189 protein-coding genes, 4 tRNA genes and 1 other RNA gene are annotated in these 199,540 nt (G+C 65.8%); 82 read left to right on the forward strand and 112 right to left on the reverse strand.

Going from position 1 to position 199,540, the window contains the following annotated elements; translation table 11 throughout:
- Positions 1 to 808 precede the first annotated feature (808 nt).
- The 4 genes from ACH0AE_RS06360 to ACH0AE_RS06375 all read right to left on the reverse strand — a co-directional run bounded on the left by ACH0AE_RS06360 (position 809) and on the right by ACH0AE_RS06375 (position 4,299).
- Positions 809 to 1,867, reverse strand: coding sequence for an integrase (locus ACH0AE_RS06360; protein ID WP_406875551.1), 1,059 nt, complete (start codon positions 1,865 to 1,867; stop codon positions 809 to 811).
- Positions 1,868 to 2,537: 670 nt separating this feature from the next.
- The gene (locus tag ACH0AE_RS06365; protein ID WP_406875552.1) at positions 2,538 to 3,329 is read right to left on the reverse strand and encodes an ImmA/IrrE family metallo-endopeptidase; all 792 of its coding nucleotides are present in this window, start codon (positions 3,327 to 3,329) and stop codon (positions 2,538 to 2,540) included.
- Complete coding sequence (locus ACH0AE_RS06370; RefSeq protein ID WP_406875553.1) at positions 3,326 to 3,715, reverse strand: hypothetical protein; 390 nt, start codon at positions 3,713 to 3,715, stop codon at positions 3,326 to 3,328. Before ACH0AE_RS06370 ends, ACH0AE_RS06365 begins: the two co-directional genes overlap by 4 nt.
- On the reverse strand, positions 3,712 to 4,299 hold the full coding sequence (locus ACH0AE_RS06375; RefSeq protein ID WP_406875554.1) for a hypothetical protein: 588 nt from the start codon (positions 4,297 to 4,299) through the stop codon (positions 3,712 to 3,714). The genes ACH0AE_RS06370 and ACH0AE_RS06375 overlap by 4 nt, the downstream gene beginning before the upstream one ends.
- 161 nt (positions 4,300 to 4,460) lie before the next feature.
- Between ACH0AE_RS06375 and ACH0AE_RS06380 the strand changes: the two genes are divergently transcribed.
- Genes ACH0AE_RS06380 through ACH0AE_RS06390 form a run of 3 tightly spaced genes read left to right on the forward strand, consistent with a single transcriptional unit; the run spans position 4,461 to position 7,772 of the window.
- Positions 4,461 to 5,993 carry a transcriptional regulator gene (locus ACH0AE_RS06380; RefSeq protein WP_406875555.1) on the forward strand — a complete coding sequence of 511 codons (1,533 nt, stop codon included), beginning with the start codon at positions 4,461 to 4,463 and terminating at the stop codon, positions 5,991 to 5,993.
- Positions 5,990 to 6,874, forward strand: coding sequence for an E2 domain-containing protein (locus ACH0AE_RS06385; protein ID WP_406875556.1), 885 nt, complete (start codon positions 5,990 to 5,992; stop codon positions 6,872 to 6,874). The genes ACH0AE_RS06380 and ACH0AE_RS06385 overlap by 4 nt, the downstream gene beginning before the upstream one ends.
- Positions 6,849 to 7,772: a TIR domain-containing protein gene (locus ACH0AE_RS06390; protein ID WP_406875557.1), complete on the forward strand. Its 924-nt coding sequence runs from the start codon at positions 6,849 to 6,851 to the stop codon at positions 7,770 to 7,772. The genes ACH0AE_RS06385 and ACH0AE_RS06390 overlap by 26 nt, the downstream gene beginning before the upstream one ends.
- A gap of 54 nt (positions 7,773 to 7,826) precedes the next feature.
- Here ACH0AE_RS06390 and ACH0AE_RS06395 read toward each other — a convergent pair whose 3' ends face one another.
- Complete coding sequence (locus ACH0AE_RS06395) at positions 7,827 to 9,554, reverse strand: SIR2 family protein (protein WP_406875559.1); 1,728 nt, start codon at positions 9,552 to 9,554, stop codon at positions 7,827 to 7,829.
- A gap of 401 nt (positions 9,555 to 9,955) precedes the next feature.
- Here ACH0AE_RS06395 and ACH0AE_RS06400 point away from each other — a divergent pair, with 401 nt between their 5' ends.
- Positions 9,956 to 10,153: a DUF4287 domain-containing protein gene (locus tag ACH0AE_RS06400; protein WP_406875560.1), complete on the forward strand. Its 198-nt coding sequence runs from the start codon at positions 9,956 to 9,958 to the stop codon at positions 10,151 to 10,153.
- Here ACH0AE_RS06400 and ACH0AE_RS06405 read toward each other — a convergent pair.
- Positions 10,150 to 10,359, reverse strand: a complete 210-nt coding sequence (locus ACH0AE_RS06405) for a hypothetical protein (protein ID WP_406875561.1) — start codon at positions 10,357 to 10,359, stop codon at positions 10,150 to 10,152. The two genes, ACH0AE_RS06400 and ACH0AE_RS06405, sit on opposite strands and share 4 nt — an antisense overlap.
- 998 nt (positions 10,360 to 11,357) lie before the next feature.
- On the opposite strand from ACH0AE_RS06405, the gene ACH0AE_RS06410 reads away from it, so the two are divergent.
- Complete coding sequence (locus ACH0AE_RS06410; RefSeq protein ID WP_406875562.1) at positions 11,358 to 12,482, forward strand: AI-2E family transporter; 1,125 nt, start codon at positions 11,358 to 11,360, stop codon at positions 12,480 to 12,482.
- Positions 12,483 to 12,533: 51 nt separating this feature from the next.
- Here the strand turns inward: ACH0AE_RS06410 and ACH0AE_RS06415 are convergent, their stop codons facing one another.
- Positions 12,534 to 13,454, reverse strand: coding sequence for a transglutaminase N-terminal domain-containing protein (locus tag ACH0AE_RS06415; RefSeq protein WP_406875563.1), 921 nt, complete (start codon positions 13,452 to 13,454; stop codon positions 12,534 to 12,536).
- 119 nt (positions 13,455 to 13,573) lie between these two features.
- On the reverse strand, positions 13,574 to 13,729 hold the full coding sequence (locus ACH0AE_RS06420; RefSeq protein ID WP_406875564.1) for a hypothetical protein: 156 nt from the start codon (positions 13,727 to 13,729) through the stop codon (positions 13,574 to 13,576).
- A 115-nt stretch (positions 13,730 to 13,844) separates the two neighbouring features.
- Here ACH0AE_RS06420 and ACH0AE_RS06425 point away from each other — a divergent pair.
- From ACH0AE_RS06425 to ACH0AE_RS06440, 4 genes are all read left to right on the forward strand, one after another.
- Positions 13,845 to 15,208 (forward strand): IS3 family transposase gene (locus tag ACH0AE_RS06425; protein ID WP_380942264.1). Its coding sequence is split into 2 segments (ribosomal slippage): positions 13,845 to 14,192 and positions 14,195 to 15,208, totalling 1,362 coding nucleotides; the frame shifts between segments, so codons are not numbered across the junction.
- Between the two features lie 198 nt (positions 15,209 to 15,406).
- Positions 15,407 to 16,621 (forward strand): tyrosine-type recombinase/integrase, encoded by a 1,215-nt coding sequence (locus tag ACH0AE_RS06430; RefSeq protein ID WP_284110425.1) that lies wholly within the window; start codon positions 15,407 to 15,409, stop codon positions 16,619 to 16,621.
- Complete coding sequence (locus tag ACH0AE_RS06435) at positions 16,612 to 18,741, forward strand: tyrosine-type recombinase/integrase (protein ID WP_022674669.1); 2,130 nt, start codon at positions 16,612 to 16,614, stop codon at positions 18,739 to 18,741. Before ACH0AE_RS06430 ends, ACH0AE_RS06435 begins: the two co-directional genes overlap by 10 nt.
- Positions 18,738 to 19,208 carry a hypothetical protein gene (locus ACH0AE_RS06440; RefSeq protein WP_022674670.1) on the forward strand — a complete coding sequence of 157 codons (471 nt, stop codon included), beginning with the start codon at positions 18,738 to 18,740 and terminating at the stop codon, positions 19,206 to 19,208. Before ACH0AE_RS06435 ends, ACH0AE_RS06440 begins: the two co-directional genes overlap by 4 nt.
- A 448-nt stretch (positions 19,209 to 19,656) precedes the next feature.
- Here the strand turns inward: ACH0AE_RS06440 and ACH0AE_RS06445 are convergent, their stop codons facing one another.
- Together ACH0AE_RS06445 and ACH0AE_RS06450 are read right to left on the reverse strand one after the other, a co-directional pair.
- On the reverse strand, positions 19,657 to 20,868 hold the full coding sequence (locus ACH0AE_RS06445) for an acyl-CoA dehydrogenase family protein (RefSeq protein WP_406875565.1): 1,212 nt from the start codon (positions 20,866 to 20,868) through the stop codon (positions 19,657 to 19,659).
- A complete protein-coding gene (locus ACH0AE_RS06450) occupies positions 20,868 to 21,956 on the reverse strand; it encodes an acyl-CoA dehydrogenase family protein (RefSeq protein ID WP_136452219.1) in 1,089 nt (362 codons plus the stop codon). The genes ACH0AE_RS06445 and ACH0AE_RS06450 overlap by 1 nt, the downstream gene beginning before the upstream one ends.
- 50 nt (positions 21,957 to 22,006) lie before the next feature.
- Here ACH0AE_RS06450 and ACH0AE_RS06455 point away from each other — a divergent pair, with 50 nt between their 5' ends.
- The 3 genes from ACH0AE_RS06455 to ACH0AE_RS06465 are packed head-to-tail and all read left to right on the forward strand — an operon-like array spanning position 22,007 to position 25,228.
- The gene (locus ACH0AE_RS06455) at positions 22,007 to 22,879 is read left to right on the forward strand and encodes an enoyl-CoA hydratase/isomerase family protein (protein WP_406875566.1); all 873 of its coding nucleotides are present in this window, start codon (positions 22,007 to 22,009) and stop codon (positions 22,877 to 22,879) included.
- Between the two features lie 52 nt (positions 22,880 to 22,931).
- Complete coding sequence (locus ACH0AE_RS06460) at positions 22,932 to 24,026, forward strand: acyl-CoA dehydrogenase family protein (RefSeq protein WP_406875567.1); 1,095 nt, start codon at positions 22,932 to 22,934, stop codon at positions 24,024 to 24,026.
- Positions 24,023 to 25,228, forward strand: coding sequence for an acyl-CoA dehydrogenase family protein (locus ACH0AE_RS06465; RefSeq protein WP_136452222.1), 1,206 nt, complete (start codon positions 24,023 to 24,025; stop codon positions 25,226 to 25,228). The genes ACH0AE_RS06460 and ACH0AE_RS06465 overlap by 4 nt, the downstream gene beginning before the upstream one ends.
- A gap of 67 nt (positions 25,229 to 25,295) precedes the next feature.
- On the opposite strand, the gene ACH0AE_RS06470 is transcribed toward ACH0AE_RS06465, so the two are convergent.
- The 7 genes from ACH0AE_RS06470 to ACH0AE_RS06500 form a co-directional block, all read right to left on the reverse strand.
- Positions 25,296 to 26,855, reverse strand: a complete 1,560-nt coding sequence (locus ACH0AE_RS06470; protein WP_136452223.1) for an AMP-binding protein — start codon at positions 26,853 to 26,855, stop codon at positions 25,296 to 25,298.
- Entirely contained in the window at positions 26,852 to 27,523 is a 672-nt protein-coding gene (locus ACH0AE_RS06475; protein WP_406875568.1) for a hypothetical protein, read from the reverse strand. Before ACH0AE_RS06475 ends, ACH0AE_RS06470 begins: the two co-directional genes overlap by 4 nt.
- 2 nt (positions 27,524 to 27,525) lie before the next feature.
- A complete protein-coding gene (locus ACH0AE_RS06480; RefSeq protein ID WP_406875569.1) occupies positions 27,526 to 28,827 on the reverse strand; it encodes a phenylacetate--CoA ligase family protein in 1,302 nt (433 codons plus the stop codon).
- Positions 28,824 to 29,258 (reverse strand): Zn-ribbon domain-containing OB-fold protein, encoded by a 435-nt coding sequence (locus ACH0AE_RS06485; protein ID WP_406875571.1) that lies wholly within the window; start codon positions 29,256 to 29,258, stop codon positions 28,824 to 28,826. Before ACH0AE_RS06485 ends, ACH0AE_RS06480 begins: the two co-directional genes overlap by 4 nt.
- Complete coding sequence (locus tag ACH0AE_RS06490) at positions 29,258 to 30,469, reverse strand: thiolase C-terminal domain-containing protein (protein ID WP_211095259.1); 1,212 nt, start codon at positions 30,467 to 30,469, stop codon at positions 29,258 to 29,260. The genes ACH0AE_RS06485 and ACH0AE_RS06490 overlap by 1 nt, the downstream gene beginning before the upstream one ends.
- A 68-nt stretch (positions 30,470 to 30,537) precedes the next feature.
- Positions 30,538 to 31,746 (reverse strand): alpha/beta fold hydrolase, encoded by a 1,209-nt coding sequence (locus ACH0AE_RS06495; RefSeq protein WP_406875572.1) that lies wholly within the window; start codon positions 31,744 to 31,746, stop codon positions 30,538 to 30,540.
- Positions 31,743 to 32,423 (reverse strand): FadR/GntR family transcriptional regulator, encoded by a 681-nt coding sequence (locus ACH0AE_RS06500; RefSeq protein ID WP_406875574.1) that lies wholly within the window; start codon positions 32,421 to 32,423, stop codon positions 31,743 to 31,745. The genes ACH0AE_RS06495 and ACH0AE_RS06500 overlap by 4 nt, the downstream gene beginning before the upstream one ends.
- 106 nt (positions 32,424 to 32,529) lie before the next feature.
- Between ACH0AE_RS06500 and ACH0AE_RS06505 the strand changes: the two genes are divergently transcribed.
- Positions 32,530 to 33,663, forward strand: coding sequence for an amidohydrolase family protein (locus ACH0AE_RS06505; protein ID WP_136452229.1), 1,134 nt, complete (start codon positions 32,530 to 32,532; stop codon positions 33,661 to 33,663).
- Between the two features lie 2 nt (positions 33,664 to 33,665).
- On the opposite strand, the gene ACH0AE_RS06510 is transcribed toward ACH0AE_RS06505, so the two are convergent.
- From ACH0AE_RS06510 to ACH0AE_RS06540, 7 genes are all read right to left on the reverse strand, one after another.
- Positions 33,666 to 34,922: an MFS transporter gene (locus ACH0AE_RS06510; protein ID WP_168770743.1), complete on the reverse strand. Its 1,257-nt coding sequence runs from the start codon at positions 34,920 to 34,922 to the stop codon at positions 33,666 to 33,668.
- Positions 34,919 to 35,809, reverse strand: coding sequence for a DUF2889 domain-containing protein (locus ACH0AE_RS06515; protein WP_406875575.1), 891 nt, complete (start codon positions 35,807 to 35,809; stop codon positions 34,919 to 34,921). The genes ACH0AE_RS06510 and ACH0AE_RS06515 overlap by 4 nt, the downstream gene beginning before the upstream one ends.
- Positions 35,810 to 35,925: 116 nt before the next feature.
- Positions 35,926 to 36,708, reverse strand: a complete 783-nt coding sequence (locus tag ACH0AE_RS06520) for an SDR family oxidoreductase (protein WP_406875576.1) — start codon at positions 36,706 to 36,708, stop codon at positions 35,926 to 35,928.
- Positions 36,709 to 36,754: 46 nt separating this feature from the next.
- Positions 36,755 to 38,218 (reverse strand): class I adenylate-forming enzyme family protein, encoded by a 1,464-nt coding sequence (locus ACH0AE_RS06525; protein ID WP_406875577.1) that lies wholly within the window; start codon positions 38,216 to 38,218, stop codon positions 36,755 to 36,757.
- A gap of 111 nt (positions 38,219 to 38,329) precedes the next feature.
- Positions 38,330 to 39,112 carry a FadR/GntR family transcriptional regulator gene (locus tag ACH0AE_RS06530; protein ID WP_168770744.1) on the reverse strand — a complete coding sequence of 261 codons (783 nt, stop codon included), beginning with the start codon at positions 39,110 to 39,112 and terminating at the stop codon, positions 38,330 to 38,332.
- A gap of 100 nt (positions 39,113 to 39,212) precedes the next feature.
- Entirely contained in the window at positions 39,213 to 41,603 is a 2,391-nt protein-coding gene (locus tag ACH0AE_RS06535) for a TonB-dependent receptor (protein ID WP_136452235.1), read from the reverse strand.
- Between the two features lie 91 nt (positions 41,604 to 41,694).
- Entirely contained in the window at positions 41,695 to 42,201 is a 507-nt protein-coding gene (locus ACH0AE_RS06540) for a TetR/AcrR family transcriptional regulator (RefSeq protein ID WP_168770745.1), read from the reverse strand.
- A 101-nt stretch (positions 42,202 to 42,302) separates the two neighbouring features.
- Here ACH0AE_RS06540 and ACH0AE_RS06545 point away from each other — a divergent pair, with 101 nt between their 5' ends.
- From ACH0AE_RS06545 to ACH0AE_RS06555, 3 genes are read left to right on the forward strand one after another with little or no spacing between them, the layout of a single operon-like run.
- Positions 42,303 to 43,511 carry a cytochrome P450 gene (locus ACH0AE_RS06545; RefSeq protein ID WP_406875578.1) on the forward strand — a complete coding sequence of 403 codons (1,209 nt, stop codon included), beginning with the start codon at positions 42,303 to 42,305 and terminating at the stop codon, positions 43,509 to 43,511.
- On the forward strand, positions 43,508 to 44,959 hold the full coding sequence (locus ACH0AE_RS06550) for an aldehyde dehydrogenase family protein (protein ID WP_406875579.1): 1,452 nt from the start codon (positions 43,508 to 43,510) through the stop codon (positions 44,957 to 44,959). Before ACH0AE_RS06545 ends, ACH0AE_RS06550 begins: the two co-directional genes overlap by 4 nt.
- Positions 44,960 to 45,011: 52 nt before the next feature.
- Positions 45,012 to 45,788, forward strand: coding sequence for an SDR family oxidoreductase (locus tag ACH0AE_RS06555; protein WP_406875580.1), 777 nt, complete (start codon positions 45,012 to 45,014; stop codon positions 45,786 to 45,788).
- Between the two features lie 18 nt (positions 45,789 to 45,806).
- Here the strand turns inward: ACH0AE_RS06555 and ACH0AE_RS06560 are convergent, their stop codons facing one another.
- Genes ACH0AE_RS06560 through ACH0AE_RS06590 form a run of 7 tightly spaced genes read right to left on the reverse strand, consistent with a single transcriptional unit; the run spans position 45,807 to position 53,223 of the window.
- The gene (locus tag ACH0AE_RS06560; RefSeq protein WP_136452239.1) at positions 45,807 to 46,787 is read right to left on the reverse strand and encodes a nitronate monooxygenase family protein; all 981 of its coding nucleotides are present in this window, start codon (positions 46,785 to 46,787) and stop codon (positions 45,807 to 45,809) included.
- Positions 46,788 to 46,806: 19 nt separating this feature from the next.
- Entirely contained in the window at positions 46,807 to 47,745 is a 939-nt protein-coding gene (locus ACH0AE_RS06565; RefSeq protein WP_406875581.1) for an NAD(P)H-dependent flavin oxidoreductase, read from the reverse strand.
- Complete coding sequence (locus ACH0AE_RS06570; RefSeq protein WP_136452241.1) at positions 47,739 to 48,794, reverse strand: acyl-CoA dehydrogenase family protein; 1,056 nt, start codon at positions 48,792 to 48,794, stop codon at positions 47,739 to 47,741. The genes ACH0AE_RS06565 and ACH0AE_RS06570 overlap by 7 nt, the downstream gene beginning before the upstream one ends.
- A complete protein-coding gene (locus tag ACH0AE_RS06575; RefSeq protein ID WP_406875582.1) occupies positions 48,791 to 49,972 on the reverse strand; it encodes an acyl-CoA dehydrogenase family protein in 1,182 nt (393 codons plus the stop codon). Before ACH0AE_RS06575 ends, ACH0AE_RS06570 begins: the two co-directional genes overlap by 4 nt.
- A 10-nt stretch (positions 49,973 to 49,982) precedes the next feature.
- Positions 49,983 to 51,164, reverse strand: a complete 1,182-nt coding sequence (locus tag ACH0AE_RS06580; RefSeq protein WP_406875583.1) for a hypothetical protein — start codon at positions 51,162 to 51,164, stop codon at positions 49,983 to 49,985.
- A complete protein-coding gene (locus ACH0AE_RS06585) occupies positions 51,161 to 51,949 on the reverse strand; it encodes an enoyl-CoA hydratase-related protein (protein WP_136452244.1) in 789 nt (262 codons plus the stop codon). Before ACH0AE_RS06585 ends, ACH0AE_RS06580 begins: the two co-directional genes overlap by 4 nt.
- Positions 51,946 to 53,223: a MaoC family dehydratase N-terminal domain-containing protein gene (locus ACH0AE_RS06590; RefSeq protein ID WP_136452245.1), complete on the reverse strand. Its 1,278-nt coding sequence runs from the start codon at positions 53,221 to 53,223 to the stop codon at positions 51,946 to 51,948. Before ACH0AE_RS06590 ends, ACH0AE_RS06585 begins: the two co-directional genes overlap by 4 nt.
- A 109-nt stretch (positions 53,224 to 53,332) precedes the next feature.
- On the opposite strand from ACH0AE_RS06590, the gene ACH0AE_RS06595 reads away from it, so the two are divergent.
- Positions 53,333 to 54,814 (forward strand): class I adenylate-forming enzyme family protein, encoded by a 1,482-nt coding sequence (locus ACH0AE_RS06595; RefSeq protein WP_406875584.1) that lies wholly within the window; start codon positions 53,333 to 53,335, stop codon positions 54,812 to 54,814.
- Between the two features lie 27 nt (positions 54,815 to 54,841).
- Here ACH0AE_RS06595 and ACH0AE_RS06600 read toward each other — a convergent pair whose 3' ends face one another.
- From ACH0AE_RS06600 to ACH0AE_RS06615, 4 genes are all read right to left on the reverse strand, one after another.
- On the reverse strand, positions 54,842 to 56,413 hold the full coding sequence (locus tag ACH0AE_RS06600; RefSeq protein ID WP_136452246.1) for an AMP-binding protein: 1,572 nt from the start codon (positions 56,411 to 56,413) through the stop codon (positions 54,842 to 54,844).
- Positions 56,410 to 57,984 carry an AMP-binding protein gene (locus tag ACH0AE_RS06605; protein ID WP_406875585.1) on the reverse strand — a complete coding sequence of 525 codons (1,575 nt, stop codon included), beginning with the start codon at positions 57,982 to 57,984 and terminating at the stop codon, positions 56,410 to 56,412. Before ACH0AE_RS06605 ends, ACH0AE_RS06600 begins: the two co-directional genes overlap by 4 nt.
- A 14-nt stretch (positions 57,985 to 57,998) precedes the next feature.
- A complete protein-coding gene (locus tag ACH0AE_RS06610) occupies positions 57,999 to 58,760 on the reverse strand; it encodes a crotonase/enoyl-CoA hydratase family protein (protein ID WP_136452248.1) in 762 nt (253 codons plus the stop codon).
- A 602-nt stretch (positions 58,761 to 59,362) separates the two neighbouring features.
- Positions 59,363 to 59,971 (reverse strand): recombinase family protein, encoded by a 609-nt coding sequence (locus ACH0AE_RS06615; RefSeq protein WP_406875586.1) that lies wholly within the window; start codon positions 59,969 to 59,971, stop codon positions 59,363 to 59,365.
- A 283-nt stretch (positions 59,972 to 60,254) separates the two neighbouring features.
- On the opposite strand from ACH0AE_RS06615, the gene ACH0AE_RS06620 reads away from it, so the two are divergent.
- From ACH0AE_RS06620 to ACH0AE_RS06635, 4 genes are all read left to right on the forward strand, one after another.
- A complete protein-coding gene (locus ACH0AE_RS06620; protein WP_066707327.1) occupies positions 60,255 to 60,503 on the forward strand; it encodes an AbrB/MazE/SpoVT family DNA-binding domain-containing protein in 249 nt (82 codons plus the stop codon).
- Positions 60,496 to 60,894 carry a type II toxin-antitoxin system VapC family toxin gene (locus ACH0AE_RS06625; protein ID WP_083956705.1) on the forward strand — a complete coding sequence of 133 codons (399 nt, stop codon included), beginning with the start codon at positions 60,496 to 60,498 and terminating at the stop codon, positions 60,892 to 60,894. The genes ACH0AE_RS06620 and ACH0AE_RS06625 overlap by 8 nt, the downstream gene beginning before the upstream one ends.
- A gap of 99 nt (positions 60,895 to 60,993) precedes the next feature.
- Positions 60,994 to 61,683, forward strand: a complete 690-nt coding sequence (locus ACH0AE_RS06630) for a hypothetical protein (protein WP_406875587.1) — start codon at positions 60,994 to 60,996, stop codon at positions 61,681 to 61,683.
- Between the two features lie 598 nt (positions 61,684 to 62,281).
- On the forward strand, positions 62,282 to 63,346 hold the full coding sequence (locus tag ACH0AE_RS06635) for an integrase (protein WP_406875588.1): 1,065 nt from the start codon (positions 62,282 to 62,284) through the stop codon (positions 63,344 to 63,346).
- Between the two features lie 584 nt (positions 63,347 to 63,930).
- Here ACH0AE_RS06635 and ACH0AE_RS06640 read toward each other — a convergent pair.
- From ACH0AE_RS06640 to ACH0AE_RS06680, 9 genes are all read right to left on the reverse strand, one after another.
- A complete protein-coding gene (locus ACH0AE_RS06640) occupies positions 63,931 to 64,092 on the reverse strand; it encodes a hypothetical protein (RefSeq protein ID WP_294443102.1) in 162 nt (53 codons plus the stop codon).
- The gene (locus ACH0AE_RS06645) at positions 64,089 to 64,853 is read right to left on the reverse strand and encodes an MBL fold metallo-hydrolase (RefSeq protein WP_294443101.1); all 765 of its coding nucleotides are present in this window, start codon (positions 64,851 to 64,853) and stop codon (positions 64,089 to 64,091) included. Before ACH0AE_RS06645 ends, ACH0AE_RS06640 begins: the two co-directional genes overlap by 4 nt.
- A complete protein-coding gene (locus ACH0AE_RS06650; RefSeq protein WP_294443100.1) occupies positions 64,850 to 65,626 on the reverse strand; it encodes a TatD family hydrolase in 777 nt (258 codons plus the stop codon). The genes ACH0AE_RS06645 and ACH0AE_RS06650 overlap by 4 nt, the downstream gene beginning before the upstream one ends.
- Entirely contained in the window at positions 65,626 to 67,173 is a 1,548-nt protein-coding gene (gene metG / locus ACH0AE_RS06655; RefSeq protein ID WP_294443099.1) for a methionine--tRNA ligase, read from the reverse strand. Before metG ends, ACH0AE_RS06650 begins: the two co-directional genes overlap by 1 nt.
- Positions 67,174 to 67,185: 12 nt before the next feature.
- On the reverse strand, positions 67,186 to 68,136 hold the full coding sequence (locus ACH0AE_RS06660) for a DNA polymerase III subunit (protein WP_294443098.1): 951 nt from the start codon (positions 68,134 to 68,136) through the stop codon (positions 67,186 to 67,188).
- A complete protein-coding gene (tmk, locus tag ACH0AE_RS06665) occupies positions 68,133 to 68,759 on the reverse strand; it encodes a dTMP kinase (protein WP_294443097.1) in 627 nt (208 codons plus the stop codon). Before tmk ends, ACH0AE_RS06660 begins: the two co-directional genes overlap by 4 nt.
- Positions 68,756 to 69,931 (reverse strand): D-alanyl-D-alanine carboxypeptidase family protein, encoded by a 1,176-nt coding sequence (locus ACH0AE_RS06670; protein WP_294443096.1) that lies wholly within the window; start codon positions 69,929 to 69,931, stop codon positions 68,756 to 68,758. The genes tmk and ACH0AE_RS06670 overlap by 4 nt, the downstream gene beginning before the upstream one ends.
- A 32-nt stretch (positions 69,932 to 69,963) precedes the next feature.
- Complete coding sequence (locus tag ACH0AE_RS06675) at positions 69,964 to 70,668, reverse strand: septal ring lytic transglycosylase RlpA family protein (protein ID WP_406875589.1); 705 nt, start codon at positions 70,666 to 70,668, stop codon at positions 69,964 to 69,966.
- Between the two features lie 154 nt (positions 70,669 to 70,822).
- Positions 70,823 to 71,866, reverse strand: coding sequence for a lytic transglycosylase domain-containing protein (locus tag ACH0AE_RS06680; RefSeq protein ID WP_406875590.1), 1,044 nt, complete (start codon positions 71,864 to 71,866; stop codon positions 70,823 to 70,825).
- A 97-nt stretch (positions 71,867 to 71,963) separates the two neighbouring features.
- On the opposite strand from ACH0AE_RS06680, the gene ACH0AE_RS06685 reads away from it, so the two are divergent.
- A tRNA-Ser gene (locus ACH0AE_RS06685) sits at positions 71,964 to 72,053 on the forward strand.
- Between the two features lie 48 nt (positions 72,054 to 72,101).
- Here ACH0AE_RS06685 and ACH0AE_RS06690 read toward each other — a convergent pair.
- A complete protein-coding gene (locus ACH0AE_RS06690) occupies positions 72,102 to 72,521 on the reverse strand; it encodes a BLUF domain-containing protein (RefSeq protein ID WP_294443094.1) in 420 nt (139 codons plus the stop codon).
- A gap of 145 nt (positions 72,522 to 72,666) precedes the next feature.
- Here ACH0AE_RS06690 and ACH0AE_RS06695 point away from each other — a divergent pair, with 145 nt between their 5' ends.
- Positions 72,667 to 73,524 (forward strand): Crp/Fnr family transcriptional regulator, encoded by an 858-nt coding sequence (locus tag ACH0AE_RS06695; RefSeq protein WP_294443093.1) that lies wholly within the window; start codon positions 72,667 to 72,669, stop codon positions 73,522 to 73,524.
- 74 nt (positions 73,525 to 73,598) lie between these two features.
- Here the strand turns inward: ACH0AE_RS06695 and ACH0AE_RS06700 are convergent, their stop codons facing one another.
- From ACH0AE_RS06700 to pyrH, 15 genes are all read right to left on the reverse strand, one after another.
- Positions 73,599 to 74,231 carry a PilZ domain-containing protein gene (locus ACH0AE_RS06700; RefSeq protein ID WP_406875591.1) on the reverse strand — a complete coding sequence of 211 codons (633 nt, stop codon included), beginning with the start codon at positions 74,229 to 74,231 and terminating at the stop codon, positions 73,599 to 73,601.
- 208 nt (positions 74,232 to 74,439) lie between these two features.
- A complete protein-coding gene (gene glsA / locus ACH0AE_RS06705) occupies positions 74,440 to 75,360 on the reverse strand; it encodes a glutaminase A (protein WP_294443092.1) in 921 nt (306 codons plus the stop codon).
- 35 nt (positions 75,361 to 75,395) lie between these two features.
- The gene (locus tag ACH0AE_RS06710) at positions 75,396 to 75,704 is read right to left on the reverse strand and encodes a DUF4031 domain-containing protein (RefSeq protein ID WP_294443091.1); all 309 of its coding nucleotides are present in this window, start codon (positions 75,702 to 75,704) and stop codon (positions 75,396 to 75,398) included.
- Between the two features lie 21 nt (positions 75,705 to 75,725).
- Positions 75,726 to 76,022: a PilZ domain-containing protein gene (locus ACH0AE_RS06715; protein ID WP_294443090.1), complete on the reverse strand. Its 297-nt coding sequence runs from the start codon at positions 76,020 to 76,022 to the stop codon at positions 75,726 to 75,728.
- A 34-nt stretch (positions 76,023 to 76,056) separates the two neighbouring features.
- A complete protein-coding gene (rpmE, locus tag ACH0AE_RS06720) occupies positions 76,057 to 76,287 on the reverse strand; it encodes a 50S ribosomal protein L31 (RefSeq protein ID WP_294443089.1) in 231 nt (76 codons plus the stop codon).
- Positions 76,288 to 76,368: 81 nt separating this feature from the next.
- Positions 76,369 to 76,581 carry a hypothetical protein gene (locus tag ACH0AE_RS06725; protein WP_294443087.1) on the reverse strand — a complete coding sequence of 71 codons (213 nt, stop codon included), beginning with the start codon at positions 76,579 to 76,581 and terminating at the stop codon, positions 76,369 to 76,371.
- Between the two features lie 73 nt (positions 76,582 to 76,654).
- Positions 76,655 to 77,134: a 3-hydroxyacyl-ACP dehydratase FabZ gene (fabZ, locus tag ACH0AE_RS06730; RefSeq protein WP_294443086.1), complete on the reverse strand. Its 480-nt coding sequence runs from the start codon at positions 77,132 to 77,134 to the stop codon at positions 76,655 to 76,657.
- A 6-nt stretch (positions 77,135 to 77,140) separates the two neighbouring features.
- Positions 77,141 to 77,809, reverse strand: coding sequence for an OmpH family outer membrane protein (locus tag ACH0AE_RS06735; RefSeq protein WP_294443085.1), 669 nt, complete (start codon positions 77,807 to 77,809; stop codon positions 77,141 to 77,143).
- Complete coding sequence (bamA, locus tag ACH0AE_RS06740; RefSeq protein ID WP_294443103.1) at positions 77,809 to 80,475, reverse strand: outer membrane protein assembly factor BamA; 2,667 nt, start codon at positions 80,473 to 80,475, stop codon at positions 77,809 to 77,811. The genes ACH0AE_RS06735 and bamA overlap by 1 nt, the downstream gene beginning before the upstream one ends.
- Positions 80,476 to 80,594: 119 nt before the next feature.
- Positions 80,595 to 81,728: an RIP metalloprotease RseP gene (gene rseP, locus ACH0AE_RS06745; protein ID WP_294443084.1), complete on the reverse strand. Its 1,134-nt coding sequence runs from the start codon at positions 81,726 to 81,728 to the stop codon at positions 80,595 to 80,597.
- Positions 81,725 to 82,882, reverse strand: a complete 1,158-nt coding sequence (locus tag ACH0AE_RS06750; RefSeq protein ID WP_294443083.1) for a 1-deoxy-D-xylulose-5-phosphate reductoisomerase — start codon at positions 82,880 to 82,882, stop codon at positions 81,725 to 81,727. Before ACH0AE_RS06750 ends, rseP begins: the two co-directional genes overlap by 4 nt.
- Entirely contained in the window at positions 82,879 to 83,634 is a 756-nt protein-coding gene (locus ACH0AE_RS06755; protein ID WP_294443082.1) for a phosphatidate cytidylyltransferase, read from the reverse strand. Before ACH0AE_RS06755 ends, ACH0AE_RS06750 begins: the two co-directional genes overlap by 4 nt.
- A gap of 62 nt (positions 83,635 to 83,696) precedes the next feature.
- The gene (uppS, locus tag ACH0AE_RS06760; protein ID WP_406875592.1) at positions 83,697 to 84,413 is read right to left on the reverse strand and encodes a polyprenyl diphosphate synthase; all 717 of its coding nucleotides are present in this window, start codon (positions 84,411 to 84,413) and stop codon (positions 83,697 to 83,699) included.
- Positions 84,414 to 84,486: 73 nt separating this feature from the next.
- On the reverse strand, positions 84,487 to 85,044 hold the full coding sequence (gene frr / locus ACH0AE_RS06765) for a ribosome recycling factor (protein WP_294443080.1): 558 nt from the start codon (positions 85,042 to 85,044) through the stop codon (positions 84,487 to 84,489).
- 3 nt (positions 85,045 to 85,047) lie between these two features.
- Positions 85,048 to 85,776 (reverse strand): UMP kinase, encoded by a 729-nt coding sequence (gene pyrH, locus ACH0AE_RS06770; RefSeq protein WP_294443079.1) that lies wholly within the window; start codon positions 85,774 to 85,776, stop codon positions 85,048 to 85,050.
- 189 nt (positions 85,777 to 85,965) lie between these two features.
- Here pyrH and ACH0AE_RS06775 point away from each other — a divergent pair, with 189 nt between their 5' ends.
- The gene (locus ACH0AE_RS06775; RefSeq protein WP_294443078.1) at positions 85,966 to 86,292 is read left to right on the forward strand and encodes a hypothetical protein; all 327 of its coding nucleotides are present in this window, start codon (positions 85,966 to 85,968) and stop codon (positions 86,290 to 86,292) included.
- Positions 86,293 to 86,448: 156 nt separating this feature from the next.
- Positions 86,449 to 86,757: a hypothetical protein gene (locus ACH0AE_RS06780; protein ID WP_294443077.1), complete on the forward strand. Its 309-nt coding sequence runs from the start codon at positions 86,449 to 86,451 to the stop codon at positions 86,755 to 86,757.
- 32 nt (positions 86,758 to 86,789) lie between these two features.
- On the opposite strand, the gene tsf is transcribed toward ACH0AE_RS06780, so the two are convergent.
- The 4 genes from tsf to ACH0AE_RS06800 form a co-directional block, all read right to left on the reverse strand.
- Positions 86,790 to 87,743: a translation elongation factor Ts gene (gene tsf / locus ACH0AE_RS06785; RefSeq protein WP_294443076.1), complete on the reverse strand. Its 954-nt coding sequence runs from the start codon at positions 87,741 to 87,743 to the stop codon at positions 86,790 to 86,792.
- A gap of 141 nt (positions 87,744 to 87,884) precedes the next feature.
- Positions 87,885 to 88,691, reverse strand: a complete 807-nt coding sequence (gene rpsB, locus ACH0AE_RS06790) for a 30S ribosomal protein S2 (RefSeq protein ID WP_294443075.1) — start codon at positions 88,689 to 88,691, stop codon at positions 87,885 to 87,887.
- 472 nt (positions 88,692 to 89,163) lie between these two features.
- A complete protein-coding gene (locus ACH0AE_RS06795) occupies positions 89,164 to 90,030 on the reverse strand; it encodes a phosphatidylcholine/phosphatidylserine synthase (protein WP_294443074.1) in 867 nt (288 codons plus the stop codon).
- Positions 90,027 to 90,761, reverse strand: coding sequence for a phosphatidylserine decarboxylase (locus ACH0AE_RS06800; protein WP_294443073.1), 735 nt, complete (start codon positions 90,759 to 90,761; stop codon positions 90,027 to 90,029). The genes ACH0AE_RS06795 and ACH0AE_RS06800 overlap by 4 nt, the downstream gene beginning before the upstream one ends.
- A 116-nt stretch (positions 90,762 to 90,877) precedes the next feature.
- On the opposite strand from ACH0AE_RS06800, the gene ACH0AE_RS06805 reads away from it, so the two are divergent.
- From ACH0AE_RS06805 to ACH0AE_RS06820, 4 genes are all read left to right on the forward strand, one after another.
- Positions 90,878 to 92,098 carry an NADP-dependent isocitrate dehydrogenase gene (locus ACH0AE_RS06805; RefSeq protein ID WP_294443071.1) on the forward strand — a complete coding sequence of 407 codons (1,221 nt, stop codon included), beginning with the start codon at positions 90,878 to 90,880 and terminating at the stop codon, positions 92,096 to 92,098.
- A gap of 202 nt (positions 92,099 to 92,300) precedes the next feature.
- Positions 92,301 to 94,079 carry a cation:proton antiporter gene (locus ACH0AE_RS06810; RefSeq protein WP_294443070.1) on the forward strand — a complete coding sequence of 593 codons (1,779 nt, stop codon included), beginning with the start codon at positions 92,301 to 92,303 and terminating at the stop codon, positions 94,077 to 94,079.
- A gap of 51 nt (positions 94,080 to 94,130) precedes the next feature.
- Positions 94,131 to 95,297, forward strand: a complete 1,167-nt coding sequence (locus ACH0AE_RS06815) for a glycosyltransferase family 1 protein (protein WP_294443068.1) — start codon at positions 94,131 to 94,133, stop codon at positions 95,295 to 95,297.
- 98 nt (positions 95,298 to 95,395) lie between these two features.
- Complete coding sequence (locus ACH0AE_RS06820) at positions 95,396 to 95,995, forward strand: CC0125/CC1285 family lipoprotein (protein WP_406875594.1); 600 nt, start codon at positions 95,396 to 95,398, stop codon at positions 95,993 to 95,995.
- Positions 95,996 to 96,103: 108 nt separating this feature from the next.
- Here ACH0AE_RS06820 and secA read toward each other — a convergent pair whose 3' ends face one another.
- Both secA and ACH0AE_RS06830 read right to left on the reverse strand, forming a co-directional pair.
- Positions 96,104 to 98,839, reverse strand: coding sequence for a preprotein translocase subunit SecA (secA, locus tag ACH0AE_RS06825; protein ID WP_294443064.1), 2,736 nt, complete (start codon positions 98,837 to 98,839; stop codon positions 96,104 to 96,106).
- 424 nt (positions 98,840 to 99,263) lie between these two features.
- Positions 99,264 to 99,713: a TonB family protein gene (locus ACH0AE_RS06830; RefSeq protein WP_294443063.1), complete on the reverse strand. Its 450-nt coding sequence runs from the start codon at positions 99,711 to 99,713 to the stop codon at positions 99,264 to 99,266.
- A gap of 147 nt (positions 99,714 to 99,860) precedes the next feature.
- Here ACH0AE_RS06830 and argJ point away from each other — a divergent pair, with 147 nt between their 5' ends.
- Positions 99,861 to 101,087: a bifunctional glutamate N-acetyltransferase/amino-acid acetyltransferase ArgJ gene (gene argJ / locus ACH0AE_RS06835; protein WP_294443062.1), complete on the forward strand. Its 1,227-nt coding sequence runs from the start codon at positions 99,861 to 99,863 to the stop codon at positions 101,085 to 101,087.
- 1 nt (position 101,088) lies between these two features.
- Complete coding sequence (locus tag ACH0AE_RS06840) at positions 101,089 to 101,697, forward strand: glutathione S-transferase family protein (protein WP_294443061.1); 609 nt, start codon at positions 101,089 to 101,091, stop codon at positions 101,695 to 101,697.
- 33 nt (positions 101,698 to 101,730) lie between these two features.
- Here the strand turns inward: ACH0AE_RS06840 and trxA are convergent, their stop codons facing one another.
- From trxA to ACH0AE_RS06905, 13 genes are all read right to left on the reverse strand, one after another.
- Positions 101,731 to 102,054 carry a thioredoxin TrxA gene (gene trxA / locus ACH0AE_RS06845; RefSeq protein ID WP_294443060.1) on the reverse strand — a complete coding sequence of 108 codons (324 nt, stop codon included), beginning with the start codon at positions 102,052 to 102,054 and terminating at the stop codon, positions 101,731 to 101,733.
- Positions 102,055 to 102,102: 48 nt separating this feature from the next.
- On the reverse strand, positions 102,103 to 105,537 hold the full coding sequence (gene addA, locus ACH0AE_RS06850) for a double-strand break repair helicase AddA (RefSeq protein WP_294443059.1): 3,435 nt from the start codon (positions 105,535 to 105,537) through the stop codon (positions 102,103 to 102,105).
- 24 nt (positions 105,538 to 105,561) lie between these two features.
- The gene (gene addB / locus ACH0AE_RS06855) at positions 105,562 to 108,495 is read right to left on the reverse strand and encodes a double-strand break repair protein AddB (protein ID WP_294443058.1); all 2,934 of its coding nucleotides are present in this window, start codon (positions 108,493 to 108,495) and stop codon (positions 105,562 to 105,564) included.
- Complete coding sequence (locus ACH0AE_RS06860) at positions 108,488 to 109,240, reverse strand: nucleotidyltransferase family protein (protein ID WP_294443057.1); 753 nt, start codon at positions 109,238 to 109,240, stop codon at positions 108,488 to 108,490. The genes addB and ACH0AE_RS06860 overlap by 8 nt, the downstream gene beginning before the upstream one ends.
- On the reverse strand, positions 109,237 to 110,208 hold the full coding sequence (locus tag ACH0AE_RS06865; RefSeq protein ID WP_406875676.1) for an aminoglycoside phosphotransferase family protein: 972 nt from the start codon (positions 110,206 to 110,208) through the stop codon (positions 109,237 to 109,239). The genes ACH0AE_RS06860 and ACH0AE_RS06865 overlap by 4 nt, the downstream gene beginning before the upstream one ends.
- Entirely contained in the window at positions 110,205 to 110,648 is a 444-nt protein-coding gene (gene tsaE / locus ACH0AE_RS06870; protein WP_294443055.1) for a tRNA (adenosine(37)-N6)-threonylcarbamoyltransferase complex ATPase subunit type 1 TsaE, read from the reverse strand. Before tsaE ends, ACH0AE_RS06865 begins: the two co-directional genes overlap by 4 nt.
- Positions 110,649 to 110,656: 8 nt before the next feature.
- On the reverse strand, positions 110,657 to 112,996 hold the full coding sequence (locus ACH0AE_RS06875) for a PAS domain-containing sensor histidine kinase (protein WP_294443054.1): 2,340 nt from the start codon (positions 112,994 to 112,996) through the stop codon (positions 110,657 to 110,659).
- Between the two features lie 69 nt (positions 112,997 to 113,065).
- Positions 113,066 to 114,034: an endolytic transglycosylase MltG gene (mltG, locus tag ACH0AE_RS06880; RefSeq protein ID WP_294443053.1), complete on the reverse strand. Its 969-nt coding sequence runs from the start codon at positions 114,032 to 114,034 to the stop codon at positions 113,066 to 113,068.
- Between the two features lie 82 nt (positions 114,035 to 114,116).
- Positions 114,117 to 115,376 (reverse strand): beta-ketoacyl-ACP synthase II, encoded by a 1,260-nt coding sequence (gene fabF, locus ACH0AE_RS06885; RefSeq protein WP_294443052.1) that lies wholly within the window; start codon positions 115,374 to 115,376, stop codon positions 114,117 to 114,119.
- A 142-nt stretch (positions 115,377 to 115,518) separates the two neighbouring features.
- On the reverse strand, positions 115,519 to 115,755 hold the full coding sequence (locus tag ACH0AE_RS06890) for an acyl carrier protein (protein ID WP_294443051.1): 237 nt from the start codon (positions 115,753 to 115,755) through the stop codon (positions 115,519 to 115,521).
- Between the two features lie 101 nt (positions 115,756 to 115,856).
- Entirely contained in the window at positions 115,857 to 116,597 is a 741-nt protein-coding gene (gene fabG, locus ACH0AE_RS06895; RefSeq protein ID WP_294443050.1) for a 3-oxoacyl-[acyl-carrier-protein] reductase, read from the reverse strand.
- 152 nt (positions 116,598 to 116,749) lie between these two features.
- Complete coding sequence (gene fabD / locus ACH0AE_RS06900; protein ID WP_294443049.1) at positions 116,750 to 117,685, reverse strand: ACP S-malonyltransferase; 936 nt, start codon at positions 117,683 to 117,685, stop codon at positions 116,750 to 116,752.
- A gap of 64 nt (positions 117,686 to 117,749) precedes the next feature.
- Positions 117,750 to 119,234, reverse strand: a complete 1,485-nt coding sequence (locus ACH0AE_RS06905; RefSeq protein ID WP_294443048.1) for a glycosyltransferase family 39 protein — start codon at positions 119,232 to 119,234, stop codon at positions 117,750 to 117,752.
- Between the two features lie 196 nt (positions 119,235 to 119,430).
- Here ACH0AE_RS06905 and ACH0AE_RS06910 point away from each other — a divergent pair, with 196 nt between their 5' ends.
- The 4 genes from ACH0AE_RS06910 (at position 119,431) to rplI (ending at position 121,156) form a co-directional block, all read left to right on the forward strand.
- Positions 119,431 to 119,802: an RcnB family protein gene (locus ACH0AE_RS06910; protein WP_294444684.1), complete on the forward strand. Its 372-nt coding sequence runs from the start codon at positions 119,431 to 119,433 to the stop codon at positions 119,800 to 119,802.
- A 155-nt stretch (positions 119,803 to 119,957) separates the two neighbouring features.
- On the forward strand, positions 119,958 to 120,326 hold the full coding sequence (rpsF, locus tag ACH0AE_RS06915; protein WP_294444683.1) for a 30S ribosomal protein S6: 369 nt from the start codon (positions 119,958 to 119,960) through the stop codon (positions 120,324 to 120,326).
- The gene (gene rpsR, locus ACH0AE_RS06920) at positions 120,326 to 120,550 is read left to right on the forward strand and encodes a 30S ribosomal protein S18 (RefSeq protein ID WP_007403456.1); all 225 of its coding nucleotides are present in this window, start codon (positions 120,326 to 120,328) and stop codon (positions 120,548 to 120,550) included. Before rpsF ends, rpsR begins: the two co-directional genes overlap by 1 nt.
- Before the next feature lie 12 nt (positions 120,551 to 120,562).
- A complete protein-coding gene (rplI, locus tag ACH0AE_RS06925; RefSeq protein ID WP_294444681.1) occupies positions 120,563 to 121,156 on the forward strand; it encodes a 50S ribosomal protein L9 in 594 nt (197 codons plus the stop codon).
- 412 nt (positions 121,157 to 121,568) lie between these two features.
- Here rplI and mutL read toward each other — a convergent pair whose 3' ends face one another.
- Entirely contained in the window at positions 121,569 to 123,386 is a 1,818-nt protein-coding gene (mutL, locus tag ACH0AE_RS06930) for a DNA mismatch repair endonuclease MutL (RefSeq protein ID WP_406875595.1), read from the reverse strand.
- Between the two features lie 143 nt (positions 123,387 to 123,529).
- On the opposite strand from mutL, the gene ACH0AE_RS06935 reads away from it, so the two are divergent.
- From ACH0AE_RS06935 to mtgA, 8 genes are all read left to right on the forward strand, one after another.
- The gene (locus ACH0AE_RS06935) at positions 123,530 to 124,570 is read left to right on the forward strand and encodes a rod shape-determining protein (protein ID WP_294444679.1); all 1,041 of its coding nucleotides are present in this window, start codon (positions 123,530 to 123,532) and stop codon (positions 124,568 to 124,570) included.
- A gap of 19 nt (positions 124,571 to 124,589) precedes the next feature.
- The gene (gene mreC / locus ACH0AE_RS06940; RefSeq protein WP_294444678.1) at positions 124,590 to 125,498 is read left to right on the forward strand and encodes a rod shape-determining protein MreC; all 909 of its coding nucleotides are present in this window, start codon (positions 124,590 to 124,592) and stop codon (positions 125,496 to 125,498) included.
- Between the two features lie 71 nt (positions 125,499 to 125,569).
- Entirely contained in the window at positions 125,570 to 126,004 is a 435-nt protein-coding gene (gene mreD, locus ACH0AE_RS06945; protein ID WP_294444677.1) for a rod shape-determining protein MreD, read from the forward strand.
- Positions 126,001 to 128,094, forward strand: coding sequence for a penicillin-binding protein 2 (gene mrdA, locus ACH0AE_RS06950; RefSeq protein WP_294444676.1), 2,094 nt, complete (start codon positions 126,001 to 126,003; stop codon positions 128,092 to 128,094). The genes mreD and mrdA overlap by 4 nt, the downstream gene beginning before the upstream one ends.
- Positions 128,091 to 129,203 (forward strand): rod shape-determining protein RodA, encoded by a 1,113-nt coding sequence (gene rodA, locus ACH0AE_RS06955; protein ID WP_294444675.1) that lies wholly within the window; start codon positions 128,091 to 128,093, stop codon positions 129,201 to 129,203. Before mrdA ends, rodA begins: the two co-directional genes overlap by 4 nt.
- A gap of 79 nt (positions 129,204 to 129,282) precedes the next feature.
- Positions 129,283 to 129,358: transfer RNA gene (locus ACH0AE_RS06960), tRNA-Lys, on the forward strand.
- Between the two features lie 443 nt (positions 129,359 to 129,801).
- Entirely contained in the window at positions 129,802 to 130,062 is a 261-nt protein-coding gene (locus ACH0AE_RS06965) for a hypothetical protein (RefSeq protein ID WP_294444673.1), read from the forward strand.
- Between the two features lie 75 nt (positions 130,063 to 130,137).
- On the forward strand, positions 130,138 to 130,800 hold the full coding sequence (mtgA, locus tag ACH0AE_RS06970) for a monofunctional biosynthetic peptidoglycan transglycosylase (protein ID WP_406875677.1): 663 nt from the start codon (positions 130,138 to 130,140) through the stop codon (positions 130,798 to 130,800).
- A gap of 16 nt (positions 130,801 to 130,816) precedes the next feature.
- Here the strand turns inward: mtgA and ACH0AE_RS06975 are convergent, their stop codons facing one another.
- From ACH0AE_RS06975 to ACH0AE_RS07000, 6 genes are all read right to left on the reverse strand, one after another.
- The gene (locus ACH0AE_RS06975; RefSeq protein WP_294444672.1) at positions 130,817 to 131,152 is read right to left on the reverse strand and encodes a YbaB/EbfC family nucleoid-associated protein; all 336 of its coding nucleotides are present in this window, start codon (positions 131,150 to 131,152) and stop codon (positions 130,817 to 130,819) included.
- Positions 131,149 to 132,828: a DNA polymerase III subunit gamma/tau gene (locus tag ACH0AE_RS06980; protein ID WP_294444671.1), complete on the reverse strand. Its 1,680-nt coding sequence runs from the start codon at positions 132,826 to 132,828 to the stop codon at positions 131,149 to 131,151. Before ACH0AE_RS06980 ends, ACH0AE_RS06975 begins: the two co-directional genes overlap by 4 nt.
- A gap of 188 nt (positions 132,829 to 133,016) precedes the next feature.
- Positions 133,017 to 133,114: signal recognition particle sRNA small type (gene ffs, locus ACH0AE_RS06985), an RNA gene on the reverse strand.
- A 38-nt stretch (positions 133,115 to 133,152) separates the two neighbouring features.
- Positions 133,153 to 133,458, reverse strand: a complete 306-nt coding sequence (locus tag ACH0AE_RS06990; RefSeq protein WP_294444670.1) for a 2Fe-2S iron-sulfur cluster-binding protein — start codon at positions 133,456 to 133,458, stop codon at positions 133,153 to 133,155.
- Positions 133,455 to 134,540, reverse strand: a complete 1,086-nt coding sequence (locus ACH0AE_RS06995) for a cysteine desulfurase family protein (protein WP_294444669.1) — start codon at positions 134,538 to 134,540, stop codon at positions 133,455 to 133,457. The genes ACH0AE_RS06990 and ACH0AE_RS06995 overlap by 4 nt, the downstream gene beginning before the upstream one ends.
- Positions 134,537 to 135,622: a cysteine desulfurase family protein gene (locus tag ACH0AE_RS07000; protein ID WP_406875596.1), complete on the reverse strand. Its 1,086-nt coding sequence runs from the start codon at positions 135,620 to 135,622 to the stop codon at positions 134,537 to 134,539. The genes ACH0AE_RS06995 and ACH0AE_RS07000 overlap by 4 nt, the downstream gene beginning before the upstream one ends.
- A 75-nt stretch (positions 135,623 to 135,697) precedes the next feature.
- Between ACH0AE_RS07000 and ACH0AE_RS07005 the strand changes: the two genes are divergently transcribed.
- Together ACH0AE_RS07005 and ACH0AE_RS07010 are read left to right on the forward strand one after the other, a co-directional pair.
- Positions 135,698 to 136,354 carry an alpha/beta hydrolase gene (locus ACH0AE_RS07005; protein ID WP_294445134.1) on the forward strand — a complete coding sequence of 219 codons (657 nt, stop codon included), beginning with the start codon at positions 135,698 to 135,700 and terminating at the stop codon, positions 136,352 to 136,354.
- Between the two features lie 84 nt (positions 136,355 to 136,438).
- Complete coding sequence (locus ACH0AE_RS07010; protein WP_294445135.1) at positions 136,439 to 137,194, forward strand: DUF2243 domain-containing protein; 756 nt, start codon at positions 136,439 to 136,441, stop codon at positions 137,192 to 137,194.
- A 1-nt stretch (position 137,195) separates the two neighbouring features.
- On the opposite strand, the gene ACH0AE_RS07015 is transcribed toward ACH0AE_RS07010, so the two are convergent.
- Both ACH0AE_RS07015 and ACH0AE_RS07020 read right to left on the reverse strand, forming a co-directional pair.
- On the reverse strand, positions 137,196 to 137,375 hold the full coding sequence (locus ACH0AE_RS07015) for a hypothetical protein (RefSeq protein WP_294445136.1): 180 nt from the start codon (positions 137,373 to 137,375) through the stop codon (positions 137,196 to 137,198).
- Entirely contained in the window at positions 137,372 to 138,343 is a 972-nt protein-coding gene (locus ACH0AE_RS07020; protein WP_294445137.1) for a threonine/serine dehydratase, read from the reverse strand. The genes ACH0AE_RS07015 and ACH0AE_RS07020 overlap by 4 nt, the downstream gene beginning before the upstream one ends.
- Positions 138,344 to 138,503: 160 nt before the next feature.
- On the opposite strand from ACH0AE_RS07020, the gene ACH0AE_RS07025 reads away from it, so the two are divergent.
- The 3 genes from ACH0AE_RS07025 to ACH0AE_RS07035 all read left to right on the forward strand — a co-directional run bounded on the left by ACH0AE_RS07025 (position 138,504) and on the right by ACH0AE_RS07035 (position 141,955).
- Positions 138,504 to 139,736, forward strand: a complete 1,233-nt coding sequence (locus ACH0AE_RS07025; protein WP_294445138.1) for a type III PLP-dependent enzyme — start codon at positions 138,504 to 138,506, stop codon at positions 139,734 to 139,736.
- 108 nt (positions 139,737 to 139,844) lie between these two features.
- A complete protein-coding gene (locus ACH0AE_RS07030; protein WP_231022206.1) occupies positions 139,845 to 140,924 on the forward strand; it encodes a 1,9-bis(guanidino)-5-aza-nonane synthase in 1,080 nt (359 codons plus the stop codon).
- A gap of 59 nt (positions 140,925 to 140,983) precedes the next feature.
- Positions 140,984 to 141,955 carry an alpha/beta hydrolase gene (locus tag ACH0AE_RS07035; protein WP_294443466.1) on the forward strand — a complete coding sequence of 324 codons (972 nt, stop codon included), beginning with the start codon at positions 140,984 to 140,986 and terminating at the stop codon, positions 141,953 to 141,955.
- Here the strand turns inward: ACH0AE_RS07035 and ACH0AE_RS07040 are convergent, their stop codons facing one another.
- The 7 genes from ACH0AE_RS07040 to ACH0AE_RS07070 form a co-directional block, all read right to left on the reverse strand.
- Positions 141,956 to 142,540 carry a GNAT family N-acetyltransferase gene (locus ACH0AE_RS07040; protein WP_406875599.1) on the reverse strand — a complete coding sequence of 195 codons (585 nt, stop codon included), beginning with the start codon at positions 142,538 to 142,540 and terminating at the stop codon, positions 141,956 to 141,958.
- 149 nt (positions 142,541 to 142,689) lie between these two features.
- The gene (clpX, locus tag ACH0AE_RS07045; protein WP_294443464.1) at positions 142,690 to 143,958 is read right to left on the reverse strand and encodes an ATP-dependent Clp protease ATP-binding subunit ClpX; all 1,269 of its coding nucleotides are present in this window, start codon (positions 143,956 to 143,958) and stop codon (positions 142,690 to 142,692) included.
- Positions 143,959 to 144,036: 78 nt separating this feature from the next.
- Positions 144,037 to 144,726 (reverse strand): ATP-dependent Clp protease proteolytic subunit, encoded by a 690-nt coding sequence (locus tag ACH0AE_RS07050; RefSeq protein WP_294443463.1) that lies wholly within the window; start codon positions 144,724 to 144,726, stop codon positions 144,037 to 144,039.
- Positions 144,727 to 144,811: 85 nt separating this feature from the next.
- Positions 144,812 to 145,606 (reverse strand): MipA/OmpV family protein, encoded by a 795-nt coding sequence (locus ACH0AE_RS07055; RefSeq protein ID WP_294443462.1) that lies wholly within the window; start codon positions 145,604 to 145,606, stop codon positions 144,812 to 144,814.
- A 41-nt stretch (positions 145,607 to 145,647) separates the two neighbouring features.
- Complete coding sequence (locus tag ACH0AE_RS07060) at positions 145,648 to 146,577, reverse strand: glycosyltransferase family 2 protein (protein ID WP_294443461.1); 930 nt, start codon at positions 146,575 to 146,577, stop codon at positions 145,648 to 145,650.
- A gap of 183 nt (positions 146,578 to 146,760) precedes the next feature.
- A complete protein-coding gene (gene tig, locus ACH0AE_RS07065; protein WP_294443460.1) occupies positions 146,761 to 148,437 on the reverse strand; it encodes a trigger factor in 1,677 nt (558 codons plus the stop codon).
- A gap of 61 nt (positions 148,438 to 148,498) precedes the next feature.
- Positions 148,499 to 148,583 (reverse strand) — tRNA-Leu (locus tag ACH0AE_RS07070).
- A gap of 111 nt (positions 148,584 to 148,694) precedes the next feature.
- Here ACH0AE_RS07070 and ACH0AE_RS07075 point away from each other — a divergent pair.
- Complete coding sequence (locus ACH0AE_RS07075; protein ID WP_294443459.1) at positions 148,695 to 148,853, forward strand: hypothetical protein; 159 nt, start codon at positions 148,695 to 148,697, stop codon at positions 148,851 to 148,853.
- A gap of 66 nt (positions 148,854 to 148,919) precedes the next feature.
- Here ACH0AE_RS07075 and ACH0AE_RS07080 read toward each other — a convergent pair whose 3' ends face one another.
- Positions 148,920 to 149,417 (reverse strand): response regulator, encoded by a 498-nt coding sequence (locus ACH0AE_RS07080; RefSeq protein WP_294443458.1) that lies wholly within the window; start codon positions 149,415 to 149,417, stop codon positions 148,920 to 148,922.
- A 108-nt stretch (positions 149,418 to 149,525) separates the two neighbouring features.
- Here ACH0AE_RS07080 and ACH0AE_RS07085 point away from each other — a divergent pair, with 108 nt between their 5' ends.
- Complete coding sequence (locus tag ACH0AE_RS07085; RefSeq protein WP_365928264.1) at positions 149,526 to 150,782, forward strand: pseudouridine synthase; 1,257 nt, start codon at positions 149,526 to 149,528, stop codon at positions 150,780 to 150,782.
- Complete coding sequence (gene rsmD, locus ACH0AE_RS07090; protein WP_406875601.1) at positions 150,782 to 151,324, forward strand: 16S rRNA (guanine(966)-N(2))-methyltransferase RsmD; 543 nt, start codon at positions 150,782 to 150,784, stop codon at positions 151,322 to 151,324. The genes ACH0AE_RS07085 and rsmD overlap by 1 nt, the downstream gene beginning before the upstream one ends.
- Here rsmD and ACH0AE_RS07095 read toward each other — a convergent pair.
- The 3 genes from ACH0AE_RS07095 to ACH0AE_RS07105 form a co-directional block, all read right to left on the reverse strand.
- On the reverse strand, positions 151,321 to 152,616 hold the full coding sequence (locus tag ACH0AE_RS07095; RefSeq protein WP_294443456.1) for an MFS transporter: 1,296 nt from the start codon (positions 152,614 to 152,616) through the stop codon (positions 151,321 to 151,323). The genes rsmD and ACH0AE_RS07095 overlap by 4 nt on opposite strands.
- Before the next feature lie 67 nt (positions 152,617 to 152,683).
- Positions 152,684 to 153,640 carry a L,D-transpeptidase family protein gene (locus ACH0AE_RS07100; protein ID WP_294443455.1) on the reverse strand — a complete coding sequence of 319 codons (957 nt, stop codon included), beginning with the start codon at positions 153,638 to 153,640 and terminating at the stop codon, positions 152,684 to 152,686.
- Between the two features lie 76 nt (positions 153,641 to 153,716).
- The gene (locus ACH0AE_RS07105) at positions 153,717 to 154,118 is read right to left on the reverse strand and encodes a GFA family protein (RefSeq protein ID WP_294443454.1); all 402 of its coding nucleotides are present in this window, start codon (positions 154,116 to 154,118) and stop codon (positions 153,717 to 153,719) included.
- A gap of 76 nt (positions 154,119 to 154,194) precedes the next feature.
- Here ACH0AE_RS07105 and ACH0AE_RS07110 point away from each other — a divergent pair, with 76 nt between their 5' ends.
- Positions 154,195 to 156,510, forward strand: a complete 2,316-nt coding sequence (locus tag ACH0AE_RS07110; protein ID WP_294443453.1) for an ATP-dependent helicase — start codon at positions 154,195 to 154,197, stop codon at positions 156,508 to 156,510.
- Between the two features lie 20 nt (positions 156,511 to 156,530).
- Here ACH0AE_RS07110 and ACH0AE_RS07115 read toward each other — a convergent pair whose 3' ends face one another.
- Entirely contained in the window at positions 156,531 to 156,986 is a 456-nt protein-coding gene (locus ACH0AE_RS07115) for a GNAT family N-acetyltransferase (protein ID WP_294443452.1), read from the reverse strand.
- Positions 156,987 to 157,130: 144 nt separating this feature from the next.
- On the opposite strand from ACH0AE_RS07115, the gene ACH0AE_RS07120 reads away from it, so the two are divergent.
- Positions 157,131 to 157,694: a glycine zipper 2TM domain-containing protein gene (locus ACH0AE_RS07120; protein ID WP_294443451.1), complete on the forward strand. Its 564-nt coding sequence runs from the start codon at positions 157,131 to 157,133 to the stop codon at positions 157,692 to 157,694.
- A complete protein-coding gene (locus ACH0AE_RS07125; protein ID WP_294443450.1) occupies positions 157,691 to 158,101 on the forward strand; it encodes a cupin domain-containing protein in 411 nt (136 codons plus the stop codon). Before ACH0AE_RS07120 ends, ACH0AE_RS07125 begins: the two co-directional genes overlap by 4 nt.
- 3 nt (positions 158,102 to 158,104) lie before the next feature.
- Here ACH0AE_RS07125 and ACH0AE_RS07130 read toward each other — a convergent pair whose 3' ends face one another.
- Entirely contained in the window at positions 158,105 to 158,455 is a 351-nt protein-coding gene (locus ACH0AE_RS07130) for a hypothetical protein (protein ID WP_294443449.1), read from the reverse strand.
- A gap of 123 nt (positions 158,456 to 158,578) precedes the next feature.
- A complete protein-coding gene (locus ACH0AE_RS07135) occupies positions 158,579 to 160,675 on the reverse strand; it encodes a prolyl oligopeptidase family protein (protein ID WP_294443448.1) in 2,097 nt (698 codons plus the stop codon).
- Between the two features lie 96 nt (positions 160,676 to 160,771).
- Here ACH0AE_RS07135 and ACH0AE_RS07140 point away from each other — a divergent pair, with 96 nt between their 5' ends.
- Complete coding sequence (locus ACH0AE_RS07140; RefSeq protein WP_294443447.1) at positions 160,772 to 162,166, forward strand: MFS transporter; 1,395 nt, start codon at positions 160,772 to 160,774, stop codon at positions 162,164 to 162,166.
- Positions 162,167 to 162,224: 58 nt separating this feature from the next.
- Positions 162,225 to 163,049, forward strand: coding sequence for an alpha/beta fold hydrolase (locus tag ACH0AE_RS07145; RefSeq protein ID WP_294443446.1), 825 nt, complete (start codon positions 162,225 to 162,227; stop codon positions 163,047 to 163,049).
- 68 nt (positions 163,050 to 163,117) lie between these two features.
- On the opposite strand, the gene ACH0AE_RS07150 is transcribed toward ACH0AE_RS07145, so the two are convergent.
- Positions 163,118 to 163,753 carry a sulfite oxidase-like oxidoreductase gene (locus ACH0AE_RS07150; protein ID WP_406875679.1) on the reverse strand — a complete coding sequence of 212 codons (636 nt, stop codon included), beginning with the start codon at positions 163,751 to 163,753 and terminating at the stop codon, positions 163,118 to 163,120.
- A gap of 118 nt (positions 163,754 to 163,871) precedes the next feature.
- Between ACH0AE_RS07150 and ACH0AE_RS07155 the strand changes: the two genes are divergently transcribed.
- The 5 genes from ACH0AE_RS07155 (at position 163,872) to ACH0AE_RS07175 (ending at position 170,872) form a co-directional block, all read left to right on the forward strand.
- A complete protein-coding gene (locus ACH0AE_RS07155) occupies positions 163,872 to 166,148 on the forward strand; it encodes an FdhF/YdeP family oxidoreductase (protein ID WP_294443445.1) in 2,277 nt (758 codons plus the stop codon).
- Positions 166,149 to 166,513: 365 nt separating this feature from the next.
- Complete coding sequence (locus ACH0AE_RS07160) at positions 166,514 to 168,928, forward strand: TonB-dependent siderophore receptor (RefSeq protein ID WP_294443444.1); 2,415 nt, start codon at positions 166,514 to 166,516, stop codon at positions 168,926 to 168,928.
- A 134-nt stretch (positions 168,929 to 169,062) separates the two neighbouring features.
- Positions 169,063 to 169,542 carry a 50S ribosomal protein L13 gene (gene rplM, locus ACH0AE_RS07165; RefSeq protein WP_294443443.1) on the forward strand — a complete coding sequence of 160 codons (480 nt, stop codon included), beginning with the start codon at positions 169,063 to 169,065 and terminating at the stop codon, positions 169,540 to 169,542.
- Positions 169,542 to 170,090: a 30S ribosomal protein S9 gene (rpsI, locus tag ACH0AE_RS07170; RefSeq protein ID WP_294443442.1), complete on the forward strand. Its 549-nt coding sequence runs from the start codon at positions 169,542 to 169,544 to the stop codon at positions 170,088 to 170,090. Before rplM ends, rpsI begins: the two co-directional genes overlap by 1 nt.
- Before the next feature lie 152 nt (positions 170,091 to 170,242).
- Positions 170,243 to 170,872 carry a TIGR02281 family clan AA aspartic protease gene (locus tag ACH0AE_RS07175; RefSeq protein ID WP_294443441.1) on the forward strand — a complete coding sequence of 210 codons (630 nt, stop codon included), beginning with the start codon at positions 170,243 to 170,245 and terminating at the stop codon, positions 170,870 to 170,872.
- Here ACH0AE_RS07175 and ACH0AE_RS07180 read toward each other — a convergent pair.
- Genes ACH0AE_RS07180 through modA form a run of 3 tightly spaced genes read right to left on the reverse strand, consistent with a single transcriptional unit; the run spans position 170,859 to position 172,889 of the window.
- Positions 170,859 to 171,461, reverse strand: a complete 603-nt coding sequence (locus ACH0AE_RS07180; protein WP_294443440.1) for an ATP-binding cassette domain-containing protein — start codon at positions 171,459 to 171,461, stop codon at positions 170,859 to 170,861. The genes ACH0AE_RS07175 and ACH0AE_RS07180 overlap by 14 nt on opposite strands.
- Positions 171,451 to 172,137: a molybdate ABC transporter permease subunit gene (modB, locus tag ACH0AE_RS07185; RefSeq protein WP_294443439.1), complete on the reverse strand. Its 687-nt coding sequence runs from the start codon at positions 172,135 to 172,137 to the stop codon at positions 171,451 to 171,453. The genes ACH0AE_RS07180 and modB overlap by 11 nt, the downstream gene beginning before the upstream one ends.
- Complete coding sequence (gene modA, locus ACH0AE_RS07190) at positions 172,134 to 172,889, reverse strand: molybdate ABC transporter substrate-binding protein (RefSeq protein WP_294443438.1); 756 nt, start codon at positions 172,887 to 172,889, stop codon at positions 172,134 to 172,136. The genes modB and modA overlap by 4 nt, the downstream gene beginning before the upstream one ends.
- A gap of 156 nt (positions 172,890 to 173,045) precedes the next feature.
- On the opposite strand from modA, the gene ACH0AE_RS07195 reads away from it, so the two are divergent.
- The 6 genes from ACH0AE_RS07195 to ACH0AE_RS07220 all read left to right on the forward strand — a co-directional run bounded on the left by ACH0AE_RS07195 (position 173,046) and on the right by ACH0AE_RS07220 (position 178,794).
- The gene (locus tag ACH0AE_RS07195; RefSeq protein WP_294443437.1) at positions 173,046 to 174,005 is read left to right on the forward strand and encodes an acyl-CoA dehydrogenase family protein; all 960 of its coding nucleotides are present in this window, start codon (positions 173,046 to 173,048) and stop codon (positions 174,003 to 174,005) included.
- The gene (locus tag ACH0AE_RS07200; RefSeq protein WP_294443436.1) at positions 174,002 to 175,153 is read left to right on the forward strand and encodes an acyl-CoA dehydrogenase family protein; all 1,152 of its coding nucleotides are present in this window, start codon (positions 174,002 to 174,004) and stop codon (positions 175,151 to 175,153) included. Before ACH0AE_RS07195 ends, ACH0AE_RS07200 begins: the two co-directional genes overlap by 4 nt.
- A gap of 12 nt (positions 175,154 to 175,165) precedes the next feature.
- Positions 175,166 to 175,963 carry a crotonase/enoyl-CoA hydratase family protein gene (locus ACH0AE_RS07205; RefSeq protein WP_294443435.1) on the forward strand — a complete coding sequence of 266 codons (798 nt, stop codon included), beginning with the start codon at positions 175,166 to 175,168 and terminating at the stop codon, positions 175,961 to 175,963.
- Between the two features lie 48 nt (positions 175,964 to 176,011).
- Positions 176,012 to 177,187 (forward strand): MiaB/RimO family radical SAM methylthiotransferase, encoded by a 1,176-nt coding sequence (locus ACH0AE_RS07210; protein ID WP_406875602.1) that lies wholly within the window; start codon positions 176,012 to 176,014, stop codon positions 177,185 to 177,187.
- Positions 177,184 to 178,116 carry a signal recognition particle-docking protein FtsY gene (ftsY, locus tag ACH0AE_RS07215; protein ID WP_294444198.1) on the forward strand — a complete coding sequence of 311 codons (933 nt, stop codon included), beginning with the start codon at positions 177,184 to 177,186 and terminating at the stop codon, positions 178,114 to 178,116. Before ACH0AE_RS07210 ends, ftsY begins: the two co-directional genes overlap by 4 nt.
- 63 nt (positions 178,117 to 178,179) lie before the next feature.
- Entirely contained in the window at positions 178,180 to 178,794 is a 615-nt protein-coding gene (locus tag ACH0AE_RS07220; RefSeq protein WP_294444199.1) for a septation protein A, read from the forward strand.
- 66 nt (positions 178,795 to 178,860) lie between these two features.
- Here the strand turns inward: ACH0AE_RS07220 and ACH0AE_RS07225 are convergent, their stop codons facing one another.
- Positions 178,861 to 179,499 carry a PadR family transcriptional regulator gene (locus ACH0AE_RS07225; RefSeq protein WP_294444200.1) on the reverse strand — a complete coding sequence of 213 codons (639 nt, stop codon included), beginning with the start codon at positions 179,497 to 179,499 and terminating at the stop codon, positions 178,861 to 178,863.
- Positions 179,500 to 179,592: 93 nt separating this feature from the next.
- Between ACH0AE_RS07225 and ACH0AE_RS07230 the strand changes: the two genes are divergently transcribed.
- The 4 genes from ACH0AE_RS07230 to ACH0AE_RS07245 all read left to right on the forward strand — a co-directional run bounded on the left by ACH0AE_RS07230 (position 179,593) and on the right by ACH0AE_RS07245 (position 183,259).
- On the forward strand, positions 179,593 to 180,918 hold the full coding sequence (locus tag ACH0AE_RS07230) for a replication-associated recombination protein A (protein ID WP_294444201.1): 1,326 nt from the start codon (positions 179,593 to 179,595) through the stop codon (positions 180,916 to 180,918).
- Positions 180,919 to 180,955: 37 nt separating this feature from the next.
- Positions 180,956 to 182,269 carry a serine hydrolase gene (locus ACH0AE_RS07235; RefSeq protein ID WP_294444202.1) on the forward strand — a complete coding sequence of 438 codons (1,314 nt, stop codon included), beginning with the start codon at positions 180,956 to 180,958 and terminating at the stop codon, positions 182,267 to 182,269.
- A gap of 18 nt (positions 182,270 to 182,287) precedes the next feature.
- A complete protein-coding gene (locus ACH0AE_RS07240) occupies positions 182,288 to 183,166 on the forward strand; it encodes a hypothetical protein (RefSeq protein WP_294444203.1) in 879 nt (292 codons plus the stop codon).
- Positions 183,167 to 183,183: 17 nt separating this feature from the next.
- Positions 183,184 to 183,259 (forward strand) — tRNA-Thr (locus ACH0AE_RS07245).
- A 22-nt stretch (positions 183,260 to 183,281) separates the two neighbouring features.
- Here the strand turns inward: ACH0AE_RS07245 and ACH0AE_RS07250 are convergent.
- Together ACH0AE_RS07250 and ACH0AE_RS07255 are read right to left on the reverse strand one after the other, a co-directional pair.
- Positions 183,282 to 184,661, reverse strand: coding sequence for a serine hydrolase (locus tag ACH0AE_RS07250; RefSeq protein WP_294444204.1), 1,380 nt, complete (start codon positions 184,659 to 184,661; stop codon positions 183,282 to 183,284).
- Positions 184,642 to 186,222 carry an alginate export family protein gene (locus tag ACH0AE_RS07255; RefSeq protein WP_294444205.1) on the reverse strand — a complete coding sequence of 527 codons (1,581 nt, stop codon included), beginning with the start codon at positions 186,220 to 186,222 and terminating at the stop codon, positions 184,642 to 184,644. Before ACH0AE_RS07255 ends, ACH0AE_RS07250 begins: the two co-directional genes overlap by 20 nt.
- Before the next feature lie 433 nt (positions 186,223 to 186,655).
- Between ACH0AE_RS07255 and ACH0AE_RS07260 the strand changes: the two genes are divergently transcribed.
- Positions 186,656 to 187,762, forward strand: a complete 1,107-nt coding sequence (locus ACH0AE_RS07260) for a serine hydrolase (protein ID WP_294444206.1) — start codon at positions 186,656 to 186,658, stop codon at positions 187,760 to 187,762.
- Between the two features lie 7 nt (positions 187,763 to 187,769).
- On the opposite strand, the gene ACH0AE_RS07265 is transcribed toward ACH0AE_RS07260, so the two are convergent.
- On the reverse strand, positions 187,770 to 188,000 hold the full coding sequence (locus ACH0AE_RS07265) for a hypothetical protein (RefSeq protein ID WP_294444207.1): 231 nt from the start codon (positions 187,998 to 188,000) through the stop codon (positions 187,770 to 187,772).
- An 82-nt stretch (positions 188,001 to 188,082) separates the two neighbouring features.
- Positions 188,083 to 188,229: a hypothetical protein gene (locus tag ACH0AE_RS07270; protein ID WP_294444208.1), complete on the reverse strand. Its 147-nt coding sequence runs from the start codon at positions 188,227 to 188,229 to the stop codon at positions 188,083 to 188,085.
- 131 nt (positions 188,230 to 188,360) lie between these two features.
- On the opposite strand from ACH0AE_RS07270, the gene ACH0AE_RS07275 reads away from it, so the two are divergent.
- From ACH0AE_RS07275 to ACH0AE_RS07320, 10 genes are all read left to right on the forward strand, one after another.
- Entirely contained in the window at positions 188,361 to 189,056 is a 696-nt protein-coding gene (locus ACH0AE_RS07275; protein WP_294444209.1) for an endonuclease/exonuclease/phosphatase family protein, read from the forward strand.
- Positions 189,053 to 191,338, forward strand: coding sequence for a patatin-like protein (locus ACH0AE_RS07280; RefSeq protein WP_294444210.1), 2,286 nt, complete (start codon positions 189,053 to 189,055; stop codon positions 191,336 to 191,338). Before ACH0AE_RS07275 ends, ACH0AE_RS07280 begins: the two co-directional genes overlap by 4 nt.
- A gap of 57 nt (positions 191,339 to 191,395) precedes the next feature.
- Complete coding sequence (locus tag ACH0AE_RS07285; protein ID WP_294444211.1) at positions 191,396 to 191,782, forward strand: hypothetical protein; 387 nt, start codon at positions 191,396 to 191,398, stop codon at positions 191,780 to 191,782.
- Between the two features lie 5 nt (positions 191,783 to 191,787).
- A complete protein-coding gene (pyrF, locus tag ACH0AE_RS07290; protein ID WP_294444212.1) occupies positions 191,788 to 192,462 on the forward strand; it encodes an orotidine-5'-phosphate decarboxylase in 675 nt (224 codons plus the stop codon).
- Positions 192,463 to 192,559: 97 nt separating this feature from the next.
- Positions 192,560 to 193,198 carry a phosphoribosylanthranilate isomerase gene (locus tag ACH0AE_RS07295; RefSeq protein ID WP_406875603.1) on the forward strand — a complete coding sequence of 213 codons (639 nt, stop codon included), beginning with the start codon at positions 192,560 to 192,562 and terminating at the stop codon, positions 193,196 to 193,198.
- A complete protein-coding gene (gene trpB, locus ACH0AE_RS07300; protein ID WP_294444214.1) occupies positions 193,195 to 194,424 on the forward strand; it encodes a tryptophan synthase subunit beta in 1,230 nt (409 codons plus the stop codon). Before ACH0AE_RS07295 ends, trpB begins: the two co-directional genes overlap by 4 nt.
- A complete protein-coding gene (gene trpA / locus ACH0AE_RS07305) occupies positions 194,421 to 195,212 on the forward strand; it encodes a tryptophan synthase subunit alpha (RefSeq protein ID WP_294444215.1) in 792 nt (263 codons plus the stop codon). Before trpB ends, trpA begins: the two co-directional genes overlap by 4 nt.
- Entirely contained in the window at positions 195,209 to 196,069 is an 861-nt protein-coding gene (accD, locus tag ACH0AE_RS07310; RefSeq protein ID WP_294444216.1) for an acetyl-CoA carboxylase, carboxyltransferase subunit beta, read from the forward strand. The genes trpA and accD overlap by 4 nt, the downstream gene beginning before the upstream one ends.
- Before the next feature lie 112 nt (positions 196,070 to 196,181).
- Positions 196,182 to 197,519, forward strand: a complete 1,338-nt coding sequence (locus ACH0AE_RS07315) for a folylpolyglutamate synthase/dihydrofolate synthase family protein (RefSeq protein WP_294444217.1) — start codon at positions 196,182 to 196,184, stop codon at positions 197,517 to 197,519.
- Between the two features lie 68 nt (positions 197,520 to 197,587).
- On the forward strand, positions 197,588 to 198,019 hold the full coding sequence (locus tag ACH0AE_RS07320) for a DUF6628 family protein (protein WP_294444218.1): 432 nt from the start codon (positions 197,588 to 197,590) through the stop codon (positions 198,017 to 198,019).
- Positions 198,020 to 198,033: 14 nt separating this feature from the next.
- Here the strand turns inward: ACH0AE_RS07320 and ACH0AE_RS07325 are convergent, their stop codons facing one another.
- Positions 198,034 to 199,383, reverse strand: coding sequence for an AmpG family muropeptide MFS transporter (locus ACH0AE_RS07325; protein ID WP_294444219.1), 1,350 nt, complete (start codon positions 199,381 to 199,383; stop codon positions 198,034 to 198,036).
- Positions 199,384 to 199,540: the final 157 nt, after the last annotated feature.

Genomic DNA, 199,540 nt, shown 5'->3' on the forward strand with positions numbered 1-199,540 from the left:
GCCGTGGAACTGGGTGCCCCAGACAGATCAGCCAACAGCCCAAGCCGCATAAACTGCGGTCCTCACGCCACGCTTACCTAGCTGTCGTGTGTGACGTTGCCTATGCGCTTTGTACGAGGCATTCCTATCCGGCTGAGGTTCCGATCGAGGCGTTTCATATTGGTCAAAGGACGGGAGAGCGCTTTCCCCATCTACCCGACTTGGACTACAAGTTGTGCGCGCTTCCGGTCTTCTGGCGAGCACGTGTTATCGGCGCAGTGCTGGCCGTTATCGGCAGCAGCGATGTTTGTGCGGCAATGTCAACTGACTCGCGATCGGCCAAAGAGCCTTCGCTTATGCGCCTCATAGAATGGCGAGGCTCGCTAGAATGGATGATCAACAATGTGTCTGATCGTGATGTCAAGCGATTGACGAACCGGTGCGACCGTTGGCCCGTCGTAGTCGGGGATCGATTGCGTGCAGCTGAGGGGCGTACGATTCGCTGCTGACCAGGGATAAAGAATGAACCGGAAAGTGAATGGATCTCGGGCTGATCGGAAGGTGCTGACGATCAGCGAGTGCACAGGGGAAATTTGGGCAGCCGTTGCCAATGCAGTACCTCCATCTGAGGCACGGATTTTCGATGACGAGATGGTGGAATGGGATCCTGGCGCCAAGCCGCTGATCGGACGTCAGGAATGCTAAGCTCAATACCTGATGGATGTGACTACAGATGTTGCACTATCGGGCGTGCGATAGCGGGACGGCGTTCACACATTATAACTCAGAACCGTGGGTGCCGAGCAATCCAGCTCCTTTTGTTGGAAGATCACAAGAAGCCATCACCGGCGTGGTTCTCGAATGGATCGCTCTCTTCTATATAGGCGGGGAGGGTTCCCATTGATGCGAGCCTGCTCACCTCCAAGGTCTTAAGAAAGGTAGCACCGGGTTGACGCACCGACTCCGTGAGAAAGCCTGACCGTAACGAGTGCCCCCCGAACAGGGCGGGATCCAGTCCGGCCGCTTCTGCCCGAGCTTTGACTATCCTGGCGACGCTGCGATCGCACATCGCAGTCGGCCGAACCCGATCGCCAACGTGGCGCCACGAGGCGCGACCGGTTTCCGCGTTCCATGCTTTCATTCGCGCGGGGGCGAGGCGCCTGAATATCGGGCCGCTAGCGATGCCGCTGACGTGAAGCCACTCGAGCAGCAGCGCCTTGGGGCGGATGCGTTCGCCGTCGAGGACTGAAATCGCCACACGCTCCCTCCGCGATTTACCCGCGGCCGATCCGATGCTGAGTATCAGCCCGTCGGGCACGACCCTGATGTCGTCGAACTGCAGCGCCGCTAATTCAGACCTGCGCAAGGCGGCCGCCACGCCGAGCGACAGCAGCGCGCGATCGCGAACTGATCGGATGTCGTCACCCACAATGGCCGCGAAGATGATGTCCAGTCGCTGAGGACCGATAGCCGTTTTCCGTACCTTTTCGGTGTGGCGGCTTTGCAGGATACGCGTGAGCGCGGCGCCAAACGCAGGGTTGCGATTTAATCGGGCTGGAAGAGGCAAAGAGGCTTCCCGATGATAGTGATTGATCGCGGAGCGAGCGCGGGAGAGTGACGAGGTTGCAAGCGGTCGCCGAGTCCGACCGTCTGGACCCTCTCCCTTCGCCTGGGCGGAGATGAAGCCAATGATAGCTTCCGGCGTAGCCGGAAGCGCCGAAACGCCCTGAGCCTCGCACCAGGCCGTGAACGCAGCCCAATCCGAAGCGTAGGCTCGCAAGGTCAGGGCTGCCAAGCGGGTGGGTGGGAATTTGTTGCCGTGCTCAGTCTCATCTGGACGGACGAAAGAGGGATTCGACCCGCCACTGCTCCTGCCATCCTTGGCCATCAGTGGATTCCTCATAGTCGGAGATCGATGAGACGCCCCATCGCGTTCCCAGCTACAGCTTGCGCCCCTCACGCTGCCATTTACAAGTCATTCAGCCTCGCAGAAACACCGATATTGAGACATTCTATTAAATAGCCAGGCACGCTCGAATGGATGCTCAGTGACTCGGCGATCTATGACGTGCGCCAGCTGTTTGGGCGTTCAGTCAAGTGGTCGGCACAGGTGCGAGAACGGATAAGTGTAGCAGCTATCGAACTTCGCAAAACTGGTCGCTAGCGCGAGCAGGTATCCTGCTTCGCGGATCAACCATAATTTTGTAGTGCAATAGCCAACGCTCGTTCAGCGGAGAGGAGAGGGGCTTGAACGTCTGTACGGGGTGGAGAACGGCCTGTCCGCTTCCAGGCTGCAATCATCGATACCGGACACTCGTTCAGCGAACAGGGTGGTCGCCTTGGCTTTTTGGATTAGGGGAGAGCGAAACGGCATTCCGCCAACGGCGCGGCCAAGCGGACATCGCGCTGACATCGGGTAACACCAGAGCCTGACGACGGCGAAACGACGGTCGCCTCATCGATCGAGCATACCAATTCCATGTCGCCGATCGCGGCAGCCTCAATCCCGAACATCTCCATACATACTGCAAGCTATTTCGGCTTTCCAACTCTGCCGCTCACACCTTCAGCATCTCCGGGCTGCTGAGGTAAACTAACGTGGCGACGTGATCATTCGGCAGGCAGAACGACTGCTCGGTCACGGTGAACCGCTCCGCGAGCTGCGTGTCGAACCAACATGACGCCTTAACTGTGACCGGCTGCTTCGTCTCAGTACCGCCCCGGAACAGTATACGGAACGTCGGGCTCTCCGGCTGCAGGTCCGACCGCGGGAACCATCGCTCCGGCACGATCGGCGGCCGGCGGAACCAGCGCATGCCGGCTTGTCCATGGCAGACCAGCAGGGCGGGGAACCTGTTCGTGCCGAGCGCGCGGATCGCGGTCGCCGTCAGGCTGGTATGGAACATGTCGGCAAGCTCGCGGACCGCCGCCAGCGTCAGCCGTTCGATGTCAGCGGCGAGCGGCCGGAAGATGTAGCCGGGGAGAAGCAGGTCAGACGCGTAGGCGTCTGCCTGCAGCTCGGGATTGCTGCCGACGCGCTCTCGGCGGCCGTCGTTCAGCGGGCGATCGATGTCGCTGCTCCGGCAGGTGAGGCAGATCCCGCGGTGGCGGTGCCAGTGGCCGAGCTCGTGCGCCACCGAGAAGCGGCGGCGCTGGAGGCGCGCTCCTGCGTCGACGGTTATGATCGCCCGGCCGTTCTGACCCACGATCCGCGCCTCACACGACCTGAGCGAGCGGTATTTCACCTTTGCGCCCAGCGAGCGGGCGACCACCTCGACGTCGATCTCCGCCGGCTCGGTGATGCCGAGCGCCTGCAGTGCTGCCTCGGCGGCCGAGGGGCGGGCGATCATTCCTCGGTGTCGTCCCCGGCGTCGCGCTCGAGTTCGGCCAGATCCTCGAGCAGACCCTCCATGTCCTCATCGCCGTCCGAGACGCCGCCCCGCGCCGCCAGCGTCATCTTCACGTCCGGGTCGTTCGCCGCCTCCTTGAGCTTGGCGCGCATCCGATCGGCGTCGAAGGTGACGACGGTCGCTCCCGCCCTCTCCCGATCGATCTGTGCGCGGAGCTCGACCAGCCGTGCTTTGCGCAGCGCGAGTTCCGCTCGTTCGAAGCTGGCGAGGATGCGGTCGCGCGCACCGTCGTCGACCGCAGCGTCGTCCGCGGCCAGTATCTCCTCGATGACGAAGTCGTCCAACCGGGCGAGCCGGTCCGCATCGTCGCCGCTGATGCCGTTCATCGCTCGAGTCCCTTCGGAAAGGCGGACTGTAGTCTACGGCTCAACCGTTTACGAATGGCGGCGAGCCGCTTGGTGTCGACGCCGAGCAGCTCCTCGAGCTCTCTGCCGAGCATCCCGTCGCAGATACCCTCGACGAGCAGCTGCAACTGCTCGTCATCCTCGATCAGGCCGCTTATAGCCGCCAGCACCTCCCCGTCGTCGCGCGCCGAGGCGAGCATCCTTTCAGGCGAGGGAGCCGGATCGGGCAGGTCCCGGCCGCTCGATCCCCCGGGCACGGATCGGACATCGCGGAAGCCGGCGCGGATAGCCTCGACCTCCTGCGAGGCGATGCTCTTTATGACCCCGGCGATGATAGGCAGCACGTCGGCACCCCGCGGCAGCCTGCGCGTGCCTTGCAGCATCCGCTTGAACGCCTCCTGGCTCAGGTCCTCCGGCTGCATGCGGCACCTCGGCGCGAACCACTTGGCGATCCTTTCGATCTTGTCGAAGTCTGCGCGATCGAGGCCGCACATTACGGCGCGAACCTCGTCGACCGTGAGATGGTCGGCTTCGCCCCCGCCTTCGATTTCAGCCGTATCCTGCACGCCGTCCGGTTCCCCCTCCCGATGTATGCGGACGGGCCCGATCCTTCGGACATCGGATGGTCGCGTCCGAATCCGCGTCGGTGTCCGCATGCATTGTTGGAAAGGGATTTCACATCGCGTGCAAGCCCGTGGGGGTGGTCGATCCGAAGTGGAGTGGAATCATGGTGAAGAGCTGGAAGCACGACCGCGCCTCGGATCACATCGAGCGCAAGCTCAAGGATATCGAGAAGGTGACAATCGCCGAATACAGCCGGGACATGTCGCTGGAGAGCATCCCCGCGAACAAGGCTTATCGGGTTGACGGCGTTCACCTCTACGCCGACATCCTGAACCTCGGCGACATGCTGCATGTCACCTCGGACGAGGGCGTGACGTGCCATCGCCGGACCCTTCGCTTCCTGAACCTCCACCAGCGGGCTGTGCACCGGGTTCTTGCCCGTTGCGGAGCGCGCCGGGTCGACTTCCACAACCAGCGGCTGCACGCGGTGGTGACGAAGCCTTACAACAGCGACGCCGACGCCGAGGCGAAGCGCGTCCGCCGCGCGGTGGCCATCGCCCAGTTGATCATCGATGTCCTGGACGAGACGGGCGACGCCGACGAGCAGATCCCGAACGCGAAGGTCCGGGTGGGGATCGACTCCGGCGAGGCGCTGGCCGTGAACAACGGCCGCCGCGGCGGCCGCGAACCGCTCTTCCTCGGCGAGCCCGCCAATCAGGCCGCGAAGATGTCGGGCGGCGGCACCCGTGTGGGTATCTTCCTCACGAACAACGCCCGCGAGGCGATCGGGCTCGGCGCGGTCGACAATCCTGCAGCGACGTCGCTCACCTCTGAGGAGATCGAGGATTGCCGGATCAAGGCGGCCCTCGGCGTGTCCAAGGACGCGATCGTGAAGGAGTGGGAGGAGGATCTCGAGAGGAATCCCATCGGGGCGTTCGGCTTCTCCCGCCACACGCCGCCGCTGCGGACCCTCGACATCACCACGCTCACGCCGGGCAATTCGCGGCGGCAGGAGGCGGCATCCGTCTATGCGGACATCGACGGCTTTACCGCCTACGTTGCGCGTCACATCGCGGACTCCGCTGAGGACGTGGTGCGCGTCTTTCACGTGATCCGCGCCGAGCTCGACCGGGTGCTCACCTGCGACTTCGACGGCCGCCGCATCCGGTTCATCGGCGACTGTCTGCACGGGCTGCTCTGCGAGGGGACCGTCCATACCACCGACGATCTTGAAACCGTCAGCACCGCCACGCTGTGCGCCGGGGCCCTCCGCTCGAGCTTCGAGCTGGCGCTCGAGAAGCTCGGCGACGAGGGCATCGACACCGCCGGTCTCGGCCTCGCGATCGGCTTCGAGTTCGGCCCCATGACCATCACGCGCCTTGGGATGCAGGGCGACCGCGTCCGCTGCTCGGTAAGCCGGGGAGTCCTCGCGTCAGAGGCGGAGCAGGTGCGCTGCGCGGGTGACGAGACCGCGATCGGCAGCTCCGCCTACGATGCGGGGACGCAGGCGGTGCGGGATCTGTTCGGCTCGCGCAGGAAGGTGAAGGGTCTCGACTACAACGAGGCCGTCGAAGCTCTGTCCGAGAAGGCGGACGCGACCGCCTCTGCCGCGAAGCGCGCGGCGTTCGCCCTGGCGGCGCCCGCCATAGTCGCGGCCTCCGAGCGCACGGTCCGGCCGTACGCGGAGGGCGAGTGACCGCGACGACGACCCCGGAGACTATCGCGCTAATCGCGGACAGCATGTCCGACTTCGGCGCGTCCGAGATCCGGCGCTCCCCCGGTGAGCTTCTGGTGTCGCTGCCGGTTCCGCTCGCCGATGGTCGGGTGCCGGTATACGGACTGAGCATCACGGTGGAGGGCGCCTCGGCCGTGGCGCGGGAGATCACGCCCTCGCTGCTTCCGGCCTTCTGCCCCGAGCGCCACATCAACCGCAACGGCAGCTTCTGCCTGTATTGGCGTGCCGTCGACGACATCGTGATCGACCGCGCGGATGCCGCCCGGGCATGGTGGGAGACGCTGGTCCGCTTCCTGCAGCTGCAGTCGCGGGCCGCGCGTCTGCGTCGCTGGCCGGACGGCCGCGGCCGCGCCCACGGCGCACCGGCGGCGCTTCATCAGCTGCGGGCGGAACTGGCGGCGGGGCGGCTCGGGGATCCGTTCCCCTCGGACTTGGCCGATCGTCGCCTGACGCTGGTCGTTAGCGGCGGGGGTGCGAACGGACCGGCGGTCCGGGTTATGCGCGATGGGCGCCGGCTTTACTCGGTCTGGATCGGCAGCGGCCGTGTCGTGAACCTGAGGGATCCGTGCGTCTGCTCCGCCGGTGCGCATCGCCGGCCGGCCGTGCTGCGGTCGTGCGGCGATCATGCCAACGCGGCGGCCGTGCTCGCGCTCGAGCTGCACCGCATGGGCGAGCAGGAGAGCCTCTTCTGGAAAGGGTTCGCCGGCTCGCCGTGTTGCGGCTCGGTGGATGGGTGTCCGCTGGCGAACGCCGGGGCCGTGCCGGCGGCGGGTGCGTCGCCCGCTGGTCCCCGGGAAATTGTGGAGGTGAACGACAATGACGGCTCTGAGCGACAGGTTTGACCGGAATGGCATCGTCGAGGCGCTGCTCCGGCAGCGGCTCGTGCGCAGCGATCGGGAACTCGCGGGCAGGTTCGCGGACGTCGGTAAGACCGCTGAGCTGGCGCCGGGCGACCTTCTCGTAGAGGAGAGCGCGTGGGACAACGACCTCCACTTCATTCTCGCGGGCGAGTTCGATGTCCTGATCCGTGGGCAGCACAAGCAGACGAGGGTCGCCGGGGAGTCGGTCGGCGAGCTGGCCGGCCTCAATCGGGCGCGCGCCCGTACCGCGACTCTGAGGGCCGTCTCGCCGAGCTACGTGCTGACGGTCGCACTTGCGGACGTCGAGAGCATCGTGGGAGCCGACGTCGAGTTCTGGAGGGCGACCGCCGACGCGGTTGCGGACCAGCTCGATCATCGCAACCAGGAGATTGCTGCCGCCAACGAGCACCCTCGGATCTTCGTCATTTCGTCCAGCGAAGGGCTGAAGGTCGCGCGCCTGGTCCGGCAGAACCTCGATTCCGACGACATGCCCGTCTACCTGTGGGATCAGGGCACCTTCGGTGTGTCCGAGTATCCGATCAGCTCGTTGGAGGATGCGATCGAACGAGCCGACTTCACCATCGCCGTGGCACGCGCCGACGATCTGCTCGTGTCGCGTGGGACGGAGCACAAGGTGCCGCGTGACAACGTGCACTTCGAGTACGGCATTTCCGTCGGCCGGTTGGGGCGGGAGCGTTCCTTTCTGCTGGTCGAGGCGGACACGGGCGTCAGGCTGGGGTCCGATCTCGCCGGGCTCACGACCCTTCGCTACAAGGGTGCGAGCGCGGACCAGATGGAGCGATCCGTCGCCAAGGCGTGCGATCAGGCGCGAGAGCGTATCGAATTCATCGGCGTGCGGCGCGATCGTCGTGCGTGCTGAGATGAGGTCCAATCGGAGCAGGCTCAGCCGGGCTTCAGGTCGGTAGCTAGGTCTCTACCAGCCGACACGGCGCGCGAGATGGTCGATGTTGTTCAGGACGCCGGCCCAATGGTTCGTCGAACCCTTGCAGAAGCCCGCCGCCAGCAGTTTCGGCTGCAGCTCGGGCGATTGCAGACGCGACAGGATCTGCTTCCTGGCATGACCGTCCCACATCGTTTGTCCGTGCGGCATCCACGTGAACTGCTGGAGCTGCAGCAGGAAGTTCTCGTCCTGGGGCGTGAGTGCCGCGAACCCGCCGAGGAGTTCCGTGGTGAGATAGTTGTCTAGAGCGGCTCCGCCGATGAGGCCGTAGTCGCGGGACCATGGAACGATATTCGCGATCAGGTGCGCCGCCCAGGGTGTTCTATGGCGCTCGAGACCAGGCCACATCTTCCACCAATCCGGTTCGAAGTCGTCCCAGAACGACATGAACAGGCTGTTCACCGCGGAGGTGGGCTCACGATATTGTCGCGAGATCTGCAGCGAGAGCCAACGGAACAGCTCCTGCCATCGCTCAGCCTTCGTCAGCCCCAACGCGTAGGTCAGGTAGAAGAGGTAGGCCGGGTATGTCGTCAGTCCGAGCAGGGCCACGTTCCCGTTGCCGCCCTTCGCGGCGACGAGACCTTTGAGCGCGTCCTCCATCTGGCCGAATTCGCTTCCGTCTCCCCAGCGGCCGATGATGCCGGCCATGCGTGCGAGCGGCTCGGAGATGCCTTCGACGGCTCTCCACCGATCGAGCACGATCTCGTTTGTGACGCCTGGAACCGATACCGGCAAATCGGGCCCGCTGATCCGCTCGACGACGCGTTCCACTTGATCTGCGAGCGCGTCGGCCAGATTTATGCGGCGGTCCGGACTCGCGAGGTTCCGCTTGGTCGTGGCGAGCAGGATCTCGATCGTGTCGGGTGACGGCCTGCGCGACTTCGCCAGCACATCGACCGCGTCTCCCAGCTGGGTGAAGAAGGTATCGGCGTCGTCGATGTGGACTACGGTCGCGGCGCGCGCGGCGATGAGATCCTGAGCGGCGGGGGCTGGTCCGCCTCGGGCCGCCCACCAGGTGGGAAAGCGCCTGTTCGGCGCGCGGACGATCGCCGCGCGCAGTGCCGGGTCCCATTCGCCCGACCAGCCGGAAACGATCAGGCCGTATTCGTCGAGGATGCGGTCCAGAAGCCGGTCATATTCGATGGGATACGATGCGAGTTCGTCCTCGGTGTTGAGGATGCGATTGTCCAGGTAGTCGCCGTGCACCTTCAGCAGGAAGCATCGGCTGTGCGGCAGCGGGCTGGATCCGGCGAGGTCGTCCACCGACTTGATCACGACCGGTTCGACCCCGACGGCGCTGAGCGCGGTCTCCAGCAGGCGGTCGAAGTTCGTCGTGATCACCACCCGGACGAAGCCGTCGCGGACCAGCCGGGCGATCGAATGATGGGCTCGCGTCGGGACGCGCCGCCGGGCCTCGAGATCGTCCGCGCTGGGCTCGATGTAGCGATGGAGGATAGATCGGCGCTCGGCGGGGGTGATGGAGAGCGCGTCCAGGAGCGAGGAGTAGCCCGGATCCGTTCCGAACCGCGCCCGGTGCCAGGCGGCCCAGTCGGTCTCTCCGGTCGCGCCTTCCGCCGTCGCGACTCTCCGGACGAGATCGAGGGTGATGTCCCAGCCGGTGGGGATCTCGGCGGATCGCGAGATTCCCGAGCCGAGCAGCAGCGCATAGACGCCGGGGTTCTCGACGATCGAGAACGCCATGCGGGTGTTCACATCAATCATCGCTTCGGTCCCGGGACTAATGCGAAATCATGGTCCGACTTCCGCATTGCGTCCATGCCTGCTGCACGGCGCCGCGGCCTGAACCCGCATCTCGTTAGCTACACACGGCTGGCTTAGTGCGCAGATTTCGTCGAGCGATCCCTCGAGCCAGTGCGCAGAGTTGCCGCGGCCGAGGGTCAGCGGCATCGCGTCAGGTTACCGATTGGCAAATTTCGGGTCCTTGACTGAGTAGCGCCGAATGGCAGGAGATGGGTCTTTGTGGGCGGTAGCCATGTCGCCGCCTATGCTCACAGCGATTATACAACTCGATCTGCGGGCTAAATGGATCGATCAGACATCTGGTTCAACGAGGAAAGGAATCGATCGGGGCTGGCAAACCCGTGATTGGACATGCGTCCTACTTCCCGTCGATCGAGAAGAAGCACGGTAAGTCGATCGCGGAATGGAAGATGCTGATCCTTCGGCACCTTCCAGCAAAGTATATTGAACTCGTCTCCATGTTGAAGAGCGAGCACGGGATGGGCCATAGTCACGCGAACGCGCTAGTAGCGCACACGTTAGCTGAGAACAGAGGCTAGCCTCGCCAGCCGAAACTTGCGGCGACATCCTTTGGTTGATCGGTCGGCACGGCGGGAACGTCGGCAGGTCGCGCTTCATGGCTGCGAACGGCACCGTCGGCCTGCTGAAGGTTGCCCAGTTCGATCCTTATTCGAGCTTCAGCCAACTGCGCGTTTGCCACCGGGTGCTCGGACAGCACCTCGTCACCTCGCTTGATCGTTACCATCAACGGCATCGCCTTGTCGCGCGTGCACTGGATGCTGGCGGTGGGTGTTATCATTGCAAGTCCTTTGTCGCCCCGCCGCTATACAGGGACGCAGTTTGGTCTATGCGGGCCATTGTGACAGTCGTCAGCTAGATACGTCCTTCTCAGCCATTCGCTTCTTGTAAGCGATGCCCTCACGACGCCGCCTTCGGTCGTAAACCCGCTGGTGCGAGTAATGCCGAGCGCGTGCAATCAGTGCCGCCCCACCGAACAATATCATCCCGATCAATATGTAGGCGACGAGAGTACGGCCCATGCTTCAGCTCCCTTGCACCTGGGAGCTGCTTCACTCTCGGCGGAGCCGTAGCGAAGAGCGGCTCGGTTGGTTCCGATCGCCTCATTGGCGAGAGATTTGTAAAATACCTAATCGACGCGATCGACGGTTCAGCTGCCCAGGAGGTGCTTTCTCGGAACGATAGCCAAAGCGCCGCCCGAGCACGCGCAGCCGCGATCTGAACAGGAAGCCGGGGGCTGCGGCTAGCGGCACTTTCAGCTTCCGCGCGCCTTGAGCTCAAGCGCGAGGAGGTGCGCGAGATCGGTTAGCTGGACTCGATCTTCGTCTCGGTGGACGCCGCTTGCACGTCGGCCCTGCTCCACCAACTCACGCCAGAAATCGATCGTATCGCTGTGAACCGGCCGTCCGCTGAAGCGGCGAATACTGGCAACGGTGTTCTCAAGATTCTTCGAAAGCGGTCCATGCAACTTCATCCTGCATATATAGGATCCGCTACCATTTACGCACCCCTGATGGCGATTGTTTTGACGGATATGCTCGGGCAGGAGCATGACTAATCACCAAGCCAAGCCCACCTATTCCACTACGCGGTGCCGAGCAGGTGGTGACGGCCATCGATGCGGTGATCGAACGGATTAGCTAGCGCCGCACGCTGCACGTCAAATCGGCTGACGCAGCGGCTGATCAGGCGGAACTTGCCTTTCACGCCATGCGTCGGAGCCTGATGCCGAATTTCACTGAACAGTCAGAGATACTCAAGCAGTCGGGCGCTTCGGCACCAAGCCCGCGCGACTCGTTCGAGCGGCGCGTGTTCCGCGCAACCGCGGTCGTGCTGGGAACCGTGGCCGGGGCCTACGTTCTATGGCTGCTCGTCGATCTGCTGCTGCTGCTATTCGCGTGTGCACTCGTCTCCTTGATCCTCCTCACTCTCACGAACTCGATCCGACGGCGAACCCGGCTGCCGTTCGGGGCCTGCCTCGCAGCGACGGTGCTCGGTCTGCTTGCCCTGATCGGCGGCTCGGTCTGGTTCTTCGGCGCGACGATGCAGGGCGAGTTCGCAGAACTCGCCGCCCGCTTGCCCGCCGCCTGGGCGAGCGTGCAGGCTCGGATGATGGGGTCGCCGTTGGGCGCGTCGCTTCTCGAGAGGGCGCAGAGCTTCGCACCGACCGGTCAAAGCGTGGTCAACGCCGCCACGGCGACCCTTGCGGCGGTGGGCGGTGCGCTGTCCGGAGTGGCCATCGTGCTCGTCGGTGGGCTCTACCTTGCCGCACAGCCGACGTTGTACACGGTCGGCTTGCTGCGCCTGTTTCCGCGGCATGCGCAGGAACCGGCCGCGGAGACGTTGGACGCCATCGCGGTGTCGTTGCGCAACTGGCTCAAGGGCCAGACACTCGGGATGCTCTTCGTCGGCATCGCCACCGGGCTCGGACTGTGGCTGGTGGGTGTGCCGGCCGCCTGGGCCATCGGGCTTGTCGCGGGTCTTGCGGAGTTCGTCCCTTATGCGGGCATCATCTTCGCAGGCATTCCGGCGCTCGTGCTCGGCTTCGGCCAAGGCACGGATGTCGGTCTCTGGACACTTGGAGTGCTGATCGCGGTGCAGCAGCTTCAAGGCAACGTCGTCATGCCGCTGCTCCAGAACAAGATGGTGGACCTGCCGCCTGCGATCACGATCTTTGGCATCATCGCCGCAGGTATCTTGTTCGGCGTGGCAGGCGTGCTGCTGGCAACGCCGCTGACGATCGTCGTGCTCGTGCTGGTCCGCCGGCTCTATCTTCGCGAGGAAGCGGAAGAGGTTCTTGAGAGTGGAAGCGAGCCCGCAGTTCCGCCGCCGCTCACTCCGAAAGGATGATCCGGTCCCGACGGTCTCAATTGCATGCTGAACGCAAACGGCCGGAGACACTCAGCTCGCGCAGAGAGATACGGACACTTCGAGAAAGGCGGGGCCCCGCCCGGTGAAGCTTCCCGCCACCGGCACTACTTGCCGAATATCGCGCGCCACAGCGACCGGGATCAAGTTGAAGCCTCCGACGCTGCGATTGGTCGGGTCGAACGTGATCCAGCCCGCCCCGGGCAGGAAGATCTCGGCCCAGGCGTGGGTCGATCCCGCCCCCGCGGATCCTACCTGCTGACCATCTGCATCATGAAGATAGCCGGAAACGATCCGCGCTCCGATGCCGAGCGTTCGCACCGCCTCCACGAACAGGAGCGCGAGGTCGCGGCATGATCCCCATCCGCGATCGAGCGTCTCCAGCGGCCCCTGGGTGCCTTCATCCTCGCGGCTCTGATAGAAGATCGAGGACGCGATGCCGTTGCTGATATCCTTGAGCAGCGACAGGGTGTCGGTCGAGTTGCCGAGAATAAAGGCTCTCGTCCAGGCTGCAAGTCGACCAGCGTCATCCACATAGCCCGGTATCGCAAGCGCGCCGAGGTCAGCCCGCTCGTCGGGCGCATAGGCGAACGGGTAGGAGATCGCAGACGCTGCGATGTCGAACACCGGCCACTGGTCTGCGTAAAGCCGCACGGTCGAGATGCTGTCGATTGTGAGCGTGTCCGTAGCGTTGCTGAAGGTCGCCGTTGCGATGGCATTGCCCGCCACATCCGAGGTCCAGGAGATGTCTGCAGCTGGTTCGATCACAAGGTCGTGCGAAAGAAGATGCACGTCCCGGCTTTCGCGCGGGCGCAGCATCATGCGGTGCGGGCCGAGCGTGACTGGCTCCGCATAGTGATAGGTCGTTCGGTGGCCGATGGTGATCAGAGTCATGGGACAAAGTGCCACAACCTGATCGACTGCCAAATCAGTAAATGTTTCGCCGTCGAGCATCAGTTCGCAGGGGCGGCTTGGGGGCGAGCGAGCGAATGATCCCTCGTTCACGGGGCCCTGCACGGCAGCTCCTGGTGTCATTCGCGACCGCGCCTTCTATCTGATCGGCCTGCGGCTGATCAGGGACTGAAGACCAGCACCAGGAAGACGAAGAATAGCGACAGGTGAACCGCTCCCTCGAGCATCGTCGTGCGCGTGCCCGAGAAGGTGAGGATGTTCAGCACCAGCGTCATGCTGAGCAGGATCATGTTGGCGGCGGAGAGCCCCAGGATCACCGGCTCGCCGGTGATTAGCCCGATGATGAGTGTCCGCCGTCAGCACCAATGGCACAGATTTGAGGTTGTGATTTAAGGAGGATCTGGGCTTCGTCGTAGTGACGAAGGAACGAAGATGAAGCCCAGATCCTCCAATGTAAAATCGCCCGCCAAGGCCCCAGCAGAGCGGGTAGTGAAGGACATCCGCCGACAGACCCGGCGCCACTTTTCGGCCGAGGACAAGATCCGCGTCGTGCTGGATGGCCTGCGCGGGGAAGACAGCATCGCCGAGCTATGCCGCAAGGAAGGCATTGCCCAGAGCCTGTATTACACCTGGTCGAAGGAGTTCATGGAAGCTGGCAAGCGCCGCCTGGCCGGCGACACCGCCCGTGCCGCGACCACCGGAGAGGTCCAGGACCTGCGCCGCGAAGCCCGGGCCCTGAAGGAATGCGTGGCCGATCTGACACTGGAAAACCGTCTGCTCAAAAAAAGCATGGTCGCGGATGGGGGCAACGACGAATGAGGTATCCCGCATCCGAGAAGCTCGAGATCATCAGAACCGTCGAGCAGTCGCACCTGTCGGCCAAGCGCACGCTGGACCAACTCGGCATCCCTCGTCGGACATTCTACCGCTGGTATGATCGCTACCTCGAAGGCGGGCCGGAGGCGTTGGAAGATCGGCCATCGGCGCCGAGCCGGGTGTGGAACCGCATCCCGGCGGGCATCCACGACCAGATCATCGAGCTGGCGCTGGAACAGTCTGAGCTGAGCCCCCGGGAACTGGCCGTGCGCTTCACCGATGGGCAGCGCTACTTCGTGTCGGAATCCACGGTTTACCGCCTGTTGAAGGCCCACGACCTGATCACCAGCCCGGCCTATGTCGTGATCAAGGCTGCCGATCAGTTCCACACGAAAACCACGCGGCCGAACGAGATGTGGCAGACCGACTTCACCTACTTCAAGATCATCGGGTGGGGCTGGATGTATCTGTCGACCGTGCTCGACGACTTCTCGCGCTACATCATCGCCTGGAAGCTGTGCACCAACATGCGAGCCGAGGACGTCACCGACACGCTGGACCTCGCCCTGGCGGCTTCTGGTTGCGACAGCGCCACGGTGCTGCACAAACCCCGGCTACTCAGCGATAATGGCCCCAGCTACATCGCGGGTGAGCTGGCGGAATACATCGAGGCCCGGAAGATGAGCCATGTCCGCGGCGCCCCGTGTCATCCCCAAACCCAGGGCAAGATCGAGCGCTGGCACCAGACCCTGAAAAACCGCATCTTGCTGGAAAACTACTTCCTGCCCGGCGACCTCGAAGCCCACATCGAGGCCTTCGTCGAGCACTACAATCACCAGCGATACCACGAGAGCCTGGCCAACGTGACGCCTGCCGACGCCTACTTCGGCAGGGCTCCGGCAATCATCAAACTGCGCGAAAGGATCAAGCGACAGACCATCGAACATCGGCGCTTGCAGCACCGCAAGTTCGCCGCCTAACATCAACCCCCTGACGAGGTCCGCACTCCGCTAATCTACGCCGCGAGTTGTGCCGAATGTTCTGACGACGGACAAAATCAGCCAGTTCGATAATATATCTTATGTTAATAGCGATACCGCAACTGTCCATGTAAACTGTGTCCAGTGTGATTGGGAAAGGCTTGCAGTCACGGCGGTCTTTCAACAGTATCAGCGACCGTGTCCACTTCGTTCGCCACGACGCCCTGGCAGGCAGCGCGTATCGAAATGCCCGGCGGCCGCCGGTCGTGGACGGTATTGGATGATCACGGCGACGTCGTCGAGTGCCTACGTCATTGGATCGTCCATCTCGAGCAGACGCACGCGTCTCCGAACACGATCCGCGCGTATGTTCGCCATGTCGTCGACTTCGCGAACTTCCTCGGCGCCAACGGCGCCGGCATCCATGAAGCCACGGTTGCGCTCTACGACGGCTTCCTTGCCTGGCGGCTTGCCCGGCGAAAGGATGCCTTGCCGAGCCCGCGGCTGATCCTGCTGCGAAAGCAGGAAACGCGGGTTCTGGCGCCATCGACGCGCAACCAGATCCAGCTGGCGATCAAATCGTTCTACCGCTTCTATAACGGCACCGACGACTTCGCGGTCGATACGGCTGAGGTCAGCAAGGTCTATGACGGGCACCGGATCTACAAGCCGTTCCTCGAGCATATCAGCCAGCGTCGCACGACGCGGCGCAAGGACCGCTATCTGTCGGGCGATCCCGGCCGTGTACAGCAGCAGGTGCTCAAGAAGCGCCTGACGCCAAGCGAGGTCCTGCGGCTGATCGAGGCGTGCGGTCTCGCGCGCGACGCGTTCCTGATCGTGCTGCTCTACAATACCGGTCTCAGGATCGGCGAAGCGCTGGGTCTGCGCCATGTCGACATCGACCTCGCTGAAAAGGTCGTCTGGGTCGTTCCGCGCGAAGACAATGCCAATGGCGCCCGCGCCAAATCCGGCCGGACGCGCGGTGTGCCGGTCCACGACTACGTGCTCAACATGTACGTCGACTACCTCACCAGCGACGAATATCTCCCGGCCTTCGAGTCCGGAGCGGAGTACGTCTTCGCCAATGTGAAAGTCGGCATGATCGGGCACGCCATGAGCCTGTCCTATGCCCAAAAGCTCGCGGGCCTGCTCGAGCAGCGCACGCATATCGACTTCAGCTGGCACATGTTCCGCCACAGCCATGCATCCGAAGCGATCGCGGCGGGATACAGCCTGCTCGAAGTGGCCGATCGCCTCGGACATGCCAGCCCGCAGACAACGGCCGCGTTCTACCAGCACCTGTTCGCCTCGGAAATCCGCAGGCTTTACCTCACAGGTCCCGACGAGGTGCATGAAAGGCTTGAGAAACTTCGCGAGGCAGAGCTTCTTAGAAGGGATATGCGATGGGCATGACGCCGCTGGCGCTCGTCGGCGGCACACCGCATGATACCGATCGCTACAGCAACTGGCTCGAAGCTCGGCTCGGGGGACTATCCCCCCTTCTCGTTGAGAATCCTGTCTGGTCAGACGCCATAATGAACGAGGTGTTCGGCCATTCCTGGCTGAGCCAGACATACGCAAGTCTGCCGCTCAGCGCTGCGGTTCCGGTGCTGACCAACGAGATCAAGGCCTACCTCGCGGCATCGGTGCTCGATGATCGCAAGGCCGACACCCAATGGTTCCAGCGCCGGATCCCGGTGATCCGATATCTCGTCGAGGAAGGCGCAAGCCTGCTTCAGCATTTTGGAGCGGGCTGTCTGGCGGACATCCCCCACCCGGGCTTCGGCGCGTCAGATGGCGATACTGCGAAGACGAAATGCCACAACGATGCCGTCCTCGAACTCTACGCCACATGGTACGGCGAACAGTACGGGCGGCGGAGGCAAAGCCAGACCCGCCAATGGATCCGGGACGGCGAGATCGTCACCACCCAGTATCGATCACCGGAAGTGCAGCTGTTCGGTGATATCCATCGCTTCTCGATCATCAATCGGGCGCAGATGGCGCCGATGCATGACCGCGACATCATCTGGATCAACGATCTTTACAGCGAGGAGGACACGCGCTTCCGCGACCGGCAACGCCGAAGCGACACTTATCTGAACTTCCTGTGCTTCGAGCCTTGGCTGCGCCCGTTGATGCGCGGCTTCCTGCTCGACAAGGTCGCACATGGCGAACTTGCGCCGGCGACCCTTGTGGGAATGCAATCGCGCTTGCGAACCTTCGGGCAGTTCCTGCACGGCGAGGGCATCGCCGAGCCCGGGCGAGTCACTGAACTGACGATGGAGCGTTACCTCGCATGGGGAAACGCGCGAAATGCCGCAGGCAAGAACTGGTACACCGACATCGTGCAACTCCTGCGCGCGGCTCCGGTCCTGCTGCCAGGCCAATGGCCGCGGATCGCACTCGACAAGCGCGCCGCACGGCGCATCCGTTACAAGCAGGCACCGGACGACCCGCGGAACCGGCTTTACGCATCACGCGAGGGTGCCAACCGGGCCGCCCCGCCGGAAGCCCTGGCGGCCATGGTGGCCAGGCTCGACGAACTGCCCGCCCCTATCCCGGTAATCTTCATGATCGGCGTCACGACCGGGGCGCGGGCCGAAGACCTGCATGCCCTGCTCTTCGACTGCCTGCGGCCCGATCCGCACGACACGCGCTTCATGCTGTTCACGTTCTGGCAGAACAAGGTCAGCCGCTGGAATACCAAGCCCTTGCTGGTCACCGATCCTGCGCACCAGGCGATGATCAAGCTGATCGAGGCGCAGCGGGATCATGTCCGGCAGCGTTACGGGCGCGTCACCAAATACCTGTTCCCGGTCTTCTCCGGCAAACGGGAGTCGTTCCTCGGCTACAACTGGACCTTGCAGGAACTCAAGATGCTGTGCCTCAGGCATGGAATCGTCGATGGCGAGGGCAAGCCGTTCGACTTCTCGTGGCATCCACTGCGCCACCATCGCGGGACGCAGATGGCGGCCGAAGGCCATGACATCCTCAGCATCATGTTCGAACTGGGCCATGCCTCGCCCGATATGGCGTCGATGTACGTCAACAAGCGTCTCGACCTCAAGAAGAACGCCTTGCTGCGGAAAGGTGGCGGCCAGTTCTTCACGATCGCGGGCAAGGTCGACGAGGCCGTCGGCGATCTCCTGCTGCGCAAGGAAACCATGCTGGCGACGCGGGTCAGTGGCGGCGCCTGTACGCTGCCCGGCCAGCTTGGCGAATGGTGCGAGCACGCCCATGCCTGCCTGACCTGCCGGTTCTTCCGCGCCGATGGCGACGACCTCGAGCACTTCCGCTGCGAGCGCGCCGGACTTTACGTCGCGATCGAAGGCCTCGAACAGGAAGCGCGGGATTACGAGGAAGGCGGTCAGGCCCGCATGGCCGACATCACGCGCAAGCGGCTGCAACGCAACAAGGATGCCGTCCACAACACTGACACCATCATCCGTTCCATCGAGGAGCACGGTCTCTACAAAGGTCAAAAGCAGCGCTACAGGCCGAGCGCTGCTCGGGAGGAAGCGACGCAATGACTGATCTACGGATCGCCACTCTCAACGATGCCCGCAGCCGTCGTAGCGCTGAAAAGCGCGCCGCGGTCGAGGACGCAATCATGCAACTGCGCGAGACCAGGCAGGCTGTGACGTTCGTCTCGGTGGCTCGTGAGGCCAAGGTCAGCCGTCAGTACCTCTACAATAACTTCGCCGATGAAATCGGCGAGGAACGCGTCGAGACCCGTGCAGAAACCGAGGTCATCGACGGCAAGAAGGTCCCGCTGCGAACGCCCGAGGAATACCGGCACATCGAAGCGGCGCTCCGCAACAAGATCGAGCGGCTTGAGACCGAACTGCGGGATGCCCGTGCCGAAAAGGCCAAGGCGGACCGAACGGCGGAACGTGAGCGCGGCAAAGCCGAACACTGGCGTCAGCTCTACACAGCTGTCCTGACGCGCGTGTCCCCTGGACAGTCCCCCGAACCGCTGCCGTCCGCCGAAGACTGAACCGTTCCGCTCCCATCGGGTTACGATCAATCGAGTAGGAAGTGAGCCGCCTACGGCGTCTTGCACTTCCAACTCCCTTGATCGTCCAAATAATTAGCGAAACACAATGGACAGGCATAATGCCATCAAGCCATTGAAACTACACCACAAGACATGACGTGGTGTTGATATATGTAAAATTGCAGGGCTATGCGGCTTTACGCTTATCTACCCGGCAACCGCTGCCGTCGCCCCCCTATCCCCTACGATCGACCCCCGATTGCGCGGGCAACCTCGTCGAACGCCTTTGGTGCAGGCTCAAGGACTGGCGCCGCGTCGCAACCCGCTACGACAAGCTCGCCGCCAATTTCCTCTCAGGCGCACTTATCGCCGCTCTCATCACCTAGTGGTCCGAATTGAGGCCGGAGCCTGGACCATACATGCCATACTGTCGTTCATCGCTCGCCCCTCAAGCAAGCTCCTGAAAGGCGCGATCCTTGTCGAGCCGCATCTCCCCCGGCATCCCCAAGACGCGCTCCGCGATTTGATTGCGCAACACCTCGTCGGCGCCGCCCGCGATCCGCATGACCGTCGACCAGATGTAGTCGTGCTGGATCTCGCTCACCGCCGTGTCGTTCTCCGATGCCGCGATCCCGTCCAGACCACGCAGTTCGATGGCAAGGCCGGTGGTGCGTTGCAGTCGGCCGGCGTAGCTAAGCTTAATCATGCCGGCGAGCGCGCCGGGATTCTCGCCGCGCGACACCATCGTTCGCAGACGTGCCTCGAGATACTTGGCGCCCTGTTCTTCCGCCACTGCCTGTGCCAGCGCACCGCGGACGGCGTCGTTGTCGAGGGCCGTGCCGCGACGCGGATCCGGAGTTGATGCGGCGACATCGATCAGCGGCGCGACCGCCGACTTGTGGCTGCCGCTGCCAAGCCGCTCCCCCATCAGCACGGTCATGCAGCACGCCCAGCCCTCTCCGGGCGCGCCGACGCGATTGGTGTCGGGGATGCGCACGTCGGTGAGGAACGTCTCGTTGAAGTCGCTCGCACCCGAAATCTGGCGGATCGGCCGGATGTCGATCCCGGGCGAGCGCATGTCGACGACGAAGAAGGTCAGGCCCTTGTGCTTGGGCAACGTGGGGTCGGTGCGGACGACCAGAATGCCCCAGTCGCTGCGATGCGCCCAGCTCGACCAGACCTTCTGCCCGTTCACCACCCAGTCGTCCCCGTCGCGCACCGCGCGTGTGCGCAGCGCAGCGAGGTCGGAGCCGGCCGAGGGCTCGGAGAACAACTGGCACCAGGTCAGCTCGCCCTTTAGCGTCGCCTCGATGAAGCGCGCGCGCTGCGCGTCGGTGCCGTGGCGACCGATTACCGGGATCGCCATCCCCAGCCCGATCCCGATATAGGGTCCCTTTGGCAAGGCGTAGCGCGCCTCCTCCTCGGCAAAGATCACCCCTTCGATCACCGATCCGCCGCGCCCGCCGAGCGTCTTGGGAAGGGTCACGCCGGCCCAGCCGCCGTCATAGAGCGCGCGTTGCCACGCTCTGCCTCGTCGTACCTCTTCGGCATCGTCGAGGGGGACGCCCTCGGGAACCACATGCGTCGGCGCATGCGCGGCGAGCCAGTCGCGCGCCTGCGCGCGGAAGGCGGCTTCTGCCGGAGTGTCGTTGAAGTCCATTATGCCGCCCTCGCCTGCGATCCGGGCTGCGCGGCGATGAGCCGGTCGGCCCAATAGTCGCGCTGACCCACGTTGACCGCGAGCAATCGCTCGCGCCGATAGAAGAAGTGGCAGTTCGCCTCGAAGGTGTACCCGATCCCGCCGTGCACCTGCAGGTTCTCGCGCGCCGCCGCCTCGAAGGCGGCGAGCGCGGTCAGCCGTGCGGCGGCGGCGGCGGCGGGCAGGTCGTCGGGTGCCTCGGCGGCTGCCCAGGCGGCATAATAAGCGTTCGATCGGGCAAGCTCGATCGCGACTGCGATGTCGGCCAGTTTGTGCTTGATCGCCTGATAGCTGGCGAGCGGACGGCCGAAGATCATGCGCTCCATCGCATAATCACGCGCCATGGTCAGGCAGGTCGTAGCGCCGCCGACCGCCTCGAAGGCCGCCTGCACCGCCGCGCGGTCGAGCAGATCTGCGAGATCGATCGTCGCCGGGAGCGGGTCGGCCTCGGCCCGGTCGAACGTCAGCCGGTAATGCGGCCGCAGCTGATCGAAGCTGTCCAGCCGTTGCCGCGTGACGCCAGCCTGGTCCAGCCGCACGATCGCCAGCGCGCCGTCACATGCCACGATGGCGATGTCCGCCACGCCGGCATCGGCGACCGGCGTTTTCGTGCCGGAGACCCGCCCGTCTGCGAGACCCGTCTTCGTTCCGATGACCGGGCCCGGCCCCTCCGCGCCGGCGAAGCAGGCTACCGCTTGTCCGCTCGCGAGCCGGGGAAGCCATTGCGCCTTTTGCTCCGCGCTACCTGCGAGCTGGATCGCGTTGGCAGCCAGGACGATCGACGAGAAGAAGGGCACCGCGACATTGGCGCTCCCGAGCGCTTCGGATACGACGCCGAGATCGAGCTCCGAAAGCCCGAGCCCGCCGTGCGCCTCCGGCACCGCCGCACCGAGGAACCCCATTTCGGCCAGAGCGCGCCATAACTCGTCGTCCCACTCGGCTTTGGCATCAATCAGGGTGCGCAGGCGATCGAACGGCGAATGCTCCGCCAGCACGCTCCGCGCGGTGTCGGCCAGCATCTTCTGCTCGTCCGAAAGATCGAAGTTCACGCGCGGTCTCTCCAGTTGACTTTTATGACTTGGTTATACAGGCAATGCCCGTGGCCGGGGTAGGCGTCAATGCCGCACTTGCCGATCCGGGCATGCATCAGCATGCTGCCACAGGGGAGAGCGACGTGGAATACAAGACGATCCTGGTCGACGTCAGCGATCATGTCGCCACGATCACCATCAACCGCCCAGAGGCGATGAACAGCTTCGACCGGACGATGGTGGAGGAATTCGCGGCTGTCTGGCGGCGGATCGCCGACGATGCGTCGATCCATTGCAGCGTCCTGCGCGCCGCCCCCGGTAGGGCCTTTTCGACCGGGGTGGACGTCAAGGCCGCTGCGCAGCCGGGCGGATCGGTAATCGCCGACGACGTATGGAACGCGGAAGATCCGGGGCAGCGGCTCGGCCCCAAGTCGATGCGCTGCTGGAAGCCGGTGGTCTGCGCGATCCACGGCATGGCGGCGGGTGGCGCGTTCTATTGGATCAACGAGAGCGATATCGTGATCTGCTCGGACGATGCGACCTTCTTCGATCCACATGTCACCTATGGCATGACAGCGGCGCTCGAACCAATCGGGATGACGTACCGCATGCCGTTGCAGGATGTGCTGCGCATGGCGCTTCTCGGCAACGACGAACGGGTGTCGGCGCAGACGGCACTGCGCATCGGCATCGTGTCCGAAGTGGTCGCCCCCGATGCGCTGTGGCCGCGCGCGCAGGAGCTGGCGACGATCATCGCCGCCAAGCCGCCCGCCGCGACCGCAGGCTCCGTCAAGGCGATCTGGGAATCGCTCGATCTCCCGCGCTCGGTCGCGCTCGCGCAGGGCTTGAAATATTGTCAGGTCGGCAATCCCATCGGCGTGCCGCAGGTCGATCGCGCCGCGTTGATGGCCGACAAGGCGAAGCGTTACACCCTGCGCTAACCCACTTGCCCTATATCACCTGGTTAGATAGGTGAGCGCTAGGGAGAGAGTGATGTCGTTGCTGTACGATGACGGTCAACTGGCGATCGCAAGCGAGTCGCGCCGGGTGCTCGAAGCGAAGGTGTCGCTGGAGGCGCAATTGCTGCTTCTGGAGACGCAAGGCGCATATGATACGGCGTTCTGGGCCATCGCACGCGAGCAGGGCTGGACCGCGCTCGCCATGCCAGAACGACATGGCGGCATCGACCTGGGGTTGGTCGAGCTTGGCTTGGTCGCACTCCAGGCGGGACGATCGTTGAGCGGCGCGCCGTTCGTCACCACCTCCTACGGCGCTGCCGCGGCGCTGCTGACGCACGACCATGACCCCGCCATCGCGGAATGGCTGCGACGGCTGGCGAGCGGCGCGGCGATCGGCGCGGTCGCCTTCGCCGAGCGCGGCGCAACGCTGCCTCTGTCGTCCGCCGTCCGTTTTTCGGGTGGCCGACTGTCCGGAACGAAGCCCGCCGTGTGCGCCGGGCTGCACGCCGATCTCGCTGTGGTGCTCGCCTGCGGCGATCATGGCCCGGCGCTCGTGCTGGCGCCGCTCGAAGGCGTCACGCGCGAAGCCTTCGACACATTCGACAACAGCCGCGGTACGGCGCACCTGCTGTTTGCCGATACGCCCGCAACCTCGCTGGCCCATGGCGACGCTGCCATCGCAACGGCGATGAAGGTGCTCGCCGAACAGGCCGTGATCGTCGCCCACGAACAGACCGGCGGTGCCGAGCGGCTGATGGAACTCGCGCGCGACCATGCCAACACGCGGCACGCCTTTGGTTCGCCGATCGGCGCATTCCAGTCGGTCAAGCACCGCATCGCCGAACTATACGGGCTGGTCGAACTCGCCCGCGCTAGTGCGCTGCACGCTGCCACCCGGGTCGGGCAGGCGGACTTCCTGAAGGCCGCCGCCGCGGCGCGTATCTCGGCGACCGAAGCCTATGACACCGCCGCGCGCGACTGCATCCAGATCCACGGCGGCATCGGTGTCACGTGGGAGGGCGCCCTGCACCTCCACATGCGCCGCGCACGGTCGCTGGCGATCGAACAGGGCAATTCGCTCTTCTGGGAGGACGTTCTGGTGAACGAGATGACGAAGGCAGCCGCATGACCGATCTCGATCGATATCGCGACCGCGCCCGCGCCTGGCTCGCGTCGGTCGCGCCGGAGTTCGGTAAGGCGGCGCGGCGCGGGCTGAGCGAGGCGGAGGACCTAGCGCTCGGTCGCCGCTACCAACGCGAGAAATATGAGGCGGGCTACGCCGGGATCAACTGGCCGGTCGAGATGGGCGGACAGGGGCTGACGCATATCGAGAAGGTAGCGTTCGACACCGAGGAGATGCCGTTCGGCATGCCGGTCGGCTATTTCGGCATCTCGCTCGGCATGCCCGTGCCGATCCTGCAGCGGTTCGGCAGCGACAAGGCGTTCGCGCGCGAACGCACGATCGCGGCGCTGCGCGGCGACGAGATCTGGTGCCAGCTGTTCTCCGAGCCGGCGGGAGGATCGGATCTCGCGGGTCTGCGCCTGCGTGCGGAGCAGGACGGCAACGGCTGGAAGCTCAACGGGCAGAAGCTGTGGACGAGCTGGGCGCAATATAGCGACTATGGCGTGATCGTCGCCCGGACCGACCCTACCGTCCCCAAGCACAAGGGGCTGACCTATTTCTGGGTCGACATGAAGACGCCGGGCGTCACCGTCCGGCCGATCAAGCTGGCAGGGGGCGACAGCCACGTCAACGAAGTGTTCTTCGATGATGTGCGGATCGACGACAGGCATCGCATGAGCCCCGTCGGCGGCGGTTTCGCGGTGGCAATGGCGACGCTGATGATCGAGCGTTACGTCGCGACCGACTCGGCCGGCTTCGGCCCGCACCTCGATCTGTTCGTCGAACTCGCGCGATCGGTGTCGCTTAACGGCCGCCCGGCGATCGAGGACGGCCGCGTCCGATCGACCATCGCCCGAAACTATGCGATGCGCTCGGCGCTCGACGCGATTACCGCGCGTGCGATGCTGATGATGCAGGCGGGGATGGAACCCGGGCCGGAGGGATCGCTCAACAAGCTGGTCTCGGTGCGTTCGCGCCAGCGCCTGTCCGAAATGGCGATCGACCTTCAGGGTGCCACGGGCTTCGCCTATGACGATCACGCGCTGGTAAAGGAAGATTGGACCGCCAGCTGGATCAACGCGCCGACCGGTCGCATCGCCGGTGGTGCCGACGAGATGTTGCTGAACACGATCGCCGAACGCATCCTAGGCCTGCCGCAGGATCATCGCCCGGACAAGGGCGTCCCGTTCAATCAGATCCCGGCCTGAGAGGCCGGTTCGGATCCGCCGGCCGGCGGCAGACGCAGCGTGAGGGGTGCAGCGAAAGGGGCGCGGCTCAGCCCACCTTCGGATAGCCGCCCCCGCCATACGCCGCGTCCACCGCCGCGCGATCGACGAAACCGGCGGCAGTGCGCGGGAGCGTATCGGCGAACTCGACGATCTTGGGCTTTTTGTAGCTTGCCATCCGCTCGCGACAATGCGCGATGAACGACTCCGGCGGGTGCGCCGCCTCGGGCTTGCGCACGATGATCGCCTTGATGTTCTGGTCCCAGGTGGGATCCGGCACGCCGATCACGCAGACGTCGGCAACCCCCTCGTGCGTACGCAGGCAGTTCTCCACCTCGGCCGGATAGACGTTCTCGATCCCCGTCTTGATCATCGTCGTCTTCGGCCCGACGAACACGAGGCTGCCGTCCGGCGCACGTCGCCCGAGATCGTTGGTGCGGTGCCAACCGTTGACGACGCGCCGCGCATTCTCCTCCGGCCGGTTCCAGTATCCGCACATCACCAGCGGCCCGCGCGCCATGATCTCGCCCGTCTCACCGGGGGCAACTTCCACGCCCGCATCGTCGGCGATCATGAACTGGATGAAGGGGATCGATCGCCCGGCTCCGGTGCCGCCCATCCAGAGCACCGACGAGAGCCCGCCGATCTCGGTCTGGCCATAGCCGCCCATCCGCTTCATCGATGGCGCCTGCGCCGGCATGACGAGCGGGATGCGGTAATCGGACATCTGCGGATCCGCGAAGAGCGATGACACGTCGTATCGGCCATCGGCGTTGGCCGCCCGCATCTGCGCGATCGTCGGTGGCGCGATGAAGGCGTGCGTGATGCGGTTCGCCTGGATGCTTTCGAGCAGCTCGACCGGATCCACGCGCGCGACAAAGACATTGCGCCCGCCTGCCAAAAACGTTCCAAGGGTGCCCATCATCACCCCGACGTGGAACATCGGCCCGGAAACGAGATACGCGCTCTCCTCGTCGATCGCCTGCGCCATCATGCCCTGCCAGGCCATGATGATGAGCGATTCGTGGCTGAGCAGCGCTGCGCCCGGGCGGCCGGAGAAGCCGGCGGTATAGACGGCGAGCAGCGGCGTGGATGTCTCCACCGGGTCGAAGTCGGCCGCCGGATCGGCGGTTGCCATCAGCGCTTCATATTCATCCTCGCCGGGGCAACCATCGTGGCAGATCCAGTTGCCGTTCGGGCTGCTCCAGCCGGCGCGCGCGGCGCGCATGTTGGTGCCGACCTCGGCTTCCTGCCAGAACACGACGGTGGGATCGAAATCGTCGAGCGCGAAGGCGATCTCCTCGACCGACCAGCGCCAGTTGGCGGGGCAGAAGATTGCGCCGACCCGCGCGGACGCGAGCAGCGCCTCGATCACGCGGAAACTGTTCTGGCCCAGCCACAACACGCGGTCGCCACGCTTCACGCCCTTGGCGCGCAGCACGCCGGCCAGCCGGTTCACCCGCTCGTGGAACTCCGCGAAGGTGAAGGTGTGATCGCCGTCGATCACCGCCGGCATCGCCGGACGGCTGCGCGCCTGTTCGTGCAGCAGATCACCCAGACCATAGGGATGAACCGCGGCATAGGGGGCGAGTGCCGGATGCTGCTTCATGCCTTCACTCCCAACGTTATGGTGAGATCGCGCGATCCGCAGGCGCACGGCATCGTCGAGACACGCCCCTCGACCCCGGTGTCGACGCCGTCGAGCGGGGTGATGCGCGGCATGCGCGAGGACAGCTTCAGCGTGTCGCCGGCGGCGAGCGCCCAGTCGCGCGAGGCAAAGTGCAGCCCGCCCTCCCCACAGTCGAACGCGATCGCCGGACCCAGCACGACGATCCGCCGCAGGTCGATGCCCGCGACGCGCGACAGACCCTCATGCGCGTCGGGGCGCGCCCATACGGTGCGACCGCCGAAGACGCGCTCCGGATCGTGGCCGAACATCTTGAGGCCTTCCAGCGTCGCTTGCGTGACACCGAAGACGCCGACCGGCGCGAACTGGCGACAGATCGATTCGACCCGCCCGGCATCGAACATGCTCGCCTCGGCATTCGTGCCGTAATGCCCGGTGATCTGGATCGCCTTCTCGAACGCGGCGAATTGCGCCACCTCGCCGACGGACGAGACCGTCAGGATGACGCTGCCGGGCGCGAAGGAAAAGGACTGCAGCACGCGCGCCATGCCGACCGCCTGCCGCTCCAGTTCGTCGTAGCGTGCCGGGAAAAACTCGGCCTTTCCGGCCACGTGATAGCAGCCGACGACGTCGGCGCGCGGATCGGTCATCATCATGCCTTCGTTACGCGAGGGATCTTGTGCGGCGGGCCGAGTTTCAGCAGCTCCTGCTCGTCGATCAGCTCGACGGCGAGCGGCACGCCAAGCGCCCCTGTGATCTGGTCATGCAATCTCAACCGCAGCGCATCTGCGGTGCAGCTGAGCCGCGCGGTGTCGTATCCCACCCGCAGGCGCAGCGTTGCCATCTCGCGTTCGGTGCGCACGATCTGAAACAGCGCGCCGCGCGTCTCGCTGTGGACCTCGACCAGCCCCATGATCTCGCGCGGCAGGATCGAGCGGCCGTTCACGAGGATCTGGTCACTCGCGCGGCCCATCACCTTGAAGCGCGCGTGGTTGCGCCCACAGCCGCACGGCCGCCGATCGATGATCGCAAGGTCGCCCGTAGCGTAACGGATCAGCGGCGTCATGCGATCGACGAGCGTGGTGACGACCAGCTCGCCGATCTCGCCGTCCGCGACCGGCTCCCGCGTCACCGGATCGATCGCCTCGATAAAGGCGATATCCTCGTAGGCGTGGAAGCCGTCATGCATCCGGCATTCGGTGGCGCCCGCCACGTCGCCGAGGCTGGTCGTCTCGAACATCTCGAACCCCCAGCTGTCGGTCAGCGCCTTCAGCCGGCCGGACAGCGGCTCGCCGCCGAAGATGGCGCCCTTGTAGCTGGAGAACACGTCGATCGGATCGACGCCGGTCTTCTCGAAATAGCCCTCCAGCATCAGCAGCACCGGGGTCGAGCACATCGACCACACGGTTGGCCGAAACCGGAGCGATCCGTCGACGGCCCGTGCGACTTCCTCGGGCGCGATCGAATAGCAGATCTCGCTGATGCCGATCTGCGCGTTGCCGCGCCGGCGATGGCCGCCGCGGAAGGTGAACAGCATGTGTGTCAGGAAGTCGCCCGGCCGCGCACCGATATGCCAGATGTCGCGCGAATAGCCGATCTCGCTTGGCGCGACGATCCAGCTCGGGACCGGAGTTGGATCGCCGGTGGTGCCCGATGTCGTGCCAATCGACATCGTCTCGCCCGGCAGCAGCTTGCTCATGCCGCCGGACGGATCGTTATGCGCATCGCGGAAGCGGCGCACGTCGTCCTTGTCGATCAGTGGCGCCTTGGCGACGAAATCGGCCAGCGACTTGATCGCCGAAGGGGCCAAGCCGGCGGCGTCCCATTGCTGGCGCACCAGCGGCGCATTTTCGAAGGCGTGGCGAGTGATCGCGGTCAGCGCGGCTTCCTGATGGGCGTCGAGCTCGGCGCGCGTGGCCCGTTCGATCGGCTCCAGCACGTCAGGATAGGTCATGCCGGCACCTTCCGGAAATTGGGCAGCACCCAGCCGTCTGCAATGGGAGTCCATTCCACCTGCACCTGCATGCCGATCTTGACGTAGTCCGCGTCGCAGCCCGTCAGGTTGGCGTTGAGCCTGGCCCCCGGCGCGCCGTCGAGATCGACGACGATCGGCACGTAGACATAGTCCTCGCCAGTCGACGGGTTCTTGTTGCAGATCGCAAAGCTGAACACCGTCGCGGTGCCGGGCAGCGTCGGCCACTCCTTCTTCGTGGACTGGCATTCCGGGCAATATGGCGACGGCGGCATCCGGAAGGCACCGCAGTTGCCGCATTGGCACGCCGTCAGCCGGCCGTCGCGTGCGGCCTCCCAGAAGGGCTCGGTATCGGGATTGGTGGTGATGCGGATGTTTTCGCCCGGCAGCAGCCGGGCGGGGCCGTAGGTCATCATGCCCTCCTAAGAACCATGCCGCTGACCGGCAGCGACGCCGGGCCGCCGGTGACAAGCGCGAACTCGGCGTCGGTGACCTGATTGATCGCGGTGCCGCGCACCTGCTCGACGCCTTCGACAATGTGCGTCATGCCGATGATATAGGCTTCGTTGAGATTGCCGCCGTGCGTGTTGACGGGCACGCCGCCGTTCACGCCCGCACCCCGGTCGTAGCGCACCTTGCCGGCAAGCACGTAGTCATTGCCCTCGCCCTTGGCGCAGAAGCCGTAGTCCTCCAGTTGCATCAGGACCATCGGAGAGAAGTGATCGTAGAGGAGCGCCACATCCATGTCTGCGGCGCGCAACCCGGTCTGCTCCCACAACCGATCGGCGACCCAGGCGTGGCCCGACGAGGCGAATTCAGGGTCGGGCATGCCCATCCAGGCGAATGCCCGACCCCAGCGTCGCGTGCCGCCATGCGCGCAGCCGTGGACGAGTGCCGGCGGGTGGCGGCAGTCCTTCGCGCGCTCAGCCGTCGTGGTGATGACGGCGACCGCACCATCGGTCTCCAGGCAGAAGTCGAGCCGCCGCAGCGGATCGGCAAGCATCGGCGAGGCGTCATAGTCTGCCTTGGAAAGCGGCGCCTTGCGCACCGCCTTCGGGCGATTGGCGGTGTTGGCACGGGTCGCCATCACGATCTCGGCGAACGCGTCCTGCGTCGTGCCGTAAAGGTGCATGTGGCGGCGCGCGAGGACGCTCATCAGATGCCCGGGCCCGACCAGCCCCGAGGGCTGAAGGAAGCTGTTCTCGGGATTGGGCGCGCTGGCGCCGAACACCACGCCCAGCCGATGCTGCGGCAGCTGTTGCAGGGCCATCAGTGTGACGGTGTACGTGCAATCCTCGTTCATCAGCCCCGCCGTGGCGAGCCCGATCGCGCCGGGGCAGCCACCGCCGCCGCTGGTGAGCGACGCGGAAAAGCCGACATGCGGGATGCCCAGCGTTTCCATCAGCGATGCCGTATCGAACTTGTCGAGATATCCTGCGCCGGCGCCGGAATAATAAGCGATGCCGTCGATCTGCCGCACGTGGATGCCGGCATCCGCGCAGGCGTTTAGAATCGCCTCGCCCGCCATGTCGTTGATGGTGCGGGGCCAGCTCTTGCCGCGGACGTAATAGTCCGTCGCGCCTACCCCCACGATCGCGCACTTGTCCTGATTCGCCCAGACCAAGGCGGCCTCTCCCACTTCTTACCTATATAACTAGGTTAGTTATGACGGTGGACGGCTGATGTCCAGCGCTAAGCGAAGTGCAGGCGTCGATATTTGCCGCGGAAGTACAGCAAGGGGTCGCGCTGCGGCTCGAAGGTGGCACGCGTCACCCGCCCGACCAGGATGAAATGGTCCCCGCCCCCATGCACTGCGTGCCGCGTGCATTCGAAGGCGGAGAGCGATCCGGCCAGCACGGGTGCGCCGTTTTCCCCCGGTGCCCAGTCGGTCGCGGCGAAGCGGTCCTCGCCCTTGCCGGCGAAGCGATTGGACGCCGGTTGCTGTCCGATCTGGAGCACGTTGACCGCGAAGCGCTCCGCCACGGCAAGCGCCGGTGCACTTCCGGCGCTGTTTGCGATGCATACGAGCAGCAGCGGCGGATCGAGCGACACCGAGGTGAAGCTGTTGGCGGTCAACCCGATCGGCGTCCCGTCCAGCGTCATCGCGGTCACGATCGTAACCCCGGTGGCAAAGCAGCCGAGCGCGTCGCGCAGTGTGCGCGCGTCCGATCCCTGCCGGAACTCGGGCGCCGCGCGCGGCAGGCGGCGTTCGAGGAAGTCGAGCATCAGCGCGTTGAATGCGTCGGTGCTGTCGGCCGTCACCAACAACCGGGCGCCGTCCACTTCGGCGTATTCGCAATCAGCCATGCGCGCGGCGAAGGCGCTCGCCTGCGCCGGGGTCTCCAGCATGCTCGATCCACCGCGGACATAGAGCACCGGCACCCTGATCGCCGCCGCCGCTTGCGCCAGCCGCGCAGGGATTGTCGGCAGCTCGATGCTCTCGAGCACCCGCAAATCCCAGTCACCCGCTTGGCCGCGCAGGCGCTCGGCCACCGATCGCGACGCCGCTTGGTCGATCTCGGGCGGCAGATCGGCGAGGACGAGCCCGGAGGCGAGCGTCGCGGCATCACCGGCGAGCGCCGCCGTCGCCGCCCAGGCACCCAGCGATGCCGCCACCACGACCGGCCGCGAGTCGAGTTGTGCCAGCACCGCGCGCAGGTCGCCCACGAAGGCGTCGAACGCGTAGCGGCCATCGGCCGGCCGCTCGCTGCCGCCATGTCCGCGCAAATCGAGGCTGACGACGCGCCGCCCGGCGTCGACCAGCGCGCGCGCCACCGCCTGCCACACCGCGCGCGTCTGCCCCGCGCCATGCACCAGCAGCACCGCCGGGGCCGCCGGATCACCCTGCACATCCGCCTCCAGCCGCACGCCGCCGAAGCCCGCGAAGGCGACGATGCTCACGTCCCCACCGCCAGATCGCGAGCGAGCCAGCCCGCAATCAGGTCGGCACGGCGCCGGATCATCAGCCTCGCCACCTCCGCATCGCCCGCGAGCACCGCGTCGCACAACTTCCGCTGCAACGATCGTGCCTGGGCACGATCCTCGTCGCTCTGGTAAAAATGCAAGTGGTGCTCCTCGCGCCCGAAGGTGTAGCCGATTTCGATGAACAGTTCGGCCGCGGGATTGCCGCTCATCCGCGCGAGCAGCCGTGCGAGTTCGGTTTCGGACCGGATCATCGCCGGCACGCTGTCCGCTGCTTCGATGCGGTCGCGGAAGGCGGCAAGTTCGGCGAGCGGCGCCGGGTCGGTACATGCCGCCGCCAGCGCCGCCACCTGCTCGGCGATCAGGCGCGTGACCGAATGGACGTCGGCGATCGTCGCGCCATTCAGCCGCAGGTAACGCGCCGGCGCACGGATCACGTCGGCGGCGTCGGGACGGGCGGCAAAGAAGCCGCCGCGGGTTCCGCGCCGTACCTGAAGCAGCCGATCCGCCTCCACGATCTTCGCTGCCTGGCGCAGCGTCGGCCGGCTTACCCCGAGCCGGTCGAGCAGCTCATCCTCGCCGCCGAGATGCGCCCCGGGGAACGCCTCAAGGCTCAGCTCGGCCAGCGCATGCGCCGCATCCCTTACCCGTGTCATGCCGTCAATCGATACCTGTTTAAGATCTTTGTCAAGTCCGCAGCCTTATTCCTTGCGGACTACGTCGGATTGAGATACCTGTTTAGCGAGGTTGAGGAGAGTCCCAATGCTGATGAAGCCGTATATCTTCAGTGCCGACAGCCACATCATGGAGCCGGCCACGATTTTCCAGGACGGCCTGCCCGCCAGCCTGAAGAAGCACGCAATCTACACCCGCAAGGAGGGTGAGTTCCTGCTGACCGGAACCGAGGAAAAGGTGATCTACCGCCTGCGTGTCGGCAAGCACCGCGAGCAGGAGCTCGGTGATGCGCAGCGCAAGGGCGTGCGCGAGCTGCCCGGCCGCTTCGAGGACATGGAGATCGAGGGCATCGACGCGGAGATCGTCTTCCCCAGCCTGGGCCTGTGGCTTTACTGCCTCGACGATCCCGACGCCGAGGCGGCTTCCGCACGGCTGTACAACGATTGGAACAACCAGTTCCTCGGCAAGCATCCCGATCGCTTCGTGCGCTGCGGCATGTTGCCCGTGCGCGATCTGTCGAACACGCTTGCCGAGCTGAAGTATCTGCATTCGCTGGGCGTGACCGCCGCGATGCTGCCGGCCGCGATGCAGCCCGGATTGCCGAAGTACAACGACCCCGTCTGGGATCCCGTGTTCAAGCTGGCCGGGGATCTTGGCATCGTGTTCGTGATGCATACCGGAACCGGCCTTGAGTCCGTGGTGCAGGAGCGTGGGCCCGGCGCCGCGATCATCAACTACACCCTGCAGATGAACGATGCGATGGAATCGGCGATGTATCTGGTCGCCGGCGGCGTGCTCGATCGCAATCCGAACGCGCGCGTCGCCTTCATTGAATCGGGCGCGAGCTGGCTGATCGCGCTGGCGGAGCGGCTCGACGAGGTGCGCGAGGCGCATGCCAATTTCGTCTTCCCCAAGCTGTCGCGCCTTCCCAGCGAGATCATCGACGATCAGGTGTGGGCAAGCTTCCAGCACGATCGCGGCTGCATCCTCACCTCGACGCTGAAGGGCGGCAAGAACGTGATGTGGGGATCGGATTATCCGCACAACGAGGGCACCTTCCCGATCAGCCGCCCGATCACGATCGAGCTGTTCGACGGGCTGGACGTCACCCGTGAGCAGCAGGAGAACATCCTGGGGCTTAACGCCGCGCGGCTGTTCCGCATCGAGCCGAAGGTGAACACCGATCCGGTCTGGGCGCGCCAGCCGGTTGAAGCGGCCTGAGTCTAAAGCGGGCGGGCCGTCGCGCCCGCCCGCCACCCGGCGAGCGCGCCGGCAAGAAGGCCGACCGAAATTACCGCCAGCGACCAGCGCAGCGACGCCGCGCCATAACCGGCGAACGCGTCACTTAGCGCCCCCACCAGAAATCCGCCTAGGCCGGTGCCGGCAAGCCCGATGAACATATTGATTGTCGCGCCGGTCGTGGCGCGCATCGCCGCCGGCACCTGCACGAACGCAAGCGCGATGGTCGGGCCAAGATACAGCGTCATCAGAAACTTCATTACCAGAAAGCAGGCGAGCGCGACACCGCGATCGTCCGCCCAAGCGAAGCCGAGCGCGAAGGGGAACGACAGCAGCAGGCTGATCCCCGCCAGCCGGCCGTTGAACCGCGGATCGTCCTTGCCGAAGCGGTCGCCCAGCCAGCCGGCAGCAAGGTTGCCGAGCACCAGGCCGATGAGCGTGACTCCGCCGAGCCAAAAGCCGGTCTGCGCGATCGACAAGCCGTGGACGCGCTGAAAGAACACCGGCGACCACAACAAATAGCCCATGCCCGTCATCGGCACCGCGGTGACGCTCAGCCCGATCCAGCGCAGCGAGCGCGACGCCGCCATGGTGCGGAACACCGCGATCGATCCCAGCGGCGTTGCTCCCTCCCCGGCACCGCCACGGCGCGGCTCGGCAGCGAACAGCCACACCAGCGCGCCGATCGCGATACCGGGAAAGCCCACGATCAGGAACACCGCGCGCCAGTCGAACATCGTCGACAGCCAGCCGCCCAGCACCAGCCCGCCCGACAGGCCAAGCGAACTTGCGGCGAGGATCGCGGACAGCACCGTGACCCGCCGCGAAGGGGGAAATATGTCGACAACCAGCGACTGCCCCGCCGGCCCCGCCCCGGCCTCTCCCGCCGCCAGACCGATCCGCGCCAGCGCCATCTGCCAGAAACCGTTTGCCAAGCCGCAGGCGGCGGTCGCGATGCTCCAGACGACCACACACAGGGCGATGACCCGCGGGCGGTCGCCGTGATCGGCGTGGCGCGCGATCGGGAAGGCGGCGATCGCGTAGAACAGCGCAAAGGTCAGCCCGCTCAGCAACCCCAGGGCGCGATCGGTCAAGGCAAGGTCGCGCTTGATCGCGTCCATGAACAGCGTGAACACCTGTCGATCGACGTAGCTGAGCACCGCGACCAGAAGGACGAGCGCGAGCGTGGCCCAGCGGCGGAACGGCGCCACGCGGGTCGCCGCAGGGGCGAGCGCCGTCACGCGGCGTCTTCCAGGGCGGCGCATAGCGTCGGCACGTCCGCGAGCGAGCGCAGCACGTCGTTCAGATGCGTGCAGCCGAGCGTGCCGGCTAGGGTCGACAGCACCGCGTCTCGCAGCGTGTGCACCCCCTGACCGACGAGCCGCTGAATATTGCTCACGGCGCCGGGGCACTCGCGATACGGCAGAATGTGCGGGTCGGCCGCGATCGCCTTCAACGTCATCCTTACCGGATCGATCATCGCCGTCATGTGATACTCATGCACCGCGATACGGCCTCCCGCCGGCGCGGTTGCGCTGTCCTGAAACCCGACATCGGCGCACAGGTCCGGGCCTTCACGCCACAGGTCGAGGCGTCGCGCGCGCCGCATTCCGGGGGCGCCGTCCTGCGTCGTCATCCGGTGCCATCCTTCGGGATCGTCCGGGCGATCCAGCGGACCGACGGGCGTCGCGCTCTGCGCGGCGTGATCAGCCCCGCCATCATCCGTGAGCGCGCTGGAGCCGGGCGCGAACCCCGTGCATACCCCGACCATCGCGCCGCGCCTTCCCGCATTCGCCTGCGCGCCCGCGCGCCGCAGCGCCGCGGCGAAGTCCTCGGTCCAGCGCGACCATGCCCAGCCGGCGACGAGGCTCGCGCCGGCGAAGTCGTCGAGCAGCTGATAGGCCAGGGTGCCGCGACGGTCGCCGAGCGCCTCCGCCAGCGCCAGCCGACTGGCGCCCCCTGCGCGAGCGCCAACCAGCGTTTCGGCCCCGGCCAGAGGCGGGGTGGATCCGATGGCCAGTATCTCGCGCCGTGCCGAGGCCAGGATGACGAGTTCCTGTTCCGCGATCGCGTCGGCCCGGCCTTCAGCATCCGTGACGAGATCGCGACCGCGCGCGACCATCCGCATCGGCGCGCCGAAGCCATCCGGCCAGCTCGTGTCGATCGTCGTCGTCCGGCGCACCGAAGAAGGGCGCCGCAGCGGCGCCGCGCCGAACGGACGCGCGGGCGCCTGGCCAGCGGTCATCAGCGGGCCGGCATCCGGATGGCACCGTCCAGCCGGAGGTTCTGTCCGTTGAAATACGTGTTGCGGACCAGCTCCAGGACGAGGCTGCCGAACTCTTCCGGTTTGCCAAGCCGCTTGGGGAACGGCACCGAGGCGGACAGTGTCTCCAGCACCTTCGCCGGCACGCCCAGCATCGGCGGCGTCGCGAAGATGCCCGGCATGATCGAATTGATGCGGATGCCCAGGTCCATGCAGTCGCGCGCGATCGGCAGCACCAGTCCGTTGACCCCGGCCTTTCCCGAGCCATAGGCCACCTGTCCGACCTGCGCGTCCTGCGCGGCCACGGACGCGGTCAGCGTGATAACCCCACGTTCGCCGTCCTCCAGCGGCTCCAGCGCCGCCATGCCGAGCGCCGACAGCGACGCCATGCGATAGCTGGCAACCAGGATGCCCTTGACCGAGAATTCATAATCCTCGGTCGACATGCGTTTGAAACCGCCGCTCTCCTTGTCGCGCGCGATCGTCTTCCCGCCCTTCGTCGCCATCGCGCAATGGACGAGGATCCGCTCCTGCCCATTAGCGCCACGCGCTGCGGCGAAGCCGTCAACGACGCTGCTTTCCTCGAGGATGTTGACCTCATGGAACGTGGCGCCGATCTGCCTGGCGACTTCCTCGCCCTGCGTGCGGTTGAGATCGAAGATCGCGACCTTCGCGCCCGCCTGCGCGAGCGCCGTCGCGCTGGCGCGGCCCAGCCCCGAAGCTCCGCCCGTGACGACGGCGGCGATGTCGTTGGTGATCTTCATGCTCTTTCCTTTTCAAGCGCGATCGACCGCGCGATGCGTTGACGTGTCAGGCGACGAACAAGGCGCGCAGTCCCATAGCGGACGGCTTCATGGATGGGGTCCGCGGCAGATCGTCGACAAAGAGGAAGCGCGTCGGCACCTGATAGGGCAGCAACCGCGCCCGCAGGTGCGACACCAGCTCGTGCTCGGTGGCCGTGACGCCGCTGCGCAGAATGATGGCCGCGGCGGGCACCGCGCCCAGTCGCTCGTCCGGAATGCCGACGACCGCTGCCTCGCGCACCGCCGGGTGCTGATGCAGCGCCTGAACGACGTCGTCGGGGTGAATCTTGAAACCTCCGCGGACGATCGCGTTGTCGGCGCGCCCACGGATCCAGAGGAACCGGTCGTGATCCATGACCGCCCGATCGGTGGTGCGCAGCCACGCGCCGCCGTTGGCGAGCTGATCGCCACGGATCTCCAGCAGGCCCTCCTCGCCCGGGACACGCTCCGCTCCGGAGTCGGGATCGACGATCCGCGCGCCGATGTCGGCATGAACCCGCCCGACCGAACCGTATTTCGCCCGCCAGCATCGGCGGAAGTCGTCAAGGTTCCAGCCCGCGACCGCGCCCGCGAACTCGGTTGCGCCGTAATTGGCGAGGACGGGAAGGTCGTAGCGAGCGAGAAACATGTCCACGACGGCCGGATCGAGCGGGGCCGTGCCGCACATCAGCGCCGACAGGCTCGCAAGATCGTCGCGCGGCACGTCGGCATCCAGGATCATGCGCAGCGCCGACGGGACAGCCGGAGCGATCTTCGGCCTATGGCGGCGCACAGCATCGACCCACTCCGTGACGCGGAACCGCTCGAGCAGCGCAATCCGTCGCCCGGCGAGCAAGGCGCCGATGCAGCCGTAGATGCCGCCGATGTGCGTCAGCGGGTTCACCACCATGACGATACCCGATCGCAGCCGCGGCGCGTCGGCATGATCGCGGTTGCGCTCGTAGCGCGCGAAGCTGGCGAAGCTTGCGTCGAACGCCGCGCGGGTCAGCGGGACCCGTTTGGGGGTGCCCGTCGTCCCGCTGGTCAACATCTCGATCGCCACGCCGGGGGCAGAGGACAATGCGACCCCCGGCGCGGGCGCCGCCCGCCGCACGTCCACGGTACCGGAAACACCATCGATCGCGATGACCGCCGCGCCCGCTGTGCGCAGGGCATCCGCCACGCCCGCGCGCGCGATGTCCTCGACGTCGCCGATCACCGCGGGCAGCGCCAGAAGCGCGATGTCTTCGGCCAGCTTGGCATCCGGCATCATCGGGTTGAGCGTCACCAGGCAGCGATCGGTCGCCACGACCGCGATGATCGCCGCGATATGCGCGGGGCGATTGCGCAGCATCACGCCGATCCGAGCTTCCGGCGCGAGCGGCATCGTGGCGAGTGCCTGCTCGATCCCTGCGACGGTGTCGGCGATCTGCCGCCAGGTAATCTCTTGCCCGGCGAAGTCGATCTCGACCGCGTCCGGGTCGATCGTCATGACCGCGCGAAGGGTATGCGTTATCGTTGCCAAAACTCTCACCCTCTCCCGAGGGAAGAGTGATAGATCACCTAGTTATACAAGTGAAGAGGATTTATGTGTCGCGGCTGCTCAGCCGCCGAGCGAATCGACCACTCGTTCGGCCTCGCCGCGCGCGGCCCAGGTGGCGTTGGCGTTCTGCAGATGGAGGCGCCAGTGTGCAATCGCCTCGTCCACCGCGCCCGCCTCAATCAGGTCGATCAGCTTGACATAGGATCTTGGTCCCATCGCCATCGACTTGCGATGCTCGGTCACCGGCCGCGGATGACGCTGGATGTAATCCGCCTGATGCGCGGCGATCAGCTGGTGGAGCAACTGGTTGATGAAGATGATCGTGTTGTTGCCGGCCAGCTCGATCAGGACACGATGGAACTCGGAAACGCCGGCGATGAAGTCGGCGAATGCCTCCTCGCTGAGCAGCCGCTCCAGCCGCTCGACCTCTTGGCGCAGACGCGCGATGGCGTTGGGATCGCGCGCCGTTGCCAGCCGGCGTACGACATGCGGCTCGATCGCCAGCCGCGCGTCATAAAGGTCGGCGATCGTCGTCCCGGACGATTGCAGGACGTAGCCGGCATAACGGGAGACGAGCTCGACCGAGGGCTTGTGCACCTTGGCGCCGGTGCGCGATCCCCGCACGACGCTGATGAGCGCCTCTGCTTCCAGGATGCGGAACGCCTCCCGCAAGGTCGGACGCGACACGCCCAAGGTCGCGAGCAACTGGCCTTCGGGCGGCAGGAAACCGCCTTCGGCCAGTTCGCCTCGCACAATCTGGCCGCGTATCTGATCCGCGACCAGCTCCGACGTCTTCGGCACGCGAATGCGTGCGTTGGTAGGAAAACTGTCGCTGTCGGCCATCGTGTTCGGCTTACCCGGGTGCTGGATGCTGCGCCTCGGCACTAACATCCCCGCCGACAAAGACCAACCGGTGACCGACGCGCTCTGCGTGCCGCGACCGTCAGAAGCGCACCGTGCCGGTGACCCCATAGGTGACGGGATCGTTGCGGATCGACGAAGCATAGTCGCCGACGAACAAAGTGTGCACGAACACACGCTTGTTCAGGATGTTGCGGCCGAAGACGGCGATATCGAAATTGTCGCCGAACCCCAGTGTCGCACGCGCGCCGAGGAAGCCGGCGGCGGGCTTCTGCGTGATATTGACGACCGCCTGCGCATCGGCGGGCGAGTTCCCCACCGCCAACAGCGTGCCGACCGATTCCGGGTTGGTGTCGTAACGACCGACCCACGCATAATTGACGTTCACCGCGACGCGCCCGAACGATGTGGGCCGATCATAATCGACAGCGACCGAGAACTGCTCCTTCGCGAGGCCATCGAAGCGCGCACCGAGCGCGGCCTTGTCCACGCCCAGCGTCGCGCCGACGACGCCGATATAGCGCGTGTACTTCGGATCGTTGTACGAACCGTTGGCGGAAAGCGTGAGACCCTCCGCCACGCGCGCCGCAACATCCGCCTCGATACCGTAATTCCGAATGTCGGCATTCTCGACAATCGTCTGAACGATTCCGCCGACTTGCGTAATGACGGAGCGTTGCGCGCCCTTGATGGTGTTATGGTAAGCTGAAAGGTTCAGGCGCAGCCGGCGATCGAAGAATTCGCTCTTCAATCCCAGTTCCTGCTCGTTCACGATTTCGGGTTGGAAAGGCGCAGTGTCGACCGTCGAGGTACTGCGTAGCTGTTGCCCGCCGGAGCGATACCCCCTGCTCTGCTTGGCATAGACGAGCACGTCATCGGCCAACTTATAGTCGAGCCCGGCGGTGTAGGAGATTGCGTCGAACTCATCCTGCCGCTGGTCGCGGCAATCGTTCGCGATCGAGCGGTTGGGCGTGATGCACGAGACCAGGCGATTGTTGGCGTTGAGCACCACGCCGGTGCGCGTAACGATTCCCTTGTCATCGATCGAATAGCGCAGTCCGCCGGTGGCGGTCAGGCGATCGGTGATCTTGAAACTCGCCTGCGCATAGGCACCTATCGAGGAATTGTCGATTTCACCGAAAAAGCGGGTTTTCGTGGCCCCGGGATTGCTGGCGACGTTCGCGTAAGAGAAGGACCGATCGAAGCCATATTCCTTCAGGTAGACGAGGCCCGTCGCGAAGCTGAGCCGATCGTCGAGCAGGTTGCCGGTAAGCTGAAGCTCGCTGGAGAACTGCTTCAGGTCCTGATCGAGCGTGGTCAGCGCGATCGGCGCGATGCCGCCATCGAGATCGATCGCGTTGGCGCCGGTCACCCGTCGCCAGGCATTGATGAACTTGACCTCGCCGAAGCCGGTGTCGACCGACAGCGTGCCGCCGTAGGTCTGCGTCCGCACGCGCTGGAACGGGGGCGGGCTGCCGGCGAGGAACGGCGCCGTTGTTGTTGCCGTGACATCGACGTTGGCGCGATTGGCCGCTGCTTCCGTCACGCTGCCGGGGTAGCGCACCGCCGGCCCGTTTCGCGCGGCGCCCGGCAGCACAAGGGTGTTGATGCGGGCGGAAAGCTGATCGAATTCGAACCACTCGCCCGACACGACAAGCCGGACATTGTCCGCCGGTTGCAGCAACACTTTGACCCGCCCGGTCAGATTGTCGCGATTGTTATATCCGATGCCGCTCACGCGATCGGTAACATACCCATCACGCTTGCTGAGCTGGATCGCGCCGCGGATCGCCGCGACCTCGCCGAACGGTACGTTCAGCACCGCTGTCCCGATGCGTTCGTCGAAACGGCCGTACGTGCCCTGCACCATCCCGGTGATGCGGTCGGTTGTGGGATCGTTCGTTTCGATCACCAACGCGCCGCCGGTCGTGTTGCGACCGAACAACGTGCCTTGCGGCCCCTTGAGGACCTGCACGGATCGGACGTCGAGCAGGTCGGCATTGAGCCCGTAGGAACGCGACCAGTAGACCCCATCCACATAGGTGCCGACCGACGGATCGAGCGTTGCAAGCGTATCGGTCTGGACCTGACCGCGCAGGGCAAGGATGAACGCGGATGGATTGTTCGGCGACTCGCGCGTGACGAATCCGGGTGTGAAGGCCGCGACGTCCTTGAATGCGAGAACGTTCTGCTTCTCCAGCGTCTCTCCTGAGAACGCGGTGACGGCGACAGGAATATCCTGCTGATTCTCTGCAACGCGGCGCGCGGTGACGACAACGTCCGCAAGCCCGCCATCGTCGGCAGGCTGCTGCTCCGGCGGCAGCGGCTCTTGGCCGGATGCCGCCGCCTTCTGTTCGGGCGAGGATTGGGCCAACGCGGCGTTGCTCGTGGCAAAGGCGCAAAGCGCTACGCCGACCGCCAGCCCGCGCTTCAGCACGCGCGCGCGGCGCACCGCTCCCATCGGTTGCAACATTCAGATCCTCCCCAAAACTCACGTTTTCTTCAGACCTATATAACTAGGTTATCTAGGGATAACAAGTGGGTGGAAATGAGGATGTTGGAGGTCACCCGGAGAGCGCGTTCTCGAACGAAATCTCAAGCCATCTACGGTCGTTGGCGGAGACCGGCCCGGCGAACGGCGCGAGAGGGTAGAGGATGCGATAGGTGAAGAACCCCGTGGCGATCGCCATCAGGCGCGCGGCGCGGGTTTCGCCGTCCGGCCCGCCGATGAAGACGCCAAGCGGAACCACGATTCTCTGCTCGAGCGCCGCCTGCGCGATGGCCTGCGCGTCGGGATCGGCCGCGGCGAACACGATCATCGGCAAAGGGTTGAAGGCTCCCTCGCCCGGATCGATGAAGCTGTCGGCAAGGCGGCTGGCCAGCCCCTTCCGCCCGAGCTCCGTGATACGCTCCACGGCGAGCGCCGTGTCCAGCGCCGTTCGGAAAAGGCCGAGCTTGGAACCGAAATAACGGTTCACCAAGGCCGGATTGGCACCAGCACGCGCCCCGATCTCCCGCACGCCAGCCGCCGCGTATCCGACCGTCGAGAAGACCGCGATCGCCGCGCTCACGATATTATCCCGCGTTGAGTCAGCATTTCTTGAAGCCATCGATCCACCTTGACGAGTGTGTAAACCCGCGTTTACATTGCGCCGTACAGGAGAGCGATGCCATGCCGAACGATGCCGCGGAAGGCGTCGGCACCCGAACGCCGACATACCAGTTCGACCTTTATGCCGAGCCTGCGCTGCTCGACGACGTACACCGCGGCTATTGGGACCTGAAGGAAGCCGCACCGCCGGTCTTCTGGACGCCGGCGAACGGCGGCCATTGGGTGGTGACGACGGCAGAGGGCGTGATCGAGGTCCTGCGCCGCCACGAGACCTTCTCCAGCCGGTACCTGTCGATCCCGAAGAACGATCAGCAGCCGCACATGATTCCAGAGTCGCTCGATCCGCCCGAGCACCGGCGCTACCGCCAGTTCCTTCGTCCATGGTTCGAGAGCAAGGCGGTCGCTCTGCTCGAACCGCGCATTGCGGAGTGGACCGACCGATTGATCGACGCGGTCGCCGATCGCAGGGCGTGCGAGTTCGTGGAGGCGATCGCTTCGCGGCTGCCCGTCAGTGTCTTTATGGAGATGTTCGGCTTTCCGCTCAACGAGTTCGACGAGTTCCGCACGCTTGTCGTCGGCTTCTTCGACGGCCAGGCGCCACCCGAGGCACGCCAGGTGCTGGCGATGCGGATCTACGGCAAGATCACCGCGCTGATCGTCGCCCGGCGATCGGCGCCGCAGGACGACATGATGAGCCGGCTCGTCGCCACACCGTTCGAGGATCGCTTCCTGAGCGATGACGAGCTGCGTTCCATCGGCTTCCTGATGTTCGTTGCGGGCCTCGACACGGTCGTCAACGCGATGGCGTTCGGCATGCGTCATCTCGCCGCGGACGCGCCGCTGCGGCAGCGGATGATCGATGATCCCGATGCGATACCGGCGGTCGTCGAGGAACTGCTGCGGCGTTATGCGTTCGTCTCGGTGCCGCGTTATGTCGCGCAGGATACCGAATTGCTCGGCACGACGCTGTACGCCGGCGACATGATCGTAGCGCCGCTCGCGATGGTCGGCTGGGACATCCAGATGAACGCCTGCCCTGCCGCGGTCGATGCCGATCGCCGCCCGTGCAAGCACGCGGCGTTCGGATCGGGCATCCATACCTGCCTCGGCATCCATCTCGCGCGCCTCGAGCTCATCACCTTCTATCGCCACTGGTTCGCGCGGATCGGCCATTTCACTATCGATGACGCCGCCCCGGCCGGGCGCACGCGCGGCGGATCGGTCTACGCACTCGATTCACTTCATCTCGTCTGGGGAGACAGACCATGACCTTCGACGCACCTGCCGTCGCGTTGCATATCGGCGGCGACGCACTCGACGCCGGATCGGGCGGCACGCACGACCACGTCAATCCCATCTCAGGCAAGGTACAGGCGACGATCCCGCTGGCGGGCGCGGCGGAGATCGAGCGCGCCGTCGCGGTCGCTGATGGCGCGCGCGAAGGCTGGCGTCGCACGACTCCGGAAGCGCGCCGCGACATCCTGATCCGGCTCGCTGACCTGATGGCGGCGAACCGTGACGAATTCGCCCGCATGGCGGCGCTCGACGGCGGCACGCCGCTGGTTGCCGGGGAGCGCATGACCGACACCGCGATCGGCTGGGTGCGCTACTACGCGGGCTGGTGCGACAAGCTGTCGGGCGAGTTGATCTCCACCTTTGATACGCGCGGCGAATTCGCCTATACCGCGCCCGAGCCGGTCGGCATCGTCGGCATCATCATCACCTGGAACGGCCCCGTCATCAGCCTGGCGATGAAGGTCGCCCCCGCTCTGGCGGCGGGCAATTGCGTGATCGTGAAGCCGGCCGAGATCACGCCGTTCGCGCCCGAACTGTTCATGCGGCTGGCGCGCGAGGCGGGCGTGCCTGACGGCGTGCTGTCGATCATGCCCGGCACCGCGGCAGCGGGCGAAGCGCTGGTGCGTCACTCCAAGGTCGGGCTCATCACCTTCACCGGCGGCCCGATCACGGCGCGCAAGATCATGGCGGCCTGCGCCGAGGCGATCAAGCCGAGCGTAATGGAGCTCGGCGGCAAGTCGGCCAGTCTGATGTTCCCCGATTGCGACATCGACGCGGCGTGCCAGCGCGCGATCTTCTGGACGATCGGCGTGCTCTCCGGACAAGGCTGCGCGCTGCCGACGCGCCTGCTGGTCCACGCCGACATCTACGACGAAGTGCTCGAAAAGCTCACTGCGATCGCCAGCCAGTTCAAGGTCGGCGACCCGTTCGACCCGGGCGTGATGGTCGGCCCGCTCATCAACGCTGCTGCGGTCGAGCGCGTGATGGGGATGTTCGATCGCGTGCGCGAAAGCGGCTCGGGCCGCTTCGTGCTCGGCGGGCAGCGCTGCGGCGGGACGCTGGCCAACGGCAATTTCATCGAGCCCACGATCATTGCCGACGCCGATCCGGACAGCGAGATCGCGCAGGTCGAGATCTTCGGCCCGGCACTTGTCGTGATGAAGTTCCACGATGAGGACGAGGCGGTCGCGATCGCCAACAACAGCGAATACGGCCTCGCGGCGTACATCCAGTCAAACGAGCTGAAGCGTGTCCATCGGCTCGCCGAGCGGCTGAACGCCGGTGGCATCTACGTGAACGGCGCGGTGCAGATCAATCCGCACACGCCGTTCGGCGGCATCGGCATCTCCGGCTTCGGCAAGGAAGGCGGTCGCGCCGGCATTGACGAGTTCCTGCGCTACAAGACCGTGGCAATCGCATGACGCGCACGACCAAGCCGCGCACCCAACCCCGTCCTGCCTCCGGAGTTCGTCTATGACCTTTTCGCTCGATCAGTTCCGTCTCGATGGCAAGGTGGCGATTGTCACCGGCGCGGGCGGGCGAGGCAATTCGATCGGCGGCGCTTACGCCCGCGGCCTCGCTGCCGCCGGCGCGCAGGTCGTCGTCGCCGACCTGAACCTGGACGGCGCGCGCGCGGTGGCTGACGAGATCGGCGAAGCGGCGCTGCCGGTGCGCGTCAACATTGCCGACCGCGCGTCCGTCGACGCCATGGTCGCGGACGCGACGGATCGTTTTGGCGGCGTCGACATCCTCGTCAACAACGCCGCGCTGATGGTCGAGGCGGTCGGCACGCCGGTGATCCAGACCGACCTCGACGCATGGAATCGGCTGCTGTCGGTGAACCTCACCGGCGCGTTGAACTGCGCACAGGCGGTGGTCGCGTCGATGACCGCGCGTGGTGGCGGACGGATCGTGAACCAGCTGTCCGCCGGCGCCTTCCCGGCGCAGACCGGCTACGGCGTCAGCAAGGTCGCGCTGCTCGGGCTCACCACGACGCTCGCGACCGAACTCGGGCGCAGCAACATCGCGGTGAACGCGATCGCCCCGGGCATGACGATGAGTGATGCCGGTCGCGCGCTCACGCCATCGGACAGCCCGTTCGTCCAGGCGGCCGAGGCGCGCGTCGTGATGCGCCCGCGCGGCGAACCTGATGAACTGATCGGCGCCTTGCTCCTGCTGGTCTCGCCCGCGGGGGCTTGGATTACCGGTCAGGTCATCAACGTCGACGGCGGGTTCATCATCCGGTATTGAGTCGGGAGCGGCAGCCGGTCAGGCGCGGAAGCGCGCCAGCCGGCTGTCGATGATCTCCTCCGCTTCGGCGATAATACGGCCGATCAGCTCGCGGCACGTCGGCACGTCGTGGATCAATCCCTGGACCATGCCGGCCCAGAAGATGCCCTTCGACAGGTCGCCCGTGCGCAACACTTCCTTGCCGGCCGATCCGGCGACGAGTTCCTGCACATCGGCGAAGCGCGCGCCCGGCTGTGCGAGCCGACGGACGACCTCGTCCGACACTTCGTTCTTGCCGACGCGCGCGGTGTTCTTGAAGCTGCGGAAGATCAGGTGCGATCCGCGCTCGTCATTGGCGATGTATTGCTGCTTCACATTGTCGTGGATGGGTGCCTCAACGGTTGCGCAGAAGCGCGTGCCCATGTTGATCCCCTCTGCACCGAGCGACAGCGCCGCCACGAGCCCGCGACCATCGCCGAAGCCGCCGCTCGCCAGCAGCGGGATCCTGACCTGGTCGGCCGCGGCCGGGATCAGGATCAGCCCCGGAATGTCGTCTTCCCCCGGATGGCCGGCGCATTCGAAGCCGTCGATCGACACGATGTCGCACCCGGCGCGCTCCGCCGACAAGGCGTGACGGACCGCTGTACATTTGTGGAGGATCGTGATGCCGTGGGGCTTCAGCATTGCCCAGATCTCGCGCACTGCCTGCGTGCCCGCGGTCTCGACGGTTTTCACGCCGCCGTCGATGATCGCCTGCGCATAGGCCTTGTAATCGGGCGCGTTGATCGTCGGGAAGATCGTCAGGTTCACGCCGAAGGGCTTGTCGGTCATCGCGCGGCAGCGCTCGATCTCGTCGCGCAGTGCGTCCGGTGTCGGTTGGCTGAGGCCGGTGAGGATGCCGAGCCCTCCGGCATTTGACACCGCACTCGCCAGCTCGGCGACACCGACGTTCTGCATGCCGCCCTGCACGATCGGGTGCTCGATCCCCAGCATTTCGGTAATGCGTGTCTTGAAAGTCATGATCTCTTCTCCCGGGAGGTTAGGCGGCAGCCCGCGCCCAATCACGTTCGATCGCCGCCAGCCGCGCGCGCCAGTCGCCGGGTGCCCGCGTCGCGAGATTGTCCGCCAGCCGCGCGACCAGCGTGGCCACCGGCACCTCATCGTCGATCAGTCCGACGCTGTGGCCGGCGCTCCAGATGTCACGCCACGGCCGGACGGGCATCGCGATGCGCGTCGCCGGCAGCGTGGCCGGGTCGAGCCCGGCGGCGGCAACGGATGCGGTCATCCAGTTCGCAGGCACACCATTCATCGCTGCCGACACCATGATGCTGTCGATCCCTGCCTCCACGATCATCGCGCGATGCCCCGCCACGACGCTCGATTCGGGCGTGGCGATGAAACGCGTCCCCATGCACGCCAGATCGGCGCCGAGCGTCAGCGCGGCCGCGATCCCGGCGGCGTCGGCGATCCCGCCGGCGGCGATCAGCAGCCCGTCAAACATCCTTCGCACCGCTGGGACGAATGCCAACGGGGTCAGGAAGCCGGTATGCCCTCCCGCGCCCGCGCACGTCAGCATCAGCCCGTCCGCCCCAGCGGCAAGCGCCTTCTCGGCGTGGCGCATCGTCGTCACGTCGTGGATCACACGCCCGCCCCATCCGTGCACGCGCGCCACCAGCGCGGACGGATCGCCGACGCTCGACAGCACCAGCGGGACGCGATGCCGCTCCAGCAGGTCGAGTTTGGCCGCCCCGTCGCGCTCGGTCGCTATCCGAGCCGGCAGGTTGACGATCGCCGGCGCGCCGGGAATCGCGTTCAGTGCTTCGAGGTAGGCGGAGAATTGCTCGAGCGGGGTGACGGTGCCGCCCTGCCACCCGGCGACGACCCCCGCCGACCGGCAGGCGACCGCGAGCGGCACCGACGAGGCGAAACTCATCGGCGCACACATCAGCGGCAGCCGCAGCGCGGCGAACCCTACCATCCGGCCAGATCGGCGGCGCGCGCGCGGTGCAGCGCGGGGCTGCCGTACAGCGCACGGTTGGCGACCGCGCGGCGAAACCAGTAGTTCAGGCCGTATTCCCAGGTGTATCCGATCCCGCCATGAGCAGCGATCGCGGCGCGCGTGGTGCGAACGTACACGTCGCACAGATGCGCCTTCGCCATCGCCGCGGCGCGCGGCGCATCGGGTAAACCCGCATCCCATGCGTAGCCGGCGTACCACAGCAGCGCGCGCGCCGGCTCGACGTCCAGCGCCACGTGCGCAAGCTGGTGCTTGAGCGCCTGGAAGCGGCCGATCGGCTGGCCGAACTGCTCGCGATCCTTGGCGTATCTCACCGCCTGATCAAGACAATGCTGGGCACCGCCGAGCGCGTCCGCCGCGGCGAGGACCAGCACCGCATCGTACAGCCGCCCGACGAAGGGATCACTGGCATCGAAGAGCACGTGCGCATCCGCCCCACCGAAGGTGACCCGCGACAGCGGCCGAGAACGGTCCGTCGACCGGATAGGCTCGATCGTCACGCCATCGCCTGCCGCGACAAGCGCCAGTCCGCCGCCGTGCGTGCCGAGCAGGAACCACCCCGCGGCACGCGCCGCGGCGACGAAGTTGACGGTACCGCTGGCGGGCGTCGCATCCCAGCCCGCGTGTGACCCGGGCCCGCCCAGGGCTAGCGTCGCGATCGTCTCCCCGGCGAGGATCGCGGGCAGATGGGCGCGCGCGGCGACGTTCGTCGACTTGGCGACCGCCAGCGCGGTCAGCATCTGCCCGGCGATCGGCCCGGCCGCTGCGGCCGCGCCCGCAATCTCGCACACCAAGGCGGCATCGAGCAGCCCCAGCCCGGCGCCGCCACCGGCGTCATCGACCAGCAGCCCGCCCAGCCCGAGCGCCATCAACGCCCGCCAGCTTTCCCGATCGACGTCGGCGTCCCCCTCGGCGAAGGCGTGCAGCCGCTCGATCGGCCACGTCTCGCCCAGCACGCCGCGCACCGCATCTTGGATCGCGATCTGTTCGTCCGAAAGGTGGAATCTCACTTGTCGGTCTCCATCGCCAGATCCCGCGGCAGGCCCAGGCCCCGCTCGCCGATGATGTTGCGCTGGATGTTGCTCGCCCCGCCGGCGATCGAATTGCCCAGGCTGCCCATGATCTGGTCGAGCCACTTTTCCGGCCCGCGACCGCGCGTGCCCGCCGGCGCGGGTTCGGTCAGCCCCGCCTCGCCGATCAGTTCCTGCGCGGTCAGCGCCATGTCGTGACCGATCTCGGTGAGCAACAGCTTCATCATCAGCGCGATCGGCCCGGGATCGTCGCCGGCTGCCGCATTGGAGAACAGACGATAGCTGGAGTAGCGGTGCGCCAGTACGAAGCCCTCGATCTGTGCCAACCGATCGCGCACGACCGGATCGCCGATCCGGCCCATCTCCTGCGCGAGCTCGACCAGCTTGGCGAATTGACTGCCGAGGCCGTCGGCCGAACCGATCGACGCGCGCTCGTGCTTCAACGTGGTACGGCTGACATTCCAGCCCTGCCCGCGCTCGCCCACCGTCCACGCCAGCGGCGCGCGGGCATCGTCGAAGAAGAACTCGTAGAAGCCGCTTTCGCCCGTCATCTGCCGGATGGGGCGGCGCGTGACGCCGGGCTGGTCAAGGTCGATCAGGATATAGCTGATGCCGTCATGCTTGCCGGCGTCAGGTTCGGTGCGGACCAGCATGAACATGTGCGTCGCGGCGCCGCCCTGGCTGGTCCAGATCTTCTGGCCGTTGATGACCCATTCCTCGCCATCGACCACACCGCGCGTGCGGACGGAGGCTAGATCGGAACCTGATCCCGGCTCCGAATAGCCTTGCCCCCAAATGTAGTCGCCCGCGATGGTCGGCGGGATCAGCGCCTGCCGCTGTTCCTCGGTGCCGCGCTCCAGCAGCGTAGGGACCAGCATGTTGATGCCGTTGCCCCCAACCTCCATCGGTGCGCGAGCGCGCGCGAACTCCTCGCGGATCACCTGCGCCTTGACCACATCAACCGGTTGCTCGGACCCGCCGAACCGCCGCGGCACGCTGCGATAAAGGTAGCCCGCATCGGTCGCGCGCGTGCGGAAATCGCGCATATAGGCTTTCAGCGCGTCCTTGCGCCGATCGCCGGGCTGCCACGCGCTCTTTAGAAACGCGCGAACCTCCGCGCGCGCCGCTTCGGCTTCAAGGCCGTAGCTCAGGTCCATGCCATCCCTCCTAGAGTTCGCCGCCGGCGATCACGGTGCGCAACAGCCCCGCGACATCGCGATCGGCCATAGCGCCGACCCGCGCGCCCAGGCTCCGCTCGAGCCCGCTGGCCGCATGGCCGTAACCGCCCCGCACGATCGTCTTCATCAATGCATCCATGCTGTCGAGCGTCAGCAGGCAGAGATCACGCCACGCCTTCCCACGCTCCAGCCTGATCCCGTGCGTTTCCAGTACGTCGCAATAATGCTCAAACAACGGCCGCTCCTGCACGCGGCGATCCGCATCGGAGAGCGCCGACAGGATGAAATATCCCAGATCGCGCAGGCCCGGCCCACGAAAGATTACCTGCCAGTCGAACAGCCCGGCGGTGCCATCAGGGTTGGCGTAGGTATTGCCGAGATGGCTGTCGCCGTGGAGCAGCGTGGCGGGCAACCGGTCCCAATAATCGTATACCACCTCGGAGTGTTGCGACCACAAGCCGATCGTCTCCACCACGGCCTGCGGCAGCGCTGCGGCATGCTCGCTGGCAAGGAACCTCTGCCGGGCATCAATGAACGACTGCCGGTGCCAGGCGGCACCGAACTTGCGCGTCCGTGGCCGCACCCAGCCCAGGTCCCGCTCAAACCGCGGTGACTGCCACAGGCGAGCGTGAAGTGTGGCGAGCGCCGTCGCGACGGCGCGCGCGTGCGCCGCGCTGCAATGGTCCTTCCCCCAATAGGGCCGCGCGCCGCGCTCCTCGAGGTCTTCGGTCACCAGCAGGAACAGGCCGCCGGGATAATAACGCCCGAACCACGGGCGAGGCGTAATGTCCGCCACGTCGCGCTGCACCTCGGCGTAGAAACGCACCTCGTGCTCGGCCATGTGAAGCATCGACAGCGTTTCGCGCAGATACGCCTCGTCAGGCGTCGCCTTGACGAAGATCGACTCCGGCAACCCAGCGTGGCGGCCCGCCGCGTTCCACGCCAGCCGCCACCTGCGACGGCTCGTCATGCCGTCGTGTGCCTCCTCCGCCGCGAAGTCGGTCAACTGCGCGCCGGGCATGGTCCCGCCGATCACCTCGTCGATGAACTCGCGTGTCACGTCGGCGGAGCGATAAGGCCCAGGTACCACAAGGTCGGCACGCGCCAGCGCCAGGTCCGCCGCCTCCAGCGAGGCGAGCGCGTGACGGTGCAGGGCGGCGGTGTCGATCATTCGCCTGCCGGCCGCTGCGCGCGCCAGATCGCTGCGGTGGCCTGAGTGGAGAGCGTCATGTTCAGCGCCTCGTGGTCCAGCGCCGCCTCGAACACCGCATCTTCGGCGAGGTTGAGGTTCGCCTTCATGTAACGGAAGCCCATCCGCGGCCCGTCCGCCAGCCGCCGCGCCGCGGCGATCGTCGCTTCGGCCAGCGCCTCGTCGTCGAACAGGCGGGTATAGATCCCGCGCGTGAACGCCTCCGCCGCGGTCAGTTTCTCGCCCAGCAGGAAAAGCTCGCGCGCCGCGCCCGTGCCGAGGATCTTCGTCCAGAACCACGTCGATCCGAAGTCGCCACCCGCGCCGATGCGGTCAAACGCCGTCAGGAAGGTCGCGCTACGGCCCGCGAAGCGCAGGTCGCACGCGCCGGCGATGCCGATGCCGGCACCGGCAACCGGACCGTTGACCATCGCGATCGTCGGCTTAGGCATCTCGTGCAGCAGCCGCGCGGTCTCCATGAAGGCCCGCAGCCGGGTGAAGCCCTGTTCGGTCCGCCCGCCGCTGTCGCGGTTCGGCGGAACAACCGCGCGATCGCCGCCGCCATCCTTCAGGTCGCCGCCCGAGCAGAAGCCGCGCCCCGCCCCCGTGACGATCACGCACCCGACCGACGTATCGCGCGCGGCATCCGCGCAGGCATCCGCCAACGGCGCCATCAATGCCCCCGTCAGCGCGTTGAGTCGATCGGGCCGATTGAGCGTGATGGTGCGCACCCCCGCATCGTCGGCGATCAGCAGCACGTCGCTCACTTGCGCGACAGCTGCCAGTGGCGCGCCATCATCAGCGCGGCCTTCTCGGCCAGGTCGGCCGGCACCTCTGGATACAACGGATAAGGCTTGTCCTTCGAGGGAAGCGCAATCGTCGCGGTGCCGCGGACGGTTTCCTCGCCGCGCTGGTTCTCGAACTTAACCGCCACGTCGACGAGGTTGCGTCCACCTTCCTGACGCTTGGACAGCACCTGGCCGGTGATCGTCTGGACGTCGCCCATGTAGTTGAACTTGCGGATCTCGTCATGAACGTGGGTGACGATTCCGTCATCGCCTGCCCAGTCCGACAGGAAATGGAACAGATAGTTCTCGCGCATGACGCCATAATCATAGGCCATCGGATTGCCGATCGCCTGCGCCCACTTCGCGTCCCAGTGCAGCCGCTGCGCGACATCGGGAATACCCTGCTCGTTCTTGATGTAGAAGGCCGGGATGCGCGTGCGGTTCTTGTACGCAAGCCGCCCGACGGTCGGCGCATAGGGAACGAAGCCGTAACCGCCGGCATGGAAGCAGATCACGTCGGTAACCGTCAGCGGTCCCTTCGCCATCGTGCCGATCGCATCGCCGGCCGCGACATCCTCGAACCAGCGCTTGCCCGAACCGAGCACCTGCTCGTTTGCGTAGACTGCGTCGATCGCGGCGATATCGTCGTCGCTGTACGTCTGCGGTTCGATCGCGGAGTACTTGCCCTTCTTCGCCGCGGTCTTGCGCTCGGTCAGCACGCGCAGGATGCGATAGACCGCGACGACCTCGCCACGCTGGTTGACCTTCACGTCGCGGCGCACGGTGATGACCGATCGCCCGGCGAACTCGCTTTGCTTGACCTCGCAGCTTTCCTCCCCGTTGAAGCTGTAGATCGTGTCGCCGGGGCGCACCGGGCGGTAGAAGTCCCACGTCGATCCGGACACGAAGACGTGGATGCCCTTGAACAGGCTCTTTCGCAGGCGCTTGATCTCGTCGGGAACCGGGTCGCCCTTCATCGGGGCGTTGATCTGCGCAACCATCATGCCCGGCGCGATCACGCCGCCCCAGCGCGTGCCGCGGGCATAGTCCGGATCACAGAAGAGCGGATTATCGTCGCCGCAACCATGCGCAAAGTTGCGGATGTTATCCTCGGTCGCGGTCTGGATGTACTCGCGCGTCGATGCCGCCTGATCGAAGCCGAGCAGCGCGCGCTGGCGCTCGATATCCTCGTCGGTGATCGCGTAGTCCACCGCCTTCTGCCATTCGTCGCTCTCGAGAATATTGCTGGCCATGCCGCCCTCTCCCTTGATCGTGTTGTATAACTAGGTAATATATGATCCCGTGAGTACGCAAGTGCGTTGTTCGGAAAATCGGAGGGGCGGGGGCGAGATGGATATCGATGTGAGGCGCATCAGCGATGCGCTGAAAGTACGCGCCGCGCACCAACGCGATCAGGTGGCGCACGACGATACCCGGCGTTTGATCACGTTCGCGCAATGGGATCGGGAAGCCGATGAGATCGGCGGGGGTCTCGCGGCGGCAGGATTGCGCGCCGGCGACCGCGTCTTCCTGCCGATCAGCAATGCGCGCGCGGTCGAGATGGCGATCGCGGTATTCGCCGTCTTCCGCGCCGGGGGCATCGCGGTGCCGATCAACACGCGCTTCTCGCCGAAAGAGGTGCGCGACTATGCCGGCTTGGTCGAGCCGCGCTTTGCGATCACCGACGTGCCCGATCTGGTCGCCGATCTGGGGCTCGAGACGGTCTGGCACACCGACGCGATGCCGCGCGACCTGGCGGCGCTGCCCGATCAGGCGGCACTTGATCCAGATGCCGACGCCGAGATCCTCGCGACGTCCGGCACGACGGGCAAGATCAAGGGCGTCGTCGTGTCGCACCCCGATCTGATGACTGGGGTGACGGGCACCAATCTCGATCGCTCGCGCTCAACGCTTCACGCGCTGCCGCTGACCGGTTCGGGCGGGAACCTGGGGATCGTCATGCTGCCGGCGCGCGGCGGCGCGACGGCGTTCACCCAGCCCAAGTTCGATCCGAAAGGCTTCCTGGAGCTGGTGCGCGAGAAGCGGCCCGACCTTGTCTACCTCGTGCCGTCGATGCTTCGGCTGGTGCTCGACCATCCCGACGTCGCCGATTACGACTTTGCCGGCGTCAAATATCTCATGACCGGCACCGCGCCGCTGCCCAACGATTCTGTCGTGCGTGCGCTGAAGCTGTGGCCGCACGTGCGGATGCGGAACAGCTACGGCATGTCGGAGGGCGGGATCGGGATCGGCACCTCGACGCAGGAGCAGGTGTTGAAGCCGGGCTGCGTCGGCAAGTTGCCCGCGCACATGCAGCTACGCGACGAAGATGATCGCGTCATCACGCAAGCGAACGTCGTCGGCGAGATCTACGGCTTCCAAAAGCATCCCCGCCGCTACTGGCGCGACGAGGAAGCGACCGCCGCGTCCTTCAGGGGCGGCTGGACCAAGACGGGCGACCTCGGCTTCGTCGACGAGGACGGCGACCTGATCGTGTGCGGCCGATCGAAGGAGCTCATCATCCGCGGCGGCTACAACATCACCCCGCTCGAGATCGAGACGGTGCTGCATCAGCACCCGGCCGTGAAGGATGCCGCCGTGGTCGGCATCGATCACGATGTGCTCGGCGAGGATGTCGCCGCGGCGATCACGCTGGCGGGCGGCGCTTCGATCAGCGCGGACGAACTGGCTCACTATTGCCGGGAACATCTTGCCGACAACAAGGTGCCGCGCACGATCGTGATCCTCGATGAACTGCCGCACAACCCGAACGGCAAGGTGCTGAAGCGCGAGCTCAAGCCCCTGCTCGCCGAGGCCGCCGCGCAGCGCCGCGCCGCCCGCTAAGCAAGGTCGGCGCGGCGGTCGTCCCCGCTACGTGCCCGCATCCCTCCTGACACGCGCGCGCAGCTCGTGCTTCAGCACTTTGCCCGTCGTGTTGCGGGGCAGGGCGTCGACAATGATCACCCGTTCAGGCGTCTTCTGGCGCGCAATCCCGGCATCGGCAAAGTGTGCACGTACGCTTTCGAGGTTCACCCTTGCGCCTGGTCGCGGCGTGATGAAGGCGCAGACGATCTCGCCCATGCGCGCGTCGGGACAAGCGACCACCGCCGCTTCCTGCACCATCGGATCGGCGAGCAGCACGTCCTCCACCTCGCGTGACGAGATGTTCTCGCCGCCCCGGATGATGATGTCCTTCTTGCGGTCGCTGATGACGAGATAGCCGTCGCGATCGAGATGGCCGATATCGCCGGTGCGATACCAGCCGTCCGGCAACATCGCCGCAGCGTTGAGGCTCGGATCGAAATAGCCGGTGAAGAGCTCCGGCCCGCGGGTTACGATCTCGCCATTGGCACCCGGCGGCACGTCATCGCCGGCGTCATCGACGAACCGCATCCGCGAACCGGTCATCGCCCTGCCCTCGGTCGTCAGTCGCTTGTGCATCGGATCGTCGGGATAGCCGGTGGTGACGGTCGGATGCTCGCTCGACCCGTAGGAGCGGAAGGTGCTCAGTCCCCGCGCGGCGCAACGTTCGATCAGGGTCGGCGGCACCGGGGCGGCGCCCACCAGGCAATTGACGAGGCTGGACAGGTCACGGCCGACACAATCCGCGGCATCAAGGATGCCGGCGAGGTGGAACGGCGTGAACGACGCGGAACTGACGCGGTGACGCTCGATCAGCATCGCCGCCTCGGCGGGATCCCATTGGTCCATCAGGACCAGCGCCCTGCCCTGGGTCAGAAACCGCATCATCGTACAGGCGCCGGCGACATGCCCGGGCGGCCAGGGCGACAGGATGATCTCCTCGATCCCGCGCCGCGCATGGGCAACCGCCGCGAGTTCCGACAGCAGGCTGCGGCTCGAGTGGCAGACGCCCTTCGGATCGGCGGTCGTGCCGGACGTGTAGACGAGCATCGCCAGAGCGTCGGGATCGCACGCGGTGGGCGGCGTGGCGGCTGGATCGAGCAGCATGTCCCGCCAGTCGACCGCGCCCGCAGGCACGGCATCGCCGATCACCACGTGCGCGCCGAGTGCCGGAAGGTCTCCGCAGGCGGCAAGCACCTGAGCGTAGTCAGCGGATCGCCAACGATCCGGCGTCACCAGCAGCTTCGCGCCGGATTGGCGAAGAATGAAGCCCAGCTCCTTCGCGCCGTAGATCGAGACGATCGGCAGCATGGCCGCCCCGCTATGCGCGATGCCGACGCAGGCGATCATCCATTCGGCCCACGCCGGCAGCTGAACGGCGACGATATCGCCGGCTCCGATACCGCGCGCCCGCAACCCGGCGGCGAACCGCAATCCTTGCGCGGTGATATCCGCCAGCCGATGGGTGCCGGCGCGCTGCGCCGAGGAAACCGTCAGCATCGCATCGGGAAAGCGCGCGGCGCCTTCCCGGAAGGCCGAAATCAACGGCCGGTCGACCGTGCCGAAGTCAGGATCGCTCATCGACCTTCCCGGACCGCGTCCGCGGACGCCGGTGTGACGATCTGGTTGCGGCGGTCGCCCCAGTAACGCTTGCGCAATTCGCGCTTGAGCAGCTTGCCGGTCGGCAATCGCGGAATGTCGTCGGTGAAATCGACCGATCGGGGGCATTTGAATGTCGACAACCGCGCCCGGCAATAAGCGACGATGTCGGCGGCAAGCACATCGCTGGGCGCGAACTCAGGCTTCAGATGGATCACGGCCTTCACCGCTTCGCCGAGGTCCCGATCCGGAACGCCGATCACCGCCACGTCCTGGATCGCGGGATGGAGCGTCAGCACCGCTTCCGCTTCCTGAGGGTAGATGTTCACGCCGCCCGAGATGATCATGTTGCTCGATCGATCGGCCAGGAACAGGTAGCCGTCGGCATCCAGCCAGCCCATGTCGCCGGGCCGTGACCAGCCGCGCGCGTCGAAGAAGTCGGCGGTCCTGGCAGGCTCCTTGTGGTAGTCGAAGCGTTCGGGGCTCTCGAACATCAAATGCCCAACCTGTCCCGGCGGCAACTCATCGCCGTTGTCGTCCACCACATGGATCGCCCCGGTTATCGACCGGCCGACTGTTCCCTTGCGGGCCAGCCACTCGTGCGGGCCGACCATTGTAAACCCTCCCCCCTCGCTAAGACCGTAATATTCGTGGATGATCGGGCCGAACCAATCGAACATCTGTTCTTTGACGTCGACCGGACACGGCGCGGCGGCGTGAACGACCATTGTCAGGCTCGATACGTCGTATCTGGCGCGCGTTTCCGGCGGCAGTTGCAGCATCCGGACGAAATGGGTCGGCACGAACTGCGCATGCGTGACGCGGTAGCGCTCGATATGCGCCAGCGTAGCTTCCGCGTCGAACCTGGCCGGCACCACCGCGGTACCGCCGAGCGCCTGCGCCCCCATCGACCAGCCTAGCGGCGCGGCGTGGTACAATGGAGCGGGCGAGTAGAAGATGCTGCGTTCGTCAAACGCGAACAGGCCGGCCAACATGTGCTCGATGCGCAACAGCGTGTTGAACGGATCGCCCGACAGGGGGCGCAATATCCCTTTCGGACGGCCGGTCGTGCCCGAGGAATAGAACATGAAATTGCCTTCGGTCTCGATCCCGAACGGCTCCATCGCTTCGGCGGCAATCACATCGTCCAGGCTGCCGAAGGGGCCGAACGGCGCGCCGGAACTCAGTAGCACCTTCAGATCGGTTAGCGCGCCGGCGAGATCGAGTGCGAGGTCGCGCAACCCCGGCGATACGATCAGCGCCGCCGCGTCGCTGTTCGTCAGGATGTAGGCGGCTTCGTCGCGGCTGAGGTGCCAGTTCACCGGCACGAAGCGCAGGGCCGCCCGGCGACACGCCCAGGCCGCCACGAACACGGCATTCTCGTTCTCCATCAGCAGCGCAACGCGCGCACCCTCACCGAGCGAGTGACGCAACACGCGCGCAAGCCGCATCGAGTCGGCATTCAGACGTCCGACGTCGATCACCTCTCCGCGATCGGCCGCGATCACGGCGGCTCGGCCGGGGGCGCGCCGCGCGTGCGTCAACAGGGACATCGCCGTTCGCCGCCTCAGCGCCCCGACCAGTTTGGCGTGCGCTTCTCGGCGAATGCCGCGGCGCCCTCCCGCGCGTCCGCGCTCGCGAACACGGGCGCCATCAGATCGGCTTGGCGTGCCCACCGCTCGTCGGCGGGCCACGAGCGCGATTCGGCGATGATCTGCTTGGACACTTGCACCGCCAGCGGCCCGTTCGCACCGATCGCCTTCGCCATCTCCAGCGCCGCGTCGAGTGCCGGGCCGTCGGTCAACCTGTTGACCAGGCCGATATCATAAGCGCGCTGCGCGCCGATGAAGTCGCCGGTCAGCGCAAGCTCCATGGCGATCCGCGCGGGGATCTGGTCGGGCAACCGGATCAGCCCTCCCGCACCCGCGACCAGGCCTCTCTTCGCCTCCGGAATACCGAATTTCGCACTGGCGTTCGCGACCACCAGATCGCAGGCGATCATCAATTCCAGTCCGCCCGCCAGGGCATAGCCGTCGACCGCGGCGATCAGCGGCTTTCTGGGCGGCGCGAGCACAAGCCCCCCGAAACCGCGACCTTCGACCGTCGGGCTCTCGCCGCGCAAGAACCCCTTCAGGTCCATCCCCGAACAGAACGTGCCGCCGGCCCCGGTGATGATCGCGACGCGGAGCGATGCTTCGGAGTCAAGCCTGTCAAGGGCAGCCGCTATCCCTTCGGCCGCCGCCTTGTTCATGGCGTTCTTCGCGTCAGGCCGATTGATGGTGATGACGAGGACGCCGTCCACGTCCCGGGTCAACAACTCTTCGTTCATCATGATCTCTCCTCTGATTGATTCTTATATAACCAGGTGTACCATGCAAGCGGGCGCTGGAGGCGCGTTTGTTCAAGCCGGCTGAAAACAGTTGGTTTGCGCCTCTGCTGGCCCGACGCTCCTGATCAAACCAGGCTGTGCCGGACGACGCTATGCCGCGAGTATCGCCGTTTGCTGACGATCCAACGTGTGCGGCGAGCTACTCGGCAACGCCATGTCGACAGCCGACCCCAAGAAGCCGGCGTCTCCAGCCGTGCCGACATCAACGCTGGAACTGAACCGAACCGGGTTTGTCGGAGGCCCCAACGCTTGAGAGGAGAGGGCTATGACGAACAAGACGACGAAAAAGTTTTCACCTGAGGAGGGCGCCCGGGCCGTTGCTTCGGGTGCGCTCGCGCGCCACAACAACCGCCGGTCTCTGGTTCCGGCTGGATGAAAGCCGGGGGTCACGTCAGCCGGTCTGCTGATGTAGGCCACGTGGGTTGATCCGGCGAGCTGTACCCGACTCGACTTCGCCATCGAAAGCAGCACCGATCGAGCAGGCCGGAGCGACGGATGGCTTCGCCGTCCTTCCGGTTTTCTCGACCCGGACTTTGGGCGGTCTATGATACCGGAGCCGCCCTGGCACGGTGCAGCGCGGCGACGCGCTTGACATGCGCGATGCTGCATCCGGCGAGTTCCGCGGTCTTGGCGATACTCATGCCGGCTTTGCGCAGCGCAACGATACGGCGGTGATGCCCGAGGTCGGGCTTGCGTCCCGTGTACCGCCCCTCCCTCTTGGCGATCTCAATTCCCTCCCGCTGCCGCTCGCGCCGGGTCTCGTAGTCGTCGCGCGCCGTCTGCAGCGCGACGCGCAGCAGCATGTCCTGCACCGCCTCCAGCACGATCCGCGTCACACCCGCGCTGTCCGCCACCAGGTCGGAGAGGTCCACGATGCCCGGCACCGCTAGTCGAGCCCCCCTCCCCCGGATCGCCTCCATCAGCAATTCGGCTTCTGGCAGCGGCAGGCGGCTGATGCGGTCGATCTTCTCAGCCACCACCACCTCGCCCGGTTGCAGGTCCGCCACCATGCGCAACAGCTCCGGTCTGTCGGGCCGCGCACCTGACGCCTTCTCCCGATACACCGCGGCGACGTAGAAGCCGGCCGCCCGCGCGTCTGCAACGATGGTTTCCTGACGGGTCAGGTCCTGCTCGTCAGTGCTCACCCGCAAATAGACTCGCGCTGCCGTATTTCGTTGCCTGTCACGTGCTTGTCACTCCGCCCGGCGCGCTTGGGTACACCCATATGAGCTACTGCTGGAGCAGCTGGCTCGGAATAGCAAGCGCCGATCCTGTGGAGCCTAGCTCAGCAAGCCAGGTCTAAGTAGCTAATAAGCGCGGATATGAACGACGACTGATCACCAAGCGCGTAGGAGTGCCCTCCTTCGCGCTATGCATCAGCGGCGTCATGCGGTACAGTTTGGTGATTGGGTCGGCCAAGCGAGTTCAGTGCAGATGGAAGCACAGAGGGTAAAGATTGTAGACGGTGGTAAACTCGTGATCCCGGCGGCCATGCGCCGTGAGCTCGGGATCACCACGGGTGATACCGTTCTCGTCGATGTGGACGATGGCGAGCTGCGGGTACGTTCCGTGCCTAAGGCGCTCGAAAGGGCTCGCGCGATCCTTCGCAAATATGTGCCCGAAGGCGTCGGCTTGGCTGACGAGTTGATTGCGGAGCGCCGGCGCGAGGGGGAGCGTGAGTAGCAAGATCGTCCTCGACGCCTCCGCCCTGCTCTGCCTACTGAACGACGAACCCGGCGCGGATCGGGTAGTTAACGTCCTGACCCGTAGCATCATCGGAACGACCAACTTGGCCGAGGTCATCTCCAAACTTCGGGACCGAGGATTGCCGCTAGACGAGGTACGTGAGGCCCTTGGCGGGCTGCACCTCGATGTCCGACCGCTCTCCCCTGCCCAGGCGCTTATCATAGGCGACCTCCGGCCTTCGACGAAGGCGCTTGGTCTTTCGCTTGGTGACCGGGCGTGCCTTGCCTTAGCGATCGACCTACAAGCGGAGATGTTCACGACGGACGGTCCGTTGGCGAGCGCGGATGTGGGAATCACCATCACCAACGTACGGCCGCTTGCGGGGTAATCGCACATTCGTGCTTTTGGGTACTGTTCAGCAGGTTGCCATGCTTGCCGTAATCTCACCGATGAGACGATGTGAACGTCCATAGGATATACCGAACCGATGAATGAGAAGCAGGCGCGGCAACTCTTACGAACGGCCGACGAGGATGAGCCGGTCTTGTTAACGCCAGCCGTTCTTCAGAAGCTCGACGTGAGCGATGTTCAGGACGGCTGCGGGTTTCAGATTGGTCAGATCAAGGGTGGTGTCCACCACCTAGATTGGAACGGAACCGTCTACCGGCGTGGTAGTGCTCTGGTCGGGGAAGCCGATCATACATGGACACGCAAATACTGGTACTCGCCTATTGGTCTCGAGCAGTACCTCGACCTGATTAGACGAGCTGTTGAAGCCCGGCAGAGGTCTTCCGGCGATACCGAGGTGTCCTACCAAGATGATGACGGCGCGTATGTTGCGTTGCGCTTCGAAATCACCACGGCAGAGACGAACCTCTCGAAAGCCTACCATGCAGTCCGCAGGGTCGCCGAGCAAGTAGAGGAGGCCGCTTCAGATGCGTCAGACGAGGTAGGAAAGCGCATCGCCGAGATAGCGGCGCGCCTTTCCGGTTGGGGGAGCCTGTCCCTCGACGCGCTGGTAGATGTGGTGGAGAATGCATCGAACAATCAAGCTAAGGGTCGCTCGCTCGAAGAGCTGTGCGCTCGCCTTTTCGAGACTGTGGCGGGGATGACCGTCACCCAGCGTATCCTCACCGAGACCGAGGAGATCGACATTTCTCTTAAACGGCAGCGATGAGACCCGGTTGAAGCGCGAGGGAGCAATCATCCTAGCCGAATGTAAGAATTGGTCAGGCAAGTGTGGGAAGAACGAGTTTGTCGTTTTTCGATCGAAGCTTGAGAATAGGGCTCAGCGAGCGACACTCGGGTTTTTAATTTCATGGAACGGCTTCACCGAGACCGTCACGAAGGAGATGCTGAGGGGAAGCCGCGAAGACTTGTTAATCGTGCCGCTAGCGGGGGATGACCTTCGTCGGGCTGTTCGTGACGGCGACTTCACCAACGTCATGCTTCGAGCGTGGGACGCGGCTGTCGCAATGTGACGAAATCTGGGCCGACTTCCCCACGTATGGGCCGTCGAGAGCGGCTGAGCACAACAAACGGCTGAATGTCTGCCGTTTTAGGCGAGTATCCACCATTTTGAGGTGCCTTCGGAAGGGGCGGTCTCGTCCACTGTTTCAGGAAAACCGACACGGGACGATGCCCGGCTGCCGCAACGACGCGCCACGGGAACGGCGGAGGCACTCGACGCGCGACTGACCCGTGCAATCGCGAGCGTGATGCCGGAAGGGGCAGCGCCGGTCAGCGAGGTTGGGTTTGAAGCTTCGCTCAGTGCCATGGCAGACAACAGCAAGGCGGCGATTGCCTCGGATCTAGCATGCTATACCGAATGGTGCGCGCGCGAGCGGCGCGCAGCCTTCCCGGCTGATCCTGAAACGCTGGTTCGCTACGTCCAGATGCTTGAGCGGCGGGGGCACAAACCATCGACGCTCGCGCGGCGAATTGCCAGCTTGGCGACGGTCCATCGCCTCGTGGGAATGGGTGACGGTGCGCCGACCAATGCGCCGATGGTGCGCGCGGCGCTGAAAGCCGTTCGACGGCGCCGCGGATCAACCCAACGCCAGGCGGCGCCCTTACGGCTCGGCAAAGCACTCGATCCGCATGCTTCATCGGGCTTTACCTTGCAGGCATTGCTCGATGCATGCTCGTACGATCTACAGGGTCTGCGCGATGCGGCATTGCTGTCGCTGGGGTACGACGCTGGCTTGCGCGTCAGTGAGCTAGTGGCGGTCGAAGAACGGCATATCGAGCCACAAGAGGATGGCTCGGCCACGCTGCTCATCCCGTCGTCCAAGACCGATCAGGAGCGGCAGGGGGCGTGGGCTTGGCTGTCGCCTGACACAATGCGGCGGATAGGGGCTTGGCTTGAGGTCAGCGGCGTCCGGGATGGGCCGCTGTTCCGACGGATCGGGATCGATCGTCGCCGTGCACGCGCTGCCGTCGCCCCGGTCGCCTACGAGGCTATTCCCGGGAACACGCAGCGCTGGCGAGAGCGCATGGATGGCCGCGCAGCTGAACTGGCGCGTACGACTTACTCGATTGGTACGGCACGGCTTTCCCGACAAGGCGTCAACGGCATCTACCGGCGAGTTGCCATGGCCGCGTTCGACAAGGGCCTCGTAAACATACCGGTCGCGGAGGTTTTTCAAGCGGTGAAGGACCTGTCGACCCACTCGCTTCGGGTGGGGCTTACTCAGGATCTATTTGCCGCCGGTGAAGATGGCGCTGGTATCGCGCAAGCTCTGCGCTGGAGCTCACCGAGCACGGCATTGCGGTACGGGCGTAAGCTCGCCGCGCGCAGCAACGTCGCAGCCCGGGTGCTTTCAAGGGTGCGAACCTAGGCTAGCGACGCGGTTCAGGCGGTCGGGACAAAGCCAAGCGAGATGCTGTGCGGCGAGCCCGCGCGCGCAACTCCTCAAAATAAGCGTCGTTCGCCGAGGGGCCAGGGACCGACTCGGCGCCATCGAGCACTAGCCGACGCAGCCGCTGGCGGTCTTGGTCCTTACCGATGAGCTCGCGCACATAATCGCTGCTCGTGCCGTAGCCACGTCTCGCGACCTGTTCATCCACGAACGCCATGAGAGTATCGGGCAGCGAAATGTCCATCGTGATCACGGCGCCAACATGGGCATTTGGCAAAATTTGGCAACACGGTTGCGCCCGCCGAACGGAGCAATGTGGCGACGTCCGGCGATCCTCAGAAAAGTCCGGCGATCTCCGTATAAAAATGAGCGGCTGTCCGGCGAACTTGTGTGAAGTGATGAGGCGTGGACGTCATTCTCCGGCGATCTCCCAAAAACGACATCGGCTAAGCCGAACCGTCCTCGCCATTAGACCGATAATATACATTATGTTAAGCGCCCGCGGTTCTTGTGAGCGAGCATCTCTCCACCGGTATCTTGTCTGCAACACCAGAGCTGCTGCCTCACCGATCAAATTGGCTCGCGACAATCATCGCCAGCGCAAAAATGGCCGCCCAAGCGAGGATCATCTTCAACGTCGAGCCAAGTGGCGGCCGGCGGGCAATCAGCGCCGAGAGCGGCAGCAAAAGCATCAGCGCCAGCAGTGCTGCCTGCGCGCCGCTCACAGTTCAAACTCGAGCCCGTCATAGCCCGGCTCCACGCCCAGCGGCAGTTCGGCCCGTAACGTGCGATAATCCATCGACTGGTCCATATGGGTCAAAGCCGCACGACCGGGCGCCAGTTCCGCCAACCAGCCCAGCGCCTGTGCCAGATCGGGGTGCGTCGGATGCGGTCGCCGCCGAAGCGCATCGACGATCCACACGTCCAGGCCGTAATACAGCGCCTTCATCTCCACCGTCATGCCACTGATATCAGTGGCATATCCAATCGACTTTCCGCCAGCTTCGAAGCGCAATCCGGCAGAGGTGATTGCACCATGTGGCTGGTCGACAACGCGCACCTTTATCGGTCCAACCTGCAGCGCATCGGGCAAGTCATTCATGTGCACCGTCGACGGGTAGCCGTGGCGCCCCTCGAAAACGTACCCAAACATGCTCTCGAGCCGCGCCCGCGTGGCCGGCCTCGCGTAACCGGCCACCGGGCGTCCAAGCAGATGGTACACCTGCCGCAGATCATCGATGCCGAAGACGTGATCCGCATGCTCATGGGTCCAGATGACGGCGTCGAGCACGCCGACATTGGCGGCGAGCAACTGCGCGCGCATGTCGGGGCCTGTGTCGACCAGGATCCGCGTGCCTTCATGCTCCACGAGGATCGAGACGCGCGTTCTACGATTGCGTGGCTCCGTGGGATCGCAATCGCCCCAGTCATTCCCGATCCGCGGCACGCCCGATGAGGTGCCGCAACCGAGGATGCGCACCTTCATGCAAGCGTCTTGGAGAAGAGATCGTGGAAGTTTCGGGCAGTGACCTCCTGCAATGTCACGCGATCGTCGCCGCGCAGGTCGGCGAGAAAGGCAGCGGTATCCGCAACGAACGCTGGTTCGCCGGTCTTCCCGCGATGCGGCACCGGCGCCAGAAACGGCGCATCTGTCTCGATCAGCAGCCGGTCGAGCGGCAGCCGAGCAGCGGTTTCCTGCAGCTCCTTCGCGCTCTTGAAGGTGACGATGCCGGAAATCGAAATGTAGAAGCCGAGGTCAAGCGCGATATCCGCAAAGGCCCCGCTTCCGGTGAAGCAGTGGATGACCCCCGCGAAGGCCCCCTTCCCCAGCTCGTCCCGAAGGATCGCGGCCGTATCCTCTTCCGCATTCCGTGTATGCACGATGATCGGCACCTTCGCCTCACGCGCGGCGGCGATATGCGCGCGGAAGCTCGCCTGCTGTCGCTCGCGGTCCGAATGATCGTAATAATAGTCGAGGCCGCTCTCGCCGATTCCGACAATGCGGGGGTGCGCCGCCCGTTCGACGAGCTTCGCGGTATCGACATGCGGATGCTCGTCCGCCTCGTGAGGGTGGATGCCGACCGTCGCCCACACGTCCGGTTCACGCTCCGCCGTCGCGAGAACGTCGTCCCACTCGCTCTCGCGAGTGGCTATATTCAGCATTGCGGTCACCCCGCGGGCACGTGCCCGTTCAAGCACCGCCTGCTGTTCTTCCGCCAGGCCTTTGTAGTTTAGGTGACAGTGGCTGTCGGCAAGCATCAGGCCGCCTCCACCGGAGGCTCGAGCCGCGGGAAGGCGGGCGTAGGTGGCGCTAGCGTTCCGCCGCTCGCAGCCCGCCGCTCATACCATCCATCGTCGTCGACAGCCGCGTGATCCCGCTCGTCCGGCGCAACGCCAAGCTGGTCGAGGATCGCGCCGGCGCCGTTCGGCACTACCGGCAGGATTGCGATTGCAAGGATGCGGATCGCGCGCACCAGCGTCCGCAGCACCGCATTCATCCGCTCTGGATCAGTCTTGCGCAGCGTCCAGGGCGCCTGCGCATCGATATATTGGTTGCAAGCAAACACCCCGCGCAACCACGCCTCGATGCCTTGGCTCAGCATCAGGTCGTCGAACGCAGTCTTGAGGCCCGCCGCTGCGACGATCACTTCCTCGATCAACAGCGCGTCCGCCCCATCCGCCCGGCCAGCATCCGGCAAGGTGCCAAGATTCTTGGCGATGAACGACAGCGTGCGCTGCGCCAGATTGCCGAACGAATTGGCAAGCTCAGCATTCACCCGCGTGACGATCGCTTCGGCCGAGTAGCTGCCGTCCTGCCCGAAACTCACTTCGCGCAGCAGAAAATAGCGCAGCGCGTCGACACCAAATGCCCGGGCCAGATCACCCGGATCGACGACATTCCCGAGGCTCTTCGACATCTTCTCCCCGCGATGGAGCAGGAAGCCGTGGCCGAAGACGGACTTGGGCAGGGCAATACCAGCCGACATCAGGAAGGCCGGCCAATAGACGGCGTGGAAGCGCACGATGTCCTTGCCGATGAGGTGCAGATCGGCTGGCCAGTATTTCTGTTCGCCATCGGGATAGCCCGCGCCAGTCAGATAATTGGTCAGCGCGTCGACCCACACGTACATCACGTGCCCGGGGCTACCCGGAACCGGCACCCCCCAGTCGAAGCTGGTGCGAGACACGGACAGGTCCGAAAGCCCCCCTTCCACGAAGCGCATGATCTCGTTTCGCCGCGATTCCGGGCGAATGAAGTCCGGGTTTGCGGCATACAGATCAAGCAGCGGCTGCTGGTACTTCGAAAGGCGAAAGAACCATGTCTCTTCCGCGGTCCACGTCACTGGCGTGCCCTGAGGGGACAGCTTCTGCCCCCCTTCCCCGTCGACCAGTTCCTTCTCATCATAGAAGGCTTCGTCGCGAACCGAATACCATCCCTCGTAGCGATCGAGGTACAGGTCGCCGGCTGCCTCCATCGCCTTCCAGATCGCCTGGCTGGCGGCATAATGATCAGGGTCAGTCGTACGGATGAAGCGATCGTAGGAGATGTTAAGCTCGTCGCACATGCCGCGGAATAAAGACGACATTTCCGCTGCGAGGTCCGCCACCGCAACGCCTTGATCGCGCGCAGTCTGCACCATCTTCAGGCCATGTTCGTCAGTCCCAGTCTGGAAGCGGACATCACGCCCAGCCTGACGCTGAAAGCGGGCAATCGCGTCGGCGGCGATCGCTTCATAGGCGTGGCCGATGTGCGGCTTGCCATTGGGATAGGAGATTGCGGTGGTGATATAGAACGGCTCGGCCATAGCCTTGAGCCTCTACTCGCGCGCGAGCCGCGCGACCACCCCCGCCAGTTCAAACACCGTGCTTGCCGGATCTAGCGACAAGGCGCGTGCGCTCGCTGCCAGAGCCCGGCTCTCTTCATAAGCATCCAGCGCGGTGCGGAGTGCCTCGCCGGCACGAAACGGCGCCTGCTCCGCGACGAAGGTTGGCACGCGATCAAGGAAAGCCTCGTAGCGCGCCTGCGCAGCCTTGGGGGACAGGGCGCGCATCAGCCGCACCCGCTCCTGATTTGTCCGGTCGCCGTCTCGTGCGATCAAGCCCAGCGCCGCATCGAGCCTGCCGAGTTCCAGCCCGGCAAACCGTAGCGCGCGCCCGGGCGAACCGCCGCCCGAGCGCACCAGCGCCTCGCGCTCCTCATCGCTGGCGTCCGGGATCAGATCGCCAAGTGCGGCAAGCATTTCCTCACCGTTCAGCGGCTCGAATCGCAGCAAGCGGCATCGCGAACGGATCGTCGGCAGCAGCCGTCCCGGCGCATGGCTGATCAGTAGGAAGACCGTCCCTTCCGGCGGCTCCTCCAGGTTCTTGAGCAGCGCATTGGCGCCCGCGCGCTCCAGGTCGTCGACTGCGTCGATCAAGACGACGCGCCGCGGCCCCAGAGAGGGCGTCGTGGCGAACATCGGCTGGAGCGTCCGCACCTGCGCGATCGTGATGCTCCGCGCGAGGTCGCCGTCCGGCTTCCCATCCTTCGGCAGTCGTTCGAGAACGCGGTAGTCGGGATGCGATCCCGCCTCGATCAGCGCACGGGTCCGATCTCCTGTCGCGTCTCCAGCAGCTCGGGCAAGCAGCGACGCCGCCGCGTCGCGTGCGTAGGTTGCCTTGCCGATCCCGGGCGGCCCTGCGAACAGCCATGCATGGTGCAGATGTCCGCCGCTTACGGCCGCTTCGAACGCGGCGTGGGCGGCGCCATTGCCGCGCAGGCGCGTCATGGCAGCAGATCGGCCAGTCCGGCCAGCAGATCCGCCGTTACGTCTGCCGCAGGCTTCGCCGCATCCACGATCCGGAACCGCTCCGGCTCGCCCGCCGCCAGCGACCGGAAGGCGCGCGCCACGTCTGCGTGGAAATCAGGCCCACGCAACGCGAAGCGATCCGCCAGCCCGCCATCTCGCAATGCCGCCCGGCGTGCGCCCTCTTCGACTGGCAATTCGAGAACGAAGGTGCGGTCCGGCAGAAGTCCGTTCGTGCCGAATGCGTGCAGAGCCATAATCGCCGTGTCGTCGATCCCACCAGCAAGACCTTGGTAAGCGCGAGTGGAATCGACGAACCGGTCGGTGATCACCCAGGTACCTGCCTCGACGGCTGGCCGGATCACCTTCTCGACATGGTCGGCACGCGCGGCTGCGAACAGCAGTGTCTCGGTCCGCGGGCTCCAGCGCGCAACGTCGCCCTGCATCAGTAGGCCGCGGATCGCCTCAGCGCCCTCGCTGCCGCCGGGCTCCCGCGTAACGTGCGCCGGGATGCCACGCGCTTCCAGTGCGGCCGCGAGTGCGCGGACCTGCGTCGACTTGCCGGCCCCCTCGCCCCCCTCGAGCGAGAGGAAACGTCCGGTCATCCGAACAGCCCGGTCAGCCCCGCCCAGGCGCGACCGAAGAAGCCTGCTTCCGCCACGTCCTTGTCGGCGACCAGCGGCAGCGTCTGCTCGGGCAGGCCCGGCGAGGTGACAACGAGGTTTGCGATATGCGCGCCGGCCTTGATCGGCGCCTTGATCGGGCCTTCGTACACGACCTTCGCGGTCATCGCCGGCACCGCGCCCGACGGGAGGGCGACTTTCAGGTCGCGCGGCGCAACCAGCCCGACGGTGGACGAATCGCCAAGCTGCACGTCGGCATCGCTCACCTTGCGGCCCTGCTTCACGATCGGCTTCGCCTGCCAGGCCCGGAAGCCCCAGTCCATGAAGCGGACGGATTCGGAAATGCGCTGGTTGAAGCTGGTGAGGCCTGCCAGCACCATTACGATCCGGCGGCCATTCTGCTCTGCCGACCCGGTGAAGCCATAGCCGGCCTCTTCTGTGTGACCGGTCTTCAGCCCGTCCGCACCCGCCACACGACCAAGCAGCGGATCGCGGTTCGCCTGGGTGATCGCCGAACCCGAGCCCAGCGTCTTGCCCCAGGTGAATTCGCGGCGCGAGTAGAATTGCTTGTAGAGCTTGGGATGCTCTTCGATCGTCGCGGCCGCCAGCTTCGCCAGATCCCGCGCGGTGACATAGGTGACGCCGTTGTCAGGCCATCCGTTCGACGTGCCGAAGTGGCTGTTGGTCAGGCCGAGCTTGCGCGCCGCCTCGTTCATCCGCTGAACGAAGGCTTCCTCCGTCCCCGAAATGCCTTCCGCCAGCACCACGCAGGCATCGTTGCCCGACAGCGTCACAATCCCGTTAAGCAGGTTCTCGACCGACACCCGCTCGCCCGGCGACAGGAACATGGTCGATCCCGCTGCCGGCCCGTGCCAGCGCTTCCACGTCTCGGGACGAACCTCGAACTCCTGGTTCAGCTTCAGCTCGCCGCGCTTGATCATGTCGAATGCGACATAAGCCGTCATCATCTTCGCCATCGAAGCGGGCGGCATGCGACGATCTGCATCCTTGGCGTACAACACCGCGCCGGAGGAGAGATCCTCCATGAACGCGACCGGAGCCGTCGTCTGGAACTGCGGCGCCGAGGCAGCCGACGGGTAAGCGACCGACACGGCGATCGCCGGAAGCGCGAGGAAGGACAGGATTTTGGTCATGGACGCTCTACTCGGGGCTCCGGAAGGAAGGTTCAGGGCTGGACGATGATCGTTGCGTCGCCATAGCCGCGCCGCGCGGCCTCGTCACGCGCGCGTTGCGCCGATGACGCGTCGGAAAACGGGCCAAGGCGTACACGGTGCAAGCCGCCGTTGCTCTCCACTCTGCCGTCGAACCTTGCGGCCAGCGCACGTGCCCGATCTTCGCTAGAAAACGCCGCGACTTGGACGAGGTAGGCGCCGCTCTTCGGCGATGCCGCAGCCGCAACCGGTGGCCGCGGCGTTGCGGCTGCCCGCCGCAGCGTAGGAGATGCCGTCTCTCGCATCGTCGATCGCGGTAACTGAATACGCAGGGCGGCCAGCAGTGCCGGAGGCGCGGAAAGCCGCGAGGCAGCTGGCCGGCTACTCGCCAGCGCCGCGGCATCGGCCGCGCTCGCATTCACGCCGCGCACTCGAACCGGCGCCATCGGTTGGCCATTCATCCCCAGGAGCGCCGCTGCCCCCCGGGACAGATCAATCTCGCGGTCGGCACGGCTTGGCCCGCGATCGTTGATGAGCACCAGGATCGTGCGGCCGCTATCCAGCGCCGTCAATTCCGCGTGCGAACCCAAGGGTAGCGTCCGGTGTGCCGCCGTGATGGCATCGGGAACAAACGGCGCGCCGCTTGCCGTCGACGCACCTTCCAGCTCCTCGCCGTACCAGCTGGCGTAACCCACCTGATCATAGCGCGCCGCGCCCATGCCTGACGTACCCGACGGCCCCTCCCGCGCCCCTGCTTCGGGCGGCAACGGAACGGCGTAGCCCCGCTCGGCAGGAGCGGAGGTGATGGGAGGCCTCGGAACCTCGCTGCCGCCGCTACAGCCAGCGAGCAGCAGCGCCACAAGGCTAAGCGCGCTAGCGCTCGACCGCATCGGCCAGCAATCCCACCGACAGCGCATAGAAGTTCGAGCAGTTGTAATCGAGGATCACCCGGTAATTGCCGGTCAGCAAATACGCGGTTGCGCCCGGCCCGTCCGGCTCCATCAGCGTCGCAAGCACGTTGTCGCCCGGCCAGCGGCTACCTTGGGGCACGATCCCCAACGCCCGCCACTCGGCCATGGTCCGCCATGTGCTGTGCCGCTCGAACACACGCGGGCAGCGGGGCGAGACCAGACGATTGCGCTGGCTGCTGCGATCGAAACCCGCGGGAACGGTCACCGCGATCCCCCAAGGTTCACCTGGACGCCAGCCGGCGTTGACGAAGTAATTCCCGATCGAGGCCAGCGTGTCAGCCTCGCTGTTCCAGATGTCTGCCTTCCCGTCGCCGTCGCCGTCACGGGCGAGGCGCAGGTAGATCGACGGCAGAAACTGCGGATTACCCGTTGCGCCCGCCCAGCTGCCAACCAAGGTCGAGCGCGGGATCCCACGCTCCAGGATCTTCAGTGTCGCGATGAACTCGCCGGCGAACAGGCTGCGGCGGCGTCCCTCATAAGCGAGCGTCGCCAGGCTGCGCAGCAAGTCGAAGTTGCCCTTATAGCCGCCGTAGTTGGTCTCGTGCCCCCAGATCGCCACCATGATCGATTCGGGAACGCCGGTCTCGGCCTCCACGCGCGCCAGTCTTGCACGATTAGCTGCGTAAGCGGTGCGCCCCCGGCTGATCCTTGCCGCATCGACATGCCGCGCCTTGTATGGCGCGAACGGCGGCGACGCCGTTGATCCTGGATTGCCCGGCTGCTGGCGATCGAGATCGACAACACGCTGGCTGAACGTCAGCGTCGGCAGCACCGCGTCTACCGTTGCCGGCCGCACGCCCTCGCGCAGCGCCTGCGCACGCAATTCACGCAGGTAGGCCTGGAACCCAGCTTCGTCCTGCGCATGGGCCGATCCTGCAGCGGTGAACGCCAGGCCGATGGCGATGCCGAGACGAAGACGATGAAAGATGGAATGAAAGCGCTTCACCTCGCCTGTGTGACACAGCCCGCCGCATGGCGGAACCGCCAATCATCGACAGGCTTGCACGCATCGCCGCAGCACGCCACAGGGCGATACGAAACGTGGAAGTGTGGCCGAGTGGTTTAAGGCACTGGTCTTGAAAACCAGCGACGGTGCAAGCCGTCCGTGGGTTCGAATCCCACCGCTTCCGCCACCTCAAGCGCGGTCGTGCAATGCTCCGCTCGACAGCGCTTGCGTGCCGTCACTCGCCATTCTCAGCGAGCTGCATCATCAGCGCGATCAGGTCTCGCGATGCGAAGACTGATCCGCGTCCCGCAGCGACGGCGAGCACCGGCTCCAACTGTCCCTCCACGAGACCCGCCGGTCCCCAATAGGCCATCGACCAGTTACCGAACCGGCGCCGGCTCATCGCCTCGGTCTCGATCACCGTCACATCGCCATGACGATCGTCGCGCCTGATACTCGCCATCAGCTCGTCCACTGCCGTGGCCGGTCCTTCCAGCACCTGCGCGAAGTGCGTCTCGGTGAACATCAGCGCGCCCGTTACGCTCAGCAGCCGATTTCGCTCCCGGGCTACCCGCACGATATCCACGACCTTCCATTCGTCGCGGGGAAAGTCGATAAAACTGCGGCTGACGTACAGCAGGGAGACGAGGACCATAGCCTCTTGTTATCCCAACCGATAAACGAGGCCATAGCGATGTACCACGGCGGTCGCCGCCGAGCGGTGAACAAATTGCACAGTTCGATTTTATTTGGGACCCGAAACGACAGGCAGATCGTTGGCTATCGTCAGGAATTCCAGAATGAGCCAAGTTCATCCGGTGCGGGCACTCGCGCCGCTCGCTGCCAAGCTGCGCACGCTTTACGGACTGAGTGTGGCAGACGGCGAACTGATTGCAGGCCTCCCGTGTGCGGAGCGCGCGGTGCAGGCAGGTTCCTATCTGGTTCGGCAAGGTGAACGGCACGCATCGGTTCTCGTGCTGCTCGGCGGTTATGTTCAACGGCACAAAATCGTCAGATCAGGCGGCCGCCAGATCGTTGCGGTGCACCTTCCTGGCGATCTGCTGAATTTTCCGCGCCTGCCACCAGAGAAGGCGAAGGAGAACATCCAGGCGTTGACAGCAACGAAAGTGGCGGAAATCCCGCTGCCGGCAATGATCGCTCTGCTGAAAGGATCTCCGTCCATCCTTGAGGCGCTGGCGCTCGATCAAGTTGCGGAAGGAGCGATTTCGCAGGAGTGGATCGTCAACCTGGGCCGGCGGGATGCGCTTACCCGCACGGCTCACCTGCTGTGTGAACTTGGGCTTCGCCAAGCGACCAAGGGACTTGGAGACCGATCGCGCTTTCCCATGCCCTTCACGCAGGAGCAGCTGGGCGATATTCTCGGTCTCACCTCAGTCCACATCAATCGCACGCTCAGGTCCATGGCTGCCCAGGGACTCATCGAATATGGCGACGGCTGGGTGACGATTGCCGATCTACGTCGGCTGGAACAGGCGGGCGACTTCGACGGCACGTACCTCAATTTGGAGTCGGCCATCGCGGATGTCGGCCAGGCGATTGGCCAGCGCTTCACCGCGGAGGAGATCGGCGCGAAGCCATCAGAGGATGACGCGCATCACCTGATGCCCGCACGAACACGCCAAGAAGTCGGCCGCTGAGACCAAGATGGTCGTGGATGGTATTATGAGGCCGATCAACCTCAGCTAGCTGCGGCCGGATGTCGACGGCGCTCTCAAGCTTCGTTGATCGCCTTCGCCGACGACAGATCGTCAACGCTCAGCACTTCGAGGAACTCCAGTCCCGCAATCCCGTCCGAAGACCAGCGCACGAACCCCCGCCGATCATGCCCCGGCGTCACCTGGATCTTGACCGACAGACCCGGATAGAAGCGGCCATCGTGAACCACTTTCGCGCCGCGTTGGGAAAGGTCTCGAAGCCGTACGACCTGGATGCCGAACTCGCTCATTGCAACCGCTGGCTTGTCCACCGGAAGGCGCAGCGATCGCCGACGCGAATGCCGTCGCTCCTCGTTCAAGCGGTTCAAAAGCGCGAGGCTGTCGATGGGGGTGATCAGCTTCAACCCCGCCCAGTCCGAATCCCGCCACACGACATTGCCCGTTAGCGTACAGTTCTCGGACAGATCGACCGTGACTTCGTCGCCTAGCCTCAACGGCAGGCGTGCAGAGATCATCATGCCACCGTCAGAGATATTCAGCACGCGGCCGAAACCCTGATTGCCCCCGCATGTCATCCGGGCGATGAAGAAGACGGTGACATGTCGGCTTCCACCTCGCCGATCAGGCTTATCATCAGCTACCGGCGGCGCCGGCTGCGGATCGATGAAGTGGTGATCATGCAGGTTCATTGATACCATCCTCATCCTGAAGTGAATTGCTCAGAGGCGGAGGTGGAGTTTAGTCCTTAACGAAACATTAATATCTTGTACTTGCAGATTTATTAACCATCAATAATCTCACTGAAATCCTCTGGGCCAAACCGCCGAGGCAGTGGCCCATTCAGCGCCTCAGAAACGGCTCTAGGTCGCCCCCGGAGGGGGTTCAGCGTTATATTGTTCAAGATCGAGATCTCAGCGGCGGCCCGAACACCGACCATCCGGTCTTCGCCCCGAGCTTTTCGAGCGCGTGAACTCCCAGGATCGAGTTTCCGTTCTGATCGAGGTTCGGAGACCAAACCGCGATCGACGCATGCTCCGAGGCGATGGCAAGGATCCCGCCCCCGACCCCGCTTTTCGCCGGCAGGCCCACGCGCACCGCAAAGTCGCCGGACCCGTCATAATGCCCGCAAGTCATCATCAGCGCGAGTACCTTGCGCATGCGCCGCGCCCGCTCCGCCTCGGCCTCATCGGTTTCGCTTAAGCGAGTGCGGGTGAGAAAGCGTCCGGCCAAGGCCAAGCCTGTGCAATCGACCGAAATGGCGCACTGCTTGGCATAGGCTTCCATGATCTCGTCAATCGGCGCTTCGACGTTCCCGTGATGCTTCATGAAGCTCAACATGGCGCGATTAAGATCGCCGCCTTCGTTCATCACGTCATCATTGAGGCTAAGCGGATGCTCGCCGATCTGCTCGCGCACGAAGTTGATGACCGTATCTGATCCGCCGCAGTCGGTGACCAGCATGTCCACGACGACCAATGCGCCGGCGTTGATGAAGGGGTTGCGCGGAATGCCTTTAGTGCGCTCAAGATCGATGACAGAATTGAACGGATCACCAGACGGCTCGCGGCCTACCCGCTCGAAGATGCGATCGCCGCGGCTACACAGGGCAAGTTCCAGCGCGAGCACCTTGGAAATGCTCTGGATCGGAAAGGCGACATCGGCGGCGCCGGCGGTGAACACATCCTCGGCGATCGCAACGGCCATACCGAACTGGCCAGGTGTGAGCCCCTCTCTCTTTGCATCTGCCGCAGCTTCCAGCTGCGCTGCATCTTCTTCAATTTCTCGGGCGATTTCGTTGACGATGATCTGTAGGTCCATCGCTGCCAAACGTACTAGATCGGGGACGGGTACCGTCAGCCGATCAGCGCCGCGTGCCGCGCCCTCTCTCGGCTCAATGCCGCGACGAAGTCCGGATCGGCCCGCAGGCGGCGCATCACCATCACGATCTCGCGCCGATTCACTTCCGTGGCACCGAGACGTAGCGCTAGGACGCGGCGATCTTGCGGCACATCGTAATGGGGAAAACTGCGCGGCTGGAACCAGCGCCGCTGCATGCCGACCGCGTCCGCCATGCCATGCAGTTCATCGAACGTATCCGCGATCATGTGGCACATCAAATGCCCACGGAAGGGAATGAAGGCCGTGTCGACGTAAACCGCCATTCGGCCTATGTAGGATGCGGCTTAGCGCTCGGCTAGCTGATCTAACGACGTCTGGCTCAGCGGCCGCTGGAACTTGCAGCCGGCGGTATAATCGTCAGCCCACATCACGTCGGCAGCAACGGGCCCGATTTCGGGCAGCGTCAGCCAGATCGTGGAGCCTTTGCGGAGCGCAGAATAGCTTTGGATGCGCACGCTGTGGAGCGAGATGTCCACCACCTTGCACAGGGTCCGGCCAATGCTGGCGTCAAACGAAACCGGCGCACGCGGGCTGCGGCGCCGGCCGTTTGTCTCTGCAGGTTCGAATTCCGCCGCGAACATGCTGAATGCTACGTTCGCGATGGTTAACCTTCAATTACTTGCGGAGCGTGAGACCACCGCCGAAACGCTTGTTGAAGCGTGCAACCTGGCCGCCCGCATCGAGCATCTGGCCCTTGCCGCCGGTCCATGCCGGGTGCGCCAGCGGATCGATCTCGAGCGTCATCGTGTCGCCTTCCTTGCCCCAGGTGGAGCGAGTTTCGTACACGGTGCCGTCGGTCATCTGCACCTTGATCATGTGGTAGTCGGGGTGGATATCGGTCTTCACGTCTAGTCTCCGAAATGGCTGGTTCCGACCAGCCTGAAAGGAAGCGGCGCGCGTAGCAGAGCATCTGCCGCGAGGCAACGATCAGCGAAGCTTGCGCCAGCGATTGAGCGCCACCAGCGACCAGATCGCTTCTACGACGCCGAACGGCCAGGCGCCCTGCAAAAATCCGTAGGCGGAGCCCAGCATACAGGACAGCGCAAAACCCAGCACCCACGAAGGGGAGCGGTCTTCCATCGCATAGCAGATCAGCATCAGGCTGACCGCGACGAGGCCGAAGAGGGTGAGGCTATCCATCAACTGGCGCTCGCCTCACCCTTCGTTCGTCATCTTGCTCGACGCCCCGCATGCCTCGGCGCCGTCAAGGCAATCACGCGCTCGGCGGATCCGCAATCATGGCGGTGAACTCGCATTCCGCAGCGAGTTCCCCGTCGATCATCGCCTTGCCGGCAAACTTGCAGACCCGCGCACGCTTCTGGACGAAGGAGACCTCCAGCGTCAGCAGCACGCCCGGCTCTACCGGCTTCCGAAATTTCACGCCGTCGATCGACATGAAATAGACGAGCTTGCCGGTGCCAGCGAGGCCGAGGCTTTCGACCGCCAGAACGCCGGCGGCCTGCGCCAGCGCTTCGACGATCAGCACGCCCGGCATGATCGGGCGTCCAGGGAAATGTCCCTGGAAGAACTGCTCGTTGATCGTCACAGCCTTGATGGCGGTGATCGATTCATCGGGCACCAGCCGCTCCACTCGGTCGACGAGCAGCATCGGGTAACGGTGCGGCAGCGCCGCCATCACCCGCGTCACATCAAACGGGCCGAGGATGTTGGCGGCAGTCGGCGTCTCGCTCATCGCGGATCAGCGGCCCTGCGGCTGCTTGCGCTGGTTGGACGGCGTCGCGGCCGGCTGCGCCGCAGGCGCCGCAGCAGCAGCCTGCTGGCCCTGGCCACCCGGCTGCCAGTTCGCCGGCGGAGTAATGCTGACGCTGGGAACAAGACGGTCGAGCTCGGTGGTGATCGCCGGGGTGATGTCAGCCGCCGGCTGGGCGTAGATCGCCGCATCCGGACGAAGCAGCAGCGTCACGTTGCGTGCACGAACCGCTGCCTGAACCGCGTCCGACAGCTTGGCGCTGATCTGCTCGATCGCATATGCCTCCGCGCGCTGCGCCGGCTGGGTCAGGCGCGAGAGCTCCTGCTGTGCTGCCTGCTGCTTGGTCTGGATCGCCTGCAGCTGCGGACGCAGCGATGCCTCCGTAGCGCCCGGTGCCTGCGACGCGGTCTGCGCAGCGGTGATCAGCGGGCGAAGCTCTGCCTCGATCGCCGTGCGACGGGCGGTCGCCTGGTCGATCTGCGCCTTGTACGTGGTCTGGATCTGTGCACGCGCGGCCGTCCACGCCTTGGAATTGGCGATCGCCTGCTCCGGGTTCGCCACGGCGATTCCCGAAACTTGTGCGGTCGCATTGCCGGCAATCATGGTCGCCGGCGCGGCGAGTGCCGCCGCGATCAGCATGGTCTTGAACTTGGTCATCAGAACTGAGTCCCTACGTTGAAGGTAATAAGCTTGTCGTCGTCGCCCGGCTGCTGGATCAGTGCCTTGGCCACATCGATACGGAGAGGTCCGAACGGCGAAGTCCAGTTCACGCCGAAGCCGATCGAGAGCCGCGGCTTGGGCGAATCGCCGAGGAATCGCTCGAGGAACGGCTCCGAGCGGATCTGCGGCGTGTTCGGGATGATGCCGTTACATCCGCCGCTCGCGTCGGGAAGGCCGGCCGCGCAGGTCGTCGTCGTGAGTGCCCCCGTCGCGCCGACATAATAATACAGCGGCTGCCCGGCCGTATTGGTCTGCGGCAAGGGCAGTACGACCGTATTGCCCTGCGCGTCCACGGTTGTCGGGAAGTCCGCCGTCGGCAGCGGGCGCGTGATGTTGAACAAGCTGCCCGCCTGGACATAGACCGACGGCCGCAGGCCAAGCTCCCGCGCGCCGGAGCCGAGCGGAATCTCCAGCTCGAGCCGGCCCAGGTAATAAGCCTTGCCGCCCAAGGCGTCGTCGACGATGCGATTGCGATCGGTGACGAGGATCTGCTTACCGTTCGCATCTGTGGTGTACGGAATACGCTGCACACGCGGGCCGACGCCGCGAATGTCGAAGCCGCGGAACTGCGGCTCGCCGAGGTAGAAGCGGTCGGTAATTCGCACCGGATCGATGCCCGGCCCCGGGCTGTCTTCCAGCGCATGGATGTAGCCACCCTCGGCCTGCACCGACAGGACGAAGCCGCCGCCGATACCCCAGTATTTGGCGCCGTCCGCCCGGCTGCGAATATACTTCACGTCCCCGCCCAGACCAGCGAAGTCCTGGCTCAGGCTGAAGCGCTGCCCGCGGGTCGGCCGCAAGCGGCTGTTGAGGCTGTCATAGATCAGCGAATAGCCGACCGACGAGGTTACGCGATTGCCCAGAGCGTCACAGAGATAGCGGCCTGCGAGCAGATAATCGCACTTGCCGTCGCGGAAGAACTGGTTCCGATCGAGCCCGACTTCATCGTACGAAAGGCCATAGCGGCCCGACAGCGTCCAATATTCCGTCAGCGGCACGCCGGCGCGGATCTGGAACCCGGTCGACACCTGGCTGTACGTCGTCTGGCGATCGTTGCCGACGAAGTTGAACGCGTTGAAGTCGCGACGGAACACGTCGACGCCAACGGCGATGTTCTTGTCGAACAGATACGGCTCGGTGAAGCCCGCCTCGATCGACTTGGAATAGCTCGAATAGTTCACGCCGAGCCGCAGTTCCTGGCCCTTGCCGCGGAAATTCCGCTGCGTGATATTGAACTGGACGATGAACCGCTCGAGGCTGGAGAAGCCCGCGGACAGCTGCAGTTCGCCCGTCGCCTTCTCTTCGACGTTCGCGCCCAGGATGACGCGATCGGGGGTCGAACCCGGCGTCTGCTTGATCTCGAACTTGTCCTGGAAATAGCCCAGGCTGTTGATGCGATCCTGCGAGCGCTTCACCTGGAAGCTGTTGAACGCATCGCCCTCGGCAAGACGAATCTCGCGGCGGATCACCTTGTCCTGCGTCTGGGTGTTGCCGGTCACCTCGATCCGCTCGACGTACGTCCGCTTGGCCTCGCCGATGTGGAAGTTGATCGACATCGTCAGCGCGTCCTTGTCGCGCTGGAACTCGGGGCTCACCTCGGTGAAGGCATAGCCGAACAGGCCGGCCGTCTGGCTCAGGCTGTCGACCGTGTCTTCAACCAGCTTGGCGTTGTACCAGTCGCCCTTCTTGACGGCGAGCGTCTTGGCCAGCGCCTTGTCGTCGAAGTCGCGGATGTCGCTGTCGACGGTAACGTCGCCAAACTTGTAGCGCGGGCCTTCCTCCACCACGTAGGTGATGATGAAGTCCTTCTTGTCCGGGGTTAGCTCGGCCACCGCGCTCGTCACGCGGAAATCGGCATAGCCTTCGGTCAGGTAGAACTGCCGCAGCTTCTGCTGGTCATACGCCAGGCGATCCTGGTCATAGGTCGTGTTCGACGAAAGCAGGCGGAAGAGACGCGCCTGCTTGGTTGCCATCTGCTCGCGCAGCTTGTCGTCGTCGAACACCTCGTTGCCGATGATGTTGATCTGGCGGACCTTGGACTTGGGCCCTTCGCTGATCTCGAACACCACGTCGACGCGGTTCTGGTCGAGCGCGACCATCTTCGGGTCGACGCTGGCGCCGAACCGGCCCTGGCGGCGATACAGTTCGATGATCCGGGCGACGTCCTGCCGCACCGCGGAGCGGGTGAACACCTGCCGCGGCTTGAGCTTGATCTCCTTCGTGATCTTGTCGTCCTTCAGGCGCTTGTTGCCCTCCAGAATCACGCGGTTGATGATCGGGTTCTCACGCACCCGAAGGATGATGTCGCCGGTCTCTGCGCCGGCGACGGTCACGTCGGCGAACAGGTCGCTCGCGTAGAGGTCCTTGATCGCCTGATCGAGCGTCTCGTTCGAATAGGGCTGGCCGACACGCAGCTTGGTGTAGCTGAGCGCGGTCTCCGGCTCGACGCGCTGCGATCCCTCGACGCGCAGGCTGCGGATCACGCGGTTTTCCGGAGTCGCGGCGGCAGGCGCAGTCGCTTGCGCGGTCGGAGTCACGGTAGCAGCCGGCTGGGCCGCAGCCGCCTCCTGCGCAGCGGCGGTCACCGGCACACCGGCCAGCATCGTGCAGCCAAGCAGCAAGGCGACCGAGCGCGGACGGACAAACGAAGTGTTCAAAACAGTCACCAAAGCCACCCCGGTAAGCCCAAACAAGCCCCTTCGCGCGCCCTGCCCTTGAATCGTCAACCGATCAAGCTTGCGAGGCTGCGCCAAAGGCCGAAATTCCCAAGATCATTGAAGGTCACGAGCAGCATCAACGCCAGGATCGCGGCCAATCCGCCGCGGAACGCCCATTCCTGCGCCTCCGGGCCGACGGGCCGGCGTCGCACTGCCTCAATCGCATAGAAAAGCAAGTGCCCGCCATCCAGCATCGGAACTGGCAGCAAGTTGATGAACCCCAGATTGATGGAAACCAGCGCGATCAGGAACACGAAGGCGTCCACGCCCAGAGTGATCTGTTCGCCGGAGACCTTGGCGATCGACAGGGGCCCGCCCAGTTCCTTTACGGAACGACGGCCCGTGATGATCTGCCCGATCGTCTCCACCATCATCGACAGAATGTCGCCGGTCCGCTTCACCGCCACGACAGGCGCTTCCAGCAGGCTCACGGGTTCCGTCACGCGTTCCACGCGCGCGATGCCCAACATGCCAACACGGTAGCGATTGCCGAACCGGTCGACCTGCTCGTCGATCCCGATCGTCACCGGCACCGTCATTGACTGGCCGCCGCGCACCAAACTCACTTCGGCGCGCTCGCCCGGATGGATCCGGGTATAGGCCAGCATGTCCTCGAAGATCTCGATCTCGCGATCGCCCAGCCGCGTGATGCGGTCACCCGCCTGCAGCCCGGCCTGCGCTGCGGCGCTACCTTCGACTACCATGCCCACCACCGGCGGCGTGCGCGTGTCGCCATAAGCGAAGGCGAAGCCCGCGAGGATCAGGATCGCGAGAACGAAGTTCACGATCGGGCCAGCGGCGACGATGACCGCGCGCTGCCACACCGATTTCGACTGGAAGGTCTTGTTGCGCTCCTCGGGCGGCAACGACAGCCATTCGGCCGATGGCTGGCTCACCGCGTTCATGTCGCCAGCGAAGCGCACGTAACCGCCCAGGGGCATCCAGCCGATCTTCCAGCGCGTGCCGCGCTTGTCCGTCCAGCCCGCGACTTCGCGGCCGAAGCCGATCGAAAACACGTCCGCTTTCACGCCGAACATCCGTCCGGCGAGATAATGGCCAAGCTCGTGCACGAACACGAGCGGTCCGATTACCAGGACGAAGGCGAGCAGCGTAAGCAGCAGGCCGGGAGTTTGGATCAAGCGACGCGTTCCTTCACACGCTCTTCCGCCAACGCCCGCGCTTCACGATCGATGTCCAGCACGGCATCGAGCGTTTCGGGAGCCGGTGGGTCATAGCGGTCCAGAATATCGCCGACGATTGCGGCAATTTCGAGGTAACAGGTTCGGCCGCCTAGGAAAGCTGCCACCGCCACTTCGTTCGCGGCATTGAGGATAGCCGGGTGCCCGCCACCTGCCTTCAGCGCCTCGCGCGCGAGGCGAAGCGCCGGAAAGCGCTCTTGATCGGGCGCTTCGAAGTCCAACCGACCGACCTTCACCAGGTCCAGACGCTCACCGGGAGTCGCCATTCGGTCAGGCCATGCCAACGCGCCCGCGATAGGCGTCCGCATGTCCGGCGTTCCGAGCTGCGCGATGACCGAGCCGTCGACATATTCCACCATCGAGTGGACCACCGACTGGCGATGCACCACGATCTCGATCTGGTCCGCCGTTACCGGGAACAAGTGGAATGCCTCGATCAGTTCAAGGCCCTTGTTCATCATCGTCGCCGAATCGACGGAGATCTTGGCCCCCATCGACCAATTGGGGTGCGCCATGGCCTGCGCCGGCGTGATGCCCCGCATCTCGGCGAGGCTGCTGTCGCGGAACGGACCGCCGCTCGCGGTCAGGATGATCCGGCTGACCCGCTCGGCAAGCCTGGCGTCCAAGCACTGAAAAATCGCGCTATGCTCGCTGTCCACCGGCAGCAGCGTCGCCGCATGGCGGGCAACCGCAGCTTTCATCACGTCGCCGGCCGAGACCAGCGCTTCCTTGTTGGCCAGCGCCAGCGTGCCGCCCTGCTCCACCGCAACCATGGCCGGCTTGAGACCGGCACAGCCGACGATCGCGGCAACGGTGACGTCGGCCGGCATCGCTGCCGCCTCGCACACCGCCTGCTCACCGCCAGAAGCCTCAATCCCCGTCCCCGCCAGCGCTTCACGCAGCGCCGGCAAGTAGCCTTCGTCCGCGACCACGGCGCGCTGGGCACGCGTGCGGATCGCGGCAGCTGCAAGGCGCGCCACGTCGCAATTCGCCGTCAGCGCGACGACGCGGAATTCCTCCGGCGATCGTTCGAGAAGGTCGAGCGTGGACGTACCGATCGAGCCGGTCGCGCCAAGAATGGTGACGCTTTTCATCGGTAGAGGTACGGCGCAACCACAAGCAGCGCGGCAACCGGCGCAACCGGAACGACGCCATCAAGCCGATCGAGCACGCCGCCATGTCCCGGCAGGATGTTGCCCGAGTCCTTCACGCCTGCCCGCCGCTTGAGCCAGCTTTCATACAAGTCGCCTCCTTGCGCCAGCACGGCCAGCAGCGGCGTCGCCAACGTCATACGCCAAGGCAGTCCATAGCGGACATGAAGCACAAGTGCGAGCGCGCTGGCCGCAGCAACGCCCCCGATCAGCCCGGCCCAGGTCTTGTTGGGCGACAGGCGCGGCGCCAGCTTCGGTCCGCCGATCGACCGCCCGGCAAAGAATGCGCCGATATCCGTCGCCCATACCAGCGACAGCGCCCAGAAGGCCCAGATCAGACCCTCATCCTGCCGCCGCAGGAACGTCAGCGCCAGTACCGGCAACCCGCAATACAGCACGCCGAGGCCAAGCGACGGCTTGCGCGTCACGGCACTGACGAAGAACCCCGCTCCCGCGAGAAGCCCCAGCGAGAAGAAGTCATGCACCTCGAGGACGAGCGATGCTGGCGCCATCACGGCCAGCGGCACGGACAGTGCATATTGCGCAAGACGCTTCTCGCGTGCGCTCACCTTCTGCAAATCCGACCATTCAGCCATCATGAACAGCGCAATTACGACCGCGAGCAACCAAAAGGCGACACCGCCGAACCATAATGCGCCACTTGCGACCGTGATCATCGCGACGCTGGCGATCATCCGAAGGCGCAAATTGGACGGCGTGCGGACCTTCGCGCCCGGCGTCGGGGCATCAGGCGCCGTCACAAGCCCCCGAACCGCCGTTGCCGCCCACCGAAGTTCGCCACCGCTGCGTCAAGGTCCGCCGCGCCGAAATCCGGCCACAGCGTATCCACAAACAGCAACTCGGCATAAGCCGCTTGCCACAACAGGAAATTCGACAGGCGATGCTCGCCCGACGTGCGGATCAACAGGTCGAGCGGTGGCATATCCCGCGTCTCGAGCTCTGCCTCGATCGCTGCCTCATCGATCTGTTCCGGTGGCAACCGCTCGGCGAGGCGGCGCGCCGCGCGCGCCAGTTCCGCCTGCGCACCGTAATTCAGGGCAATTGCCAGGATCGGGCCATCATTGCCCGCGCAGCGCGCAACAGCATCGTCGATCAGCGCCACCACGTCATTCGGGAAGCGGCGATAGTCGCCCAGGATCTTCAGCCGCACGTTCTCACGCACCAACTCGGCCAAGTCGCTGCGGATGAACAGCCGCAGCAGCCCCATCAGGTCCCCGATCTCCTCCTCTGGCCGACGCCAGTTTTCAGAGGAAAAGGCATAAATGGTCAGCGCCTCGATGCCGATGGCGCGCGCATGGCGAGTCACCCGCCGCACAGCCTCGACGCCAGCCTTATGGCCCGCCGCTCGCGGCAGCAGGCGCTTCTTCGCCCACCGCCCATTGCCGTCCACAATGATCGCGACGTGCCGCGGCAGCGTGGCGCTGCCGCTCGCCAGGGCGTGCGCCGTGCTCATGCCGCCACCCGAACAGGTCCGGCACTCCGCTCATGCAATCGGCACGAGTAGAACAGCAGTCGCCGCCCGCCGGTCACTTTCCGAGGATTTCCTTCTCCTTGGCCGCCGCTGCCAGGTCGATCTCGGCGATCGTCGCGTCGGTCAGCTTCTGCACTTCGGCCTCGTGGCGCTTGCGCTCGTCCTCGCCGAAAAGACCCTTCTTCTCGTCGGTCTTGAGGTTGTCCATGCCGTCACGGCGAACGTTGCGCACCGCGATCTTCGCGCGCTCCGAATAGGATCCGGCAAGCTTCGCGAGTTCCTTGCGACGCTCCTCTGTCAATTCCGGGATCGGCAGGCGCAGCGTCTGACCATCGTTGATCGGATTGAGACCAAGTCCTGCCGAACGGATCGCTTTCTCGACCGGACCGACGTTGCTCTTGTCCCAGACCTGCACGGACAGCATCCGAGGCTCCGGCACCGACACGGTCGCCACCTGGTTCAGTGGCATGTGCGAGCCATAAACTTCCACCGTCACCGGATCGAGCAGCGCGGTGGAGGCGCGCCCGGTCCGCAGACCTGCAAGATCGCTCTTCAGCGATTCGACCGCGCCGGCCATGCGGCGCTCAAGATCGGCCTTGTCGTAAGCGGCCATGTTTCAGTCTCCTGCTCGTTCCTGGACAATCGTCGACACGCCCGTCCCCGCCAGCACGGCAGCGAAATTGCCATGCTCCCGGATGTTGAACACGACGATCGGGATGTTCGAATCGCGGCACAGCGCCACCGCGCTCGCATCCATCACCTTCAGATTCTTCGACAGCACCGTGTCGTAGGATATTGTCTCGTAACGCTTTGCGTCTGGCACCTTCTTTGGATCCGCATCATAGATGCCATCGACGCTGGTGCCCTTGAACAACGCATCGCAGTTCATCTCGGCCGCCCGCAGCGCGGCGCCGCTATCGGTCGTGAAGAAGGGCGAACCCACACCAGCCGCGAAGATCACGACCCGATTCTTCTCCAGGTGGCGCACGGCGCGGCGCCGGATGAACGGCTCGCAAACGGACTGCATCGGAATGGCAGACTGAACCCGGGTATCGACGCCGATCTGCTCCAGCGCATTCTGTACCGCCAGCGCATTCATCACGGTCGCCAGCATGCCCATGTAGTCGGCAGTACCACGGTCGAAACCCTTGGCCGCCGCGGCCAGCCCGCGGAAGATGTTGCCGCCACCCACGACGACACAAAGCTCGTAGCCCTGCGCCTTCACGTCCGCGATCTCCTCGGCGACACGGGCAGTGACGGCCGGGTCGATCGCCAGCCCCCCCTCGCCCATGAGCACTTCGCCCGAGAGTTTCAGGAGGATACGGTTGTAGCGGCGGCTGGTCATGCTTCTCGATCGATGGCGGTAGGCGGCGCGGACCTTAGGCGGGGCACGTTATCCCCGCAACCGGGTACATCGGGTTGGTGCACGATTGAACCTACGCCAGTTCGTGACGTTGTTCATGATGTAGCAATGATGTGGTGACCAGCATCGACAAGCGATGATAGAGTTCGCGCAGGATAGGGGAGAGCGACGATGAAAAAGGCGATCCCGATCGCAGTCCTGCTGGGACTCGGTGCAGTTGCTCCCACGCTGGCGCAGACTGTCTATTCACAGCCGGGCAACGCGATCAAATCGTACGACCGACTCGAGCTGCAGCAGATCTACTTCCACCGACTCAACAGCCTGCGCGCCGAAGCGCTGGACCGGCAGGCTCATGACGGCGGCACGCTCAGCCCAGCAAGCCGCGCCTATCTCCAGGTCAAGCTCGACAAGATCAACGCGACCCGAGAGCGCGACGCGCGTCGAAATGATCTGATGTCGGTCGACGCTTTCAGCGTCGAGCGTCGTGGCAACGACTAAGGGAGGCGGGACGCCCCGACCCATGGCCAGGCCGGCGGCGTTCCGCCCACTATCAAGCGGTCAGTTCGGCCCGCCTGTTCTGCGGTACGTTGATTGGAGAAACATAAAGGAGGACGGCGATGAAGAAGGGTGTCTCGATCGCAATCATGCTAGGTCTTGGCGTCGCAATTCCAGCCGCGGCCCAGACGGTTTACAGCCAGCCGGTCCTCGAGCGTAAAAATCTATAACCGCATCGAACTTCAGCAGATCTACGTCTACCGGCCCAACAGCCTTCGCGAGGAGGCGCTGCGCCAGCAGGCGGCGGATGGCGGCACGCTCCGCCCGGAAAGCCGTGCTTACCTCCAGGCCAAGCTGGACAGGATCAACGCGACTCGTTCGCGCGACGCGCGCCGCAATGATCAGAAGTCGGTCGGCCAATTCGGCGAGCCCCTTGCCGGCACCGACGAAAAGGATGCGCTGCCCTGATCATAACCAGGGCAGCGTCATTTCTTACTTGCTCAGGCGGCGGGTTCCGCCTGCTTGTTCTGCGGCACGCCCGAGGCAGCAGCGACTTCGGCAGCGAAGTCCGACGCCTCCTTCTCAATGCCCTCGCCCAGCTGGAAGCGGACATAGTCCTTGAGCACGATCGGCTTGCCGGCTTCCTTGCCAGCCTTGGCGACGACGTCGCTGATCTTGGTCTTGCCGTCCATCACGAACAGCTGGCTGACGAGCGCGTGCTCCTTGCGGTACTTCGCAATGGTGCCTTCGACCATCTTGGCGACGATGTCCGCGGGCTTGCCGCTCTCGCCGGCCTTCTCAGCGGCAATCGCGCGTTCGCGCTCGATCTCCGCCTCATCGAGGTCTTCTTCGTTCAGCGCCTTCGGGAAGGCTGCGGCGACGTGCATCGCCAGCTGCTTGCCCAGGCTCTGCAGCACTTCATCCGGTGCCTCGCTCTCAAGAGCGACGAGGACGCCGATCTTGCCGAGGCCCGGCGACTGCTGGTTGTGGACATAGCCGACCACCGCACCCTTCGACACTTCGAGCGTCTTCGCACGGCGCAGCGACTGGTTTTCACCGATGGTCGCGACGTTGTTGGTCAGTACTTCCTCGACCGTCTTGCCGGTCGGCATCGGCTGGCTCTTCAGCGCTTCCACGTCGCTGCCGGTCGCCAGCGCGATCGCGGTTACTTCGCGCACGAACTGCTGGAACTGGTCGTTCTTCGCGACGAAGTCCGTCTCCGAGTTCACCTCAACCGCAGCACCCTTGTTGCCGCTGGTCGCGATGCCGACGAGGCCCTCGGCCGCGGTGCGGCTTGACTTCTTGGCTGCCGCCGCGAGCCCCTTGGTGCGCAGCCAATCCATCGCCGCGTCCATGTCGCCGCCGGTCTCGTTCAGCGCTTTCTTGCAATCCATCATGCCGGCGCCGCTCTTTTCGCGCAGCTCCTTGACCATCGCTGCCGTGATATCGGCCATTGTCATTTCCTTCAGATCAAATTGGCCCGCCAGCGCCGAGCCCGCCGAGACGCCCATTTTCTGCCCGCAATATTGCGGTAGAAAGACAGCGCCTCGACGGGCTCAGCTCGAACGGGAGATGAAGCTCGTCGAGGCGACCGCTTAGGCGTCAACCTGCTGCGATTCCTCGGTGCCGGCAGCAGCCACCACCGGGTCGCTGCCGAGCGCCTCTTCAGCCGGCGGCTCTGCCATCGCGCCGAGATCGGCACCGCCACGGCGCTGCTGCTCCGCATTGCCGCGGGTCGCCGCGATCGCCACCGCTTCGCAGTACAGGCGGATCGCGCGGCTCGCGTCGTCATTGGCCGGAACCGGGAACGCGATGCCGTCCGGCGACACGTTCGAATCGAGGATCGCGACGACCGGGATACCCAGCGTGTTCGCTTCCTTGATCGCCAGCTCTTCCTTGTTGGCGTCGATCACGAACATGATATCCGGAATGCCGCCCATGTCGCGAATACCGCCCAGGCTCATCTCGAGCTTGTCGCGTTCGCGGGTGAGCTGGAGGACTTCCTTCTTGGTGAGGCCGTGGGTGTCACCCGACAGCTGCTCCTCAAGCGACTTCAGCCGCTTGATCGAGTTCGAGATCGTCTTCCAGTTGGTGAGCATACCGCCCAGCCAACGATGGTTCACGAAATGCTGGCCCGCGCGGCGGGCCGCATCGGCAACAGGCTCCTGCGCCTGGCGCTTGGTGCCCACGAACAGCACCTTGCCGCCGGAGGCGACGGTCGAGCTGATGAACTCAAGCGCACGCGCGAACAGCGGCACGGTCTGCGAGAGGTCGATGATGTGGACGCCGTTGCGCTCGCCGAACAGATACGGCTTCATCTTCGGATTCCAGCGGTGAGTCTGGTGACCGAAGTGCGCGCCGGTTTCGATAAGCTGCTGCATCGAGACGACAGGTGCCGCCATGGTATATCTTCCTTCCGGTTAAGCCTCTGGGAAGCGGATGACGCGAGCCTGAAAGGCAGCGCACCGGTGAGATAGCTTCCCATGCGGAGTTGAGGCCGCGCGCTTAGCGGAAGGCGAAACTGAACGCAAGCTCTTGACCACCCGGAACGGATGTGGAACTAGGTCCGGAACAAAGCGCGAACTCGTGTAGCAGGAGTACCGAACACGGTTGCTCAGGCTGCACACCGGGCACCGGTGGAACCATGAATGTTTTCATCGGTTTGCGGGTGATGGTTCGCGATGGTGAGGAGGCGAACGATGATGACGTTGATTAGCTTAGGCGTTTTCGCTGGGACGTTGGGCGTCTCGATCTTTGCCATCGCAGCGACGGTCGCGCCCCGTGCTGATCGGATCATGGCCGCGCTGCTCGGTCGGCCCCAGTCGCAGCGTGCGCCGCTCGCGCAGTTGGTGCTGGCAGAGCGGCGGATCGCTGTCAGGCGGTGGGCGGCGCAGCCGCGATCGGCTGCGACGATCCGGACGCGCGCAGCCGCTTGACCCGGGCGTAGCTTGCGATGCTGAACGGGATCGCCAGCAGATAAGCGATACTCAGAGCACTGGTCGTATGCCACGGCGCGGAGACAGCCGCCGCTCCCACGATCACTACCACCGCCAGCGCCTCGAAACGGATGTTCCGGCGCAGGCGAAGCGACGACCAAGACCAGGTGGCAAGGCTTGATACCAGCAGCACGGCGACCAGCGCCGTCCAGGGCGCAACGACATAGGGCGACCGGAAGACCGGCTCTTCCGTCCAGAACCACAGGAAAAGCGGAAGGAAGGCGAGCCCAGCACCTGCGGGGGCTGGCACGCCGGTGAGAAATCCGGCGGATTTATGCGGTTGTTCGTCCGCGTCGATATTGGCGTTGAAGCGGGCGAGCCGAAGCGCACAGAAGACGGCCAGCATCAGCGACGCCATCCAGCCAAAGCGCGGCAGGCTGGAAAGCGACCAGAGGTAGAGGATCAGTGCCGGCGCCACACCGAACGAGATGGCGTCGGCCAGCGAATCCAGCTCCGCTCCGAAGCGGCTTTCGCCGTGGAGCAGCCGCGCGATCCGACCGTCGATTCCGTCAAGCAGCCCCGCGATGAGCACAAATGCAACTGCCAGCTGCCAGTGCGTCGACACCCGGTCCATCAGCGCAGTCAGGTCCGCCCCCTGGAACAGGGCAAGATCGTTCTCCATCATCCGCGCCTTGACCGCGAACTGGATCCCGCTGAGCCCCGAGCAAAGCGCGAGCGCCGTTACCGCATTGGGCGCCACCGCGCGCAGCGGCAATCCGCGACGCGTGCGCGTCGGCTGCCTCACTGCGACACTCCCGTCGCCGGTTGAGCGCCGGCGCGCGCGAGGACGGTTTCGCCCGCGATCGCACGCTGGCCGAGTGCCACCTGCGGTGCATAGCCGGCCGGCAGATAGACGTCGACGCGGCTGCCGAAGCGGATCAAACCCACGCGCTGCCCGGACGCCACCATGTCGCCGACCTTCACGAAGCCCATGATCCGCCTTGCTACCAGGCCGGCGATCTGGGTGAAGCCGACCTTCACCCCGTCATGCCCCTCGACGACGAAATGCTGGCGTTCATTGTCTTCCGACGCCTTGTCGAGATCCGCGTTCAGGAACTTGCCCGAGATGTAGACGATCTGCCGGATCGTACCGGCAATCGGCGCGCGATTGATGTGAACGTCGAAGACGCTCATGAATACCGACACGCGGGTGCGATGCGTTTCGCCCAGCTCCGCAACCAGTTCCCGCGGCACCGGAACCTCCGCGATCATCGTCACCAGCCCGTCGGCCGGCGAGATGATCAGGTCCTCGCCCCGCGGCGTGGTGCGGATCGGATCGCGGAAGAACGCCGCGACCCAGATCGTGACGAACAGCAGCGGCCAGAAGAACACGTTGTGGACGATCGTCATCAGCAAGGTGATGCCGAACGCGATTGCGACGAACTTCTGGCCCTCCGGATGAACAGCCGGGAAACGCCACTTGACGGTGGTGGTGACGGGCAGGCCCTGCGTTTCGGGCTTTTCTAATGATGGCATGCGGCCTCGTGTAGCGGCGGTATCCGCCCCGCACAACGCAGCGGGAACGATGGTTGATCCCCCGCCCCCTTCCCCGTATCGACCGCGCCAAACCCTCCCCTCAAAGGAAACGGAACATGGCCAAGATCAAGGTGAAAACGCCCGTCGTGGAGATCGACGGCGACGAGATGACGCGGATCATCTGGGAATGGATCCGTGAGCGCCTGATCAAGCCCTACCTCGATATCGAGCTCGATTATTACGACCTGGGTATCCAGAAGCGCGACGAGACCAACGACCAGATCACCATCGACAGTGCGCACGCAACCCAGAAGTATGGCGTCGCCGTAAAGTGCGCGACGATCACGCCGGACGAGGCGCGCGTCGAGGAATTCGGCCTCAAGCAGATGTGGAAGTCGCCCAACGGCACGATCCGCAACATCCTCGGCGGCGTGATCTTCCGCGAACCGATCGTGATCAAGAACGTCCCCCGCCTGATCCCGGGCTGGACCCACCCGATCGTCGTCGGCCGCCACGCATTCGGCGACCAATATCGCGCGACCGACTTCAAGGTGCCCGGCAAGGGCAAGCTGACCATGAAGTTCGAGGGTGAGGACGGCACCGTCATCGAGAAGGACGTGTACGACTTCCCGGAAGCGGGCGTCGCCATGGGCATGTACAACCTCGACCAGTCGATCCGCGATTTCGCGCGCGCGTCGATGAACTACAGCCTTGGCCGCGGCTGGCCGCTGTATCTCTCGACCAAGAACACGATCCTCAAGGCCTATGACGGACGCTTCAAGGACCTGTTCGCCGAGGTGTTCGAAGCCGAGTTCGCGACGAAGTTCAAGGAAGCGGGCATCGTCTACGAGCATCGCCTGATCGACGACATGGTCGCATCGGCACTGAAGTGGAGCGGCGAGTTCGTCTGGGCCTGCAAGAACTATGACGGCGACGTCCAGTCGGATCAGGTGGCGCAGGGCTTCGGCTCGCTCGGCCTGATGACCTCGGTGCTGATGACGCCGGACGGCAAGACGATCGAGGCCGAAGCGGCGCACGGCACTGTCACCCGCCACTATCGCCAGCACCAGCAGGGCAAGGCGACCTCGACCAACCCGATCGCGTCGATCTTCGCCTGGACCGGCGGTCTCAAGTATCGGGGCAAGTTCGACAACACGCCGGACGTTACGCGCTTCGCCGAAACGCTCGAGCAGGTCTGCATCGAGACGGTCGAGAACGGGGACATGACCAAGGATCTCGCGATCCTGATCGGCCCAGACCAGAAGTGGATGACCACCGAGCAGTTCTTCGAGGCAGTCCGCCAGAACCTCGAAAACAAGATGGCCACTTGGGCCTGATCTGAGCGAACCGAACCGGGCGGGCGCAGGCACGCTCGCCCGGCCTCGATCCCCCTACGCAATCTTCATCCACACAACGACACCGCGTCTTTTCTTACGCGGCACCGTCGCCGCCCCCCGCCCACGCCCGTTAGCAGCACCGATTAGAATGAACTGACGGTTAGGCACGACAAACGCACATCACCCTGCTTAGTGTGCGTCCATGGCATTGCGACTGGATAATGAAGGTTTCTCCGACGCCCTGGTGATCCTGGGCGCAGCGGGCATGGTGATCCCGGCGTTCGCGAGATTCAAAGTCAGCCCGATCATCGGGTTCATTCTTGTGGGAGTGCTCGTAGGACCATCCGGCCTCGGCGCGCACGTCGATATCGCCCCCTGGCTATTCTACGTCACGATTACCGATCCCGATTCGATCGAGCCGTTCGCCGAGTTCGGCATCATCCTGTTGCTCTTCTCGATCGGGCTCGAGCTTTCGTTCCGGCGCTTATGGTCGATGCGACGGCTCGTATTCGGCACTGGCAGCGCCGAGTTGTTCGGCTCCGCCCTGATCATCGCGATCGCGCTTCATTACCTCGGCCAGGGATGGTCGGGAGCAGCCGGTCTCGGCCTTGCTCTGGCGCTGTCGTCGACCGCACTGGTCCTGCCACTCGTAGGAACCGCAAGTCCGGTCGGACGCAGTGCCTTCGCGATGCTGCTGTTCGAGGATCTTGCCCTCGTTCCTATCATCTTTGCGCTCGGGGCCCTCGCGCCCACGGCCGGGGATGGCGGGTGGAGCGGGATCGGGCTGGTCGCGCTCCGAGGGGGTGTGACGGTCGTCGCCATGTACCTGGGTGGCCGCCTCGTTCTGCCTCGTCTGTTCGCTCAGGCGGCGCGTACAAAAAGCCCCGAACTGTTTCTCGCTGCATCGCTGCTGGTCGTCATCGTGGCCAGCGTAGCGACCACAGCGGCCGGCTTATCACCGATCGTCGGTGCGCTTCTCGCAGGGCTGCTCATCGCGGAAACGGAATACCACACCGAGGTTGAAGTGATGACGGCGCCCTTCAAGGGCCTTGCGCTTGGCGTCTTCCTGATCACCGTTGGCATGAGCCTTGATCTAAGTGCCATTGCAGAGAATTGGTCAACGCTCCTGCTGGCGGTTGCTGGCGTAGTCACGGTGAAGACGCTGGTCACATTCTTGCTGCTGAGGGTGGCCGGTGCGCGTGTCGGCGTCGCGACCGAAACCGGACTCCTGATGGGAAGCCCTTCGGAAACGACCCTCATTGTGCTCGCTACCGCTGCGCAGGCGCAGCTGATCCTGCCCTCCACCGCAGCCTTTTGGCAGACCGTGACGGCAATCGGTCTGACGATGACCCCGCTGTTGGCGAAGGCGGGGCACGCTATTTCAAAGCGTATCGAGGAAGGGGGCGAACCGGTCGTGGCCGAACAGGAAGATGGTGGCCGCGCGGTTATCATCGGTTTCGGCCGTGTCGGCCAGTTGATTGCCGAGATGCTCAGAACTCACGACATCCCTTACATCGCGGTCGAGGCGGACATCGATGCCGTAAAGGCGGGGCGCCTCGCCGGTCACCCCGTGGTGTTCGGGGATGTTGTTCGGCAAGAGCTCGTAGACCGCCTCAACCTCCCCCAGGCGCGCGCTCTCATCCTGACGATGGACGATCCCGTCCTCACCGTCCGCCTTGCGCGCCGGGTGCGCAACGTCGCCCCCGACCTGCCGATCATCGCCCGTGCGCGGGACCCCGGCCATGCTGCCGAACTGTATCGTGCAGGGGTGACGGATGCTGTGCCGGAGACATTGGAAAGCTCGCTTCAGCTGTCAGAGGCGGTGCTGGTCGATCTAGGCGTTCCGATGGGGCCGGTCATTGCCTCGATCCACGAGAAGCGCGACGAGCTACGCCAAACCATCCGCGCGGAGGCTGAACTCAACCGGGAGCCGCGCATCCGTCGCGTTCCCCGCTTAAGCGAGATCGGAACTATTCGCTGATCGGTCGCTTGGCCTAGGCTTCGCCGCAATAGGAAGCTACGCGCCCCCATCATGCAGCCGTCTGACCTCCGTGTCGCGCTCTTCAGCGGCAATTACAATTACGTACGTGATGGTGCGAATCAGGCATTGAACCTGCTCGTCGGGCATCTTCTTCGCCGCGGCGTCACCGCTCGCGTCTATTCGCCCACCGTCGCCAACCCGGCATTCCCGGCCACCGGTGATCTCGTCGACGTTCCGGCGATTCCCCTGCCCGGCGGACGCGGCGAGTACCGCGCGGCCCGTGGCCTTCCCGCGAAAGTTCGCCAGGACCTTGCGACATTCCGGCCCAACCTGATCCACGTTTCGGCACCGGATTTTCTGGGCCATCGCGCGGTCAGCTACGCACGTCGACACGGCATCGCGCGGATCGCCTCGCTTCACACGCGATTTGAGACGTACCCGCGCTATTACGGCTTGGGCTTCCTGGAGCCACTGGCCGAGCGCCTCCTTACCCGGTTCTACAATCGGGTCGATCGCGTGCTGGTACCTGGCACCCTGCTGGCCGAAATCCTCCACGGCTGGGGCGTTCAAACGCCGACGACGGTGTGGTCCCGCGGCGTCAATCACGAACGCTTCTCCCCGAAACGGCGTGATCTTGGTTGGCGTCGAACGCTCGGCATTGGCGAAGACGAGGTCGCGATCGGCTTCCTGGGCCGCTTGGTGAAGGAGAAGGGACTCGACGTCTTCGCCGACGTCGTCGCAGAATTGCGCCGCCGCGGCGTTCCGCACCGCGTGCTCGTGATTGGCGCTGGCCCGGCACGGCAATGGTTCGCGGAGCAAGTCCCCAACGCCGCCTTCGCCGGGTTCCAATCGGGTGACGAACTCGGTCGCGCCGTCGCGTCGATGGATTTGTTCTTCAATCCCAGCGTGACGGAGACATTCGGCAACGTCACGCTGGAAGCAATGGCCGCCGGCGTTCCCGTGGTTGCTGCCCGCGCCACCGGGGCCGTGGGGCTCGTCGACGATGGCGTAACGGGTGTGCTCGTCGAGCCGCGCAACATCTCGGGTTATGCGGATGCAATCGAAAAGCTCGTGCTCGATCACGACGCGCGACGAACCATGGGTATAATGGGCAGTCGCAAGGCCGCAGGCTATCGGTGGGACACGATCAACGAAGGCGTCCTGACGACCTATCTGGCTCTCATGAACGAAAGAGACAAGTCACTAGAAACACGATGAAATGTTCTTGATTGGAGCCAACCGGTTCATCGTACGTTCCGGTAACGTAATCTAGAGCTGACAGGTTCCGCCGTCCTGGCGGGCTCGGAGACGACACCATGACATTATTCCGTTCCGGTCGCGGGCTGTTGATGGCGGCGGCTGCTTCCGGCGCCTTGCTGGTCAGTGCCTGCGCGACGGAGACCCCTTATCGCCCGGCCACAGGATCTGGTTTCAATCGCACCGGTTTCAGTGAGCGTCAGGTGGAAACGAACCGCTTCCTCGTCACCTTCGCTGGCAATTCGGTCACTGATCGCGACACTGTGGAGCGCTACCTGCTATATCGCGCTGCAGAGCTCACGCTTCAGCACGGCTATGACTATTTCGTCATGGTCGACCGCGAGACTGATCGTCAGGCTCGCACCTATACCACGGGTACCGGGTTCGGTCCCGGCTGGGGATACGGCGGCTTCGGTGGGTATTGGGGCCCGTCGTGGCGCTATTATGGTCGCCCGTGGGGCGGCTGGGGTGGTTGGGGCGGCTGGGGTGGCGGTTTCCGCGACTTCGACGTGCGTACCGTCGATCGCTACGAAGCCTCTGCCGAGATCGTGATGCGCAAGGGAACCCCGCCGGCCAACGAGGTCCGCGCATTCAACGCCCGTGACGTCGTCGAGCGGCTCGGGCCAACCATTGTCCTGCCGGGCCAGCAGCGCCGCTGATCTCGGATCCTAGTCACGAGAAAGCCCCGCCGTCTCCGGCGGGGCTTTTTTTTATGTCCTGAGAGAAACGCTGCCGACATCTGAACGTGCCGGCAACGCCCCCCAGCCTTACACGGCGCCGTGGCAGTGCTTGTACTTGCGCCCCGAGCCGCACGGGCACGGTGAATTGCGGCTGACCACGCCCTTCCAGCTTTCCGGATCCTCGCCGAGCTCGGCCTCCGTCCGCGGCGCGACCTGCATCGGCGGCAGCTGCGTCTGGATCAGGCCAAGCGTGCCGGCATCGATATCGTTCGAATTGTCTTCCCCGGAGAACGGGTCGAAATGGGTCGTGATGAAGTCCGGCAGCTCAGGTAGTTCCGGCATCGGCTGCAGGCGGAACTCGGCGTGCGCGATCGTCTTCGTTACGTCCTCGCGGATGCTGTCCAGCATCCGCTGGAACAGCGCAAACGCCTCCTGTTTATACTCGTTGATCGGCGTCTTCTGTGCGTAGGCGCGCAGGTGGACAACTTGGCGCAGCGCATCCAGAGTCGCGAGATGCTCCTTCCAGTGATGATCCAGGTTCTGGAGCAGGATCGACTTCTCGATTGACGTCCACGTTGCGGGTTCGAGGTCTGCCGCCTTCCCTGCGATCAGCGCGTCGGCTTCGGCCTGCACCCGTTCCGTGACCAGTTCGGGGTCGATCGCATCTTCCTTCAGCCATTCGTCGATCGGCGGATGCACGTTCAGCACATCGGCGAGCCGGGCCTTCATGCCTTCGATATCCCATTGCTCCGGATAAGAGCCGACCGGGCATGCCTCGCCGACGATCGCGTTCACCGTCTCCGCGCGCATGTCCTCCACCACGTCGCCGACGGTCTCGGCGTCCATGATGTCGGCGCGCTGCTCGTAGATCACCTTGCGCTGATCGTTCATCACGTCGTCATATTCGACGACCTGCTTGCGAATGTCGTAGTTGCGCGCCTCGACCTTCTTCTGCGCGGTCTCGATCGCCTTCGTCAGCCACTTGCTGCCGATCGCCTCGCCATCTTCGATATTGTTGCGCATCATCTTCGCGAACAGCGTGTCCGGGCCAAAGATGCGCAGCAGATCGTCGTCAAGGCTGAGGTAGAAGCGGCTGAGGCCCGGATCGCCCTGCCGACCAGAACGACCGCGCAGCTGGTTGTCGATCCGCCGGCTTTCGTGCCGCTCGGTACCGAGCACGAACAGGCCGCCGGCTTCCAGCACGCGCTCCTTTTCGGCCGCGATTTCGGCCTTGATCTGCTCGATCGCCGCATCGCGCTCTGGGCCCTCCGGCATGCCGGCGAGCTCATCCTCAACACGGAACTCGAGATTGCCGCCCAGCTGAATGTCGGTGCCGCGGCCGGCCATGTTGGTGGCGATCGTCACCGCACCCAGGCGGCCCGCCTGCGCCACGATTCGTGCTTCCTGCTCATGGAAGCGCGCATTCAGCACTGAATGGTCGACGCCTTCCTGCCGCAGGAAGTCGCTCAGCATCTCGGACTTTTCGATCGATACGGTGCCAACCAGAACCGGCTGGCCCTTCTCCGCATGCTCACGGATCCGTTTCGCGATGGCGCGGAACTTGTCGTGCGTATCCTTGTAGAACTCGTCCTCCTCGTCGACACGACGGATCGGATTGTTCGTGGGGATCGTGACGACGTTCATCTTGTAGATGTCGTAGAACTCGGCCGCTTCGGTCGCGGCCGTACCGGTCATGCCGGCAAGCTTCGGATACATGCGGAAATAGTTTTGGAAGGTGATCGAGGCCATGGTCTGGTTCTCAGGCTCGATCTGCACGCCTTCCTTGGCTTCCACCGCCTGGTGCAGGCCGTCCGACCAGCGCCGGCCGTCCATCATTCGACCAGTGAACTCGTCGATGATGATGACCTTGCCGTCCTTGACAATGTAATCCGTGTCGCGCTTGAACATCACGTTGGCGCGCAACGACTGATTGAGGTGGTGCACCACCTGGGTGTTCTCGAAATCGTAGAGATTAGCGCCTTCCAGCAGCCCCGCGGCTTCCAGCAGCCGCTCGACCCGCTCCGTGCCCTCTTCGGTCAGGACGATCGTCTTCTGCTTCTCGTCCTTCTCATAGTCTTCCGACGTGATCTGCTTCACGACCGCATCGACCTTGATGTACAGGTCGCTCTTGTCGTCGGTGGGGCCGGAGATGATCAGCGGCGTACGCGCTTCGTCGATCAGCACCGAATCGACTTCGTCGACGATCGCCATCGCGAACGGGCGCTGCACCATCGACGAGCGCTCATACTTCATGTTGTCGCGCAAATAGTCGAAGCCGAACTCGTTGTTCGTGCCGTACGTGATGTCGGCGGCGTAGGCCTCGCGGCGCTGATCGTCGGTCAGATTCGGCACGATTACGCCGACGGTGAGCCCAAGGAAGCGGTAGACCCGACCCATCCACTCAGCGTCACGTGCGGCAAGATAATCGTTAACGGTGATGACGTGGACGCCGTCGCCCGGCAGCGCGTTCAGGTAGGTGGCGAGCGTTGCCACCAGCGTCTTGCCTTCACCCGTGCGCATCTCGGCAATTTCGCCGCGGTGGAGCACGATACCGCCAACCATCTGCACATCATAATGCCGCTGGCCGAGGACGCGCCGCGCAGCTTCGCGAACCGTCGCGAACGCTTCCGGCAACAGGCTATCGAGCTTCTCGCCGTTAGCCAGCCGTTCGCGGAACAACACGGTCTGATGCGAGAGCGTCGCGTCGTCCATCGCCTGCAGCGTCGGCTCAAACGACGCGATTTTGGCGAGAATCGGATTGAGCGAACGGACGTAGCGATCGTTGGACGAGCCGAAGAGCGACTTGGCGAGATTGCCGAACATGGGCTGGATTCCTGATAATCAGTGCGGCGCGGCAGCCCCTACGGGCGCGCGGAAGATGGTGGCGTGAAGGTCCGACGGTCGCGTCGGCGCAGACGCCTATTCCCGCCGCCGAGTGGCGAACAAGGGCTCGGCGGCGGCCAGGACGAAAGCTTGCGCATCTCCGGCTCGTGCGGTCCGGACCAGGCTCGGCAGCGCGGCTTGCGGTCGCTGGCTCAGTATAAGCGGCGCGCGTGCTTCCGCCGCGCAAGCAACAGATCCCTCAGCAACCGCCTGCGCCCGATCCTGGGACCGCACGCTCGCACCGACGCCGGACAGCGCCGAAAGCAGGGCGGAAAGGAGGAGCAAGAGATTCATTACGGCCCGGACATAGGGAGGCACGCCGGTGCGGCCAACCCAAAAGCGTCGCCAGGCGGGATCGACACCGTCACTTCGGCAACCGCCAAACGATCCGCCGCGTATTCTCCCGCTTCTCGGGAAGCGCGTCGAGATCCCAGCAACCGCGCGCCATCAACGCACGGCAGCCAGCCTGGTCCAGCGAATCATGTCCGCTCGATTGCGTTACGCGGCACGATTCAACGCGCCCGTTATCGCCCACGATCCAGCTGATCGTGGTTGTACCTTCATGTTCCTGAACGATTGCTTCAAAGGGATAATCATCGGCGGTGATCCACTGTGCAGCGGGAGAACATGCGCCGGCGCTCGCTGATTGATCGATCGCTGGCGCCGGCTCCGAGCGGCTTGGAGACCCGGTAGCGGCCGACCATTCAGCAGTTATCCGCTCCGCAAGGCTCACCGGAAGAATGATGATTGCCAAACCTAGCACAGCGCAAAGTGCGACGATGAAATAACCCTGCCGGTCCGACTGCGGGGTCATAGCGGATCAGGGCCGCAGAGCCGCGGCAACACAATCACCCAAACGACAGATGAAGCGCCCCTTCGCCGGGCAAACGTGCCGGCCGCCCGTCGATCGGTCAATCACGCTGTTCGTGACTTTTTTCGCGCGCGGCATCATGGCGGGACCATGTCACATGCCACGTCCCCTCTCGCCCTGCCCTTTCCGGAACTACCTGCCATCGCAGGTGCTACGCCGCGTGTCGCACGAGCGCGATACAAGACATGGGATCGTTGCGACCTCACGTTCGTGACGCTTGATCCCGGCACCGCCGTGGCCGGCGTCCTGACGCAGTCGAAATGCCCTTCACCCGAGGTGGAATGGTGCCGCAAGGCGCTGGTGCTTGGCGAGGCCCGGGCTCTGGTAGTGAACGCCGGCAACTCCAATGCTTTCACTGGCAACCGCGGCCGCGCGGCGGTCGAAGCGATCGCGGCCCGTGCAGCCGCGCACCTGAATTGCCAGCCTTCCGATGTGTTCATCGCCTCAACTGGCGTGATCGGGGTGCCGCTGCCGATCGAAAAAGCAGAGGCAGGCCTCGACTCGGCGTTCACCGCTGAACCCTCCGACTGGCGCCAAGTCGCCGAGGCAATCGGCACCACCGACACGTATCCAAAAGGCGCCGTCGCCAGCGCCATCATCGCCGGCCGTAAGGTGACACTGGTTGGCGTCATCAAGGGCTCCGGCATGATTGCGCCCGACATGGCGACCATGCTCGGTTTCATCTTCACCGATGCCGCGATCGCGGCCCCCTATCTCCAGGCCGCGCTCTCGGCAGCGAACGAACGCACCTTTTCGTGCATCACGGTCGACGGGGATACCTCGACCAGCGACACCGTGCTGGCCTTCGCGACCGGCGCGGCCGGCAATCCACAGCTGACGGATGACGAGGATCCGGGTGCTGACGCCTTTCGCGCAGCACTCAACGATCTGTGCCATCAACTCGCCCAGCTTGTCGTCCGAGACGGGGAAGGCGCTTCGAAGCTTATCGAAATCACCGTTGAGGGCGCTGAAAGTGACCGCTCGGCGCATCGGATCGCCATGTCGATCGCCAACTCGCCCTTGGTCAAAACCGCCATTGCCGGCGAGGACGCCAATTGGGGCCGCGTCGTGATGGCCGTCGGTAAAGCGGGCGAGCCGGCGGAGCGTGACCGGCTTTCGATCCGCTTCGGCGCGACCCAAGTGGCCCGCGATGGCCTCGCGGTCGAAGGCTACGACGAGGCGCCCGTCGCCGCTCATCTGAAGGGTCAGGAGGTGGAGATCGGCGTCGATCTGGGCTTGGGCGAGGGGCGCGCGACGGTGTGGACCTGTGACCTGACGCACGGGTACATCTCGATCAACGCAGACTACCGCAGCTGAGATGCTGACGATCTGGGGGCGCCTCAACTCGCACAATGTGAAGAAGGTCGCGTGGTTCGCGGCTGAACTCGGCATTCCACACATCCGCCACGATGTGGGCGGCGCCTTCGGTATGGACGAGGCCTATCTCGCCTTGAACCCGAACGGGCTTATCCCGACGATCGAAGATGATGGCTTCGTCCTGTGGGAGTCGAATGCGATCCTGCGTTATCTCGCCGCACGACATGGCGGCGAACGCTGGTGGCCCACCGACCCTGCTACCCGCGCCAAAACCGACCGATGGATGGACTGGCAAATCGACTATGCGGAGGCGCAGCGAGACACTTTCGTGAATCTGATACGCCGCACGCTGGATCAGCGTGATGCCGCTGCCATAACCCGCGCCGAAGAGCGTTGTGCGGCAAAGATGACGATCCTCGATCGACATCTGGCGCGCGAGCCATGGCTGTCCGGCGAACGCTTCGGCGTCGGCGATATACCCATGGGCGTTTACGCCCACACGTGGTTCACGCTCGAAATGTCGCGACCGGACCTGCCAAATGTGCAGGCATGGTACCAGCGGCTGAAATCGCGACCCGGGTTTGACCGGGTCACGATTCCACTGACCTAATTGGTCAGGCCGCCGTTTCCTGGAACACGATAATCAGGCCAGCTCGCCCTCTAGCCAAGCCTTGATACGATTCTTCGGTTCCGCACCAACCTTGGTAGCCGCCGGATTGCCGCCCTTGAACAGGATCATCGTCGGAATGCCGCGCACACCATAGCGGCCCGGCGCATCGGGATTCTCGTCGATATTGATCTTGGCGATCGTCACCTGCTCGCCAAGCTCTTCGGAAATCTCTTCCAGGCTCGGCCCGATCATCTTGCACGGGCCGCACCACTCCGCCCAGAAATCGACCAGCACCGGCTTGTCGGACTGGATGACGTCGGTGTGGAAGCTGTCGTCCGTGATCTTCTTGGTGGCCATCGTTTGAAACTCCTTCGTCCGCCAATCTAGGTGCGGGCACTGCGCGGCTCAACGGCCATCCGGCAAGCTTTGCTCCATCGTCGCGAAGCGCGGCTTTTGCGTCGCCAGTATCTCCGTCGGGATCGGCACCAACGTCGGCCCGGCGGTGTAGAGGAGGGCCGCCTCGACTGGCCGATCCGGGAATATCACCTCAAGCGCCGCCACATATGCCCCCATCTGTCGCAGGTGATAAGACGGCACGTCGGCAAGGCTCGTCGCCGGCTGGCGGCTCGTCTTGAAATCGACGATCTGTACCCGCTCATCCGTCACCAGCAGCCGATCCACCGTGCCCGCAACCACTTGGCCGCCAGCAACGATCGCGCTGATTGGTGCTTCGCCGAGTGAACCGGCACCGAACAATGCCGCAAATCGCGGATTTGAGAGGATGCCGCAGACTGTGTCGATCAGCGCGGATCGCTCCTCGCTGTCATGCACCTGGCCGACCGTGGCGAGCCACCGGTCAGCCGCTGCTGCGCGCTGGTCCGGCGCGACAGCTGGCAAGCGTTCGAACAGACTGTGGATCAATCGACCGCGTTCAGCGGCGGCGCGCATCGCGGGCGTCGGCGGAGGATCAGCCACCAGATCCTCGCCCATCGAGGATGGGGCGAGCGGCCGTGGCGGCCGTGCTTCGGGCGGTGCTTGCTTGCGAGCCCAATCAGGCAGCGTCCCTCTGCCGTCCACGAACGTAGGCCGTACCGGCGCCGCGGCGACAGCTTGAGGCGCCGGATCACCGCAAAACACGCGCTTGCCCTCATCTGCGACACCTAGTGCGTCCATCGCTCGCGCCGCGGCTCCATGCCAGCTCGCCTCGGGGACCCCGTTGCGATACCGCGGCCCGAGCGAGCCTGCGATGACCAGCCTCTCCTCGGCGCGCGTCGCGGCTACATAAAACAGCCGCCAATGCTCCTGCTTCTCGCGCGCGGTGACAGCCGCAACTACCTGTTCGATCGGGCCGGCGCGTTCGGCCGCGCGCGGTGCAAATACCGGGATCGGCTCGGTAAGCTCCTCCGGCGTCCACATCAGCGTACTGCTTCGCGTCGCGTCCGGATCGCTCGTCGCGTCCGCCAGGATCACCACCGGCGCCTGCAGGCCCTTGGCGCCATGGGCGGTCATCACGCGGACAGCCTGATGTGCTCCCTCCGGCTCACGTTTCACTTCCACGTCGCCGCGATCGAACCAGTCGAGGAAACGCTGGAGCGATGGGGTCGCCGTGGTTTCGAAGTCGAGCGCCGCGCTCAGCAGTTCCTCGATCGGATCGCGCGCTTCCTCGCCAAGCCGCGCCAGCAGCTTGCGTCGACCGTCGAGCGTGCCAGACAACAACTCTTCCAGGAACCGGTATGGCGTCGTGAAATCCGCCCGTGCCAGCATCGCATCGAGTGGCACCAGCAGATCGCGATGCGCGTCCGACAGATGCCGCCACAGGCTGCCCTTACGCGGCACTCCCCGCGCCAGAAGCTCTTCCTGCGTCCAGCCGATCAGCGGCGAGACGAGCAGGTTCGCAAGGCTCAAGTCGTCGTCCGGCTGCAGCACGAATCGGATCGCCGCGAGCATATCCTGCACCGCCAGCGGCGCATTCAGCCGCAAGCGGTCGATGCCGGCGACCGGCACGCCCTCGGCATAGAGCCGGGCAACCAGCAGCTGCGCGATCTCGCCGCGCCGCTTCACCAGGATCATGATGTCCTCTGGCCGGATCGGGCGTCCCTTGCTCTCCAGCATGACGCCATCGTCGAGCCATTGCTTCACTTGCTTGGCGATCCGCCCGGCATTGCGACGCACCGCGTCGTCCAGCCACTCCTCCGGTCCGTCGTCTTCTGCCTCGCCCGAGACAATCGGCGGCCACAGCTCGACGAAGCCCGGACCGGGAACTTCGCTGGCATGTGCCGGCGTCTCGCCCTCGAGCCCCAGCGCGTCGGGGCGCAATGCCTCGATCGCCGCATCCACAAACTGCAAGACAGGCCGCGTGGATCGAAACGAGGACACCAGCGACAGTTGCTCGAAAGGCAGTCCGCGCTCATCGTCGGGCATTCGCTCGTCGCCGCGCACTTCTTCGGCCTTCCGGGCGAAGAACTGTTCCGCAGCCCGGAAATTGACCGGGTCGGTCCCCTGGAAACCAAAAATTGCCTGCTTGTGATCACCGACCGTGAACAGCGTTCGCACTGAGGGCGCGTAAACGCCGCGACCGACGAAATATTCGTCCACCAGTGCACGAACGATCCGCCACTGGGCGACGTTGGTATCCTGCGCCTCGTCGATCAGCACATGCTCGGTCGTCTGATCGAGCTTGAAACGGACCCACTCACCGATCCCCGGGGTCTCGAGCAGATTTACCGTCGCAGCGATCAGATCATCGAAGTCGACCACCCCGCCGCGCCGCTTCGCCTCATGATAGGCGCGGGCATATTCCCGCCCTACAGTCAGCCCCTCGGCCAGCAGATCAGCATATGCCGCCCGCTCGCGCAGGCTAAGCAGTTCCGCGCAATGGTCGCCCAGCGCCGCCGCGATCTCCTCATAATCGGGATCTGCTGCGACCAGTTTCGCGGATGCCTTGCGCGCTTCGCCCTTGCCGGTGTGAAACACGCTCCTGAGCCCGGACAGGCCAGCCACCTGCTCTTCTATTCCCATCGCGAGCCAGCTGGTGATCGCGTCGGCGTGTTTGCTCCCTGTCGCCGTTCCCCAGCTGCGGTTTGCCGCCACGATTCGCTCGAGCATCGCGCAGTCGATCGATTGGCAACCCTCTGCGATCACCGCCTCGATGTCGCCGGGTGGCAGCCCCAGCGCGCGACGCAGCCACGGTTGGATGCCGCTCGGCAAGGCATCCAGTGCACGCCCCGCACGGGCACAGTCATTGAGGAAGCGCTCCGCGCCCTGTTCGCCCAGCCGCACGCTGAGCCGCCCGATCGCGTTCGTTGGTCCGTCGCGCCCTTCGCGTTCAGCCGACACCAGCATGTCCGCGAGGGTGCTGCGCGCCAGCACCGCTTCCTCGCGCGCTTCGATCGGGCGAAATCCCGGGATCAGGTCCGCCTCGGCAGGGAAAGCGGCCAGGAGCCCTTGGCAGAAGCCGTGGATCGTCTGGATACGGAGGCCGCCGCCCGGAGCATCCAGAACCTTCGCGAACAGCGTGCGCGCGCGATCCTGCTGCACCGGATCGGCGGGCTCACCGAGCGCCTGGAGGTCAGCAAACAGCGCCGATGGCTTCATTCGCACCCAGGCCGCAAGCCGCTGGCTCACGCGCGCGGCCATCTCTGCAGCGCCGGCCTTGGTGAAGGTCAGGCAGAGGATCGCTGCTGGATCCACGCCGCGCAACAGCAGGCGAAAGACGCGCGCCGACAGAACCTGCGTCTTGCCAGTCCCCGCCGACGCGGAAAGCCACACGTGCGCGTCCGGCGCGCTGGCGCGCCGCTGTTCGCCGCGCAGCGGGGGTAGCGGCCGAAGTGTGCTCGTCATGCGCGAGCCTCCCTCACGGTCACCTCAGCTCTCACGGCCATACCATTCGTCTCGGCGCATCAGCTGGTCGTACTCCGCATAGGGCGCGAATTCCGGGTGCAGCTTGGCAGTGAATCCCTCGTTCCCCGTCAGCCATTTGGCTGCCGCCTCGGCGAACACCCGCCGCGCTTCGTTCACGAAGTCGGCAGTCGGAATACGGTCGTTCTTCCCCGCTGGATCGACCGGTGTGGAGATGCTGCCGAACGCCTCGCGGTATTTCGCCAGCGACCAATATTCGAACGCGCCGGCAGTACCGGAAATGCCGGCGAAGCCCCCCGCCTCGGCAATCGCACCCAGAAGCCCCAGCTGCATCGCAAACCCGGCCCGAACGGCGGCCGCTGACGGCGCCTTTCCCGTCTTGTAATCGATGATCCCCAGTGTGCCATCCGGCATACGGTCGATCCGATCAAACCGGCCGCTGAGCGTGACGCCGGCAATCTCCGCCGCCCCTTTCCCTTCTGCGGCCAGCACCTCGCGCCCTTCTGCGACTTCGGCGGCCATGCGCTCGGCGATCCACTCCACCGCGGCAAGCAGCCTTGGCTGCCACAACGCACGCAGCAACGGATGCGTGGTCGGATCGCGGAGCATCGCCAACGCGCGCGGTTGAAGCTTTTCCACCGCACAGCGATCCTGCCGCGCCCATTCCTCAAGGATGCGGTGCACCTCGGTGCCGCGCCACGCGGCGCTCGGGTCCGCATCCACAGGATCAAGCGCACGCAGCCGCAGGATCTGCTGTGCATAAAAAGCAAACGGGTCCGCCTTCAGACGATCGACTTGTGTGACCGAGATTTCGCGTGGCCGCAGCGCGGCCGATGGCTTGGGCGCGGGCTTGCGCGCCGGCAGCGGCGTTCCGCCATCGTCGAGCAAGCGGACCCACTGGATCAGCTCATCGTCACGCGCCCGGTCGAACTCATCGCCCGCCATCGCCGCCAGACGCAGCCAAAGTCGCGAGGGGATCGCCGGTGATCGGGCATCACGGCGCGAGCGGGTTATGAGCACCTCCGGCGCGCCGAGCCCCTGGCCGAAATCATGGGCGGCGACGCCGATCGCGCGCTCCAACCCCGGCAGACCAAGCGCGCTGCGGATCCGCGGCGCCAGCCATGGGTCCGGCGCCGGGCTCGCCGGCCATGTCCCTTCGTTCAGGCCGCCCAGGATCATCAAGTCCGCCGATTGCAGCCGGGCTTCGATCAGGCCGTAGATCGCCAGGCGAGGATGGCCGCCCTGCGGCGGCCGCACCGCCACCTCGTCCATCAACAGACGAAGCATCGGCGCCAAATCCTTCGGCGCAACGTTCTCCGGACCAGCCGGTGCCTCCGCTTCCAGGTCACTCAGCAGGTCCGCAGCGGCGCGTCCAGCCGGCCCGCGCCACGCATCCTCACCGGCCAGTGCGCCGGCAGCCTCGCGCAGCGCCGCCACCAGGTCACGCAGCGGCCTATTGGGATCGCCAAAAACAGCTGCCAGCGGATCGAGCAGATCGCGCATCTGGCGCCACCAGCTTCCCGCCTTCTCGCCCAGCTTCTCTTCGATGCCATCGAGCCCCGGGGCCGGTCGCGGCCCGCGCAATTCACGGTCCAGACGGCGCACTGCTTCCAGCCAGCGCGCCCGCTCGTCGCCAGCGCGCACCAACGGGTGCTTCAACAGCGTAAGCAGCGGAAGTGGTGCAAACCCTTCAGTAGTCGCTTCAACGATCGCGGTCAGGAGGGTTCCGGGCGGCGTGATCGACAGCGGCCGTCCGGCCGTATCGTCCACCTCAATGCCCCAGCGGGCGCAATGCGCAGACACTCGACGCGCAAGCGCTCGATCAGGGGTGACGAGCGCGGCGGTTCGATCCGGAACCTCCAGCGCCTGCCGGAAGGCGAGAGCAATCGCCTGCGCTTCCTCTGCCGGCGTCGCCAACTCTGCGACGCGAACGCCAGCGAGTTGTCGCTGCTGCGGGCGCAGCTCGGTCCAGCGCGCAGTGAATTGGGCGGGGGCAAGCGCCGTCGCGATCGCACGCCCACGCGCGGCCGAAGCATCGTGATCGCTGCCATCAGGCCAGGAGCGCACATCATCGCGCGTGGCCCTCATGCGGATCAACAGCTGCTTCAAGTGGAACTGCGGATGCACCTCAATTGAACGGGGAACTCGCCCCGTAACCGGATCGGCCGGATGCGGCCCTAGCGCGTCCCATTCCTCGTCCGGCATCGCGCGATCAACGCCTGCAAGAACCACCAGGCCACGTGGCAGCGCAGCGACGCGCGCGAGCATCGCTGCTACGGATGGCGCTGCGTCGGTGATGCCAGCGGCGCAGACGAAGCCCGCTGGCGGTGAGTGCGCCCAGCGGTCGGCCACGCGTCGCAGCAGGATCGCCCGCCGCGCCGCCGAATCGATCAGACCTAGCCGCGCCAGCTCGCCCGGCCAGCGTGCGTTCACCGCGCTGAACAACGCCAGTGCTGCGCGCCAATGCTCGGTCAGTTCGCCAAGGTCGAGCTCGGACAGCCGCGCCGGGTCGACATCCTCGACGATCAACTGATCGAGCGTCCGCGCGAGTTCCCCGGCCAGGCGGACCGCCTCGGCAGCCTCCAGCGAAGGCTTCGCCTCCTGCACCAGCCGCGCCAGGATCATGCGCCGGGCAAGCGGCGCTATCGCAGGCGGCGGCGGATCGGACGCATCCACCGGATCAAGCGCGGCCCCGATCGCCTCGCCCAGGTCGTCCGCGCCGATCGCGACCAGTCGTGGCAGCACCAGCGCCCCGCCGCGCGCCCGAACAAAGGCGTTGGTCACGGCAAGCTTCGCGCGGTTGTTCGGCAGCAGCACGAGCCCCCGCGCAAGTCCCAGCGGCCCGTCGCCAAACCGGCGGATCAGCCCGGCGACGAGCGCGTCGGCGAACGCGCGGTGCGCCGGGATGGTGTAGAGCCGCGGACCGCGCGGCTCAGACATGGCTGCGGAGTGCCTCCGCGCGCTTCACCGCCGCCGGCGTTCCCACGTCTACCCACAAGCCTTCGTGCACCACGCCATAAGCTCGGCCGGCCGCAATCGCGCGCTCCCAGAACACCATGGTCGAGAACGGCCCCTCGGGCGCATCCACCAGGATCTTGGGGTTGAGGATCTGGACGCCGATATAGACGAACGGCGCCACGCGCCCCGGCTTGCGACGGCTGGTGATCCGGCCGTCTGCGTCGAGATGAAAATCCCCCTGCCCGCCGTGGCAATGCGCGCGTGCCAACGGCAGCAGCAGCAGCAGCGCGTCCATCTTCTCCGGGTCCCAACGCGCCGCCAGCAGCGACAGCGCGTCCACCGGGCCGTCCAGCCAGTAATTGTCGCTGTTAACGACGAAGATCGGTTCGTCGCCAAGCAGCGGCTTGGCCTTCATCAGCCCACCGCCGGTCTCCAGCAATTCGCCCCGCTCGTCCGACACGGCGATGTCGATCCCGTGGATCGAGCCGAGATGGCCCTCCAGCGTATCGGCCAGATAATGAACGTTGACGACCGCGCGCTTCACGCCGGCCGCACGCAGATGATCGAATGTATGATCGAGCAGCGATTTGCCCGCCACAGGTATCAACGGCTTCGGCCGCGTCGCGGTGAGCGGGCGCATCCGCTTCCCCAGCCCGGCTGCCATCACCATCGCAGTGGTCGGCATCTTACCCGGCAATGCCGGGCGGATCGAACGCGGCGCGCTCATCGTTCGGCCAGCACCAGCGGGTCACCGCGGAGTTCCGGCGGGATGTTCGCGTCGAACCATGCCGCAACCGGGCCGAGCACAGGGAAGCTCAAGTCACGCTCCAAATAGGCCCAGACACGCGGGCAAAGGGCTGGATAACGCGGCTTGCCGTCGCGCTGCCACAGCCGGGTAAAGATGCCGATGATCTTGGCGTTCCGCTGCGCGCCAAGCACATGATAGGCGTTCATGAACGCTTCTCCATCACCGGTTGCAGCGCGGTACCGCGTAATCATCGCGTCCTCGATTGAGGGATCGACGTCACGCCGTGCATCCTGAAGCAGCGATACGAGATCATAGGCTGCGTGACCGGCGAGCGCATCCTGGAAATCGAGCAAGCCAAGCGAGCGCTGCTGGCCCACCAGCATTAGATTTTCGGCATGATAGTCACGCAACACGGTGACGGCGCGATCATACTCCGCGTGGCCGAGCACCTTGTCCCACGCGGCGGTATAGCCGGCTACATCCACCTCAAGCCCGATGGCCGGGCAATACCATTCTACCAGCAGTGCCGCCTCACGCTGCAACTCCGCGCGGTCATAGGGTCGCCAATCGCCCGCTGGATGCGCGCGCAAAGCGACCAACACATCGACAGCCTCGGCGTAGAGACTCACGGCTGCGTCAGGATCTTCGTCGATCGCCTCGCGCATCCGCGAATCGCCGAAATCCTCGATCAGCACCAATCCTTGGCGCTCGTCATAGGCGTTGATCTTGGGTGCCGCGAAACCACGGTCGGTCAGCCAGCGCGCGACTGCGAGGAACGGCCGCGGATCTTCGTGCGGCGGCGGCGCGTCCATCAGGATCGCGCTGCGTCCCGCATCGACAACACGGAAGTAACGACGGAAGGAAGCGTCCCCGGCAAGCGGAAGGATTTCAGCTTCGCCCCATCCGCACGCCCTCAGAAAATCACGCGCGCCGGCGGGCGGAGTCATGTCAACGGCCATCGCCGCTCCCATGCCGCCGGCGCGTCCCAAGTCAAGCGCCGCGCGCCATCCGGTTCGATCGCCAGCGTCAGTCGAAGTGCGTCAGGCCAGGCTTCCGACCCCGCACGGTCCGGCCACTCCACCAGCAGCGCCGAGTCATACAATGCCTCGTCCAGGCCCAGTTCTTCCAGTTCATCCGCGTCATCGATCCGGTAGAGATCTACATGAACGACCGGCAGGGCCACCTCCGGCGGCGCGTAGGGCTGAACGATGGCGAAGCTCGGGCTTGGCGCCTCGCCGATCAGCCCCAATGCCGCCAACAAGCCGCGCGCAATGCTGGTCTTGCCGGCACCAAGCGGCCCCTCAAGGGTGATGACGTCGCCCGCGCGCAGCACGGCAGCGAGCTTCGCGCCCACTGCCTCGGTTTGCGCAAGATCCGCAAGCCGCATGCTCCCCTTCATCGCCGCGGCAGCTCAACGGTTATCAACGAACCGACCCCAAGCTCGCTCACAAGCGAGATCGTCCCGCCGTGCGCCTCCACGAACTGGCGGGCAAGCGGCAGGCCAAGGTCAATCGGTCGATCGCCGCGCCCGGTGGGTGATGCCTGCGCAAACCGATCGAAGGCGCGCGCGGCGGCCTCCTCGTCCATCCCGGCGCCGTCATCTGACACGACGATGCGGGCGCGCTCTTCGTCTCCCTCGGCATGAAGCAGGACCCTGCCGCCCTCGTCGGTGGCGCTCAGCGCATGCCGCATCAGATGCTTCACCACCTCGCCAAGACGTTTCGCATCACCGATCACTCGCCCGACGCTCGGCGATACCTCCACTACCATCTCGATCGCCCGCTCGCCCGCCAGCGGCTTCATCTGGTCGGCTGCGGTGCGAGCAACATCCGCAAGATCAATGTCATCGCGCTGCATCGGCGCTTCCGATTCGCTCTGCGTCAGATCCAGAACGTCGTCGATCAGCACGCCCAGCCGGCTCACCGAATCGAGGATTGCGGCAACATAGGAATCCGCCTGCTTGGTCAGCTTGCCGGCGTAGCCAGCCTGCAGCATCTCCGCGAAGCCGCTGATCGAAGTAAGCGGCGTGCGCAGTTCGTAGCTCATGTTGGCGACGAATGCGGTCTTCACCTTGTCCGCCGCTTCCAGTGCTTCGGCGCGATCACGCAGCGCCTGCTCCGCGCGGCGGCTGTCGGTGATGTCCAGCATCGTGAACAGCGCATTTCCGTCCGGCAGCGGCACCGCGGCGAACTCGAAATGCCGCCCATCGGCCAGTGCCACGCGACCGCCCCGCTGCTGACGATCCGTCGTGGCTGAGCGGACCAGATCGGTCATCAGCTTCGCGCGTTCCGGCTTGCGCAGCTTGAGGGCAATCTTCTCCGCCACGACGTCGACGCGGGGGTGGGCGCTCAGCAGCTCCTCCTCCAGCTCCCACAAGGCGCGAAAGCGGTTGTTCCACAGCTGCAGACGGCCATCCGCGGCGAACACACCCAGCGCCTCGAACAAATTGTCGAAGGTCGCTGTGCGGACGCGAAGCAACGTGTCGCGCGCGGAGGCGAGTTGCACCTGCTCCGTACGATCCTCGAAAATCAGCAGCAGGCCGCCGTCGGGCAGCAGCTGGGGCACCACGCGGATGTGGACGCCGCCCGGCAAATGCCATGTCTCCTCGGTCGACAAGTCGGTGCGCACGAACCATTCGCGTCGCTCCTCCTTCCAGCCGGGGAAATCGCGAACTTCGGGCAGGCGGTTCGCCTCGCGCATTCTCTCCAGCACGCGGTCAAACTCGGGCTGGTCTGACAGCCATTCGCTGCGCATCGCGAACATGCGGCGGAACGGCTGGTTGCAGAACACCAGCGCACGATCACTGCCGAACTGCGCGACCCCTGCGGAAAGCCGGTCGAGCATCGCGCGCTGCGCCTCGGCGAAGCGTTGCTCGCGCGCCTGCGCTTCCTCCAGCTCCTCGACGTCGATCGCAAAGCCCGCAACGCCGCCCCCGATCAGCGGCACGTCGTGCAACTGCATCGCCCGCCGTGCGCCGCCGATCGTCGCCGGGAGCACGCGCATCTCCGGCCGCCCCGAATCGCGCGCCGCCGTTGCCCCGGCAAGCGGACCGCCCTGTCCGGAGCCTTCGATCAGTTCCAGCCCGCGCGCCACCACGTCGGCGGCGTCGCTGCCTTCAACCGCGCGAACGTAGGCGGTGTTCACCATCGCCAGGCGCAGGTCAGGTCCGCGATACCACATGGGCAATGGCGCGGCTTCGATCAGGCCGGTCAGCGCATCGAACGCCGCCCGAACGCGCTCTTCCTCGGCGGCGAGCCGCTCGACCTGAGCCTGCGCTTCGCTTGCGTCATGGACCCATAGAATCAGGTCGCCGCTGCTCTTCCCCCCTGCCGCTCGCTCGCCTCGCAAGGTCAGGATCCGCTTGGCGTCCCGGGGCCGCACCTGCCGCTTGAACGGCCGCCCGGACCGCTGCGATGTCGCGATATCGGCAATCAGGCCACGCGCGTCGGCCGGCTCAAGCCCGCCCGTCACACCGGTAAAACCGTCCACCTCAGTGATCGGTTGTGCGTAGCCCAACAGGTCCGCGACCCTGGGCGGCATCTCGACCCGGCCGTTGCCGCGCACCCGCACCGCCTGCATCGGTGCCGCGGCGAGCAGCGCCTCGAGTTCGCGGCGCGCAATGCTTTCGCGTCCTGCCACGGCCTGCGCGCGCAGACCGTGGTACAAGGCCGCTCCGGCTGCTGCGATCAGCAACAGCAACACCGCCCCGACAGCGATCAGCACAGGCGTGGTCAAAGGAGCGGCGATCCAGTCATCGTCATTTCGGGTTCTACGCTGCCCCGGCCGGCGATGAACAGCCCCCGATCACATCTCGCCGCGCGCGCGCCGGATGGCGTACCATTTGCGCACGTTGGCATTGTGCTGGTCCAGTGTATCCGCGAACACGTGCCCGCCTGTTCCATCAGCGACGAAATAGAGCGCCGAGCTGGTTTCAGGATTAAGCACGGCGTCGATCGAGGCACGGCCGGGGTTCGCGATCGGCCCAACTGGAAGGCCGGCGCTGGCATAGGTGTTATAGCCGTTCTTCGCTTGAAGCTCGGAACGAAGGATGCGCCGTCCCAGCGGTCTTCCCTTGGTGATCGGGTAGATGACGGTCGGATCCGCCTGCAGCGGCATGCCCCGCTTCAGCCGGTTGGTGTAGACCGCGGCGACCATCCGCCGCTCCGATGGCTTGCCGGTTTCCTTCTCGACGATCGAGGCAAGGATCACCGCCTCCCGTGGCGTCGCCACAGCGATGCCGGGCTTCCGTTTCTTCCACGCGGCGGCGAGATAGTCGTTCATCGCCCTCTGCATCCGCGCCACCACCGCGGCCCGGGTATCGCCAAGCTGATAGGCATAGCTGTCCGGCAGCACTGATCCCTCCGCGGGAACCGGCACCTCCCCGGTAAGCCCTTCGGCGCCCATCAGCGCCTCGTGCACCAGGATCGAAGGATAACCTTCCGGCACCGGCACGAGCCGCTGGCGAACCTTGCCCGCTTCCAACAGGCCCAGAATGTCAGACGCACTGGCTCCCGCCGGAATCGCATACTCACCGGCCTTGATCGGCTTGCCCGTGCCGAACACACGAGCATAGCCGCGGAAGCGCCACGCCGATCGGATCGCACCCTGCTTTTCAAGCTCGGCGGCTGCGCGCGCGAGGCTTGCGCCTTCGGGCACCACCACTGCCAGCGGCTTGCTTGCGGGCCCGGCGCCAGACCAGTCGCGCGCGACCCAGAATATGCTGGCGATCAGCGCCAACCCGATGAACAGTCCGAAACAACCGGCCTTGCGCATTCCCGTACCTTGGCAAGGGCCGGGATCCAGGTTCGGGCCGGCCGCTACTGGACCCCGGCGTAATGCCGGCGCCGGATAAAGATCAGATCGCCTTCATCACCAGCGATGCATTCGTGCCGCCAAACCCGAAGCTGTTGTTCAGCACAGCGCGCACCTGCCGCTTCTTGGCGACATGAGGCACCAGGTCGACGCCGATGCAATTCTCGCTCGGATTGTCGAGGTTGAGCGTCGGCGGCACGATCTGGTCACGCAGCGCCAGGATGCAGAAGATGCTCTCCACCGCGCCCGCGCCGCCGAGCAAATGGCCGATCGCGGACTTTGTCGAGGACATCGAAAGATCCCCGATCGCATCACCGAACAGCCGCCGCACCGCGCCAAGCTCCAGCTCGTCGCCAAGCGGCGTCGAAGTGCCGTGAGCGTTGATGTAGTCGATGTCGGTCAGCGCCAGCCCGGACTTGCGCAGTGCCATCTCCATCGACCGATAGGCGCCCGAGCCCTCGGGATGCGGCGCCGTCACGTGATAAGCGTCCCCCGAGAGACCATAGCCGATGACTTCGGCGTAGATCTTCGCGCCGCGGGCCTTGGCGCGCTCATATTCCTCGAGCACCACGACGCCCGCGCCTTCGCCCATGACAAAGCCGTCACGATCCTTGTCGTACGGGCGGCTCGCCTTTTCCGGCGCATCATTGAAGTTGGTGCTGAGTGCGCGGGCCTGGGCGAAGCCGGCGATGCCGAGCGGGCAGATCGCGCCCTCGGCGCCGCCGGCGAGCATCACGTCCGCATCGTCCATCGCGATCATGCGCGCCGCATCACCGATCGAATGAGCACCGGTCGAGCAGGCAGTTACCACCGCGTGGTTCGGGCCCATCAGGCCGTATTTGATGCTGACCTGCCCGGAGATCAGGTTGATCAGGCGCCCGTGCACGAAGTGCGGACTGACACGTCCCGGGCCCTTCTGGTGGAGGACAATCGACTCGCTCTCGATGCCCGGAAGGCCGCCAATGCCGGCGCCGATCGAGCAGCCCGCGCGGAACCGCTCTTCCTCGCTCATGTCGGTCAGGCCCGCGTCCTCGAGCGCCTGGCCGGCAGCGTCGATGCCATAGACGATAAACGGATCCACCTGGCGCTGGATCTTGTGGTCCACGCGCTTGCCGGGATCGAAGCCATATTCATGGTCGGCCGGCTTCACCTCGCAGGCGATACGGCATTTCTGATCGGAGGCGTCGAACCGCGTGATCGGCCCGGCGCCCGACTTGGCAGCGATGATATTGGCCCAGGCAGTCTCAACGTCGGCGCCCAGCGGGGTGACGAGGCCAAGACCGGTAACGACGACGCGGCGCATTGCGCTACTCCATGAACATCTAGGAAAAACAAGCAATCACCGAAACGAAACGGCTCCCCGCCCTCTAGCCCGGGACGGGGAGCCGTTCAAATCCGGTCCGGAGCGCCACTCACGGCTGTCGCCGTCGAACGCTCCCGGTCAATCAGCCCTTGTGCTCGTCGATGTACGTGATCGCGTCGCGCACGGTGCTGATCTTCTCTGCGGCATCGTCAGGGATCTCGACGCCGAATTCCTCTTCGAACGCCATCACCAGCTCGACGATGTCGAGGCTGTCCGCGCCCAGATCGTCGATGAAGCTGGCATCTTCGGTCACCTTGTCGGCTTCGACGCCGAGATGCTCGACGACGATCTTCTTCACGCGGTCGGCGGTCTCGCTCATAATCATTCCCTCTTTCGATCGGGGGGTTGGTATTTCCTGAACGCAGGTAGAACGCGGTTCGGTTCGTGACAACCCCGGTGTGTTGTCCCGCTGACGCAGGCTTAGACCATTGCCATGCCGCCGTTTACGTGCAGCGTCTGGCCCGTAACATAGCCCGCTTCCCGCGATGCGAGATACGCTACCGCAGCCGCGATGTCTTCGCCAGTGCCAAGATCGCCGGCCGGGATCTTCGTCAGAAGCGCTGCCTTCTGCGCCTCCGGCAACACGTCCGTCATGGCGGACCGGATGAAGCCAGGTGCCACGCAATTGACGGTGATATTGCGGCTCGCCAGTTCCTGGGCCAGCGCCTTGGACATGCCGACCAGGCCAGCCTTGGACGCGGCGTAATTCGCCTGGCCGGGGTTGCCGGTCTGCCCCACGACGGACGTGATCGAGACGACGCGGCCGAACCGCTGCTTCATCATCGGCTTGGCAGCGGCACGGATCAGCCGGAACGCCGCTTCCAGGTTGACGCGGATCACGTCGGACCATTCATCGTCCTTCATCCGCATCGCCAGGTTGTCGCGCGTGATGCCGGCATTGTTGACCAGGATATCCAGCCGCCCGCCCAACGCGTTGACAGCGGCCGGCACCAGCGCATCGACCGATGCCGAATCCGAGAGATTTGCCGGCACCGCCACGTGTTCGCCGCCCAGTTCATCGCGGAAAGCTGCCAGCTTCGCCTCGTTCGATCCCGATACGGCGATGCGTGCGCCCTGCGCGGCAAGCCCCTTCGCGATGGCGGAGCCGATCCCGCCGGAAGCGCCGGTCACCAGCGCCGTCATGCCTGTGAGGTCGAACATTCTAAATCTCCGTGGATCGTAAGCGTCTGAGGCGACTGTGGCTTGTTGGTCGCCTATAGCGGGCGAGAAGCCAAGCGCGCACGTGTTACCGATGCTTGGGCGCGCGTTCAGATGGAAAGCGAGACCGCCGACGGCGCCCGCTCATCACTGAATTACAGCGCCTTCAACAATGCCTCGATATCTTCCATCGAGATCACGCTGATCGCTTCCGCGTCAGGAGAGATCCGCTTCACCATCGGCCCCAGAACCTTGCCGCCGAACTCGACATAATGGGTGACGCCCGCCTCGGTCATCGCCAGTACCGATTCGCGCCAGCGCACCATCCCGGTCACCTGCTCCACCAGCAGCCGGCGGATGGTCGCCGGGTCGCTCGCCGGCGCCGCTATCACGTTGGCGTAGACCGGCACCAGCGGCGCATCGATCCGCGCGTCTTCCAGAGCCTTTGCCATCGCGTCGGCCGCAGGCTGCATCAGCGGGCAGTGGAATGGCGCGGACACCGGCAGCTTGATGCCGCGCTTGGCACCATGGTCCTTGGCAATGGCGATCGCACGGTCGATCGCGGCCGCGGCACCCGAGATCACCACTTGCGTCGGATCATTGTCGTTGGCGACGGTGCACACCTCGCCCTCGGCAGCGGCGGCGGCGATCGCTTCGGCCTTGGCGAGATCGGCGCCAAGCAGCGCTGCCATCGCGCCTTCCCCTACCGGCACCGCCGCTTGCATCGCCTGGCCACGCAGCTTCAACAGCCGCGCCGTCGTCGACAGGTCGATCGCGCCCGCCGCACACAAGGCACTATATTCGCCCAGGCTGTGCCCAGCGACGAAGTCGGCCTTGTCCGCCAGCCGGACCCCGCCTTCCTTTTCCAGCACACGGAGGGTCGCGACCGCATTGGCCATGATCGCAGGCTGCGCGTTCTCCGTCAGCGTCAGTTCCTCGGAGGGCCCCTCCGCCATCAAACGAAACAGGTTCTGGCCCAGGGCGTCATCGACCTCCTGAAACACCTCGCGCGCCACGGGGCTTGCGGCAGCAAGCGCCTGCCCCATGCCGACGGCCTGGCTCCCCTGCCCCGGAAAGATGAACGCACGCATCGGTGTCTCCCAAATCGAAGAGGCGCGCGGTAATTGGCCAAGGGCCGACCGGTCAAGCTGCCGCTCAGCGCGGCGGTGTGCGGACCAGCACCATTGCCGGGCTCGGGCTGAACATCCGCCGTTCAATCGGTGACGGCACGAGCGGCTCGAGCCCCGCGCCGCGAAGGATGCCGCCCAGCCGAGTCGGCGGCGAAGGATAGCGCGCAATAATCTCGCCGGCTGGCGCTGCGTCTGCCGGCGCAAGGACGAGCGCACTTCCACGTGCAGGCAGCGGCGCGATGTTGCTCCGTCCGGCAAGCGCCATCGGCAGTTCGGCGCGCCTCACGTCGCTCGCTTCGGCTCGGATGACCTCCGCGGGATGCGCCTCCGCAGCCAGCACAAGCGCCTCCATCGACCAATGCGGATGGGCATTGCCCACGCTCATCAGCAACAGATTGGTGCCGACCGTCACCGCCAGCAGCGCCGTGCGCACCCGCCAGTCCAGCCGACCCAGCCACACCGCCAGCACAATCACTGCGGTAAGCGCGGCCAGCATGAAGTAACGCGGGTTCAGCACCAGTTTCGTGTACAGCACCGAAACGAGCAAGAAGCTCGCCGCAGCCATGCTGGCCAGCAGGATCATCGGCGTTCGGCGTTCGACGGGGACCATCCGCCAGGCCCCTGCAGCCACCGCAAAGCCCGCAAGCCAGAACAGTAAGCCGAAGTCATCGTTGATCAGCAACACCAGCAGTGGGTCGATCGGCGCCCACAACAGGAAGTTGCCTTCGCGATTGGCAGCCCGGTCGATATGCTCGTCGTGATTGAACGCGATAGTGTAGCGGCGAAGTGGATCGCCGGTCAGCACATATTGGAACAAGGCTTCGCCAAGCAGCACCGCCGCCGCGCCAATTCCGCACGCGATCAACACGCGCCTCGGCACCGGCCGCCCAATCATGAACAGCGGTCCGACCGCCGCCAACGCCAGTACACTCGTCTCGCGGCAGAGGATCGCAACGCCAAACAGCGCTCCGCCTGCTCCGGCGCGGATCCACCCCGCGCGATCGTCGGTCGCACGGCCGACGACGAGAGCGCCCGCCACCAGTGCCGCCGCCTCGGTCAAATCAACGCTCACCGTCGTCGCGTGGCTCACCACCACCGGAAGCGTCGCCGTGATCAGAGCAGCGATCCACCCCGATCGCGCGCCGGCGATGCTGGCCGCAAACCAGCCGATCACTGCGACGAGCACGACATAGAACAGCACTGCCGTTACGCCGAAGGCGACGTAATTCTGTCCCACGACCGCCAGAACCCCGGCAAACGTCAGCGTCAGCGGAAAGCGAGTCGACCAATGGTCGCTTCCCGCGAACGGCGGGTCGATCAACCATCGCACCGCGCCGGCGTGATAAAGCGAATCATCAGATGCCATGAAGCCGACCCAACCCAGGTACAGCGCGGCGATCATCACGGACCCGACGATCGCCAGCCACCCGGCCTCGGGCAGCCTCGTCCCCGCAGCGCGCACGCTGCCGGTCCTCGTCGGTGACAGGCTGGTCTGGTCGATCGTCGTCATCGTGCCCGCAAATAAAGGTCAGGCGTGTAGAAACTATTGCCTTTGCTGAACCAACGTTCAGCCTTCCCGCCTCCTTGCGACAATTCGCGACGAAATGACGGCTTCTGCGGCACGCCGCGGATACATCCAGCGCCCAGATAGGTTTCCGACGCCGCGGTTAAGGCGCCGCTAGTACAGAGTGAAAAGGAGACGTCAGATGTTCAAGAAGCTGATCAAGGCGACTGTCGCAGCCTCGCTGGTTGCCACCCCGATGATCGCCGCGAACGCGCAGGCGCAGACGCGGCATCAGGAGCGGCAGATCACGACGGTGAAGCATCGCCCGAACGGCACGGTAGTCCAGAAGACCACGGTTGTCCGCAATCAGCCCAATTATCGCTCGTGGCGGAAGGGTGATCGTTTCGAGCGGCGCTACGCCCGCAACTACCGCGTCGTTGACTATCGCCAGTATCGCGGCAAGCGGCTCTACGCCCCGGCGCGCGGTCAGCAGTGGGTCCGTTCGGGATGGGATGCCGTCCTGCTGGGATCGAACGGCCGGGTGCTGACGGTGGTGCCGAACGCGTTCCGGTAAGCAACGGCAGCGAGACTTGATTTTCACGCGGCTCTCGTTACAGGAGCCGACAGCACGGGCGGGGAGCGACGCTTCCCGCCCTTCGCTGTTTGGGACGACAGCCGGAGGGGCATGGCATGGGGCCATGTCAGCGATCGGCCAACGAAGGAAAGCACATGGCTCTCTACGAGCACGTGTTCCTTGCGCGCCAGGACTTGGCACAGGCGCAAGTGGACGCGATGGCAGAAGCCGTCGCAAAGATTGTTACCGATCATGACGGCAAGGTCGTGAAGACCGAGACCTGGGGCCTGCGCTCCATGGCCTATCGCATCGCGAAGAACCGCAAGGCGCATTACGTGATGCTCGAGATCGACGCACCGGGCGATACGGTCGCGGAAATCGAGCGCCAGCATTCGATCAGCGAAGACGTGATCCGCTACATGACCGTCAAGGTTGACGCGCATGAGCAGGGCCCGTCGGTGATGATGCGCAAGCAGGAGCGGGACCGCGAGCGCGGCCGCCGTCGTGAAGAGGAGAACGCATAATGGCTCGCCCCTTCTTCCGTCGTCGCAAGAGCTGCCCCTTCTCGGCGAAGGACGCTCCCCGGATCGACTATAAGGACGTGCGTCTGCTGCAGGGCTTCGTGTCCGAGCGTGGCAAGATCGTCCCGTCGCGCATCACTTCGGTGAGCGCCAAGAAGCAGCGCGAGCTCGCCCAGGCGATCAAGCGCGCCCGTCACCTGGGCCTGCTGCCCTACGTCGTTAAGTAAGGAGAAGAGCAGATGGACGTCATTCTGCTTGAGCGCGTCGAGAAGCTCGGCGGCATCGGCGACGTGGTGAAGGTGAAGGACGGCTTCGCCCGCAACTACCTCCTGCCGAACAAGAAGGCGCTTCGTGCCAACGAAGCCAACCGCAAGGTGTTCGAGGCCAACCGCGCGCGCATCGAGTCCGAGAACGCGACCCGTCGTGCGGACGCCGAGGTCGAGGCAAAGACCTTCAAGGACGCGTCGGTCACGATCATCCGCCAGGCCTCCAACACTGGCCAGCTCTACGGCTCGGTCGCAGTTCGCGATCTGGTCGATGCGCTGAACGAGGCTGGCCACAAGGTCGCGAAGTCGGCGATCGTGCTCGATCGTCCGATCAAGGCGATCGGCGTGTACGAGGTGAAGGTCTCGCTTCACCCGGAAGTGTCCGTGACGGTTAAGGTCAATGTCGCACGCTCGCCGGAAGAGGCCGAGATGCAGGCATCGGGCGTCGACGTCATGGCCCAGGTCTTCGAGGAAGGTCGCGATCAGGGCGGCTTCACCGAGGCGTACGACCCGAACGCAGAGCCCGGCGCGACTGCCGAGGTTCAGGACGAGCCGGCGCAGGGCTGATCCCCGCGACCGTATCGGTAAGGACAAAGCCCGCCCGGATCATCCGGGCGGGCTTTTTCTTTACCTAAGAGATGGCGGGCCATCCCCGAACCCAAAAAAAGCGGCCCGCAGTATATCCCCGCGGGCCGCTAATCTTCCGTAATGGCTGTGGTCGCGCGTGCCTCAGGGCACCGTGACGTATGCGCCTACCACGGCGGCAAGCGGGATCAGGGCCAGAACGATCGGTACAATCTGTTTCATGGGAATATGCGCCTTGGAAGCTGTCGATATAGCAATGCGTGCAGCCGGTAAAAGTTTCCCGTTTGTGAACGAACCGTTGCTACTTTGAACGGTTCGTCATTAGCCGCGCACGCTCTGTCGTGCCAACACCCTGCGTCGAATGATCGACGAACCATCCGCCCCTGATCGGGCGTCATCGACGGCCGAACAGCTTCTCGACATCGGAAAGCGCCAGCTTCACCCACGTCGGGCGGCCATGATTGCACTGCCCCGAATGCGGCGTCGCCTCCATCTCGCGCAGCAGGGCATTCATCTCCTGCACGGACAACACACGGCCGGCCCGAACCGATCCATGGCACGCCATCGTTCCTGCCACCGCGTCCAGCCGCTCGCGGAGCGACAACGCCTCGTCGAAGGCGGCGAGCTCGTCGGCAAGATCGGTGACAAGACCGGTCGGGTCACCCCGGCCAAGCAGGGCGGGCATCGCGCGTACCAGGATCGCGCGCGGGCCGAACCGCTCAATCTCGAGGCCGAGTTCGCTCAATTCCTCTATTCTTGCCTCCAGCCGGTCGCAGGCCGGCTCGTCCAGCTCGACCACGTCGGGGATCAGGAGCGCCTGCGATGCGACTCGCCCGCCCGCGAGCGCGGCGCGCATCCGCTCCAGCACCAGTCGCTCGTGCGCCGCATGTTGGTCCACGATGACCAGTCCATCTCCGGCTTCCGCGACGATATAGGTCTTCGCCACCTGGCCCCGCGCGACGCCCAGCGGATGATCGATGGCCTCGGGCGGCGGCGCCCATGCCGCCTCTGCGCGCGCCTGCGGCGGCGGCGCGAGAAACGCCGTGCGTGATTCACCCACCCGCCCCAAGTAAGGAGCCGCCAGTCCCGCATCGTTCGAGGCGCGCCCCGGTACGTCCTCGCCCCCTGTGGAACCCCAGGGCGCTCGCTCCTCCGATACAGGGGGGTGATAGCCTGGTTCGGCACGAAACATCGCCAGCGCATCCTCGGGAGCCCGGTGTACGACCCGATGCCCTGCCGCGTCCAAGGCGCGCCGGAGGCCCGAAACGATCAACCCCCGCACCATCGCAGGGTCGCGAAACCGCACCTCCGTCTTCGCCGGGTGGACGTTCACATCGACCTGATCCGGTGGCACATCCAGGAACAGCGCCACCACGGCATGGCGATCGCGCGGCATCATCTCGGCATAGGCGCCGCGGATTGCGCCGATCAGCAGCCGATCCTTCACCGGCCTTGAATTGACGAACAGATATTGGTGGTCGGCGACGCCGCGATGGAATGTCGGCAGCCCAGCGACTCCGCCGAGCACCAGTCCATCCCGCTCCATGTCTATCGCGACGGAGTTGTCCTTCAGTGCGCGGTCGGTCAGCGCCGCGACTCGCCCCGGCCGGTCTTCCGCCTGCAACGCCGCCAGCACCCGCCGCCCGTCATGCTCGACCGTGAAGACGATATCGGGGCGCGCCATCGCCAGCCGCCGCACCACATCCAGGCAGGCGGCATACTCGCTGCGACTCGAACGCAGGAACTTGCGCCGCGCCGGGACGCGCTCGAACAACCCTTCCACCAGCACGCGCGTGCCCGGCGGCAGCGCGGCCGGCCCCTCGCTTGCCAGCACGCCATTGTCGATCGCGCGTGCCCATCCATCGGCGCCGCGGACACGACTCTCCAGCGTCAGCCGTGCCACGCTTGCGATTGACGGCAGTGCCTCACCCCGAAAGCCCATGGTCGCAACCTGGTCGATGTCATCGCTCGGCAGCTTCGATGTCGCGTGCCGCTCCAGCGCCAGCGCCATGACAGCGGGCGCCATTCCGCAGCCGTCATCCGTCACTTCGATCCGGGTCGTCCCGCCATTGCCAAGGCGCACCGCGATCCGGGTCGCGCCGGCGTCGATGGAATTCTCCACCAATTCCTTCAACGCGCTGGCTGGTCTTTCCACCACTTCACCGGCAGCGATGCGATTGACGAGATGTTCTGGCAGGCGGCGTATTGACACAAGCCAGCCCCTAGCCCAATCGACGCCATCCCGCGACCCCGTGATAGCAGCAATCAGCGCCCAAGAAGCGACTTGCGGCCATGGCCGTGGGATGATTTGGCGCAAGTCGCACTGCGCGACTCGGGGACGGAATCTAGCTGAACATGGCCTTCTCGCGTTTCTTCAAGTTCATGTCGCATGACATGGCGATTGACCTCGGCACCGCGAACACCGTCGTCTACTTGCGCGGTCGCGGAATCGTGCTCAACGAGCCCTCCGTCGTGGCCGTAGAGACGATCAACGGTATCCGTAAGGTTAAGGCCGTCGGCGAAGATGCGAAGCTGATGATGGGCAAGACGCCCGGCAACATCGAAGCGATCCGCCCGCTGCGCGACGGCGTGATCGCCGACATCGACGTCGCCGAACAGATGATCAAAAGCTTCATCTACAAGGTCCACGGGCAGCGGAAGTTCATGCGTTGGCCTGAGATCGTGATTTGCGTTCCGTCGGGATCGACCAAGGTTGAACGCCGCGCGATCCGCGATGCCGCGTCAAACGCGGGCGCCAGCCAGGTCTGGCTCATCGAGGAGCCGATGGCGGCGGCGATCGGCGCGGACATGCCGGTGACCGAGCCGATCGGCAGCATGGTCGTCGATATTGGCGGCGGCACCACGGAAGTCGCGGTCCTCTCGCTGCGCGGCCTCGCTTATACCACGTCGGTCCGCGTCGGGGGCGACAAGATGGACGAGGCGATCGTCAGCTACGTCCGCCGAAACCATAATCTGCTGATCGGTGAATCGACCGCGGAACGCATCAAGCAGGAAGTTGGCATCGCCAAGCCGCCGCTCGATGGCGTCGGCGCCACGATCCACATCAAGGGTCGCGATCTGGTCAACGGCGTGCCCAAGGAGATCCAAATCAACCAGGGTCAGATCGCCGAGGCGCTCAGCGAGCCTGTCGCGACCATCGTCGAAGGTGTGCGGGTCGCGCTCGAGAACACCGCGCCGGAACTTGCCGCGGATATTGTCGACCAGGGCATCGTCCTCACCGGCGGCGGCGCGCTGCTTCAGGGGCTCGACGAGGTGCTTCGGGACGAGACCGGCCTGCCGGTGACCGTGGCGGAAGATCCGCTCACCTGCGTGGCGCTTGGCACCGGCCGGGCGCTCGAGGATCCGATGTACCGGGGCGTGCTGCAAAGCAGCTGATCTGAGAGAGGATTAGCGAATGGCGCCGACGCGGGACCGGCGCCCGGGTTTTTCGCGACGGGCGCAATATTCGCTCTTCTTGAGCTATATCCTCGCCATCGCGGGAGCGCTGGTGGGCGCGGTATTGCTCATCCTGTCGCAATTCAATCCGCCCGCCTTTGCGGCGCTCCGCTCCACCGCCAGCACGGTGACGGTGCCCGTCTCCTCGTCGCTGTCGGCAGTGCTGCGCGGCGTGGCTGCCGTGCCGGAGACGATCTCCACCTATTTTCGCGTCCACGGCGAAAATGAGGCGCTTCGTGCGGAGGTCGCGCGCACGCACGATGCCTTGGTTCAGGCGCGCATCATCGTGCGTGACAACCGTCGGCTGCGCGCCGTTCTCCAACTGCGCGACTCGACTCCCGCCTTGGTCGCTACCGCACGGATCGTCAGTTCCAGCGCATCGAGTACGCGCCGTTTCGGCCTCCTCAACGCTGGCCGCTGGCATGGCGTTCGCCCAGGTATGCCGGTCCGCGGGCCGGACGGCCTGATCGGGCGTGTCGTGGAGACGGGCCCAAACAGCGCCCGTGTGCTGCTGGCTACAGATCCCGAAAGCGTCATCCCCGTTCGTCGCATTGGTGACGGCCTCCCTGCGCTTGCGGCGGGGCGCGGCGACGGCATGCTCGAAATCCGCTCGGTCGGAACGGCGAACGCGAATCTGCGTCCGGGCGATCGCTTCGTCACGTCGGGCACCGGGGGCATCTTCATGCCGGGCGTCCTTGTTGCCCAGGTTACCGGCCGGGGAAGCGACAACGCGCCGGCGCGTCCCTTTGGCCACCCCGACACCTTTGACTTTGCGCTCGTCAGCGCGCCCTTCATCGTGCCACCCGGCCCCATTCCCACACCACCCAAGGCCGTCGGCGAACCGTCGGTGACCGCCGGGCAACCATGATCCCGCCGCCCAAGCCCTTTCAGACGCCGCTTCCACCGGCGCGCGCGCGTGCTTTGCCATGGCTGACGGTAATGGCGGGCTCCCTCGTTACGATCTTCCCCATCGCCGCCACCTTCCCGGTGATGCCCCCGTTTGGCCTCCTCATGCTCCTTGCCTGGCGCCTCCTCGCGCCGCTGGCGTTGCGCCGCTGGAGCCCGGCGCTGCTCGGCCTGTTCGACGATTGCCTCAGCGGTCAGCCGCTCGGCAGCGCCATGCTGTTGTGGACGCTCGTCTTTTTCATGATTGATCTGTTCGACCAGCGGACGATCTTCCGCGCCTTCGCGCAGGACTGGCTGATCGCAGCGGTGGCGATCACCTTCTGCCTCGTCGGCGGCCGCTTACTGGCATCCCCCCTCGGAGCGCACGTTGATTTTGTGCTACTGCCCCAGATCGCCGTGACGATCCTCCTCTTTCCCTTCGCCGCCCGTGTCATTGCCTGGGTAGACCGCCGGCGCATCGCGCAATGAGCCGACCTCCCCGCATCGCTACCGAGGCGCAGCAAGGCTATACCTTTTCGCGACGCGCCTGGCTTCTGGGCGCGGCGCAGCTTGGCGTTGGCGGCATGCTGGCCGGCCGCATGGCGTGGCTTTCAGTGGCGGAGAACGAGCGCTACCAGCTGCTGAGCGAAAGCAACCGCGTCAACATGACGCTGATCCCGCCGCGTCGCGGCTGGCTGGTTGATCGCAATGGTCATCCGATCGCCGACAACCGTACGGATTTCCGAGTCGATCTCATTCCCGATCGCGTGCGCGACGTGGAGAGGACACTTACAGCACTAAAGCAGCTCCTGTCGCTAAACGACGAGGATCTTTTGCGAATTCGTGCCGACCTCAAAACGGCGGCTGGCTTCCAACCGGTAAAGGTCGCCGAGAATGTCAGCTGGGAGCAATTCGCTGCCGTACAAGTGCGCCAGCCTGAGCTTCCCGGCGTCGCTCCCACCCGTGGGTTCGCGCGAAACTATCCGGCCGGCGCCGCCGTGGCGCACCTCACCGGCTATGTGGGCAGTGCGAATGCCGAGCAATTCAAGAAGACGCGGGACCCGCTACTCCTCACACCTGGATTCAAGATCGGCAAGGATGGTCTTGAGAAGACCTTGGAACCAGTCTTGCGAGGCAAGCCAGGTGCCAAGCGGATCGAGGTCACCGCACGCGGTAAGCTGGTCGCCGAACTCGCGACCCGGCCTGACGTGCCCGGCAAGACGCAGCGGCTGACGATCGATTCCGGGCTTCAGGAATATGCCGCCCGGCGGCTCGGCACCAACTCCGGTTCGGCGGTCGTGTTCGACTGCCTCACCGGCGAGATGCTCTGCATGGCCTCCATGCCGGCCTACGATCCGAACAGCTTCTCCGACGGGATCAGTCATCTCGAATGGAAGATGCTGTCCGCGGATGATCACGTGCCCCTGATGAACAAGGTAACTCAGGGTCTCTATCCCCCTGGCTCCACCGTTAAGCCGATGAACGGCCTCGCGTTGCTCGAAGCCGGCATCGATCCCAACGACCGTGTGTTCTGCAGCGGGGCGATGCGTGTCGGCACGGGGGTGTTCCACTGCCACAAGCGCCGGGGCCACGGCCCAATGGATCTGCGCACTGCGGTGGCGCAAAGTTGCGACATCTACTTTTACGAGATGATCCGTCGTCTCGGATACGACCGCGTTGCTCCCGTGGCCCGTGCGTTGGGTTTGGGGCAAAAATTCGATCTTCCGTTCTCCACGCAACGCTACGGGACGGTGCCAGATAGCGAGTGGAAGCAGCGGAAATATAAGACGAAATGGACCGTCGCCGATTCGCTCAACGCGTCGATCGGTCAAGGCTATGTTCTGGCCAATCCGCTCCAACTTGCCGTGATGTCCATGCGGATCGGTGCCGGTCGAATGCTGCAGCCGAGCCTCCTTGCCGACCGTGTCCATGCCGATGCTGCGCCGCTGCCGTTCCGCCCGGAGAACCTCGAGATTGTCCGCGAATCGATGTGGAAGGTGGTGAACGGCGGCGGCACGGGCGGTGCATCTCGGATGCACGTGCCTGGCGTCGAACTCGCTGCAAAAACCGGTACGGCGCAGGTGCGCCGCATTACGTTGGCAGAGCGGCGGCGCGGTGTGCTGAGCAACGCGCAATTGCCGTTCAAGCTTCGCGACCACGCATTGTTCATCTGCTTCGCCCCAGCCGACAAGCCTCGCTATGCCGCGGCGGTCGTCCTTGAGCATAACGGCCATACGGTCCGGAACCTCGACACACCGATGATCGGCCGGGATATCATGACGTACCTTTTCGATAAGCCACGGGCGATGAAGGCGCTCGAGGAAGTCGAACCCACCTGGGGCGGTGATATCCGGACGCGTATGGCAGCCCAGGAAGCCGCCTATCGCGCCGCTACCAATGCCCCGGCCCCGGCTCAGGCAGTGGCGACCGAAACCAATGCTCCCGCGCCGACCGCCGCGCCCGCGGTGCGGCAAGCGACCGACGCATCATCGGCGAGCCAGGAGGCGACTGTCGGCGATATCGCCAATGGCGTGGGGCCCGCGAGCATCGGAACCACGGAACCGTCTGATCAGCAATGAACGGCCCCTCGATCGTCCCTGCCCCCCTCGCACGCCTGCCGTGGCGGATGCTGCTGCTGGTAATCGCGATCGCCACTTTTGGACTGGTCGTGCTTTATTCCGCAGCGGGAGGGAGCATGCGCCCGTGGGCGATGTCTCAGGGCATCCGCTTCGCGATTTTCCTGTTCGGCGCGATCATCATATCCCGGGTTCGAGAGGATGTCTGGCGCCAAGCAGCCCTCCCCGGCTATGTCGTCATCGTCGTCCTCCTGTTCTTGGTTGAACTGCTTGGCGCGGTGCGCGGCGGAAGCCAGCGCTGGCTCGACCTTGGCTTTATACGCCTTCAACCATCCGAGTTGATGAAGCCTGCGATCGTTCTGGCCTGCGCGCGCTTCTATGAAATGCTGCCTCCCAACGAGACCCGGCGCTTCGGGGCGATCTGGCCCGCTGCGCTCCTGATCGGGCTTCCGGCGGGCCTGGTGATGCTCCAGCCTGATCTCGGAACCGCACTCATGATCACGGCCGGGGGCTTGACCGTGATGTTCCTCGCCGGCGTTCCGCTGCGGCTGTTCGTCGGCGGCGCACTTGCACTCGCGATCGCCGCGCCGTTGGCGGTGAACTTTCTCCTCCACGATTATCAGCGCAACCGCGTGCTGATCTTCATGGATCCGGAAAGCGATCCACTCGGCACCGGATACCACATCAGCCAGTCGAAGATCGCGATCGGGTCAGGCGGGATCACCGGCAAAGGCTTCCTCAACGGCACGCAGAGCCATCTCGATTACCTGCCCGAGGGCCATACCGACTTCGTCTTCGCCACCATGGCGGAGGAATGGGGCCTGCTCGGCGGCCTCTTCATTATCGGCGCCTATTTGCTGGTGATCCGCTGGGGCGTGGATGTCGGCATGCGCGCGCGCAGCCGCTTTGCGAAGCTGACGGCCGCTGGCCTGGCTACCACGATCTTCTTCTACGTCGCGATCAACCTCATGATGGTGATGGGCCTGGCGCCCGTCGTCGGCATCCCCCTCCCGCTCGTCAGCTTTGGCGGGTCCGCGCAGATGACGGTTTTCCTGTGCCTGGGCATCCTGATGTCGATCGATCGAAATAATCGCGGCGAACAGGGGTGGTGACGATAAAAAGCACTTGCGCGTCCCGCGATCGATGCTAATTGACCGCCTCCCGATCGGGGCAGCCGCCCACCACGATCACGGACGCATAGCTCAGTTGGTAGAGCAGCTGACTCTTAATCAGCGGGTCCTAGGTTCGAGCCCTAGTGCGTCCACCATTATATCAGCGGGTTAGCTGGGATAGCTCTCAGCAATGCTCCGGAACTGGCAGCTTCGTCCTAGACGAAGCGCCAGGCGCTTAATCCCCGTTCGGCCCCTTCCTCTCAATCGGTAGCGCAGCCTTCCTGAGCTGTGGCACGCGGGTCAAGTGCGGCGCTGTCCGCTCGTACAATGCCACGTTGCTGCATCTGCGTCGCGGCTTGGCGCTGCAATCTTTGGCGTCAATATCATCACGCAACCAGCCTGCGAATCTGTCTGACGCAGGAAGATTGGGGCGATCGACCTACATCGGCGCCAACCGACACCGCACGGCGAAATCAAGGGAACTTCAACAGGGCTTAGAGAGGGTGGGCCCGCCTTGCGCCGCACCTGAAGCAGGTTGCGCAATCTTGAACGCCGCCGGCGCCATCTATAGGTTCGCCAGCTGCCGACGAGGGGAAGCATGGCCGAAGAGAACGAGAACTCAATGGCTGTCCTGCGCGCGGCGGAGCATGGAATGCGGGCGGAAACCAAGCGGTTGGCAAGATCCCAGCGCGAAGAGTGGCTGGCTTCCGAGGATACAGCTCGCGGCAGCATCCGGATGGAAGCAAGGCGCCTCGCTTGTCTGACCAAGAAGCAGGCAGGCGAGCTCGTGCCGGCCCAGTCAGGACCGAGCGTGGTCCGAAGCAATCATGCACAGCCGCCTTCAACCGTTAGCCTGTGAGATCGAAGAGTGGCGGCGAACACGACCAATAGGCTGTCCGCCAACCGGCCGAAGCGGACAATAACGGCACGTATAATTCACCTGGTCGTCAAGACGGGTGTCTGGTGCATCGCGCTGTCGGTTCTCTGGGTGATCATCCTGCGCTTCGTGCCGCCGCCGTTCACGCTCACCATGGCCGGGGATCTGCTCAATGGCCGATCGGTGACCAAGGAATGGCGGCCGCTCAGCGAGATCGATCCGAACATGGCGCGTGCGGCGATCGCGGGCGAGGACGCGCGCTTCTGCAGTCATAACGGCTTCGATTTGGAGGCGATCGCCGGCGCGGCCTATCGTAACGCGAAAGGCGGGCGGATCCGCGGCGGTTCCACGATCAGCCAGCAGACCGCCAAGAACGTCTTCCTGTTCCAGGGCGGTGGTTATCTGCGCAAGGCAGTGGAAGCGTGGTTCACGCTGCTGATCGAAACGCTATGGGGCAAGCGCCGCATCATGGAGGTGTACCTCAACGTCGCCGAGACGGGCATCGGCACCTATGGCGCCGAGGCCGGCGCGATTCGGTACTTCAACCACTCCGCCAAGCGGCTGACGCCGACCGAGGCGGGGCGGATTGCGGCCGTGCTGCCTCTCCCGAAGAAGCGGGCGGCGATCGCGCCGCGCGGCTTCGTCCGCCGCCATGGCGACCGGATCGCTCGCCAAGTGGCCGTGGTGCGGCGCGAAAAGCTGGACGCGTGCCTCAACTGATCGCGCCGAGCACAGATCAGAACGGCAACTTGAAACCCGGCGGCAGCGGCAGGCCGCTCGTCATCTTCGCCATTTCCTGAGACGATGCGGCATCCGCCTTCGCCCGCGCATCGTTGAACGCCGCCGCGACGAGATCCTCGAGCATCTGCTTTTCGGACAGAACGATCAGCGAATCATCGATCGCGACCGTCAGAATCCGGCCCTTGGCGGTCGCCTTGATCTTCACGAGGCCGCCGCCGGAGACGCCCTCCACCTCGATCTTGTCGAGCGTGGCCTGGGCCTCGTCCATCTGCTTCTGCACGTTCTCCGCAGCGCTTTGCGCAGCAGCGAGCAGTTCATTGATATCCTTCACGCGTGGTTCCTCTTCTTGGGCCAGTCGATCAATTCGGCATCGGGAAAGGCCTCCATCGCGGCCTTTACCAGCGGCGACGCGAGCACCTTCTGGCGTTCCTCTTCCGCAGCAGCATCAGCGGCTTCCTTCAGCGTCGGTTCCCCCGGCGCATCAAGCATCGAGAGTTTCCACGCCGTGCCGGTGATGCTGCGGAGCGCCGTCGCCGTCTCCGCGAGCGTATCCGCAGCGATGGGTCGTGAGCCGCTGAACACGATCTCGGGCGGCTCATAGCTGACGATACGGGCACCATGGCCTAACCGCACCGCCAGCAGATGGTGGCCGTTCTCCTCCAGCGCTGCGACGAGATCAGCGAAAGTCGCCGGCAATGCAGGAGGAGCCTGTTCAGCGTGCGCACGCGCCGTCGCAACGGGTGCCGGCGTCATCGCAGGCGGGGCGGCGCCCGATGCGTTGGCGGCCCCACTCGCGGCGGGCTCGCCGCCGGTGATCTGGCGCGCCAGTTCGCCCGGATCGGGCAGGCTTCGCGCGTGGATGATGCGCAGAAGCGCCATCTCGGCCGTCTCGATCGGCAGCGCCGCGCGCGACACTTCCTCATGGCCCTTCAGCAGCAGCTGCCACAGTCGGTGAAGCAACGGAAAGGACAGGCTCTGCGCCCAGGTGCGATACGCCTCGCGCTCCTCGGCGGGCTGTGCGGGGTCCTCTGCCGTGCCGACCTTGGCGAGCGTCACGCCATGGATCGCCTCCAGCAACGCACCGAACACGCCCAGCGGATCAACACCATAATCATACTGCCGGCGCAGCGCGGCGAGCGATTCCGGGCCGTCGCCGGACAAGAGAAGCCCCAGCAGATCGCGGATGGCGCCGCGATCGGACAGGCCGAGCATCTCACGCACGGCGGCCGCTGTGACCCCGCTACCCTCCAGATCGGCATGGGCGATCGCCTGGTCGAGGATCGACAGGCCGTCACGCGCTGAGCCTTCGGCGGCGCGCGCAATCAGCGCCAGCGCTTCCGCCTCGGCCGAAACGCCCTCCTGCGCGGTGACGGCGGCGAAATGCTCCGCAAGCTTTTCCGCCGGAATGCGGCGAAGATCGAAGCGCTGGCACCGTGACAACACCGTCACCGGCACCTTGTTCACCTCGGTCGTCGCGAACAGGAACTTCACATGCCCTGGCGGCTCCTCCAGCGTCTTCAGCAGCCCATTGAAGGCCGCCTTCGACAGCATGTGAACTTCGTCGATGATATAGACCTTGTACCGCGCAGAGACTGCCGCGTAGCGCGACGCCTCGATGATCTCGCGGATGTCGTCGATGCCAGTGTGGCTCGCCGCGTCCATCTCGATCACGTCGATATGACGGCCCTCTGCGATCGCGCGGCAGGGTTCGCATACACCGCATGGATCGATCGTCGGGCCACCCTGCCCGTCCGGCCCGATGCAGTTCAGTGCCTTGGCGATCAGCCGCGCCGTCGACGTCTTGCCCACCCCGCGCACCCCGGTGAGCAGGAAGGCATGGGCGATCCGGTCGCGCTTAATCGCATTCTCGAGCGTGCGGACCATCGCCTCCTGCCCGATCAGGGCCTGGAAGGTCTGCGGCCGATATTTGCGGGCGAGAACGCGATATGCCTCGCCGCCGCGGCGGGGCTGCGCCGGTTCGTCAAGGCCAAGGAGCGTGTCGGTCATCAGCAGCCGCGAATGTTGAGGAAGTTGAGGGTGTCGCGCACTTGTTCGCCATAGGCGCTCGGCCCCGACGAGTCAGGTGGTAGATTTACGCTTCCGCACATTCGCGGGTTCATCGCACGTCCTCGCCGTAGGACATGGGGCTGCAGAATGGCGTTGATGCTGGGAGGCCCCGCGACCCATGATGGCGGGAAGGTGGGAGCCGGAACGACCCGAGGCGAAATCGTTGTGGCTGCTTCCGTCAGGATCTGACCAGGTTGGCGACGACCACGTCCGCCCGACTCCCGCGCGCCATATGGCGAAGGCGTGCCAACTGATCAAGCGCGCTCAGCCGGGAATACGCACCGTGAGCCCGTCCAGCGCATCATCGAGCACGATCTGGCACGACAATCGGCTGGTCCGCGTGGCGCCATAAGCGAGATCGAGCATGTCCTCTTCCTCCTCGGCGGCGGGCGTGAGGCGCTCGAAATCTTCCGGAGCAACGATCACGTGGCATGTGGCACAGGCGAGATCGCCTTCGCACGTCCCCTCCAGCGGCATGCCGACGCGCTGGCCGACGTCGAGCAGCCGCTCTCCGGCGCTTGCCTCCGCCTCCACCGTTTCGCCATCGGCGGCAACGAAGCGAACCTTCACGCTGCAACCCGCTGCGAATCGGCAGCCGCCACCAACTGATCGAGCGCGCCCTGCAACTCCTGTTCCGTGGTATAGCGGCCGAAGCCAAGCCGGATCGAGCTGCGCGCCTCGGCATCCGAAAGCCCAATCGCCCTCAGCACGTGGCTCGGCCGTCCAGACCCGCTGGCGCAGGCGGACCCGGCGGAAAAGGCGATGTCGCGGCAGTCGCTCATCAGCCGGTTGACGTCGAGCCCGCGCCGGCGGACGTTGAGATTGCCGCGATAGCGCTCCTCGGCCGCGCCATTCAGTGTCCAGCCGGTGAGCCGCTCGGTCGCGATCTGCCACAGCCGCTCAACATGCGCTGCGTCCGCCTCGTGCCGCTCCGCCATCAGCCGGGCGGCGACGCCGAAGCCAACGCACAGCGCCGGGCTGAGCGTCCCCGAACGTCCACCTTCCTGATCACCCCCGTGAAGCAGCGGATCGAGTGACACCCCGTCGCGCACCCACAAGGCACCGATCCCCTTCGGCCCGTGGATCTTGTGGGCGGACAAGGCAATGAGGTCGCATTCTTCCGGGATGGCGACCCGGCCATAGCCCTGCACCGCGTCGCACAAGACCAGAATGCCGCGCTCCCGCGCCATGCGCGTGAGATCGCTGACCGGCTGCATCACCCCGATCTCGTTGTTCACCAGCATGGCGGCGAACAGCCCCGCGCCTTGCTTCAACACGCGCCGCGCCACCCACAGATCGATCCGTCCGTCAGGACGAACCGGCAGCACGGTCACTTCCCGGCCGCTCGCCACCTCGCCCCGCGCCGTATCGAGCACCGCTGCGTGTTCGCTCGCGATGGTGACGATGGAGCCGCCGCTTCCCTTGATTGCCCAGTTCAACGCTTCGGTCGCGCCGCTGGTGAACACCACGCGGCCGCCCGGCGGCAGCAATTCCGCGATCTGGTTCCGCGCGACTTCCACGGCGGCCTTGGCGGCGCGCCCGATGCGGCTCGGCGAATGGGGATTGGCGAACTGGTCGCGCAGCCACGGCACCATCGCGTCGAAGGCTTCCGGCGCGAGCGGCGTCGTCGCCTGATAATCAAGATAGGTCATGCGGCGAGGTTCCGTGCGTTGCGGGTCATGCCGCGCCATGCGTGAATGAAGCGGTCGACATCTGCCTCCGTGGTAGGCCGGCCGAAGCTGACGCGGATCACTTCGCGTGTCGCCTCCTCGCTCCAGCCCATGGCGCGCAGCACATGGCTTGGCTTGAGGCTGCCGCTCGCACACGCGCTTCCGGCCGAAACGGCGATGCCCGCAAGATCGAGCCGGATGAGCTGGGCGTTCGCGGCAAGACCGGGCAGTCGATAGCTGCCGATCGCGGCATGGCGCGGCGCGTCCCCGGCGATAACGATCCCGCCGGAGCGCACGATCGCATCGTCCAGCCGTGCGCGAAGCGGCGCGTGATCCGGCTCCGCCTCGGCGAGTGCGGCAGCAAAGGCCAGCACGGCGGGAAGGTTTTCCGTTCCCGCGCGATAGCCTCGTTCCTGCCCGCCACTGGGCACCAGCGTCGCGAGGTCGCGCACCAATAGCGCGCCGATCCCCGGCGGCCCGCCGCGCTTGTGCCCCGAAATGGCGATGAAGTCAGCGTGGTCGGCAAGTTCGCTCGACGCCGGCATCTGCGCCGCGTCGATCAGCAGCAGCGCGCCGGCCGCCTTCGTCAAAGCAGCGATCTCCGCGATCGGCTGGCGAACCCCGGTCTCGCTGTTGCACCATTGCACGCAAACGATCGCGCGGCTTTCCGCGGCGGCGGCCAGCATTTCCTCTAGAGCAACGAGCGAGATCACTCCGTCGGCGCCGACCGGCACCATCTGCGCGCCCTCGCCCGCCGCACGCATCACCGCATCATGCTCCACGGCGGATACGATGCGCCGCCCGGCGATCGCTCTTCCGAGCGCAAGACCAAGCGATTCGCTTGCGCCGCTGGTGAACAGCACCTCGCCACCCCAGCCATAAGCGCGGGCGACAGCGACCCGCGCCTCCTCCAGCGCGGCCTTGGCAGCGCGCCCCTCGGCGTGCGGAGAGGAAGGATTCGCCCAAATCGCAAGGCCCTGCACCATCGCCGCACGCGCGGCTTCGGTCATCGGCGTGGTCGCGGCATGATCAAGATACAGGCGCTCAGGCAAAACTCGTTCCATAATTGATGCGCGCTCCTATATAGCGCAGCAACCACGGCGCCACACCCGGCGTCGCTTTGACAAACAAGAGTATCGATGCCCGAAGTCATCTTTCCTGGCCCCGAGGGCCGCCTCGAAGGGCGTTTTGCCCCCGCACCGAAGCCACGCGCACCGGTGGCGATGATCCTTCATCCGCACCCGGCCGCCGGGGGCACGATGAACAACCACATCGTTCAGGCGCTCTACAAGACGTTCCAGCGCCGCGGCTTCGCCACGCTGCGCTTCAACTTCCGCGGCGTCGGCAAGAGCCAGGGCACTTTCGACAATGGCGTCGGCGAGCTGTCGGACGCGGCGAGCGCGCTGGACTGGGTGCAGAGCTTCCACCCCGAGGCGTCGACCACCTGGGTCGCCGGCTTCAGCTTCGGCGCGTGGATCGGCATGCAGTTGCTGATGCGCCGCCCCGAGATCCGCGGCTTCATCTCGATTGCGCCGCCCGCCAACCTCTACGACTTCACCTTCCTTGCGCCCTGCCCCTCGTCGGGCATCATCATCCAGGGTGCGGAGGATGAAGTGGCGACGCCGCCGGCGACGCAGAAGCTGGTCGACAAGCTGCGCACGCAGAAGCACATCACGATTCATCATGACGTGATCCCGAAGGCGAACCATTTCTTCGAGCACGAAATGGACGACCTGATGAAGTCGGTCGACAATTACCTCGACATGCGGCTCGATCCGAACTCGCCGATCCGCTGACGTTACTGCCGGCGGTATCAAGCCGCCCGCCGTTCGGACCCCTCGCTTCTCCCCCGCGTTCATCGCGCGGAGGAGGAGCAGGCCATGATCCGAAACGTGTGGACCCGATGGTCGATCGTGCTCGGCGTTGCGCTGGGCGGCTTCTTCGACGGGATCCTCCTTCACCAGATCCTGCAATGGCACCATCTGCTGAGCCTCGTGCCCGGCGTCACCTCGCTCCGCGCGCAGGTGCTGTGGGACGGCTATTTCCATGCCTTGATGTATGTCATCGCCGCAGTCGGAGTTTGGGGCCTGTGGCGGAACCGACGGGAGCCCGCGGCGCAGAGCGGCGCGCTGGCGGGCGGCTTGCTGATCGGCTTCGGCCTCTGGCATCTTCTCGATGCCGTTCTTTCACACTGGCTGCTCGGCATCCATCGCATCAGGCTCGACAGCCCCAACCCGCTGGCCTGGGACCTCGGCTGGGCAGTCGGGTTCGGCGTGCTTCCGGTGATCCTCGGCTGGCTGCTGCTGCGCCGGCCACCCGCCCTCGGCAAGCCGCGCGGCACATCGGTGGCACTGCTGATGGTCGGCGGCCTGGCGACCGGCTTGGCGGGATGGTCGCTCCGCCCGCCGCCCGGTCAGCCATTTGCCGTGGTCGTTTTCGCCCCCTGGCAACACCCCGCTGCCTCACTGAACGCGGTGATCGAGAGCGATGCGCGGGTGGTGTGGGCGGAACCCGGCATGGGCGTGGCCGTGCTAGACGTTCCACCGGCGAACCGTGCCGCCTTCTATCGCCGCGGTGCGCTGCTCGTCAGCGGCTCGGGCGTTCCGGCGGGATGCTTCGGTTGGAGCAAGGCTTAGATCAGATCGTCCAGATCGCAACGTTGCCGACCAGCACTGTTGCCATGATGATCAACAGCCACCCCTTCTTCGGATCACGCCGGCTCGCGATCATCCAGCCGCCGCCGATCGCGCAGGCGAATGCCGCCACCATTCCGATCGCCGGGGCGGCGCTTGCGAGGCCAGTTGCCGCCGCGTTCATCCTGCATTCCCTCCAATAACGCGCGCATAAGCTTCAACATCGACGTTGCCGCCCGACAAAATCACCAGCGTCCCTGCGCGCGGCGTGACCTTGCCTGACAGCACAGCCGCAAGCGCCACCGCTCCGCCCGGCTCCACCACCAGGCGAAGCCGATACGCCGCCCAGCGCTGTGCCGCGGCGGTCTCCGCTTCGCTCACCGCCACGCCCGTCGCATCACGCCGCGAGAGGACATCGAAGGTCAGCGGCGAGACAATCTTTGTCATCAGTGCGTCGCAGGCGGTCGGTGGCGGCGAATCGCCCACCGGCAGGATCCAGCTAGCCTCCAGGCTGCGGCGCATGTCATCCCAGCCCTCGGGCTCCGCAACCGTGACCGCGGCATCCGGCAGGGCCAGCGCCGTTCCCGCCGCAAGACCCCCGCCACCGCACGGGATCACGACGTGCGCTGGCGCGCCAAGGCCCATCGCCGTCATCTGGACCGCCGCCTCGATCCCCGCAGATCCCTGCCCTTCGATGATCCAGGGATCGTCGAAGCTCGGCACTAGAGTGGCGCCCCGCGCTTCGGCCAGCCGCGCCGCAATCTGCTCGCGCGATTCGCTTGCCCGGTCATAGCTCACGATCTCGGCGCCCAGCGCCAGCGTGCCTTCCACCTTCGCGCGCGGTGCGTCGGCCGGCATGACGATCGTCGCCGGCATGCCGAGTCTCTTGGCCGCCCAGGCGATTCCCTGCGCGTGATTGCCGCTGGAGAAGGCAACGACGCCGCGACGACGCGCCGCCTCGTCCAGCGCGGTCAGCCGATGCCACGCGCCGCGGATCTTGAACGCGCCAATCGGCTGCAGCGACTCCGCCTTGAAGGCAACGGTCACCCCGTTGATTTCATGGACAAACAAGGGAGTGGGCGGGAGAACGGCAGCGATCTTCGCCGCCGCGTCGCGCACGCCGGCGCGGGTGGGTTGTCGCACGATCGTCACGGTTCGTCCTTGCCGCAATTAACCTCCCTCGAAAACTCTTTACATGCGGGGTCACCGACCCTAATTCGCGCCTCCGCTGCCCCATGGGACTTCCACCGCAAGGCAGTGTTTCGCAACTGAAGACCGGGGGCTTGCCTCCTGGCATTGGAGGTCCCTTGAATTGCATCAGGATCATTGCGCGCTGGGGCTAGCGCCCCTCTCGACCGTTGCTCGCAACTCTGTTTCGAGCGCCCTCGACATCGCACAGGCCAAGCCAGTTCAGCCGGTGACGCTCGTGCGTCCGCACGCCGCGGCACGCGCCGCCCGGTTCTTCGTGGAGAAGTTCCCGGGCCGGTCGATGTATGCCGTGAAGGCGAATCCGTCGCCCGAGCTCATCCAGATCCTCTGGGACAACGGGATCACGCATTTCGACGTCGCCTCGATCGCCGAGGTGCGGCTGGTCGCGCGCACGCTGCCGGAAGCCACCTTGTGCTTCATGCACCCGGTGAAGGCCGAGGAAGCGATCGCGGAGGCGTATTTCACGCACGGCGTCCGCGTGTTCAGCCTCGATTCGCTCGAAGAGCTCGACAAGATCATGCGCGCCACGCGCAACGCGGCTGACCTCACGCTGTGCGTCCGCCTGCGCGTGTCGTCGGAGCATTCGAAGCTCAGCCTCGCGTCGAAGTTCGGCGTGCCGGCGCAGGATGCGAAGCCGCTGCTGTTCGCCGCCCGCCAGGCAGCCGATGCGCTCGGCATCTGCTTCCACGTCGGCAGCCAGGCAATGACGCCGGAAGCTTATGCAGAGGCAATGGAGCGCGTACGGGCCGCGATCGTCGATGCCGCCGTCACGGTTGACGTGATCGACGTCGGCGGCGGCTTCCCGTCGTCCTACCCGGACATGGCGCCGCCGCCGCTGGAGCTCTATTTCGAGACGATCCACCGCGCATTCGAGAGCCTGCCGATCAGCTATTCGGCTGAACTGTGGGCAGAGCCGGGCCGTGCGTTGTGCGCTGAGTACAGCAGCGTCGTCGTGCGCGTCGAAAAGCGCCGCGGCAACGAGCTGTACATCAACGACGGCGCGTACGGCGCGCTGTTCGACGCGGCGCACATCGGCTGGCGCTTCCCGGTCACGCTGCTGCGCGAGCCGCAGTCGACCGTGCGCGATCATCCCTTCTCGTTCTACGGACCAACCTGCGACGATCTCGATCACATGGCAGGCCCGTTCCTGCTGCCGGCGGACATCACCGCCGGGGATTATATCGAGATCGGCATGCTCGGCGCTTATGGCTCGGCGATGCGCACCGCGTTCAACGGCTTCGGATCGGACGAGACGGTGATCGTCGAAGACGAGCCGATGGTGTCGCTCTACGTTGCATTGGAACGCGAGGCCGCGTCCAACGTCGTAAAGCTGTAACCGACTGCTTACATTGAAATAGACGGCGGCGCTCGCAGGGGCGCCGTCGTTCTTACGGGTTAACGCGTCCCCTCCGAACGACGTGTGCCATCATGCGAGAAGCAACCCATGACTGACACCCTCACGAAGACCGCGGCGGCAAACGCGCCGATCAACGACACCCGCAAGGCGGAACTGCTGTCGAAGCAGGTCAAGCACATCGACATCAAGTCGTTCGACGCGCGCCCGATCGTCGACGCGATGAGCGACATGAGCTTCACCAGCCGCGACCTCGGCCGCGCGACGAAGATCTACAACGAGATGCTGGCGGACAAGGATTGCACCGTGTGCCTGGTGATCGCCGGATCGACCAGCGCCGGCGGCTGCATGGATCTCTATGCCGATCTGGTGCGCAACAACATGGTCGACGTGATCGTCGCCACCGGCGCCACCATCGTCGACATGGATTTCTTCGAGGGCCTTGGCCACAAGCACTATCAGGCGCTTGAGATCCCCGACGATGATACGCTGCGCTCGCTGTACATCGACCGCATCTACGACACCTACATCGACGAGGAGCAGCTGCAGGACTGCGACTTTACGATCAACAAGATCGCGAACGAGCTGGAACCCAAGGCCTATTCCTCGCGCGCCTTCATCCGCGAGATGGGCAAGTATCTCGTCGAGCACGGCAAGAAGGAGAACAGCCTCGTCAAGCTCGCCTATGAGCATGACGTGCCGATCTTCTGCCCGGCGTTCGTCGACTCGTCGGCCGGCTTCGGCCTCGTCAAGCATCAGGTCGACCGCGCCAAGGAAGGCAAGCCGTACATGATGATCGACGCGGTCGCGGACTTCCGCGAACTGACCGAGATCAAGATCAAGGCGGGCACCACGGGCCTGCTCATGATCGGTGGCGGCGTGCCGAAGAACTTCATCCAGGACACCGTCGTCTGCGCCGAAATCCTTGGTCACGAGGACGTCGAGGTTCACAAGTACGCCGTTCAGATCACCGTCGCCGACGTGCGCGACGGCGCCTGCTCGTCCTCGACGCTGCAGGAAGCCGCGTCGTGGGGCAAGGTGAACACCGGCATCGAGCAGATGGTGTTCGCCGAGGCCGGGTCGGTAATGCCGCTGCTGGCGTCCGACGCCTATCACCGCGGTCACTGGAAGGATCGCGCGAAGCGCGGCTGGGCGAAGCTGTTCGCCTGATCGGCTTGGCCTGACGACAGGTTTGCGCCACACCCTCCGTCGCAAGAGAGAGAGGTGTGGTGCAGATCGATCGTCGGATGGTTCTTGGGGGCGCGCTTGGCGCCGCGATGATGTCGGGACTGGCCCGTGCCCAGGCCCCAAGCCAGCAGCCGGGACAAGCAGGCGCCGTCACTTCCTGGCCGCCCGCCGACCACTTCAGACTATGGCCGGGCCGCGCGCCCGGTGCGCCGCGGGTGCTCCCGCGCCCCGATTTCGCGATGAACGGCGCTCCCCCACGCCGCGAGCTACACCTGCGCGGGGTGGCTGATCCGGTCGTCGGCATCTATCGCGCGTCGCAGCCGGACGGCCGCGCGCTGCTCGCCATCCCCGGTGGCGGTTATCGCTTCATCTCGGTCGAGAACGAAGGCATCAACGTCGCGCGGACCTTCAATCCACTTGGCGTGACCGTCTATGTCCTCGGCTATCGGCTCCCCGGCGAAGGCTGGGCCGATCCGCAGGACGTGCCCTTGCAGGATGCGCAGCGCGCGATGCGGCTGGTGCGCGCACGCGCCTCCACCGACGGCTTCGATCCGGCGAAGCTCGGCATCGTCGGCTTTTCGGCCGGCGGCCTCCTCGCCGCCAGCCTGATCGTCGCGCACGACGATCCCGTTTACGCCAAGGTCGACGCCGCGGACGATGGCTCTGCCCGGCCGGCGTTCGCCGGGCTGGTCTATCCGGTTATTGCCGGCGACGTGATGCGCATTGGCAAGGAAGCCGCCGGCCGCTTCGACACCGCGCGCCGCGTCCGCCGCGACAGCCCGCCCGTGTTCATCGCCCACGCGCTCGATGATCCGCTGGTGCCGCTGGCGCAGCCGCTGTCGATGATGCAGGCCTGCCAGGCCGCCCGCGTTCCCGTGGAAGCCCATTTCTTCCAGGAGGGCGGCCACGGGTTCGGGCCCGCCTATCTGCCGCCGGAACTGCCCGGTTCCCGCTGGCCTGACTTGTTCGATCGCTGGATGAAGCGGGCGCTCGCGACGCCGCGCCCTGCGTGATCAGTCGGGCGGGCGGAGCATCGACCAGAAGCGCGGCCCGCCCCCAGGCACCACCCATTCGTCGGTGATCTCGAAGCCGAGCGAGCGGTAGAAACCGAGGTTCCGCTCGGTCGCGGTCTCGAGATAGGCGGGAAGCCGCCCCGCCGCGCGCGTCAGGCCGGCCCGCACCACTGCGCCGCCCAGGCCCTTCCCCTGCGCAGCCGGATCGCAGCCGGCGATGTGGAGGTACCAGAAGTCGCCGGCGGGCATGTGCGCCGCGATGGCGTTCGACACCTTCAGCGCGCGCTGAATGTTCGCTCCGAGCGCGCGCCACAATGGCCACGCCTGCCGCAACATCGTTGCGGTACTGGTATTCGCCCTTCCGGGCCCCCGCCACAAGGTCGCCGCCTCGGCGCCGCCTGTGACGATCCGCATGCCGGCAGCATCCTCGTCGAACAGCAGCGCGAACAGGCGCGGCAGGCGCCGCGCGCGCTCGACGGGGTCGGGAAAGATCCAGCTCATCGCCGGATCTTCGGCGAAGGCGCGGGCGAGCATGGTCGAAACCCGGCCGCGGTCCGCGCCTCCGGCGATGCGCATCCCGGTCATCGACCAGAACCGCGTGGCCTGACGGGCCTTCCCACTCGACCGATCATCACCCCCTCCTCGCTTCGTTGCCAGCCTGACGTGCCTGACCGGAAACGAAAAGGGCGCCGATCGCTCGGCGCCCTTCGTCTGTTACCGCTGCATCACGACGCTCACGCCGCGTCGCTGCCGGCCTTTTTCTTTTCGGTGTAGACGCGGATCGGCTCCTTGCGGCCCTCCACGACGTCCTTGTCGATCATCACTTCGTCGACCGAATCCATCCCGGGCAGCTCGAACATCGTATCGAGCAGGATCGCCTCGAGGATCGAACGGAGGCCGCGCGCGCCGGTCTTCCGCTCGATCGCCTTCTTCGCGATCGTGACCAATGCGTCGTCAGTGAAGCCAAGCTTCACTTCCTCCATCTCGAACAGCTTCTGGTACTGCTTGACCAGCGCGTTCTTCGGCTCGCTCAGGATCTTCACCAGCGCCGTGACGTCGAGATCCTCGAGCGTCGCAATCACCGGCAGACGACCGACGAACTCAGGGATCAGGCCGAACTTCAGCAGATCCTCAGGCTCGGTCTGGCGCAGCACCTCGCCGGTGCGCTTCTCCTCGGGCGAAGCGACATAAGCGCCAAAGCCGATCGACTTGCCCTGCAGGCGATCGCCGATGATCTTCTCGAGCCCCGAGAAGGCACCGCCGCAGATGAACAGGATGTTCGTCGTATCGACCTGCAGGAATTCCTGCTGCGGATGCTTGCGGCCGCCCTGCGGCGGCACCGAGGCAGTGGTGCCTTCCATGAGCTTCAGCAGCGCCTGCTGCACGCCCTCGCCCGACACGTCGCGCGTGATCGAGGGATTCTCGGCCTTGCGGCTGATCTTGTCGATCTCGTCGATGTAGACGATGCCGCGCTGCGCCCGCTCGACGTTATAATCCGACGCCTGCAGCAGCTTCAGGATGATGTTCTCGACATCCTCGCCGACATAGCCCGCCTCGGTCAGCGTCGTCGCGTCGGCCATGGTGAACGGCACGTCGAGGATGCGCGCCAGCGTCTGCGCCAGCAGCGTCTTGCCGCAGCCGGTGGGGCCGACGAGCAGGATGTTCGACTTCGCCAGTTCCACGTCCGCGCCCTTGGCGCCGTGGTTCAGCCGCTTGTAGTGGTTGTGCACCGCGACGGAGAGCACGCGCTTGGCCTGCTTCTGCCCGATGACATAATCGTCCAGAACGTCGCAGATCTCCTGCGGCGTGGGCACGCCGCCGTCCTTCTTCGAGACGAGCGCGGACTTGGTTTCTTCGCGGATGATATCGTTGCACAGCTCCACGCATTCATCGCAGATGAACACGGTCGGTCCTGCGATGAGCTTGCGAACCTCGTGCTGCGACTTGCCGCAGAACGAGCAATAGAGCGTGCTCTTCGAGTCACCGCCGCTGAGCTTGGTCATTCAATCACATCCTTTTCGGCCGAGCATGGTAACCCGGCCGGTCACAATCCGGCAATGCCGGAAAAGGGCTAACGCGCGTCAGGCCGCCGCAGCCACGTCGTCGGCCGGAGCAGGCCGCTTGTCGAACACCTCGTCGATCAGGCCGAATTCCTTCGCCTCATCACTGCTCATAAACTTGTCGCGATCCATTGCATTCTCGATCACCTCGAGCGGCTGACCGGTGTACTTGGCGTACAACTCGTTCATCCGGCTACGGATGCGCAGAATTTCACGCGCCTGGATCTCGATGTCGCTGGCCATGCCCTGCGCACCGCCCGAGGGCTGGTGGATCATGATCCGCGCGTTGGTCAGCGCCACCCGCATGCCGGGTTCACCCGAAGCCAGGAGGAAGCTGCCCATCGAGGCGGCCTGACCGATGCACACCGTGCCGACGCGCGGCCGAATGTACTGCATCGTGTCATGGATCGCCATGCCCGCCGTGACGACGCCGCCCGGCGAGTTGATGTACATGAAGATGTCCTTCTTCGGATTCTCCGATTCCAGGAACAGCAGCTGGGCGGTGATCAGGCTCGCCATGCCGTCCTCCACGCCGCCCGTCACGAAGACGATGCGCTCGCGCAGCAGGCGGCTGAAGATGTCGAACGAACGCTCGCCGCGGTTCGACTGCTCGATCACGATGGGAACGAGGCCGGCCTGCGTCTGCTGCATGCCGACGCCGGCGCGCGCCAGGGCGCCTGCGAAGTCGCCGGTCTCGAACGGATTGTGCATGAAAACTCTCTCTTATGCCCTGAAGAACACCTATGTCGCGCGCGCGACCGGGGACTTCAAGCCCCCGCCCTGCCAGTGTCGCGCGTCAATTGCGCCGGCCGAAGAAGGTGTAGGTCAGCGCCAGGCCACCGGCGAACTGGTCGCGCGATCCGTAGCGCCGCACCACCGGAGAACGCGCCGCATCGTCGATCAGGCGGTCATACTTGGCATAGGTGTAAATGCCCCAGCGCGGCGTCAACTGCTTGAGGAAGCCCGCATTGGCGCCGACCGCCTGCACCCCGCCCGAGGGGCGGAAGGCGGGCAGCCCCGACGGGGCGACCGCCTCCGGCGGAACGCCGAAATAGGCGCGCTGGTAGCGACCGTTCGTGATGGTGAGCCGCGGGCCGATCGCGAACAGCCAATCGTCTCCGTCGCGGGCGACGTAATCAACGCTCGCGAAGCTGATCAGCCCCTTGTGGCCGCCAACGCCCTGCCGCACCTCCAGCCGCGCCCGTACCGGTGCGGCGAAACTGTATTGAACAAAGGCACCGGGCTCGAAGGTGAACCCCACGCGCGGCACGCCCGGCACATCACGCCCGCGGCGCTTCCCTTCGAATCCGATTGCAGGACCGGCTTCAAAACCGTTCGAACGGAAGACCGGGAAACCGAAGCTTTCGTCCGCCGCCTCGAAGTCAAAGTCAGCATTGGCGTCCGCGCGGGCCAGGTCGAAGAACGGACGAACATTGTAATCGTCAGATCCGGGATAGCGCGGCACCAATTGCGGGCCGATCCCGACTCGTATTCTGCGAGACGAGTTATCGCTCTGCGCTGCTCCCGCAGTCGACCAGAGGGTGCCTGCGAGCACAAGCGCCGCTACGCGGCACGATAAAGCGTTCGTCATCCACGAACGCTAGGCTGAATAATTCAACCTGACCAGTGGTTTCAGGCAGATCCAGGCGCGCGGTGCGCGAGATACGCCAGGCGGCGCACTTCGCGTCGCCCGCGGACCACCGTATCAAGGATCAGTCCGGCAAAGCCGCACAGCGCCGCCAGGATCGTGAGCCCGGTAACGAGGATCGCGGTGGGGAAGCGCGGCACGAGGCCGGTATGCACGTAGGTGATCGCAAGCGGGATCGCGAGCAGCACGGCCAGCGCCAGAAGGACGGCACCAAAGGCACCGAAGAACCACAAGGGCCGCTCGATCCGGTACAGCGTCGCGATCGTGCCCAGGATACGCCAGCCGTCGCGATACGTGCTGAGCTTCGACACCGATCCTTCCGGCCGAGCGAAATACGGCGTCTCGATCTCCGCCACCGGCATTTTCAACTCGAGCGCGTGAACCGAAATCTCGGTCTCGATCTCGAACCCGACCGACAGCACCGGGAAGCTCTTGACGAAGCGTCGCGAGAACACCCGGTATCCGCTTAGAATATCGCTGAAGCTGCGCCCGAAGAGTTGAGCGAGCATGCCGGTGAGCAATGCATTGCCCAAGCGATGCCCGCGGCGATAGGCGGCCGCTGCCTCCCCCACCCGGCAGCCCACGACCATGTCGAGCTGCTCGTCCAGCATGCGGCGCACGAGCAGCGGCGCGGAGGCGGCGTCATAGGTCGAGTCGCCGTCCGCCATGACATAAACGTCAGCATCCACGTCGGCGAACATCCGGCGCACGACGGCGCCCTTTCCCTGGGTCCGCTCGGTGCGCACGACGGCGCCGGCCGCTCGCGCCACCTCGACGGTGCGGTCCTGCGAATTGTTGTCGTAAACATAGATCGTGGCGTCGGGCAGTGCGGCGCGAAAGCCCGCGATCGTCTGCGCGATCGCCGCTTCCTCGTTATAGCACGGCAGCAGCACGGCGATCACTGGTTCAGCCACGTTCACATCCCATCGCCACCATGGCCACCCGGGCAGGGCTCACCGGCCGGCGGTCTCATAATCCCAAGGTTCTTGCGAAAGGGTGGATGCCGGGCAAGCCGGCGTGACGCCTGGCGTCAAAGAAACCGCCCGCATCGCCCGTGGCCCGCAAGGGCCCGGACGATGCAGCGGTACGTCGTGATATTAGCCTTCGGCCTTCGGTGCAGCCTTCTTGGTCGCCTTCTTGGGCTTGGCTTCGGCTGCCGGTGCGTCGGCCGCAGCCTCGTCGCCTGCCGCGGCCTTAGCCTTCTTCGCCGCCGGCTTCTTGGCCGGAGCAGCCTCTTCGCCGGCCTCGGCGTCAGCCGCCTTCTTCTTGGCGCCCGGCTTCTTCGCCGGCTTCGCAGCCGCTTCGTCCTCGGCGGGTGCAGCAGCCTCGTCAGCAGCTGGCTCGTCGGTCACCGGTTCGGCAGCCTTCTTCTTGGACGCAGCCTTCTTCTGCTTCGGCTTGTGATTGTCGTGATCATGGTGATGCGTGCCGGTCGCGAAACCGTCCTCGCTCTCGATCGCGGCTTCCAGCTCCTCGCGGGTCGTCTCGCGCTCGGTGACCTCGGCCTTCTCGAACAGGAAGTCGACGACCTTGTCCTCGTAGAGCGGCGCGCGCAGCTGGGCAGCCGCCATCGGCTCCTGCTGGATGTACTGGATGAAACGCTGCTGGTCCTCGCCGCGATACTGCTGCGCAGCCTGGGCGATCAGGCGGTTCATTTCCTGCTGCGTCACCTCGACGCCATTTGCCTGGCCGATCTCGCTCAGCAGCAGGCCAAGACGGACGCGGCGCTCGGCGATCTTGCGATAATCGTCGCGCTCCTTCTCCATCTCTTCCATCGCCGCCTTCGGATCGGGCTCATGGGTCGCCTCATGCTCGAGCTGCGCCCAGATCTGCTGGAACTCGGCCTCGACCATCGACGGCGGCACTTCGAAATCGTGGCCGGCAGCGAGCTGGTCGAGCAGCTTGCGCTTCATGTGCGTGCGGGTGAGGTTGCCGAGCTCGCTCTCGATCTGCCCACGGATCAGGCCGCGCAGCTGCTCCAGGCTCTCGAGGCCCAGGTTCTTCGCCAGCTCTTCGTCAACAGTTGCCTCGCCGGCGGTCTTCACCGATTTCACGACGAGGTCGAACGTCGCGTCCTGGCCGGCGAGTTCCTTCGCCTGATAGTCCTCGGGGAAGGTCACCTTGATCTGGCGCTCGTCACCGGCCTTCACGCCGACGACCTGATCCTCGAAGCCCGGGATCAGGCGGCCAGCGCCCAGCTCGACCGCCATGTCGCTGCCGGTGCCGCCCTCGAAGGCAACGCCGTCCATCGTCTTGCCGACGAAATCGACTGTGACGAGGTCGCCCATCTTGGCGACATAGCCTTCCTCGGTGTCGTCCCAGCGCTTCGTCTGGTCGGCGAACTTCTGCAGCTGCTCGTCGATCACGGCGTCGTCGGCCGGAACGGTCAGCTTCTCGAGCTTCAGGCCGTCAATCGCCGGCGCCGGCACCTGCGGCAGCACTTCCAGCTCGACCTTCAGCTCGGCATCCTTGCCCGGCTCATAGCCTTCGACGAGCTCGACCGACGGCTGGATCGCGGGGCGCAGCTGCTGCTCGGCGATCAGCGCCTGAATGCCTTCCTGGATCGAGCTGTTGAGCGCGTCCTGATGAAGCGCCGGGCCGTGCATCTTGCGCACGAGGTTGGCCGGCACCTTCCCGGGGCGGAAGCCGGGCATGCGAACCTGCGGCGCAACGCGCTTCAGCTCTGCATCAACCCGCGCATCGATGTCCTTCGCCGGAATGGTCAGCGTGTAGGCGCGCTTCAGGCCCTCGTTCAACGTCTCGACAGTCTGCATCTTCGTGCCTTCAACTGAAATTTCGTGGATGGTGCCTGCCCGCGGCAACGCCGCGGATGACTGGTGCGGGCGAAGGGACTCGAACCCCCACATCTTGCGATACTGGAACCTAAATCCAGCGCGTCTACCAGTTCCGCCACGCCCGCATCTAGGCACCGCCGATCGCGGGGCCTCTATACCGCGCGCGAGCGCACGGCAAGCGGCGCGAGCAACCGCCGCAGCCGCCAATCGTTGGTGGCGCGAGAGGAAAGCAACAAATGGCTACCGTACCCCCCGCCGAAGTCCCCCCGCAGCCGAGCCAGGCGCCCGAACCGAGCGCACCGCCGCCCGAGATCAACCCGCCCGGCCCGGACATCGATCAGCCCGCGCCAAGCTCGCCCGGCACCGATCCGTCTCCGGTTCAGCCAACCGACTGACGCCTCGTCTCTGCGCGTCGCGGGCCCTGCGTCCGGCGACGCGCCAGCCCGCCCGGGCGCGCGGCCTCACGCGTCGAAGGTTGCGCCCTGCTCCTCCGCTCCGCCCGCCCGCTTCACGGGTGCAGGCGCAGGTACGGCCTTGTTGGCGAAGAGGCGGAAGCCGCTCGGCAGTCGGCCCGGCCGACGTCCCTCGATTGCCGCCTCCACCGCGTTGATCGCCGACAGCAACGCGCGCTGCGTATAAGGCTTGGCGAGGCAGCCCGTCGCATAGGCTTCGGCATCGCCCGGGCAATTGCCCGTCACGAACATGACGGGGATGTCGCGTTCGGACGCGGCCCGCGCCACGTCGATGCCCGTCCCGTCGGCGAGCGCCACGTCGACCAGCACGAGGTGAATGTCGACGCCGGTTTCGATCACCGCCAGCGCATCCACCACCCGATCGACGGTTGCGACGATCTCATAATCGCGATCGGTCAGCAGGTGCTCGGTGTCGAACGCAACCAGCGGCTCGTCCTCGACGACGAGCAATCGGACGATGGACCGTTTCTTCCGCCCGAAAATCATCACTATTCCCGCACCTACTCGCACCGGACCACACGATGATAACGCGGCAGTGCGCGCCGGGTCGCAAATATTTTCGCGCAGCGCACACAACGGTTGTATCAGCGCGCCATGCCGACATCTCCTGCCGACGGTTCGCCGTCGTCCCGCCCGCTCCATCGTATCGCCAAGCTGCTCGCCCGCGCCGGCGTCGCCTCGCGCCGGGAGATTGAGCGGATGATCGCCGAGGGCCGCGTGGCGCTGAACGGCGCACCGGTCGAGACGCCCGCGACGCTGCTCGCCTCGCTCGATGGCGTGACGGTCGACGGCAACCCCGTCGCCGCGCCGGAGCCCGCGCGCCTGTTCCTGTTCCACAAGCCGACTGGCGTGCTGACGACCGAGCGTGACCCCGCCGGCCGCCCCACCATCTATGATCGCCTGCCCAAGGGCCTCCCGCGGCTGATGCCGGTCGGCCGGCTCGACCTTAATACCGAGGGGGTGCTGCTGATGACGACCGACGGTGGCCTGAAGCGTCAGCTCGAACTCCCGGCTACCGGCGTCGAGCGCGCCTACCGTGCCCGCGCGTACGGCCGGATCAGCCAGCCGCAGCTCGAGGAGCTGATCGAAGGCGTGGAGATCGAGGGCGTCCGCTACGGCCCGATCGACGCCAATATCGAGCGTCGCACCGGCACCAATGTGTGGATCGAGATGATCCTCAAGGAAGGCAAGAACCGCGAAGTCCGCCGTGTGCTGGAACATCTCGGCCTGCAGGTCAGCCGGCTGATCCGCACGCGCTACGGCCCATTCGTTTTGGGCGACCTGGCACCCGGCCAGATCGGCGAAGTGCGCCGCCACGACGTGGAAAGCTTCCGCGCCGATCCGGCTCGCCGCGAGTTGCCCCAGCCCGCGAGACGCCGCGCGGTCTCCGTCGTGGAGCCGTCCGCCGAGATGATCCGGGCGCCTGTCGCCGACCAGAACGCAGCGCGCGCGAAGCCCGCGCGCCCGGCCCGCCCTCCGCGGCAAGGCGGCCCCAAGAACGAACCGCGCCGGCGCGCCGACGGCTCGGTCGCCGTGCGCGGTGCTGGCGGACGAACCAACCGCGCCCGGTCCTTCCGCGAATCGCACAGCGACAATGAACCGGTCCCCAGCGCGCCCCGCGCGCCCAGGCCAAGGCAAGGAAAGCCCGGCTCCGCCTCGTCAGGGCGGACTGATGGCGTCCAATCACGCCCGGGTCGCGCAGATTCGTCGCGCCCGTCCGTCGGCGGCGTGCCTCGTTCGCCCCGTAGCGGCGGCCCACGCCAAGGCGGCACCGGCGCCTCGCGGCCGGGCGGCCCCCGTCCCCCCCGGCCAGGCAAGCCCCGGCCGCCGCGCCCGCGGGGTGATCGCTGATGCGGATCATCGCCGGGCAATGGCGCGGCCGCCCGCTTGCCGCCCCGAAGGGAGACGCGACCCGGCCGACCGCGGACCGTACGCGTGAGGCGCTGTTCTCGATGCTCACCAGTCGCGTCGGCACCATGGAGGGACTCGCCGTCGCCGATCTGTTCGCCGGCTCCGGCGCACTCGGGCTGGAGGCGCTGTCTCGCGGCGCGGGGACATGCCTGTTCGTGGAGCAAGATCGCGCCGCGCTCGATGCGCTGCGCGCCAACGTCGCTGCGCTCGGCGCGACCGGGGCGGAGATCCGCGCCGGCAGCGTCATGTCGCTCGGCCCCGCACGTGCGCCGCTCGACCTCATCATGATGGACCCGCCTTATGCCAGCGGCGCTGGCGCGGTGGCGCTGGACAAGCTCTCGCGGCTCGGCTGGACGTCGCCGGGCACCTGGATCAGCATCGAAACCGGGCGGACCGAGGATGTGAACGTCGCCGGCTTCGCAGCGGACACGGTGCGCGTCCATGGCAAGGCGAAGCTGACGATCCTTCGCGCGGTCGCTTAGGGTTCCAGCACCACCGCATGGGCGCGCGGCGTGCCGCGCACCGCAAGCAGGGCGATGAAGCTGAGCGCTGCGGCCGCGCTGCCGTAGAGGCCGACGGCGCCAAGCCCGTAGCTGCCCGCCAGCGCCTGGCCCACCAAAGGGGTCAGGCCGCCGCCCAGCACGCCCGCGACGTTGAACGCCATCGATGCGCCAGTGTAGCGCACGCGCGGCGGGAACAGTCCCGGCAGCCACGCGCCAAGCGGGCCGTAGACGAACCCCATCAGCAGCAGCGCGAGCGAGAGGTAGAGGAACACCTGCAGCAGCGAGCCGGAGCCCAGCATCGGCCCAAGCAGGAAGCCGGCGATCACCACGCCCACGCACCCGCCGGCCAGCACGCGCCGCTCATCGAAGCGGCGATCCGCCAGCCATGCCGAGGCGTAGATGCCGACCGCCATGAACAGGATCGCGCCAAGCTGGACCAGCAACATCGACTGCATCGGATAGCCAAGCGTCTTGGTGCCATAGCCGAGCGTGAACGCCGTCGCGATATAGTAGAGCGCGAAGCAGGCGATCGCCCCGATCGTTCCAGCGAGAGTCGCACCGCCATGGTGCCGCATCAGTTCGGCGAAGGGCACCGCGGGCGGCGGCGCTTCCTCCAGCGCGGCGGCGAATTCCGGCGTCTCGGTCAGCTTCAGGCGGATCCAAAGGCCAAGCGCGACGAGCAGCGCGCTGACCAGGAACGGGATGCGCCAGCCCCAATCGCGGAACTGCTCCGGCGTCAGCCATACGCCGAGCAGCAGGAACAGGCCGTTCGCCGCGATGAACCCGGCGGGCGCGCCCATCTGCGGGGCGCAGCCAAAGCGCGCGCGCCAACCCGGCGGCGCATTTTCCACCGCCAGCAGCGCCGCGCCGCCCCATTCACCGCCGAGGCCAAAGCCCTGGCCGAAGCGCAGCAGGCAAAGGATGAAGGGCGCCCACCAACCGGCCGAAGCATAAGTCGGCAGGAACGCGATCAACGTGGTGGACAGCCCCATGGTGAGGAGGCTTGCGACCAACGTCGACTTGCGCCCGATGCGGTCGCCGAAATGGCCGAAGAAGGCCGCGCCGACCGGCCGAGCAAAGAACGCTACCGCCAGCGTCGCGAAACTCGCCATCTGCTGCATGCCGGGCTCGGCGGAAGGGAAGAAGATCTCCCCGAACACCAGGCTCGCCGCCGTCGCGTAGATGTAGAAATCGTAGAACTCGACCGTCGTGCCGACGAAACTTGCGGTGAGGACGCGGGCGGAGGAATTGCTGCTGGCGGTCGCGGTCATTCTTCCCCTCTCCGCTTGCGACGCGGGGAGGTCAACTGGCGAGGCTACGACGGCAATCGCGGGCCGGTCAGTTGCCGGTGACGAAGTCCTGCAGGTTGGTCGCCGTGGTGCTCAGGCTGTCCGGCGTCACGACCACCGTCGCCCCCGGCGCCAGCACCGCTTCGACACGGCCACGATAGGCGTCCGGCAAGGTCACGTCGCCGGCCGCCAGATCCTCGTCCACCGATTGCCCGGGCAGCGCGATGCGGGACCATTGGGTCGCGGGATCCCCCGTTCCGCCGCGGTAGCTGTAGAGATACGCATGGGTCACCGGGCGAGCGACCGACACGGGCACCCGCCCGATGATCCGTCCGCCGCGGATCACCGTCAAGGCGCGGTCGGCGGTGCTGACCACGAACGATACCGATCCCGTCGGCGAACGCTCCGGCTCCCAGAAGGCGCTCGCCAGGCGCGGCGCTGGCAGGCCGCTCTTGGCCGCGCCGATCAGGTCCGCGGCCGCCGCGATCGAGGGCAGCGCCGCCTGCTTCGTCACTACCACCGTCATGCCCAGCCGCGTCTGGTCGTAGAGCAGCTTGGCGAAGGCGTCGGGCAAGCGGATGCAACCGTGCGACGCGGCATGGCCGGGCAGCTTGCCGGCGTGAAGCGCGATCCCGTCCCAGGTCAGCCGCTGCATGAAAGGCATCGGCGCGCTATTGTAGAGGTTTGAATAATGCTCCTTCTTCTTCTGGAGCACGGTGAAGATGCCGACGGGCGTCTCATGCCCGCGCTTGCCGCTCGAGATCGTCGTGATCCCGATCGGCACGCCGTTGCGGTAGACCACCGCGCGCTGCGTCTCCAGGCTCACCACCATCAGCATCGGCCCCTCGGGTGCCGTCTGCGGCGCCCAGAGATATTCGCCCGGCTTCAGCGCCCGCGCCGCGCGCAGCACCGATGCATTGTCGAGCGTCGCCTTGCCCGTAACGGTGATCGGCGGCTGCGCCGGCTCCGCCTGGATCGGCAATGCGGCGAGAAGAAGCGCGTACATCATCCCTGCCCCTTACCCGCCCCCGGCGCTTCCGGCCAGCACCCGGCGGCGAGCGACGCCACACGTCCGTCGGGCGTTAGTCCATGCCGGGATAGGTCGTGAATTCCGGCAGGTCCGTCATTCCCCTGGTCCACGACAGGCGATCCTTGATCATGATCTGCGCGCCCGGCGGCTGGCTTTCAGGGTCATCGAGCGTGCCGGAATGGATGTCGATGATCCCCGGCAGGAAGGCTGGATTGCGATAAAACAGGCCGGTGCCGCACGTGCCGCAAAACTCGCGGCTGCCGTGCTCCGACGACTGATAGCTGACGGGCGAACCCTCGATCGTCACCTGATCGGCCTTGAACGCGATCCAGCCCACCATCGGCGCGCCGGACCAGCGCCGGCAATCATCGCAATGGCACAGCGCATGATGCTCAGGCGCGCCTTCCGCGGACCAGCTGATCGCGCCGCAGTGACACTTGCCCGTGATCGCCATGCTATCCTCCCAGCTTTTCGTTGCCGCTTTGTTCTCACGGATTGCGTCGTCGCGCAAGCCTGACTACCTGTCCCGGGTGACTGATCTCTCCGCCGATACCCAGCTCGCCGATCCGCCATACCTGCGCGGCCTCAATCCGCCGCAGCGCGAGGCGGTGCTCACCACCGATGGCCCGGTGCTGGTCCTCGCCGGCGCCGGCACCGGCAAGACGGCGGCGCTAACGGCGCGACTCGCCCACCTGCTATGGACGCGAAAGGCCTATCCGAGCGAGATCCTCTCCGTCACCTTCACCAACAAGGCCGCGCGCGAGATGCGCGAGCGCGTTGGCCGCCTCGTCGGCGACGCGGTGGAAGGCATGCCGTGGCTCGGCACCTTCCACGCGATCGGCGCCAAGATGCTGCGCCGCCATGCCGAACTGGTCGGGCTGCAAAGCAACTTCACCATCCTTGATACCGACGATCAGCTTCGCCTGCTGAAGCAGCTGATCGCCGCCGCCGACATCGACGAGAAGCGCTTCCCCGCGCGCAGCCTCGCCGGGCTGATCGACGAATGGAAGAACAAGGGGCTCACCGCCCGTGATATCGACGCCGGCGAAAGCGAGCGCTACGCGAACGGCCGCGGCGGCGAGCTTTACGAGCAATATCAGGCCCGTCTGCGCGCGGTGAACGCGTGCGACTTCGGCGACCTGCTGCTCCACGTCCTCACCATCCTGAAGACGAACCGGGAGGTGCTGGAGCAATACCAGCAGCGCTTCCGCTACATCATGGTGGACGAATATCAGGACACCAACTCGGTCCAGTATCTCTGGCTCAGGCTGCTGGCACAGGAGCGGCGCAACATCTGCTGCGTCGGTGACGACGATCAGTCGATCTATTCCTGGCGCGGCGCGCAGGTGGAGAACATCCTGAAGTTCGAAAAGGACTTCCCCGGAGCCAAGGTCATCCGGCTGGAGCAGAATTACCGCTCGACGCCGCATATCCTCGGCGCGGCCGGCGGCGTGATCGACAACAACACCGGCCGGCTCGGCAAGTCGCTGTGGACCGAGCTCGACGTCGGCGAGAAGGTCCGCGTGATCGGCGTGTGGGACGGGCCGGAAGAGGCACGCCGCGTCGGCGAGGAGATCGAGGCCTGTCAGCGCAACGGCAAGAGCCTCGACGATATCGCGATCCTCGTGCGCGCGCAGCATCAGACGCGCGAGTTCGAAGACCGCTTCATCGCCATTGGCCTGCCTTATCGCATCGTAGGCGGCTTCCGCTTCTACGAGCGGCAGGAAATCCGTGACGCGCTGGCCTATCTGCGCGTCGTCAACCAGCCCGCCGACGACCTTGCGTTCGAACGGATCGTCAACACGCCCAAGCGCGGGCTCGGCGACAAGGCGGTGGCGAAGGTCCACCAGCTCGCGCGCGCCGAGGGCCTGCCGCTCACAGCCGCCGCCGCACGCATCCTCGATACCGACGAGCTGACGCCCCAGGCGCGCCGCGCGCTCGGGAACCTCGTCGGCGACATCGCGCGCTGGCGGCAGATGTCACGCGAACTGCCGCATCCCGAGCTCGCCCGCCAGCTGCTCGACGAAAGCGGCTACACCGCCATGTGGCAGGCGGAGAAGTCGACCGAGGCAGCCGGTCGGTTGGAGAACCTCAGCGAACTCGTCCGGGCGATGGAAGAATATGAAAGCCTCGGCGCGTTCCTCGAACACGTCAGCCTCGTCATGGACAATGAAGGGACGCGCGAGGATCCCAAGGTCACCATCATGACGATCCACGCCGCCAAGGGGCTGGAATTCGACACCGTGTTCCTGGCCGGTTGGGAGGAGGGCATCTTCCCGTCGCAGCGCGCGCTCGACGAAGGCGGCACGCGCAGCCTGGAGGAGGAACGCCGCCTCGCTTACGTCGCGATCACTCGCGCCCGCCGCCGCGCCGTGATCCTCCACGCCGCGAACCGCCGCATCTACGGCCAGTGGACCTCGTCGATCCCGTCGCGCTTCGTGAACGAACTTCCCGCCGACCATGTCGAGACCGAGACGACCATGTCCGGCGGCGAAAGCCTGTGGCGCGCCAATTGGTCAGAACGCGCCGATCCCTTCGCGGATGTCGGCCGCGGCACCGGGCGCGGGCCCGGATGGCAGCGCGCCGCCGGCACGCTCGGCGCAAAGCCGGGCGGCGAGTGGCAGACCCGCACCTTCTCGCGCGAGCCGACCCGCGTGGTCGAAAGCCGCTCGCCTTCCGTCAGCCTCGGCAACAAGGGGCGGGACGATCTGTCGGTCGGCCTTCGCGTCTTCCACCAGAAGTTCGGCTACGGCACGATCGAGGAGATCGAGGGCAACAAGCTCGAGATCGAGTTCGAGAAGGCCGGCCGCAAGCGCGTGATGGACAGCTTCGTCTCGCTTCCGTGAAGCCACGATGATCGCCGCCGTTACAGCGTCATCTTGAATCCCAGGTGGCTCTGCTCGAACCCGGCGCGTGCCCAGAAGCGATGCGCCGCCGTCCGCAAGCCATGCGACAGCAACTGCACCGTAGCACACCCGGCCGCGCGGCACTGCTCCACCGCCCAGCGGACGAAAGCTTCGCCGGCGCCCCGCCCCCGCAGGTCAGACGCGATCCGCACCGCCTCGATCTGCCCGTGCCAGCTGCCCTTCGCCGACAGGCCCGGGATCACCAGCAACTGCATCGTGCCGATGATGCGGCCATCCTCGTCGGCCACGACCAATCGTTGATAGGGAGTCGCCTGCATCGCGCGGAAGGTATCGAGATAGCGCGCGTTCAGCGGCAGCGACGGATCCTCTCGCGCGGCGCCAAGCACGTCGTCGGCAAGCAGCGCGACGATCGCCGGAAGATCGGCCTCGTCCGCATCGCGGTAGGTAATGGTCATCTCCGGCATCTAGGGGTCGGCAGGGACAACAACAACGCAAGTCCTCGCCTGGCCGCGGCGGGCCGATGCTACCGTTCAGGAACGATACGTCGGCGAAACCGTATCGCAGCCACGCCCACTGTTGGGCATCGAGAGGATAGTCCCATGTCTATTCGTCGCTTCGGCATCGCCCTTGCCACCGCCGGAACCGCCGCCTGCCTCGCCGTCGGCACGCCCGCCGCTGCGCAGTCGGCGGCCGACACCGCCCGCTTCCGTGCCGCGCAGGAACGCTTCGCCCGCGAGCTGGACACCTTCCGCAGCGAGTTCGACCGCTATCAGTCGCTGCAGCGGATTCCCGGCGCCGGCTCGCGCGATCCACGCTGGGACGATGGCCGCACGGCGCCCCCGCCGGTGCGCTACAATGATGATGGCGAGTGGCGCGACGAGGGCGACTATGATCCCGCCCGCTATTATCGCTCGGGCTCGCAATATCAGGAACGTGCGCTGGCGCCGACGGACCGCGTCTATTCCGGCTCGGACGGCCGCTATTACTGCCGCCGACCGGATGGCACCACCGGCCTCATCGTCGGCGGCGCCGCTGGCGGCATTCTCGGCAATGTGATCGACGGCGGGCGCAGCCGCACTGTTGGCACCCTGCTCGGCGGCGCGCTTGGCGCTCTCGCCGGCCGCGCGGTCGATCAGAACAGCCAGCAGATCCGCTGCCGATGAGCGAAGCGCGGGCGCTGATCGAGCAGCTCGGCCTCGCGCCGCATCCGGAAGGTGGCCATTACCGCGAGACGGTAAGGCTGCCCGCCGGGGCGGGCGGGCGATCGCCGATGACCGCGATCCTGTTCCTGCTCGATCGTGACGAGCGGTCGCACTGGCACCGGGTCGACGCAGCGGAGCTATGGCTGTGGCACGGCGGCAATCCGCTGACGCTCCGCATCGCGGAGGCCGGCATCGTCACCACGCACCGGCTCGATCGCGACAGCCCGCAGGCCTTGGTGCCCGCGCACGCATGGCAGGCGGCGCACGCCGACGCGGGCTGGGCGCTCGTCGGCTGCGTCGTCACGCCCGGGTTCGACCTCGCCGGCTTCGACCTTGCGCCGCCGGGCTGGTCACCGCCCGGCGCGTAGGTCTCAGCCGTCTATGGCGAGCAGGGTCACGCCCTCGTAGCGGGGCTCGGCCGGGTTGAACAATTCGCTGGGGGTGAAGCGCCGCGGCGTCACGCGCATCCCGCCAAGGCCCGCGATCTTGAACGCGCCGACCTTGGGCTCCCTGGGCGGCTTGCCGTCCCGTTCGAGCGTCACGGCGTCGAGATAATATTCGCCGTGCTTGGTGTACACGATGTGCGGTGCCAGCGTGACGGAGCCAAGATTGTAGGTGGCGGCAAGTGCCTGCTGCTTCACGATCGCCTCGAAGACGACCGGCATGGTCGCTGGAGGAGCGGGCGGCGGCGCGACCCGATCTTCATCGGTGTTCAGCTTCATGCTCACCGGTCTAACTCAACCTGCTGCACCGCAGCAACAATCGTTTTCCGCAACTGTTCGTTCCATCTTTGCATGCTGTCGAGGGCACAGCGCATTACCGCCGCGCCCCCTTTGTGGTTGGCTTCAGCTCGCGGGGCCCATCAGCCTCTGCGCGAAATACACCGTCTGCAACGCCTGCAGCCGTGCACCCTGGGCGATGTCCGCGTCGCCCGAATGTCCGCCGGCGGTATCCTCGTAGAAGAGGTACGGCAGGCCGAATTCCTTCATCCGCGCCGCGAACTTGCGCGCATGCTGCGGCCCGACGCGATCGTCCTTGGTCGTCGTCCAGATATAGGGCTCGGGGTAACGCACCCCCTTCTTCAGCGCGTGGTAGGGCGAGATACGCGCCAGGAACGCGCGCTCCTCGGGCACGCTGACCGATCCATATTCGTCGACCCAGGATGCGCCCGCCGCAATTCCTTCGTACCGCAGCATGTCGAGCAGCGGCACCTGGATCGTCACCGCCTCCCAAAGCTCGGGATGCTGCGTCATCTCGACGCCCATCAGGAGCCCGCCGTTCGATCCGCCGTAGATGCCAAGCTTCGACGGCTTGGTGATGCCGCGCTTCTCCAGATCGCGGGCAACGCTCGCGAAATCGTCGAACACGATCTGCCGCTTGGTCTTCCGGCCCGCCTCGTGCCACGCGGGCCCGAACTCGCCGCCGCCTCGGATGTTGGCGAGCACGAAGGCCCCGCCGCGTTCCAGCCACAGCTTGCCGGTGATCCCCGAATAGGCCGGCGTGCGCGACACCTCGAACCCGCCGTAAGCGGTCATGATCGTCGGCGTGTCACCGGTCAGCTTGCCGGCGCGGTGAACCACGAAATAGGGCACCTTGGTGCCATCCGACGAGGTCGCCTCGAACTGCTCCACCGTCAGCCCCGTCGCATCGAAGCGCGCGGGCAGCGCCTTCACCTCGACGGGTGCGGCAGTACCTGCGGCGTCGAACGCCATCAGCCGCGTCGGCGTGGTGAAGCCCGAAACGGCCAGGTAGCCCCGGTCGCTGCCAAGCTCGCTCGTCACCAGATCCACCGAAAGGTTGTCCGGCAGTGCCAGCGTGCGGCTCGTCCAGCCGTCGCCGTTCGGCGTGAACACCATCGCGCGGCCACGAACATTGTCATAAACCGATGCCACCACCGCGTTTCGGGTCACCGTCACATTGTCGCGATCGACCGATTGGCGCGCGGCCGGCTTGAAGATCAGCTGCGGCGTGCCGCCACCCTTGTGCGCCTCCTCCAGCGTCAGCGAGGCGAGCGATCCTTCCGGCAGCGCACCCCACGGTTCGCTGGCGCGGATGATCAGCCGGCCATCCACCATCCCGCGAATGCTGGTCTTCTCCGGCATGGCAATGCGGACAACCTGCTTGCCGTTCCAGATCAGCTGTTCGGACGTGAAGAAGGTCTTGCCGCGCGAGATCAGCACCGCGCGGTTTCCCTTGGCATCGACGACGACCGCCGGCCACACGCCGATATCGTCCACGGTGCCCTGGTAGATCTCCTGCGCCGCCTCCAGCGGCTGGCCGCGCTTCAGGATCTTCACGATGCGCGGATAGCCGGACTTGGTCAGCGCGCCCGCGCCCCAGTCGCGCGACACGATCAGCGTGTCGGCATCGATCCAGTCGGCGCCCTGCTTCGATGTCGGGAGGTTGAAGCCGCCCTCGACGAACTTGCCCGTCTCCAGGTCGAACTCGCGCATGGTGGTGGCGTCTTCGCCGCCCTCGCTCAGCGCGATCAGGCAGCGCCGCTCGTCGGGCTCCAGACACGTCGCGCCCTTCCACACCCACTTCTTGCCCTCCGCCTTGGACAGCGCGTCGAGATCGATCAGCGTCGTCCATTTCGGCGTTGCCGAGGCGTAGTCCGCTGCGCTCGTCCAGCGCCAGATGCCCTGCGGATGCTCCTTGTCGCGCCACAGGTTGAAGATCCGCCCGGCGATCATTTGCGGCATCGGGATGCGATCTTCAGCGGAGGCGATCTCCAGCGCCTCGTTGAAGAACGTCTGGTAGCGCGGGTCGGATTCCAGCCGCGCCAGCGTGCGCTTGTTCTCCGCTTCGACCCAGGCGAGCGGCTTCGCGCCATCCTTGTCTTCGAGCCAGATATGAGGATCATCGGTCATCGTCTTGATCTGGGCGACAGCCCCCGTCGCTGCAAGCGCCGCAAGGGCCACACCGATCGTCCAACGCTTCATTCTTCACTCATCCTCTTGGTTCGGCGACGATCTCTACGCAATTGCCGCTGCGTCACAACGCTTGTCCCTCTGGTGCGTCTGGCTATGGCAAAACCAATGTCTGACGGCCTCCCCCTCCCCCGCCGCCTGGTCGCGATCGCTGCGCTGGGCTGTGGATCCGCCTTGGTGATCATCGACGGCAGCGTGGCGAACGTCGCGCTGCCCACCATCGCGCGCGATCTGGGGGTGGAGCCAAGCTCCGTCGTCTCGATCGTCACCGTCTATCAGGTGATGCTGGTGATGCTGCTTCTCCCCTTCGCCGGGCTCGGTGAGCGGATCGGCCTGAAGCGCACATACCAGGCGGGCCAGGTCATCTTCGCCTGCGCGACGCTGCTCTGTTTCTTCGCCAAGAGCCTCCCCTTCCTGCTGATCGTCCGCGCCGTGCAGGCGATCGGCGCGGCGGGCGTGCTCAGCGTCTCGTCGGCGCTCATCCGCCAGACCTATCCCGCGAGCCAGCTTGGCCGCGGGCTCGGCATCAATTCGGTTATCGTGTCGAGCTCCGCCGCGCTCGCGCCCACGATCGGCGGCCTCATCCTGGCGGTCGCGCCGTGGCCTTGGGTGTTCGCCAGTGCGATCCCCTTCGCCGTGATCAGCATCGCACTCGGCCGCTCGCTTCCCAACCCGCCGCCGGGGCTGACGCAGCTCGATTTCCTCGGCGCCGGCCTGTGCGCCGCCACCTTCGGCCTGGTGATCGGCGGCGCCGAAACCTTCGTCCATGGCGACAGCCCGGTGGTCAGCGCCGCGATCGTCGCGGTTGGCATCGCGATCGGCTGGTTCTTCGTGCGGCGCGAGCTTGGCGCGCCGGCCCCCATCCTGCCTGTCGATCTCCTGTCGCGCCCGATCATCGCCCTGTCGGCGACCGGCAGCCTGACCGCCTTCATGGCCTCCATGACACTGCTGGTGTCCACGCCGTTCCGTCTCGCGGCGCTTGGCTTCACGCCCACGCAGATCGGCGCCTGTCTTGCCCCCTGGCCGCTCACCAACATGATCGTCGCGCCGCTGTCGGGCTTCCTTTCCGATCGCGTCCCCGCAGGCATTCTCGGCGGCATCGGCATGGCGGTGACACTGGTCGCGCTTGCCCTGCTCGCCAACCTGCCGCCGGACCCCAGCTTCTTTGACGTCGCCTGGCGCATGGCACTGTGCGGCTCCGGCTTCGGGCTGTACCTGCCGCCGAACGCGCGGCTGGTGGTCGGCTCCGCCCCGCGTCACCGGTCGGCCGCAGCGGGCGGCCTGATCTCCACCGTTCGCCTCACCGGCCAGACCACCGGCGCCACCCTTGCCGCCGCGCTGCTCGCCGCCGGCGTCGGTGCCGGCGAAGTACCGCCCTATGTCTCGGCCGGCCTCGCGCTCGTCGCCGGCATCTGCAGCGTCGCGCGCCTGCGCCCCTCGATCCGCAACCCGAGCATCACTGACGTGCGCGACGATCTGCCGACGCTCCGCCAGTCGCGCTGAGCCGCGGAACGCGCGCCCCGCAGGCACGTTGCCCCGCGATACGAAGCGGGAGATGAAGATGCCCTACGTCAAGACGCGGGACGGGAATGACCTCTTTGTGAAGGACTGGGGCCACGGCCGCCCGGTGGTCCTCATCCACGGCTGGCCGCTATCGGCGGACAGCTGGGATCCGCAGGCACTGGCGCTGGCAGAGGCCGGCTACCGCGTCATCGCCTACGACCGCCGCGGCTTCGGCCGCTCGAGCCAGCCCTGGAACGGCTATGACTATGATTCGCTGACCGACGACCTGGCGGACGTGATGAAGGCCGCCGAGATCGGCCCCGACGCAACGCTCGTCGGCTTCTCGATGGGCGGCGGCGAAGTCGCGCGGTACATGAGCCGGCACGAGGGCCGCGGCGTCGCCTCGGCGGTGCTGGTCGGCTCGGTCGTGCCGTACATGATGAAGACGGACGATAATCCGCACGGTGTGTCGGAAGCGAACCTGCTCCAGATCGGCCAGGGCATCCTGCGCGACCGGCCCGAGTTCTTCCACAATTTCTTCAAGGATTTCTTCGGCGTTGGCTATGTCACCAGCCCGGTCAGCGAGCCGATGCTCGAATGGGCGTGGCGCCTTGCGATGCAGGCGTCGCTCCGCGCGACGCTGGAATGTGCGAAGAGCTTCAGCTTCACCGATTTCCGCCCCGATCTGCCCGCCTTCCGGGTGCCGACGCTCGTGATCCACGGCACCGGGGACAAGACGGTGCCGATCGACGCCACCGGCCGCGCCGCCGCAGCCGGCATCGCGGCCAGCCAGCTCGTCGAATATGACGGCGCGCCGCACGGCCTGTTCGCCACGCACAGCGATCGCCTCACCGAGGATCTGCTGACCTTCCTCAGCCACTAGGCCAGGGTGCGTGGCCCCGGGGGCGGCGCCGCCGGGGCCGCGCACGATCAGCTATAGCGCTGCTCCGCTCACGGGTCGCCGCGCATATGGTATCCGTTCACTTCCCAGAACCCCGCCCGATCCGCACCGATGAACTCGATCGCGCTAATCCACTTGGCGCTCTTCCAGAAATAGCGATGGGGGATCACCAGGCGCGCCGGCCCGCCATGCTCGCGCGTCAGCGGCCGGCCGGACCATTCGTGCGCGATCAGCGCGTCCGGGCTCGCGAAATCCGCCAGCGGCACGTTCGTCGTATAGCCGTCATAGCCGTGCAGCATCACGAACCCCGCCTCGTCGCGCGGCTCCACCAGGTCGAGCAGGGTGTGCGTCGCCACCCCGCGCCAGTCATTGTCGTAGCGGGACCAGGTGGTGACGCAGTGTATATCGCTGCGCAGGTCCACCTGCGGCAGCGCTATGAAGGCGTTCCAGTCCAGCGTCACCGGCCGCGTCACCATGCCGCGGATGTCGAGCCGCCAGCGTTCGCGCTGCACGTCGGGCTGCGCACCCAGGTCCAGCACCGGCCAGTCGCGTACCAGATGCTGGCCCGGCGGCAGCCGGTCGTGTGCGCCAGACGTGGGTGCACCGGTCACGAACTTGCGCTCGCTCGCCCAGCGCTGCTTTGATCGCGTCAGCTTGCTGTCGGGTGGCGGTACGTCCTCGTCCATCGTCTGCCTCACCTCATCGCTCACCCGCACTATAGCTCCGGCCATTCGCGCAGCCAGCAGTGATCCAAACCGGCCGCTACGCGTTTGTGGCTGCGGGCAGGCAGCGCGGGAGGCCCTGGTGGCGGACGAAAAGGATACGGTGCATTACGCTGGCTCGGCCGGCGGCTGGGGCTCGGTCCGCGGCATGACGGAGGTGTTCGCCCGCGAACGCCCGCGCCCCTCCGTGCTCGACACGCTGCGCCGCCAGAACAAGCCCGGCGGCTTCATGTGCGTCTCCTGCGCCTGGGGTAAGCCGGCAAAGCCGCATACCTTCGAATTCTGCGAGAATGGCGCGAAAGCGACGCTGTGGGAAAACACCACCCGCCGCTGCACGCCTGCCTTCTTCGCCGAACATACCGTCACTGAGCTGCGCGGCTGGAAGGATTACGATCTCGAACAGGAGGGCCGCCTCACCCATCCGATGCGCTATGATCGCCCCACCGATCGCTACGTCGCGTGCAGCTGGGACGAGGCGTTCGCCGCCATCGGCGCGGAGCTGAAGGCGCTGCCCCCGAAAAGCACCGTCTTCTATGCGTCGGGCCGCGCCAGCCTGGAGACGAGCTACCTCTACGCCCTGTACGCGCGCATGTACGGGCACAACAACCTGCCCGACAGCTCCAACATGTGCCACGAGACGACGTCGGTCGCGCTGAAGAAGCTGATCGGCTCGCCGGTCGGCACCTGCGTCCTCGACGATTTCGAGAAGTGCGACGCGATCTTCTTCTTCGGCCAGAACACCGGGTCGAACTCCCCCCGCCTGCTTCACCCGCTGCAGGAAGCGGTGAAGCGCGGTGCCACCATCGTCACCTTCAACCCGATCCGCGAAAAGGGGCTGGAGCGGTTCAAGAACCCGCAGAGCCCGGTCGAGATGCTGACCGGCAAGCACACCGACATTTCGTCGCTCTATCTCCAGGTGAAGACCGGCGGGGACATCGCGGCCATCACCGGCATGATCAAGCACGTCCTCGCGGCCGAGGAGAAGAAGTGGGCGGCCGAGAAGACCCACGTGCTCGACGTGGATTTCATCGAACAGCACACCCGGGGCTTCGACGAGGTGAAGCGACACGCCGAGGCGCTGTCATGGGACGAGATCGAGCGTGAGAGCGGCCTCGCACGCGCCGATATCGAGCAGGCCGCGGAGGTGTACGTCCGCGCGAAGAACACGATCTTCATGTACGGCATGGGGCTGACGCAGCACGTCCACGGCTTCGACAGCCTTGCTGCGCTGGTCAACCTTGCGCTGATGAAGGGCAATCTCGGCCGCGAGGGCGCCGGTGTCTCGCCGGTGCGCGGCCATTCCAACGTGCAGGGCCAGCGCACCGTCGGCATCTCCGAGAAGCCGGAGCTCGTTCCGCTCGATCGGCTTGCCGAACAGTTCGGCTTCGATCCCCCGCGCGACGAGGGGCTCAACACCGTTCACGCCTGCGAAAAGATCATCAACGGCGAGGTGAAGGCCTTCATTGGCCTTGGCGGCAATTTCCTGCGCGCCATCCCGGAGCAGGAAAAGATGGAGGAGGCGTGGCAGAACATGCGCCTCACCGTTCAGATCGCCACCAAGCTCAACCGCAGCCACCTCGTCAACGGTGAGGTTGCTTATCTCCTCCCCTGCCTCGGCCGTTCCGAACAGGACATGCAGGTCACCGGCGCTCAGGCCGTGACGATGGAGGATTCGCTCTCCTGCATCCACGGCTCGCTCGGCAACGTCACTCCGGCCAGCGAGCATCTGAAATCCGAACTGGCGATCGTCTGCGCCATGGCCAAGGCGACGCTGCCGCCGAACCCGAAGGCGAAGTGGGACGACTGGACCGCCGACTACGGCCTCGTCCGCGATCTCATCGAGGAAACCTATCCGGAGATGTTCGCCGACTTCAACGATCGCGTCTTCACGCCCGGCGGCTTCTACAAGGGCAATGCCGCGCGGGAGCGGATCTGGAAAACGGAAAGCGGCAAGGCGGAATTCACCGTGCCGGGCACGCTTTCCGCGATTGGCGTCGGGGACACGCCGGGACGCTGGCGCCTGATGACGCTTCGTTCGAACGATCAGTTCAACACCACCATCTACGGCTATTCCGATCGCCTGCGCGGCATCGAGGGCACGCGCGACGTGCTGCTGATGAACCCCGAGGACATCGAGGCCGCGGGCCTCGCGGAGGGGCAGGTCGTCGGCCTCGCGACTGATGCCGGCGACGGCGAGCATCGCCAGGTCGACGGGCTCACCGTCACGCCCTTCCTGCTCCCGCGCGGCTGCCTCGGCGGCTATTATCCGGAGCTCAATCCGCTCGTCCCGCTCTGGTATCACGATCAGGAATCGAAGACCCCGGCGTCGAAGGGCGTGCCGGTGCGCATCGTCGCCTGATCCGTTTCGCTGCTTCACTCGCCGGTCGGACCACGATATCCGCCGCGTCCCCTCGGGCGCGGCGGTGTCGATCGCCGCACCCCGGGCTTCCTCCGTTACCGCCAATTCATTGAAATGTTGGATTAATCGTGATTTCGTCTGTGCATGGTTTCGTTTCCCCTGATCGCGTGCCCGTCATGTTGGGAAAAAACGCGCTATCGCCTCAACTTCCTCAACATTCGTTTTTTGCAATCGTCCCCTCCGCCCGCGGTCGCACGGCCAGCGGCTGTTACATTCTGCGACGAATTCCCCCCTGCTCCGACACATCGGCCTGACAGCCACCCGCCAAAGCTGATCAATCCTGACCGCCTTCTCGGAGCAACGACGTGTCATCCTGGTTTCTTCCCGTGCTTTCCATCGCCGCGGCCGCAGCCCCTGCTCCGGGCCAGCCGCAGACCCCCGTCGATCAGGAACTCCCCAGCCCCGATCCGGCGGGCAATCCCGCTGATCCCGATACAGAGGTCGAGCCGGACGGTGAGGACATCATCGTTACCGGCAGCCGCCGCCCGGTCGGCTCCGTCACCGGGGACATCACGCCCGAGGTCGTTCTCACCAGCCGCGACATCCGCGCCTACGGGGCCAGCAACATCGGCGAACTGCTCGCCGAGCTGAGCCCGCTCACCGGCAGCATCCAGGGGCGCGGCGGCGGCGGCCAGCCGGTCGTGCTGCTCAGCGGCCGCCGCATCAGCGGCTTCCGCGAAATCCGCGATCTTCCGCCCGAGGCGATCCAGCGCGTCGACATCCTGCCGGAGGAAGTCGCGCTGAAATACGGCTACCGCCCCGATCAGAAGGTGGTGAACATCGTTTTGCGCCGCCGCTTCCGCGCCGTGACCGGCGAGGTATCGACGTCGCTCGCCACCGATGGCGGCCGCGCGGTTCAGGAGGCCGATCTCAACTATCTGCGCCTCGGCAACGGCAGCCGTTTCAGCGTCGATGCCGAATACAAGCACAGCGATCCGCTGTTCGAAACGAGCCGCAATCTCGCCCAGCCGGATCCGGACCGGACCTTGCTGTCGGCGACCGACGCGGCGAAGCTCAACGCCACCTACAATCGCACGATCCTCGGCAACGTCTCGGCCACGATCAGCGGCGGGCTGGAGGGGCAGGACAGCCGCGCCGCGCTTGGCCTCGCGGATGACGGCACGCAGCGGCTGATCCGCGACAGCCGCTCCCGCACCGGCACGCTCACCTATGTCCTCAACGGCGATTTGTCGCAGTGGCGCTGGTCGCTGAACGGCGGCTACACGCGTGACTGGACGACCACGCTCACCGATCGCGACATCGAGGGCGGCGGCGTGCGCCGCGACCGTGCCTATTCGGTCGCCGAGACGATCGACAGCGAGGCGACGCTGAACGGCAGCCTGTTCGATCTGCCTGCCGGCCCGATCACCACCACGCTGAAGGCCGGCTTCACCCTGCGTGATATCGCTAGCGAATCGACCCGTGCCGGTATCTTCAGCGCGGTCGATCTGTCGCGCGATCAGGTCAGCGGCCAGGCGAATGTCGATTTCCCGCTGCTGAAGAACAGCGCGGTCGGCACGCTCTCTGCCAACGTGAACGCCACGATCGATCAGCTGTCGGATTTCGGCACGCTCGGAACGCTCGGCTATGGCTTCAACTGGCGGCCGAGCGACGCCGTCCGCCTGATCGGTTCGGTCAGTCACGAAGATGGCGCGCCGTCGATTCAGCAGCTCGGCAACCCGATCATCGTCACCCCCAACGTCCGCGTTCTCGATCTCGTTCGTGGCGAGACGGTGGACGCGACGGTGGTCGACGGCGGCAATCCGAACCTGCGCGCCGATCGCCGCCGCGTGATGAAGCTCGGCCTCACGGTAAAGCCGATCCCGAAGACGGATCTGACCCTGCTCGCCAATTATACCGACAGCAAGATCACCAATCCGATCGCCAGCTTCCCCACCGCAACGCCGGAGATCGAGATCGCCTTCCCCGACCGGTTCGAGCGCGATGCGGATGGCACCTTGCTGCGCATCGACAATCGCCCGGTGAATTTCGCCAGCAGCCACCAGCGCCAGATCCGCTGGGGCATCAACTGGTCCGAGACGCTCGAAGCCCCGCCTCCCGCCGGCCCGGACGGACAGCCGCTCACCGAGGCCGAGCGCGAGGAGCGCCGCGCCGCCTTCCGCCAGGCGCGTGAAAGCAGCACGGGCGTGCGTCCGGGCGGCGGCCGGCGCCCGGGCTTCGGCGGCCCCGGCGGATTTGGCGGCGGCCGGTTTGGCGGCGCGCGCCAGGGCCGTGTCCAGCTCAGCGCGTTCCATACCTGGCGGCTGGAGGACACGATCCTCATCCGTCCGGGCGTGCCGGAACTTGATCTTCTGGGCGGCTCTGCAATCGGCGCCCGTGGTGGCCAGCCGCGCCACCAGGTCGAATTCAACGCCGGCTACAATCGCAACGGCATCGGTGTCCGCCTGAACGGTACGTGGCAGGAAGGGACCAGCGTCATCGTCGATCCCAGCGGCGCGCCCTCGCCGCGCGATCTCGAGTTCGGCTCGCTGTTCACCGCCAACCTGCGCGTCTTCGCCGATCTCGGGCAGCAGCAGTCGCTGGTGCGTGACATGCCCTTCTTCCGCGGTTCGCGCGTGACGCTGTCGGTCAACAACCTCTTCAACCAGCGGCTCGACGTGCGAGACGCTTCGGGGCTGACGCCGGTCGGGTATCAGCCAGCGCTACTCGATCCGCTCGGCCGCTCGGTCCGGCTGAGCTTCCGCAAGCTGTTCTTCTAGGTCTATGGTATCATAATACCCGTCACGGATGCGGCGGAATCGTTGACTTTTTGCCGCCGCATCATCAAAGACCCCTCAACGCGCCGCACCTTTTCCGGGGGCGGCGTCTTCGTTTTTTGCAAAGGTCTAAGCCCATGAAGGCGCTGATGAAGACCACCAAGGCGGCCAAGCCCGCCGAAGTGGAAAAGAAGTGGCACATCGTCGATGCCACCGATCTGGTGGTCGGTCGTGCGGCGGTCGTGATCGCCAACGTCCTGCGCGGCAAGCACAAGCCGTCGTTCACCCCGCACGTCGATTGCGGTGACAATGTCATCGTGATCAACGCTGACAAGGTGCGCTTCACCGGCAACAAGCTGGCCGACAAGGTCTATTACAAGCACACCGGCTATGCCGGCGGCATCAAGGGCGTCACCGCCGCCAAGGTGCTGGAAGGCCGCTTCCCGGAGCGCGTGCTCGAGAAGGCTGTTGAGCGCATGATCCCGCGCGGCCCGCTCGGCCGTCAGCAGATGCGCAACCTGCGCATCTTCAAGGGCGCTGAGCACCCGCACGAAGCGCAGAACCCGCAGGTCCTCGACATCGCCGGCATGAGCCGCAAGAACAAGGTGGGCGCATAATGTCCGATAATCGCCAGTCCCTCGCCGATCTGGGCGCAGCGCTCAGCGAGCAGCGCGAAACCGCCGTCGCGGCTGCCGAAGAGAAGGCCGAGGCCTATCTCGAAGGCAAGATCGACGAGCCGACGCAGCGTGCCCCGCTGCGCGCGCAGGAACTCGACAAGTACGGTCGCGCCTATGCCACCGGCCGTCGTAAGGACGCCGTTGCCCGCGTGTGGCTGAAGCCGGGTTCGGGCAAGATCACGATCAACGGCCGTGATCAGGAAACCTATTTCGCACGTCCGACGCTGCGTCTCGTCATCAACCAGGTGTTCGGCATCACCGAGCGCGAAGGTCAGTATGACGTGATCTGCACCGTCAAGGGCGGCGGTCTGTCGGGTCAGGCCGGCGCGGTGAAGCACGGCATCAGCCAGGCGCTCACCAAGTACGAGCCGATCCTGCGTGCGCCGGTGAAGGCCGCGGGCTTCCTGACCCGCGACAGCCGTACCGTCGAGCGTAAGAAGTACGGCCGCGCCAAGGCACGCCGCAGCTTCCAGTTCTCGAAGCGCTAAGATCCGGTGCGCCTGGCCTGCTGCGGCAGGCCAACGGCCAGACGGCAAGATCGGGGCGGTCCAGCGATGGGCCGCCCTTTTCTTGTCCGGTCGCGCCAAGTTTCTGCGCGCCGCCCGTCGCAGCGCGGCGGCGATGATCCTATATCGGCCAGATGCCCGCCTATGCCGATCTGGCCCCGCATCTCCCGCTGATCCTGTCGCTGCTGGCCATCATCGTCATCGCCGGCTGCCTCCGCAGAATTCCGGTCATCGGACGGATCGTGGGTGCCGCAACGTGGCTGGTGCTGCTCGGCGCGCTGGCGCTGGTACTGGTGCAGCGCGAGCGGTTCGATCCCTATCTCGGCCGCGTTGCCGAGATCCTCGATCTGTCTGGGCAGCAAGTGGCGGGCGAGGAAACCCGCATTCGGATGAGTCCGGACGGCCACTTTTGGGCGAACGTGCAATTCGGCGGCGTCAAGCGGCGCATGCTGATCGACAGCGGCGCCACCGTCACCGCCCTCTCGCTCGACACCGCCAATGCTGCCGGGCTCGAAGTACGGGATGCGATGTTCCCGATGCTGCTGCGAACCGCGAACGGCACGATCCGCGCGCAGACCGCGTCCCTCGGCGAGCTTCGCCTCGGCAACATCGTCGCGCGTGACGTGCCGGTGGTCGTGTCGCCTGCTTTCGGCGAGACGAACGTGCTGGGCATGAACTTCCTGTCGCGGCTGAAGTCGTGGCGGGTCGAGGGACGAACGCTGATCCTGACCCCCAATCACCCGCAGGCCGTCACATCGGGATGATCCGGTCGCCCAGCCGCTCCGCTTCGGCACGGTCATGGGTGACGATCAGCATCGGCAGGCGCAACTCGTCTCGCACACGCTCGATCGCGCGCGTCGCGTCCTCCCGCCGCCCCGCATCCAGCGAAACCAGCGGCTCGTCCAGCAGCAGGAAGTCCGGATCGCTCAGCAACGCGCGCCCGATCGCCACGCGCCGCGCCTCCCCGCCCGACAAGGTGCGTGGCCAGCGATCGAGTAACCCTACAATGTCGAGCGTATCTGCGACTTCATCGAGCCGGTTGCTCCGCCGCGCGCCATAAAGCAGGTTCCGACGCACGTTGAGATGCGGGAACAGCCGCGCCTCCTGGAACACCATGCCCACGCGGCGGCGCTCCGGCGGAAGGTCGATCCGGCCCGCCGCGTCGAACAGGGTACGGCCGCCCACCCGCACATGTCCGCGGTCCGGCCGAAGTAGCCCGGCAATCATCATCAGCACGCTCGTCTTGCCGACGCCCGAGGGGCCGACGAGCACGCTGGCGCCGCTCCCCGCCTCGAAGGTCGCGCCCAGAATGGCGCTCCCGCGCCGCACCGTCACATCAATATCAAAGGACATGGAGCCGCCGCCCCTGCCGCCGCACCAGGACCTCGGACAGGATCAGCGCGGCGAGGCTGATCGCGACCGAGATCGCGGCGAGCTTCCACACCGCCGCCTCGCCGCCCGGCCGCTGAAGCGCGGCGTAAATCGCCAGCGGAAGCGTCTGTGTCTCGCCGGGCACGTTCGACACGAAGGTGATCGTCGCGCCGAACTCGCCCAGCGACCGCGCGAAGCCGAGTACCGCACCCGCCAGCACGCCCGGCAGCGACAGCGGCAGGGTAATCGAGGCGAACGTCCGCCAGCGCCCGGCGCCCAGCGTCCGCGCTGCCTGCTCCAGCCGCTGGTCCACCGCCTCCAGCGACAGCCGGATCGCCCGCACCATCAACGGCAGTGCCATGACGCCCGCCGCGATCGCCGCCCCCGTCCAGCGGAACAGCACCGTGGTGCCGAACCAGCGCTCCAGCAACGCTCCGGCGGGTCCGCCCGTTGCAAACGCCAGCAGCAGCAGCCAGCCAGTCACCACCGGGGGGACGACCAGCGGCAGATGGACAATCCCGTCGAGCAGCACCTTCCCCGGAAAGCGCCCGCGCGCGAGCAGCCAGGCCAATGCGAAGGCGATCGGCAATGTGCCCGCCGTCGCAATACCGCCGACAAGCAGCGAGAGCCGAACGATCGTCGCGATATCCTCGCTCAACGCGTGGTGAACCCGTGGCGCCGCATGATCGCCTTGCCCGCCGGCGACAGCAGGAATTCGCGGAACGCCTCGGCCCCCGGATTTCGGGAGGCCGCCAGCCGTGCGATGGGATAGAGGATCGGCGGATGGCTGCGCGCGGGAAAGACGCCGGCGACTCGCAGCGTCGGTGCCACCCGCACATCGGTGGCATAGACGACGCCATAAGGCGCCCCCCCGCGCTCGACCATCGCCAGCGCCGCGCGCACGCTCTCCGCCCGCACTACACGCCGCGCCACAGCGGGCCACGCCCCGAGCCTTGCCAGCGCTGCCCGGCCATAGCGGCCCGCCGGCACCGCATCCGGATCCGCCATCGCCAGCGGCCCGGCTGCCAGCACGCGTGCCAGCGCCTCGCCGCGAAGCCCACCGACGGAGCGCTGCCCGGCACGCGCCACCACCACCAGCCGGTTGCCGGCCAGTGTCGCGCGGGTATTCGGCGCCAGCACGCCGCGCCGCGCCAGGTCGTTCATCCAGTCCTCGTCTGCGGAAACGAACAAATCCGCGGGCGCGCCCGCCGCCACTTGCCGCGCCAGCGCAGAAGATGCCGCAAAGGAGAGCACCGGCGCGGCATGCCCCTGCCGGGTCCACGCCTGCGCAGCGTCTTCCAATGCCTCCTGCATGCTCGCTGCAGCCAGCACCAGCGGCCCGCGTCGCTGCGCCGCGGCCTCGCTGCCAGCGAAGGTGACTAGCAGCAGGAGCATCGCGAGGAAGCGCATCCACCTTCTCTATCGCGCTCCTGCGCAATGAACCACCATCGTTCACACCGCCGCCATTGATGCGCGGAGGCTGTGGACAAGCATAAGCCGATTGCTTTAGCGGCGGTGCAGCAAAACGGAGAGGGCAGCCATGGCATTGCCACGAGGATCACGGCGGTGAGCGAGCTCGGGACGATGCTCGCCGACACGGCCGAGCGACTGTTCGCCGCGCCGGAGGAGGCTGGCGCCCATGACGCTGGTTGGTCCGATGCCCGCTGGTCAGCGATCGAGGGAAGCGGCCTGCCTCTCGCGCTGGTGCCAGAAGAGGCTGGCGGCTTCGGTGTCCCAGTGGAGGAGGCGCTGGCCCTCATCCGCCAAAGCGGCCGCCACGCCCTGCGCCTGCCGCTGGCCGAGACGATCGTCGCCAACGCCGCGCTTGCTGCTGCCGGCCTGCCGCTCGCGGACGGCCCGGCCGCGCTGGTGCCGGCCGGAACGGATCGTGTCGCCTGGGGCCGTAACGCGCGAACGTTCGTGGTCCAGCGTGACGGCAAGCTTCACCGCGTCACTGGTCGAGCGACCGTCGCGACTGAGGGCTCGAACCTTGCCAACATGCCGCGCGACGTGATGACGCTTGGCGACGGCGAGAGTGCCGCCAGCAACGGGCCCGGGTTGCTCGAGCTTGGTGGGCTTGCCCGCGCGCTGCAGATGGCCGGCGCACTCGAGCGCGTTCTTGAGCTGACGGTCGATCACGTCTCCACCCGTGTCCAGTTCGGCCGCCCTTTGTCGAAGTTCCAGGCGATCCAGCAGGAACTGGCGAAGCTCGCCGGGGAAGTCGCCGCTGCTTCGGCCGCCGCGGATCACGCTGCGAGCGCCTATGCCGAGGGCGCCGACCTCGCCTTCGCCGTCGCAGTCGCCCGTACGCGTATCGGCGAGGCCGCCAGCAAGGCGAACGGCATTGCGCACCAATTGCACGGCGCGATCGGCTTCACGCGCGAACACGCCCTCCACCGCTTCACGACCACGCTTTGGGCATGGCGCGACGAATTCGGCACGCAGCGTCACTGGACGCTTCTGCTCGGCAAGCGCGCGCTGGAGAGCGGGCGAGACGGCTATTGGCCAATGGTGGTGGCAGCATGACGACGCTCCGTTTTCCCTCGCCGCCGCGCCACGATTCTGCCGAGAGCCTGCGCGGCGAGGTGCGCGCGTTCCTGGCGGAGGCGCTGGCGGACCGTAGTCCGCTGTCCCGCGCAGACAGCTGGAACGGCTTCGACCGCGATTTCAGCCGCAAGCTGGGCGCGCAGGGCTGGCTCGGCATGACGTGGCCGAAGCGCTACGGCGGGCATGAGCGAAGCGCCTTTGAACGCTACGTCGTGGTGGAGGAGACGCTGGCGGCGGGCGCCCCTGTCGCCGCCCACTGGATCGCTGATCGTCAAAGCGGCCCCAGCCTCCTCAAATATGGCACCGAGGAGCAGAAGCAGACCGTGCTGCCCGGCATCGCTGCAGGCGAGACGGTATTCTGCATCGGCATGAGCGAGCCCGACTCCGGTTCCGACCTTGCCGCGACTCGCACTCGCGCCGTGCCGGTTGACGGCGGCTGGCGTGTAACCGGCACCAAGCTGTGGACCACCGGCGCGCACCACGCCGATTACATGATCCTTTTCTGCCGCACGAGCGGCACGCCAGCGGAGCGCCAGGCCGGCACCAGCCAGCTCCTGGTCGATCTTCGCCGCGCAGAGGGGATCACGATCCGCCCGATCATCGATCTGGCCGGTCAGCATCACTTCAACGAAGTCCATTTCGAAGACGCCTTCCTCCCTGCTTCGGCGCTGATCGGCACCGAGGGCCAGGGCTGGGAGCAAGTGATGAGCGAGCTCGCGTTCGAGCGCAGCGGACCCGAACGCTTCCTCTCCTCGATGCAGCTGCTGATCGAACTGATCGGCGTGCTTCAGCGCGCGGAGAGCGAAGCCGCGCAGCTCGCCGTCGGCCGCCTCACCGCGCATCTCATCACGCTGCGGCGCCTCTCGCGCGGCGTCGCGGCGATGCTGGAAGCCGGCGAGAACCCCGGCACCCATGCCGCGATCGTCAAGGATCTCGGCGCCACTTTCGAGCAGGAGCTGCCGGACATCGCCCGCTCGCTTGTCGATGCCGAGCCGGACAGCGCCTCGACTTCGGACTTCATTGCCGTTCTCGCCCATATCACCTTGAACGCGCCCAGTTTCTCGCTGCGTGGCGGCACGCGGGAAATCCTGCGCGGCATCATCGCGCGCGGCCTCGGCCTGCGCTGACCGGAGAGTTTCATGACCGTCATCACCACCGAGATCCGCGGCCCGATCGCCATCCTCCGCCTCAATCGTCCCGACGCAATGAACGCGCTCGGCGCGGAGGGCGATGGCGAGGCGGTGCGCGCCGCCTGCGATGCGCTGAACGCCGATCTCTCCATCCGCTGCGTGATCCTCACCGGCGAGGGCCGCGCATTCTCGGCTGGCGGCGACGTGAAGAAAATGGCGGATCCGGATGGCCCCTTCTCCGGCGGCGGCCTGCCGGTGCGCAGCCAATATCAGCGCAACATCCACCGCATTGCCCGCGCGCTCTTCTCGCTCGACATGCCGGTGATCGCCGCGGTCAACGGTGCCGCGATCGGCCTCGGCTGTGACGTTGCGTGCATGGCGGACATTCGCATCGCCTCGGACAAGGCGAAGTTCGGCGTCACCTTCCTCAAGCTCGGCCTCGTCCCGGGCGACGGCGGCTCGTGGCTCCTCCCGCGCACCATCGGCATGAGCCGCGCGGCCGAACTGTTCTTCACCGGCGACCTGATCGACGCGTCTACCGCCGCCGACTGGGGCCTCGTCAGCCGCGTCGTGCCGCACGATGCGCTGATGGACGAGGCGCTGGCCATGGCCGCCAAGATCGCCGCGCTCCCGCCGCACTCGCTTCGCCTTACCAAGTCGCTGCTGCGCCAGGGGCAAACGAGCAGCTACGATCAGGCGCTCGACTCGGCCTCCACCGCCCAGGCGGTCAGCCACGCGACGCAGGATCATCGCGAGGGGGTCATGGCCCTCCTGGAAAAGCGCGAGGCAGTATTCCAGGGCAAGTGATGCGCCGCGGCGTGGACTAACGCCGCGTCCGTCCCTAGATCGCGCGCCATGCTCGCGTCCCGAAAGCCCGACGTCGTTACCTTGGGCTGCCGATTGAACCTCGCCGAAAGCGAAATGATCAGGGCGCTCGCCGGTGATCGGGACATGGTGGTGGTGAACGGCTGCGGCGTCACCAACGAAGCGATGCGGCAGACCCGCGCGGCCGTCCGCCGGGCGCGCCGCGATCGGCCGGCGGCGGAGATCGTCGTCACCGGCTGCGCATCGGAGATGGACCGTGCCGCCTTCGCCGCCATGCGGGAAGTGGACCGCATCGTCCCCAACGCCGCGAAGCTGCTACCCGCCACCTGGGGCGGCTTCCCCAACCAGCGCCCGCGTCGCCGCCACGCCCGCGCCTTCCTCGGCGTGCAGAACGGCTGCGATCACGGCTGCACCTTCTGCGCCATCCCGCAGGGTCGCGGTCCCAGCCGCTCGAGCCCGCTAGGCCAGGTCGTCGCCGAAGTGGCGGCGCTTGTCGACGAGGGCGCCAACGAGGTGGTGCTGAGCGGCGTCGATCTCACCAGCTATGCCGGCGGCCTCGGCGCGCTGGTCGAGGCGGTACTCAAGGGCGTGCCGCGGCTGCCACGCCTGCGCCTCTCATCGCTCGACACGATCGAGATCGACGATCAGTTGTTCGATCTCGTGACAAGCGAGGCGCGCGTCATGCCTTCGCTTCACCTCTCGCTCCAGGCAGGCGACGATCTCATCCTGAAGCGGATGAAGCGCCGTCACCTGCGTCGGGAGGCCGTTGCCCTGGTCGAGCGGCTGAAGGCGAAGCGCGATATCGCCATCGGCGCCGATCTCATCGCCGGCTTCCCCACTGAGGATGACGCCGCATTCGAGAACACGCTCGCACTGCTCGATGATTGCGACATCGTCGGCGCGCACATCTTCCCCTTCTCCCCGCGCGCAGGCACGCCCGCCGCGCGCATGCCGCAAGTGCCCGTGCCGGTCGTGAAAGTCCGCGCCGCCCGCCTACGCGAAGCCGCCGCCGACCGCCGCGCCCGCTGGCTTCAGACTCACGTCGGGTCGACCGGCACGATCGTGGTCGAAAAGCCCGGCGATCGCGGCCATCTGCCAAGCTTCGCCGAGGTACGCCTCGCCGCCCCGCTTCCCACGATCGGCGCCTTGGCCGACGTGCGGATCACCGCTGCTGCCGACGATCATCTAATTGGAATTCCAGCATGACTGACCAGCGTTCCTGGCACGACAAGCTTCTTGGCGGCTTCCGGCGCACGTCCGATCGCCTCGTCGGCAATCTCGCGGGCCTCGGCACCGCCCGCCTCGACGAGGAAACGCTCGACGAGATCGAGGAAGCACTGATTGCCTCCGATCTGGGTCCGGAAACCGCCAGCCGCATCCGCGCCCGCCTCGCCGAGGGCAGCTTCGAGCGCAACATGGAGGAGCTGGGCATCCGCCTCGTCGTCGCGGAGGAGGTCGAGAAGGTCCTCGCCAAGGTTGCCAAGCCGCTGGAGATCGAGGCCTTTCCGCGCCCGCAGGTCATTCTCGTCATCGGCGTCAACGGATCGGGCAAGACGACGACGATCGCGAAGCTCGCGCACTTGCTGATGGAGCAGGACTATGGCGTCATGCTGGCCGCTGGCGACACCTTCCGTGCCGCGGCTATCGGCCAGCTCGCCACCTGGGCGGAGCGCGTCGGCGTGCCGATCGTCACCGGGCCCGAAGGCGGCGATGCTGCCGGCGTCGTATGGGATGCGGTGAAGAAGGCAACCGAGACCGGCATCGACGTGCTGATCGTCGACACCGCCGGCCGCCTCCAGAACAAGCGCGAGCTAATGGACGAACTCGCCAAGATCCGCCGCGTCCTCGGCCGCATCAATCCCGCCTCCCCGCATGACGTGGTGCTGGTGCTGGATGCGACCACCGGCCAGAATGCGCTGTCGCAGATCGAGGTGTTCAAGGAAGTCGCTGGCGTCACCGGCCTCGTCATGACCAAGCTTGACGGCACCGCGCGCGGCGGTGTGCTGGTCGCGGCGGCGGAGCGTTACGGCCTGCCGATCCACGCCATCGGCGTCGGCGAGGGGATTACCGATCTGCGCCCGTTCGACGCGCATGAGGTGAGCCGGATCATCGCCGGCGTTGACGACCGGCGCTAGGTTCAGCGCAGCGAAACCTCGATCAAGCTACGTCTGTTCGGCAGGCGCACGTAAACGGAGCAATTGGTGAGCGGCACGACGAAACCTTCCCCCGGGATACGATTGGCGGTCGATTACGGCCCGCTGCTGGTGTTCTTTGCGGTGAACTTCCTCGCGCCGGGCCCGGCGATCGCGCGCATCGTCGCAGCGACGGCAGCCTTCATGGTCGCGATGGTCATGGCGCTTGGCCTGTCGTGGTGGAAGACGCGCCACATTCCCCCGATGCTGCTGATCTCGGGCGCGCTGGTGATCGTGTTCGGCGGGCTGACTCTCTGGTTCCACGACGAGCGCTTCATCAAGATGAAGCCGACCTTCGTGTACGCCATCTTCGCCGCGACGCTCGGCTTCGGCCTCGCCACCGGTCGCCCGCTGCTGCAGGCGTTGCTCGAAAGCGCCTATCCCGGCCTCAGCAAGCAGGGCTGGCACAAGCTCACGCGCAACTGGGCCTTGTTCTTCGTCTTCATGGCGCTGCTGAACGAGGCGGTCTGGCGCACCACCAGCACGGATTTCTGGGTCGGGTTCAAGCTCTGGGGCGCGATCCCGCTGACCATGATCTTCGCCATCGCCAACGTTCCGATGCTGATGCGCCACGGGCTCCAGGCCGGCGAGGTCGCGGAAACCGTGCCGCCAAGCGAATGATGAAAGGCCCGCGGGGATCATATCCCCGCGAGCTCACACGGCGCCGCAATGCTGATGCAGAAGTACTTACAAACGCTCGATCTTCTGGGCCACTTCGTCGATCAGCGCCGCCACGTCGTGCACCGTCGCTTCTGACGCGTCGCCCCGCATCAGCCGTCCCTGAAGCGCCGTCTTGAGATTGGCCATTGCACGGCGCACCGGTGCGCCATCGGTGCGCTTGTGCTGCTCGCCCAGTGCGGAAAGTCGTGCGAACAGCTTCTCCACCGTCGCCGCCTGCTCGTCGAGCTGCGCACTCCCTTCCAAAGTGATCGTGAACTTGCGCCGGCCGTCGCCCGCATCCTCGCTGGCAACGAGACCGATCTCGTTCAGCATGGTCAGCGATGGGTAGATCGTACCCGGTGAGGGCGCATAGCCGCCGCCCGTCAGTTCCTCGATCGACTTGATCAATTCGTAGCCGTGGCGCGGTTCGTCACTGATCAGCTTCAGCAGCACCAGCCGCAGCTCCGCGCCGTCGAACATCCGCCCGCGCCGCATCCCGCGTCCATGCCGGGCCGCCATCTTGCCCGCCATCGCGGCGAGCATCTTGTCGCGTCCGCCCTCCTTGCGCGCGTGCGCAGCGCCGTCGCTACGCGTCGGCCGACCGCCTCCACGATGCATCCCGCCGCCATGGCTGTGGCCGCGGCGATGCCTGGTTCCGGTTTCCATAACAATTCTCCTCAAGATGGCACCAAGATATATCTTGAGCGGTCTTCGTCAAGGGCGCTGTGCAAAAACCGGAGCGCCACCTATCTAGCGCGCATGGCCGATCTCTTTGCCGGGTTCGAACCCCCGGCCGCTGCGGACGTACCCGCTGCTGATGCCCCACTTGCCGATCGCCTCCGCCCCCGCCGGCTGGAGGACGTGGTCGGGCAGAAACATCTCACCGGCCCCGAAGGCGCGATCGGGCGCATGGTCGCGGCAGGTCGCCTGTCGTCGATGATCCTCTGGGGACCGCCCGGCACCGGGAAAACGACGATCGCACGCCTGCTGGCGGACGCGGTCGGCCTGCGCTTCGTTTCGATCTCGGCCGTCTTTTCGGGCGTCGCCGATCTCAAGAAGGCGTTTGCCGAAGCGCGCGATGCAGCCAGGATGGGGCGTCGCACGCTCCTGTTCGTGGACGAGATCCACCGTTTCAACCGCGCGCAGCAGGACGGCTTCCTACCCTATGTCGAGAACGGCACCGTCACCCTCGTCGGCGCAACCACCGAGAATCCATCGTTCGAGATCAACGCCGCATTGCTCAGCCGTGCCCAGGTGCTGATCCTCCAGCGGCTCGACACGCGTGCGCTGGGCGAACTCATCACGCGCGCGGAGGCGATGGTCGGACGCCCGCTGCCGCTTGATGAGGCGGCGCGTGACGCGCTTCTCGCCAGCGCCGACGGCGATGGCCGCTTCCTTCTCAACCAGGTTGAGACGCTCTTCTCGGTCGATCTTGAGAAGCCGCTCGATCCGGCCGGATTATCGGCGTTTCTTCAACGCCGGGTCGCCGTCTACGACAAGGATCGTGAGGGGCATTACAACCTCATCAGCGCCCTTCACAAGTCGATGCGCGGGTCCGATCCGCAGGCCGCGCTCTACTATCTCGCGCGCATGCTCACCGCTGGTGAAGAGCCGCTGTACGTCCTTCGCCGCATCACGCGCTTTGCCAGCGAGGACATCGGGCTCGCCGATCCGAAGGCGCTGGTACAATGCCTCGCCGCCAAGGACGCCTATGACTTCCTTGGCTCGCCGGAAGGCGAACTCGCGATCGTCCAGGCGTGTCTCTATTGCGCCACCGCGCCCAAATCGAATGCCGCGTACAAGGCGATGGGTGCCGCCTGGCGCAGCGCACGGGAAACGGGTTCGCTGATGCCCCCTTCAACAATCCTCAATGCACCGACGAAGCTGATGAAAGACATCGGCTATGGCAAAGGCTATGCCTATGACCATGACAGTGCAGATGGATTCTCAGGGGCCAATTACTGGCCGGACGAACTCGGCCCGCAACATTTCTACTCTCCCAGCGGACGTGGCTTCGAGCAGCGGATCGCGGAGCGGCTGGCGCATTGGGAGGCGCTCCGCGCTGAGCGGGGTCCTCGCCGCTAGCCTCGCAGCGACGGCGGCGGTCCCGGCGAACGCGCAGGTGATCGCGCAGCAGACGAGCAGCGAATACCACCATGCAATCGCCGCCGGCTACAAGGCGCTGATGCTGTGCGAGGGTGTGATCGCCGCCGGCCGCACGGAGGCGCAGGTCTCCGCCGTCGAACTGCGCGGCATCTACCCCGAATATGACGCGATCGTGCCGAAGCTTCGCGCCTCGATCGATCGTAAGGCACGCACGGTCAGTGTCCCGTTCGCGGCCGATCTCCCGCCACGCCGCGCCGAGTGGGGCCCACGCACCGGCTGTGTCCTCGCGCCGATCGGCGGCACCGCGCGCGTCGCGCCTGCCTTAACCACAGCGCCCGCCCTCCCCGCGCCGGCCGACCCGCGGCCTTGGCCGATGGGTGATGCCGGCGTCGCACCGCGCCCTTCTCCCGCCCTCGCCGCCACGATCGGGCGCGCCTTCGATCGCGCCAGCTACGGCAAGGGCGAGACGCTCGGCGTCATCGTCATGCGAGACGGCAAGATCATCGGAGAACGCTACGCCGACGGTTTCGGCCCCTTCGTTCCCAACCGCACCTGGTCCGTGGCGAAGAGCGTCGCCGGCACGCTCGTCGGCATGGCAGCGCGCGATCTGGCGATCGATCCGAGGAAATCCGCCGGTATCCCCGAATGGAAGACGCCGGGCGATCCACGTCAGGCGATCACGCTCGATCAATTGCTGCGCATGTCCTCGGGCCTGCACAGCGACCATTACGGCAATCGCACGGACGCGCTCTATTTCGGCGGCACCACCGTCACCGAACAGGTGCCCGGCTGGCCGCTCGAAGTGAAGCCCGGCACGCGCTTTCGTTATGCCAACAACGACATCCTGCTCGCGGTCCGTGCCGTCCGTGCGCGAATGAACAACGATCGCCGCTACGCCGATTGGCCCTCACAGTTGTTCCGTCCGCTCGGCATGCAGCACACCACCGCCGGCACCGACTGGCAGGGCAATCTCCTCCTCTCCAGCCAGATCTGGACGACCGCGCGCGATCTCGCCCGCCTCGGCCAGTTCTGGCTGCAGGACGGCGTGTGGCAAGGAAAGCGCCTGCTTCCCGCCGGTTGGATGCGCAACATGACGACGCCGTCGGGCCCCCAACCCGCCGACGGCCCAGGCTACGGCGCGACTATGTGGCTGTTCGGGCCGAAGCAGGGCCTTCCCGCCGGCAGCTATTCCGCGCAGGGCAATCGCGGCCAATATGTCATGGTGGTGCCCAGCGAGCGGCTGGTGATCGTCCGCCGCGGCGAGGATCCGGGCAGCGCGCGCTTTGACATCGCCCGCTTCACCGCGGATGTCATCCGGGACGGCAGGTAAAGAGCTGGCCGTAATCCTTTGATCTTCCCGAATACTCCGCCCCGCCTCCCGACGCATTTCCGCCGCTTCGCCGCGATCGACTGGTCGGGAGCGAAGGGGAAGCGCCACAAGGGGATCGCCGTCGCCCTCTGTGAGGCTGGCACCGCCGCGCCCAGGCTCGTCCCCCCGCCGGACCGGGTCTGGTCGCGCCGCGACGTGCTCGAGTGGCTGCTGGCCGAGGCGGCATCCCCGCTGCTGGTGGGGATCGACTGCAGCTTCTCCGCCCCCTTCCTCGCCCGCGGTGCGCACCTGCCGGGCGAAACCCAGACCGCTACCGCGCGTGACCTGTGGCGCTACGTCGATGACAACAGCCCCGACGACGATCTCGGCGCCGCTTCCTTTCTCGAGGCACGCCGCGGCCGCCACTTCTACCTCGGCGCCGCCGACGGTCCGAAGCGAGATTTCCTCCACTGGCGCGCCTGCGAAATGGCCGGCGATCGCTCGACCAAGCCGACAACCGTCTATGACGCGATCGGCGCGGCGCAGGTCGCCAAGGCAAGCTTCGCCGGCATGCGCCTCCTGCATCACCTCGACGGCCGCCTGCCGGTCTGGCCGTTCGACGGCATTCCGTGCGAGGGCGCGCTGCTGGTCGAGATCTACACCTCGATCGCCGCCCGCGCCGCCGGCATGCCGCGCGGCCGCAGCAAGATGCGCACGGGTGAAGCGCTGGACATTGCGCTGCAGAACATCGGCAGCGCGCCGCATGCCGCGCTCGCCCGCTATGACGATCACGCCACCGACGCGATCCTCGCCGCGGCGTGGCTGCGCGCCAGCGTCGGCCGCCCCGATCTCTGGCATCCGCCAGGCCTTACCAACACCGTTCGCGAAACCGAAGGCTGGACGTTCGGCGTCGCTTGACGCATGAGCACCGCCACGCCGGTTTAGCTCAGCTGGTAGAGCAGCGGTTTTGTAAACCGAAGGTCGCGGGTTCGATCCCTGCAACCGGCACCACCCCCTCAACGCCAGCGATCCGTCACCGCCGCGATTTCAGATATCCGGCGACGGCGCGATACGCGGGCAGCGACGTCGGGTCGTTCAAGCCGTTTGACGCCGTCGGCATCGACGCGAACCTCACCAGCACCATGTCCGCATCCCAGTCGACATACACGGTCTGCCCGTGGACGCCGCGTGCCGCGATGATCGTGCGATTGCTGGGATAGATCCACCACAGCCCGGCGTAGGTCCCACCGGCAAGCGCCGGATAGGCGTTGCCGAACTTCTTCGGGTCGCCGCCCGTGCGGATCGCCTCCACCGCCGCGGCGGGGAACAGCCGCTCACCGTTGATGACGCCCTTGTTCAGCATCAGGAGGCCAATGCGGCCCATGTCCCGCATGCCGGCGCTCAGCCCGCCACCGGCGAACGGCGTCCCGATGGCGTCGACCGTCATATAGGCGTCCTGCTCGGCGCCCATGCGCCGCCACAGCCGCTCCGACGCCAGCGTCGCCACCGACTTGCCGCTGACGCGCGAGACGATCCAGCCGACCATATCGGCATTGGGCGTCTTGTAATGGAAGCCCTCGCCGTTCTTCCCCTCCGGCTTGATCTGCTCCAGGAACTCGAAATAGCCGTTCGGCCCCTCGTAGCCGGCCGGCTTTGGCAAGGGGCTGGTGGCGGCGGCATATTTCCACACGCCCGCATTGGGATCGGTATAGTCCTCGGAATAGTCGAGCCCGGTGGTCATGTTCATCACCTCGCGCACCGTCGCGGTGCCGAACGCGCTCTTCGCGACCTCCGGCACATAGCGCGTCACCAGTGCGTTCGGATCGAGCTTCCCTTCGGCGATCAGGATCTCCGCCAACAGCCCCGTCATGGACTTGGTCATCGACATGGCAGCGTGCTTGGCGTCCGGCTCCAGGCAGCCGGAATACCATTCATAGATCACCTTCCCCTTGTGGAAGATCAACATGCCGTCGGTGTAATTGACGCCGAGCGATTGCTCCCACGTCAGTGGCTTGTTCGAATTCAGCGGCGTGAACGTCAGCGCGTTGATCGCCTTCGCCGTTTGCGCAAGCTCCGCCGGCGGCAGATAGGTCAGCGGAATGGCGTTCTTCAGGCCGCGGTTGATCTCCACCGTCGGGAGCAGCTGGCGGATGTGGCAGACCGACCAGCGCAGCTTCGGGAAGCTGAAATAGTCGGATTCCGGCTGCATGATCAGCTTGTCCTTGGGCGGGGGGAAGCCCTGCATCCAGCCCATCACGCGCGGGTCTGATTCCGCCGCCGACAAAGGCGCCTTCTGCGTGCTCCCGGCGGAAGAACTCGCCTGTTCCTGTGCCGACACGGCCACTGCCGCAACGGCGATGGCGGCGGCGCAGGCAAGCCCCAGGCGCGAGGCGCTAGTAATTGACCACGACATTGATGAATGCTCCAGACCAGATGGGCGGTGTTCCCGGGACCGCTGCCTTGATCCCGGCGCCCGGAAACGACGCGCTCACCCCCGCGGTCAGGAACACGTCCGGCCCGAAGATGTGGTTATACTCCAGGAACAAATCGTCCGAGAGATGCCGCTTGGTCACGCCCGAGATCAGGTTGAACCCGCTCGGCGTGGAGACGAGCCGCGTCGTCTGGCCGAACTGGATCGGGCTGCCGAGCTTGTCCGCGTCGATCCGGGCAAAGCGCAGCGTCAGCGCGTCCTGCTTCGACGGCTGAACGGCGAACGCGAGTTCGAGCGCGCGCAGGTTCGAGTTGATGAACACCATCGAGGATTTCGATCCGGTCGCCCAGGCACCCGGCGATCCCTCGTAGTACAGCGGATCGAACCGCTCGAGCTTCGGCGTCGTCGGATCGTCGCCGGAGAACACCTTGACGGTGCCCGTGAGCGTCGGCGTCCACGACGTCTCTGCAAACCGATAGCCGACCTGCGCGCGGCCCGCCCAGGCGGACATGTTGATCCGGTTGTTCCACTCGTAAGCAAAGTCGCCGGTCGCAAACCAGTTTCGCAGCAAGCCCTCGCTGCCGATGGCGCGGAAATAGAGGTTGATCGCGTTCGTCTTGTCGCGCCCGTCGGGGATGATCGTCGGCGCGCCCAGGCCGTCCGGCGCGGCGCGGATGTACGGAGATTGCGATCGCAGCACGTTGACGTAGGTGAAGCCGAGATAGTCGCCGCCGGCGGAATCGTAGCGGATGTCGGCACCGGCCAGCTGGTTGTGGCCATTGTTCGATTTCAGTTCGCGCGGCTCGATGAAATAGCCGGTGATCGTCCGCCGCCCGTTGATGATGCGGATGATCCCCGCCTGCTTCCAAGCCTTGCGCGGCCCGAACTTGAGCGCTCCGCGCTCGAACCCGCTCGTCCCGCCGTTCGCGATCAGCATGCCGCTGCCCAGCTGCAACTCGCGCGGGCCGAACGAGCCGTCGAACGCGACGGGGTGATCCGCCGTGCGATAGCCGAGATAGCCCTCCTCCAGCGTGATCGCACCTTCGTCCTTGGCGTCGAAGGCGTCCCGACCCCAGGTCCGTGAGGCGACGCCGGAAACCTTGCCGTACAGGGTACCGCCGTTCGCAAAGGTCTTGTCGAAGCCAAGGCCCGGCTTCACGTAGGATTCCAGCCAGTTCTGGTTGGAGTTGAACCGCGCATCCGGCGCGTAGACCGAGGCGAAGTTCCAGAACAGATTTGATTCGCTGACGAGGTTCAGCCCGCCCTGGAAGTACCAGCGGACGGCAAGACCATCCTTGTCGTAGATCGTCGTCTTGGCCGTGTTGACTGGCGAATTGTCCTTCAATTCCTCTGATTCGAGCGCCGAGGGGCCACCTTCGGGCAGGCTCGTCTTTCCGGTTCGCCGGACCGATCCATCGGTCACCTGAAGCCCGCTGTCGCGGCCCGCGGGAATATCGCAGTCTTCTCCGCCGGTGCATTCCTGCTCTTGGGCGATCAAGACGGCCTGAACGTCGGCAGATGGAGGCGGCAAGTCGATCATCATGCACGACTCGCCAGCGCTGCGATGCTGGACGCAGCCGCACCTCCGGCCGGGCGCCTGCGCCGCATCAAAAGCCCGGCTAACTTCACCAGAAGCAGGGGAGTGTTGGTAGAAGCGACAGATGGCCGCATCAGTATAACGACGGGCCGCAGAGCGATCCGGTAAGCACCTGCCGAGACACGACGGACGAGACTTGTTGCTCCAGTTCCCGCAAACCCATCGCGACGCCAGCAGCTCATCATTCGGCCTCCCGTCGTGAACTTGGTATGCCGACGGGTAGAGTGGGACTATGGGTAGACCTACCTACGTGTGCCCGGACCGGCTGGCCCGCACGGAGAGCGGCGGTGCGATCTCAGCAACACTTGATGACTACGTTTGTAGTCGATACAGCAGCCTTCCTTCAGTCACCACGAGTGCCAGTGTGCTACGATCCGCCTTGTCCCGCCTTGCCGCCGCCAGTGTCGCTGCCGCCAGCCTCACCGCCGCTGCGCCGGCGGATGCCCCCCAAAGCTATGACATCACCGCGATTGACCGCGAGGTGAAGGCTCAGTGCGCCAGCGGCACCTTCTCGGGCGTGGTGCTGATCCAAGCCGGTTCGCGGCGGCTCTACGAGCATGCATGCGGAATGGCGGATCCCGTCAACCGCATCGTCAACACTCGCGGCACGCGCTTCAAGATCTTCTCCACCAGCAAGTTCCTCACCGCCTTGGTTGTCATGCGGCTCTCCGAACTCGGCACGCTCGAACTAGACGCGCCGGTCAGCCGTTACGTTCGGGACGTGCCGCGCACGTGGCGGCCGGTCACCCTGCGCATGCTGCTGAACCACACGTCGGGGATTCAGGACCTGTCCGACCTCGCCTTCGGGAGTTTCCGCAGCACGCCGGAAGCCGCAATGCGCGATACCCTTGCGCGCGTGCCAAAAGATCGTGCCCGCCTGCTAACGCCGGCCGGCATCGCCTTCGCCTACAACAATTTCGGCTTCGAGCTTCTCGCGGACGCGGCTGCCCACGCCGCCGGTCGCCCCTTTGCGGAGCTTCTCGACACCCTCGTCTTCAAGCCCGCCGGCATGGCGACCGCCTCGGTCGAGCCGCCCAATGTCCTGCTCGGTCACCCGCTCGCGGTGACGGAGCCGGGCGTCGCGATCGGCTTCAACGGCACGCCGGGGAAGCTGGAACAGGCCACCAATTACGCCTTCATGCAGCTTGGCGCCGGCGCCGTGCGCGCGACCGTCGATGACTTCGTCGCGCTGGACCGTGCGCTCAGCGAAGGCCGGGTGATCTCCCGCGAAAGCTACGCCGCGATGAAGCTCGATCTCGTGACCGAACCGAGCGGCCCCGCGCCGCGCCAGTTCGGCCTGGGCATGATCGTCACCACGGTGAACGGCGTCACCATGGAAGGGCACACCGGCGGCACCAACGGCTATATCTCGGATTTCGAGCGGCTGCCGGGCGGCGTGATGATGATCGCCTTGTCGAACCGCGGCTTCACGAAGACACGCTGGCTGCGCGAAGGCGTGGCTGAAATGGTGCGGCAGGCACGCTGAGGCGTGCCTATGCCGATGCCAGCGCCTTGGCGCGCTCCCGCTCAACGTCCTTGGTCACCAGCTTGCAGATATAGTTCCAGCGTCGCCGCTCGAACGTGCCGAAGCGGCTCAGCTTGATGCGGCGCTGCACATAGCCAATTGGATCGTCGGCATGTTCGGCGATGACGCGGCGCGCCCTGATCTTCGCATCCGTCTTCCATCGCTCGGAAGCGCCTGAGAAGAAGTCGAGACGAGCCATCGACGAAAATCCCCCACCACGAGTTGATCAGCTTACAGCAATTTTGGCAGCAGAGAAGATCCGAACCGGTCCTTTCCCGCAATCAGCGCTCGGGAAGCCCGGCGGTGCGGATCAGCTCGCGCCAGGCGGCCTCCTGGCGGCGGCGCCGCTCGGGATCGCGGCGCCGAGCGGTGGTCAGCATTGCCGCAACGCCGATCAGCGGCACGATGATCGTCAACTCGAATATCATGGCCGCCTCCTTGCCTCGTGATGCCGCGCTAGGTGCTTGCGCCATCGCAGCGGCTCGGCCAATCGACGTGCGACCTGGCGTCGACCAAGCGGCCGCAACCACATCGCGCGGAGGAGCGTTCCACAATCCCCATGATCCGCGTCGCCAGTTACAACATGCACAAGGGTGTTGGCACGGATCGCCGCCGCAGCCCCGAACGGATCCTCGAGGTTCTGCGCGAGGTGGATGCCGACGTGATCGCGCTGCAGGAGGCCGATCTGCGCTTCGGCGATCGCACCGCCGTAATCACCCCGCATCTGCTCGAGGAACATACCGACTGGAAACCGGTCGATTTCGGCGTCCGCGTCGCCTCGATGGGCTGGCACGGCAATGCGCTGCTGATCCGCAAGGACGCGCAGCTGGTCGATTGCGAAATCATCCACTTGCCCTCGCTTGAGCCGCGCGGCGCCGTGATGGCCGATATCGGCTTTGCGGAAGGGGTGCTTCGCGTGATCGGGATGCACCTCGATCTTTCCGGCCTGTGGCGTCGCCGTCAGGCCGCGGCCATCATGTCCCATGTCGAAAGCAGCACGCACCGGCGGCCGACCGTCCTGATGGGCGATCTCAACGAATGGACCCGCGCCGGCGGGTGCCTCAGGGATTTCTCGCGTGACTATGCCGTCGCCGAAACCGGCCCCAGCTTCCACGCGCGTCGCCCGATCGGCCGGCTCGACCGGATCATGGTATCGAACGACGTGTCGGTGGTGGAGGCCGGCGTCCACACCAGCGCCGCGGCGCGAAAGGCCAGCGATCATCTCCCGATCTGGGCAAACCTGTCGCTGGCATGACGCGTAAGTCGGAATTGCGGCTGGCACTGGTGTGCTACGGCGGGATCAGCCTTGCGGTGTACATGCACGGCATCACCAAGGAGATCTGGCACGTCGCCCGTGCCAGCCGCGCCAGCCATGATGGGCAGACGCTGGGCGGCAGCGCCGGCGCCTATGCCGCCTTGCTGTCGGAGATCGCCGAGACGGCCGAGGTGCGGCTGCGCATCCTGCCTGACATCATCGCCGGCGCCAGCGCGGGCGGGATCAACGGCATCTTCCTCGCCCAGGCGCTCAGCGCCGGCCAGTCGCTCGATCCACTCACCGATCTCTGGCTCGAACATGCCGATGTCGATGCGCTGATCGCGCCCGATGCCGCGCCCGCCTCGCGCTTCTCGAAGGCTTGGGCGCTGCCGCTCGCCTGGATGGCTGCGGGCCGTAGCGCCGAGAAGCTCGATGGCCTTGACGATCACACGCGCGAGGAAGTCCGCACGAAGCTGTCGCACTTTGTCCGCTCGCGCTGGTTCGAGCCGCCGTTCGACGGCCCCGGCTTCACCGGCATGCTGCTCGACGCCTTCGAGGCGATGGCCGCCGCCCCGCGCGGGCCGCGGCTGCTGCCCCCGGGCCAGCCGCTCGATCTCTTCGTTACCGTCACCGATTTCACCGGTCATCCCGAGCGGCTGACGCTCCACTCGCCGCCCGAGGTGGTCGAGACCGAGCACCGCCTCGTCATCTCGTTCAGCGATCGCGGCGCCCCGTGCGAGACGCTCGCGCCCCCGCCCGAGCTCACGTTCGCGGCCCGCGCCACGTCCAGCTTCCCCGGCGCCTTCCCCGCCTTCACGCCGGCAGAGCTCGATGGCGTGCTGGATAAGCGCGAGGCGAGCTGGCCCGGCCGCGAGGAGTTCCTGCACCGCACGCTGCCGCGCCACGCCGCCGCCAATGCGGCGGACAAGGCCGCGCTGATCGACGGATCGGTGCTCGCCAACGCCCCCTTCCGCCCCGCCATCGACGCGCTGGAGGAACGCCCCGCCCGGCGTGAGATCGACCGCCGCTTCGTCTATATCGATCCGTCACCCGGCATGAAGTTCCGCCTCTCGTCGGGCAGCGAGACCGCGCCCGGCTTCTTCCAGACGATCATCGGCGCGATCAGCGAACTGCCGCGCAAGCAGCCGATCCGCGACAATCTGGAGGCGATCGCCGCCCGCTCCCGCCGCATCGAGCGGATGCGCACCATCACCGCCGCGCTCCGCCCCCAGGTGGAGGCCGAGGTCGAGGCGCTGTTCGGCCGCACCTTCTTCCTCGATCGCCCGACGCCCGCGCGGCTCTCGTCGTGGCGCCGCCGCGCCCAGATCGCCGCCACTGACCGCGCGGGCTTCAGCTATGCCGGCTACGCCCATCTCAAGATCGCCGGCGTGGTGGAGATGATCACCAACTTGCTGCACACCGTGGGCGGCAAGGCCGGCGCGGCGCGCGGGGACCAGATTCGCGCGCGGATCGAGGCCGCGCTGTTCGCGCGGGGATATGACGAGGCTGCACCGTCCGACGCGTCGAGCGCCGCGTCGATCGATTTCCTGCGTACCTTCGACATCGGCTTCCGCATCCGTCGCCTGCGCCTCCTCGCCCGCCGCCTGACCGAGCTTGAGGCGGAGCATGAGGAAGAACAGCTGCAGCCGATCCGCGACGCGATCTACGATTCGCTTGCCGCCTATCTCGAGCGGCGCCTCGCCAGCAGCCACCGCGATCTGCGCGCCGATGTGCGCCGCCGCAACGGCGATACCGATGCGCTGCTTGATCGCCTCGCCGCCTCGATGAACCTGACGCAGCTTGATGCGGAGACGGACCAGCGCCTCGCCGACACGCTGGGCGCATTGCCGCGGCAGCCACGCCGCGCGCTGCTGCTCCATTACCTCGGCTTTCCTTATTTCGATCTCGCCACCCTGCCGTTGCTGCAGGGCGAGGGGATCGACGAATTCGATCCGATCAAGGTGGATCGCATCTCGCCGGACGACGCCACCGCAATCCGCGCCGGCGGCGCGGAGGCGACGCTGAAAGGCATTCAGTTCAGCAACTTCGGCGCCTTCTTTAGCAGGGCGTATCGCGAGAACGACTATCTCTGGGGGCGCCTCCACGGGGCGGACCGGATGATCGACATCATCGTCTCGGCGCTCCCGGCGGAGGCGCGGATGCGGCCCGGTCAGGTCGCTGCGGCCAAGCGCGCGGCCTTCCTCGCCATCCTCGACGAGGAGGAACCGCGGCTTGGCACCGCCTCGGCGCTGATCACCCAGTTGCGCAGCGAGATCGGCTGAAGGCTGGTCAAAGCGGCCCGCGCGTAATAGCGTCCGCCGCATGCCGGAGCCCCAACGATGCAGTTCCTGAAAATCCTGTTCTGGGCGCTGATCGCCTTCGTTGCCGCCATGTTCACCTTCGCCAACTGGAATTGGGTGCCGGTCCATGTGTTCGGCAATCTGATCGCCGAGGTGAACCTGCCGCTCTTGCTGCTGGCAACGTTCCTCCTGGGCTTCGTTCCGACCTTCCTGTTCCAGCGCACCATCCGCTGGCGCCTTAGCCAGCGCCTCGCCGCGGCGGAGCGGACGATCGCCGATCTTCGCGCCGTGCCGCTCGCGCCCGTCGTGCATGAGGCGACACCGGTCGCGCCGGAGCCAGCGCCAATGGCAATTGCAACGCCCGCCCCGGCCGCCCCCGCACCAACCCCAACCCCGCTTCCCCCCGTTCCTCCCGCAACGGCCTGACGTCCATGACCAACCGCATCTATGTCGCGCTCGACACACCGGACCTCGAACGCGCGAAGGCAATTGCCGCGCGCGTCCGTCATCACGTCGGCGGCATCAAGCTCGGGCTGGAATTCTTCCTTGCGAACGGGCGCAGCGGCGTGCGCGAGATGGCGGACCTGGGCCTGCCGATCTTCCTCGATCTGAAGCTCCACGACATCCCCAACACCGTCGGCAAGGCGATCCAGGCGCTGCGCCCGCTCGAACCGGCGATCCTCACCGTCCACGCCGCTGGCGGCCAGGCGATGCTGGAAGACGCGAAGGCCGCCGCGCCGTCGGGGACGAAGGTAGTGGCCGTCACCATGCTCACCAGCCTCGATCAGCGCGATCTCGCCGCCACCGGCATTCGCGGTGACGCGCACGAACAGGTGCTTCGCCTCACCGAACTCGCCCGGGCGTCCGGCGTCGACGGCATCGTCTGCTCGGGCGAGGAAGTGAAGGCCGCCCACGATCTGTGGCCCAGCGGCTTCTTCGTCGTACCCGGCGTGCGCCCGGCGGACGGCGTGATCGGGGACCAGAAGCGCGTGGTGACGCCGCGCGCCGCGCTTGACGCCGGCGCCTCGATCCTGGTCGTCGGTCGACCGATTACCCAGGCCGAGGATCCGGACGCCGCCGCCCGCACGATCAGCGCGACGCTCTGACAGGCGCGCCCCGCCTACCGGGATCCCTGACGCTGATCATTGATTGAGCTTGGTGCGCGCGCCGTCTGGCCGCGCTTCCACGACAGGACCGTTCTTCATGCCAGCAACCGCAAAGATCTGCGGCCTTTCGACGATCGAGACGCTCGACGCGGCCGTCGCCGGCGGCGCCAGCCACGTCGGGTTCGTCTTCTTCCCGCCTTCGCCGCGCCATCTCGGTTTCGACCGGGCAGCCGCACTTGCCGGCCGCACCCCGGGCCATGTCGGGCGCGTCGGCGTGTTCGTCGATCCCGATGATGCGCTGGTCGAGCAGGCCGCGCGCGCCGCTCGCCTCACCGCGATCCAGCTTCACAAGACAGCGCCGGCACGCGTCGCCGCGTTGCGCCAGGCCACCGGCATTGAAACCTGGGCAGCAGTGGCGGTGAAGGCGCAGGCTGACGTCGCGGAGGCGCGCCACTTCACCGGCGCCGCCGATCGCATCCTGTTCGACGCCAAGACGCCGGATGCGGCCACGCTCCCCGGCGGGATGGGTATCCGCTTCGACTGGTCGCTGCTCGACGGCGTCAGCCACGCCCTGCCCTGGGCGCTCTCCGGCGGGCTCAATCCGGCCAATGTCGCCGAGGCGATCCGGCGTACCGGGGTGCGGCTGGTCGACGCTTCCTCCGGTCTCGAGACCGCGACCGGCGTCAAGGACGTGGACAAGATCACCGCCTTCCTGCAATCGGTCGCCGCATCATGAACGCCCCCAATTCCTTCCGGGCCCAGCCCGATGATCGTGGCCACTTCGGCGATTATGGCGGCCGCTATGTCGCCGAGACGCTGATGCCGTTGATCCTCGATCTTGAGCGCGAATATCGCGCCGCGAAGAACGATCCCGCGTTCCAGGCGCAGTTCGACGATCTGCTGGAGCATTATGTCGGCCGCCCCTCGCCGCTCTATTATGCCGAGCGGCTGACGGAGGCACTCCGTGCGAGCGCGCCGGACGGCATGGGCGCAGAGGTCTGGTTCAAGCGCGACGAGCTCAACCACACCGGCGCGCACAAGATCAACAATTGCATCGGCCAGATCCTGCTCGCCATCCGCATGGGTAAGACGCGGATCATCGCGGAAACCGGCGCTGGTCAGCATGGCGTCGCCACCGCCACGGTCTGCGCGCGCTTCGGCCTCCCCTGCGTCATCTACATGGGCGCCAAGGACGTCGAGCGGCAGCAGCCTAACGTGTTCCGCATGAAGCTGCTCGGGGCCGAGGTCCGCGCCGTCACCTCCGGCGCGAACACGCTGAAGGATGCGATGAACGAGGCGCTGCGTGACTGGGTCGCGAACGTCCACGACACCTTCTACATCATCGGTACCGCCGCCGGCCCGCACCCGTATCCGGAGCTTGTCCGCGATTTCCAGAGCGTGATCGGCCGGGAGGCCCGCGCCCAGATGCTCGCGCGCACCGGCCGCTTGCCCGATCTGCTCGTCGCTGCGATCGGCGGCGGCTCGAACGCGATCGGCCTGTTCCACCCGTTCCTCGACGATACCGACGTGAAGATGCTCGGTGTCGAGGCAGCGGGCGAAGGGCTGGAGAAGCGCCACGCCGCAAGCCTTGCCGGCGGCTTCCCCGGCGTGCTTCACGGCAACAGGACCTATCTGCTGCAGGATGACGACGGCCAGATCGCCGAGGCGCATTCCATATCTGCCGGTCTGGATTATCCCGGCATCGGCCCGGAACATGCCTGGCTGAAGGATATCGGCCGCGTCGAGTATACCAGCGTCACCGATGACGAGGCGCTGGACGCCTTCCAGCTGCTCTGCCGCACCGAGGGCATCATTCCCGCGCTCGAACCTTCGCATGCGATCGCAGCGGTGGGCCGTAAGGCACGGGAAATGAAGCGTGACGACGTGATCCTCGCCAATCTGTGCGGCCGCGGAGACAAGGATATCTTCACCGTCGCGCACGCGCTGGGGGTGGCGATATGAGCCGCCTGTCACAGGCGTTCGGTGCGGATCGTGCCGCGCTCGTCACCTTCATCACCGCGGGTGACGGTGACACCGCCGCGGTGCTCGACGCGCTCGTCGCCGGCGGCGCCGACGTGATCGAACTCGGCATGCCCTTCACCGATCCGATGGCGGATGGCCCGGCGATCCAGGCGGCCAATCTGCGCAGCCTCGGCGCCGGCACGACAACCGCCGATATCCTGCGGATCGCAAAGGATTTCCGCGGCCGCCACCCGCAGGTGCCGCTGGTGCTGATGGGCTATGCGAACCCGATGCTCCGCCGCGGCCCGGATTGGTTCGCCGCTGCCGCGAAGGATGCCGGCATCGACGGCGTGATCTGCGTCGATGTCCCGCCCGAGGAAGACGACGCGCTCGGGCCGGCGCTGCGCGCCGCCGGGATCGATCCCATTCGCCTCGCCACTCCCACCACCGATGCGGCGCGCCTCCCGCGCGTGCTCGATGGCGCCTCCGGCTTCGTCTATTACGTGTCCGTCGCCGGCATCACCGGGCTGCAGCAGGCAGCACAGACCTCGATCGAGACGGCGGTCACCCGGCTGAAGCAGTCCACCGATCTTCCGATCGCGGTCGGCTTCGGCGTGCGCACGCCCGAGCAGGCGCAGGCGATCGCCCGCGTCGCCGATGGCGTCGTCGTCGGCTCGGCAATCGTCGAACTCGTCGAGCGTCACGGCGGGGATGCGCCGGCTGCCGTGCGCGACTATGTTGCGACCCTCAGCGGCGCGATCCACGCCGCGCGAAAGGTAGATGCATGACTTGGCTCTCGAGCGTCCGTAACGCGCTCTCCTTCGTCGTCCCGGCGAAGAAGGAAACTCCTGACAACCTCTGGCACAAGTGCAAGGGGTGCGGCTCCATGGTGTTCACCAAGGAGTGGGAGGAAAACCTCTCCGTCTGCCCGACGTGCGATCATCACGGCCGCATCGGCCCTGCGGCTCGCTTCGCGCAGCTGTTCGATCCCGGCAGCGCCGACGTGCTGCCTGCGCCGAAGGCACCGGAGGATCCGCTCAAGTTCCGCGATTCGAAGCGCTACGCCGATCGCCTGAAGGCCGCCCGCGCCGAGACCGGTGAGCAGGACGCGTTCATCAACGCGCGGGGCCGCATCCACGGCCACAAGGTCGTCATGGGCGTGCAGGATTTCGCCTTCATGGGCGGCTCGATGGGCCAGGCCGTGGGCGAAGCCTTCATCCAGGGCGTGGAAGCCGCGATCGCGGACAAGTCTCCGTACGTCGTCTTCACCGCCAGCGGGGGGGCGCGCATGCAGGAAGGCATCCTCAGCCTGATGCAGATGCCGCGCAGCACCGTCGCGATCCAGATGCTGCACGATGCCGGACTGCCGTACATCGTCGTTCTCACCGATCCCACCTCGGGCGGCGTGATGGCGGCTTATGCGATGCTCGGCGACGTCCAAATCGCGGAGCCGCGCGCGACGCTCGCCTTCACTGGCCGCCGCGTGATCGAGAACACGATCCGCGAAAAGCTGCCGGACGATTTCCAGACCAGCGAATATTATCTGGAACACGGCCTCATCGACATGGTCGTCCACCGCGCGGATCTGCGCGAGCAGCTCGCGACGGTGATTGGCTATCTCTGCCCGGAACGCAAAGTGGCCTAAGCACGCCGCTCCACGTCACGGCTAAGGGGTAGGGCTTGCCCCCGGGACCAACGCACTGGGCTAAGGGACAAGCCCTCCCCTAGCCCCTTCCCGCCGGCGGGAGGGGGGACCGATGCCCGATCACGCGATTTCAACCGATCCCGCCGTGCAGGCCCAGCTTGATCGGCTCTGGTCGCTGTCCCCCGGCGCCGACGTGCTCGGCCTGTCGCGCATCAGTGCGCTGCTCGCCCGGCTCGGCGACCCGCACCACCATCTGCCGCCCGTGTTCCACGTCGCCGGCACCAACGGCAAGGGCTCCACCTGCGCCTTCCTGCGCGCAATGCTGGAAGCGGATGGAAAGGCGGTGCACGTCTATTCCAGCCCCCACCTCGTCCGCTTCAACGAACGGATCCGGCTCGCCGGCCGGCTGATCGATGACGAAGCGCTCGCCCCGCTGCTTCAGGAAGTGCTCGACGTGGGCGGAGACATTGGCGCCAGCTTCTTCGAGGTAACCACCGCCGCCGCCTTCCTCGCCTTCTCGCGCACGCCCGCTGATGCCTGCGTCATCGAGGTTGGGCTCGGCGGACGCCTCGACGCCACCAACGTGCTGACGCCGATTGTCGCTGGCGTCGCTGGGCTAGGGATCGACCACGAAGGCTTCCTGCTCGCGCCGGAGCCCGGCGTGCCCGAGGTCCCGCTCGCTCGCATCGCCTTCGAAAAGGCCGGCATCGCCAAGCCCGGCGTCCCGCTCGTCACCCAATCCTATCCTGACGTCGCCCGGCACGCGATCGAGGCCGTCGCCGACGACCGCGCCGCGCTGCTCTGCGCGCGCGGCGACACATGGGATGTGGAGGCGCGTTCCGACGGGCTGCATTACCAGGACGCGTTCGGCCCGCTCCATTTGCACCCACCTGCGCTCATTGGTGCGCATCAGATCGCCAATGCCGGTCTTGCGGTGGCCATGATCCGCCATCAGCGTACGGTTTCGGTTCGCCATGCCGCGCTCTCCGCCGGCCTCCAGCACGCGCATTGGCCCGCCCGGATGCAGAAGCTCGCCGACAGCCCGCTCACCCGGCGGCTCGGCACGATACCGCCCGGCGGCGTCTGGCTGGACGGCGCCCACAATGATTCGGCCGCCGCGGCGATCGCCGCGGATTGGCCGCGCGACGCTTCCACTTCGATCGTGCTCGGCATGCTCGCCAACAAGGACGCAGCGGGCGTCGTCCGGCACCTCGTCGGCATGGCCAGCACTGTCCACCTCGTTGCCGTGCCCGTCCCCGGCCACGCCTGCCACGATCCCGAAGCGCTCGCTGATCTCGCCCGCGCCAACGGCGCCACGGCCGGAACCGCGGATGACATCGGATCGGCCTTCGATCTTCTTGCTGCGCACACCCCGGACCGTATCCTCGTCGCAGGATCGCTATACCTCGCCGGCAAGGTGCTGGAGGCAAACGACGAGCTGCCTGCCTAGCGTGTTAGTTGCGATTGACTTGCAATAGCGGATTGGGGACAGTGCCGGGACGAGAGGAGTCGTTCCCCATGTCCCTATCCGCCACCACCACCTTTTCCGCGCTGCCCCACGCGCTGCCGATTTGCCCGAACGCGCGGCTGGCGCTCTTCGCGATGCGCCGCATCGGCGCGCATGGCCTTGCTGACGCGCGCGCCGCGCACGCCGTCTTCACCGCGTTCGGAGAAGGCTTCCGCCGCCCGCTCGTGCTGCTCCGCGCCTTCATGGCGGACATGGCGTCAGCTGCCGCTCGCCCGATCTCGATCGCGCATTGCTGCTGCAGCCGCGCGACCCCCGCCGAAGCCGCGCTCCTGACGGTGCTCGCCCGTGTCGAATGCTATTCGGAAACGTCGCGGCTGTTGCTGGCCGACCTGCTCGGCATCCGCAACGTGGATGGCGTGCTCGCCAGCGCCGCCGCAGTCGCCGCCGCCTTCGCCGACGAGGGCCGCCCGATCACCGCCTGAGCATCGCTTGGGCGCTAGGGCGTCAGCTTCTGCGGCGTGGCGGGCACTTCCACCTCTTCCGGCTCCACCTGCCGTGCCCGCTCCACCACGAACCCCTTGCGCCACAGGAACCACAGCAGCACCAGCCCCGGCAGGGCGACGATCATCGTCACGATCCAGAAGCCCACCCAGCCGAACGTATCGGCGACATAGCCCGACGGCGTCGAAAGCCACGTTCGCCCCACCACCGCAAAGGAGCTAAGCAGCGCGAACTGCGTCGCGGTATAGGCAAGGTTCGCCAGCCCCGAGAGGTACGTCGCGAACACCGTCAGCCCGATCCCGCTCGTCACCTGCTCCGTCGCCACGGCGATGAACAGCCAGGTATTGGAATGCCCCTTCGCCGCCAGGATCGCGAAGGTCGCGTTCGACAGCATCATCAGCATGCCCGACACGAACAGCGCGCGCCCCATCCCCAGCCACGCCAGGAACGGCGCACCAAGCGCGGTGCCGATCAGCAGCCCCCACAGCCCCACCACCTTGTTGATCGCGATGAACTCAGTGTCGGAGAAGCCGAGTTCGACGATCATCGGGTTCAGCATCCCCTGCCCCATCGCGTCGCCCAGCTTGTAGACGAGCACGAACAGCAGGATCAGCACGGCGCCGCGCCGCTGGAAGAATTCGCGGAACGGGCTCACGACCGTGTCGGTGAACCATCCCTTGCCGCCGCGCGCCCGCACCTGTTCGTGCAGCCCCGGTCCGGCCCATATCGCCGCGATGATCGCCGGGATGAGGCACAGTGAGGTCAGGCCGTAGCCAAGCGCCCAGCCAAGCCCCAGGCCCTCGCTTGACGCCACCGCGATCGTGCCGACGCCGGCGATGAAGTTGCCGGTGCGATAGCCGAACTGGTTCATCGCCGTGCCGTGCGCCAGTTCCTCGTCGGGGAGGATCTCGATCCGATAGGCGTCGATCACGATGTCCTGCGTCGCCGACAGGAACGCGGTCATGATCGCCCAGAAGGCGAAGACGCCGATGTGGTTCTCGGGCTCGCTCGCGCCCAGCATCCAGACGGAAACGAACAATAGCGCCTGGACCAGGAACAGCCACGCGCGGCGCTGCCCGAACATGTTCGCGAGCACCGGCAGGCGAATCCGGTCGATCAGCGGCGCCCACAGGAATTTCAGGGTGTAGGGGGTAGTGAGCCCGATCGCGAAGCCGATCGTCTTCTTGTCGATGCCGACGCGCGCCAGCCAGAACGTCATCGTGCCCAGCAACAGCGTCAGCGGGAAGCCGCTCGAAATGCCCAGCAGGAATGCAGCGATCGGCCGCGGCCTCAGATACGGGCCGACGGCTGCGCCAAAGCCACGCTGCGCCACCGCTTCCGCCATGCTACGCCAACTCCCCACCCGCCGTGCCGCCAAGACTAGCGGGAAAAATCATCGAGGTAAGCCCCTTGCCCGCACGAAGGCGGCAGCATCCGCCGCGACGAAGCAGTTCCACGTTCGATCGAGACTGGAAGAAGAAGGGGCGCCATCCTTAAGGGAT

The sequence above is a fragment of the Sphingomonas sp. 179-A 2A2 NHS genome (genome assembly GCF_045371305.1).
Taxonomy (GTDB): domain Bacteria; phylum Pseudomonadota; class Alphaproteobacteria; order Sphingomonadales; family Sphingomonadaceae; genus Sphingomonas.

Coding starts and splice junctions, on each gene's coding strand:
- rodA (WP_294444675.1), top strand. CDS start 128,091: ATGAACGGCCCCTCGATCGTCCCTGCCCCCCTCGCACGCCTGCCGTGG.
- ACH0AE_RS07255 (WP_294444205.1), bottom strand. CDS start 186,222: ATGATGATCGACTTGCCGCCTCCATCTGCCGACGTTCAGGCCGTCTTG.
- addB (WP_294443058.1), bottom strand. CDS start 108,495: ATGTCTGAGCCGCGCGGTCCGCGGCTCTACACCATCCCGGCGCACCGC.
- ACH0AE_RS07150 (WP_406875679.1), bottom strand. CDS start 163,753: ATGGACGAGGACGTACCGCCACCCGACAGCAAGCTGACGCGATCAAAG.
- rpsB (WP_294443075.1), bottom strand. CDS start 88,691: ATGGCGGCACCTGTCGTCTCGATGCAGCAGCTTATCGAAACCGGCGCG.
- ACH0AE_RS07175 (WP_294443441.1), top strand. CDS start 170,243: ATGCCCGCCTATGCCGATCTGGCCCCGCATCTCCCGCTGATCCTGTCG.
- rpsF (WP_294444683.1), top strand. CDS start 119,958: ATGGCTCTCTACGAGCACGTGTTCCTTGCGCGCCAGGACTTGGCACAG.
- rpsR (WP_007403456.1), top strand. CDS start 120,326: ATGGCTCGCCCCTTCTTCCGTCGTCGCAAGAGCTGCCCCTTCTCGGCG.
- ACH0AE_RS06440 (WP_022674670.1), top strand. CDS start 18,738: ATGACTGATCTACGGATCGCCACTCTCAACGATGCCCGCAGCCGTCGT.
- ACH0AE_RS06840 (WP_294443061.1), top strand. CDS start 101,089: ATGCTGACGATCTGGGGGCGCCTCAACTCGCACAATGTGAAGAAGGTC.
- ACH0AE_RS07115 (WP_294443452.1), bottom strand. CDS start 156,986: ATGACCATTACCTACCGCGATGCGGACGAGGCCGATCTTCCGGCGATC.
- ACH0AE_RS07000 (WP_406875596.1), bottom strand. CDS start 135,622: ATGGAACGAGTTTTGCCTGAGCGCCTGTATCTTGATCATGCCGCGACC.
- ACH0AE_RS07120 (WP_294443451.1), top strand. CDS start 157,131: ATGTCTATTCGTCGCTTCGGCATCGCCCTTGCCACCGCCGGAACCGCC.
- bamA (WP_294443103.1), bottom strand. CDS start 80,475: ATGCTGGCCGGTGTGCCGGTGACCGCCGCTGCGCAGGAGGCGGCTGCG.
- ACH0AE_RS07130 (WP_294443449.1), bottom strand. CDS start 158,455: ATGAAGCTGAACACCGATGAAGATCGGGTCGCGCCGCCGCCCGCTCCT.
- ACH0AE_RS06660 (WP_294443098.1), bottom strand. CDS start 68,136: ATGACGCGCCTGCGCGGCAATGGCGCCGCCCACGCCGCGTTCGAAGCG.
- secA (WP_294443064.1), bottom strand. CDS start 98,839: ATGTTCGGCAATCTCGCCAAGTCGCTCTTCGGCTCGTCCAACGATCGC.
- ACH0AE_RS06525 (WP_406875577.1), bottom strand. CDS start 38,218: ATGACGATCGACCCGGACGCGGTCGAGATCGACTTCGCCGGGCAAGAG.
- ACH0AE_RS07050 (WP_294443463.1), bottom strand. CDS start 144,726: ATGCACAATCCGTTCGAGACCGGCGACTTCGCAGGCGCCCTGGCGCGC.
- ACH0AE_RS06590 (WP_136452245.1), bottom strand. CDS start 53,223: ATGGCCAGCAATATTCTCGAGAGCGACGAATGGCAGAAGGCGGTGGAC.
- ACH0AE_RS06620 (WP_066707327.1), top strand. CDS start 60,255: ATGGAAGCACAGAGGGTAAAGATTGTAGACGGTGGTAAACTCGTGATC.
- ACH0AE_RS06610 (WP_136452248.1), bottom strand. CDS start 58,760: ATGAACGAAGAGTTGTTGACCCGGGACGTGGACGGCGTCCTCGTCATC.
- tmk (WP_294443097.1), bottom strand. CDS start 68,759: ATGACCGGACGTTTCCTCTCGCTCGAGGGGGGCGAGGGGGCCGGCAAG.
- ACH0AE_RS06725 (WP_294443087.1), bottom strand. CDS start 76,581: ATGGATAGCCTCACCCTCTTCGGCCTCGTCGCGGTCAGCCTGATGCTG.
- ACH0AE_RS06670 (WP_294443096.1), bottom strand. CDS start 69,931: ATGACCAAAATCCTGTCCTTCCTCGCGCTTCCGGCGATCGCCGTGTCG.
- ACH0AE_RS06830 (WP_294443063.1), bottom strand. CDS start 99,713: ATGACCCCGCAGTCGGACCGGCAGGGTTATTTCATCGTCGCACTTTGC.
- ACH0AE_RS06410 (WP_406875562.1), top strand. CDS start 11,358: ATGCCGAATTTCACTGAACAGTCAGAGATACTCAAGCAGTCGGGCGCT.
- ACH0AE_RS06535 (WP_136452235.1), bottom strand. CDS start 41,603: ATGTTGCAACCGATGGGAGCGGTGCGCCGCGCGCGCGTGCTGAAGCGC.
- rsmD (WP_406875601.1), top strand. CDS start 150,782: ATGCGGATCATCGCCGGGCAATGGCGCGGCCGCCCGCTTGCCGCCCCG.
- addA (WP_294443059.1), bottom strand. CDS start 105,537: ATGACGAGCACACTTCGGCCGCTACCCCCGCTGCGCGGCGAACAGCGG.
- ACH0AE_RS07125 (WP_294443450.1), top strand. CDS start 157,691: ATGAGCGAAGCGCGGGCGCTGATCGAGCAGCTCGGCCTCGCGCCGCAT.
- ACH0AE_RS06515 (WP_406875575.1), bottom strand. CDS start 35,809: ATGCGGATGGTCGCGCGCGGTCGCGATCTCGTCACGGATGCTGAAGGC.
- ACH0AE_RS06370 (WP_406875553.1), bottom strand. CDS start 3,715: ATGAACGGCATCAGCGGCGACGATGCGGACCGGCTCGCCCGGTTGGAC.
- ACH0AE_RS06435 (WP_022674669.1), top strand. CDS start 16,612: ATGGGCATGACGCCGCTGGCGCTCGTCGGCGGCACACCGCATGATACC.
- ACH0AE_RS06415 (WP_406875563.1), bottom strand. CDS start 13,454: ATGCTCGACGGCGAAACATTTACTGATTTGGCAGTCGATCAGGTTGTG.
- ACH0AE_RS07095 (WP_294443456.1), bottom strand. CDS start 152,616: ATGACCGCGACCGCCAGCAGCAATTCCTCCGCCCGCGTCCTCACCGCA.
- ACH0AE_RS07040 (WP_406875599.1), bottom strand. CDS start 142,540: ATGACCGGGATGCGCATCGCCGGAGGCGCGGACCGCGGCCGGGTTTCG.
- ACH0AE_RS06460 (WP_406875567.1), top strand. CDS start 22,932: ATGTCGTTGCTGTACGATGACGGTCAACTGGCGATCGCAAGCGAGTCG.
- ACH0AE_RS06485 (WP_406875571.1), bottom strand. CDS start 29,258: ATGACCTACGGCCCCGCCCGGCTGCTGCCGGGCGAAAACATCCGCATC.
- ACH0AE_RS06805 (WP_294443071.1), top strand. CDS start 90,878: ATGGCCAAGATCAAGGTGAAAACGCCCGTCGTGGAGATCGACGGCGAC.
- ACH0AE_RS06380 (WP_406875555.1), top strand. CDS start 4,461: ATGGTGAAGAGCTGGAAGCACGACCGCGCCTCGGATCACATCGAGCGC.
- tsf (WP_294443076.1), bottom strand. CDS start 87,743: ATGGCCGATATCACGGCAGCGATGGTCAAGGAGCTGCGCGAAAAGAGC.
- ACH0AE_RS06995 (WP_294444669.1), bottom strand. CDS start 134,540: ATGACCTATCTTGATTATCAGGCGACGACGCCGCTCGCGCCGGAAGCC.
- trpA (WP_294444215.1), top strand. CDS start 194,421: ATGAGCCGCCTGTCACAGGCGTTCGGTGCGGATCGTGCCGCGCTCGTC.
- pyrF (WP_294444212.1), top strand. CDS start 191,788: ATGACCAACCGCATCTATGTCGCGCTCGACACACCGGACCTCGAACGC.
- ACH0AE_RS07225 (WP_294444200.1), bottom strand. CDS start 179,499: ATGGAAACCGGAACCAGGCATCGCCGCGGCCACAGCCATGGCGGCGGG.
- ACH0AE_RS06860 (WP_294443057.1), bottom strand. CDS start 109,240: ATGAGCGCGCCGCGTTCGATCCGCCCGGCATTGCCGGGTAAGATGCCG.
- ACH0AE_RS06470 (WP_136452223.1), bottom strand. CDS start 26,855: ATGAAGCAGCATCCGGCACTCGCCCCCTATGCCGCGGTTCATCCCTAT.
- ftsY (WP_294444198.1), top strand. CDS start 177,184: ATGACTGACCAGCGTTCCTGGCACGACAAGCTTCTTGGCGGCTTCCGG.
- ACH0AE_RS06520 (WP_406875576.1), bottom strand. CDS start 36,708: ATGAAGATCACCAACGACATCGCCGCCGTCGTCACGGGCGGAGCTTCG.
- ACH0AE_RS06980 (WP_294444671.1), bottom strand. CDS start 132,828: ATGACCGACACGCTCCTTGGCCTTGACGAACCGGCGCAGCCCCGCCGC.
- ACH0AE_RS07135 (WP_294443448.1), bottom strand. CDS start 160,675: ATGAAGCGTTGGACGATCGGTGTGGCCCTTGCGGCGCTTGCAGCGACG.
- ACH0AE_RS06820 (WP_406875594.1), top strand. CDS start 95,396: ATGACATTATTCCGTTCCGGTCGCGGGCTGTTGATGGCGGCGGCTGCT.
- ACH0AE_RS06800 (WP_294443073.1), bottom strand. CDS start 90,761: ATGCCATCATTAGAAAAGCCCGAAACGCAGGGCCTGCCCGTCACCACC.
- ACH0AE_RS06700 (WP_406875591.1), bottom strand. CDS start 74,231: ATGAACCTGCATGATCACCACTTCATCGATCCGCAGCCGGCGCCGCCG.
- ACH0AE_RS06580 (WP_406875583.1), bottom strand. CDS start 51,164: ATGATCGACACCGCCGCCCTGCACCGTCACGCGCTCGCCTCGCTGGAG.
- tig (WP_294443460.1), bottom strand. CDS start 148,437: ATGCAGACTGTCGAGACGTTGAACGAGGGCCTGAAGCGCGCCTACACG.
- ACH0AE_RS06530 (WP_168770744.1), bottom strand. CDS start 39,112: ATGGCCGACAGCGACAGTTTTCCTACCAACGCACGCATTCGCGTGCCG.
- fabG (WP_294443050.1), bottom strand. CDS start 116,597: ATGTTCGACCTCACAGGCATGACGGCGCTGGTGACCGGCGCTTCCGGC.
- ACH0AE_RS07055 (WP_294443462.1), bottom strand. CDS start 145,606: ATGACGAACGCTTTATCGTGCCGCGTAGCGGCGCTTGTGCTCGCAGGC.
- frr (WP_294443080.1), bottom strand. CDS start 85,044: ATGGCCGCTTACGACAAGGCCGATCTTGAGCGCCGCATGGCCGGCGCG.
- ACH0AE_RS06395 (WP_406875559.1), bottom strand. CDS start 9,554: ATGGCGTTCTCGATCGTCGAGAACCCCGGCGTCTATGCGCTGCTGCTC.
- ACH0AE_RS06755 (WP_294443082.1), bottom strand. CDS start 83,634: ATGATCGCCAGCGTCGCGATGATCACGGTCGCAAGTGGCGCATTATGG.
- trpB (WP_294444214.1), top strand. CDS start 193,195: ATGAACGCCCCCAATTCCTTCCGGGCCCAGCCCGATGATCGTGGCCAC.
- rplI (WP_294444681.1), top strand. CDS start 120,563: ATGGACGTCATTCTGCTTGAGCGCGTCGAGAAGCTCGGCGGCATCGGC.
- ACH0AE_RS06815 (WP_294443068.1), top strand. CDS start 94,131: ATGCAGCCGTCTGACCTCCGTGTCGCGCTCTTCAGCGGCAATTACAAT.
- ACH0AE_RS06715 (WP_294443090.1), bottom strand. CDS start 76,022: ATGTTCGCGGCGGAATTCGAACCTGCAGAGACAAACGGCCGGCGCCGC.
- ACH0AE_RS07015 (WP_294445136.1), bottom strand. CDS start 137,375: ATGAACGCGGCGGCAACTGGCCTCGCAAGCGCCGCCCCGGCGATCGGA.
- ACH0AE_RS06965 (WP_294444673.1), top strand. CDS start 129,802: ATGGCCGAAGAGAACGAGAACTCAATGGCTGTCCTGCGCGCGGCGGAG.
- ACH0AE_RS06480 (WP_406875569.1), bottom strand. CDS start 28,827: ATGACCTATCCTGACGTGCTGGAGCCGATCGAACGGGCCACGCGCGCC.
- rpsI (WP_294443442.1), top strand. CDS start 169,542: ATGTCCGATAATCGCCAGTCCCTCGCCGATCTGGGCGCAGCGCTCAGC.
- ACH0AE_RS07320 (WP_294444218.1), top strand. CDS start 197,588: ATGTCCCTATCCGCCACCACCACCTTTTCCGCGCTGCCCCACGCGCTG.
- ACH0AE_RS07010 (WP_294445135.1), top strand. CDS start 136,439: ATGATCCGAAACGTGTGGACCCGATGGTCGATCGTGCTCGGCGTTGCG.
- ACH0AE_RS07285 (WP_294444211.1), top strand. CDS start 191,396: ATGCAGTTCCTGAAAATCCTGTTCTGGGCGCTGATCGCCTTCGTTGCC.
- fabD (WP_294443049.1), bottom strand. CDS start 117,685: ATGCGTGCGTTCATCTTTCCGGGGCAGGGGAGCCAGGCCGTCGGCATG.
- uppS (WP_406875592.1), bottom strand. CDS start 84,413: ATGAGCACGGCGCACGCCCTGGCGAGCGGCAGCGCCACGCTGCCGCGG.
- ACH0AE_RS06360 (WP_406875551.1), bottom strand. CDS start 1,867: ATGGCCAAGGATGGCAGGAGCAGTGGCGGGTCGAATCCCTCTTTCGTC.
- ACH0AE_RS07140 (WP_294443447.1), top strand. CDS start 160,772: ATGTCTGACGGCCTCCCCCTCCCCCGCCGCCTGGTCGCGATCGCTGCG.
- ACH0AE_RS07205 (WP_294443435.1), top strand. CDS start 175,166: ATGACCGTCATCACCACCGAGATCCGCGGCCCGATCGCCATCCTCCGC.
- ACH0AE_RS07145 (WP_294443446.1), top strand. CDS start 162,225: ATGCCCTACGTCAAGACGCGGGACGGGAATGACCTCTTTGTGAAGGAC.
- ACH0AE_RS07325 (WP_294444219.1), bottom strand. CDS start 199,383: ATGGCGGAAGCGGTGGCGCAGCGTGGCTTTGGCGCAGCCGTCGGCCCG.
- mltG (WP_294443053.1), bottom strand. CDS start 114,034: ATGCGCAAGGCCGGTTGTTTCGGACTGTTCATCGGGTTGGCGCTGATC.
- ACH0AE_RS06865 (WP_406875676.1), bottom strand. CDS start 110,208: ATGACTCCGCCCGCCGGCGCGCGTGATTTTCTGAGGGCGTGCGGATGG.
- tsaE (WP_294443055.1), bottom strand. CDS start 110,648: ATGCGGCTTGCGGATCTTGCGCAAACCGAGGCAGTGGGCGCGAAGCTC.
- ACH0AE_RS06465 (WP_136452222.1), top strand. CDS start 24,023: ATGACCGATCTCGATCGATATCGCGACCGCGCCCGCGCCTGGCTCGCG.
- ACH0AE_RS06545 (WP_406875578.1), top strand. CDS start 42,303: ATGCCGAACGATGCCGCGGAAGGCGTCGGCACCCGAACGCCGACATAC.
- ACH0AE_RS07270 (WP_294444208.1), bottom strand. CDS start 188,229: ATGATATTCGAGTTGACGATCATCGTGCCGCTGATCGGCGTTGCGGCA.
- ACH0AE_RS07295 (WP_406875603.1), top strand. CDS start 192,560: ATGCCAGCAACCGCAAAGATCTGCGGCCTTTCGACGATCGAGACGCTC.
- accD (WP_294444216.1), top strand. CDS start 195,209: ATGACTTGGCTCTCGAGCGTCCGTAACGCGCTCTCCTTCGTCGTCCCG.
- ACH0AE_RS06645 (WP_294443101.1), bottom strand. CDS start 64,853: ATGAAGGTGCGCATCCTCGGTTGCGGCACCTCATCGGGCGTGCCGCGG.
- ACH0AE_RS06630 (WP_406875587.1), top strand. CDS start 60,994: ATGAATGAGAAGCAGGCGCGGCAACTCTTACGAACGGCCGACGAGGAT.
- ACH0AE_RS06605 (WP_406875585.1), bottom strand. CDS start 57,984: ATGTCCCTGTTGACGCACGCGCGGCGCGCCCCCGGCCGAGCCGCCGTG.
- ACH0AE_RS07280 (WP_294444210.1), top strand. CDS start 189,053: ATGACGCGTAAGTCGGAATTGCGGCTGGCACTGGTGTGCTACGGCGGG.
- ACH0AE_RS07250 (WP_294444204.1), bottom strand. CDS start 184,661: ATGTCGTGGTCAATTACTAGCGCCTCGCGCCTGGGGCTTGCCTGCGCC.
- ACH0AE_RS06675 (WP_406875589.1), bottom strand. CDS start 70,668: ATGGGCGCGGCGCGCTATGATCAGGTGGGTTACGCCAGCTGGTACGGC.
- trxA (WP_294443060.1), bottom strand. CDS start 102,054: ATGGCCACCAAGAAGATCACGGACGACAGCTTCCACACCGACGTCATC.
- ACH0AE_RS06365 (WP_406875552.1), bottom strand. CDS start 3,329: ATGATCGCCCGCCCCTCGGCCGCCGAGGCAGCACTGCAGGCGCTCGGC.
- mrdA (WP_294444676.1), top strand. CDS start 126,001: ATGAGCCGACCTCCCCGCATCGCTACCGAGGCGCAGCAAGGCTATACC.
- ACH0AE_RS06810 (WP_294443070.1), top strand. CDS start 92,301: ATGGCATTGCGACTGGATAATGAAGGTTTCTCCGACGCCCTGGTGATC.
- ACH0AE_RS07210 (WP_406875602.1), top strand. CDS start 176,012: ATGCTCGCGTCCCGAAAGCCCGACGTCGTTACCTTGGGCTGCCGATTG.
- pyrH (WP_294443079.1), bottom strand. CDS start 85,776: ATGACCAGCCGCCGCTACAACCGTATCCTCCTGAAACTCTCGGGCGAA.
- ACH0AE_RS06505 (WP_136452229.1), top strand. CDS start 32,530: ATGCTGATGAAGCCGTATATCTTCAGTGCCGACAGCCACATCATGGAG.
- ACH0AE_RS06390 (WP_406875557.1), top strand. CDS start 6,849: ATGACGGCTCTGAGCGACAGGTTTGACCGGAATGGCATCGTCGAGGCG.
- ACH0AE_RS06695 (WP_294443093.1), top strand. CDS start 72,667: ATGAGCCAAGTTCATCCGGTGCGGGCACTCGCGCCGCTCGCTGCCAAG.
- ACH0AE_RS07030 (WP_231022206.1), top strand. CDS start 139,845: ATGACTGACACCCTCACGAAGACCGCGGCGGCAAACGCGCCGATCAAC.
- ACH0AE_RS06690 (WP_294443094.1), bottom strand. CDS start 72,521: ATGGTCCTCGTCTCCCTGCTGTACGTCAGCCGCAGTTTTATCGACTTT.
- ACH0AE_RS07180 (WP_294443440.1), bottom strand. CDS start 171,461: ATGTCCTTTGATATTGATGTGACGGTGCGGCGCGGGAGCGCCATTCTG.
- ACH0AE_RS06650 (WP_294443100.1), bottom strand. CDS start 65,626: ATGCTTGCCGACAGCCACTGTCACCTAAACTACAAAGGCCTGGCGGAA.
- ACH0AE_RS07265 (WP_294444207.1), bottom strand. CDS start 188,000: ATGGCTCGTCTCGACTTCTTCTCAGGCGCTTCCGAGCGATGGAAGACG.
- ACH0AE_RS07315 (WP_294444217.1), top strand. CDS start 196,182: ATGCCCGATCACGCGATTTCAACCGATCCCGCCGTGCAGGCCCAGCTT.
- ACH0AE_RS06890 (WP_294443051.1), bottom strand. CDS start 115,755: ATGAGCGAGACCGCCGACCGCGTGAAGAAGATCGTCGTCGAGCATCTC.
- clpX (WP_294443464.1), bottom strand. CDS start 143,958: ATGACCAAGCTCAGCGGCGGTGACTCGAAGAGCACGCTCTATTGCTCG.
- fabF (WP_294443052.1), bottom strand. CDS start 115,376: ATGCGCCGCGTCGTCGTTACCGGTCTTGGCCTCGTCACCCCGCTGGGC.
- ACH0AE_RS07230 (WP_294444201.1), top strand. CDS start 179,593: ATGGCCGATCTCTTTGCCGGGTTCGAACCCCCGGCCGCTGCGGACGTA.
- rplM (WP_294443443.1), top strand. CDS start 169,063: ATGAAGGCGCTGATGAAGACCACCAAGGCGGCCAAGCCCGCCGAAGTG.
- ACH0AE_RS07100 (WP_294443455.1), bottom strand. CDS start 153,640: ATGTACGCGCTTCTTCTCGCCGCATTGCCGATCCAGGCGGAGCCGGCG.
- ACH0AE_RS06750 (WP_294443083.1), bottom strand. CDS start 82,882: ATGAAAAGCGTCACCATTCTTGGCGCGACCGGCTCGATCGGTACGTCC.
- ACH0AE_RS06445 (WP_406875565.1), bottom strand. CDS start 20,868: ATGGACTTCAACGACACTCCGGCAGAAGCCGCCTTCCGCGCGCAGGCG.
- ACH0AE_RS06565 (WP_406875581.1), bottom strand. CDS start 47,745: ATGGTAGGGTTCGCCGCGCTGCGGCTGCCGCTGATGTGTGCGCCGATG.
- ACH0AE_RS07075 (WP_294443459.1), top strand. CDS start 148,695: ATGGCTACCGTACCCCCCGCCGAAGTCCCCCCGCAGCCGAGCCAGGCG.
- ACH0AE_RS06575 (WP_406875582.1), bottom strand. CDS start 49,972: ATGGACCTGAGCTACGGCCTTGAAGCCGAAGCGGCGCGCGCGGAGGTT.
- ACH0AE_RS06500 (WP_406875574.1), bottom strand. CDS start 32,423: ATGACACGGGTAAGGGATGCGGCGCATGCGCTGGCCGAGCTGAGCCTT.
- ACH0AE_RS07085 (WP_365928264.1), top strand. CDS start 149,526: ATGCCGACATCTCCTGCCGACGGTTCGCCGTCGTCCCGCCCGCTCCAT.
- ACH0AE_RS06905 (WP_294443048.1), bottom strand. CDS start 119,234: ATGACGACGATCGACCAGACCAGCCTGTCACCGACGAGGACCGGCAGC.
- modA (WP_294443438.1), bottom strand. CDS start 172,889: ATGCGCTTCCTCGCGATGCTCCTGCTGCTAGTCACCTTCGCTGGCAGC.
- metG (WP_294443099.1), bottom strand. CDS start 67,173: ATGGCCGAGCCGTTCTATATCACCACCGCAATCTCCTATCCCAATGGC.
- ACH0AE_RS06600 (WP_136452246.1), bottom strand. CDS start 56,413: ATGAGCGATCCTGACTTCGGCACGGTCGACCGGCCGTTGATTTCGGCC.
- mreC (WP_294444678.1), top strand. CDS start 124,590: ATGGCGCCGACGCGGGACCGGCGCCCGGGTTTTTCGCGACGGGCGCAA.
- ACH0AE_RS06910 (WP_294444684.1), top strand. CDS start 119,431: ATGTTCAAGAAGCTGATCAAGGCGACTGTCGCAGCCTCGCTGGTTGCC.
- ACH0AE_RS06935 (WP_294444679.1), top strand. CDS start 123,530: ATGGCCTTCTCGCGTTTCTTCAAGTTCATGTCGCATGACATGGCGATT.
- ACH0AE_RS07080 (WP_294443458.1), bottom strand. CDS start 149,417: ATGATTTTCGGGCGGAAGAAACGGTCCATCGTCCGATTGCTCGTCGTC.
- ACH0AE_RS06555 (WP_406875580.1), top strand. CDS start 45,012: ATGACCTTTTCGCTCGATCAGTTCCGTCTCGATGGCAAGGTGGCGATT.
- ACH0AE_RS06710 (WP_294443091.1), bottom strand. CDS start 75,704: ATGGCGGTTTACGTCGACACGGCCTTCATTCCCTTCCGTGGGCATTTG.
- ACH0AE_RS06475 (WP_406875568.1), bottom strand. CDS start 27,523: ATGACCGATCCGCGCGCCGACGTCGTCGGCTGCTATCACGTGGCCGGA.
- ACH0AE_RS06550 (WP_406875579.1), top strand. CDS start 43,508: ATGACCTTCGACGCACCTGCCGTCGCGTTGCATATCGGCGGCGACGCA.
- ACH0AE_RS07005 (WP_294445134.1), top strand. CDS start 135,698: ATGCCCGAAGTCATCTTTCCTGGCCCCGAGGGCCGCCTCGAAGGGCGT.
- ACH0AE_RS07105 (WP_294443454.1), bottom strand. CDS start 154,118: ATGGCGATCACGGGCAAGTGTCACTGCGGCGCGATCAGCTGGTCCGCG.
- ACH0AE_RS07200 (WP_294443436.1), top strand. CDS start 174,002: ATGACGACGCTCCGTTTTCCCTCGCCGCCGCGCCACGATTCTGCCGAG.
- fabZ (WP_294443086.1), bottom strand. CDS start 77,134: ATGAGCGAGACGCCGACTGCCGCCAACATCCTCGGCCCGTTTGATGTG.
- mreD (WP_294444677.1), top strand. CDS start 125,570: ATGGCGGGCTCCCTCGTTACGATCTTCCCCATCGCCGCCACCTTCCCG.
- ACH0AE_RS07275 (WP_294444209.1), top strand. CDS start 188,361: ATGATCCGCGTCGCCAGTTACAACATGCACAAGGGTGTTGGCACGGAT.
- argJ (WP_294443062.1), top strand. CDS start 99,861: ATGTCACATGCCACGTCCCCTCTCGCCCTGCCCTTTCCGGAACTACCT.
- ACH0AE_RS06405 (WP_406875561.1), bottom strand. CDS start 10,359: ATGGTAACGATCAAGCGAGGTGACGAGGTGCTGTCCGAGCACCCGGTG.
- ACH0AE_RS06560 (WP_136452239.1), bottom strand. CDS start 46,787: ATGACTTTCAAGACACGCATTACCGAAATGCTGGGGATCGAGCACCCG.
- glsA (WP_294443092.1), bottom strand. CDS start 75,360: ATGGACCTACAGATCATCGTCAACGAAATCGCCCGAGAAATTGAAGAA.
- ACH0AE_RS06775 (WP_294443078.1), top strand. CDS start 85,966: ATGAAAAAGGCGATCCCGATCGCAGTCCTGCTGGGACTCGGTGCAGTT.
- ACH0AE_RS06735 (WP_294443085.1), bottom strand. CDS start 77,809: ATGACCAAGTTCAAGACCATGCTGATCGCGGCGGCACTCGCCGCGCCG.
- ACH0AE_RS06635 (WP_406875588.1), top strand. CDS start 62,282: ATGGCAGACAACAGCAAGGCGGCGATTGCCTCGGATCTAGCATGCTAT.